We start from the raw sequence: 218,032 nt of genomic DNA on the forward strand, positions 1-218,032 counted from the left end.
GGCTGAGAATTGACGGCGTCTGAACACCGCCATGATATGCCGCCCCTCAGGGCATCACCAACTTTCGCGCGTTACTCCAACTTGAGACACTCTACACACTGACGGCGCGACTGTCGCGCCTCAAGCTTGTGGATTACCTGCGGTGAGGCTCCTGCTGCGTGTGATCGTGATCTGGTCGTTGCTTTGCGCGAGTGCCGTCGCGGCGCCGGTTCGGATCAAGGATCTGGCCGAGTTCGACGGCGTCAGGGGCAACGATCTTGTGGGCTATGGCCTGATCGTCGGTCTGGATGGCACCGGCGACAGCCTGCGCAATGCGCCATATACCGAGGATATTCTGGCGGGCCTGCTGGAACGCTTGGGCGTGAACGTCGGCGACAAGGAGTTGCGCTCAAAGAACGTTGCCGCCGTCGTCGTGACCGCCGAACTTCCTCCCTTTGCGCGGTCGGGCAGCCGGATCGACGTCAACGTGGCGGCGATTGGCGATGCGAAAAGCCTTCTGGGCGGAACGCTGGTGCTGACGCCGCTGAAGGCTGCGGACGGCAATGTCTATGCTGTGGCACAAGGCTCGGTGATCGCCGGAGGTGCCTCGGCCCAAGGCGAGGCCGCCCGGGTGGTCGAGGGCGTGCCGACAGCCGGTTCGATCCCTGTCGGGGCGAGGGTCGAACGCGAGGTCGCCTTCGAACTCGCCAATATCCAGAACATCCGCATCGCACTTCGGACACCTGATTTCACCACTGCGGGGCAGGTCGAGGCGGTGATCAACCGCGCGCTGCGCAGCGAGGTCGCGACAACGCTAGATTCCGGCACTGTGCAAGTCGATTTTCGTGCCCTCGGCAAGGTCAACCCCGCGCATGTCCTGGGCCAGATCGAGAATCTGGAAGTTCGGCCGGACAATCGTGCCCGGGTGGTGATCGACCACAAATCGGGAACCATTGTCATGGGCGACCGGGTGCGCATCTCGCGCGTGGCTGTGTCGCAGGGCAATCTGACCTTGCGGGTGCAGGAGGCGCCCGAGGCGGTGCAACCCAATCCCTTCGCCGCGGGCGAGACCGTGGTGGTGCCGCGCAGCTCGGCCGAGTTGCGGGATGAACCCGGCATCGGCTTTGCCGAAGTCAGCGGTGACTCGTCCCTGACCGAGGTGATCGCGGGTTTGAATGCGCTGGGTGTTCGTCCGCGTGACATGATCGACATCCTGAAATCGATTCATGCCGCCGGTGCACTGCATGCCGATCTGATCATCGAATAGGCGCGACGGAGCTGCTGATCACCGGCTTCCTGTTGGCCATGCGTGCGCAATCAGGCGCGCGGGTGGTAAACCAGTTCGCTCGTTCGGCGTCCGCGGCGTCGACCGCGCGCGATCTTGGCCAGCCGAAGCAATCCGGCTCAGGCGGGGGCGGGCGACCTCGTCCGATCCTGCCGGGCATTTATGAAAGCGGATAGCCGTTGTGGGTTCGGGCCGATGGGTGCCAGCCTGAGCCACGTTCAGGCGAGCACCGCGACCGGTCGCCCCTGAACCTCGTCGACCAGGATTTCGGCCTCGAAGAGATCGCTGAGATTGCGGCTGGTCAGGGCCTCGGCACGGGGCGCGGATTGCACCAGCCGCCCGTCCTTGAGACTGACCACCCAGTCGGCGCAGCGGACCGCCATGGCGAGGTCGTGGAGGACGACGACGATGCTGCGGGCCTCGGGACCTGGGCGCGACAGCGTGCAGAGCCGGTCCATGATGTCGCGGGCATAGCGCGGGTCGAGCGCCGCCAGAGGTTCGTCCAGCAGCATCCAGGGCGTGGTCTGGGCATGGGCCATGGCGACGAAGGCGCGCTGGCGCTGGCCACCGGACAGGGTTTCCAACCGGCGATGGGCCAGCGGATCAAGATCGAAGCAGTCGATCGAAGCCTGAACGAGGCGGTGATCCTCGGACGAGGGCCGGCCCTGATGATGTGGCCAGCGGCCAAAACCGACCAGTTCGGCGACGGTCAGGCGCGGCAGGGCCGGGCTGCCCTGGCTCAGCAGGGCAACGCGGCGGGCGCGCTCGGCGGGTTTCGCCGCAGGGATGTCGATGCCGTCGATGAGGACGCGGCCCTGCGTGGGCCGGACGAGACCGGCGAGGCAGTGCAGCAGGCTGGACTTGCCGGCGCCGTTCGGGCCGATCACCGCCGTCAACCCGCTTGCCGGGATCTCGGTGTCGATGCCCTGCAGGATCGGCGCGCCGTCCAAGGTCAGGTCAAGGTTCTCGATGCGGATCATGCCGCCCTCCGTCTCAAGACGAGCATCAGGAAGACCATGCCGCCGAGGAATTCGACGATCACGGACAGGGTGGATTGCAGGCCCAGCAGACGCTCGAACAGGAATTGCCCGGCGACCAGGATCAGCGCGCCCAGCATCGCGGCGCCGGGCAGCAGCAGGCGATGGCGATGTGTGTTGAGAATGCTGGCAGCAAGGCTTGCGGCCAGAAGCCCGAGAAAGGTCATCGGTCCGGCCAGTGCGGTCGCCACCGCCACCAGCCCGGCGATCAGGGCCAGCACCTTCAAGACCAGCCGGTCATGATCTACCCCCAGCGCGCGGGCGCGGTCGCGCCCCAGACCAGCCACGTCCAGCGCCGGGGCCAGCCGTTGGCCGGCGACCAGGGCGGCGGCCAGAAGCGGGGCGGCGAAGGCCAGCTGCACCGGGTCGATGGCGGTGAAGCTGGCGAAGCTGGCGCTTTGGACAATGGCAAACTCGGACGGATCGAGGATGCGCTGCAGGAAGGTCGCAAGGCCGCGCATGAGGATGCCGAAGATGACCCCGGTCAGCACCAGCCTTGTCATGTCGCCCGCCCCTTGCCGCAGGATGGCGCTGAAGAGCAGCGTGGCGGCACCGGCGAGCGCCAGTGTCTCGATGGCGAATTTCGGGATCTGCGGCAGGGCGGCATAGCCGATCCCGCCTAGGAGCAGCACCAGAAGTGTCTGGATCAGCACGAACATCGCATCGAAGCCGACGATGCCCGGGGTCAGCAGGCGATTGGCGGCGACGGTCTGGAACATCACTGTGGCCGCGCCGATGGCGGCGCCGACCACGACCAGCGCGGCGAGCTTCGTTGCCCTTAGCGACAGGATGAAGCCATAGGGGCTGCGCAGCCCCCAGAGGAGATAGAGGGTCGCCGCGACCAGAAGGCCCAGCCCCAGAAACAGCAGCCGACGATCAGCCATTCTGCCCCGCCGGTCTCGGTGCGGCATAAAGCAGCCACAGGAACAGGCCCGCCCCGATCACGGCGAAGACCGTGCCGGCCGGGATCTCGTAGGGCCAGCGGATGACCCGGCCGATCAGGTCGGCGGCCAGCACCACCGCGCCGCCCGACACCGCGATCAGCGGCAGGTTGCGTCGCAAGTTGTCGCCCCGCCAGCGCGAGATGATGTTCGGCACGACCAGCCCGACAAAGGGCAGGGTGCCGACGGTCACGACCACGGCGGCGACGGTGGCGGCGACGATGGCAAGGCCCGCCAGCATGGTCTGCCTTGCGTTCAGGCCAAGGCTGCGGGCGCGATCCTCGCCCAGACCCAGGATGGTGATGCGGTCGGCCAGCAGGTAGAGCAGCCCGGCCAGCGCCGCGATCAGCCACAGCAGCTCATAGCGGCCACGCAGCACACCGGAAAACTCGCCCGCCTGCCAGACGCCCAGATATTGCATCAGATCGGTGGTCCAGGCGACCCAGGTGACACCGGCGCCCAGAATGCCGGCATAGATCAGCCCGACCAGCGGCAAAAGCATCGGGTCCTGCCGTGGCACATGCCGGGCGAGGATCAGGAAACCGGCGGTTCCGGCCATCGCGGCGATACTGGCGGCCAGCATCTTCAGCATCAGGGGCGCGCCCGGTGCGATCAGGGTGATCGCCAGCAGCCCGGCCATGGCGGCCTCGGGCGTGCCGGTCAGGCCGGGTTCGACCAGCCGGTTCTGCACGGCGAGTTGCACCACCGACCCGGCGAGCGCGAGGCCCGCGCCGGCGAGCAGCGCGGCGGCCGTACGCGGGATGCGGCTGACCCACACCAGCAGGTCTGCATCGACCGACCCAGATTTCAGGTCAGCCGCGCCGATCATCAGGCTTGCCGCGATCAGGCCCAGAAGCCCGACCGCGCTGGCGAGGCGGACCATCTCAGCTGCCAGCGCCCCCGAAGGCCGCAGTCAGCTGTTCCAGCGTGCCGGTGACCGAATGGAAGCCGCCCCCGGCGAGATACATGGCCGAGCCGTCGAGATAGACGATCTGGCCGGTCTTGCCGGCGGTGGTGCCAGCGATCAGCGGGTTGTCCAGCGTCGCGGCCGCAGCCTCGCCGCCCTGACCCACGGCGGCACCGCGGTCGATGACCAGCAGCCAGTCGGGATTGGCCTCGGCCACGAATTCGAAGGACACCGCCTCGCCGTGATTCTCGACCACCAGACCCGGATAGGCCTCGGGCAGATCCAGCGCGCTGTGCAGCCAGCCAAAGCGCGAGTTCGCGCCATAGGCCGAGATCTTGCCACCATTGGTCAGGATGATCATCGCCTTGCCCTTGCCGGACACGGCGTCGCGCGCGGCGGCAAGGTCGGCATCCAGTTCGGCCTTCAGCGCAGTGCCGGCGTCCGTGCGGTCATAGATCGCGGCATAGGCATCGATCCGCGCCGTGGTCTCGTTCAGCAGGTCGGTGCCGCCGATGGTCATGTCCAGCGTCGGCGCGATCTGTGACAGCGGCTGGACCTGCGCCTGCGAGCGGCCACCGGCGACGATCAGGTCAGGGGCCAGCGCCGCCAGAGCCTCGAAATCGGGCTCGAACAGGGTGCCGACGGTCGGCACGCTGGCCAGCGTCTCGGAGAGATAGGCCGGCGGGGTGATGTCGGGGCGGCCGATGATGGCGACGTCCAAAGCGTCGAGCGTATCGATGGCGGCCATGTCCAGCGCCACGGTCTTGGCCGGATTTAGCGGTGCCTGCACCTCGCCGGCGGCGGTAGCCACGGGAACGGTTTCAGCCTGCAGCGCGGTCGGCAGGACCAGCGCGAGCGCACAGAAAAAAGCCTTCATCGGTGCGGTCTCCATGTCAAATTGCGGTTGTGGCTTTGTTGACAAGGCGGGGTCGCGCTGCCAATTGGCTAATGTTGTGTAAAAAACTCGGGAAATAGGAAAATGCAAGGGCAGTTCAGGTCTACGGGGCGGTTTTCCACCCCGAACGCGCAGAAATACATGGTCCAGCTGTGCAAGCATTTCGGTCACAAGGTGCCGGCCGAGGTCGAGGGCGATGCCGGGCAGGTGACATTCGGCATGGGTGTCGCGCAGATGCAGTCCGACGATCAGGCGCTGGTCGTGGTGCTGTCGGGCGACAGCAGCGAGGTCGTCGCCAGCCTGCAGGAGGTGATCGACAGCCATCTGATACGCTTCGCTTTCCGCGAAGAGTTTTCGGGAATGGACTGGTCGGACGTCGCGGCCTGAGGCTGGGCTTCAGGTCGGCGCCGGCTCCAGCAGGTCGGCTAGCCGGGTTTCGCTGGTCGCCGTCAGGGCACGGCGAAGAAAGCCCGGCAGCCCGTCGCAATGGTCCCGGAACAGCGTCTCCGAGGTCAGCACCGGGTCGGCGTCGAGGTAGAGGACCAGCCCGTCACCCCGGCCATTGGCGGCGAAGGTGGCGTTGAAGCCATCGCCCGGCCCGGCGGCCAGCACTTCGCGCTGTGCCTCGCAGCCGGGGAAGACAGGCGGGTCGAAGGGCATGACATTCACCAGCGGCGAGAAGAAGAAGCGGTGGCCGGCGACGATGCCGCGATCTGCGGTGATCTGCTCGATGCGATAGCGGCCGTGCCGCCTGATCCGCCGCAGGTCGGAGGACAGGTCGCGCAACGCCTGCTCCAGCGGCGCATCGATCCGGGTGGTGATGCGGAAGGGCAGGATATTGACCACCATGGCCGGCAGTCCGGCGCTGACGCTGCCAAGCCGGTTCATGAAGGGCAGCCAGATCACCCGGTCGGCCTCGACCCGGTCGCCGTCGCCGGCGGGTCTGGCCCAGAGCCAGAGCCCGCTCAGCAGGATCAGGAGGTCGGGCCAGCCAAGTCCAAGCCGGCTGGCGCTGTCGCGCAGCGCGTCCGAAAGATCGCCAAGCGGCAGTTCGGCGCTGCGCGGCTCGCCCGGGTAGTTCTCGGACCCCTTGCGTAAAACCGGCAGATCCGGGCCGGTGGAGAGGTAATCGGTCCAGAACTGCCCGGCGGTGGCGTTGCGGGGGCCGCTGCGGAAATCACTCTCTTCGCGCAGGAAATCGGTGAAGCGGGCGAAAGGCTGGCCGGGGCCAGTGCCGCCGGTCAGCGCCGCGTAATGCTGCGCCACCCGCCGCTCGATCAGCGCCATGGCATAGCCGTCGAGAAAGATGTGATGGCCGCGACAGTACCAGATCCAGCCCTGATCGCCCGTGCGGATCAGCCATTGCGCCGCCAGCGGTCCGGTAAGCAGGTTCAGCGGCTGCGCGATATCGGCCTGCATCCGGTCCTGCGCCTCGGCCTCGGGATCGGCATGGCCGCGCAGGTCGAGTTGCCATAGCGCCGGGGCAAGCGTCGGCTTGACCCGCTGGCGGGGCGGGGCGTTGCCGCTCTGCGCGAATTCCAGCGCCAGAACATCGGCCTCGGCGGTGGTCAAGCTGATCGCCTCGGCCAGCGCTGCGCCATCTACATTGCCTTCGATCCTTGTCGCATGGGCGACGGTCGAGACCACGGTTTCGGGATGGGAGCGGAACTCCTCCCAGAAATCGAACTGGCCGAGGGTCAGCTCATGCCAGTCGCTGGCGGGGCGCGGGTCGGTCATGGCGTGCCTCTTTTCCGGGCGGGCGGTTGGTTGACAATTTCCGACAGAAATACTTAAGTATCCGCCACGGTCAACTGTCCGCATCGCGCGGGCGGCGGATCACCGCAGCAAGACGCGTCATCCCGCCGTCCAGCCAGACTCGCGACCTGCCCGCCCGTTCCCCGCGCGCGGCCCTTTTGGTTTGGAACAGATGATCGACTTCACCCGCTGGCCCGAGGATCTGGCCCGTCAGTATCGCGCCCGTGGCCATTGGATCGGCCGTCCGCTGACCGCCGGCGTCGAGGCACAGGCTTCGCGCCGCCCCGACGCTATCGCCCTGATCTGTGGCGAGCGTCACATCACCTATGCGGCGATGGACCGGGCGGCGACTGTGCTGGCGGCACGGCTCGCGGGACAGGGGCTTCGGCAGGGCGATACAGCGCTGGTGCAACTGCCGAACGTGGCCGAGTTCTACATGGTCTTCCTTGCGCTTCTGAAGATCGGCGTGGCGCCGGTCAATGCGCTTTACAGCCACAAGCAGGTCGAGCTTTCCGCCTATGCCGCGCAGATCGCCCCGCGCCTCTTGGTGGCCGATCGGGCGCATCCGGTCTTTGCCGATGACGCGGTGAGCGCCGGTTTTCCGCTGGTGCTGATGCTGAATGCCGCAGCCGGCGATCATGACCTGCGCGAGTGGCTGCAAGGCAAGGCCGTCCTTCCCTCTGGTGCCGGCCCCACGCCGTCGGACGAGGTCGCCTTCTTCCAGCTGTCGGGCGGCAGCACCGGCACGCCGAAGCTGATCCCGCGCACCCATGACGACTACGATTACAGCATCCGCGAAAGCGTCGGCATCTGTCAGGTGAGCGAGGCGACGCGGTTCCTCTGCGCGCTGCCCGCCCCGCATAACTTCCTGCTGAGTTCCCCCGGCGCGCTTGGCGTTTTTCATGCCGGTGGCACTGTGGTCATGGCCCCCAGCCCCGATCCGCGCCTCTGCTTTGACCTGATCGCCCGGCACGAGGTCAGCATGGCGGCGCTGGTGCCCTCGGCCGTCGGGCTGTGGCTGCAGGCGGCCGAAACGCGCGGCGCGCCTGCGCCGCTGGATCAGCTGCTGGTCGGTGGCGCGAGCTTCCCCGAGGCGATGGCGCGGCAGGTTCCGGCGCGTCTCGGGTGCCGGTTGCAGCAGGTCTTCGGCATGGCCGAAGGACTGGTCAATTACACAAGGCTCGATGACCCGGACGAGGTGATCTTCACCACCCAGGGCCGCCCGATCAGCCCCGATGACGAGGTGAAGATCGTGGATGAGGACGGCCAGCCGGTGGCTGAGGGCGAGACCGGGCAACTGGCCACGCGCGGTCCCTACACCTTCCGCGGCTATTATCGCGCGCCCGAGCAGAGCGCCCGCGCCTTCGATGCCGATGGCTTCTACTACAGCGGCGATCTGGTCCAGCGCGGGGACGGTGGCAATCTGCGCGTCGTTGGCCGGGTCAAGGACCAGATCAACCGGGGTGGCGAGAAGATCGCGGCGGAAGAGGTGGAGCATCTGCTGATGCGCCATCACGAGGTGCTGGCCGCCGCGCTGGTCGCCATGCCCGATGCCGCCCTCGGTGAGAAAAGCTGCGCCTTCATCGTCGCCCGCAATCCGGTTCGCGGCATCGAACTGCGCCGCCACCTGATGGGCCTCGGGATCGCGGATTACAAGCTGCCCGACCGGTTTCGCCTGATCGAGGAACTGCCACTGACAGCGGTGGGCAAGCCCGACAAGAAGCTGCTGCGTGCCCGGATGGAGCACGCCGATGCCTGAAGGAGAAATGATGACCACGATCGCCACAGACCCGCTGAGCCGCGACTGGCTGACCCGCCAGATCACCGACCTGATCGGCGAGGACGAGCCCATCGATCCCGCCGAGTCGCTGGTGCTCTACGGGCTCGATTCGATTGCGGTCATGCGGCTGGTGCTGGCGCTGGAGGAGAGGGGCGTGATCGTCAGCTTTGACGATCTCGCCCGCGATCCGACGCTGGATGGCTGGTGGGCGCTGATCGCGGCGCGCACCAACTGAGCCTCAGGCGCGCAGCGTCGCGCCGCCATCGACATAAAGGTCGGCCATGGTCACATGGCCGGCCTGATCCGACAGCAGGAACAGCGCGGCCTGCGCGATATCCTCGGGCGTGGCGATCTTCCCCAAGGGGATGCCGGTCTTGAAGCTGGCCAGATCGCCCGCGATCACCCGCGCCGCGCCCTGATCGTCGGCCCACATGCCGGTCTGCATCGGCGTCAGCGTCGAGCCCGGCGCGACGATGTTGCAGCGCACGCCGCGAGGCGCCAGTTCCAGCCCGAGACAGCGCACCAGCATCGCCGCCGCCGCCTTTGAGGCCGCGTAACTGCCCATGTTCTGCCGCGGCACGCCCCCGGCATTCGAGCCGATCACCACGATCGCGCCCTTGCCCTCGGCGGCCATGTGCCGCCCCAGCGCGCGGGTGACGCGGAAGGTGCCGCCCGCATTGATGTCGATGACCCGCTGCCAGTCCTCATCCGTCGAGCCGAGCAGGGGTTGCGTCGACAGCACCCCCGCCGCATGAACGCCATGGGAAACCGGGCCAAATGCCCGCACCGCTGCGGCCAGCGCCGCATCAACCGCCGCGCCGTCACGGACATCCAGCCCGTGCCAGATGATCCCGCAATCCGTGGGCAGGGATTGCGCGGCCAGCGCATCGGCCCTGTCGGTGGCAAAGACCTTGGCCCCGGAGGCGCGCAGCAACCGGACCAGCGCCACTCCGATCCCGCCCGCCGCGCCGGTGACAAAGGCGGCGCGATCCTCGAAACCCGTCAGGCGCATGTCAGGGCCTCGGCGCCGATGGCGGCAAGCGCGGTATCGGTCTCCATCACCACGCCGCAAGTTGCCGCCACCCAATCCATCGCCATGGCGTGCCGCGCGGCATCGAAATCGGCCTGTGCATCGCTGATGGCGAAGGGCTGGATGTCGCGCTGGAAGGCCTCGGCGGCGGTGCAGAGGCAGCCGATATGGGCATAGATCCCTGTCACGATCAGCTGATCGCGCCCGCGCGCGCGCATCAGCGTCTCGAGGTTCGAGCGTTGGAAGGCGCTGTAGCGATGCTTCACCAGCAGATGATCGCCCGGTTCCGGCGCAAGCTCGGGCAGGATCGCCTCGTGCTCGGGCAGGGCGCGCATCCCCGGCCCCCAGAGATCGGCCTGCAAGCCGCGATCGGGCCGGAACTGGTCGCCCTTCTGCGCGGTGTAGAAGACCGGGATGCCGGCCGCACGGGCGGCCACCAGCAGGCGGGCGATGTTGGCGGTGACGCGGTGCAGCGGCTCGGCGCCCGGGGTGAAGGGAGCGCAGAAATACTGCTGCATGTCATGGACCAGAAGCGCCATCCGGTCGGGTTCGGGCCGCGAGGGCGCGCGGCTGTCCTGCGGAGCGGGGGGCGGGGCATAGGGGGCGATGCGGGGCAGGGCCATGATGGGTCTCTCGGTCAGTCGGTCGGGTAACGGGCGGCATCTGCGGGCAGGCCGAAGGCGCGCAGCAGCGCGGCGAATTTGCTGGCGGTTTCCTCGGTCTCGGAATCCGGGTCCGATCCGGGCACGATGCCCGCCCCGGCATAGAGCCGTGCCTCGGCGCCGCAGACATCGGCGCAGCGGATCGCCACAAACCACGCACCATCGCCATCGGGCCGGCACCAGCCGACCGCGCCGGCATAGAAATCGCGGGCCACAGGCTCCAGTTCGCCGATCAGTGCGGCGGCGCGCGAACAGGGCAGGCCGCAGACGGCGGGTGTCGGATGCAGCGCGGCGGCCAAGAGCACCGAGGGGGTATCGGGATCGCTCAGCCGACCCTCGATCCGCGTGCCCAGATGCCACATGCTGCGGGTCGAAGTGAGGCCGGTGCCTTCGGGTGCGCCGAGATGGCTGCACCATGGCGCCAGCGTGTCCAGGATGAACTCGACCACCATCGCATGTTCGCGCCGGTCCTTCTCGGACCGGGCCAAAGCCGCGCAGGCATCGGCATCCTTGATCGGGTCGGGATTGCGGCGGGCCGAACCGGCCAGCGGGAAGGATAGGATCTTGGATCCGGTCTTTTCCACCAGCAGCTCCGGCGTTGCGCCGATCAGCGCCCGGTCGGGCTGGGGCAGGGCGACGCGGAAGGCGGTAACCACCGGGTCATCGGCCAGCCGGTCCATCAGCGCCTGCTGCGGGATCGGGCCATTGGCCTCGATGGCCAGCGTCCGGGCCAGCACAATCTTGCGCAGCCCCTCGGGCTGGGTCGCTTCGGCGCGCATGATGCGCAACGCCTGCTCGACGCTGCCCGCATAGACGCGCGGGGCGGGATCGGCCCGCCAGCGCTGCGGGCTCGGGCGGTCGGAGGGGCTGGCCGCGACCGGCAGGTCATGGCGGCAGGCAGGGGCGAGCCAGAGGCAATCGGTCTGGTGACGGGCAAAGGGCAGCGCCCCGCCGATCACCGCCGAAGGTCCGGCCCCGGCAAAGGCGTGGGCAATGCGCGCCGGCAGGCTGTCGCCGGTGCCGCTTTCGACGGCGCGGGTCGGGCCATCGGCGCGCAGGGTGCCGTGCGGGCCGCGAAAGGCAAAGGAACCGCCCGTATCGGCGGCATCGGCGGCATCGGCGGCATCGGCGCGACAGGCGGCCGTTTCTGGCGAAATCATCATGACAGGTATTCATCCGGCAGGGCCCGGAAGGGGCGGGTTGTTCAGACGGAACTGGCTGAGCGCGGCAGGCTGCCGGGGATGGCTGTCCGGGTGCGGCTGGCCGCGAAAAGGAGTGGAGAGAGGCCGCGAGGGATCAGCTCATGCGGCCTTGGGTTGCGGTCTGGCCGCTGCCTGCGCGGAACCTGCCGAAGCAGAGGGGCATAGTCAACTAAAAAAGTCGGAAATGTGATGCGCGTATAGGTTGAGTATGCCGACTGCAGGCTCGCCGGAGGGAATTTGCCTGTTCGTGCAGCCCGAATTCGCTGCGGGGTTCGCGCCAAAATAATACCCGACAATTTAACTGTGGCATTTTTGGCGCAGGGTCCGGGCGCTTTGCGCAAATAACCAAGTAAAATAGTTGAGAATCTGTCGCGCCGCCCGCTAACCAGCCGAAAAGTTCAATCAGGCACAGGAATTGGCTATGACACTTTCCCGCATCCTCCCCTTGGCGAGCGTCTCGCTGATGGCTCTGGCGACGGCCTTGGCCGCGCAGGAAACCGCGATCTCGCAGACCCCGGGCACCATCGTTCTCGATCAGATCACGCTGGTTGCCGACGGTCAGGAGAATGTCGAGGCAACGGGCGGTTCCGTCGTCACGGCCGAGGATATCGAGACGCTGCAGCCCGCCGACATGTCGGAACTCTTCTCGCGCAACTCCTCGATCAGCGTCTCGGGCGGCGGCGGTCAGGCCAAGCGCATCCATGTCTTCGGGCTGGAACAGTCGAGCCTCGCGGTCTCAGTCGATGGCGTGCCGCAGTTCAAGGACAACTGGCATCACAGTGGCTCGAACGTCATCGACCCGGCCTTCCTGAAGCGGGTCGAGGTCGAGGCCGGGGCCGCCGCCGCCGATGCGGGCTTTGCCGCAGGCGCCGGTGCCGTCCGCTACGAAACGCTCGGCGCTCGAGATCTACTGACCGATGGCCGGACCCAGGGCGGGCGCGTCGGTCTGTCCTATGGCAGCAATGGCCGCGGGCTGTCGGCCAGCATCGCCGGCTATGGCGTCTACGAGGGCTTCGACTGGTTCGCCATGATCCACAGCGCCAACGGCGACAATTACGAGACCGGCGAGGGCTACGAGATGCCCGGCACCGAACCCGCCACGCTCGGCGGCCTGTTGAAGGCCGGTTACGAGTTCGAGGGTCACAGGGTCGAACTGTCCTATGAGCGGACCGAGGATGACGCCGACCGCGTCACACGGATGAACATGGATCAGGCCCATACCCGCGATGTCTATCCGCTGAAGGTGACCCGCAACACGCTGAGCCTGAAATATACCGAAGTCTCGCCCACCGCGACCTGGGACCCCGAGGCGATGATCTATGTCAGCCGCAACGAATACTGGCGCCCGAACTTCATCGTCGGCGGCTTTGGCGGCGATATGGACATGGAGGCGCAATCGGTCGGCGGCGTGCTGAAGAACAGCTTCGACGTGGGCGTCGGCACGATCTCGACCGGGGTCGATTTCAACTATAGCGACTATCGCATCGACAATTACGGCGATACCGATGTCCGGGTCCACACGATCGAGACCATGCAGGTCGGCACCTTCGTTCAGGGCCGCTTCGCCTTCGCCAATGGCATCGACCTGTCGACCGGCCTGCGTTTTGACCATCAGCGTTTCACCGACTGGAACGGCGACCGCCGCACCGACAGCGGCGCCAGCGCCAATGCCACGGTTTCCTATGAGTTCGCGCCGGGCTACGAGGTCTTTGCCGGGGCGTCACACACCTGGCTCGGCTATGACATCGGCGAATACGGCTATCTGCACGCCCGCGGCAGCAGCCTTACCGTTGCCGAGGGTTATGAGCCGGCGACTGCACGCAACTACAAGCTGGGTGTCAGCGCGACCCAGGACAGCTGGACCGGCAACCTCACCTTCTTCGATACCACGCTGTCCGGTCTGGCCAATGACTATTACCGCGAAAGCGACGATTCGCTGACCTTCGACAACTCGGCCGACTATCGCAGCCGCGGCGTTACGATCCAGGCGAATTACAGCTGGGGCAGCGGCCGCGCCGGTGCCAGTCTGACCAAGGCCAAGGTCGAATATGATGGCGAGGATATCCTGCCCGATGGCGGTGATGCCATGCCCATCGGCGAGATCGCCACGCTGTTCGTCGATCAGGAACTGCCGCAATACAATCTGCGGTTCGGCGGCACGCTGGAACTGGCAGGCCGTCTGGACGACGCCTATATCACCGAGGGCGGTTTTGGCGAGATCCCGGGCTATGGCGTGGTGAATGCCTATGCCGAATGGCGTCCCGAGGATTACCAGAATGTCGTGGTCCGGCTTGGCGTCGACAACCTGTTCGACAAGACCTATTTCGAGCGCACGAGCTATGCCCAGTTCGCCCGTCGCGAGGTCTACCCGGTCTATGCCCCGGGCCGGACGGTCACGCTTGGTGTGAGCATGGATTTCTGATCCCTCGGACCAGGGGAAGGGGCAGGCGGGTGAGCGATCACCCGCCTGTTTTCTGTTTGTGGCGATGGAAGAACAAGATGCAGGTCTTATGGCTGCCCTCGAAGCCCTCCCGGCCGAACAGGTCGAAAACCCGCTGGAACGCCGCCGCAGCAGCATCCGTCTCGCAAAGTTTGTAGAGCGATCCGCCCTCGAGCATCAGCGTGTAGAGGTTCTTGTGCTCTGGATCGTCGTAAACCTCATAGACGTTTCGATCCACCTCCTTCCCTCGGCAAGATCACCGAGGTCGGTATAATCCTCGACGCAGCCGACGGTGAGCGTCTGGGGACAATAGTCCCACCCGCTTTTCGATTCGGGGATCAGCGCCCAGGCTTCGAGGTTCAGGGCCAAGGCGGCGCGAATGTCGCCCTTGGCGAAATGGGCCTCGGATTGGTCGAGGATCGCATCGATCCTGGCGCGCTCGGCGGCGGGAATTTCAGGTCTACGGGGCATCGGCTGACCGCCCAGCCAGCGCTTGATTCTGCAGGCAATCTGCGGCCAATCCTGACAAGGATGTCCTGCGGGGGGCGGACCGACCACAGTCGCCCGAACTCGATCGAGATTGCTGCCGGGCAAAAAATGTCATGGATACCTGGAACCCGATCAGGGCAGTTTGCGGCGCGGGCCGGCCGCGCGTTCGGGGCGCCAGGAGATCAGCAGACCTGTTGCGCCGAGAAGCTGGTTGATGTCCTGCAATGTCTCCGCCGGCACGATCCATACGGCGAACTGGCTGTTCAGCTCGATGATCCTGCCGCGATCATCCTGCGCGCGAATCCAGTCGCCAAGGCTCTGCCCGGCGACGGAAATCGCCAGATGGTCCCTGTTCAGCAGATTGTACGGGTAGACCATGCGCAGGCGGGTTCGCTTGTAGCTGTCCTCGCCCCCCGACCATTCGGAGAGGTCATCGATAAAGGAAAAGGGGTCCTCGCTGCCCGTGAAGAGCACCGCTGCGTTTCCATTCGCATAGGACACAACCTGTTCGGGGCGGGTACAGGTGAAGGCAAAGCCATAGGAAGGGGAAAGCTGACCGGACAGATGGTCGATAACGTCGATGATCTCCGACTCTGGCAGTGGCTGTTGGTGCCGGACCGCGAGGTCAACCAATGAAAACCCGACATTGGCACCGTCGTCGAAACCTCCGGTCAGTTCGGTCGTGCCTGAAGCCGAGATGGCTCTGAACCTGATATTCGCTGATTTCGGGTCGCGGAGGTAGTTTTGCCAATCTGTCTCGACAAGATGCAGGCTTTTTCCCGCAGCATCGGGGGTGGTTCTGACATATTCGCTGACTTCGACAGCATGCAGATTCAGTCGCGCGAAAATTGCGGTCGCCGTGGCGAGACTGCGGTCAGGCTCACTTGCAGATATCCCGTAGAAGGCAAAGCCGGTGACTACCAATTGGGTCCGTTCATGAGGCTGTCGAGGGTGCGAGTGTATGACGGACCTTGCATCATAGTCACGAAAACTATGCTCAGCCCCGCTCCGGTTTCCTCTCTTGCCGCGCGAGATCCGCTGGCCAACCGGCATGTTCAGCGGCGCGCGAACTGTTCCTCGATCATGATCGCCAGGGACTCGCTGCCCGGCTCCTCACCCCATTCGGTCATCAGGGAGGTCACGATCTTGTCCAGCTCGGTGATCATCTGGCCACGATCGACAGGTTCACCGCAGTAGAGCACCGTGGCACCCAGTCGTCCCGCCAGCGCAAGGACAAGATCGACGAACCTTGCGATATAGGTCGAAGGAATGGTCGCCATCGGATAGCTGACCGTGATCTGGTCCGCGCCATCCTGCGCGTCGGCACGCTGACCGCCTATCGCCAGATCAATCAGCGCGTAGCTCTCGGATTGCCAGATCGGGTGTTTCTCGCTCCGGTCGAAATTGTAGACATCATAGTCAAGCGTCGCCCCGAGTTCCCGCAGAACACGGTTCAGCTCTCCGGCAGATCGCGGAGAGTCCAGCTTCAGGACCACCGGAACTTCCTCGAAAAAATCTGCGGGCATCATCGAATTCCTCGTATCGTTGGCCGGGTATGCCGGAAGGGGTCGACCTCTCCGTGCCAGTCAGGGGTCAGCTCTCGCAGATTCAGGGGAGTGTGACCACCTCCATATTGTTGCGGAATGACGTGATGCAATTCGCGCGATTCCCATGCCCGAGTGCGCGGGTTGTAGTCGAGTGGCGCGCTGCCCCTGCGCATACGGCGAAGATTCGCAGATGAAAACTCGCCAGAATCTGCAAGATGTGCCCGGTTCTTCCAATACCTGCTTCTCACCACATCCCAACTTGGTGAACTGCCGTCGGGAAGGGGTTTGTCAATTGCGTCCCCCCGACTCCACCGCTTGAACCGCACCGAGCCGTCAGCGGTGCTGCAAGGTTTGAGACCATAAGGGTCGATCAGCTCGACGGGTGAGTCAACATAGCCCTGCGGCCGCACACCCCCGGCCATCCCGATCGGGTCCGGTGACAGGTATTGCGTCGCCTCGGGGTCGTAGTAGCGGAAGCGGTTGTAATGCAGCCCGCTTTCCGGGTCATGCCACTGGCCCTGGAAGCGGATCGGGCAGTCGAGCGGCGGGGCGTCGTCATTGGCGGCCTTGCGGCGCAGCTCGGCCATCTCGCCCCAGAGCGACAGCTCGGCCCGCCAGGCGACCTCCGAGCCGTCCTCGGAGAACATCTCGCGCGGGGTGCCAAGGTGGTCGGTCACCACGTAATGCAGCGCATCGCCGTCGATCTGGGCGAGCGGGCGGAAGTCGTCGGGCTCATAGACCCAATGGCGGGCCTGATCCCAGGCCACGGCGCCATCGGCGGTCATCGGCGCCTCGGCGATCAGCCGGTCGCCCTCCCATTGATAGGCATGGCCCGGCCCATTCGCCGCCTTGCGGGCGATGCGGCGGCCAAGCGGGTCATAGGCATAATGCCAGACCGTCTCCTCGGGCGTTTCCAGCGCCACCATCTGGCCTTCGCCGTTCCAGGCCATGCGCCAGATGCGGGGGCGGAAGCCCGGCTCCTCGACGCGCTTTTCGATCACCCGGCCGCAGGTGTCATGGCGATAGCTGACGCGGCCGCCGCGTCGCTGGACGCGACCGGCGGCTGTCCGCACCGGCTGGCGATGGCCGGCCTCGATCACCGCGGCGATGTTGCGGGCGGGGTCATATTCATATTCGGTCAGCAGCGACTGGCCGTCCGGGCCGTCGCGGCGCGCCGCCGCCACCTGGCCGCGATCATCATAGCCGAAGGCCTGCCAGCCCATCTGCCGGTCATGGATGGCAACGGCGCGACCGGCCCGGTCCCAGTCAAAGCTGCGATGCAACCCGGCCCCCATGCGGGTGGCGAAGTCGAGCGGCCGCTCGCTACCCAGTGCGCCGGTTCGCGCCTCTTCCGGCAGGCGGGTGAGGGGGCCGGCGATCTGTTCGGCCAGATTGCCCATGAGGCTGTGGCCCTGCGCCAGCGCAAAGCCCTGCTCGGAGCTGCGCAGCTGTTCCAGCCCGCGCGGGTCGTGCCGAAAGGTCAGCGGAGCGTGATCGCCGATGCCCAGCACGGTCGGCAGGCCGGCGCGGCTCCAGCCCGCCGTCAGGTGCAGCACGTCGCCCGAGCGCGCGATGCGCTGGCCGGCCAGCGAATAATCCGAGGTGATCTCGCGCCCGTTCAGCCGTTCGGCCACCACCCGGCCAAGCGCGTCATAGTCGTATTCGACGGTTGCTGCCGCATTCTCGGCGCGGGTCATCAGCCCGCGCGGGTCATAGCCAAAGCGCGTCACCGCCTCGCCCGCGCCGGACTGAACCCGCATCTGCAGCAGCCGCCCGGCGGGGGAATAGTCGTAGTGCGTCCGCGCCCCGTCCGGTGCGGTCTTGCCGATCACCCGGCCCGCCGCATCGCGGTCATAGCGCGTCACCAGACCGGAATAGTCGCGCTCGGCCACCACCCGGCCCGCCGCATCGCGCTGATAGTCATGGCGCTCGCCCAGCTCGTTGATCACTGCGCTCAGCCGGGTCTCACGGTCATGTTCCAGCCGCAGCCGATGACCCTGCGCATCCACACTTTCCAGCGGCAGGTCGAAGGCGCCAAAGCGGAAGTGGCGGGTATCGCCGACCGGGTTGGTGATCGAGGAAAGCTGCCCCTCGATATCCCATGTGACGGTCGAGACTGCACCATCCGGCGTCTCGACCCGGCGGATCGCACCGCGCGGATTGTCGGGACCGCGGCCGAGGTCATAGCGCGTGGTGGCGCCGATCGCGTCGGTGAACCAGACCAGTCGACCCTCGGTGTCATAGCCCATGCGGGTTTCGTTCCCGTCCGGGTCGCGGCGGCGGCTGGGGCGGATCAGCGGGTCGTAATAGATCCGCTCCTGAACCCCGCCCGGCAGATCGACGCGGAGGACCTGTCCCTGTTCTCCAAGCCCCAGCGTTGTGATGCGGCCCAAGGGATCGGTCGTGCCGACCAGGTTGCCGTTCTGGTCATGGCGGTATTCGCTGCGATTGCCGGCGGGATCGGTCATGGCCGACAGGAGCCCGTCGCGTCCATAGTCCCAGGCCGTGACATTGCCATCGGCATCGGTCGAACGGATCAGGTTGCCAAGGCTGTCGAATGCGAACTCGGTCTTGTTCCTCAGCGGATCAGTGCGGGTCGTGATATGGAAGGCCTTGTCCCAATCGGTCAGCCAGACATGCCCCAGCGCGTCGATCTCGCGCCAGACGAGGCCGTCCGTGTCCCAGTCATAGCTGACAACACCCTCGGAATCCCGGACCTGCGTGCGTTGGCGCGCCAGATCATAGTCGATCTGCCCGCCCATATGGCCACTATCGGTCCAGGTGCGAATGATCCGGCCATTGCTGCCGTATTCGTAATGGACATGGCTGTCCTTGGCGTCATGCCAGCCGGTGATCCGGCCATCGCCGTCATGGTCATAGCGCATATAGCCGGTCTGGGACGAGCGGACCTCGCGCAGCCTGCCGTCGGCGGTGTAATCCCACTGGAAGACGCAGTCGCCGCCATCCGGGGCGTCCAGGACCGCCTTGCGGATCAACCCGCCGAGACTGTGAACCTGTAGCGCGAACCCGTCCGAATGTTCGACCCGGCGCAGCCCGTCCGGGCCATAGGTCAGGCTGATCCGGTTGCCGTTGCGATCCTCGATGCGCGACAGGCGGCGGATGCCGCCGCCCTCGTCGGCAAAGACGTAAAACAGCTGCGCCGGTCGGTCATAGACGAACAGGTCGCCCGAGCGCCGGCCGATGAGTTCCAGATGCGGGAAGCGCAGGTTGTGGCTCAGCACCTCGTCAGCGGGGGCGTGAAAGACGATCAGGCAGCCTTCCGGATTCTGGAAGGTGATGGTCTCGCCTTCTATGCGCAGGTGCTGCGCCCAGGTGCCGGACCAGCCTTCGCCCTGAATTCCCCGCGACTCGCGCGCATGGCAGCGATCGAGCCGCAGCGGAATGGTGCCGGGGATGAAGATGTCGGTGCGCAGATCGACGAATTGCCCGGTCGCCACGTCGATCGGGTCCTTGCAGGTGGTGCGACAGCTGTTCGGTGCATCGCCCCCGCGCGCGGTCGACGGCGTGCCGTCGCGGGTCTTGCCGCGTGGCAGGGGGGCGACATCGGCCAGCAGGGCACCCGTCCTGAAGAGACGGTTCAACGTGCCGACATCCCGCTCCAGCGACAATGCGCTGGTATCGATGTCGATCGCGATGGTTTCCAGGCCTTCGTTGATGGTGCCGTCACAGGTTGTCTTGTGCCCGATGCGGGCAATCGGCATCCCGTTCGCAAAGACACGCTCGGCCCCCTCGGAGACGGCAGCGTCGGCGTGATCATCGCACTGGATCTTGTCGCCCACCCGAGCGACCGGCTGGTTCTCGAAATAGACATCCGGCGAGCCCTGGATGATCTTGCCCTTGACCTTGCCATATTGTCCGACGGCCTCGGAAAAACCGCCGATCAGCCCCGCGACAGCGCCGCCGGCAATCGCGCCGACGACCAGCGCCGCGCCGCCGGTTCCGACCACCAGGGCACCGACGGCAATCCCGACAAGCGCGCCCACAACCACGCTGGCCAGCATCCCCCCAAGCGAGAAGCCGGTATTTGCATGGGCTATGGGGTGCAACAGTCGGGCGGGTTTCTCGCCCGGCCCCGCGATCGGCACGAAGCCTTTCGCCTTCATGAAATCGGTCTGCATGAACCAATGCCCGACCTTGTCGCCGACCGGCGACATGATCTTGTAGGCCGCGAAACCGCCGATGGCGGCAATTGCAACCGGCAGCGATGCCGCCAGTGCGGCGAGGCTGGCCCCACCAAGGGTCGCGCCACCGGCCAATGCCGTTCCGCCGGCAAGTGCACCGGGTCCGAGAACCCCCGCCGTCAGCAGGGCGTTCTGGACCCCCTGGCTTTCGGCAACGGCCAGTGCCTGATCCCAGGCCCTGTCGCCATCGCTCAGCGCATATTGCTGGCGCAGCTGCTCGTAGCGCTCGTTGCCGCTGAAGCCCGGCGGTGGCGCGTTGTCCTGCCAGCCATCGCCGCCGTCAAAGCCGCCGCTGGCCCCGTCGGGTTCCTCGGTCTCGCGCCGGTGCTTGCCGACATAGTTCCAGCTTGTCGTCGATCGGGGCGAGCCGTCAGGCGCGCGATGTTTTCCGGGTGTGGGTGGGGCAGGGCTGCGGCCGCCACCGGCGCTGGCGCTGCCCCCGAACCTGATACCGTTCAACACACTCATGACACAAATCCCCAAGCAACGGGCGGCTAGCCCTGGCGCGGCCGGAACGACGCGATGACCTGCTGCATCTGCTGTTTCTGGCCATCGCTGAACGCGCCCGGCGCCGTGGCGGTGATGATCAGCACCCGCTTGCCCGGCATGAGCGATGTGATCAACTGGTGCATCGGTCCCTGCTTGGCGACCCATTTGCATTCGGTCTGCAGCGCCCGATGACCGCCGATCTGCATCTCTTGCTGGTGCAGCACGGTGAAATCCTTCAGCGTTTCGCCCGCCTGGCGCAGCTGATCGGCGACATATTCGTCAAAGCTCATGCCCCAGGGAATGTCGTCACGGGTCATCGTCATCGACAGGCTCGGCTCGCCCGTCTGGCTGGCCGAGATGATGTTGATCGACTGGTCTTTCCACTCGACCGGCAGTTCTATGCTGCCTTCCTGCACGTAATACATCAGCCGTCCTTGTTGAGATGAATCATTGCCGCAACCTGATCGAGCGTTTCGGCATCGAACGAGATCCGCGTGTTGCCAAAGCTGATGACGATGGATGACTGGGTCATCTCGATCTTGCCATCGCCCACGGTCAGCTTGATGCTTTCCCCGCCCTCGATGTCGATGGCCTTGGACTTCTGCGTCATCTTGTTCAGCGCCGCGATGTCGATCTTGTCCTTCGATTCGGCGTTGATCAGGTCAACCGCCGACATGGTGATGACATTGTCGGCGTTGTAAGCGATCACCCCCGGCCCGCCCTTGCCGGCCACGGCGGATTCGACGATCTTGTTGGCCTGCGAGGCCCGGGTCAGGGCGATGGTCTCGGTCAGGTTGCCGCTGAGCACGCCCTTGGTCTCGTCCCCGGTCTGCACGGTAATGCTGCGATTGCCGCCCTCGACAAAGGTGGACTGGTTGTCCTTGATGTATTCCTCCATGTCCTTCTGGGCGTGCATGAAGATCTTTTCGGCGCCGTTCGCATCCTCGAAGCTCAGTTCGTTGAAGCCCGAGCCTTCGTGGGTCTTGGTCTTGAAGCCGCTCTTGGTCTTGCTGGCCGGCAGGCCGTAGATATTGCCATTGGTGCCGTTGACGACGCAGCCGGTGACGATGGGCTTGTCGGGGCTGCCGTCGATGAAATCGACCACGACCTCCATGCCGATGCGCGGAATCACGACGCCGCCCAGCCCGTTGCCGGCCCAGTTCTGTGCCACCCGGCAGCGCATCGACTTCGCGCCTTCAAGATCCCAGTGAAAGCGCACGAGGATACGGCCGAACGAGTCGCAGTCGATCTCGCCATCGCCCACGACCACGGCCGTTTGTGGCCCTTCGACCACGGGTGAGGGCGTGCGCTTCATCGGCGTCATCGGCGCGGTTTCGGGCATCACCAGGTAGTTTCCGGTGAAGGCATAGCCATCGCTGCCCGGCCCGCCCGAACCATAGGCCTCGGAGACGAAACTGTAATCGGCCTTGAGGCACAGGTAGTTCTCGCCCACGCCCGGCGCGGGATCGCCGGTCAGCGAAAAGACCCTGCCGGCACCTAGCGCGACGCAGTCACCGGTGGCGCGGTTGCGGCGGTCCTGGCCGCGTTCCTGCTTCATCCGCACCTTGGCCAGAACCCGGCCGCCCTCTTGATCGAGGTAATCGCCCGGATATTCATAGCTTTCCAGCTGACCCATCGCATAGGCCGCATCGCCAAGCCGGTCGACCTCCATCGCCGCCGAGGGGGATTTGAAGTTGTAATCGATCAGCCGGATTGCGCCTGTGGTCAGGTTGCGCTCGGGCGACCAGTCCCAGAAATGCTCGCCCTCGGCCTGATGATGGCCGTCATAGCTTTTATAGGGCCGCTCACCGATCGATTCATGGGACATGACATCATCTGTCAACACCATCGTGTGGTTGCCGGCCGAATGGCGGAAATGGAAGCTGATGCCGTGACGCTCGAGCTGTCGGCGGACGAAATCCAGATCGCTTTCGCGGAACTGCACCGTGTATTCGAGCACCGGGTAGGTCTCGCCCAGCTTCACTTCAAGTGCTGGATCGCCAAGCGAGGCATATTCGCCCAGCACCTGCTCGACGATCTGCACCACGGTCTTGTTGTGGAAGATCTTCTGGTTCTTCCGTCGCCCGGCCAGCCACAGCCAGGGTCGCAGCACCAGATCATAGCGGTGTCCGTTCTCGCCCACGCCGGCCCAACGGGTGCGGGTGACGATCCCGTCAAAGACACGCGGCCCGGTCCGGCCCTCGATCTCGACCGAGGCATGGGTGCCGACCAGCTGGTCGAAATCGACATCGCCGCTGGGGGCCAGCGCCTCGACCCTGTATTCGAACAGCTCGTTCATGTAATCGGTGCCGTCGAAGCGCAGCAGCACCAGCGCATCCGGCCCCAGAACGGTCGTCAGCCGACCCAGCCTTTCGGCCTGCTTGAATGGCGCATTCATCCGGCGGCCCCCTTTAAACTGTCAATCATCCAAAACATCGGCAGAATGGCAAAGATTCGAGGGCGAGGCCAGATCATTTGGCCAAAACTTCCGGATGCAAGGTGGCGGGATCAGGGCCTTGAAAATGCGCGTTTTTCTTGCTCGGATCGAGGAAGACCGGCGGCAATCCGCACGAATCTGCCAAGCGGTCGGGGCAATCAGGGAAAGTCGATCTCAACCCAGACCAGCCGGTGGCGCGATGCGGCGGCAACGATTTTTCCCGTCTCGCTGGCCGGATTGGGCCACAGGACGGCGGCATCGGTGACTCGCAGGGCTTTCGCCGGCAGGACATAATCCACGCGCATATTGCCAGGCCCGTCTGCCTCGGGCCAGTCGGCGGTATCCAGCGCCGGATCGCCCTTCTGAACGGCATTCGCGCCGTCCTGCGCCGGTTGCCATTCGCCGCGTGGTTCCGGGTCCTGCGCCACGCTCATGAGCGCGTCAAATGCCTCGCGCCGGCCATCGCCATCGACGGGGTCGATGTTCAGATTGCCCATGAGGAGGAAGGGGGCATCGGGCAGGTGGCTCAGCCAGAAAACCGCCTCGTCATGGTTGCGCCGCCCGTTGCGATCCTCGGGGCCGTCAAAGACCGGCGGGGTTGCTGACCATGCGAGAAGGTGCAGCGGATTTTCCCCGACCATCAGCGGCACATCCCAATGCGCGGTCGAGGAGAGGCGCTGGACCCCGGCAATCTCTGGAGCGGTGTCCGGCGGCAACAGGTTCCCCGGCTGATCGCGCCAAAGAACCGCGCTGTGATCGATGACGTCGCCCAGGGGAAGGCGCGAGAGGATCGCCATGCCCGCCTCGCCGGTGAAGAAGCCAAAACCCTGCGCGTCATCGGCGGTGCCGGTCTGGCCGTCGCCATCGAGGTCCAGACCCGTCGCCATACCGCTGTTCGGCCGGGCGGCAAAGCGGTGGGGCAGATCCAGACCGGCCTCGGCGACCAGCGCGGCGAAGCCCGCCAGCGCAAGGCCGTCATTGTCCCAGTCAATCCCGGTCAGCAAGATCGCATCGGGCCGCGCCACGGCAATGGTGGCGGCAGCGGCCAGAACCTGCGGATCGCGGGCGCGAATGTCCCGCAGCAGCAGTCCCGGTCCCTTGCGGGTCAGGTCAGGCGAAAAGGTGGCGATGCGAAGCGTTTCGGCACTGGTCGGACCGGCCAGCGCCAGAGCGATGAGAACCGACCACAGACCCGCCCTCAGACCCAAGGGCGCGCCTGTGCCATCTGCGTCTCGAAGCGGTCGATCGCCGGTGCCTTCTCCATCGTCAGGCCGATATCATCCAGCCCGTTCAGCAGCGTGTGCTTGCGCGAGGGATCGATCTCAAAGGCAAAGACCTGTCCGTCAGAGCTGATCACCGTCTGCGCCTCGAGATCGATGGTCATCCGGGCATTGGCGCCCTTGCGGGCGTCGTCCATGAGAATGTCCACCGCCTCTTGCGGCAGAACCAGCGGCAGGATGCCGTTCTTGAAGCAGTTATTGTAGAAGATATCGGCAAAGCTGGTCGAGATGACCGCCCGGATGCCGAAATCCAACAGCGCCCAAGGGGCGTGCTCGCGCGACGAGCCGCAGCCGAAATTGTCGCCGGCGACGATGATCTGGGCGTTGCGATAGGCCGGCTGGTTCAGCACGAAATCGGCGATTTCCTTGCCGTCCTGATCATAGCGCATCTCGTCGAACAGGTTCTTGCCGAGGCCCGAGCGTTTGATGGTTTTCAGGAACTGCTTGGGGATGATCATGTCCGTGTCGATATTGACGAGCGGCATGGGCGCGGCGATTCCGGTGAGGGTGGTAAATTTTTCCATGGCTGACCTTCTGGATTAGGTTAGGACTGGTGCTGCGGCAGGGGTGCCGCGGCGCGAGAATGTGGGTTGCAGACGGTGAGGATGACGTGGGTGTGATGATCGGCTGCCTTGGCGGGGAATGGACGCCGGCTTTCGGCGACCGGGGTGTGCTGGCCTGGATCACGGTGCTGGCCTACCTGGCCTGTGCCGCGCTGGCCTTGGCGGTTTGGCGCGGCATGGATCAGCGGGCCTTGCGCCGGTTCTGGGGCGCCATGGCAATCGTGATGCTGTTTCTGGCCGTGAACAAGCAGCTGGACCTGCAGACCGCCCTGAACCAGACCGGTCGCTGCATCTCGATGGCGCAGGGGTGGCATGACTATCGCCGCTATGCGCAGTTGCTGTTCATCATCCTTGCCGTCGCGGCGGTGGTGCTGGTCTTCAAACGTAGCAGGCAGATGATGCGCGGCCATCTGCAGACGCATTTGCTGGCGCTGGCCGGACTGGCACTTGTTTGCGGCTATGTCCTGATCCGCGCCAGCAGCCTTAACGCTGTGGACGCGATCGGCCGCCGCAGCATTCTGGGCGTCAGCGTGAACTTCCTGCTCGAGAATGCCGGGCTGGTGCTGATCGCGCTGAATGCCACCCGTTTGCTCAGGCTGCGCGCCGCCCGGCGCGCGGCAGAGCGGGCGGTCGAGGACGAACGCCTTCAAGCCGAAGCGGCCATGAACAACCCGGCAACTGGCATGGCCGCGCCGCGCCGCGCCGCCAGACCGCTGGAGGGCGGTCGGGACGACGAGGCTGCCGAAGCGCCGCGCCCGTTCAGGCCGTTGAAGCCGCGCGGGCACTAGGTCCGGCGCGAAAGCCCGGGCCTTCGGGTTGCCGAAACCGGCTGCGATTGCCATGGCCTGACCCCGTCAGGCCGGCTGCGTCTCGCCGGTCAGCGTGCGCACATCGGTCAGATGCCCGGTCACGCCCGCTGCCGCCGCCATGGCGGGCGACATCAGGTGGGTGCGTCCCTTGTAGCCCTGACGCCCTTCGAAATTGCGGTTCGAGGTGGCGGCGCAACGCTCGCCCGGCGCCAGTTGGTCGGGGTTCATGCCCAGGCACATCGAGCAGCCGGCCTGACGCCATTCGAAACCGGCCTCCTTGAAGATGGCATCCAGCCCCTCTTCCTCGGCCTGCAAGCGCACCAGACCCGAGCCCGGCACGACCATGCCGCGCACGCCGTCGGCCAGCTTGCGGCCCTTGAGGATCTCGGCGGCGGCGCGCAGATCCTCGATCCGGCCATTGGTGCAGGAGCCGATGAAGACCGCGTCGATCTTGATCTCGTCGAGCGGCATCCCCGCGGTCAGGCCCATATAGTCGAGGCTGCGCTTCGCCGCCTCGACCTTGCCGCCGGTGAAATCCTCGGGCGCGGGCACATTGCCGGTGATCGGCAGCACATCCTCGGGCGAGGTGCCCCAGGTGACGACCGGGGCGATATCCTCGCCGCGGATGGTGACGACCTTGTCGTAATGCGCGCCCTCGTCCGATTTCAGCGTCCTCCACCAGGCCAGCGCGGCTTCCCACGCGGCGCCCTTGGGCGCATGGGGGCGGCCCTTCACATAGGCAAAGGTGGTCTCGTCCGGGGCGATCAGCCCGGCACGGGCGCCGCCCTCGATGGCCATGTTGCAGACGGTCATGCGGCCTTCCATCGACAGGCCGCGGATCGCCTCGCCGGTATATTCGATCACATAGCCGGTGCCGCCGGCGGTGCCGGTCTTGCCGATGATCGACAGGGTGATGTCCTTTGCGGTCACGCCGGGCATCAGCTGGCCGGTGATCTCGACCTTCATGTTTTTCGATTTCGACTGGATCAGCGTCTGCGTGGCCAGCACATGCTCGACCTCCGAGGTGCCGATGCCATGCGCCAGCGCGCCGAAAGCGCCATGGGTCGAGGTGTGGCTGTCGCCGCAGACCACGGTCATGCCGGGCAGGGTCCAGCCCTGTTCCGGGCCGATGATATGGACGATGCCCTGGCGAATGTCGTCGACCGGGTAATAGGTCACGCCGAACTCGCGGGCGTTCTTGTCCAGCGCCTCGACCTGGATGCGGGATTCCTCGTTGTCGATATGGGTGAAGCGGTCATCGGTCGTCGGCACGTTGTGATCCGGCACGGCGATGGTCCGCTCGGGCGCATGGACCTTGCGGCCCGACATGCGCAGCCCCTCGAAGGCCTGCGGGCTCGTCACCTCATGGACCAGATGGCGGTCGATATAGATCAGGCTGCTGCCGTCCTCGGACTGGTCGACCAAGTGGGCGTCCCAGATCTTGTCATAGAGGGTGCGGGGTTTGCCGGCGGCGGCATTGGAGGCAGAATCGGTCATGGCTGTCTCTCGAATGGGTTTTCGAATGGGCTGTGAATCGGGGAAGGGCGGGCAAAAGCCCTCAGACCCGCGCCGTTACGCCCAGGATCTCGCCATAGAAACGGCCCGGCAGGCGGGCGCGGTCATGGATGTCGAAATAGATAAAGCCGCTCATGCACGGCAATCTAGGGTGGTTCTGCCGCTGGGGCAAGCATTCCGTCGGACAGATCGCACAGGCTTGCCGCAGGCCCTCGCCCCGGTATTTACTGGCGGAAGGGAGGGACGCAGATGACGCGCAGAAGATGGAGCAACTGACCCCGGACATGGTCGATGCCGCCGAGGGCCTTTGGGCCCATCTGCGGCTGTTCATGCAGACCATGCTGCTGCCCTGGCGGCTCTACCAGATCGCCGGGATCGTCGGGCTGGCCGCCGTCGCCTGGCTGGCCGCGCGGATCGTCTCGCCCCATTTCACCGCCTGGCTGCGCTCGCGCGAGGGTTGGCCCAAGGGGCGGCTGCGGCTGGGGCTGGTGATCGACCGGCGGCTGTGGCTGCTGTTCTTCGCGCTTTTCGCCTGGGTTACGGTTCTTGTCATGCGCGAGGTGACCTGGCCCTCGCGCAGCCAGCTGATCGCGCTGGCTGCGGTCGTGACGACCGCCTGGTTCTTCATCGGGCTGATGGTCCGGGTCATCGCCAACCGCTTCCTGCGCCGCATCGTGACCTGGGGCGCCTGGATCTGGGTGACGCTCTATTTCATCGGCTTCACCCAGCCCGTCGCGCAATTTCTGGACAGCATCGCGCTGACCTTCGGCGATATCCGCATCTCGCTGTTGACGGTGGTCAAGGCGGCGGCGGTCAGTGGGCTGCTGATCGCGGGCGCGCGGCTTCTGTCGCGCTTCGTCACCGGGCGGCTGGCGACGAACGAGGATATTTCGCCCTCGATGCGGGTGCTGACGGCGAAACTGCTGCAGGTCGTGCTCTTCACCGTGGCCATCGTCGTCGGCCTGAAAGCGGTGGGGTTGGACCTGACCGGGCTTGCGGTATTCTCCGGCGCGGTCGGCATCGGCCTTGGCTTCGGCTTGCAGAAGGTGGTGTCGAACCTCGTTTCGGGGGTCATCATCCTGCTCGACAAGTCGATCAAGCCGGGCGACGTCATCTCGATCGGCGATACCTTCGGCTGGATCGAGGAGCTGGGCGCGCGCTATGTCAGCGTGGTGACGCGCGACGGCAAGGAATACCTGATCCCGAACGAGGATCTGGTGACGGGGCAGGTGGTCAACTGGTCCCATACCAACAATTTCGTCCGGCTCGATCTGAAATTCGGCACTTCTTATGACGACGATCCCCACGAGGTCAGCAGAATCGCCATCAATGCCGCCATGACGGTGAAGCGGGTGATGGCGCAGCGTACCCCGGTCTGCTGGATCACCGGCTTCGGCGACAGTTCTGTCGACTACGTGCTGCGCTTCTGGATCACCGATGCCGAGGGCGGGCTGACCAATGTGCGCGGACAGGTGTTCCTGGCGCTCTGGGATGCGTTCAAGAAGCACGGAATTTCGATCCCGTTCCCCCAGCGCGAGGTGCGGCTGTTGAACGAGCAGATCGTCGTCCGCGAAGGCAAATCCGCACCACCCCGTCCCGAATTCGTGAGCGGCGATTGAGATGGGGGGAAAAGATGCTATCTTTAAGGCATCCCCTGCGCCGGGGGCGATCGGCGCGTTGACCGGAGGATTAAACCCTGTCCCAACACGTCACGCCGGCAGATCAGCCGGCCGCGACCGCCGCGGTTCCAGACCTGACGAGCGATGAGGTTCTGGCCCGCGTCCTGTCCTCGCTTGATGATGACAAGGCCGAGGATGTCGTTCAGATCGACCTGCGTGGCCGCTCGGCCATGGCCGATTACATGGTGATCGCCTCGGGCCGCAACGCCCGGCAAGTCACGACCATCGCCGAAAAGCTCGCCGAACGCTACAAGCAGGCCACCGGCCGTTCTGCCCGGATCGAGGGCAAGGATGCCGGCGACTGGGTGCTGGTCGATACGGATGATGTCGTCATCCATGTCTTCCGTCCCGAGGTGCGCGAGTTCTACCAGTTGGAAAAGATGTGGATGCCCGCAGATGCACTGACGCGCCTGCGCCATGAGCCGCAGCTTGCCGGACATTAAGCCCGCCCGCCAGCACAGGACGGGCTGATGAAGATTACGATTGCCGCCGTCGGGCGGCTGCGGAAGGGGCCGGAATCGGCGATGATCGCCGATTATCTGGACCGCTTCGCCAAGACCGGCCGAGGCCTCGGGCTGCCGCCGGCACAGATCGTTGAGATCGAGGACAAGCGCGGCGGCGGCATGGGTGCCGAGGCCGAGCTGTTGTCGCGCGTCCTGCCCGACGGTGCCGCCATTGTGGCGCTGGACGAGCGCGGCGAACAGCCGACCTCGCCGGATTTCGCGGCGCGGCTTGCCGGCTGGCGCGATCAGGCGCGGGATGTCTGCTTCGTCATCGGCGGGGCCGATGGCATCGATCCGGCCCTGCGCGCCCGCGCCGACTGGCAGATCAGCTTCAGCCGCATGGTCTGGCCGCATATGCTGGCACGGGTGATGCTGACCGAACAGCTTTACCGCGCCGCCACCATTCTGGCCGGCGGTCCCTATCACCGCGACTAGCAGGGGGTGCTGCCCCCGTCGCCATGGGCGACTCCCCCGGGATATTTGAACCAGGTGAACCGGCTTTCAGCTTGGCAAAAATATCCCGGGGTCCGGGGCAGCGCCCCGGTCCGGCGGTTGCCCATGGGCGCGGCGCGGCGTATTGAGGCAAAAACCCGCGAGGCAGCGATGACGAAACCTGTGGTCCTGTGCATTCTGGATGGCTGGGGCATTTCCGACCGGCCCGAGCAAAGCGCCCCCGATCAGGCGCGGACGCCGAATTTCGACCGGCTGATGCGCGACTGCCCCCATGCGACGCTGACCACCTTCGGCCCCGATGTCGGCCTGCCCACCGGCCAGATGGGCAATTCCGAGGTCGGCCACACCAATATCGGCGCCGGCCGGGTGGTGGCGATGGATCTGGGCCAGATCGATCTGGCCATCGAGGATCGCAGCTTCTTTGGCAATGAAACCCTCGGCAGCTTCATCGCGGCACTGAAGGCCAGTGGCGGCACCGCGCATCTGATGGGCGTCGTCTCGGATGGCGGGGTCCATGGCCATATCGCCCATGTGCAGGCGGCCGCGCAGGCCGTGGCCGAGGCCGGCGTGCCGGTGGTGATCCATGCCATCACCGATGGCCGCGACGTGCCGCCGAAATCGGCGCTTGGTTTTGTCACCGAATTGCAGGGCAACCTGCCCGAGGGCGCGCGCATAGGCACTGTCATCGGGCGCTACTACGCCATGGACCGCGACAACCGTTGGGAGCGGGTCAGCCGCGCCTATGCCGCCATCGTGCAGGGCAAAGGCGAGGATGCGCCCGCCGCCGACGAGGCGGTCAGCATCGCCTATCAGCGCGGCGAGACCGACGAGTTCATCCAGCCCTTCGTCATCGATGGCTATAACGGGGCGATGGATGGCGACGGCTTCTTCTGCCTCAACTTCCGCGCCGACCGCGCCCGCGAGATCCTGATGGCCATCGGCGGCACCGGTTTCGACGCCTTCGACACCGGCGAGCGGCCGCATTGGGCGGCGCTGCTGGGCATGGTCGATTATTCCGAGGCGCATAACGCCTTCATGACCGCCGCCTATCCCAAGCGGCAGGTGGTCAACACGCTTGGCGCATGGGTGGCGGGCAAGGGCCTCAAGCAGTTCCGGCTGGCCGAAACCGAGAAATACCCCCATGTCACCTTCTTCCTGAACGGCGGCAAGGAAGCACCCGAACCGGGCGAAGATCGCTTCATGCCGGCAAGCCCCAAGGTCGCGACCTATGATCTGGCCCCGGAAATGGCCTCGGTCGAGGTGGCCGACAAGCTGGTCGAGGTGATCGGCGCGGGCTACGACCTGATCGTGGTGAACTTCGCCAATCCCGACATGGTTGGGCATACCGGCAGCCTGCCCGCCGCGATCCGCGCCTGCGAGGCGGTCGATCAGGGTCTGGGCCGGATGCTCGCCGCGCTCGAGGCCGTGGGCGGTTCCGCCGTCATCTGCGCCGACCATGGCAATTGCGAGACCATGATCGACCCGGTCAGCGGCGGGCCTCATACCGCCCATACCATCAACCCGGTGCCGGTGATCGTGGTCAACGGCCCCGCAGGTGCCACGCTGCGCAAGGGCCGGCTGGCCGATCTGGCGCCGACCGTGCTGGAGCTGATGGGCCTCGACAAACCGGCCGAGATGACCGGCGAAAGCCTGATCGGTCGCGCATGATCCGTCTGATTCCCTCGGCCATCCTGGCGCTGGCGCTCGCCATGCCCGGCGCCGGTATGGCTGCTGCCCAGACCGCCAGCGAGGCCCGCGCCATGGCCGAGGCGGCTGCGGCGCAGTTGCGTGCCTCGATGGACAAGCTGAGTTCTGCCCTGACCGCCGACGATCAGGTGACGGCCTTAAGCGAGGTGATCCGGGGCTATGAGCAGGGGCAGGCAGCCCTGCGCGAGGGGCTGCGGCAGGCGGCCCTGCGCGAGACGGAATTGCGCGACCGCTTCGAATCGCAGCGCGAGAGCCTGTCGGATGTGCTGGGCGTGATGATGTCGATGGAGCGCGCGCCCGAGGCGACGTTGCTTCTGCATCCTTCCGGCGCCACGGCAACCGCGCGGGCGGGGATGATCCTGTCGGCGGTGACGCCGGGACTTCGGGCCGAGGCCGACCGGCTGCAGACCGATCTGGACGAGATCGCCGCCGTGCGCGAGCTGCAGGAAAACGCCGCCGGGATGCTGAGCGACGGGCTCGCCTCGGTGCAGGAGGCGCGGCGGCTGCTGACCAGCGCCGTCACCGACCGCTCGACCATGCCGGTGCGCTTTGCCGAGAACCCGGAAGAATTGCAGCAATTGCAGGCCTCTGCCGCCAGTCTCGACGAATTCGCCAAGGGAATTGCCGAACTCGAGGATGATGTCGGCCCGCCGATGGAGGATTTCGAGGGCGCACAGGGCAGTCTGCCCCTGCCGGTGACCGGCGAGGTGGTGCGCTATTACAACGAGGCCGATGCGGCGGGCGTCAAGCGGCCGGGCATCGTCATCGCCACCGCCCCGGCGGCGCTGGTTTCGACGCCATGGCCTGCGACCATCCGCTATCGCGGTCCGCTCTTGGATTACGGCAATGTGATGATCGTGGAACCCGCACGCGGTTATCTTCTGATCCTGGCCGGTCTCGATCAGGTCTTTGGCGAGGTCGGCGACGTGCTGTCGGCGGGCGAGCCGGTTGGTCTGATGGGCGGCTCCGAGGCGCGTGCGGCGGAATTCGGCACGCAATTTGTGGCTGACGCCGCGCGCGGCGGGGGTGCAGGGCGTACGGAAACCCTGTATGTCGAGTTGAGACAGGGTGGAGAGACCGTTGATCCGACGGAATGGTTCGTGATGAATCCGGTCGTTGAGCCGCAGGAATAGAGGCGAGTAGGCTAATGAAACACTATCTGATGGCAGGGATCGGCGGCGTGCTCGCGGGCGCCCTGGTGACGACGCAGATCGCCGGTCCGCTGATCGCGCAGGAGGCCGAAAGCAATGCCTCGATCTACGAGCAGCTTGAACTCTTCGGCAACGTGTTCGAGCGGGTGCGTGCCGATTATGTCGAGGCACCCGACGAGAAGAAGCTGATCGAGGCCGCGATCAATGGCATGTTGACTTCGCTTGACCCGCATTCCAGCTTCCTCTCGGCCAATGACTACGAGGACATGCAGACCCAGACGCGGGGCAGCTTTGGCGGCCTCGGCATCGAGGTCAGCCAGGAGGACGGCATCGTCAAGGTCGTCTCGCCGATCGATGATACCCCGGCCAGCGAGGCGGGCGTGCAGCCGGGCGATTTCATCACCCATGTCGATGGCGAATCGCTGATGGGGCTGACGCTGGACGAGGCGGTCGACAAGATGCGCGGGCCGGTCGGGTCCGAGATCACCGTGACCATCCTGCGCGAAGGCACGCCCGAGCCCTTCGACCTGACCATGACCCGCGACACCATCAAGCTGACCGTGGTCAAGACCCGGATTGAGGGCCATTCGGTGGTGCTGCGCGTCTCGACCTTCAATGACGAGACCTATGACACGCTGGAAACCGAGCTCACGAAGGCAGTCGAGGAAGCCGGCGGCATCGACAAGGTCACCGGCTTCGTGCTGGACCTGCGCAACAACCCGGGCGGCTTGCTCAATCAGGCGATCAGCGTTTCGGATGCCTTCCTCGATGCCGGCGAGATCGTCAGCACCCGTGGCCGCAAGCCCGAGGAAAGCGAGCGCTGGAATGCCGAAATGGGCGATCTGGCGCAGGGCAAGCCGATGGTCGTCCTGATCAATGGCGGCTCGGCCAGCGCTTCGGAAATCGTCACCGGGGCACTGCAGGATCACCGCCGCGCCATCGTCGTGGGCGAGAAGTCCTTCGGCAAGGGGTCTGTCCAGACCGTCATGCCGGTCACTTCGGACAGCGCCATCCGGCTGACCACGGCGCGCTATTACACGCCGTCGGGCCGCTCGATTCAGGCGCTGGGGATCAATCCCGATATCATCGTGGCTCAGCCCGCACCGAAGCCCGTGGACGAGGAAAACGCCGACGAGCCGCTGAGCCAGTCGAGCTTCTCGCGCTCCGAGGCGGAACTGCGCGGCGCGCTGAACAACGATTCGATCAGCGACGAGGAACGCAAGCAGATCGAGGACGAGGCCGCCGAGGTCGAGGCGACGGCCAAGCTGCGCGACGAGGATTACCAGCTGGCCTATGCGGTCGATATCCTCAAGGGTCTGTCGGCGGTGAACTTCACCGCCAGCGACGTGATCTCGGCCGACACCCCTGCCGTCACCGGCGAGGGCTCGGGCACGACCGAGGGCGAAGGCGCCGCGACCGAATGAGCAAGGCTGAAGGTCAGCCGGGGCCGGGTGGTCTGCCTTATCGCGCCGGTGCGGGGGTGGTGCTGGTGAATGCCGAGGGGCTGGTCTTTGCCGGCCGCCGCATCGACAGCCCCGCCGACGGCCCCGCCGCATGGCAGATGCCGCAGGGCGGGATCGACAAGGGCGAAACCCCGCGCGAGGCCGCGCTGCGCGAGCTGGTCGAGGAGACCGGGGTTGCCGCCGATCTGGTGACGGTCGAGGCCGAAACCTCGGATTGGGTGGCTTATGACCTGCCGCCCGAGCTTCTGGGCAAGGTCTGGAAGGGCAAGTATTGCGGGCAGAAGCAGAAATGGTTCCTGCTGCGCTTTCACGGCACCGATGCCGACGTGCAGATCGAGACCGAGCAGCCGGAGTTTGCCGAATGGCGCTGGATGCCGGCGGCTGATCTGGCCGAAGGGATCGTGCCCTTCAAGCGGGCAATCTACGATCAGGTTCTGGGCGAGTTCGCGGCGCGGCTGAACGCCGGCTGACGCCAACCCGCCGCGCGAAGGGGAGACCGGGATGCAGGCGGAGTTTTCGATCGGGATCATCGGCGGCGCGGGCATGCTGGGCCGGGCCATCGCGCGGGCGCTGCTGCGAAGCGGCTGGCCCGAGGCGCGCCTCTGGATCGCCAATCGCAGCGGCAGCCGCGCGGGGTTCGAGGATCATCCCGGCGTGACCGTAACCGCTGACACTCAGGCGCTGGCCGACGCCTGCGATCTGGTGCTGCTGTCGGTGCCGCCGGCGCTGGCGGGGGATCTGGGCATCCACGCGCCCGACCGGCTGGTCGTTTCGGTCATGGCCGGGGTCTCGGCCGCGCGCCTTGTCGAGCTGACAGGGGCAAGCCGGGTGGTCCGGGCGATGAGCAGCCCGGCGGCCGAACTGGGCCTCGCCTATTCCCCATGGTTCGCCACGCCCGAGGTGACGGAGGCGGATCAGGCCCGGGTCAGGGCGCTTTTCTCACCCTGCGGGTTGACCGACCGGGTTGAGACCGAGGCGCAGGTCGAGATCTTCACCGCGATGACCGGGCCGGTGCCGGGCTTCGTCGCCTATTTCGCCGAATGCATGGCCGATTACGCGATGGGGCAGGGCGTGGCACCGGACGTGGCCGACCGCGCCACGAGACAGCTTTTCCTTGCCGCCGGGCAGATGATGGCCACGGGCGCAGATCGTCCGGGCGATCATGTTCAGGCCATGGTCGACTATGACGGCACCACGGCGGCGGGTCTGCGGGTGATGCGCAACTCGGGCATCGCCGCCGGGGTTGTTGCCGGACTGGACGCCGCCATCGCCAAGACCCGCAGCATCGGCAGCTGAAACGACTGAGGGCGGCCCTTTCGGACCGCCCCCCTCATCGTGCCAGGTCGCCTGTCTCAGCTCGCGAAGCGGCGGGCGGCGGGCAGGTATTTCATCAGCAGGTAATAGCTGAGACCGGCCGGGATCAGGCTCGCATACCAGCTGATGCCCGAGAAGGTCAGCGCCGAGATCACGCCGATCACCGTGGCGATCACGGCAGCCGGGTTGATGCCGGCATAGGGCCCGGTTTCGTCGTAAAGCTTGTCCAGATCCAGCTTCTGGCGGCGGATGGCGTAGAAATCGACGACCAGAATGGCGAAGATCGGGCCCAGGAAGGCACTGTAGGTCTGGATGAACAGGTTCAGACCGGCGGCGCTTTCGTCACGGACCAGCATCCAGGGGAAGGTGGCGAAGGCCAGAACGCCGACCAGCACCGCCGAGGTCTTGAACTTCAGCTTGAAGATATCCATCAACGCATAGGCGGGCGGGACGACGTTGTTCAGGATGTTGGTCGTGACCTGCGCGAAGACGATGAACAGCAGGGTGATGATCAGCAGGAACTTGTTGTCGACGGCGCTGGAAAAGACCTTGATCGGATCGACCTCGCCGGTGGCGCCGGAGACCATCAGACCGATCAGCCCCATGAACAGCGTCGCCGGCAGGATCGAGTTGGCATAGATTGCCACCTGCCGCAGCGGGCCGACGCGCTTCTGCAACTCGCGGGAATAGTCCGACACGTTCAGCATCATGGTCGAATAGACGCCGAGGAACAGCATGGTGGCTCCCCAGAAGGGCGCGCCCCAGGTGCCTTCGACATTGATCAGGTTGGCGCTGATCTCGGCGCCGTACTTGTTGATCACGCTGATGAACATGTAGACCAGCGCGCCGATGATGAAGACCGAGCCAATGTTCTCGAGCCACTTGATGCCGTGGAAGCCGAGGACCGAGAGGCCGATCTGCAGGAACTGGAATCCGATGAAGAACAGCCAGATGTTGGAGTAGCCGAACAGCGTCTCGGCCACCAGGTTCAGCGCGCCCGCGCCGATCCAGCTTTGAAAGCCGTACCAGACGATGGCCGGGACCGAACGCACCAGCGCCGGCAGGCGGGTTCCGGCAAAGCCGAACGAGGACCGTGCCTGGACCATGAAGGGGATGCCATAGATATGCCCGGCGCGGCCGTTGATCATCAGGGCCAGTCCGATGACGGTGCAGCCGATGGCGATGGCAACGAAGGTCTGCAGCAGGTTCAGCGTGCCGACGAGGCCCGAGCCGACGGTGAAGGTGCCGATGGACACGCAGCCGCCGAGCCAGGCGAAGAGATAGGACCAGGGGTCCATGATCCGGGTCTGCTGCGGGGCCAGCGATTCCTCGCCGATGGCCTTGTCATGGCTGGTTGCGGTGGTGGCGGTGACGCCGCTAGGCGGGGCGGCGGTTGTGGCGGTTTGGGTCATGATCTCTCCTCCCAAAGTGATCCGTGAGTGGCGGAATTACTTGCTGTTCGGCTTGGCGTAGGCACCGATCTTGCTGGTCTTCAGGCCGGCGCCGACCAGCGCCTCGGCGAATTTGGTGGCCACGGTCACGCCGTCGATCACCGGGATGCCGGTTTCCTCGCTCAGCCATTCGGTCAGGTCCGACATGCCGGCGCAGCCCAGCACCACGGCCTCGCAATTGTCATCTTCGATGGCGCGCAGGATCTCGTCGCGCACCAACTGCCGGGCGTTCGAGCCGGGCTCTTCCAGCGCCAGCACCGGGATGGCGGCCGAGCGGACCTTGCGGCATTGGTGATCGAGGCCATAGCGGCGCACCAGCTCCTCGATCACCGGGACCGAGCGGGGCAGGGTGGTCACGATGCTGAAGGAGGTGGCGATCATGCTGGCGGCCTTGATGCCGGCCTCGCAGATGCCGATGACCGGACCGGTGGCGATCTCGCGGCAGGCGCCGATGGCCGGATCGTCGAAACAGGCGACCACGATGGCATCGGCAGCCTCGGCCTCGGCCTGCTGAACCTCGCGCAGCAGGTGGGCGGCGGCCATTACCTCGTCAAAATGGCCCTCGATGCTGGCCGGCGCGCCATGGGCGGTGCGGCCCTCGACGACAACACCGTCAGCGGCGGCGGCGCGGGCGGATTCCAGGATCTTGTCGGTCATGGATTGCGTGGAATTCGGGTTGATCACGACGAGCTTCATAAGGGCCTCCAGCTGAGTCGCATTTTTTGTAACATAAATTGTTAACAATTTTAAGAACTATTTTTGCCGGGGCATTTGTGCGAAAGATTGTTGCTGAGACGGGGGCCAGATGCCATTTATCGGCATATGGACAAGCCGATCGACCTCGTCATTGTGGACAGCGTGCTGGACGCGATCGCGGATCAGCGGTTGCGGGCCGGCACCAAGCTGGGCGAGCAGGCGCTGAGCGATCTGTTCGGGGCCAATCGCGCGCTGGTGCGCCGGGCGCTGGCGCAGCTGACCGCCTACCAGGTGGTCGATCACCTGCCGAACCGAGGCGCCTTCGTCGCCACGCCCACGCCCGATGACGCCCGCAACGTTTTCCAGGCACGCCGCGCCATCGAGGCGACGATCTGCCGGAATGCCGTGCGACAGGCGGATGAGGCGGATCTGGCCGACCTGCGCGCCCATCTGGCCGCCGAGGCGGCAGCACATGGCGACAACCGCCCTTCGGCCGTGCGCCTGTCGCGGCAGTTCCACCTGCTGCTGGCACGGGTGGGTCGCAACCCGGTGCTGAGCCGCTATCTGGAAGAACTGGTGATGCGCAGTTCGCTGATCATCGGCCTCTACGCCGCCCGGCAGGGGGTGCTGTGCGCCGAGGACGACCACAGCCGCATCGTTGATGCCATCGCCGCGCGTGACGAGGCACTGGCCCTGCGCCTGCTGGACCAGCACCTGCGCCAGATCGAGGCCGGGGTGCGCTTTGGCGATGTGCCGCCCGTCACCGGGGCGTTGTCGGCGATGCTGCAGCGGCCGGGAGAGTGAGCCTTAGGACGGCTTGAAGGTGAGACGGGCAGCGGTCACCGATGGGTGCCCGCTGCCGCGCTTAAGGTCTTACCCGCGCAACTGTCCCAGCAGCCGCGCATCGGCATAGCCATCCGGCGTCGCGCCGATGGATTGCTGGAAGGCGCGGATCGCCTCGGTCGATTTGGCGCCCAGCTTGCCGTCCACCTCGTCACGATAGAAACCGCGCTGGGTCAGCAGGCGCTGGATCTCGGCCTTTTCGCTGTTCGACAGCGGCCGGTCGCCGCGCGGCCAGCTGCCCTGTACGCCCGCGCGCCCGGCGATGCGGTCGCCCAAGATGCTGACGCCAAGCGCATAACTGTCCGAGGTGTTGTAATCGAGGATCGCCCGGAAATTGTCCGAGATCAGGAAGGCCGGGCCGCGCGCGCCTGCCGGCACGAGGATCGAGCCCGCCCAACGCGGCATGGCCGTGCCATTGGCGGTGCGCACGCCCATGCTCGACCAGCTGGCCCCCGACTGGCGGTTGTTCTTGCCCGACAGCGCGTAGTTGAAATTCGCCGGCAGCACGACCTCGACCCCCCAGGGCATCCCGGGCTGCCAGCCCGCCTGGCGCAGGTAGGCCGCGGTCGAGGCGAGCGAGTCGGTCGGATCGTTCGACCAGATATCGCGGCGGCTGTCGCCGGTGAAATCGACCGCATGGGCCAGATAGGACGAGGGCATGAACTGCGTATGGCCCATGGCGCCGGCCCAGCTGCCGACCAGACCCTCGGGCGTGGTGTCGCCCGACTGGACGATGCGCATGGCCGCAATCAGCTCGTTGCCGAAGAACTGCCCGCGCCGCCCGTCATAGGCCAAGGTCGCCAGCGCCGGGATGATCCGGGTCGAGCCGCGATTGGCGCCGAAATTCGACTCCATCCCCCAGACCGCCAAGACAATCTCGCGCGGGACGCCATAGCGGCCTTCGATGGCGCCAAGCGTGCCCGACAGCTGCGCCGCCTTCTCGCGCCCGATGCTGACCCGGCTGCCCGAGGCGGCATCGTCCAGATAGGCCCAGATCGGGCGCGAAAACTCGCTTTGTCGGCCATCGAGCGCCACGATGCTGCTGTCGTAACGCGCCAGCGCCATCGAACGGTCGAAGGTGGCAGGGGTGATCCCGGCGGACAGGGCGGCAGGACGGAAGGCCTGCACCCATTGCTGCAACCCGGCCTCGCTGGCCGGCGAGCCGGCGGGGCGCTGCGGGATGGTCACTTGCGCGCCGGCGCTGCCGGGGCTGCGGCTCATCGGCACGCCACCGCAGGCCGCGAGGGTGAAGACAAGGGTGGTCGCCAAAAGCGTGCGGATCGTCAAACGTGCCATGAAATCTGCCTGTCGGTTACTGCTGTGATTGTTCGTTGACCGGCAGTCTAGCGAATGTGATTCGGGTTGAATAGGGCGCGAGGACAGCGCGAGGCGGCGCGCTCAGCCCTCGCCGTCCTCGGCACCGGAACAGCCTTCGAAAAACGGATCCATCTGGGCGATGATGACCGAGTTTTCGGCCAGCGCCCGATCCATCAGCGCGCGTTCCTCGTCGGGAATCTCGTGCCCCTCGGCCAGCCGATCCTCGATCGAGCCATAGCCGGTCACTTCGAGCGGCGCGAGATCGGCCTGTTTCAGGATCGCCACCGTCTCGCGCACCGCTTCGGCCTGATCCTTGCCCGAGGCATAACAGACCAGCGCCGCCCCGGTCGCGCCATCGGGCAGCCCGTCGCCCGTCTTGCGGCCGACCTCGACCAGCAGGGTGTAAACCTTCATCGCATGTCCTTTCCGGCGGCAGATTATCCTTGCCTCACCATGCCGCGACCCGCTTTGCAAGGGGTTTTCGTCCCCCGCCGGGATCGCTAGCCTCGGCCGCAGACAGAAGGAGAGCGGGGCATGAGCAAGAGCCTGGCACGGGTCAAGGCGGCACTGGAGGCGGCGGGGGCGCCGGTCGAGGTGCTGGAGATGACCGAAAGCACGCGCACCGCTGAAGAGGCGGCGCGGGCGGCGGGATGCGCGGTCGACCAGATCGCCAAGTCGATCATCTTTCGCGGCGAGGACACCGGCCATGTCGTCCTGTTCCTGACCGCCGGCGGAAACCGCGTCGATCCGGCCAAGGCCACGGCGGTCGCTGGCCAGCCGCTTGGCAAGGCCGATGCGGACCTGATTCGTGCCGAGACCGGCTTTGCCATTGGCGGCGTTGCGCCGGTGGGGCATCTCAATCCAGTAACCGCCTATTTCGACCCGCGCCTTTCCGACTTTGCCACGGTCTGGGCGGCGGCGGGTACGCCGCGCCATATCTTTGCCATCGACCCCGAGACGCTGCTGTCGATCACCGGCGCAGAGGTCGCCGATTTCACCGGTTAAGCATTCCCGCCATGGCAGGTGACAAGCGGTGATGATCCTGTGCTAACCTGAACCCGCTCACTGTGGAGAATCCGATGATTCAGCCCAGAATGACCCTGAACGACGGCAATTTCATGCCGCAGCTTGGCGTTGGCGTCTGGCAGGTGCCCGAGGCCGATACCGCCCGCGTGGTCCGCGATGCCCTTGCCATCGGCTATCGCCTGTTCGATGGCGCCGCCGCCTACAAGAACGAGACCGGGCTGGGCGAGGGGCTGCGCCAGACCGGGGTGCTGCGCGATCAGCTGTTCGTCACCTCGAAACTGTGGAACAGCGATCACGGCCATGACGCGGCGCTGCGGGCCTGCGAGGCGAGCCTTGACCGGCTGGGGCTGGACTATATGGATCTCTACCTGATCCACTGGCCGGTGCCGGCGGCGGATCTTTATGTCGACAGCTGGCGGGCGCTGATCCGGCTGAAGGAGGAGGGCCGGGTTCGCTCGATCGGCGTGGCGAACTTTCACGAAGCGCATCTGCGCCGGCTGATCGATGAAACCGGCGTCACCCCGGCGGTGAACCAGATCGAACTGCATCCGACCCTGACGCAGACCGAGCTGCGCCAGACCGACCGGTCCCTCGGCATCGTTACGCAAAGCTGGTCGCCCTTGGGGCGCGGCGATCTGGACCTGCCCGAATTGCGCACTATTGCCGAGCAGCACGGCTGCACCCCGGCGCAGGTGGTGCTGCGCTGGCATCTGCAAAACGATTTGTCGGTGATCCCGAAGTCGGTCAGCGCCGAGCGGCTGGCCGAAAACTTCCATGCGCTGGATGTCGAACTGTCCGGCGCGGACATGGCGGTTCTCGACGGGCTGGACCGTGGCCATCGCACTGGCCCTGATCCCGATACTTTCGATATGCGCTGAGCCTCAACGCCCGAGCAGCGCGTGGGTCAGCGGGCTTTCGGGATCGCTCAAGCCCTCGATCACGTCGAAATGGTGACGTCCGGGATCGATGACGAACTCGGTCGCCGTGCCGAGCCCGGCCCAGATATCGGCAATCAGCCGCGACTGGCGCAGGAATTCGGGCCGCTCGGCCCCGCCGACCCATGCGGTAAGCGGAATGCCGGGGCGCGGGGTCAGCAGCGCGGGGCCTTCCGCCATCGCCTCGGCCAGATCCAGATGCAGCGTCGCGTTCATCGCCGTGCGCATCAGCGGGCGCAGATCGAAAAGGCCCGAGATCGGCACACAGCGCACTACCCGCGCCGCGATCTCGTCGGGAAGGGTGCCATCGTCGCAGATCATCCGCGCCGCCAGATGCCCGCCCGCCGAATGGCCGGTGAGCGCGATGGGGCCGGGAATGCAGGCGGCGGCCTCGGTCACTGCGCGGGCGACATGGGCAGTGATCTCGGCAATGCGGACAGTGGGCGTCAGCGGATAGCCGGGCAGGGCGACGGCCCAGCCCCGGGCCAGCGGACCGGCGGCCAGGTGCGACCAGAAGCTTGGGTTGGAATGCAGCCAGTAGCCGCCATGGATGAAAACGGCGAGGCCCTGAGGCTCGCCTTCGGGCAGGAAAATCTGGCCCATACCCAACGGCTCGATCCGCGCGCTATCGCGAAAGGCCGCCGCCGCCGCCGCGAAGCGGTCGGGATAGGTTTCGCCCTGCGGGATATGGATGGTATTGGCATAGGCGTCGTCCCAGTCAGTGACCTGATACAGCATGATTTCTTCCCCTTTCACCCAGCAGACCCGGCTGATAGCGTCGGGTCAAGGGGGACCAGCCATGACCGATTTCAACCGCACACGCGCGGCCTTTCACCTGCCCGAAGGTGTGACCTATCTGGACGGCAATTCGCTGGGTCCGATGCCTCTGGCGGCGCGGGATCGCGTGGCCCGGATGATGCAGGACGAATGGGCCGAAGAACTGATCCGGGGCTGGAACAGCGCCGGCTGGTATGAACAGCCCCGCCGCGTCGGCGACCGGGTCGCGCGGCTGGTCGGCGCGGGGCCGGGGCAGGTGGTCATGGGCGACACGCTGTCGATCAAGGTGTTCCAGGCGGTCAGCGCCGCCCGCGCGCTGCGCCCCGACCGCCGGGTGATCATGTCCGACAGCGGCAATTTCCCCTCGGACCTTTACGTGGCCGAAGGGCTGGCCCGCGCGGTCCGGGCCGAGTTGCGGGTGGTCGAGCCCGAGGCCGTGGCCGATGCCATCGGCCCCGATCTGGCGGTGCTGATGATCACCGAGGTCGATTACCGCACCGGCCGCCGTCACGACATGGCAGGTCTGACCGCGCGGGCACATGAGGCCGGCGCGCTGACGGTCTGGGATCTGGCACATTCGGCGGGGGCAGTGGATGTGGACCTTTTGGGTGCAGATGCCGATTTCGCCGTCGGTTGCACCTACAAATACCTGAATGGCGGGCCGGGGGCGCCGGCCTTCATCTGGACCCATCCCCGCCATGCCGAGGCGGCCGCGCCGATCCTGCAGGGCTGGATGGGCCATGCCGCACCCTTTGCCTTTGATCTGGGCTATCGCCCCGCGCCGGGGATCGAACGGATGCGGGTCGGCACGCCGCCGGTCATCGCCATGACCGCGCTCGATGCGGCGCTGGATGTCTGGGAGGGCGTCGCGCTGGCCGATCTGCGCGCGCGCTCGATCGAGCTGACCGAGGCCTTCATCGCCGGGGCCGAGGCGAATTGTCCGGGCATCACGCTGAACTCGCCCCGCGATCCGGCGATGCGTGGCTCGCAGGTGGGCTTCCGCCATCCGCAGGCCTATGCGGTGATGCAGGCGCTGATTGCCGAGGGGGTGATCGGCGATTTCCGTGCGCCCGACGTGCTGCGCTTTGGCTTTGCGCCGCTCTATAACGGACCCGATGACGTGGCCCGGGCGGTCGATGTTCTGGCGCGGCTTCTGCGTGACGGATCATGGGATCGGCCCGAATTTCATCGCAAGGCCGCCGTGACCTGAGTCCGTGACCTGACGTCAGTGCGTCTTTCCAACGGCGGACGAATCCGGCAAGCTGTCGGATGGTTGTTTCATGAGGCCGGCAATGATGCGCAAACTGTTGTCGACGCTACTGTTTTCCACTGCGATTTCTGCGTCTCCTGCTTTGGCTGAACAGCCCCTTGCGGTGGAATTCGTGCCGGTGCGCGGCACCGAGCTGACCTTTGACTCCTCGCTGACCGGAACGCTGGAGGCCAAGGACACGGTGGATCTCGGCTTCCGTCAGGGTGGCCGCGTCGTTGAAATCATGGTGGACGAGGGCGACCGGGTCAGCGCCGGGCAGGCGCTGGCGCGGACCGATCCGGTGCAGCAGGATCAGGCGCTGTCGGTGGCCGAGGCCAGTCTTTCGGCCGCCGAGGCGACGAGGGCGCAGGCGCAACAGGCTTTTGACCGCGCGCAGGCGATGCTGGATCGCGGCGTCGGCACCCGCGCCTCGCGCGATCAGGCACAACAGGCGCTGTCGCAGGCCGATGGCGCGGTGACGCGCTCGCAGTCGCAGGCCGATCAGGCCCGCCGCGCGGTCGAGGATACGGTGATCCGCGCGCCCGAGGATTCGATCGTGACGACCCGCAATGCCGATCCGGGCCAGATCGTCGGGGCGGCGCAGGTGGTGCTGTCGCTCGCCGTGCTCGGCGGCTTCGAGGCGGTGTTCCAGACCCCGGACATGCCCAACCTGGACAAGGCCATGGGCGCGCAGGTGGAGCTGGAACCGCTGGACGTGGATGCGCCCGACATGGTTGGCCATGTGACCGAGATCGCGCCGCTGGTCGATCCGCAGACCGGCACTGTCACCGTGCGCGCCCGCGTCGATGGTGCGCCGACCGATACGCGGCTGCTCGGTGCGGCAGTGCGCGGCACAGTCAGCTTCCCGGCGGGCGCGGCGATCACCGTGCCCTGGACCGCGCTGACCCGCGACGGGGCGGCACCGGCGGTCTGGCTCATTGGCGAGGACGGGCGGGTTGCCATCCAGCCCGTCGAGATCGAACGCTTCACCAATGGCGATGTCTATCTAAAAAGCGGCGTCGAGGAGGGGCAGACCGTGGTCGGTGCCGGCTCGCAGATGCTCTATCCCGGCCGCGAGGTCGTCGATGCGACGGCGGCGGTGGACGCGGAAGCCCAAGCGGAGGCTGGCGAATGACTTCCCTCAGGACGCTGGCGCTTGCCGCCCTCTGCCTATCGCTGGCCGGTCCCGGCCATGCCTTCGAACTGCCCTGGCAGAGGACCGAGGAGCCGGCGGTCGAGGGGCCGCCGCGTCCGGTCGTCAGCGTCATCGTGTCGGACAGTGACATCAAGGCGCGCTCGGTCCCGGGCGTGGTGACGGCGCGCAATCAGGTGACGCTGGCCTTCCAGACGCTGGGGCGGCTGGTGCTGCGCAATGTCGAGCTGGGCGATGACGTGAAGGCGGGCGATGTGCTGGCCGAACTGGACCCCGACGATCTGGCCGATAATGTCAGTGCCGCCGGTGCCGCCGCAGAGGCGGCAGAGGTTCAGCTGTCAACGGCTCAGGCTACGGCCGAGCGGACGCGGGCGCTGGCCGCGCGCAATGTCGCCTCGACCGCGCAGCTTGAACAGGCCGAACAGGCGCTGGCCGCTGCCGAGGCGGCGGTGGAACAGACCCGGTCGGAACTGATCCGGGCGCGGGATGCCGAGGGCTTTGCCCAGATGACCGCGCCCTTCGATGGGGTCATCAGCGATGTCTTTGCCAATCCCGGCGCGGTGCTGAATGCCGGCGAGCCGGTGGTGCAGCTCTCGGCCGAGGATAGCCGCGAGGCGGTGATCGATCTGCCCGAAGCCGCGCTGTCGGAGCTGGATGACAGCGCCGTCTTTACCGTCTGGCAGGACAATGACCCCGCCACCGAGACCCGCGCCACCGTCGACCGGATCGAGCCCTTGGCCGACAGCGCGACCCGCACCCGGCGGGTGCATCTATCGCTCGACTCAGGCCATCACCTGCGGCTCGGCTCGCTGATCCGGGCGCGGCTGGCGGGCGAGACCGACATCGCCATGACCCTGTCCGAGAAGGCGGTCTTTGACCACGAGGGCAAACCCCATGTCTGGCGCGTGACCCGCGACGGCGACAGCGCCACGGTGGCCCTGACCCCGGTCGTCACCGGGGCGGCGCTGCAGGGCGAGGTCTTCATCAACGAGGGGCTGGATCAGGGCGATGAGGTTGTCGTGCGTGGCGTCCATTCGCTGAGCGAGGGCCAGCAGGTCGGCCGGAGGATCGCGCCATGAACCGCTTCAACCTGTCGGACTGGGCGCTGAGCCATCGCAGCTTTGTCTGGTTCCTGCTGATCATCTCGATGATCGCGGGCACGATCAGCTATCTCAATCTCGGCCGCGAGGAAGACCCGAACTTCACCATCAAGACGATGATCATCGGCGCGGCGCTGCCCGGCGCCACCATCGATGAGACGCTGAAGCAGGTGACAACCCGGATCGAGACCAAGCTGGAAGAGCTGGACGAGCTGAAATTCACCCGCTCGGTCACTTCGCCCGGCCAGTCGGTCGTCTATGTCGAGCTGCTGCCGACGATCCGCGGCCCGCATGTGCCCGAGGTCTGGAAGCGCGTGCGGCAGATGATGTCGGATATCCGGCCCGAATTCCCGCAGGAATTCGCCGGCTTCCAGTTCAACGACAATTTCGGGGACGTCTATGGCAACATCTATGCCTTCACCACGGATGGATTCAGCCAGCGCGAGTTGCGCGACCGGGTCGAGACCATCCGCAAGCAGGTGGCGGCGCTGCCGGCGGCGGGCAAGACCGAGCTTCTGGGCGTGCAGAAAGAGGAAATCTATCTCGAATTCTCGACCACGCGGCTGGCGGCGCTGGGGCTGAACCAGCAGCAGGTGATGGCGACGCTGGCCAGCCAGAACGCCATCGCGCCCTCGGGCGTGATCCAGGCCGGGCCCGAGCGGGTGCTGGTTCGCGTGGGCGGGCAGTTTGTCGATGCCGACACCATCGCGGCGGTGAACCTGCGGGTGGGCGACCGCTTCTTCAACCTGGCCGATGTCGCCACCGTGCGGCGCGGCTATCAGGACCCGCCGGAATCGCTGTTCCGCTATAACGCTCAGCCGGCCATCGGCCTGCAGATCGGCATGCGCGGCGGCGAGAACATCCAGAAATTCGGCGAGGAGCTGGATGCGCTGATGCAGGGCATCGCCGCCGACCTGCCCATCGGCATCGAGATGGCGAAATTCGCCGACCAGCCGCATGTGGTGAAAGAGGCGGTGGGCCATTTCATACAGGCGCTCGCCGAGGCCGTGGGTATCGTGCTGATCGTCAGCTTCATCAGCCTGGGCGTCCGGGCCGGGCTGGTGGTGACGCTGACCATTCCGCTGGTGCTGGCGATCACCTTCGTCGTACTCGATCTTTACGGCATCACCCTGCAGCGCATCTCGCTTGGCGCGCTGATCATCGCGCTTGGGCTTCTGGTCGATGATGCGATGATCGCCATCGAGACGATGATCTCGCGGCTGGAACTGGGCGAGAACCGACGGCAGGCCGCCAGCTATGCCTGGACCTCGATTGCCTTCCCGATGCTCTCGGGCACGCTGGTTACGGTGGCGGGGTTCATTCCCATCGGGCTGAACAGCTCGGCCGCCGGTGAATTCACCTTTTCGCTTTTCGTGGTCATCGCGGTCTCGCTGTTGGTGTCCTGGATCGTCGCGGTGCTGTTCGCGCCGATCCTCGGCGTCACCTTCCTGCCCAAGACGCTCCATCACGACACCGCCCGCGCGGGACTGCTGCGCCGCGGCTTCCGCCGGCTGCTGCTGCTGGCGATGCGTTTCAAATGGCTGACCATCGCCCTGACCTTCGCGCTTTTCGCCTTCTCGGTCTGGAGCATGCGCTTTGTCGAGCAGCAGTTCTTCCCGACCTCGGACCGGACCGAGGTGATCGTCGATATCGGCGAGCGGCAGAACGCCTCGATCGCCAAGACCCGCGCCGATATGGACCTGCTCGAATCGCATCTGCAGGGTGACGAGGATGCGCTGTTCTGGACCTCCTATGTCGGGCGCGGCGCGCCGCGTTTCGTGCTGTCGATGGAGGTGCCGACGTCCGGGCCGCATATGGGCCAGATCGTCATCCAGACCCCGGACCTCGAGGCGCGGGACCGGCTGAAGGCCAAGCTGAACAGCATCGCCGCCAAGGATCTGATCGGCACCGATGTCTATGTGAAGAATCTCGAGATCGGCCCGCCGGTCGGCAAGCCGGTGCAGTATCGCGTCAGCTCGCCCGATATCGACGAGTCGCGAGATGCCGCGCGCGGGCTGGCCGCCGTTCTGGCGACCGAGCCGCGCCTGCAGGGGATCGCGCTCGACTGGAACGAGCCGGCGCGGGTGGTGCGGCTGATCGTCAATCAGGACAAGGCCCGGCAACTGGGCGTGACCAGCCAGGACATTGCCGGCGCGCTGCAGGCGCTGTTCTCGGGCCAGACCGTCACCCAGCTGCGCGACGATATCTTCCTGATCGACATCATCGCGCGGGGCGACGAAGAGGACCGTGGTTCGCTTGATTCGATCCGCAACCTGCAGCTGGCGACGGGGGCGGGGGCGCATATCCCGCTGGCGACGCTGGCGACGTTGGAATACGAGACCGAACAGCCGCTCATCATGCAGCGCGACGGCCTGCCCACGGTCACGGTGAAGGCCGCGATCTCGACCAAGGACCAGCCTGCGACGCTGGTCGACGCATTGGCCGGTCGGGTGGCCGAGTATCAGGCCGGGCTGCCGGCTCAGGTTAGGGTGGTGGTCGGCGGCACGGTCGAGACCTCGGGCGAAAGCCAGGAGCCGATTGCCGCCGTGGTGCCGGTGATGATCCTGATCATGGCGCTGCTGGTCATGGCGCAGATGCAGAGCTTCCGCCTGTCGCTGATCGTCTTTGCCGCCGCGCCGCTGGGGCTGATCGGTGTCGTCGCGGTGCTGGTCCCCTTCGGCGTGCCGATGGGCTTCGTGGCGATCCTGGGGATCCTGGCGCTGATCGGCATCCTGATCCGCAACTCGATCATCCTTGTCCACGAGGTTCAGGCGCTCTTGGCCAAGGGGATGACCGCATGGGAAGCCGTCTATGAGGGCGCCGACAGCCGCGCCCGGCCGATCCTTCTGACGGCGGCGGCGGCCTCGCTGGCGCTGATCCCGATCTCGCGTCAGGTCTTCTGGGGGCCGATGGCCTTCTCGATGATGGGCGGCATCATCGCCGGTACGCTGGTCACGCTGGTCTTCGTGCCGGCGCTTTACTGCGCGGTGTTCGGGGTGAAGCCGCCGAAAAAGGGCGAGCCTGCGACCGCCGCCGCCTGACCGGCGGACCCGGCCCGGGAGGAAGGGCGAAGCCCGCCCGGGCCAGCGCCTGCGCGTCCCGGCGGCTGGCGCTTTGGTGACGCTGATCCCGCTTTCGGGCAGAAGAGGGGGTTGGCACCATAAAGTGCGTCGGCGCAGCGTGGCAGCGCAATCCCACGGACAGGCGCTCGCCCTCCGCCGCGCTTGGCCTCAGCCCATCTCGGGGAAGAACTTGTTCCCGGGCGAAAGCGTGAAGATCTCGAAGCCCGTCGCGGTCACGCCGATCGAATGTTCGAACTGCGCCGACAGCGACTTGTCGCGGGTGACGGCGGTCCAGTCATCGGCGAGGATCTTGGTGTCCGGGCGGCCCAGGTTGATCATCGGCTCGATGGTGAAGAACATGCCCTCTTCCAGCGTCGGGCCTTTGCCCGCACGGCCGAAATGCAGCACGTTCGGCGGCGCGTGGAACACCCGGCCAAGGCCGTGGCCGCAGAAATCGCGCACCACCGACATGCGGTGCTTCTCGGCATGGGTCTGGATGGCGGCGCCGATATCGCCGAAAGTATTGCCGGGCTTCACCGCCTCGATCCCGTACATCAGCGAATCATGTGTGACCTGGATCAGCCGCTGCGCCTTGATCGGCGCGCGACCGGCGACATACATGCGGCTCGAATCTCCATACCAGCCGTCGATGATGACCGTCACGTCGATGTTCAGGATGTCGCCATCCGCCAGCACCTTCTCGCCGGGGATGCCGTGGCAGACGACATGGTTCACGCTGATGCAGCTGGCGTGCTGATAGCCGCGATAGCCGATGGTGGCACTGACCGCGCCTTCCTCTTCCACCCGGTTGCGGATGAAATCGTCCAGCACGCCGGTCGTCACGCCCGGCTCGACCAGTGCGCCGACCTCGTCAAGGATCTGCGCGGCCAGCCGGCCTGCCTTGTGCATGCCGGCGAAATCCTCGGCCAGGTGGATGCGGATGCCCTCGCGGGTGATGCGTCCTTCGTTCATCGCTCAAACCTTTCGCTTCACGCCTAGATAGCGATGCAAGGCGGGTTGTTCCAGCCCTGCGGCCCGGCGTAAAAGACCCCAGAGCCATGCCAAGGAGCCGAGGATGCAATCCGACAATCCCACAGCCGCAATTCTGGTCATCGGCGACGAGATCCTGTCGGGCCGCACGCGCGAGGGCAATGCCCATCATCTGGCGCAGGTGCTGAACGCCACCGGCTTCGATCTGCGCGAGATCCGGGTGGTTTCGGACGATCAGGATCAGATCGTGGCGGCGGTGCGGGCCTTGGACAGCAGCCTTGGCGGTGCCTATGACCTGCTGTTCACCAGCGGAGGCATCGGCCCGACCCATGACGACATCACCGCCGATGCGGTGGCCGCCGCGCATGGCTCCACGGTCGAGGTCAGTCCGGATGCCCGCGCGCTGCTGCAGGCCCGCTGCGACCGCATGGGGGTGGAACTGACCCCGAACCGGCTGCGCATGGCCCGCATCCCGGTCGGTGCCACGCTGATCGACAATGCCGTTTCCGCCGCGCCGGGCTTTTCCATCGGGCATACCCACGTCATGGCCGGCGTCCCCGAGGTCTTCCGCGCCATGGTCGACTGGCTGATCCCGCGCCTTGCCGGTGGCCGGCCGGTGCAGTCGCTCTCGGTGGAAGTGCGGCGCGGGGAAAGCGACGTGGCCGAGGGTCTGACCGAGATCGCGGCGGCCTTCCCCGATCTCTCGCTCGGCTCCTATCCCTTCCGCGACAAGGACGTCTGGGGCACGCATCTGGTGGTGCGCGGCCTTGATGGCGCGCGTGTGGCCGAGGCCATGGGGGCGCTGAAACGGCGGCTGTCGCTGTGATGGACGCCGCGCTGTCCGAGGCTTTCGAGACCACCTGGCCCGCCGAAGACTATGCCGATGCTGGCGGATTCCGCGTCGGCCGCGCGCGGGGCGCCGGCGGGCGTGTAAACTCGGCCCGTGTCTCGGGTGACTGGGTGGATGCCGATATCGACGCCGCCATTGCCGTCATGCGCGACTCGGGCCAGCAGCTGGTCTTTCGCGTGCTGGACGGCGATGAGCGTCTACAGGCCGCGCTGACGGCGCGCGGTTGCCGCCGCGAGAACCCGACGGCGATCATGGCCGCGCCGATCGCCCGGCTGACCGATCGCGAGCTGCCGCCCGTCACGGCCTTTGCCATCTGGCCGCCCATGGCGATCCAGCGCGACATCTGGGCGGCGGGCAATATCAAGGCGGCGCGCCAGCAGGTGATGCTGCGCGTGCCCGAGCCTCGGACCTCGATCCTTGGCCGGATCAAGGACCGCGCGGCGGGGGCGGGCTTCGCGGCGATCCATGGCGATGTGGCGATGGTCCACGCGCTCGAGGTGCTGCCCGACTGGCGGCGGCTGGGGCTGGCCGGCTGGATGATGCGGCAGGCGGCCTTCTGGGCGGCCGAACACGGCGCGACCCGGATCGGGCTGGCGGTCAGCCGGGGGAATACCGGCGCGGTGTCGCTGTATCGTGCGATGGGCTTCGACGAGATCGCCGGCTATGCCTATTACGAGGGCTGAGCCCGCCCTGTTCGCGCTGGCGCTTGATGGTGGCGGCTCGGGTTGCCGGGCGCTGCTGGTCGATCCGGCGGGGCAGGTCATCGGACGCGGTGAAGGTGGCCCGGCCAATGTCAATTCGGACCGGCAGGGGGCGCTGACGGCGATCCTCGCGGCCTGTGATCAGGCGCTGGCGGGTCGCGCCGAACCGGGGCAGGTTGCCGCCGTGCTGGGGTTGGCGGGCGCGGAAGTTTCGGGCGCGCGGGACTGGCTGGCGCCGCACCTGCCGTTCGGCCGGGTGCAGGTCGTGCAGGACGCGGTGACGGCGACCATGGGGGCGCTTGCGGGTGCGGACGGGATTGTCGCGGCGATCGGCACCGGCTCGGTTTTTTCGCGGCAGAGCGGCGGCGAGACCACCGTCATTGGCGGGCGTGGGCCGATCCTTGGCGATCAGGCCAGCGGCAACTGGTTGGGGCGGCAACTGCTGGCCCATGCGCTGGAAGCCGCAGACGGGCTGCATCCGGTGACGCCGCTGGTGGCCGATCTGCTGGCGCGGATGGGCGGCATCAGCGGCATCATCACCTTCGCCGCGACGGCCCGCGCCGCCGATTTCGCCGGCCATGCGCCGCAACTGATGGAACGCGCCGATGATCCGGCGGCGGTTGCGGTTCTGAGCCGGGCCGATGCGAGCATCGCCGCCTTCATCGACCACCTGCAGCCGGAAACCCCGCTGCCCGTCGCCTTCAGCGGCGGCCTTGGCGCGGGTTTCGCCAGGCGGCTGGCCGGTCGCTGGCCGATCCTTGATCCCAAGGGCAGCCCGCTCGATGGAGCGCTGCTGATGGCGCGAGATCTGGCCGGTCATTAGATCCCGGCCGGCCCTGTCTCACAGATCTGTCCGCAATTCCCAGAGATCGGGGAACAGCACCACGTCCAGCATCCGGCGCAGATAGCTGACCCCCGAGGTGCCGCCCGAACCACGCTTGAAGCCGATGATGCGCTCGACCGTGGTGACATGGTTGAAGCGCCAGCGGCGGAAGTAATCCTCGAAATCGACCAGCTTCTCGGCCAGCTCGTAAAGCTCCCAATAGGTACCGGGATTGCGATAGACCTCGGCCCAGGCCGCGCGGGCCTTGGGGTCGGGCTGATGCGGCTGATCCAGCTTCTCGCGCGGGGGCACGTCAAAGCCTGCCGCCGCCAGCCGCGCCAGCACCGTGTCGTAAAGCGAGGGCCGCTCCACTTCCGCCAGCAAGGGCGCGACCAGTTCGGGCCGATGCTCGTGCGGGCGGACCATCGCCATGTTGCGGTTGCCGGCAACGAATTCGATCATCCGGTATTGCTGCGACTGGAAACCGCTGCTTTCACCAAGGGATTGCCGGAACTCGGTATATTCGCTTGGGGTCATGGTGCGCAGCACATCCCATGCGGAATTCAGCTGCTCCATGATCCGGGCCACGCGGGTCAGCATCTTGAAGGCCGGCTGCAGATCGCCTGCCGCGATCCGGCCGCGTGCCGCCCCCATCTCGTGCAGCGCCAGCTTCATCCAGAGCTCGCTGGTCTGGTGCTGAACGATGAACAGCATCTCGTCATGGGCCTGCGACAGCGGGTGCTGCGCGGTCAGGATGGCGTCGAGCCCAAGGTAATCGCCATAGGACATGCGGTCCTTGAAGGACATGCGGGCACCTTCGCCCTCGGGGTCATAGCTCATGGTTTCAACCTGAATCGCTGGATCTTGCCGGTCTGGGTTTTGGGAAGGGCGTCGGTAAAGACCAGACTGCGGGGATATTTGTAGGGCGCGATGACCGCCTTGCAATGGGCCTGCAGCCGTTGCCGCGTGGCCTCGTCGGGCGCGACCCCTTGGGCCAGCACAACATGCGCCTGCACGATCTGGCCGCGATCCGCGTCCGCCACGCCGATCACCGCGCATTCCAGCACGTCGTCATGCGCCAGAAGCGCGGCCTCGACATCCGGCCCGGCGATGTTGTAGCCACCCGACAGGATGATGTCGTCCGACCGCGCGGCGAAATGGAACCGCCCGTCCTCGTCCTGCCAGAAGGTGTCGCCGGTGATGTTCCAGCCGTTCTGAACATACTCGCCCTGCCGCGCGTCGTTCAGATAGCGGCAGCCGGTCGGCCCGATCACCGCCAGCCGTCCCGGCTCGCCCTGCGGCAGGTCGCGGCCCGCCTCGTCGACGATCTTGGCGCGATAGCCGCCGACCGGGCGGCCGGTGCAGCCGGGATGGCTGTCATCGAAGCGGTTGGTGATGAAGATATGCAGCAGCTCGGTCGAGCCGATCCCGTCCAGCATCGGCTTGCCGGTCTTCTGCCGCCATTCCTCCCAGACCGGGGCCGGCAGGGTCTCGCCGGCGCTGACGGCGGCGCGCAGGCTGCTGAGGTCCGCCCCTTCCTCCATCGCCCTGAGCATCACCCGGTATGCGGTCGGCGCGGTAAAACAGATGGTCGCCCGATGGGTCTGGATGATCTCGATCATGTTCGGCGGCGAGGCGTTTTCCAGAAGCACCGCCGAGGCCCCGAAGCGCAGCGGAAACACAGCCATCCCGCCCAGCCCGAAGGTGAAGGCGAGGGGGGGCGAGCCGACAAAGACATCATCGGGCCGGACCCCCAGAACCTCGCGGGCATAGCCATCGGCGATGATCAGCAGGTCGCGGTGGAAATGCATCGTGGCCTTCGGCTCGCCGGTAGTGCCGCTGGTGAAGCCCAGAAGCGCCACATCATCGCGCCCGGTCCTGACAGCATCGAACCGCACCGGCTTGGTCAGCGCCGCACGGTCCAGTTCGGCATCGTGATTGGCGGTGCCATCGAAGCCTACCACGGTCTTGAGGAAGGCCGAATCCTTGGCGGCCGCCACCAACTCGTCCATCAGCCGCGTGTCGCACAGCGCATGGGTCACTTCGGCCTTGTCGATGATCTTGCCCAACTCGCCCGCGCGCAGCATCGGCATGGTGTTGACCACCACCGCCCCCGCCTTGGTCGCCGCCAGCCAGCAGGCCACCATCGCCGGATTGTTGGCCGAGCGGATCAGCACCCGGTTGCCGGGTTTCACCCCGTAATCCTCGACAAGAGCATGGGCCAGCCGGTTGGTCCAGTCGGTGAGTTCCTTGTACGTCCTCGCCCGTCCATTGCCGATCAGCGCGTTCCGGTCGCCAAAGCCGTGATCGACCATGCGGTCGGTCAGTTCGGCGCCGATGTTCAGCCAGTCGGGATAGTCAAAGCCCGACAAATCGATTTGCGGCCAGTCAGCGACGTCGGGCAGGTTGTCGCGCGCGAAGCTGTCCTGATGTCCGCTCGGTCCCAGATGTTGCATCTCTTGCTCCTCCCAAAGCGGTCAGTCGGGGATCACGGCGGTGGCCTCGATCTCGACCTTGGCGCGGTCCTCGACCAATGCTGCCACCTGCACCAGCGCCATGGCCGGATAATGCCGCCCGATCACCTCGCGATAGGCCGCGCCCACCTCGCGCAGCGCAGCGAGATAGTCGTGCTTGTCGGTCACATACCAGGTCAGCCGGACCAGATGCTCCGGCCCGGCGCCACCCTCGGCCAGCACGGCCACGATGTTTTCCAGAACCTGCCGCACCTGCAGGGCGAAATCATCGGTCTGGAACTGCTGGTCGGCATCCCAGCCAACCAGCCCGCCGGTAAAGATCATCCGCCCGCGGGCCGAAATGCCATTGGCATAGCCCACGGCGCGCTTCCAGCTGGCGGGGTGCAGGGCATCATGCATGATAGGCCTCCAGTTTCGCCCGGAACGCCTCGGGCCAGGGCGAGGGGGTGAAATCGCGTTCCATCCAGACGACGGTGCTGCGTGCCTCGATCCGGTCCTCGGCCCGGACCAGAAAGCGCGCGCTGCTGCGGCCCAGATGCTCGACCGCCAGCGTCCAGATCAGCCGGTCGCCAAGCCGCGAGGGCTTGCGGAAATCGACCTCCAGCCGGGCGGTCGGCATCCCTTGCCCCGCCGCCATCATCTCGGCAAAGGAATAGCCGAGCACATCGATGAAATAATTTTCCACCATGTGATTCACCATCTCGGCATAGCGCGGATAGAAGACGATCCCCGCCGGGTCGCAATGACAGAATTCGATCGGGATGGTGCGGGTATAGATCATCAGTCTCCCCCCATGACGGAACGGGCAATGACCAGCTTCTGCACGTCGCTGGCCCCTTCATAGATGCGTAGCGCGCGGATCTCGCGGTAGAGGCTTTCGACCGCCATCCCGACCCGGACGCCATCACCACCAAACAATTGCACCGCCTGATCGATCACCTCTTGCGCAGCCTCGGTGGCGTAAAGCTTGGCCATCGCCGCCTCGCGGGTGATGCGCGGCGCGCCCTTATCCTTGGTCCATGCCGCGCGATAAACCAGCAGCGCCGCCGCATCGACCTTCAGCGCCATGTCGGCAATATGGCCCTGAACCATCTGCAACTCGGCCATCGGCGCGCCGAAAAGCTGCCTCTCGCGGACCCGCGCCAGCGCCTCATCGAGGGCCCGGCGGGCAAAGCCCAGAGCGGCGGCACCGACGGTCGGACGGAAATGATCGAGCACCGTCATGGCCACGCGGAAGCCGCCCCCGGCCGTGCCGATCAGCGCGCTTTCGGGCAGGCGCAGATCGGTCAGCCGCAGATGGGCCAAGGGATGCGGTGCCATGACCTCGATGCGGCTCAGCACCTCCAGCCCCGGCCTGTCGGCGGGCAGCAGGAAGGCCGACAGGCCCTTCGCCCCCGGCGCCTCGCCCGTGCGGGCAAAGATCACGTAGAGATCGGCGATGCCACCATTGGAGATATAGGTCTTTTCGCCGTTCAACACCCAGTCGCTGCCCTCGCGGACGGCCGTGGTCGCCGTCCGCGCCACATCTGACCCCGATCCCGGCTCGGTCAGCGCGAAGGCCGAGATCGCCTCGCCCGCCCGGGTCCGATCCAGCCATTGCCGTTGTTCGGGCGTGCCGAACAGCGTCACCGCGCCCATGCCAAGCCCCTGCATGGCAAAGGCGAAATCCGCCAGCCCGTCATGGCGCGCCAGCGTCTCGCGGATCAGGCAGAGGCTGCGGATATCCAGCGCCTCGCCACCGGAATGGCGCAGCCAGCCGCCCGCGCCAAGCGCCCGCACCAACCCGCGGCAGGCCGCATCCACATCCGCGTGATCGACCGGCAGGTTTGCCGAGGCCCACGTATCCAGCGCCGCCGCCAATTCGCGATGGCGATCTTCGAAAAACGGCCAGTCCAGAAAGCTTCTATCCATTCACCTGGTCCAAATATCCCGGGGTCCGGGGCAGCGCCCCGGTCCGTCAGTTGCCCTCGAAAACCGGCGTTTCCTTCGCCACGAAAGCCCGATAGGCGCGTTCGAAATCGCGGGTCTGCATGCAGATGGCCTGCGCCTGCGCCTCGGACTCGATCGCCTGATCCAGTCCCATGTTCCATTCCTGGTTCAGCTGGGTCTTGGTGATGCCATGCGCCCAGGTTGGCCCCGCCGCAATGGCCCGCGCCAGATCCATCGCCGCCGCCTCGACATCCTCATGCAGGCTGTTCCAGAAGCCCCAGCGCTCGCCCTCTTCGGCGCGCAGCACCCGGCCGGTATAAAGGAGGTCCGCCGCCCGGCCCTGACCGACAATGCGCGGCAGCATGGCGCAGGCGCCCATGTCACAGCCCGCCAGCCCGACCTTGGTGAACAGGAACGCGGCCTTGGCCGAAGGCGTGGCCAGCCGCAGGTCGCTGGCCATGGCCATGATCGCGCCGGCACCGACACAGATGCCCTCGACCGCCGCGATCACCGGCTTGCCGCAATGGATCATCGCCTTGACCAGTTCCCCGGTCATGCGGGTGAAGGCCAGCAGCTCGGGCATCTCCATCGCGACCAGCGGGCCGATGATCTCGTGCACATCGCCGCCCGAGCTGAAATTGCCGCCATTGCTGGCCAGCACCACCACATCGACATCGCTGGCATGGGCCAGATCGCGGAAGGTTCGGCCCAGTTCGGCGTAACTCTCGAAGGTCAGCGGGTTCTTGCGCTCGGGCCGGTTCAGTCGGATCACGGCGATGCGGTCGGACACGCTCCACAGGAAATGCTGCGGGCTGAGGCCCGCCATCTGGATCGGTTTCATGTTGCCTTTCCTGCGCGGGTCAGGATCTCGCGCATGGTGTCTAGATCGTTGTCGCTCAGCCGTTCGAAGATCGCATCCACCTCGGCCTCGTGGCCTGTGGCCATGGCCTCGAAACTGGTCAGCCCCGCCGGGGTCAGGCGCACGCGGATGCGGCGGCGGTCGCCATCTTCTGCCTCGCGCCGGGCAAGGCCGTCGGCTTCCAGCCGATCGACGACGGCGGTGGCATTGCCGTTCGAGACGAGCAGCATCCGCGACAGTTCCGACATGGTCACGCCGTCGCGCCGCCGCCACAAGGCGGCCATCACGTCGAAGCGGGGCAGGGTGGTCGCATGTTCGCGGCGCAGATAGTCGCGCAGGTGGTTCTCGGCCCCCCGGGTCACGCCCAAGAGGCGGATCCACAGCTTCAGCCGGCGCTTCGACAGATCGCTCATGCGCTTTCGCCCCCGTCGAGGGAGATCGCCTGACCGTTGACGCTGGCCGCCGCCGGCGAGGCCAGCCAAAGCGCCGCCGCCGTCACCTCGGCGGGCGGGATCAGCCGGCCCTGCGGGTTCTTCCCGGCCAGTGCGGCAATCGCCTCGTCGCGCGACCGGCCGGTTTTCTCCATGATATTGGCGATGCTGCGCCCGGTCATCTCGGTATCGAGATAGCCGGGGCAAATGGCATTGGCGGTGATCCCCTTCTTCGCCACTTCCAGCGCCAGCGAGCGCACCAGTCCCATGACCCCGTGCTTGCTGGCCGCATAGGGCGCGGCATAGGCCGCCCCGCGCAGCCCGGTGATCGAGCAGATGGCGATCAGCCGCCCGCCTTTGCCCATCTGTGCCAGACCGTGCTGGAAGGTCAGGAAGACGCCGGTCAGGTTGGTGGCGATCATCCGGTTCCAATGCTCCATCGTCACCTTGCGGAAGGGCGCGGCCTCGGCCATGCCGGCATTGGCGATGACGATCTGGCAGGGGCCGGCCTCGCGGAACATCGCCGCGATGCTGTCCGGGTCGGTGACATCACCCTGAACCGCGCGGATCGGCCCTGCTGCCACATCAGAGAGCCGGTCAAGGCGGCGGCCGGTGATGACCACCTCATGCCCCGCGCCGGCAAAGGCGCGGGCCATGTCGGCGCCGGTGCCCGATCCGCCGCCGGTGATGAGAACGCGGCTCATGCCCGGATCGCCTCGGCTTCGCGCTCGGCCAGCCGCCGCGCCTGATCGCGCCCGGCGAGGTAGGGCAGGGGCCACGCGGTCGCCGCATCCCCCAGCGTCGTGGCCGCGTGCAGTGTCCAGTAGGGGTCGTTCAGATGCGGCCGGGCGAGGCAGACCAGATCGGCGCGGCCCGCCATCAGGATGCCGTTCACATGGTCGGGTTCATAGATATTGCCGACGGCCATTGTGGCGATGCCGGCCTCGTTCCGGATGCGGTCGGAAAACGGTGTCTGGAACATCCGCCCATAGACCGGTCGCCCCTCGACGCTCGTCTGCCCGGCCGAGACGTCGATGATATCGGCCCCGGCCTCGCGGAACATCCGGGCGATGCTGACCGCCTCTTCCGGGGTGACGCCATGATCGCCGACCCAGTCGCAGGCGCTGATCCGGACCGACATGGGTTTCTCTGCCGGCCATGCCGCGCGCATGGCTGAGAATACCTCCAGCGGATAGCGCATCCGGTTCTCCAGCGAGCTACCGAACTCGTCCGTCCGCTGGTTCGAGAGCGGCGAGATGAAGCTGGAGATCAGATAGCCATGGGCCGCGTGCAGCTCCACCATGTCAAAGCCCGCACGCGCCGCCATCCGGGTTGCCGCGACAAACTGGTCGCGGACCTCCTCCATCTGCGCGCGGGTCATCGCCTCGGGGACGGCATTGCGATCCGACCACGGGATCGCCGAGGCCGAGAGCAGGGGCCAGTTGCCGTCCGGAAGCGGCTGATCCATCCCCTCCCACCCGATCCGGGTCGAGCCCTTGCGCCCCGAATGGCCGATCTGGCAGCAGATCTTCGCGTCGGTTTCCTGATGCACGAAATCGACGATCTCGCGCCAGGCCGCCTCGTGCTCCGGCGCATAGAGCCCGGGGCAGCCCGGGGTGATCCGGCCCTCGGGCGAGACGCAGGTCATCTCGGTATAGACGAGGCCCGCACCGCCCTTGGCGCGTTCGCCGTAATGCACCAGATGCCAGTTCGTCGGCTTGCCATCGATGGCCTTGTATTGCGCCATGGGCGAGACAACGATGCGGTTCTTCAGCCGGACCCCGCCCAGCTGATAGGGCGCGAACATCGGCGCGCGGCCGGGCTGGCCGCCGGCCTGTTCCTGAAACCAGTCCTCGGCGCGGCGCACCCAAAGGGGATCACGCAGGCGCAGGTTCTCGTGGCTGATCCGCTGGCTGCGGGTCAGCAGCGAATAGGTGAACTGGATCGGGTCGAGGTCGAAATAGCGTTCGACCTGCTCGAACCATTCAAGGCTGTTGCGTGCCGCCGATTGCAGGCGCAGCACCTCGAGCCGGCGTTCCTCCTGATAGCGTTCGAAGGCCTGTTCCAGCGTTGGCTCGCTTTGCAGGTAGTCGGCCAGCGCGATGGCGCTGTCAAAGGCCAGCCGGGTGCCCGAGCCGATCGAGAAATGCCCGGTCGCCGCCGCATCGCCCATCAGCACGACATTGCCGTCATACCAGCGTTCGCAGATCACCCGTGGAAAATTCATCCACACCGCCGAGCCGCGCAGATGGGCGGCGTTCGACATCAGGGAATGACCGCCCAGATGACCCGCGAAGACCTCGCGGCAGGTCTCGACGATCTCGTCCTTGCTCATGCCCTCGAAGCCGAAATTCTCCCATGTCTGCTGGCTGCATTCGACGATGAAGGTCGCGGTCTCGTCGTCGAACTGATAGACATGCGCCCAGACCCAGCCATGCCGGGTCTTCTCGAAGATGAAGGTGAAGGCGTCGTTGAATTTCTGGTTGGTGCCCAGCCAGACGAACTTCGCCAGCCGCATGTCGATATCGGGCTTGAAGACATCCGCATATTCGCGCCGCACGGTGCTGTTCAGCCCGTCCGAGGCGACGACCAGATCATAGTCGCTGCGATAATCCTCGGCGGCGCGGAATTCGGTCTCGAAGCGCATCTCGACGCCCAGCTCGGCTGCGCGGGCCTGCAGAATGGTCAGCATCTTCTTGCGGCCGATGCCGGCGAATCCATGGCCGCCTGAAACGGCGCGATGGCCGTCGCGGATCACCGCGATATCGTCCCAGTAGATGAAGTTCTCGCGGATCGCATCGGTGGATTGCGGGTCGTTCCGCTGCATCCGATCCAGCGCGTCATCCGACAGCACGACGCCCCAGCCGAAGGTGTCATTGGCGCGGTTGCGCTCGATCACCGTCACCTGATGCGACGGGTCGCGCAGCTTCATCGAGATGGCGAAATAAAGACCCGCAGGCCCGCCGCCGAGGCAGAGAATCTTCATGCCGGTGCTCCCCCTTGTCGGGTCAAGCTGGCATGGAGGAAAATTTATTTCAAGTTTAAAATTTCTGCCCGGATTGCGGCGGCGATGAGGCTAGGCACCTCGGGTGCCAGCCCGATCGGGTCGAGGCGCGGGCCATTGAAGCCGGCACGGTCCAGCGCCGCCGGCAGGTCATCGGTCACATGCTCGGCGCGGAGCGCGAACAGCGGCAGGTGAACCGCGCGATCCAGCCCGCGCGCGGCGTCGGTGATGAACGGCTCCTGCTCGACGAATCCGGTGACGACGCGGGAGAAATGCGGGGCGATCTGGTCGGCGATGGCCGTGGTGATGGTGAAGCTGGCCTGACTGACCTGCGAACCATGGGCCGAAAGCAGCAGGGTTGTCTCGGCAGGCGACCAACCCACTGCCGCCGCTGCCGCACGGGCCTTGGCCACGATCAGCCCGGGCAGGGCCGGATCGATGCCGAAGGGCGGCAGGATGCGGGCATCGGGCGCGCCGGCCTCGGCCAGCTTCTTCGGCAATTGCTTCCGCGTGAACCAGCCCTCGGCCATGAACATCGGATAGATCAGGCTGCCCGCGTCAACCACCGCCGCCAGCGCACCGGGCATGGCCAGCGTGGCACCTGCGACCGTGCAACCGGGGTCATGCTCTGCCACCCGCGCCGCCAGATCGCGGATTGCCTGTTCCTGCGGCCCGGGATCGCCGGGTTGACCATGGGCGACGATGACGGCTTTCATGGCGCGCTCACTCGGCGCGGAAGAACTGTGCGAACTCATCTGGCATGGGGAATTCCGCCAGCACCCGGGCGCGGCCATCGGCAGACATCTTGCGGGCGGTCAGCTCGATGATGCGGGGCATCTTTTCATCCGGCTGATCGGCCATGAAGTCCCCCAGATACCAGCGGATGAAGGTAAAGCAGATCACGTCCTCCAGCGCCTGCACCTCGGGATCGCGCTTGATCCCCTGCTTGGTCAGCATCTTGCGGGCGCGGTCGATCTCGTCGCCGTGATAGCCGGCCTCCTCCATGATGCCGCCGACGCGGTTGGCATGGCGGCGGCCCTGCTCGGTGCGCCATTGCAGATAGCCGGCGCGGTCCATCGAGTAATCATGGCGCGGCAGCTTCCAGCGTTCGATATGCTGGCCCCGGCAGGCGATGCACAAGACGTCCGAGGCTTCGGGGAACAGCCTCAGCTGTTCCGCCGTCATCCGCTCGCCATAAAGCAGCGCGGCCGGGTGGCCGTGCTCCAGCGTCGGATCGGCGGCATTGGCCTTGTCGATGGCGGCAAAGACGGTTTCGAGCGGGGTCATGGCGGCTGTCCTTTTCCCGCAAGTGTCGCGCGGGTCCGGGCGTGGCGCAAGCGGTGATGTGGCTGTTTACGCGGCGGGCAGGCGGAAGCCGTCGGGGATGTCATCGCGACCCTCGAGGATCAGGTCGGCCATCAGACAGGCGATCTTCGGGGCCATGCCGAAGCCGATCTTGAAGCCGCCATTGGCGATGAAATGCCCGGGCCGACCGGGGAAGGGTCCGAGGATCGGCGCTCGGCTTTGCGCGCGGGGACGGATGCCGGCCCAGGTCTCGATCAGCGCCGCACCCTCCAGCACCGGGCAAAGGTTCCGGGCGCGGGTCAGCAGCGCGTCGATCTGGTCGTCGGGGCGGTCGTGGTCGAACGTGCTTTCGCTGGTCGAGCCGATGGCCGTGGTGCCATCCGCATGGGGCACGATGTAAAGCCCGTCGGCAAAGACCTGCGGACTGTCCGGCAGGGCAAGATCCAGCAGCGCCGACTGTCCCTTGACCCCCTGACCGATCTTGCGCCCGGTCGCGGCGTTCAGCGCCAGTAGTCCTTCGGTGCCAGTGGCCCAGATCACCGGGCCGGGCAGGTCGTCGGGCGCGGCCTGTCCTTCGATCACTTCGCCGCCCTTGGCGCGGATGGCCCCGGCGAGCGCCTGCAACGCGTCGCGCGGGTTCAGCCGTGCGGTCAGGTCGTCCTCGAGCCAGAGGCCGGCTGTGGCCAGCGGGCTGGCCGGGTTCTCGACAATCCGCATCCCGATCCCCTCGGGCCAATGCCGCGCCGCGCCGTCGAGCCGGGGTTGCAGGGCAGCGGGATCAGTGACCGGCTGCAACCGGCCCATGCGGGCATAGCCGCTGGACAGGCCCGAGACAGCCTCGACCTCGGCCCAGAAGTCCGGGGCCATCAGCAGGCTCTCCAGCTGAAACGCCTTCTTGTCGTTCCAGGTGTCGGGGGTATGCGGGGCCAGCGCGCCAACATGGCCGCCCGAGGAACCGGCACCGATCCGCCGCGCCTCGAAGACGTGCACGCGCGCCCCACGCCGCGCCATCTCCCAGGTACAGGCAAGGCCGAAGATGCCGCCGCCGATCACGCTCACGCTTGCCAACCCCTGCGCCTTTCCCCTAGCTGCCGGCATGAGCGAGTTACCCGAGAACGGCAGCGGCAACCAGCCGCATCTGGAATGGCGCGAGGGCGGCATTCCGGTCTCGACCCGCTTTGACGACCCCTATTTCAGCCTCGCGGGCGGGCTGGCCGAGACGGCGCATGTGTTTCTGGCCGGCAATGACCTGCCGGCGCGGCTGCGGTCGGGGTTTCACGTGGCGGAACTGGGCTTCGGCACCGGGCTGAACCTCTTGGCGCTGGCACGGCTGGCGACCGTGCCGCTGCGCTTTACCAGCTTCGAGGGGTATCCGATGAGCGTCGAACAGATGGAACAGGCCCATGCGGCTTTCCCCGATCTGGCGGACCTCTCGGCGCAGCTGCGTGCCGGCTGGTCCGCGCGTCGGATGCAGGTGGGTCTGGTCGAGGCCGAGGTGATCGAGGGCGATGTGCGGAGCACGCTGCCCGGCTGGCAGGGGCGGGCGGATGCCTGGTTTCTCGACGGCTTCTCTCCGGCCAAGAACCCCGAGATGTGGGGCGAGGCGCTGATGGGTGAGGTGGGCTGTCACACCGCGCCGGGTGGCAGCTTCGCCACCTATACCGCCGCCGGCCATGTGCGGCGCGCGCTGGCGGCGGTGGGCTTTGTAGTCGAGCGCCGCCCCGGCTTTGCCGGCAAGCGGCACATGTCGGCGGGGCGGTTGCCCTAGCGCCGCACCGTGGGGATGCGGCTCTGCGGATAGTCGATCGCCGGATGCGGCGGATGGCCGTGGGTGCGCTGCCAGAAACCCGGCCCGCCACGCCGCAGGAACAGCGGCAAGGCCAGCACGATCCCCGCGACGAAACCGCCGGCATGGGCCCAATAGGCCACGCCCTCCTCGGCGCCAAGGGTCGAGAAGCCGCCAAAGACCTGCAGCGCGAACCAGAAGGCCAGCATCACCCAGGCCGGGATGGTGAAGATCTTGATGATGATGATGATGATCACCAGCACGTCCACCTTGGCACGCGGAAAGAGCAGCAGATAGGCCCCCATCACCCCGGCAATCGCCCCCGAGGCTCCGACCATCGGCACGCCGGAATTCGGGTCGGGAATGATCTGCGCGAAGGCCGCCGCCAACCCGCAGGCGAGGTAGAACAGCAGGAACCCCAGATGCCCCATCTGGTCCTCGAGATTGTCGCCGAAGATCCACAGGAACAGCAGGTTGCCGCCGATATGCAGGAAACCCGCATGCAGGAACATGTGGCTGACCAGCCCCCACAGCATCTCTCCATGCGTCACGGCGACGGGATAAAGCGCAAGCTGTGCCCAAAGCGCGTTGAACTGGTCGCTCCAGCCCTGCGTCAGCACGAACATCAGAAGGTTCAGCGCGATCAGCGCCATGGTGACATAGGGCCGCCGCGTCGACGGGTTGTGGTCGCGGATCGGGAACATCGGGGGGCCTTTCGTGGTCGTCTGCGACAACCTGCCCCTTCGCGCGCCATCTGGCAAGCCGGGCGCGGCCAAGGTAGACATGGCGCCAGACCAGGGGTGAGGAGCCTTGCCATGAGCACGATGACCGATCGCAAGAACGCCGCCATTTCCCGCGGTGTCGGCATGACGACGCAGATCTATGCCGACCGCGCCGAGAATGCCGAGATCTGGGACAAGGCGGGCAACCGCTATATCGACTTCGCCGCCGGGATCGCCGTGGTGAATACCGGCCACCGGCATCCCAAGGTGATGGCTGCGGTCAAGGATCAGCTCGACCGCTTCACGCATACCTGCCATCAGGTCGTGCCCTACGAGAATTACGTCGAACTGGCAGAGCGGCTGAACAACCTCGTGCCCGGCGATTTCCCGAAAAAGACCATCTTCGCCACCACCGGCGCCGAGGCGGTCGAGAATGCGGTGAAGATCGCACGGCACTATACCGGTCGTCCGGGCATCGTGGCCTTTGCCGGCGGCTTCCATGGCCGCACCTTCATGGGCATGGCGCTGACCGGCAAGGTCCAGCCCTACAAGGCCGGGTTCGGGCCGATGATGAACGATGTCTGGCACCTGCCGTTTCCCAATCCGCTGCATGGCGTCACCGAGGCCGATGCGCTGGCGGCGCTGGACCGGCTGTTCAAGGCCGATCTGGAACCCGGCCGGGTCGCGGCCTTCATCATCGAGCCGGTTCAGGGCGAGGGCGGTTTCTACGAGGTGCCGACGAGCTTCGTGCAGAAGCTGCGCGAGATCGCCGACGCTTACGGCATCCTCCTGATCGCCGACGAGGTGCAGACCGGCTTTGCCCGGACCGGCAAGCTGTTCGCGATGGAACATCACGGCGTTGCCGCCGATCTGACGACGATGGCGAAGGGGCTGGGCGGTGGCTTGCCGATCAGCGCCGTCACCGGCCGGGCCGAGGTGATGGACAGCCCCAATCCCGGCGGTCTGGGCGGCACCTATGCGGGCAACCCGCTGGGCGTGGCGGCGGCCCATGCGGTCCTTGACGTGATCGAGGAAGAGGGGCTGAACGACCGCGCCACCCGTCTGGGTCAGCGGCTGAAGCAACGGCTGGCGGCGCTGCGCGACGAGGTGCCCGAGATCATCGACATCCGCGGCCCCGGCTTCATGAACGCGGTCGAGTTCAACGTCACTGGCAGCGACAAGCCGAACCCCGACTTTGCCAACCGGGTCAGGGAAGAGGCGCTGAAGCGCAACCTGATCCTGCTGACCTGCGGCGTTTATGGCAACGTGATCCGCTTCCTCGCGCCGCTGACCATCCCCGATCCGGTCTTCGACGAGGCGCTGGATATTCTGGAAGACAGCATCAAGGCCGCGCGCGGCTGAGACCTGCCCGTCGGGCTTGTGCGAATTTGAACAGGCGCGGTGAGTGGACAAGCCATTCACCGCGTTCTAGCTTGCGCGTCTTGCAAACCGAGGAGCCGCCGCATGGGCGCGATCATCGAGGTCGATCATCTTTCGAAACAATATGCCAGCGGCACCAAGGCGCTGGACGATGTCAGCCTGACCATCGAGGAGGGCGAGATCCTGGCGCTGCTGGGGCCGAACGGCGCCGGCAAGACCACGCTGATCTCGATCATCTGCGGGCTGGTGGTGCCCACGGGCGGCACGGTGCGCGTCGGCGGCCATGACATCCGCACCGACTGGCGGGCGGCGCGCGAGCTGATCGGGCTGGTGCCGCAGGAAATTTCGCTCGATCTCTTCGAGACGGTCGAGAACAGCGTGAAATTCTCGCGCGGGCTTTACGGAAAGCCGGCCGATCCGGCCTATGTCGAACAGGTGCTGCGCAGCCTGACGCTGTGGGACAAGCGCAAGGCGCAGGTGCGCGAACTCTCGGGCGGGATGAAGCGCCGGGTGCTGATCGCCAAGGCGCTGGCGCACAAGCCGCGCGTCTTGTTCCTCGACGAGCCGACCGCAGGGGTCGATGTCACCCTGCGCCGCGAGATGTGGCAGGTGGTGCGGCAGCTGCGGGCGGATGGGGTGACGATCATCCTGACCACGCATTATCTCGAAGAGGCCGAGGAAATGGCCGACCGGATCGGCGTCATCGACAAGGGCCAGCTGCAACTGGTTCGGCCCAAGGCCGAACTGATGGGCGAGTTCGGCTGCAAGACCCTGACGATCGAGCTGGACCAGCCGCTGACGGCGCTGCCCGAGACCCTGCAGGGCCGTAACCTGACGCTGTCCGAGGACCGCCAGTCGATCAGCTATGACTATGAATCACGCGCCGGCCGCTCGGGCATCGGCCGCCTGCTGGCCGATCTCTCGGCGGCAGGGGTCAGCGTCCGCGACGTCTCGACCCGGCAATCCAGCCTTGAGGATGTGTTCCTAAACCTGTTGGAGGACAAGGCATGAACTGGCAATCCGTCCGCGCCATCTACCGCAAGGAGATGATGCGCTTCTTCCGCACGCTGACCCAGTCCATCGCCTCGCCGGTGATCTCGACGACGCTCTATTTCGTGGTTTTCGGTGCCGCGCTTGGCAATCGCATCCAGTCGGTCGAGGGCATCGACTACGGCGCCTTCATCGTGCCGGGGCTGATGATGCTGACGGTGCTGCAGCAATCAGTGGCCAATGCCAGCTTCGGCATCTACTTCCCGAAATTCTCGGGCACGATCTATGAATTGCTCGTGGCGCCCACGGGCTGGGCCGAAGTGGTACTGGGCTTTGTCGGCGCGGCGGCGACCAAGGCGATCTTTGTGGCGCTGCTGATCCTTGGCACCAGCTTCTTCTTCGTCGACATCCATGTCGTCCACCCGGTCTGGATGATGGCCTTCCTGGTCCTCTCGGCCATCGGCTTCTCGCTTCTGGGCTTCATCATCGGCCTCTGGGCCAAGAATTTCGAGCAGTTGCAGATCATCCCGATGATGGTCATCACGCCGCTCGTCTTTCTTGGCGGGGCCTTCTACTCGGCCAGCATGTTGCCGCCCTTCTGGGAGGGCGTGGCCAAGCTGAACCCGGTGCTTTACCTGATCTCGGGCTTCCGTTGGGCCTTCTTCGGGCTGGCCGATGTGCCGGTGGGCGTGTCGCTGGTGGCGGTGGCGATCATGATCGGCCTCTGCATGGCGCTGATCCGCTGGATCTTCTACACCGGCTGGCGGCTGCGCGAGTAATCGTCGCACCCTGCAACCTGTCGTGGACAAGCCCGGGAGCCTGTGAGAGATTTTTCCAACGAAACCAATGTTGGAGAGACTATCATGGGTTCTCGAGTTCTCTGGATCGTTGTCGGCGCAATCTCGGTTCTGGCCGGGATCTTCGCCCTCGCCAATCCGCTGGCGGCGACGCTGGCCGCCGAGACGCTGGCCGGCTGGGGCTTCCTGATCGTCGGCATCTTGCAGGTCGTCTTCGCCTTCCGCGACATCGGCTGGGGCGCGCGCATCTGGGCGATCCTGATCGGCCTTGCCTTCGTGTTGACCGGCATCTCGCTTCTGGGCAATCCGCTGGCCGGGATCATCTCGCTGACGGTTCTGGTGGCGGTGATGTTTCTGGTGGTGGGCGTCGCCAAGGTCATCCTGTCCTTCTCGCTGCCGCGTGGACCCGGCTTCTGGCTGTTGCTGCTCAGCGGCGCGCTGTCGGTGGTACTGGCGGTGATGATCTTCTCGAACTTCCCGCAATCCGCCGCAGTGATCCTTGGCGTTCTGCTGGCGATCGAACTGATCTCGAACGGGGTGGCGATGATCACCCTCGGCTCGATGCGGCGCGCGGCCTAGCGGCAGATCTTGATCTGCGGGTCGAGGCGGCGGTACTCGGCGGCGGTCAGCACCTGCATGTCCAGCGAATACTGCCAACTCGCAAACCAGCGGCGGCGGATCTCGCCGCGATAGAACTGGCCCATGATGTCGCCCACCATTGGCGGGATGATCTTGGTCCCGGGAAGGCGCGGGGCATGAAATCCAACCCGCGCCTTGGGATCAAGGCAGGCATTGGGCAAGCTGAGGTAAATGGTGCAGGCCGAGCGGCAATAGCCGCGAATCCGCACTTGCCGTCCTGAACGCTGCAGCTGGTTGCGCCTTTGGATCGTTTCCAGCACGTTGCCGCCGGAATCGTTCGAAATGTCGATGGGGCGCCGGGACTGCGCTTCGACCGGGGTTGCGGCGGGCAGGCTCAGCAGGACGGACAGGGCGATCAGGACAGGTTTCAACATCCGGTCAATTTGCGACAGCCGCGCGCCGGGGGAAAGCCACATTGCCGCGAGCGACAGCCCGACAGGCGGCAGCCTGCCCTTGCCCGGTGACGGGCGGGGCCGTATATGCCGGCAATGACCCAGAACCCGCCCAACCTGCGCCCGGATCTCGCCCGCGCCCATATCCCCGAGCTGCGCCGCCCCGGCCAGCCGACCATCGGCATGGTCAGCCTCGGCTGTCCCAAGGCGCTGGTTGACAGCGAGCGCATCCTGACCCGGCTTCGGGCCGAGGGCTATGCCATCAGCGCCGATTACAATGGCGCGGATGCGGTGATCGTGAACACCTGCGGCTTTCTGGACAGCGCCAAGGCCGAAAGCCTCGAGGCCATCGGCGAGGCGCTGCAGGAGAACGGTCGGGTGATCGTCACCGGCTGCCTCGGAGCGGAACCCGAATACATCACCGGCGCGCATCCCAAGGTTCTGGCCGTCACCGGCCCGCATCAATATGAATCGGTGCTGGATGCCGTCCATGGCGCCGTGCCGCCCGCGCCCGATCCTTTCGTCGATCTGCTGCCGGCCTCCAGCGTCAGCCTGACGCCGCGCCATTACAGCTATCTGAAGATCTCCGAGGGCTGCAATCACAAGTGCAAGTTCTGCATCATCCCCGACATGCGCGGCCGTCTGGTCAGCCGTCCGGCCCATGCCATCGTCCGCGAGGCCGAAAAGCTGGTCGCCGCCGGGGTCAAGGAGCTGCTGGTGATCTCGCAGGATACCAGCGCCTATGGGCTCGATCGCAAGCACGAGACCGAGCGCGGCCACCGCGCCCATATCGTGGACCTCGCCCGCGACCTTGGCTCGCTCGGGGCCTGGGTCCGGCTGCATTACGTCTATCCCTATCCCTTCGTGCGCGACCTGATCCCGCTGATGGCGGCCCATTCGGAAACTGGCGGGCTGGTGCTGCCCTATCTGGATATCCCCTTCCAGCACGCCCATCCCGATACGCTGAAGCGCATGGCGCGTCCCGCTGCCGCCGCGAAGACGCTGGACGAGATTGCGGCCTGGCGGTCGGTCTGCCCCGAGATTACCCTGCGCTCGACCTTCATCGTCGGCTATCCCGGCGAGACCGAGGCCGAGTTCCAGACGCTTCTGGACTGGCTGGACGAGGCGCAGCTGGACCGCGTCGGCGCGTTTCAATACGAGAACGTCAAGGGTGCCCGCGCCAATGACCTGCCCGACCATGTTGCCCCCGAGGTGAAGCAGGACCGTTTCGACCGCTTCATGGAAAAGGCGCAGGCCATCAGCGAGGCCAAGCTGGCCGCCAAGGTCGGCCAGCGCCTTCAGGTCATCGTGGACGAGGTCGATGACGAGGGCGCCACCTGCCGCACCAAGGCCGACGCGCCCGAGATCGACGGCAACCTGTTCATCGACGAGGGATTCGAGGGTCTGCATCCCGGCGATATCGTCGAGGTGACGGTGGACGAGGCCGGGGAATACGATCTGTGGGGCCGGCTCTAGGAGCGCAAGATGCCGCGGCCTCCCTCGGTTGCGCCGCGATTCCCTGCCGTGGCATGTAGGGCGGCAAGAGACGAGGGCCGCAGCAGCATGACCACCGAACGCGAAACCGACTGGGACGCCCCCGGCAAGCCCCGCAAGCCGACCATCATAGGCATCGGCGCGCAGAAGGCCGGGACCACATGGCTGTCGCAGATGCTGGCCCAGCACCCCAAGGTCTGGACCCCGCCCTTCAAGGAGGTGCAGTTCTTCAGCCATCGCTTTGTCGAAGAGCACCGGCAATGGCTGCCCTGGCATTTCCGCCGCTCGCGCCAGACCATCGAGCGCCGCTGGGGCCTGCGCGGCGATCCCATGCCGCAGGGGCTGATCGACTATCTCGACGGCATCACCGCCGACCCGATGTTCACAAATGACTGGTATCGCCGCGTCTTCGCCCCGGCGCCACCGGGCAGCCAGACAATGGATGTCAGCCCGGAATACTCGACCGTGCCCGAGGAGGGCGTTGCCTTCATCCGCGATTTCCTGCCGCGCGCGCGGTTCATCTATATTCTGCGCGACCCGGTCGACCGGGTGATTTCGCAGATGAAGATGCACATGACCCGCAAGAAGAAGAACCCGCGCGAGGCCGGGCCGTGGCTCGAGCTGCTGGAGAGCGAGCCGGCTTTGTTCAACCGGGGAGACTATACCGCCTATGTGCCGCGCTGGCAGGCGGCGTTCGGTCCCGACAAGCTGATGATCCTGCCCTTCGGCCGCATCGCCTCAGATCCTGCCGGGCTGCTGTCCGAGATCGAGGATTTCCTCGGCCTGCCGCATCACGCCTATGAGAATGCCGAGCGCAAGGTCTTCGCCGCCCCGGATGACCTCAGCGCCCCGCCGGAGCTGCGCGCGATCCTGACCGAACGGCTGCAGGACCAGACGGATTTCCTGCAAGGGGCCTTCCCGCCGGAATTCACCGCGCAACTGCGCTGACCTTTCCTAAAGCCGCGCGATCCCCTAAATAGCCTGCAACATTTGCAGGAGATTCCCATGGCGTCCTATCAGTATGTCTATCACATGGACGGCGTGTCCAAGACCTATCCCGGCGGCAAGAAGGTGTTCGAGAACATCCGCCTGAACTTCCTGCCGGGGGTCAAGATCGGCGTGGTCGGCGTGAACGGCGCCGGTAAGTCGACGCTCTTGAAGGTGATGGCCGGGCTCGACAAGGATTTCTCCGGCGAGGCCTGGGCCGCCAAGGGCGCGACCGTCGGCTATCTGCCGCAGGAACCGCATCTCGACCCGAATCTCGACGTGCGCGGCAATGTCATGCTGGGCGTGGCGGCGAAGAAGGCCAAGCTCGACCGCTATAACGAGCTGGCGATGAACTACTCGGACGAGACCGCCGAGGAAATGGCGACGCTGCAGGACGAGATCGACGCCGAGAACCTCTGGGATCTGGACAGCCAGATCGACGTGGCGATGGAGGCCCTGCGCTGCCCGCCCGACGATGCCAATGTCGAAACCCTGTCGGGCGGTGAACGCCGCCGGGTGGCTTTGTGCAAGCTGCTTCTGGAAGCGCCCGACATGCTGCTGCTGGACGAACCGACCAACCACCTCGACGCGGAAACCATCGCCTGGCTGCAGAAGCACCTGATCGAATATCCGGGCACGATCCTGATCGTCACCCATGACCGCTATTTCCTCGACGACATCACCGGCTGGATCCTCGAACTGGATCGCGGCCGCGGCATTCCCTACGAGGGCAATTATTCCGCCTGGCTCGACCAGAAGGCCAAGCGGCTGGCGCAGGAGGCGCGCGAGGACAAGGCCAAGCAGAAGACGCTGGAACGCGAGCTGGAATGGATCCGCGCCGGCGCCAAGGCCCGCCAGGCCAAGCAGAAGGCCCGGATCAACGCCTATAACGAACTGGCCGGCCAGTCCGAGCGCGACAAGCTGACCCGCGCCCAGATCATCGTCCCGAATGGCGAGCGTCTTGGCGGCAAGGTGATCGAGGTCGCCGGGCTGAAGAAGGCCATGGGCGACAAGCTGTTGATCGAGAACCTCGATTTCACCATCCCGCCCGGCGCCATTGTCGGCGTGATCGGCCCGAACGGCGCCGGTAAATCCACGCTGTTCCGGATGCTGACCGGTCAGGACCAGCCCGACGAGGGCCAGATCACCCTGGGCGATACGGTGCAGCTCTCCTATGTCGACCAGTCGCGCGATGCGCTGGACGGCAACAAGACGGTCTGGGAGGAAATCTCGGGCGGGGCCGAGCAGATCGAACTGGGCGATGCGACGATGAACAGCCGCGCCTATGCCAGCGCCTTCAACTTCAAGGGCGGCGACCAGCAGAAGAAGGTCGGCCAGCTCTCCGGCGGTGAACGCAACCGCGTCCACATGGCGAAGCTGCTGAAATCCGGTGGCAACGTGCTGCTGCTTGACGAACCGACCAACGATCTGGACGTGGAAACCCTGCAGGCGCTGGAAGCCGCGCTGGAAGATTTCGCCGGCTGCGCCGTCATCATCAGCCACGACCGCTTCTTCCTCGACCGCCTCTGCACGCATATTCTTGCGTTCGAAGGCGACGCCCATGTGGAATGGTTCGAAGGCAATTTCGAGGCCTATGAAGAGGACAAGGTGCGCCGGCTTGGGCCGGACAGCATCGAACCGAAGCGGGTGAAGTACAAGAAATTCACGAGATAATGATCTGGCAGCTTGGGCAATGCCGGGCCATTGTCCAAGCTTATTGCCGATTTCCGCAGTCAATCCTGTCGCGACAAAATCTGAAAACGGTGCTATAATAAGTCAGATCGGGGTTTCTCCGTCTCTCTTCTTCGCATTGCGAGGGGCAGATGCCAACAATTATCTTCTACATGATTCCGGTTGCCAATACGACCGCAGTTGACATCGATCTTGTCGAATTGCGCGCTGCGCTGCCCCCGAACCTCCGAAGAATTAACAATATCAACGTCCGTGTCGGTACCGGTGAAACGGCGGAAGAGGACGTTGATGGGGGTATGTTCACGATGGAAGTCGAGGTGACTGCTCCGGATAATGCGACAGTCGTGGATAATGCCAGATTTCAAGAGGTTCGATTCGGGGGCAGCCGGTTTGTTCTAGACCTTGCTGATCCCGGAGGGACATATCACCCGGGCGCTGCCGCATATTTTCAACAGGTTGATGTTAATACCCTGAAGCTTGTGGTTTTTCGCCCATTGCAGGGCGCGCGGGCATCGCATTATTTTCGTCGCCACGCGCCGTAAGCGTAACACGCTCTTTGCGGCAACCGCAGGGCGGGGTTCCCCACCCCACCGATTGCCCGTTGCCCTGTTCGCATGGTGGGGTGAAACCCCACCCTACGCCCAGACCCGTCGGGAACGGTCGCACGCACCATTCCGCTCAATCCCGTGCACGCCCTGTGCACGCTCTGTGCAGCCAAATTCCCAGCATTTGCTGACGAAACCCGTGCCCGGGCGTCACTGTTGCGCTACCTACCGCACGCCGCCGTTGCACCCTCCGCAAACGAAAAGAGCGACCCCGAGGGGCCGCCCTTCCGTCTCACTCGGATCAGCTTCGATCAGAAGCGGAACGAGGCGCGGACCTGCACCATGTCGGTGTCCAGATCCAGACCGTCGACGTTCTGCACGTCGCTGAAGTCCTGCTTGGTGTATTCGGCGCCGACGGTGAAGCGGTCGTTCACCATGTATTCGCCACCGATGCCATAGGTCACGTCGGTTTCCGACAGGTCGTTGTCGCCCGAGATATGGGCGGCGCCCAAGGTGACGTAGGGCAGGAATTTGCCCATGTCATAGCCCGCGCGGCCACGCAGGCGCCACAGGTCGGCATCGCCGTCGCCCTCGTCGAGGTCGACCTTGTTATAGTCGAGCTCGCCGCCCAGGACGTAATTGCCGAAGTCATGGGTATAGCCGCCATGGACACCATAGGCGTCGAAATCGGACTCGGTGCCATCCGACGCTTCCGCGCTGCCCTGACCATATTGAACACCGGCGTAGAAGCCGGTCCAGTCGGTGCCGGCATCAACGGCAACCGGGACGACCGGGGCGATGACCGGGGTCTCGACGACCGGCGAAGTATAGCCGCCAGCGAAGGCCGAACCGGCGGTGAGGGTGGCTGCAACAGCCGCAATTGCGAGTTTCATCTGAAACATCCTTCTTCTGTGTTTCGCCAGCCGATCTAGGTCTGGCTCTGACAGGGTTGAAGGGTCGATGAAGGGCATGTGCGGGCTGCGTGTCGCTGCCGCAACCAACGAAACGTGATCGAAAGTGACGGAAAGTCCCGCATTTGCTGGAGTTCTCGGCTCACAGTCGGTTATCTCTGTGCGGCGTGGCACAGGCTCTGCGCATCCGCGCGGAGATCAAACCGGGCTATACGGCGCGGTCCTACGAGGTCACGGCCTTTCCCATGCCGCAGCGCGAGCCGCTGGCGGGTTTGATCGTCTCGGGCGTGGTCTGCAGGTTGGCGTCGGTTTCTGCAGGCGCCGGAAGGATGACGACGGGCTTGGCCGGCTCGGTGCCGGTCGTGGCCTCCTGCGCAAGGGCGGGCGCGGCCAGGAAGGCGGCGGCAAGCGCCAGGGTCAGGGCATGGCTGGGCATGGGTGATCCTTTCGATTGCGGGTTAACAGAGCTTCATCCTGCGCCCGAATCGCCCAATCACAAAATCACGCTTTGCCGATGCCGCGATTGCGAGCGGCCCTTTGCCCACCCGATCGTGACTGTCTTGCCGCCCGATTCATGGCTAGGGTGCCGTCGTGACCGCCCTTGACCGAAAGGACCGCCATGCCAAGCCGCCGCCACCTTCTGATCGGGGCCGCAGCCCTTGGCGCCAGCGCCGCCCTGCCTGCTTTCGCCCAGGGCGCCGACCGCCCGAATCCGATGCCCGAGGATCTGCGTCAGGCGATCGAGCGCGACCCGAATGCGCCGGTCCTCGGCAATCCCGAGGGCAACCTGACGCTGACCGAGTTCTTCGACTATAACTGCCCCTTCTGCCGCCAGATGGTCGGGGTCGTGCAGCAATTGATCTCGTCGGACCCGCAATTGCGCGTGGTCTACCGCGAATGGCCGGTCTTCGGCGAGGGATCGGATTTCGCCGCGCGGGCCTCACTGGCCTCGCTCAGGCAGGGCAAATACTGGCCATTCCACGTCGCGCTGATGGCGATGAAGGACCGCGCCGCCGAGGCGAGCGTCATGCGCATCGCCCGGCAGATCGGCCTCGATGCCACCAAGCTGCGCGCCGATATGGATCGCCCCGAGATCGACGAGCATATCACCACCTCGTTCCAGCTGGCCGATCACATGGGTCTGATGGGCACGCCGACCTTCATCGCCGGCGACGAGGCAGTCTTTGGCCGCATGTCGCTGAAAGAGGCGCAGGACCTGGTGGTGCGGGGTCGCAAGACGCTGGGGGTCTAGCGCACCTTGCCCTTCCAGCCGGGTGGCCTTCGCGCCACCCAGGCGAAGAAGCGGGCGAGGTCGGGATGCCCACGCAGCGCCTCGACGCTGTTGAACTGCCGGGCAAGCTCGGTCTCGGTCAGGGTCTTGTGGATAGTCGAATGGCAGACCTGGTGCAGCAGGACGGTTTCGCCGCCCTTGCCGCCGCGCAGTTTCGGGATCAGGTGATGGCGGCTCTGCGGCGCGCCCGGCGTGATCGGCCGCCCGCAAAGCGGGCAGACCGGATGTTCGGGGTCGGGATCGGTCAGACCCATTCCCAGGGGCGGGTGAATTCGCCCAGCTTGGCCTTGATGGCGGCCTCGTCCACCTCGCCATCGCGGGCCAGACGCGCGACCAGACCGCGCTTCTTGTCCTCGACCACCTCGGCCACATGGGCGCCGGTGCCAGCCAGCGCGGCGTCATAGACCCGGGTGATGGCCATGCGGCGCAGGTCGGGCTTGAAGATCTTGCCTACCGCCGTCTTCGGCAGTTCGGCCATGATCTCGATATGCTTGGGCAGGGCGGCGCGTTCGTGGATGTGGGTCTTGGCGTGCTCCATCAGCTCTTCGACGGTGACGGTCGCGCCCTCGGTCAGTTCGACATACGCGGTGGGCAACTCGCCCGCGAAGGCATCGGGCTGGCCGATGGCACCGGCAAAGGCGACCTGCGGATGGCTCAGCAACCCGTCTTCGATCTCGGCCGGGTCGATGTTATGGCCGCCGCGGATGATCAGGTCCTTGGCCCGGCCGGTGATCCACAGGTAGCCATCGGCATCGATGCGTCCCAGATCGCCGGTGCGCAGGTAAATGCCCTCGGCGAACAGGTCCTTGTTCTTGTCGGCCTCGGTATAGGTCGAGCCGGCATAGACGCCCGGATTGGCCACGCAGATCTCGCCCACCTCGTCGGCAGCGCATTCCTGCACGCCGCCGGGGATGTGCTTCAGGATGCGCACATGGGTATGGGGCAGGGGAATCCCGACCGAGCCCACTTTCTTGGCGCCGTCGACCGGGTTGCAGCTGACCAGACAGGTCGCCTCGGTCAGGCCGTAGCCCTCGGCGATCTCGACCCCGGTGGCGGCCTTGAAGCGGTTGTAAAGCTCGAGCGGCAGCGGTGCCGAGCCCGAGATGGCGGTTTTCAGCGACGAGACATCGGCATTCACTGGGCGCTGCATCAGCGCCGAGATCGCGGTCGGCACGGTGATCAGGAACGTGACCTGCCAGCGCTCGATCAGTTTCCAGAAATTGTCGAAGACGCCGTCGCCGCGATAGCCGGCGGGGGTCGGCATGACCACATGCGCGCCCGAGGCGATGCAGGACATCAGGATCGGATAGGCGGCAAAGACGTGGAACATCGGCAACGGGCAGATCAGCACGTCGGTTTCATCGAACAGCAGCCGCCCGCCCAGCCAGCCATTGTAGATCATGCCAGAGTAAAGATGCTGCGCCACCTTGGGCGTGCCGGTGGTGCCGCCGGTGTGGAAATAGGCGGCGACCCGGTCTTCCTGCGGATCGTTGAAATCCAGCCGCGTATGCTTGCTGCCGCTGGTCGCGGCCTCGAAATCCAGCACCTTGGCGTGATGCTTGAGCGGGACCTTGGGGCGCAGCAGCGGCACGATGAACTTTTTCAGCCCGGTCAGGTGGCGGTTCAGGTCGATCTCGACCACATGCGTCACGTTCGGAGCCTTGCTGACCGCCTCGGCGGCTTTCTGGGCGACGTCGGTCTTGGGAAAGGCCTTCAGCGTGACGAGCACCTTGGCCTTGGTCTCGCGCAGGATGCCGGCGATCTGCTCGGCGTCCAGAAGCGGGTTGATCGGGTTCACGATGCCGGCGGTGGCGCCAGCCATGAGCACGATCGGCGTCTCGATGCTGTTCGGCAGCAAGTAGGCGACGGTATCCTTGGGCCCGACGCCGAGGCTGCGGAACAGGTTCGCGGTCTCGGTCACCCGGGCGTGGAATTCACGCCATGTCAGGGTGGTGGCATGGTCGCGTTCGCCCGAAAGCAACTGGAAGGACAGGGCAGGGCGGTCCGGAAAACGCTCGGCCGTGGCGGAGAGAAAGCCGTAGATTGTCTTCGGTAGCTGCCGGCTTCCATAGTCCATCTCGGACTCGATCCGGTTGCGATCTTCCATGCTGCCAAAGCGGCTCATCAACGCCTCCCCCCGATTACGCGTCTTGTCCAGCCGGCCTCCTGCCAGGCCGGGTGGCGCAGAGAATGAGGCAAAGTTGCCAATGAGGGCAAGGGTGTTGCCCTTGCCCTCGGGCGCTGCAACGCAGCGTCAGAATGGGTCACGCAGGGTCAATTTTCCTGCGGAATGCGCAATGTCTGGCCCGGATAGATCTTGTCGGGGTCGCTGAGCATCGGCCGGTTGGCCTCGAAGATGGCGTTATACTTGTTGGCATTGCCCAAGTACTTCTTGGCGATGGCCGACAGGGTTTCGCCCTTGGCAACGGTATGGAACACCGGCGCTGAGGCAGCGGGCTGGGGCGCGGCTTTCGGTGCGGCGGCCTGTTCGGCAGCGGGTTTTGCGGTAGCTGTCCCGGCCTTGGGCGCCTCGGCCTTCGGAGCCGGTGCGGCGGGCGCGCCGGGCAGGTCGGCCTCGACATGGGCGATGCCCTTGATGTTGCCGACGGCCAGGATCAGCTTTTCCATGGTCTCGCGGTCAGCGCCCTTGGATTCCACGATCACCGTGTCGCCGCGCAGGCGCAGATGCACATCGCCGCTGTCCAGCCCCAGACGCTTCACTTCGGCTTCCAGCGCCGCGACCTTGGCCTTGGTCGCCTCGTCGAGCGCCGGACCGCTTGGCTTCGCCTCGGCGGCTTCGGCTTCCGACCCGAAGATCGATTTGCCGGCGTCCTTCACGAAATCCCACAATGCCATGGACTGTCCTTTCAGGTTCATGTCTCGATCGTCAAAACGCCAGCCGGATGACGAAGTTCCGCAGCACGGTCGGCATTGCCAAACTGCACCGAAATGTTCGATTCGTTGAATCCTTTAAAAATGCGGCCTATACAACCCTAACGGGCACCGGGAGGACAAGGCGGATGGGCAGGTACATTCTGGCATCGCTGATGGGGCTGACGCTCGCAGGATGCGCAGCGGAAAAGGGCGGGCTACACGCCTCGGCCAGCAGCAAGTATCCCGATGTTCAGGCCAGTGAGCCGGGTGCGGCGCAATGCCATGCGACGAGCACTGCCGATAACGCGACAGCGGCGGCGGCGACCAATGCGGCGCGTCGGGCTGCGGGCCTGCCGGATGTCCAACCGAACGCGGTGCTGGCGCGGGCGGCGGCGGCCCATGCCTGTGACATGGCAGGACGCGGGTTGATGGCGCATCGTGGCAGTTCCAGCAGCGGGCCGGCGGCACGGGTCAAGGCGCTTGGCTATGCCCCGCGCCTGACCGCCGAGAACATCGCCGCCGGCCCCTATTCGCTGAACCGGGTGCTTGCCGAATGGAACGCCTCGCGCGGGCATCTGGAGAACATCTACATCCCGCAGGTGCGCGAGGTGGGCATCGGCCGCGCCGTCGGCTCGGATGGCAGGACGGTCTTCTGGTCGGCGGTCTATGGCGCGCCGAAATAGCGTCAGGCGGTCGCCTGAACCTCGTCCCCGGCCATGTCATCCTCGACCAGCCCGGCGGTGAACTGCAGCCGCGCCAGCCGGGCATAAAGCCCGCCCTGCGCCACCAGTTCGTCATGGCGACCCTCGGCCACGATCCGGCCATGGTCAAAGACCACGGTGCGGTCTGCCGTCTTCACCGTTGCCAGCCGGTGGGCGATGACGATGGTGGTGCGGCCCTTGGACAGCCGGTTGATGGCCTCCTGCACTGCCGCTTCGGATTGGGCGTCCAGCGCGCTGGTCGCCTCGTCCAGCAGCAGGATCGGCGCATCGCGCAGGATGGCGCGGGCGATGGCGATGCGCTGGCGCTGGCCGCCCGACAGCATCACCCCGCGCTCGCCCAGCTGGCTGTCAAAGCCGTCCGGCAGGGCAGTGATGAAGTCATAGGCGTTGGCGGCGCGGGCGGCGGCCTCGACCTCGGCATTGCTGGCCTCGGGGCGGCCGAAGCGGATATTGTCGCGCGCAGTGGCGGCAAAGATCACCGGGTCCTGCGGCACCAGCGCCATGGCCTTGCGGAAATCGGCCCGCGCCATGTCCTTGAGATCGATCCCGTCCAGCGTGACCCGGCCCTGATCGGGGTCCCAGAAGCGCTGGATCATCTGGATCACCGTGGTCTTGCCGGCGCCCGAGGGGCCGACCAGTGCCACGGTCTCGCCCGGCTGAATGGTCAGGCTGACGCTTTCCAGCGCCGAGGCGTCGGGGCGCGAGGGATAGTGAAAGGTGACGCCTTCCAGCGCAATGCGGCCCTTGACCGGGCGGGGCAGGGCGACGGGATGGGCTGGGTCATGGACATTATCCTCGGCGGTCAAGAGCTCGGTCAGCCGCTCGGTCGCGCCAGCGGCGCGCTGCAACTCGCCCCAGATCTCGGACAGCGCGCCGGTCGAGCTGGCGACGAGGATGGCATAGATCACGAACTGCACCAGCTCGCCCGCCGTCATCGTGCCAAGCCGCACATCGCGCGCCCCGATCCATAACACACCGATCACCCCGGCGAAGATCAGGAAGATGACGATACTTGTCATTACCGCGCGGGTGCGAACACGCGATAGCGCGGTGTCGAAGGATTTCTCGGTCACTCGGTCAAAGGCCGCGCTGCTGGCGGCCTCGTGGGTATAGGATTGCACCGTCTGCGCGGCCAGCAGGCTTTCCGAGGCGGAGCCCGACGAGGCCGCGATCCAGTCCTGGTTTTCGCGCGACAGCTTGCGCAGGCGCCGGCCCAAGACCACGATCGGCACGATGATCGCTGGCACGATCAGCAGGACCAGCCCGGTCAGCTTGGCCGAGGTGACGGCCAGCATCACCAGCCCGCCGACGAGGATCAGCATATTGCGCAGCGCGATCGAGACCGAAGAGCCGACGACCGACTGGATCAGCGTGGTGTCGGTGGTGATCCGCGACAGCACCTCGCCGGTCATCAGCCGCTCGTAGAAGCGCGGGCTCAGCGTGATGACCCGGCCAAAGACCGCCTTGCGGATATCGGCCACCACGCGTTCGCCGAGGCGGGTGACGAGGAAATAGCGCAGGCCGGTGCCGACGGCCAGCAGCGCCACGATCATCAGCGCCGCGCCGAAGTATTCGTCCAGCAACTGCGCGCCCTGATCGAAGCCATCGACGACCCGGCGCACCGCCAGAGGCAGGACCAGGCTGATCCCGGCGGTCACCGACAGCGCGATCAGCGCCAGCACCACCTGGATCCGGTAGGGCCAGATGAAGGGCATCAGCGCGCGCAGGGCGCCGACGCGGCGGGTGGTGGGGCGGTCTTCGGTTACGGACGGGCTGCGTGCCATCTTGTTTCCTTCGCACGTGGCTCAGGACCGTTTAGGGGGCCGGGGCGGCAGGGGCAAGCGGGCCTAAAGGCGCACCTCGCCCCGCGCCAGCGCCTCGGCCAGCAGATCGACCGCCTGCGCCAGCTTTTCGTCGATGAGATGCAGGTACTGGGTCCAGTCGGTCAGGGTTTGCAGTTCTTCCTTGCCATCCGAAATGCCGCGAAGCCCGATAAGCGGAATGCCAAAGCGCATGGCGGCGCGCAGATGGGCGAAGGTTTCCATATCCACCATGTCCTCGGCAATGCCGTCATAGCCTGCGCCGCTGACGATATTCGCGCCGGTGGACAGGCTGGCCTCGGGGATACCGGGGATGCGATGGGGCAGCGCCACCTGTCGCGGCAGGTCCAAGAGCGGGGTGCGGCCCTTGTCGAAGCCGAGGGGCGAGGCATCCATGTCGCGATACGCCAGATGGGTGGCCTGATAGACTTCGGCCTGCGCCAGATGCCGCGAGCCGGCGGAACCGAGCGAGACGATCAGCGCCGGTTTCTCGGCCATCGCCGTCAGAGTCGAGGCCAGCACCACCGCCGCCTCGACCGGGCCGATGCCGGTCATCAGGGGCGTGATCCGCTGGCGCAGATGCGGGCCGTATTCGGGTTCCGCCGCCATGACGAACAGCACCCGCTGTCCGGCGATGCTGTCACAACTGGTCAGGTCCATTTCTGCCATCCGTCCTCGAATTCCACCCGCTCGCATTGCGCAAAGCCCGCCAGCCGCTGCAACTGCGCCTCGATCTTCGCCAGCCGACCCTTGGCCGGGCGGATGCCCGGTTCCAGCCAGAGGCCCGCGACCGAGAGCACCCCTTCGGCCCGCCGGGCGCGGGCGTCGATGCGGCCGATCAGCCGGTCGTCCTCCAGAATCGGAAAGACGTAATAGCCGAACTGCCGCTTGGCTTCGGGAACGAAGACCTCGATGCGATAGTGAAAACCGAAGAAGCGTTCGGTCCGGTTGCGATCGCGCAGCGCCGGATCGAAGGGCGAGAGGATGCGCAATCCGCGTGCCTGCGGCGCGGCGTCGGTCTCCAGATCGGGCCGGGCCAGCGCGCGGCGGTGGCTGCCATCGGCGGATTCAATGCGGACCGGCACGACCTCGCCCCGGTGCAGCGCGGCGTCGGCCCATCGCGCGGCCTCCTCGGGCCGGATGCGGCCCCAGAATGCCGCCAGCTCGCCGGTGGTCGCAAAGCCGAGCCGGTCCAGCGCGGCCTGCATCGCCCAGTCTATCGCATCGTCATCGGTCATCTCGGGGCCGGGCGGATGCACCCGCTCGGCCAGGTCATAAAGTTTCGCGAAGCCCTCGCGGCGGGTGACGGCGATCCGCCCGCTTTGCCACAGGAATTCCAGCGCCGCCTTGGAGGGATGCCATTCCCACCAGCCGCCCTTGCTGCGCGCCTCGTCCAGCCCGACATCACCGGTGCCGGCGGGGCCATGGTCGCGGATATGGGCGATCACCTCGTCCAGCCGGTGTTCGAAATCGGCGCCGTGCCAGTTGCGATAGCGTTCGAGAATGCGCGGCGTATCGCGCCGCATCCGCCAGCGCCAATGCGGCAGGAAGGCCGAGGGGATGACGGCGGCGTCATGGGTCCAGTGCTCGAAGAGGGTCCGGTCGCGGTCCACCATCCGCCGCAGCAGCTCGGGCCGATAGGCGCGGCGGCGCGACCACAGGATCATGTCATGGGCGCGGGCGACGGTGTTGATGCTGTCGACCTGCACGAAGCCCAACCGCTGGATCAGTGCCAGCAGATCGGCGCGCGTCGCCGCGCCGGTGGGCGCCTCGCAAAGGGCATGGCGATCCAGAAAGATGCGCCGCGCGGTCGGGTTGTCGATCAGCCGCATCAACCTGTCCGTTCATGGTGCGGGCCGCGGGACTCGAACCCGCACGGGCTTGCGCCCCAGGGATTTTAAGTCCCATGCGTCTACCATTCCGCCACGCCCGCGGATGGCTTTGGCTATCCGCTGGCGGGGGTGGTGGCAAGGGCAGAGCGGGGGTTTCACACCCCCCAGCCCGGCCAATGTGGCCGGGCGTTCTTCGCGGAAAAGGTCCACTGGACCTTTTCCTGGGCGCGTCTCACCCCGTGGGATATTTCCGTGAAGTAGAAGCTCAGTAGCTGCGGGTCGGGCGGTCGAAGACCTTGCGGCCCATCAGGCTGCCGACCAGATCGACCATCAGCTTGGCGGTGCGACCACGGTCGTCGAGGAACGGGTTCAGCTCGACCAGATCCAGCGAGGTGACAAGGCCGGATTCGTGCAGAAGCTCCATCACCAGATGCGCCTCGCGGAAGGTGGTGCCACCGGGAACGGTGGTGCCGACGGCAGGCGCGATCGAGGGGTCGAGGAAATCCACGTCGAGGCTGACATGCAGCAGCCCATTTGCCTCGCGCACCCGGTTCAGGAAGGCGCGCAGCGGCGCGACGATGCCCTGCTCGTCCAGCACCCGCATGTCGTTCACCGCGATCTCGGTTTCCTGCATCGCGGCGTGCTCGGCCGGATCGACGCTGCGGATGCCGAACATGCAGATGTTCTGTCCCGGGATCGGGGCGGGGAAGGGCGGGAAGGGATCGAAGCCCGGACGACCCGCGGCATAGGCCATCGGCGTGCCGTGCAGATTGCCCGAGGTGGTGGTCTCGACGGTGTGGAAATCGCTATGGGCGTCCAGCCAGATAACGAAAAGCGGACGGTTGATCGCCGCCGCGTGCTGGGCCACGCCCGCCACCGTGCCAAGGGCCAGCGAGTGATCGCCGCCCATGATGATCGGCATGCCGTCGGGCAGCGCATTGGCCATGGCCGCGCGCAGCGCCTCGGTCCAGGCCAGGATTTCGGGCAGGTGATGGACGGCGGGGTTGGCGCAGGTCTCGTTGCCGGGCGCGCGCGGGGTCACGTCGCCGCGATCCTCGACCGTGTGGCCGAGATCGCCAAGGGTGCGCGACAGGCCCGCCACGCGATAGGCGGCGGGGCCCATCAGGCAGCCGAGGCGGCGCTGACCTTCGTCGACGGGGGCGCCGATCAGGATGCAATGGGTCATGGTAGGCCTCCTACTTGCGCACGCCCTTGAAGCGGTCTTCCCACTCGGCGCGCTGGTCGTCGGTGATCTTGGCGAAAAGATTGTCGGGCGTGGTGAAAGCATGGCCGGCCTGAAGCGCCATCATGGCCTGTTCCACATCATCGGGCCAGCCCGCATCCGCAGTCCCCATTGCCTCGGCCATGGCCTTGGCGGTGAAGGGGATGAAGGGGGCAGAGAGCACGGCATAGAGCCGGATCAGGTTCAGACCCAGACGCACCTGCATGGCGGCCTTTTCCGGGTCGGTCTTGAAGCTGGACCAGGGCGCGGCGCTTTGCAGGTATTCGTTGCCCAGAACCCAGATGGCGCGCAATTCGGCGGCGGATTTGCGCACCTCCATGTCCGCCATGAAACCTTCATAGGCGCGGATGCGGGTGGTCAGCGCCTCGATCAGCGCGCGTTCCTCGGGACCGTATGCGCCGCCCTCGGGGACGGTCTCGCCGAACTTGCTGCGGCAGAACTTGGTGATGCGGCTGACGAAATTGCCCAGCACATCGGCGAGGTCCTTGTTCACCGATTGCTGGAAGTTCTCCCAGGTGAACTCGCTGTCTCCGGATTCCGGCGCATGGCTGAGAAGCCACCAGCGCCAGTAATCCGCGGGCAGGATCTCCAGCGCGTGGTCCATGAACACGCCGCGACCTTGGCTGGTCGAGAACTGCCCGCCGGCATAGGTCAGGTAGTTGAAGGACTTGATGTAATCGACCATGCGCCACGGCTCGTCCGAGCCGATCAGCGTCGCCGGGAAGCTGAGCGTGTGGAAGGGCACGTTATCCTTGCCCATGAACTGGGTATAGGTCACGTCCTCGGCGCCTTCATCCTTGCGCCACCAGCGGCGCCAGTCGGCATCCGTCTTGCCATTGGCATCGGCCCATTCGGCGGTCGCGGCGATATACTCGATGGGCGCGTCGAACCAGACATAGAAGACCTTGCCCTCCATTCCCGGCCAGTCCTTGTCGCCGCGTTTGACCGGCACGCCCCATTGCACGTCGCGGGTGATGCCACGATCCTGCAACCCGTCGCCGTCATTCAGCCATTTGCGGGCGATCGAAGTGGTCAGGATCGGCCAGTCGGTCTTGCTGTCGATCCAGGCGGCGATCTGGTCCTTCAGCGCCGACTGGCGCAGGTAAAGATGCTTTGTCTCGCGCACCTCCAGATTGGTGCTGCCCGAGATGGCGCTGCGCGGGTCGATCAGATCGGTCGGGTCCAGAAGCTTGGTGCAATTCTCGCACTGGTCGCCGCGCGCCTTGTCATAGCCGCAGTTCGGGCAGGTGCCTTCGATGTAGCGGTCGGGCAGGAAGCGGGCGTCGTCGATGGAATACACCTGCTTTTCCGAGACCTCGCTGATATAGCCGTGATCCGCCAGTCGGCCGGCGAAATGCTGGGTCAGGGCGCGGTTGCGGTCGCTGGACGAGCGGCCGTAATGGTCGAACGACAGGCCGAAGCCGCGCGCCAGTGCCGCCTGTTCGCCATGCATCCGGGCGCAGTAATCGGCCACTGCCTCGCCGGTCTTGGCCGCCGCCAGTTCGGCGGGCGTGCCGTGTTCGTCGGTGGCGCAGATGAACATCACCTCATGGCCGCGACCTCTGAGATAGCGGGCATAGAGATCGGCGGGCAACTGGCTGCCCACGAGATTGCCCAGATGCTTGATGCCATTGATATAGGGCAGGGCAGAGGTGATGAGGTGGCGGGCCATGCGCGTGCGTCCTTGGGTCGATCGGCGCCGTATGTAGCCGCGATGGGCCGCGAATGAAAGAGAGCGGGCGGGTCGACAGCGGCGGTTGCGGGACCTGCCCGGCCTGGTGCGATCGGGTGGGGCGCTAGGGCCCTTTGGCCGCGCCGCCGCACCTGCTGCGACAGATCGCCACCCCGGCCATGTTTGATGCCCCGAAATTGGCATTGTTCCTCGGATTGTTAATAGGCCGCCAGTGCCAGCCACCGCATGGGCCCATCGCCAAGGGTGGTGACGAGAACAGGCATGAACCCGCAATTTCATTCGCTTTTTGCCCGGCACTCATCTCTGCGGCCGCGGTCAATTCACCGCTTGGAAGAAGAAATCTGCAAGCGAATTAACCGTTTAACCAGTTAACCCGGCGGTTGCTGGTTTGATCGCGGGGGTTGGTGTTCAGGATGGCACATTCAATCGAGGATCCAATCTCTGGGAGAGACCTTTCGTGCCGACCTACACCGTCAACCAGTTCTATCTGGGCCAATTTGCGGAAATGGACACCGTCGAGGCGACCAACTTACTGAACGCCAATTCGACGATCGAGAACCTTGCCGTTGCCAATCTCGGCGGTGGTCCGAACTGGGCCATCGGCTCGGTCTTTGGCGGTGACGCGCTGCAGATGACCACGATCACCCAGAACGACACCGTCCGCGATGGCGTGGCCTGGCGTCTGGAAGAGGATGATTACGCAAATCTCGGTCTCCCGGTGTTCCAGCGCGATGCCGACAGTTATACCTATGACATCGGCGCGGGGCCGGTGACGTCGGCCATCGATTCGGTCTCGGCCTGGAATGTCGAGATTCTGCTGGGCGATGGCACGACCGTGACCAAGAGCATCAGCATCGTCCAGCTGCAGAACGGCGCGATCTTCACCAACCCGGCCGACGCCTTCAACGGTCTGCGCATTCAGTCGTTCAAGATCGTCAGCCATACTTCCAGCGACTACTACGGCACGCCGAACAGCCGGACGATCACGGACGCCGAAATCGTCTGCTTCGCTGCGGGCACGCAGATCCTGACCGATCGCGGCGAGATGGCCATCGAGGACATTGCCATCGGTGACATGGTCCAGACGCTGGATCACGGGCTCCAGCCAGTGCGTTGGATCGGCTGCCGTCGGATGGACAGCATCGATCTGGCCGCAAATCCCAAGCTGAAGCCGATCCGCATCGCGGCCGGCTGTCTGGGCGGCGCCCTGCCGCATCGTGACCTGCTGGTCTCGCCGCAGCACCGCATCTTGGTCCGGTCGAAGATCGCGCAGCGCATGTTCGGCACGCAGGAGGTTCTGGGTGCGGCGAAGCAGTTCCTGCGGCTCGAGGGCTTCGACATCGTGCAGGATGTCGCGGCAGTGACCTACTATCACATGCTCTTCGACCAGCATGAAATTATCTTCGCCGAAGGTGCGCCGAGCGAGAGCCTGTTCACCGGCCCGGTCGCACTCGACAGCGTCGGCGCCGAGGCGCGCGACGAGATCCTGGCGATCATGCCCGGGATCGCCGAAGCTGGCCGCGAGATCGAAGGCGCGCGGATGCTGCTTAGCGGACGACCGGCGCGCAAGCTGGCCAGCCGCCACCTGCAGAACCGGAGATTGCTGCTGGCCGACGCCTGATCGCAGAGGTTGAACCGCCCGGCTGGCTGCCCCCGTCTCAGGCGGTGGCTTGCCAGCCGCCACGTGACGGGGCAGGTTGCCGCCATGATCCCCGAATCCGATGTCACCTTCGCTGGCAGCTTTCTCGACCGTGCCGATCGGCTGCGCAGTGATGCCGCCTGGCAGGAACAGCAGCTCGCCGATCCCGCCAGCCGCGTTTCCCCGTTCTGGCGGGGCAAGCCGCTGTTCGACCTGATGCCCGAGGGCCCGCGCCTCGCCTGGCTGTCGGCCACCGATCCACTGATCGTGGACGGCCCCGAGTCGGTCGTGTTCATGGGCCTCGACGAGGCCGGCACGGCCCATTTCGCCGCCGATGTGTCCTATATCGCCCCGCCCGACGTGGCTCCGGCCGAATTCGTGGATCGCCGCACGCTGGACCTGTCCGAGACCCGCAAGTTCATCGACCTGCGCGCGATCATGGGCGAGATCGATCATCGCGATGCCGGCATCGCGGCGGCGGCCAAGGGCATTTTCGAATGGCGGCTGACCCATGGCTTTTGCGCCAATTGCGGCAAACGGAACGTGGTCAGCCATGCCGGCTGGCGGTTTGATTGCCCCGGCTGCGGGCGGCAGCATTTCCCGCGCACCGACCCGGTGGTCATCATGCTGATCCTCGATGGCGACCGGGTGCTGCTGGGACGGCAATCGAACTGGGACCCGCGCATGTATTCGCTGCTCGCGGGCTTCATGGAGCCGGGCGAGACCGTCGAGGAGGCCGTGCGACGCGAGGTGATGGAAGAGGCGGGGATAACCGTGGGCGAGGTGCGCTATGTCACCTCGCAGCCCTGGCCGTTTCCGGCCTCGCTGATGATCGGCTGCGCCGGGCGGGCCGAGACGACCCGGATCGTCATGGACCCAAACGAGCTTGAGGACGCGCTCTGGGCCAGCAAGGCCGAGATCGCCGAGGCGCTGGAGGGCCGGCACGAGAAGATTGCCCCGGCACGCAAGGGGGCGGTGGCGCAGGTGATCCTGCGGGCTTGGGTGAACGGGCAGGTGACGGGTTTCAACTGAGGCTCAGGCGTCGCGCGGCCCGAAGAGGATGATCCCCGCCGCCATTACCGCCAAGGCTCCGCCGATCAGGTCGAAGCGGTCGGGGCGCTGACCCTCGACCATCCAGCCCCAAAGCAGCGCCGACAGGATATAGACCCCGCCATAGGCAGCATAGGCGCGACCGGCAAAGGCGGCGGGCGCCAGCGTCAGCAGCCAGGCGAAAGCGATCAGCGCGGCGGCGCCGGGCAGCAGCCAGAGCGGGCTGGCCGACTGGCGCAGCACCGCCCAGAGGGCGAAGCAGCCGGTGATCTCCATCAGGGCAGCGGCGAGAAACAGGACAAGCGCGTTCAGCATGGGCGCCAGCCTAGCAGGTTTGCGGGGGTAGGGAAGGCCGCACCACAGACGAAAAAAGGCCGCCCGAAGGCGGCCCCGATTTCGCATTCTGAACGCTTACCGCCGACGATCGCGGCGCGAGCTCATCGGCTGGAAGGCAACGCCCACATGCGCCTCGCAATAGGGTTTGCCGGGCTGCCTGGGCAGGCCGCAGAACCAGAATTTCTCGGTCGCCGGGTCGCCGATCGGCCATTTGCAGGTGCGCTCGGTCAGTTCCATCAGGCTCAGCTTGCGGGCCTTCTTCTCGACCTCGCGGACCGAGGCCAGCGCCTCGGGGCTGATCTCGTTGGCCGAGGGCTGCGGCGGCAGCGGCTGGCCGGCGGGCACGATCATGCGGCGATTGGCCGGGTTGAAGGCCGGCTGGGTCGAGGGTTCGGCCTCGTCGTCCTCGGGCTCGGCGGCTTCGGGTTCCTCAACCTTCTCGGGCTTGGCGTCGACCTTGACCTCGGGCTTCTTGGCAGGCTTCTTCGCCGGCTCGGGCGCGGGCGCCTCGGCCACCGGGGCGGCAGCGGGCTTGCCGGCCTCGGCCTCGTCATTGCGGTTCGACAGGCCAAGGCGATGCACCTTGCCGATCACCGCGTTGCGGGTGACGCCGCCCAGTTCCTTCGCGATGGCGCTGGCTGACTGGCCCTCGCTCCACATGCGCTTCAGCGTCTCGACGCGCTCATCCGTCCAGGACATGATTGCCTTTCCGGCAGGGCGTATCCCCGCCACATCTTGAAACCCGTGATTGACCCCGCCAGAAACGGGATGCCGAGAGATATCCCCGCAAGGCGGGAAATTCAAGGACGGGAAATGGCCGATCACATGACAAACGCCGCGAAAACACTGGGCGTGCGCCGCTTTGGCCGGGTCAACTGGCTGGGGATGCGGACACTGGCCCGGCGCGAGATCATGCGCTTCATGGCGGTCTGGCAGCAGACCGTCTTCGCGCCGCTGATGACCGCTGGCCTCTTCGTCACAGTCTTTGCCCTCGCCATGGGGCGCGAGGGGCAGGTGGTGATGGGGGTGCCCTACCTGGCCTTCATCGGGCCGGGCATCCTGATGATGACGGTGATCCAGAACGCGTTCGCCAATACCTCCTCGTCGATCATCTCGGCGAAGATGCAGGGAAATATCGTCGATACGCTGATGCCGCCGCTGTCGGCGGGCGAGTTGCTGGCGGGCTATCTGGCCGGGTCGGTGGCGCGGGCCGGGCTGGTCGCTGTGGTCATCGCCACAGGCATGGCGCTGGTCATCGGGCAGGGCGTGGCGCATCCGCTCTGGGCGCTTTCCTTCATCCTTCTGGGCGCGCTCTTGATGGGGGGCCTCGGCATCCTTGCCGCGATCATGGCGCAGAAATTCGACCAGATGGCGGCGATCAACAATTTCATCGTGACGCCGCTCAGCTTTCTGTCGGGCACCTTCTACTCGGTCGAGCAGCTGCCCGAGCCGTTCCGCACCCTGTCGCACTGGAACCCGATCTTCTACCTGATCGACGGCGCGCGCTACGGCTTTGCCGGGGTCAGCGATGCGCCGCCAATGCTGGGGCTGATGGTCTGCGTGCCGGTCGTGGCGCTGGTTCTATTCAACGGCTGGCGCTGGCTGAAAACCGGATACCGGATGAAACCGTGATTGCGCGAGCGCGGATTAGCCGCTATGGCGGATGCCATGATCACCCGGACCGCCAGCTTCGCCCGTCCCCGACGTTGATTTTCAACGTCCGATCCTGCCTGCCTTACACATCCCTGTACTGTTGAAGGAATCTGCCATGATTTCGCATGTCTTGCCGACCTATAACCGTGCACCCGTCGCCTTTGAACGCGGCGAGGGCAGCTGGGCCATTGCCACGGACGGGACGCGATATCTGGACCTTGGCGCGGGCATCGCGGTCAATGTGCTGGGCCACGCCAGTCCTGACCTGGTCGCCACGCTGACCGAGCAGGCCGGGCGGATCTGGCATGTCTCGAACCTCTATCGCATCCCCGAGCAGGAGCGGCTGGCCGATCTTCTGGTCGAGAACACCTTTGCCGATACCGTCTTCTTCACCAATTCCGGCACCGAGGCCGCCGAACTGGCGATCAAGATGGCGCGGAAATACTGGGACAGCGAGGGCGACCCCGAGCGGGTCGAGATCCTGACCTTCGACGGCGCGTTCCATGGCCGCTCGACCGGCGCCATTGCCGCCGCCGGGTCCGAGAAGATGGTCAAGGGCTTCGGCCCGCTGATGCCGGGCTTCCGGCAGCTTCCCTTCGGCGACATGGCGGCGCTGCGCGCGGCGATCAGCGACACGACCTGCGCGGTGATGATCGAACCGATCCAGGGCGAGGGCGGCATCCGCACACTGGCCGACGACGACCTGCGCGAGATCCGCGCGCTCTGCGACAAGACCGGCACGCTCTTGATCCTCGACGAGGTGCAATCGGGCATGGGCCGCACAGGGCGTCTGTTCGCGCATGAGTTCGCCGGCGTTGCCCCCGATATCATGATGGTCGCCAAGGGTATCGGCGGCGGCTTCCCCCTCGGTGCCGTGCTGGCAACCGAGAAGGCGGCGGCGGGCATGGTCGCGGGCACGCATGGCTCGACCTATGGCGGCAATCCGTTGGGTTGCGCGGTCGGCGCGAAAGTCATGGAGATCGTCGCCAATCCGGCCTTTTTGGCCGAGGTCGGGCGCAAGGCGGGTCTGTTCCGGCAGAAGCTCGAAGGGCTGGTCGCCGCTCATCCCGAAGTGTTCGAGGCGGTGCGCGGGCAGGGGCTGATGCTGGGGCTGAAATGCAAGGTCGCGCCGGGTGATCTGGTCAAGGCCGGCTATGACCAGCACATCCTGACCGTCGCTGCCGCAGACAATACGCTGAGGCTCTTGCCGCCGCTGAACATTTCGGACGAGGATATCGCCGAGGCGGTGGTGCGGCTGGATAAGTCCGCCAGCGCCGTCGAACAGGGATAGCATCATGCACGACCACGCCGATCATCACCACGGGCAGGGCCACGACCATGGCAGCGAACTGGACGAGATGACGGCGCGGGTGCGCGCGCTGGAGACGATTCTGACCCGGAAGGGGTTGATCGACCCGGCGGCAGTCGACCGGATCATCGATACCTATCAGAACAGGGTCGGCCCCCGGAACGGGGCCGCCGTCGTCGCCCGCGCCTGGACCGATCCTGGTTTCGCCGAACGGCTGCGCGCGGATGCCACGGCCGCCATCGCCGAACTGGGCTTCACCGGTCGGCAAGGCGAGCATATGCAGGCGCTGTTCAATGCGCCTGATACGCATCACATGGTCGTCTGCACGCTCTGCTCCTGCTATCCGTGGTCGGTGCTGGGTCTGCCGCCGGTCTGGTACAAATCCCCCGCCTATCGGTCCCGCGCGGTGCGCGAACCGCGCGCGGTTCTGGCCGAGTTCGGGGTGTCCCTGCCGCCCGAGACGCAGGTGCAGGTCTGGGATTCGACCGCCGAACTACGCTATCTGGTCATCCCGCAACGCCCCGAGGGGACCGAGGGCTGGGAGGCAGAGCGGCTGGCGGAACTGGTCACACGCGATTCCATGATCGGTACCGGGTTTGCGTTGTCGCCCGGTAACGCGTCATGAACGGCCCGCATGATCTGGGCGGGATGATGGGGCATGGCTTGATCGCGCCCGAGGTTGACGAACCCCTGTTCCACGCAGACTGGGAGGCGCGCGCTCTCGGCGTGACGCTGGCCTGCGGCGCCTTGGGTCACTGGAACATCGACGAAAGCCGCCATGCCCGCGAGAGCCTGCCCTGGCCGATCTATCTCGACACCTCTTATTACGAGATCTGGACCCGCGCGCTGGAAACCCTGTTGACCCGCCACGGGCTGGTCAGCGCGGATGAACTGGCGGCAGGCGAGGCCGCCACCGCGACCGCCCATCCCCGCCGCCTTGCCGCTTCAGCGGTTGATGCCGTGCTGGCGCGCGGTGGCCCGACCGATCGCCCAGTAAACGCCGCGCCGCGCTTTGCCATTGGCGACCTCGTGCGGACGCTGAACCTGCAACCCAAGGGCCATACCCGTCTGCCGGGCTATGTCCGGGGGCATGTGGGCACGATCATCGCCGCGCATGGCGGTTTCATCCTGCCCGACAGCAATGCCCATGGCCGGGGCGAGGCGCCCGAGCATCTTTATACCCTGCGCTTCGATGGGGCCGATCTCTGGGGTGCCGAGGCCGAGCCGTGCAGCGCGGTGATGATCGATGCCTGGGAGAGCTACCTTGAACGCGCCTGAGCAGCCCTTCGACGATCCCTGGCAGGCGCAGGTCTTTGCGCTGACCGTGGCGCTGAACGAGGCCGGCTGGCTCGACTGGCCCGATTGGGCCGAGGCCTTTGGCGCGGCGCGGGCGGGCGAGGGGGAGTATTTCACCGACTGGCTCGAGACGCTGCAGCGCCTGCTGGCCGAGCGCGGGGTGGCGGATGCCGGCACCATCGCCGCGCTGGCCGCATCCTGGCAGCGCGCCGCCCGCGCCACCCCGCATGGCCAGCCCATCGATCTTGACAACGACCCGCATCGCGACACGCGGCTGCGATGAGGCTTTCAGCTTGGTGAAAATATCCCGGGGAGTCGCGCCAAAGGCGCGACGGGGCAGCGCCCCCTTGACCCCGCAGCCCAAGATCGGCTTGCTGGCCGAAACGACGAAAGCCTATGTGATGAACCACTTCCTCGATATCCATAAGACCGACCCTGCCGCGCTGCGGGGGATCATCGACACCGCCCGCGCCATGAAACTCGCGCGCAATGGTTTGCCCAAGGGCACGCCCGACGATGATCAGCCGCTGGCCGGGCGCATGGTGGCGCTGATCTTCGAGAAGCCCTCGACCCGCACCCGTGTCAGCTTTGACGTGGGCGTGCGGCAACTGGGCGGGCAGACCATGGTGCTTTCGGGCTCGGAAATGCAGCTGGGTCATGGCGAGACGATTGCCGACACCGCGCGAGTGCTGTCGCGCTATGTCGACCTGATCATGATCCGCACTTTCGAGGAACAGACGCTCTTGGACATGGCCGAATACGCCACAGTGCCGGTCATCAACGGGCTGACCAACCGCACCCATCCCTGCCAGATCATGGCCGATGTGATGACATTCGAGGAACATCGCGGCCCGATCGCCGACAAGAAGGTGGTCTGGTCGGGCGATGGCAACAATGTCTTCGCCAGCTTCGCCCATGCGGCCGGGCAGTTCGGCTTCGACCTGACCTTTACCGGCCCCGAGACGCTGGACCCGGAAAAGACCTGGCTCGACTATGCCGCCGGCAAGGGCCGCCCGATCACCATCGAGCGCGATCCGGCCAAGGCCGTCGCGGGCGCCGATCTGGTTGTCACCGATACATGGGTCTCGATGCATGACCCGCAATCGGCGCGCGAGCGGCGGCACAACCAGCTGCGCGGCTATCAGGTGAACGAGGCGCTGATGGAACTGGCCCGGCCCGACGCGCTGTTCATGCATTGCCTGCCCGCCCATCGCGATGATGAGGCGACCAGCGCGGTGATGGATGGTCCCCATTCGGTGATCTTCGACGAGGCCGAGAACCGGCTGCACGCACAAAAGGCGATCATGCGCTATTGCCTCGGCTTGTGAGGGGCGGCTTTGCGCCCTTCCTTGCAGCGTGGCAGCTGACCCCGGACGGCGATCCGATCCGCACCCTGAATGCCGAGCTGCTGCCAGTGCAGCGGGACGGTCAGCCGCTGATGCTGAAACTGCTGCACGCGTCCGAGGAGCGGCGGGGCGCGCGGCTGCTCGATTGGTGGGCGGGCGAGGGCGCCGCGCGCGTGATCGAGCGCCGCGACGAGGCTCTGCTTATGGAACGCGCGACCGGGCCGGCCTCGCTCTCTGACATGGCGCGGGAGGGGCGGGACAACGAGGCGACGCGTATCCTCTGCGTCACGGCTGCGCGCCTGCACGCGCCGCGATCCCGATCCCTACCCCCGCTGAAACCGCTGGCCGAACAGTTTCGCGAGCTTTGGCCGATGGCGGTCGAGCGCGGCGGCATCCTTGCCCGCTCGGCTGAAGCTGCCGCCGCCCTGCTGGCCGATCCACAGGACCTGGTGCCGCTGCATGGCGATCTGCACCACGACAACGTGCTGGATTTCGGGCCGCGCGGCTGGCTGGCGATCGATCCGCAGGGGCTGATCGGCGAGCGTGGGTTCGACTACGCCAATATCTTCACCAATCCCGACCTTTCGGACCCGACCCGACCTGTCGCCACCGTTCCGGGCGTGTTCGAGCGCCGGCTCGAAGTCGTCGTCTCCGCTTCGGGTCTGGATCGCTCGCGGTTGCTGCACTGGATCCTTGCGTGGTGTGGGCTGTCGGCCAGCTGGTTTCTGGAAGACGACGACCCGCTGGCCGCGATCGATCTGGCCATTGCCGAGAAGGCTGCGTCGCTGATCGGCTGAAAAGCCGGATGTCACAAAGGCTTCACCGGCATGTCGCCTACCTGTCACCCCGCTGGCCTAACCCCGTCGCAGCCGCGCCACCCCCGGCGCGTGACGCACAGGAGCAGCCGATGAACGACGAGTCGTCCCGCCACATCTTCCGCACCAGCCAGCTTGAGAATGCCGATGGTCCGGGCCTGAACCCCACCACCAACCGGACGATGGGCGAGGTCATCGCTGCCCGTTTCTCGCGCCGTGGCTTTCTGCGCGGTTCGCTGGCGACGGTGGCGATCAGCGCCACGGTCAGTCCCTTAGCGCTGCTGGCCGCCGACGGCGCCCATGCCGCGACCGGCGCCTCGGCCTTCGATTTCCCCGAGGTGACGGCGGGCGTCGATCCCGATCATCATGTGGCCGAGGGCTATGATGCCGATGTGCTATTGCGCTGGGGCGACAAGGTCTTTGCCGATGCACCCGACTTCGATCCCACCGCCCAGGCCGAGGCGGCGCAGGAACGCCAGTTCGGCTATAACAACGATTTCGTCGGCTTCATCCCGCTTGACGGTGCCGCCGACCACGGGCTTCTGGTGGTGAACCACGAATATACCGACCCGCATCTGATGTTCCCGGGCATCGTCACCATCGCGGATGGCGAGGTGCAGATTGCCGAGGCGACCGAGGAGCGGGTGAATATCGAGATGGCGGCGCATGGCGGCACCGTCATCGAGATCCGCAAGTTGGACGGCAAATGGCAGCCGGTGCTGGACGGCGCGCTGAACCGCCGCATCACCGCCAAGACCGAGATGGCGATCAGCGGCCCCGCCGCCGGTCATCCGCGCCTGCAGACCAGGGCCGATGCCAGCGGTCGCAAGGTCTTCGGCACGATCAACAACTGCGCCGGCGGTGTGACGCCCTGGGGCACCTACATCATGGCCGAGGAGAACATCCACGGCTATTTCATCGGCGAGCTGCCCGAGGGTCATCCCGAGGCCGCGAATTACGACCGCATGGGTATCCCCGAGGGCGCCTATGACTGGGGCAAGTATCACGACCGCTTCGATGTCTCGAAAGACTCCAATGAGCCGAACCGCTTTGGCTGGGTGGTCGAGGTCGATGTGATGGACCCGAATTCGGTGCCGAAAAAGCGCACCGCCCTTGGCCGCTTCAAGCATGAGGGGGCGGAGAGCGTGCTGAACAGGGACGGGCGCGTGGTCTTCTATCTCGGCGATGACGAGCGCTTCGACTATGTCTACAAGTTCGTCACCAAGGGCACCTACAATCCCAATGACCGCGCGGCGAACCTTGACCTGCTGGACGAGGGCACGTTGTATGTCGCGCGCTTCCATGACGATGGCCGGGTCGAGTGGCTGCCGCTGGTGCAGGGCGAAGGTCCGCTGACCGAGGCGAACGGCTTTGCCACGCAAGCCGATGTGTTGATCGAAACCCGCCGCGCCGCCGATCTTCTGGAAGCCACGCCGATGGACCGACCCGAGGATATCCAGCCGAACCCGGCGACGGGCCGCGCCTATGTCATGCTGACCAACAACACCAAGCGCGAAGAGGCGAATGCCGCCAATCCGCGCGTCGAGAATGCCTTTGGCCATATCATCGAGATCGCCGAGGAGGGCGGGGACTTCGCCGCCACGACCGGCACATGGGAGATCCTGCTGAAATGCGGCGATCCGGCGATTGCCGAGGTCGGAGCCACCTTCTCGACCGAGACCACGGTGAATGGCTGGTTCGGGATGCCTGACAATTGCGCCGTGGATGCCGAGGGGCGGCTCTGGGTCTCGACAGATGGCAACTCGCCCTCGAAGACCGGGCGCACCGACGGGCTCTGGGCGGTGGATACCGAAGGCGCGGCGCGCGGCACTTCGCGGCTCTTCTACCGCGTGCCGGTGGGGGCCGAGATGTGCGGCCCCTGCGTGACCGATGACATGGAGACCTTCTTCGTCGCGGTCCAGCATCCGGGCGATGGCGGCGATGACTGGGAGGGCTTTGGCCGCCCGTCCCATTACGAGGACCTGTCGACCCGCTGGCCGGATTTCGACGAGGCGATGCCGGTTCGTCCCGCCGTGGTGGCGATCACCCGGCAGGGCGGCGGCAAGATCGGCATGGCCAAGGATCAGGCCTGATCCGCAAGTTGCGGTGTCCCCGGAGTTTCCGGGGGCACCGCGATCCGTCAGGTCTCAGGCGACCAGCAGCTCATCGCCGCCGAGGCTCGACGCATCGACGCCGTCCAGCACGATGGTCAGCCGGCCATGTGTGATGACCGTGTCATCGCCCCGCTGATAGGCCGAGGCCAGTGCTGCCTCGGCCGCGCCGTTCAGGAAGTAGAGCAGATCGGCATCACCCGCCGCCGCGTTGAAATCCTCGACATGGACGGTGGCGCGGATGCCGGTGTCGAAGACGAAGACATCATCGCCATGCCCGCCGTTCATCCGGTCGCCATTGCTGTCCGCGACCAGCCGGTCGGCATCGTCGCCACCATAGAGCCGGTCGGCACCCGCGCCGCCCCTCATCCGGTCCGCGCCCGCACCGCCATGCAGCAGGTCGGCGTTGCTGGTGCCGGTGATGTTATCCGTGCCCCCGTGGCCAAAGATCGCGCGACCGGTCAGAGTATCTGCCCCATCCGTGCCCTGCACTGCGGATTGGAAGGCCAGGTCCTTTCGGCCCCAGAGCAACCAGAAGGAATCCTCCAATCCGCTGCTGCCGATGGCATAGTCGCGGATCGCCTCGAGCCCCGGCAGCCCCTCGGCAAACTCCACATCCTCGATATTGCTGGCCAGCGTCAGCCCGCTGGCTGAGGCAAAGGCCAGACTGCCATCGGACAGCTTGTAGACGGTGTAATCCGTCGGCGCGCCGGTCAGGCGCAGCATATCCTGACCCGCGCCGCCATCGACCACGTTCAGCCCGGAGGACACCCGGATCGTGTCATCGCCGCCCAGACCCTCCAGCCAGTCATTGGCCGATCCATCCGCCAGCCGGTCGCCGGCCTCACTGCCAATGACGAAGGCCGCCGCGCCGAAATGGTCCGAGGTCGGGGCGGCCTTGTCGCGCACCCAGACATGCTCGCGCAGATCCCCCCCGAGGCCCGACACGACAACTGTGCTGTCCTGATCCATCAGGTGATAGAAGCGCGAAGCCCCCGCGCGCTCGATGGCATCGCCGCTGGCGCCCTCGATATGCGCCAGCCAGGCAAGCGGGTTCAGCAGCGAATCCACCCCCAGTGTGATCTCGGCCGCCGCATAGGTATCGTCGAACAAGACGAAATTGTCGGTCGAGGTGCTGAAATCCCGGTCGGGATTGGACAGCGAGGGATCGGCCTGCGCCACGGCCTGCCAGAAAGAATGGGAATCGCCGGTGGCGCGGTGAACCACGTCATTCTCGAAGCCGACATTCAGAATGCGATCACTTTCGTGGATGACCGGCGAGGCGAAGCCGTAATAGTCGGATTCTGCAAAGAACCCGTCGACCACGGTATCGGCGTGGCGCGACAGGATATTGGTCATGCCGCCGCCAAGGCTGTAGCCGGTGATCGTCACATCCTGCCCGTCGAGCCCGTTGGCCAGCGCCAGGGCGCGCACCGCCTCGAGCACCGGAACCATGCTGGGAACCAGCGCATCGGCGTTCATCTGCAGGTAATCCAGCACATCCAGCATCGAATTGGTGCCGGCGAAGCAGACCGCCAGGCCGGTGATCTGGCCGCTCTCATCAGTCTGGGCCAGGACCTTCAGCTGCGGCCCGGTTTCAGCCCATCCGGTCAGCGGGCTCATGAACTTGATGAAGCCCTGCGAATCCACCATCGCAGGGTCAAGCCCCAGCTCGGTGGCGCTGACATTGCGCCAGCCGGCGGGCAGCGCACTGCCCGGCTCGGTGCTACCTTCCGCTATCGATGGAACCGAGGCCGAGATGGCCAGACCCTTGGCCAGCGCCAGCCGTTCGACGGCCTCGGAATCCGAATAGTCCTTGTAGTCGTAAAGCCCCATGGGCGTCTCTCCTCCCTGATTATCGCTTTGCGCGATTCTTCTTTCGGGGGATCAAAGCAGTTTATTTTCAACCTATTGGTGTGACCTAAGGGCAGGCAGGTCCATGACGTTGCGTCCGAACGCAAAAGGCCGCCCGAAGGCGGCCTTTCGGATGGCTGGCGCTCAGCCTCAGCCGATGGCGGCGGCGCGCACGTCGTCGTCGATGGCCGGCAGGTACTGGGCAAAGTTGTCGCTGAACATCTGCACCAGCTTCGCCGCCTGCTTGTCGTAAGCGGCCCCGTCGGCCCAGGTCCGGCGCGGGTCCAGCAGCACGTCCGAGACGCCCGGAACCGAGACCGGAACCTCGAAGCCGAAATTCGGGTCGCGGCGGAACTGCACATCGTTCAGGCTTCCATCCAGCGCCGCGGCCAGAAGCGCGCGGGTCGCCACGATCGGCATGCGCGAGCCGGTGCCATAGGCGCCGCCGGTCCAGCCGGTATTGACCAGCCAGCAGGTCGCGCCGGTCTCGGCAATCTTTTCCTGCAAGAGCTTGCCATAGACCTCGGGACGGCGCGGCATGAAGGGCGCGCCGAAGCAGGTCGAGAAGGTCGGGACTGGTTCGACCACGCCGACCTCGGTGCCCGGGGTCTTCGAGGTGAAGCCCGAGAGGAAGTGATACATCGCCTGCGCCGGGGTCAGCCGCGCGATCGGCGGCAGTACGCCATAGGCGTCGCAGGTCAGCATGATGATGTTCTTGGGCGCACCGCCCACGCTGGTTTCCGAGGCGTTCGAGATCGCCTCCAGCGGATAGGCGCAGCGCATGTTGTCGGTGATCGAGTTATCCTCGAAATCCAGTTCCAGCGTGTCGGGGTCATGGACCATGTTCTCGATCACGGTGCCGAAACGCGAGGTGGTCGCATAGATTTCCGGCTCGGCCTTGGGCGAGAGGTTGATGGTCTTGGCGTAGCAGCCGCCTTCGAAGTTGAAGATGCCGCGCTCGGACCAGCCATGCTCGTCATCGCCGATCAGCACGCGCGAGGGTTCGGCCGACAGCGTGGTCTTGCCGGTGCCCGACAGGCCGAAGAAGATCGCCACGTCATCGGGATCGCCCGGCGCATGGTTGGCGCTGCAATGCATCGGCATCACGCCCTTGGCCGGCAGGATGTAGTTCAGCAGGGTGAAGACCGATTTCTTGTTCTCGCCGGCATAGGCGGTATTGCCGATAAGAATCAGCTTCTTGTCGAAGTTGAGCGCGATCACCGTCTCGCTGCGGGTGCCGTGGCGGGCCGGATCGGCCTTGAAGCCGGGGCAGTTGATGATCGTGAACTCGGGCACGAAACTTGCCAGCTCGGCCGCGTCGGGGCGGCGCAACAGGTGGCGGATGAACAGGTTGTGCCAGGCAAGCTCGGTCACCAGCCGCACGTCAAGGCGCAGCTCGGGATCGGCGCCGCCGAACAGGTCCTGCACGAAATAGTCGCGGCCTTTCATGTGGGCCAGCATGTCCTGATGCAGCAGGTCGAACTGCTCGGGCGCCATGGGCTTGTTGTTTTCCCACCAGATGCTGTCCTCGACGCCGGGCGTGCGGACCACGAACTTGTCCTTGGGCGAGCGGCCGGTATGCGCGCCGGTATGGACGAGGAAGGTGCCACCCAGACCCAGCTGACCTTCGCCCCGGGCGATCGCCTCGTTCATCAGGGCGGGTTCCAGCAGGTTGTAATAGACCCGGCCGAGCCCCTCGATTCCCTGATCCTCCAGTCGGCAATTCGGGTTCACGCGCGTGGTCATCGGTGTTTGGCTCCGTGCAGATGTGATAGGGCGGTCCAAGGGGCCGCTGGGGTCGCTATAACATGGAGTGTATATGAAGAAAGTCTTACCCCGGCATGGGTTAGCGCAAACACCTTATGTTATCGCCATCAATTCATTTTTCGGTCATGATGGGCGGCGCGGCGACGGCGATCGGGGCTTCCAGAGGTGGCGGAATGGCGGGTGATTCGGGTTTGCGGCTGCGCGGCAGCAGCGTCGCACTGGCCGGGCGGGGGGTTCTGATCACCGGAGATTCGGGTGCAGGCAAGTCCTCACTTGCGCTCGACCTGATGGCGCTTGGCGCGGGGCTGATCAGCGATGACTGGACGCTGGTTCAACCCGAAGCTGGGAGGCTCCTGGCGGACGCGCCGGCCAGCATTCGCGGTCAGATCGAGGCGCGGGGAATCGGCATCCTGTCGTCCGATCCGGTCGGCCCGTTGCCACTGGCGCTGGTGGTCGAGTTGGGCAACGACAGAGGCGAGCGGCTGCCGCCCCGGCGACAGGTCGCGATCGCTGGAATTTCGCTGCCTCTTGTCAAAGCCTCATACCAGCCTCATCTTGGTGCTGCGCTGCGGCAATTGCTGATCGGCGGTCGCCTTGCCTGACCGCCGAACCCTGCCGCCGAACAGGAGAGACATGGCCGAGGACAGCCCGATGATCAGACCGGCCGCAGCTGCCCCTCGCGACGAGGGCGTGCAGCGGTTGGTGCTTGTCACCGGCCCCTCGGGTGCCGGCCGGTCGACCGCGATCAACGTGCTGGAAGATCTGGGCTTCGAAGCCATCGACAACCTGCCGCTCACGCTGATCCCGCGTCTGCTGGACGGGCCGGCGCGACCGGTGCCGTTGGCCCTTGGGTTGGATGTGCGCAACCGCGATTTCTCGGCTTCGAATGTCATCGAACTGATCGACGCGCTGACCCGCAACCCGGCCTATGCGCCCGAGATTCTCTATCTCGACTGTGCGCCCGCCACGCTGGTTCGCCGTTTCAACGAGACCCGCCGCCGCCATCCGCTGTCGGTCGATGGTGCGCCGCTGGACGGCGTTGCGGTCGAGATCGACCTGCTGGCGCCGATCCGGGTCCGCGCCGATGTACTCTTGGATACCAGCGAGATGTCGCCCCATGACCTAAAGGAAGAGCTGAACCGCTGGTTCGGCTCGGCCGAGACGGCGGGGCTGACCGTTTCGGTGCAGTCCTTTTCCTACAAGAGGGGGGTGCCGCGCGGGGTCGACGTGATGTTCGACTGCCGCTTTCTGGCGAACCCGCATTGGCAGCCCGAGTTGCGTGCGCAGGACGGCCGCGACTCGGCCGTTCAAGCTTTTGTCATGGCCGATCCGCGTTATATCGAATTCTTCGACCGAATTCGCGCTTTGGTTGAATTTACGCTTCCGGCACACCTGCAAGAGGGGAAAACCCACCTTGCCATCGGATTCGGGTGTACCGGAGGGCAACACCGTTCCGTCACATTGGCTGAAAAAATGGCAGACGCGCTTGCAGATGCCGGGTGGCGGGTGTCAAAAAGGCATAGGGAACTTGAACGCCGTGGTTCGGCGCCGGCACCTGCAAGCGATTCGGCCTCGGCCGGGCAGGGCACGGCATGACCCGGATCGATTGCACTGGTAGGTCGGATTGATCGGAATCGTCATCGTGGCTCATGGTGGACTGGCGCGGGAATATCTCGCCGCCGTCGAACATGTGGTGGGGCCGCAAAAGGGTATCGTGGCTGTGGCGATCGAGGACGATCACGACCGTGCTGCCAAACAGGCCGAGATCATGGCGGCTGCCCAATCCGTCGATCAGGGCCAGGGCGTCGTGGTTGTGACCGACATATTCGGCGGCTCGCCCTCGAACCTGTCGATGCCGGCCTGCGCGCTGCGCGACCGCACCATCCTTTACGGCGCCAACCTGCCCATGCTGGTCAAGCTGGCCAAGTCCCGCAATCTGCCCGTGCGCGATGCGGTCAGCATCGCCAAGGATGCCGGGCGGAAATACATCAATTCCTACACCGTTCCCGAACAGATGTGCGAACGCGGCAACCGGGCGGCCGGATGAGTTCGGCGCCGATTACCCGCGACCTGACGATCATCAACGTCAAGGGATTGCACGCCCGTGCCAGCGCCAAGTTCGTCGAATGTGTCGAGCGTCATGACGCTCAGGCGCAGGTGACGCTGGACGGTATGACCGTCTCGGGCGATTCGATCATGGGCCTGCTGATGCTGACGGCCGAGCGTGGCAAGACCATCAGCGTCACCACCTCGGGGGCCGAGGCCGCTCAGCTTGCCGACGCGCTGCAGGCGCTGATCGCCGACTGTTTCGGCGAAGGGATGTAGGGCCACCGCGTGCCCGACCGGAAATCCTACCACCACGGCAATCTGCGTCAGGCACTGGTCGACGCCACGGCGGCGCTGGTTGAGGAATCCGGCCCGCAATCCTTTACCCTGACCGAGGCCGCCCGTCGTGCCGGGGTCTCGCCCGCCGCGCCCTATCGCCATTTCAAGGGCCGTGACGATCTGTTGGAAGAGGTTGCCCGACAGGGCTTTCTGGAATTCGCCGACCGGCTCGAGGCGGCCTTTGACGATGGCCGGCCCAATCCAATGACCGCTTTCCTGCGCATGGGACAGGCCTATCTGGATTTCGCCCGCGAGCGCCCCGGTTTTTATATGGCGATGTTCGAATCGGGCATCTCGATCACCGGCAATGCCGAACTCGCGCGCGCCTCGGACCGGGCCTTCGGGATGCTGGTCCGTGCGGCCGATAATCTGTTTGCCGAGATGCCGCCGGACCGGCGTCCGCCCGCGCGCATGGTGGCCAATCACATCTGGGCGCTGAGCCATGGCGTGGTCGAGCTGTTTTCGCGCGGGAAACCCGGCGGACGCACGCCCATCGCCCCGGCCGACATGCTGGAAAGCGGGGTTCTGATCTATCTGCGGGGGCTCGGTGTGCTGCCGGTCTGATCGCCACAGGCACAAAGGCGCCGCCACGCGAAGCGGGCGGCGCCTGTCTTCCCTGACGATCGCCTTGTCCCCCGGCACGCCGCCCGTCCCCACAGGCGGCGGATCGATCAGGGATAGATCACCACCGGCACGCCGGTTTGCAGCATGGCATAGATCTCTTCGATCTCGGTATCGGTCACTGCGATGCAGCCCGCCGTCCAGTCCCGAAGCTTGGGTGCCACCCTATTGCCCTCGGGGCCGCGGCCATGGATGAAGATGTCGCCGCCCGGCTTGCGGCCATACATCAGCGCACGCGCCACATCTTCGGGGTCGGGATAGGAGATTCCGACCGACAGGTGATAGGTGCTGCGCGGGTTGAAGCGGTCGATGAAGTACATTCCCTCGGGCGTCTTGCCATCACCCTCGAACATCTTGTGTCCGACCGGCTGGTTGCCCAGGCCCACGTCATAGGACCGCACCACCTTCTGCCCGCTCAGCAGGAACATCCGGCGGTTTTCCTTGTTGATAACGACCTGGGTGACCGGGGGGCCACTGTAGGATTTGAACTTGCTGGATTTGGTGCCGCCGCAGGCTGCCAAACCCGCAACCCCCGCCAGCGCCATTGCTGAACGCCTCGTCAGAATCATCACTGCCCTTTAGTCGCTGTTTTCGCGTTGTTGATTATGTTTGAAATACCATAGGCTTGCTCATCGCGCTAGCGTCGGCGGAATTCCGCGACCGTTTCGACATGCGGCGACCAGCGGAATTGATCTATCAGCAACAGTCGGACCAGATCGAAGCCGCTTTCGGTCAGAATCCGGGCATCCCGCGCGAAATTCACCGGATCGCAAGCGACGAAGGCGACCCGATCCACCCGTGACTTGGCGATCTGGCGCGCCTGTTCCAGCGCCCCCGCACGTGGCGGATCGATCACGATCGCGTCAAAGGGCGCGAGCTCCTCGGCCAGAAGCGGGTTCCGCGCGAGGTCGCGAGTCGCCACGTTCAGCTGTTGCAGCCCGCTGGCACCCCGCCAACCGGCCATCAGCGAATCGAGCGGTGCAGCCAGGCCTTCGACCGCGTTAACCTCGGCGTGTTCCAGAAGCGGCAGGGTGAAGGTGCCGATCCCGGCATAAAGATCGACAATCCGTCGCGCGCCGGTTGTCATTTCCAGCACGGCCTGACGCAGCGCCGCCTCGCCCTCGGCGGTGGCCTGCAGAAAGGCCCCGGCGGGCGGCACCACCAGCGCCCGGCCGAGCGGCAGGGCAGGTGGGCGGCGGGTGATTGCCTCGCCGTCCCAATCGAGCCGCGCCAGATCGCCCTCATCGGCCAGCGCGGCGAGTGTCTGCAACAGGTCCGGTGTCATCGGCTTGCCGCCAATGACCGCCACATCCAGCCCCGCCGGCCCGTGGATCACGCTGATCGACAGCTCGGCGCTGCGCGAGGCACCGGCAATCACGATCCGGCGCAGCAGAGGTAGCACCGACTGGATCTCGGGGCGGATGACGTGGCAGTTGGTGATGTCGGCGATCACGTCCGAAGCCCGCGCATGAAAGCCCAGCAGCGCGCCCTTCTTGGTCCGCCGCCCAGACAGAACCGCCCGCCGCCGCGAGCGGGGCGGCGAGGTCAACACCGCCTCGACCTCGGCGGTGATCCCCTGTGCCGCCAAGGCCGTCTCGACCACCTGCCGTTTCCAGTTGCTGGCAAATCCGTCCGAGGCATGCATCAACGAACAGCCACCGCAGGCGCGGTAGTGACCGCAGACCGGCCGCACCCGATCAGGCGAGGGCGTCAGGATGCGCGGGGCGGCAATACGGCCCTCGAGTGCCTCGCCCTCGATCTCTTCGCCGGGCAGGGTCAGGGGTGCCAGCACGCGGCCGTCCGGTCCCGAGGCGACGCCATCGCCGCGCCGGCCCAGTCTTTCGATGGTCCAGCGGCTCATGTGGCAGGAAGGGGCTGAAGGAGGGGTTTCATGTGCAGGGCCAGTGTTCGGACAGATCGAGTGTAGGTCGGCGAGTTTGTCGCACGGTTCAAGTCCCCGCCGCAGGGTCTGAGGGCCTGAAGGCCGATGTACGGGACCAACCTGCCACCGCACTTGCCGATCCGATGCAATCTTGCCACCATCGACCCGAACGCGAGGAGGTTCAAATGCATGATTTCGGCCTGCTGATCGCCCGCTTCCTGTTGGGTGTTCCCTTTGTCATCTGGGGCTTCCTTAAGCTGCGCGGTGGCGAGGCCAAGCTGGTGCCGGTTCTGGCCGGGCTCGGCCTGCCGGATGCGACGGCGCTGGCCTATCTGGTGGGCCTCTGCGAGCTTGTCGGCGGGATCGGCGTGGTCCTGGGTTATCCGGTGCGGACCTTCGGCGTGCTTCTGGGCCTCTGGTGTCTCGTCACCGGCTATGCCGCGCATCGCAAGGACCTGAACGCGATGCTGTCCCATATCGCCATGGCTGGTGGTTTCTTCGCGCTGGCCGCTGCGGGGGCCGGTGCGCTGGCGCTGTTTGGCGGCGATCCAACCGGGGTGCTGGCCGACGTGCAATAGGGCGCTGCTACTCCGCCGCTTCCTCTGCCGCCTCGTCCAGACCCAGGAAACCGCCGGATTGCCGGTTCCAGTAGCGCGCGTAAAGCCCGTTCTCGGCCAGCAATTCCTCATGCGTTCCCGCCTCGACGATCCGGCCCCCGTCCAGCACGATGATCCGGTCCAACTCGGCGATGGTCGACAGCCGGTGGGCGATGGCCAGCACCGTCTTGCCCTGCATGGCGCGGGCCAGAGCCTCCTGCACCTGCGCCTCGACCTCGCTGTCCAGCGCGCTGGTCGCCTCGTCCAGCACGAGGATCGGCGCGTCCTTCAGGATGGCGCGGGCCAGCGCGATACGCTGGCGCTGTCCGCCCGACAGCTTTACCCCGCGCTCGCCCAGATGCGCCTCGTAGCCTTTGCGCCCGGCATAATCCTCGAGCCCCAGAATGAACTCATGTGCCTCGGCCGCCTTCGCCGCCGCCTCGATCTCGGCCATGCTGGCATCGGGCCGGCCATAGAGGATATTGTCGCGGGCCGAGCGGTTGAACATCGCCGTTTCCTGCGTGACCATGGCGATCTGCTGGCGCAGGCTTTCCTGCGTCACCTCGCGGATGTCATGCTCGTCAAGGGTGATCTTGCCCTTTTCCACGTCGTAGAGCCGCAACAGCAGCGCCACCAGTGTCGATTTCCCCGCGCCCGAGGCGCCGACAATGCCGATCCGCTGCCCCGGCAGGATGTGCAGCGACAGGTCGTCCAGCCCGCCGGTCTCGCGGCCATAGGCAAAGCTCACATGGTCATAGTCGATCCGGCCCTTGACCCGCGTCAGCGTGATCGCCCCCGGCGCATCGCTCAGCGCATGGGGCGGGGCGAGGGTCTTCATCCCGTCCTCGACCTCGCCGATGCTGCCCCACATGCCCATCAGCGCCATGCTGACCCAACCGGTCATCTGGCTCAGCCGCATCGAGATCGCCCCGGCAGCCGCCACATCACCGGGCGTCGCCAGCCCGTCGCGCCACAGCATGACCGAGCCGCCGATCAGGATCACCGGCAGCACGCCCGCGATGAACATCAGCGACAGGCGGAACCAGCTCGAGACGACACCGAAATCCAGCGCCCGTTCGCGGAAACCGGCCATCGCGCCCAGTGCCGCGCGATCCTCGTGATCGGTATGGGCGAAAAGCTTTACCGTCTTGATGTTGGTGATCGTGTCGACCACCTGCCCAGTGACCATCGCCCTCGCCGAGGCGCGGGCGCCCGAGCGTTCGCGGACCAGCGGCAGGAAGAAGCGGATCAGCGCGAAATAGCTGGCCAGCCACACGAGCAGCGCCAGCGCCCCCCAGCCATCGACCGCGACCAGAAAGGCCGCCGAGCCCAGCACCGAGGCGAGTGCAAAGGCCACCACGTTGACCATCTCGGTCGCCACATCGGTCACGGCCCGCGCGGTCTGCATCTGCTTCTGCGCCAGCCGCCCGGCGAAATCATTGTCAAAGAACGTGACCGACTGCCCCATGGTCCAGCGGTGCAGCCGCGACAGTACCAAAGGCAGGATGTTCGGGCCGACAATGACGCTGGAACTGGCCGTCGAGAGGCCGAAGATCACCGGTCGGATCAGCAGGAAGAACCCCAGGAACAGCGCGATCAGCGCCGCCTGTTCCGACCACGGATCGGCGGGGTTGCCCGTCGCCACCGCATCGACCGCCATGCCCAGAAGGATCGCGGTCAGCACGTCGCAGATCCCGGCCAGTGCCGAGGCGATCCCGGCCAGCGTCAGCCCGCCCCAGGCCCCCGAGAGGCACCAGCGAAAGAAGGCGAGCAGGGTTCGGGGCGGCGGGCCATCGGCGGGACGAAAGGCGTCGACCATATTGCCCATGCGGCGATGCAGGCTCATGCGCCCTCCTTTGCCGCCATCCGGGCGGTCTCGATCAGGTTTGCGGCGGGGGTAGCAAAGCCCTCGGCGACCCAGCGGGCTTCGGCGGCCTTGAGACCCTGACCGAGCGCCGGCCCCTGCAACTCGGGCATCAGGTCAGCGGCGGCGATGGGCAGCCGGGCGCGGGCGGCTGCGGCAATCTGGTCGTGCCAGCCCTCGGGCAGCCGCGCGCCGCGCGCCGCCCGGATCAGCGCGATGTCAGCGGCCAGCGCCGCACCAAGCCGATAGCCGGTCTCATTGAGCGACCAGTCCGCCGCCAGCGCCCCGGCCAGTTGCGCCTGAACCCCGGCCTCGGCGCGCGACAGGCGCAGGGCTTCGGCGGGATCCTCGGCACCCAGCAGCGCCAGCCGCCGTGGCCAGTTGGGCGGGAAGTCTCTTTCCGCCGCGATCAGCGCTAGCATATGTTCCACATCAGCACCGGGCAGAACCCGCGCCAGAATCCCGGTCTCGCTCATCCGCGCCAGCGCATCGGAGGGGTCGGGCGCGGCCAGCAGCTTGCGCATCTCGGCCCCGATCCGCTCCTTCGAGATCCCCGCAAGGCCACCCGCCAGCGCCGCACAGGCGGCCAGCGCCTGCGGCTCGGCCTCGCGGGCATACCAGGCATGAAAGCGGAAGAAGCGCAGGATGCGCAGGTAATCCTCGCGGATACGCGCCTCGGCATCGCCCACGAAGCGTAACCGCCGCGCCGCCAGATCATCCAGCCCGCCGACCGGATCAATCACCTCGCCCGTGCGGGTGGCGTAAAGCGCGTTCATGGTGAAATCGCGTCGCCGCGCATCCTCGTCGATGCTGTCCGAGAAAGCCACGACCGCGCGCCGCCCGTCGGTCTCGACATCGCGGCGGAAGGTCGTGACCTCGAACCCAGTTCCATCGGAAACCACGGTGATCGTGCCATGCTCGATCCCCGTCGGCACCGGCTTCAGCCCCGCCGCCTGCGCCAGCTCGACGACCCGCTCGGGCCGGGCGTCTGTCGACAGGTCGACATCCCCGATCGGCTCGCCCAGGGCCGAATTGCGCACCGCGCCCCCGACCAGCAGTACCCGATGTCCGCCCGCCTCGATCGCGTCGAGGACGGCGAGCAGCGCCGGATCGGTGAGGAAGGGGCTGGAGAGTCGCATCAGGCCGCAAACCTGTTGGCCAGCGACCACAGGATGCGCGCTGTGGCGCCCCAGAGGTAATAGGGACCGTAAGGCGCGGCGTGATAGCTGCGCCAGCTGCCGCGCCAGTACCGCCCCTCGACCCGGTAACGGGTGGGATCGGCAATATGCTCGAAGGGCAGGGCAAAGACCTCGGCCACCTCGCCCGGCTCGGGGATCGGGTCAAACCGGCCGCGAATGACGGCCAGAACCGGGGTGATGGCAAAGCCGGTGACGGTGCGATGCGCGGGCAGGGTGCCGATCACGTCGACCTGTTCGACCGGCAAGGCAATCTCCTCGCGCGCCTCGCGCAGGGCTGCGGCGACCACATCGGCATCGCTTGGATCGACCTTGCCGCCGGGCAGGGCGATCTGACCGGGATGGTGACGCATGGTGGCGGCGCGCTTGGTCAGCACCAGCCGCCCGTCATCCTCGTGAAAGGCGGCGAGCACGCCGGCCGGGCGCAATTGCCCGGCCGGCGGCGCGACCTCGGGGTTCAGATCGAAATCCGAGGTCGGCCCTGCCGGAGCTGTCAGGGCCTGTCTCAGCAGGTCTTCCGACCAGCCGGCTCTCACTCGGCTGCCCGGTCTTGCGGTTCGATCGGGTTGCCCTCGGCATCGACCGTCGCCTCGAAACCGAGGCTTTTCGGGTCGAATTCGTAATGCGCGCCGCAGAACTGGCAATCGGCGGTGACGATGCCCTCGGGCGTGGTCATGTGGCCGATATCCTTGGCCGAGTAGATCGACAGTGTGTCGCGCACCCGGTCCGCGGTGCAGGAACAGCCGAACTCCACCCGCTGCGGATCAAAGACCCGCGGGGCTTCCTCGTGGAACAGCCGCACCAGAAGGTCGGTCGGCGCGAGCGAGGGGCCGATCAGCTCCAGCGGCTCGACCGTGTCCAGAAGGATATTCGCCCGGTTCCAATCCTCGGATTCCGCGCCCTGCAGGATGTCGGCGGCCTCGATCAGCCCGCCTTCACCACTGCCGCCCTCGGACCCGCTCATCGGCGTCGCCGGCAGGGTCTGCAGCATGACGCCGCCCGCCCGCCAATGCTCGGCCTCGCCGGCCATCTGCGAGCGGCCATGGGTCAGCGCAAAGCGCGTGGGCAGCTGTTCGGACTGGGCGAAATAGGTCTGGGCGCAGGCCGAAAGCGAGCCGCCGGCCAAGGGCGTGATGCCCTGATAGGGGGTGGTCCCCTGGCCCTGGTCGATCAGGATGGCGAAATAGCCCTCGCCGATCTGCTCGAAGGGCGGGCGACCGTCCAGCCGCGCCTCGTCGAAACTCGCCCAGGCCCGGATGCGCGCCGGTTCGCGCTCGGTTGCGGGGGCGTAGTAGTCGGCGGCGATGGTGCGGATGGCGCCGCTGCCCCGCACCTGCAGGCTCAGCTTCCAGCGCAGGCTGATGGTCGGGCCGATCAACGCCGCCAGCAGCGCGACCTCGGCCACGAGTGCGCTGACCGGGGCCGGATAGTTGTGGCGCGACAGGATATGCTCCAGCACCCCGTCCAGCCGGGCCACGCGGCCACGGATGTCGGAACGGTCAAGCTGGAAGGGAAGGACCGTATCGTCCCAGGCGATCTGGTTGATCTTGTTCATCATAATTCCTTGCGATCGGGGCAGCGCCGGCACGGGCGCGGCAATATGGCTCGTCCCCAATATAGGCAATTGCAGCCCGATCCCAAGGGCGGGCTTTCCACTCGCGCAGCGGGCGGCTAATCCATGCCGGATGACCCAGAAGGACGACGGTCGATGATCCCCCGTTATGGCCAGCCGCCCCAGTGCGGCCGCCGCTATCGCGCCCGGCCCGGCGCCTATGCCCTGCTGGTTCGCGACGGGCAGGCGCTGCTGACCCTGCAAACCCGGCCCGAGCCCGAACTGCAACTGCCGGGTGGCGGGATCGATCCGGGCGAGGCCCATGTTGCGGCCCTGCACCGCGAGGTGTTCGAGGAAACCGGCTGGTCCATCGCCGCACCGCGCCGCATCGGAAGCTATCGCCGTTTCGCCTGGCTGCCCGAATACGGCTATCACGCCGAGAAGATCTGTTCGGTCTGGCTGGCCCGTCCCCTGCGCCGGATGGGGCCGCCAAGCGAGCCGGATCACCTGCCGCTGTGGTTGCCACTGGGCGATCTGCCCGATGCGCTGGCCGATCCGGGGTCCAGGGCGCTGGTGGCCGGATGGCTTCTGGCGGGCCAGCACTGCCGCTGATCGCCGCCCCTCTGTCACGGCGGCAGGTTGCCCCTGCGGGCTGGACCCGGCTGCAGCGGATCATCGCCGCGATCCGCCCGTTCACGATGCTCGATCAGCACGGCCGAGATGTCGTCGCGCCGTTCGCCATGGGTGAATTGCGAGACGCAGAAGGACATGGCATCCAGGAAGTTGTGACCACTCAGTCCCCGGTGGCCACGGGCAATGTTCATGACCCCCTCGTCGCCCAGAAGGTTGCCGTGGGGATCGGTCGCCTCGGTGATCCCGTCCGAGGCGATCAGCAGCCGATCGCCGGGGTTCAGCCTCAGGCGGAATTCGTCGAACCGTGGCCGGGCAAGCACCCCGATGGGCATGCCGCCATCACCCACGGGTTCGATTTCGCCGGTCCGGCGCTGGACCAGCGGGTGGGGATGCCCGGCCTGCACGCCGCGCAATTCGCCGCTGTGGAAATCCAGATCGGCATAGACCATGGTGAAATAGGTGTCGGTCTGCGTCTCCTCCAGCAGCATGGTGTTGAAGAACTGCGCCAGCGCCAGCGGTGAGACCGCCTCGGTTCCGGTTTGCGCCGCGCGCAGCGCCACGTTCTGCTCGGTCGAGCCGGACAGATGTGCCGCCAGCCGCGCGGTCAGCAGCGCGGCGGTGACGCCATGGCCGGACACGTCGATCGAGAAGATTCCGGCCCGGTCCTGATTGATTGGAAAGAACCCGACCAGGTCCCCGCCGATATGGCCCGCAGGGCGCAGCAGCAGAGACAGCTCGAAGTGCTGAAACCGGCCCGAGCGCTCGCGCACCAGGCCCTGCTGCAGCTTGCGCGCCTCGCGCAGGTCGCGATCCATCGCCTCCTGTGCGAGGTTCAGCCGGTCCAGCGTCTTCTGCAGCTGGGCATTGCTGGCCCGCAGCTTCTCCTCGAATTGCAGGATCCGGTCGCCGGCGCGCAATCTCGCCCGGAGTTCGGCCCCCGAGATCGGCTTGGTCAGGAAGTCGTCGGCCCCGGCCTCCAGCCCGTAGGCGATGTCCGAGGCCTCGGTCTTCGAGGTCAGCAGGATGAAATAGCCATAGCCTTCGCGGCTGAGCCCACGGAATTCACGACAAAGCTCTGGGCCGGTCATGCCCGGCATGATCCAGTCCGAAAGCACGATATCGGGTTCGTGCCGCCGGCAGATCTGCAGGGCTTCGGGCCCGGATTCCGCCTCGATCACCTGGTAACCGGCGCGCTGCAGCTGGATCGACAGCATCCGCCGTTGCGCCCGGCTGTCATCCACCAGCAGGACCAGACGGCCCGGAGCGGGCGTCAGCGCGCCTGGCGGCAGCGGGTCGTCAAGGCGAATCGGGTCACTCACCCGCCTTGGATAGGGCAGGGGCGGTAAAGATCGGGTAAACCGGAAAAACCGGCGGACCTGCCCGAGGTTTAAGCATTTCGTAAGTCGCCGCTGCTAGACAGCTCGGGAAGGATTCGCGACCGGATGAGGCGTTGGGGATGATCGACTGGACGAGGGTGTTGGAACTGCGCGAGGAGGTTGGACAGTCCGAATTCGCCCCGGTGCTGGAATTGTTCATGGACGAGGTCGAAGAGACCGTCATGCGCCTGTCCAGGGACGATCCCGCCAAGCTGGCGCGCGATCTGCATTTCCTCAAGGGCAGCGCGTGGAATCTCGGCTTTGCCGAATTCGGTGCGCTGTGCCAGAGCAGCGAGACGCAAACCCTGCGCGGCCAGCTGGCCGAGATCAGCGTCAAGCAGATCATCAGCTGCTATTCGCGCTCGAAACAGCTGTTCATGCGCGATCTCGCCCGGATGATTGATGATCGCGAAAACGGTCAGGCCGGGGTGGCCTGAACCTTCGCGGGCTCAGATCAGGAATTCGGCCAGCACCGCATCCTTGGTGATGTCGCGATAGGTGAATCCGGCCTGGTCGAGACGCTGCAGCATGGTGGTCAGGTTCTCGGGCCGGCTGCTCTCGATGCCGATCAGGATCGAGCCGAAGTTCCGCGCCGATTTCTTCAGGTATTCAAAGCGGGCGATGTCGTCATCAGGACCCAAAAGCTGCAGGAAATCGCGCAGCGCGCCGGGCCGCTGCGGCATCCGCAGCACCAGGTATTTCTTCTTGCCGGCAAAGCGCTGCGCCCGTTCCTTCACATCGGGCAGGCGCTCGAAGTCGAAATTCCCGCCCGAGCAGACGCAGACCACGGTCTTGCCGCTGAGATCGCCCAGATCGCCCAGCACGTCCACCGCCAGCGCGCCCGCGGGTTCCAGAACCATGCCCTCGGTGTTCAGCATCTCCAGCATGGTGATGCAGATCCGGTCCTCGGGGGCCAGATGCACGTCGGTCATCTCGTAACGCTGCAATTCCTCGAAGGGCAGGGCACCGATCCGCGCCACCGCGGCACCATCGACGAAACCGTCCACCGCCGGCAGGGCCACCGGCGCACCGTTCTGCAGCGCCGCCTGCAGGCTGGCACCCCCCAGCGGCTCGGCAAAGGCCAGCCGCGTGTCGGGCGCATTCTCGCGCAGATAGCGCGACACGCCCGAGGACAGCCCGCCACCGCCCACCGGCAGCACCACAAGGTCGGGTGCGCGGCCGAGTTGCTCCAGCATCTCCAGCGCCACGGTCGCCTGGCCCTCGATCACATCGGCCGAATCGAAGGGTGCCAGGAACACCGCCTCCTGCTCGGCCGAGAACTGCTGCGCTGCGGCCAGCGTCTGGTCGAAGTAATCGCCGGTCAGCACGATCTCGACGGAATCGCCGCCGAAGGTCCGGGTCTTGTCGATCTTCTGCTGCGGCGTCGTCACCGGCATGAAGATGGTGCCCTTGGCGCCGAAATGGCGGCAGGCGAAGGCCACGCCCTGCGCGTGGTTGCCGGCGCTGGCACAGACGAAATGCGCATTCCCGCCGCGCCCATCCACCATGATCTTGCGCATGGCGTTATAGGCCCCGCGCAGCTTGTAGCTGCGCACCGGCGTCAGGTCCTCGCGCTTCAGCCAGATATCGGCGCCGTATTTCGCCGACAGGTGATCATTGCGCTGGAGGGGCGTCGGCTCGAACAGATCGCGGATCGCGTCTTCGGCCGCGCGCACGGCTTGGGTAAAGTTTTCCATGGTTTCGCCCATGCCGCGAAAGCGCGGATTTGGCAAGGGGCGCAGGGGGCAAGGCCTTGTGAGACGGCGCGATTCCCCCTATTCCACGCCGCAACATCGTGGATAAGAGGGCCGATCACCATGACCGACGCGCCGAAGAAAGTCGTCCTTGCCTATTCCGGGGGGCTGGACACCTCGATCATCCTGAAATGGCTGCAGACCGAATATGGCTGCGAGGTCATCACCTTCACCGCCGATCTGGGGCAGGGCGAAGAGCTGGAGCCCGCGCGCCAGAAGGCCGAGCTTCTGGGCATCGCACCCGAGAACATCCATATCGAGGATCTGCGCGAGGAATTCGTGCGCGATTTCGTCTTCCCGATGTTCCGCGCAAATGCGGTCTACGAGGGGCTGTACCTTCTGGGCACCTCGATCGCCCGGCCGCTGATCTCGAAGCGTCTGGTGGAGCTTGCCCATCAGCACGGCGCCGATGCCGTGGCCCATGGCGCCACCGGCAAGGGCAATGACCAGGTGCGGTTCGAGCTTTCTGCCTATGCGCTTGACCCCGCGATCAAGGTCATCGCGCCCTGGCGGCTCTGGGATCTGACCTCGCGCACCAAGCTGATCGAGTTTGCCGAGAAGAACCAGATCCCCATCGCCAAGGACAAGCGCGGCGAGGCGCCCTTCAGCGTCGATGCGAACTTGCTGCACACCTCGTCCGAGGGCAAGGCGCTGGAGAACCCGGCGGAAGAGGCGCCCGATTACGTCTACCAGCGCACGGTCAATCCCGAGGACGCGCCCGATACGCCCGACTATATCGAAGTGACCTTCGAGAAGGGTGATGCAGTTGCCATCAACGGCCAGAAACTGTCGCCCGCGACCATCCTGACCGACCTGAACGAATACGGTCGCAAGCATGGCATCGGGCGGCTGGATTTCGTCGAGAACCGTTTTGTCGGCATGAAATCCCGCGGCATCTATGAAACACCGGGCGGCACCATCCTTCTGGAGGCCCATCGCGGCATCGAGCAGATCACGCTCGACAGCGGGGCGGGGCATCTGAAGGACAGCCTGATGCCGCGCTATGCGGAACTGATCTACAACGGCTTCTGGTTCAGCCCCGAGCGCGAGATGCTGCAGGCCGCCATCGACAAGTCGCAGGAACATGTCACCGGCACCGTGCGGCTGAAGCTCTACAAGGGCAATGTCAGCACCGTTGGTCGCTGGTCGGATCATTCGCTCTATAGCGAGGCGCATGTGACCTTCGAGGATGATGCCGGGGCCTATGACCAGAAGGATGCGGCGGGCTTCATCAAGCTGAACGCGCTGCGGCTGAAGCTGGTCGCCAACCGCAACGCCAAGTTCAAGTAAGCCCATCCCCGCCCGCGCCTTCGGGTGCGGGCGGATAGGTGATCCCGGCACCGGGCGTGAGAACCGCGCCCGGCGTCAGCACCGCGGGCTCCAGCCGGCCCTCGCCCATGATGTGAAACACCGGCTGGCCGCCCGCGATCAGGTAATCGGCGACGATCCGGCGATGGCAGCGCCACCAGACGGCTTCCGAGCACATGACGGTAACGCGGCGATCTGCGGCAAGCCGCAGCAGATGCGCCAGCCCTTCGCGAAACTCGGGCGACAGCGCATAATCGGCGTAATTGTGAAAGCTGCGGTTCCGCCACAGCGCATTCACCGCGAAGGGCACCGCGCGGTCCCGGCTGCGCAGGCCGCCAAGGCTGGCGAGATGCTCGTAGCCGATCCCGGCCTCGGCCAGCGCCCCGGCCAGAACATCGCGATTGAACTGCGGATTGGCCCGCGACATCGGCATCTTGCGGATATCGGCGACAAAACCGACCCCGGCGCTCGCCAGCAGGTCGATGAACTCCTGCAAGCTGCGGTCGGAATGTCCGACGGTATAGAAGGGCGTGGTCACGCGGGCCGGTCAGATCAGCGTCAGCGCGCTGCCCTTGTGGGCGGCGATATGGTCGGTCCTGTCGCTTTTGATCTCGTATTGCGGATCACTGTCCGAGGCGTGATGCCTATAGCCCTTGTAGTCGAAATCGCTGACATGCACGGCGATGATCCGCCCCGAGACGCGACCGGCCTCGGAATTCCAGCTCACGTGATCGCCGACGCTGAATCTGTGGGTCATGGAACCCTCCCTCGTTTTCCATTCGGGGTAGGGACAGGGTAGGCCAGGAACGTCCGAAAGGCCAATCACCGTCGCGCCCTCTTTCATTCTCGATGACACCCGACCAGAATGGGGCAGCGTCACCGAAAAAGGCCCCGCCATGACCGACCAGCGTCTCACCGCCCGCATCGCCATCGTCACCGTCAGCGACCGCGCTGCCAGCGGTGAATACGAGGACAAGGGCGGGCCGGGGGCCGAAGCCTGGCTGAGCGAGGTCATCACGTCGCCAATGGAGATTTCCCGCCACATCATCCCCGACGGGCGCGAGGGGGTGGCCGCCAAGCTGCGTGAACTGGCGGAACTTGGCAGCGACCTGATCCTTGTGACCGGCGGCACCGGCCCCTCGCCGCGCGACCAGACGCCCGAGGCGGTGATCGACGTGATGGACAAGGAACTGGCCGGCTTCGGCGAGGAGATGCGCCGCGCCTCGTTGGCCGAGGTGCCGACCGCGATCCTGTCGCGCCAGACCGCCGCGATCCGCGATGCCTCGCTGATCATCACCCTGCCGGGCAAGCCCTCGGCCATTGCCACCTGCCTCAATGCCGTCTTTGCCGCCGTTCCCTATTGCCTCGACCTGATGGGGGCGGGGCGGATCGAGACCGACCCGGCCAAGATCAAGGCGTTCAGGCCAAAGGGGAAATAGGGGCGCCCGACCTGCCAACGCCGACCGCGATTGACCCTCCCCGATCCGCATCCTAGATTTTCCGGTAGCAGCCCGTTTCCGCCTTCCTCGCACAAGGAGCAGTTCCGATGGCCATCCGCAGCATCCTGACGAATTACACCGGTTCGGGCGGCGGGGCGGCAGCCCTGCGGCTGGCGGTGCAGATGGCGCAGAAATACGACGCGCATCTGACCGGGGCGGTCTGGCAGCCGCAGAACCCTCTGCGCCGCCGCGCTGGCGCCATCTTCACCCGCGAGATCGACCGCATCCTCGATCAGGCCGAGGCCGAGTTCGTCGAGGAACGCCGCGCGGCCTTCACCGCCGCCGTGACCGAGGCGGGGCTGCTGGACCGCTCGGATTTCCGCGTGCTCTCGGGCAAGGGCGACAGCATCACCGAGACCGCGCGGGGCCATGACATCCTGACCATGGGCGGCGCGGCCGAGGGCAACGCCGCCGGGGACTTCGCCGTGCGCCCCGATGTGGTGGCGCTGCGCTCGGGCCGACCGGTGGTGATCGTGCCGGCCAGCTATCAGAAGCCCGCGATTCTCGAGACCGCGCTTCTGGCCTGGGATGGCAAGCGGGCGGCGGCGCGGGCACTGGCCGATGCCATGCATATCCTTGGCACCAAGGAGAAGGTCACGGTGCTGGGGATCGGCGAGGGGCTGCCGTCGGATTACGCCGCCGATGTGCTGCGGCTGATGGCCCTGCACGGGATCGAGGCCGAATTGCTGATCCGCCCGGCTTCGGCCGCCGGGATCGGCCCGACCATTCTTGACGCCTGCAGCGAGACCGGAGCGGGGTTGCTGATCATGGGCGCCTACGAGCACAGCAAGTTCTCGGAAGACCTGCTGGGTGGCGTCACCCGCGACATTCTGGAACAGGCGAAGCTGCCGGTGCTGATGTCGCACTGACGCGCTTGGGCTGACTGCCGCCGAGGCGAAGATTTTTTGTCGCAGGCCTGTGCCGGGGGCTTGAACTGCACCCGGAATCCCTCCATGTCGGCGACGTTCGCGCATTCGTGAACGCCCCGAGGTGACCGGGCCCCTCTGGCGGACGTGGCGGCACGTTCGTGATGTCGGCACTGTTCTTGAACAACGCCGCAGGGACGATTCTGACATGTCAAACGGAACCTCGACCGACGCAGCACCCCAGGGCGGGATGCTGCATTATTTCAAATGGGCCTTCATCGTCACCGCGCTTGGCCTCGCGCTCGGCGCGGCGCTTGGCTGGCAGATGACCGGCACGATGGGCGGGATGCTGACCATCTTCTTCATCTGCTGCGTGCTGGCGGTGCTGGAGATCTCGCTCAGCTTCGACAACGCCATCGTCAACGCCAACAAGCTGAAAGACATGACCCCGGAATGGCAGCACCGCTTCCTGACCTGGGGCATCATCATCGCCGTCTTCGGCATGCGGATCGTCTTCCCGCTGCTGATCGTCGTGGTGGCCGCAAAGATCGGCCCCTGGCAGGCGATGGTCCTGGCCGCGTCCCAGCCCGACGAATATTCGCGCATCATGAAAGAGGCGCATCTGCCCATCGCCGCCTTCGGTGGCACCTTCCTGATGATGGTCGGCCTCAGCTTCTTCTTCGACCACGAGAAGGACGTGCACTGGGTCCGCTGGCTGGAACGCCGGATGCAGAAATACGCCACCATCCGCGGCATCGAAGTCGCCGTCGCGCTGGTCGCGGTGCTGATCGTCTCGCGCTTCCTCGATCCGGTGGAATCGCAGGTCTTCTTCCAGTCGGCCATCTGGGGCCTGCTGACCTTCCTGCTGGTCGAGGTGCTGGGGGGTCTTCTCGACAGTAGCCAGGAGATGATGCAGGCCGGGGCCAAGGGCGGTCTGGGTGCCTTCCTCTATTTGGAAGTGCTGGATGCCTCGTTCAGCTTTGACGGTGTGATCGGTGCCTTCGCGCTGACCCACAACCTCTTCGTCATCGCCATCGGGCTTGGCATCGGCGCGATGTATGTGCGTTCGATGACCATCATGCTGGTCGAGAAGGGCACGCTGACCCAGTACCGCTATCTGGAACACGGCGCGTTCTACGCGATCATCGCGCTGTCGGTGATCATGTTCCTGCAGAGCTTCGTCCACATTCCCGAGGTCGTCACCGGCCTTGGCGGCGCGGCGCTGATCGGCCTGTCGCTGTGGTCCTCGATGCGCTGGAACAAGACCACGCGGGCGGATGCAAGCTGATCTGATCCGGTAAAACGAAACGCGGCCGCAGGGGAAACCCTGCGGCCGTTTTCTTTGCTACGCCTGCGCGGTCAGCCGCTTCAGGATCTGCGGCAGAAGCCCCCCCTGCCGCAGCGTCTCGACCTCCAGCGAGGTTTCGATGGCGGCTGTGGCGGTCAGGTCTTCGACCCGGCCATCGGCGCGCAGGATACGAACCGGAACCGGCGCGCGGGGACGGAGAGCAGCCTCATCCGCCGCAATCTCGATCCGGTCATCGACGCTCAGCGCCGGCGTTGCGGGCGTCACCCCGGCGGGCAGGCGCAGCGGCAAGACGCCCATGCCGATCAGGTTCGCCCGGTGGATGCGCTCAAAACTGACCGCCAGCACCGCCCGCGCACCCAAGAGCGCCGCGCCCTTGGCGGCCCAGTCCCGCGACGAACCCATGCCGTAACGCTCGCCCGCGACGATGACCACGGGCTGTTCCTCGGCGCGATAGACCTCGGCCGCCTGCCACAGCGGCAGGTCCCGCCCATCGGGCAGGCGGGTCGAGCCGGGGGAGATGCCGGGCGCCAGCAGGTTCTTCACATTGCGGTTGGTGAAAAGGCCGCGCAGCATCGCCTCCCAATTCCCGCGACGCGAGGAGAACACGTTCAGATCGCACGGGTTCTCGCCGTGCGCGATCAGATACTCGCCCGCCTCGCCCTGGGCCGGGATAGCACCGGCGGGCGAGATATGGTCGGTGGTGATGTCATCGCCCAGAACAAGGATCGGCCGCGCCTGATAGCTTCCAAGCCGGCTGCCCTCGCCAAAGCCGGCAAAGGGCGGACGGCGGATATAGGTCGAGGCCTCGTCCCAGGGAAACAGGTCGCTGTCCGGTGCCTCGAGTTCGGCCCACATCCGGCTGTCCTCGGCCTCGTCATAGGCGGCGGCGAAGTCATCCTTGCGGGCGGCAAGGGCCAGCGCCGCGTCGATCTCGGCGCCTGTGGGCCAGAGATCGGCCAGCGTGACGCCGGGGGCGATCTCATCGGTCAGGATATCGCGTTCCACATCGCCCGCCAGCGCAAAGGCCACGACCAGCGGCGGCGAGGCGAGGAAACCGGCCTCGAGTTGCGGATGGACCCGGCCCGGGAAGTTGCGGTTGCCCGACAGCACCGCGACCTGCAGCCGACCCTCGGCCAGCGCCTGTTGCGAGGCCTCGGTCAGCTGCCCGGAATTGCCGATGCAGGTGGTGCAGCCAAAACCCACGATGCCAAAGCCAAGCGCCTCGAGATCCTCCATCAGCCCGGCACGCTCGAGATAGCGTCGGGCGGTGGGCGAGCCGGGGGCCAGCGAGGTCTTGACCCAGGGCGGCGGGGTCAGGCCAAGGGCGCGGGCCTTGCGCGCGACCAGACCGGCGGCGACCATCAGCCCGGGGTCCGAGGTATTGGTGCAGGAGGTGATGGCGGCGATGGCCACCGCGCCATCAGGCACGCCCGCAACGCTGGCAGGACCGGCGGGTCCGCCCCGAACCTCGGCTGCGGCGGCTGGTGTCTGCGAGGCGGACAGCCGGTCCTGCGGGCGGCGGGGTCCGGCCACGCTGACCACGATCCGCGACAGATCGATCTCGACGACTTCGCTGAAGTGCGGGGTCTCGGCGGGATCAAACCACAACCCCTGACGGCGGCAATAGGCCTCGACCAGCGCCACATGGCCCGGCTCGCGACCCGTTGCGGACAGGTAGTCCAGCACCGCCTGATCGACCGGGAAGAATCCGGTACTGGCGCCGAACTCCGGCGTCATGTTGGCGATGACCGAGCGTTCCCCGGCCGACAGCGTGCTGACGCCCGGCCCGAAGAACTCGACGAAGCGGTCGGCCAGATCGATCCGGCGCAGGCGCTCGGTCACGGTCAGGGCCAGATCGGTGGCGGTGACGCCCTCGGGCAGGTGCCCGGTCATCCGCACGCCCACCACATCGGGAACCCGCAGCGTCACCGGCATCCCGAAGAACACGCTTTCCGCCTCGATCCCGCCCACGCCCCAGGCCAGCACGCCGATGCCGTTCACCATCGGCGTATGGCTGTCGGTGCCGATCATCGCATCGGGGAACAGCCATCCCCCCTCGGCCTGCACCACCCGCGACAGCCGCTCGAGGTTCAGCGTGTGCATGATGCCGGTGCCGGGCGGATGGACGGTAAAGCGGTCCAGCGCGCCCGAGGCCCATTTCATGAAGCGGTAGCGTTCGCCGTTGCGGCGGTATTCATTGGCCAGATTGCGCGCCATCGCGTTGCTTCCGCCAAAGGCATCGACGGCCAGCGAATGGTCGGTCGAGACATCGACCGGCAGCACCGGGTTGAGCAGCGCCGGGTCGAACCCGGCCTCGGCAAGTGTCGAGCGCATCCCGGCAATATCCACCAGCGCCGGGCCGCAGGTGGTGTCATGCATCAGCACCCGGCAGGGCAGGAACGGAATTTCCGCGTCGACCGGGCCATCACTTGCCGCAAGGATCGCATTCGCGGCGGCATCGGCATCCGGCCCGGCGGTGCGCAGCACGTTTTCCAGCAAGATCCTGTGGATATGCGGCATCCGCGCCAGCCGGCCACCGGCGGCGGCAGGCAAATCGATGATCTGCCAGCGGGAGCCGCCAGCCTCAAACGTCGTCTCGTGGGTCATGTCAGTCGTCCCGGTTGAACAGCGCGACCTTGGCGCGGCCGGCCTCGGCAATGTGGCGGTGCAGGAAATCGGCCGCCTCGGGCAGCGAACCGCCCTCGATCAGGTCCAGAAGCTGCAGATGCTCGGCTGCCTGCTGCGGCAGGCGCGAGCGGTCGGTGGTGACGCGGTATTCGATCAGCCGCCGCAGCCGGTTGGCGCGCTGCAAGGCGTCGATGAAGAAGGGATTGCCCGAGCAGCGCATCAGCATCTCGTGGAAATCATTGTTGGCGCGAAAGACCGCGCTGCGGCTGTCGCTGGCAAAGCTTGCCAGCATCTGCTGTTGGCGGGCGCGGGCCTCGGCAAAACCCTCGGCGTCGATGCGAAAGCCCGGCTGCAACAGCGCCTCGCGTTCGATCGCCGCGCGGAAGTCATAGGCATGGGCATAGGCCATGGGCGAGGTGAGCGTTTCGCTGAACTGCCAGCCATTGCCAGGCAGGCGGTCTATCCAGCCCTCGTCCTCGATCCTCAGCAGCAGTTGCTGGGCGCGCCCACGCGACAGCTGGTACTGCCGCATGAACTCGGTGGTGCTGAAGCGGTCGGGGGACCGCCCCGCCAGCCGGTCATCGGCCACGCGTAAATAGATCGCCTCTTCATCCTCCTCGGCCAGAACCGGCAGGTTCGCCGCGTCCTGATCGAGAAAGAAGCCCCGGTTATCCTCGGACCGGACCAGCCCACGTTTCTCCAGCAGGCGCAGGGCGCTGATGACAGGCGCGCGCGAGACGCGAAAGACATCGGCAAGGGCCTGCGCCGGCAGGTGCTGACCGCTGGTCATGCCTTCTGCGCGGGCATGTTCCAGGATCTGCGACATGATCTTGGGGGCGAGGCTGGGGCGCGACATGATGGCGGGCCTCAGTCCTCGTCCTGCCGGAACTTCGCCAGACCCTTGAAGATGAACGGCGCGATCAGGGCGATGGCGGCAATGGCGATCATGATGGCCGAGCCGGGATGCTGCAGCAGGATCATCGGGTCGCCCTGGCTCATCTGCAACGCGCGGCGCAACTGGCTGTCGGCCATCGGGCCAAGGATCAGCCCGACGATCACCGGCGCGACCGGATAATCATAGCGTCGCATGAGGAAGCCCAGAAGACCGAAGCCCGACAGCAGCATCAGCTCGACAACCGAAGGGTTCGAGGCGATGGTGCCCATGGTCGCGAAGACCAGGATGCCGGCATAAAGCCAGGGCAGCGGGATCTTCAACAGCTGCACCCAGAGGCCGACCAGCGGCAGGTTCAGAACCAGCAGCATCACGTTGGCGATGAACAGCGAGGCGATCAGGCCCCAGACCAGATCGGCGTGTTGGACGAAAAGCAGCGGGCCGGGCTGGATGTTGTATTGCTGGAAACCCGCCAGCATCACCGCCGCCGTGGCCGAGGTCGGCAGGCCAAGCGTCAGAAGCGGCACCAGCGAGCCGGCGGCCGAGGCGTTGTTCGCCGCCTCGGGTCCGGCCACGCCCTCGATGGCGCCATGGCCGAATTCCTCGGGATGCTGCGACAGCTTGCGCTCGGTCGTGTAACTGAGGAAAGTCGGGATCTCGGCCCCACCCGCCGGCAGCGCGCCGATGGGAAAACCGATGCCCGCGCCGCGCAGCCATGGCTTCCACGAGCGCGACCAGTCCCGCTTGGTCATCCAGATCGAGCCCTTGATCGCCATGGGCTTTTCCGGTGCATAGGCATGGCGTGACGCGACATAGAGCGCCTCGCCGATGGCAAACAGACCCACGGCCAGCGTCGTGACCTCGATCCCGTCGAAGAGGTTAGGCACGCCGAAGGCCAGCCGGGTCTGCCCGGTCAGCTGGTCGATGCCGATCAGCCCCAGCCACAGCCCGATGCCAAGGCTGGTCAAGCCGCGCAGCGGCGAGGAGCCGAAGGTCGCCGAGACGGTGACGAAGGCAATCAGCATCAGCCCGAAATAGTCCCAGGGCCCGAACTTGACCGCGATCTTGACGAGGATCGGCGCAAGGAAGGCCAGCCCCAGCGTGGCGATCAGCGCGGCGACGAATGAACCGATGGCGGCAGTGGCCAGCGCCGGCCCGCCGCGTCCCTTGCGGGCCATCTGGTTGCCCTCGAGGGCGGTGACGACCGAGGCGGCTTCGCCCGGCGTGTTCAGAAGAATGGCCGTGGTCGAACCGCCATACATGCCGCCGTAATAGATGCCGGCGAACATGATCAGCGAGCCGCCAGGGTCCATCTTGAAAGTGACCGGCAGCAGCAGCGCAACGGTCAGTGCCGGGCCGATGCCCGGCAGCACGCCGACGGCCGTGCCCAGCATGACGCCGATGGCGGCGAAGGCCAGGTTCATCGGCTCGATGGCGGTGCCGAAGCCTTGGAGCAGGAGAAGAACGGAATCCATGGCGACCTCAGAACATCTTTTCCAGCGGCCCCATGGGCAGCGCGAGTTGCAGAAGCTTGTTGAACATCAGGAAGATCAGCGTCGAGAGGACGAAGCCGATGATCAGGTCCACGACCAGCGCGCGGCGCCCGAAAGCGCGGGCGGTAAAGGCGAAAAGCAGGGTCGATCCGAGGATGAAGCCGAAGCCGAAGGCAATCGAGCCCATCAGCCCAAGCAGCGCCAGCCCGATCCAGGCGACCGCGCCCCAGTCGCATTCATCGGCCTCGATCCCGGGTTTCAGAGCGGTGATCAGGTGGCCGACACCCAGCACGGCGAGGAAGGCGGCGACGAAATAGGAGGCGGCGTCGGCGCCGACGCCGTAATTCGCCGCGATGGTCATGGAGCGCGCATCGTTCCAGGTGATCGCGGCCAGCGCGAACAGGCCGAGGCCGATGATCGCGGTCGGGCGATGCAGCCCGCTGCGTTCCGTCATGTTCATGGATCTGTCCCCCATCGAGAAAGGCGGGCGGAGGATTTTCCCTCCGCCCGCCTTGGGATCATTCGGCCAGGCCGATGGATTTCAGCACGGCATGGACGCGCTCGTTTTCGGATTCGACGAAGGTCTTGAACTCGTCGGCCGGGGCGTAATAGTCGGTCCAGCCGCGCGCCTTGAGGATTTCCTGCCATTCAGGCGATTTCACCGTGGTCTCAATCGCTGCTGCCAGTGCCGCCTTGTCGGCCTCGGCAATGCCCGGACCGGCGAAGAGGCCGCGCCAGTTGACCAGCTCAACATCAATGCCCTGCGCCTTCAGCGGTTGCGCCTCGATGCCCTCGATCGGCTCGGGATAAGAGATCGCCAGCGCCCGCAGGTCGCCGGATTCGATCTGGCCCTGCCATTCGCCATAGCCCGAGATACCGGCCGTCACCTGGCCGCCCAGCATGGCCGCCAGCGCCTCGCCACCGCCGGAATAGGCGACATAGTTCACCTTGGACGGATCACCGCCCGAGGCCTCGGTGATCAGCGCCGACAGGATATGGTCCGCGCCGCCGGCCGAGCCGCCGGCCCAGATGGTGCCGCCGACATCCTCTTTGATCTTGGCGCTGAGATCGGCCAGCGTCTGGATCGGAGAATCCTTCGGCACCACGACCACCAGCGGGTCGCCGGTCATGCGGGCCAGCGGCTCGACGCCGGTCAGGTTGACGGGCGCCTTGTTGGTGATGATGGCGCCGACCATGGTGATCCCGCCGACCAAGAGCTGGTTGGGCGATCCGGCCGCGCTTTGCGAGAATTGCGCCAGACCGACAGTGCCGCCGGCACCCGGCACGTTCATGACCTGCACGCTTTTCGCCGTGCCGATCTTCATCATCGTTTCCTGCAGCGACCGTGCAAGCGAATCCCAGCCACCCCCGGCACCTGCCGGCGCGGTCAGGGTCAGGTCTTCAAGCTCCTGCGCCGCGACGGGCGAGATGGCCATGGTTACGGCCACGCATGCCGCAGCAAAGCGGCGCGAGATAAGCGACATCTGGTTATTCCTCCCTGTGGACCTCTGTCGCGAATCACATTGCAGTATTTGATGATAAAATGCAATGATGAAGCGGGCCGCGCGGCGGGCTCTGGAACCCGTCCCAAGGACGCCTGCGCGCCGACACTGGTGTCGCAACCCTATGTCCGGAACGGCCTGTCAGGCAAATGATCTTATCGCTGCGCTGCGGCACGATCGGCGACACGCCTTTGCATTCATGATGCATTTGCTCAGAGTGCATATCTGAAACTAATTTATGTTAATATTTTCGAATCTTGCGGCCCTGAATTCGGGCTTCTTCCTGACCGACCCAGCCATTCGGACAGGGCATGCAGGAAAGTCTGCACGGTGACGAGATGTCACAAATGCGCCAAAACCGGATTGGTCCGGTTATATCCGGGGATAATCCTTGGGCTGAATAGATATTCGCTTCAGATAATCTTTACATTCATGTTACCGAATATCCGCGATTTTTCAGAAATTGCCAGATGTTGCGGTTAAGCTCTGACATCATCTCCAGATCTTGATCCAGGCGGGCGAGTTGATCTTCGTCAAGAAGCTGCTTCTGGCCCATTCGGATGCGGTCGCGGCGGTCGGCAATGCGCATCAGGATGGTCGAGATCGACCCGTCCTCCTGAAAGGACCAGATGCTGTGATTATACCTGTGGCGCACCGTCGAGAGTTTCGAGAACCGCGTGGTCAGGTCCAGCAATTCCTGCAACTCGGGGCCGGGCTTCAGCAAGAGTTTCCCAAGCCGCTCGACCATCTCTATCCGGCCACGGGTCGAGTTGACCGACAGGAAGACCACGACCGCCGCATCCTTCTGCATCCCCGTCAGCCCGGCCAGCAGGTGCACCAGCAGGCTTTCGGTATTGCTCCAGGCATAGTTCAACCGCCCCACACGCAGCAGAACGCTGTCCAGACTGGGCTCATGCGGGGTGCCGGAGTCGGGCGAAGGGGGAGGGGTCACGATTTGAGGGAACGATAGCGCATGGCGGCTTCGGTGCGATTCCGGGCGCCGAGGCGCAGGCTCGCATTGTGCAGATGCAGCTTTACCGTGTGGATCGACAGGCCCAGCTTGGCCGCGATCCGCTTGTTCGATTGCCCGTCCGCAACCAGTTGCAGCACGTCAAGCTGGCGCTGGGTCAACCCGCTTTCCCCGCTTGGCGCCGGCGGCGCGGCCACCTCGCGGTGAGCCGAGACCTCGGGGCTGACGTAGCTGCCGCCATGGGCAATCAGCTTGATGATCGATAGCCAGATATCGAGTCGCACATTTAACGGGAAAATACTTACTGTATTCGCCTTAAAGTTGTTATTTGAATAAGAATCTGCGCCAAAGGCAAGACTGCTGAAGGCGATCCCCAGCGACAGGCCGTCGAGGCCAAGAAGAAAGCTGCGATCCGATTCGGACAGGTTCCGAATCGTCGGCTCGTCAAGAATCACCAGAGTGGGGACCAGGCCGGTCTGCGTCACGAATTTCTGAAATTCTGCAAAGGAATGAAGCACCGCCGAGGTGATCTGCCCCAGCTCCTGGCTGGTCGCGGCGATCAGGCTGCCCGAGAAATTGCACTGATTCCCGACGAACATGACTTCGGCTGCGCTGATCGGAAGGGGCGAGGCCGAGGCGAAGGATTCGTCGTCATAGGATACCAAGTTCATCGTCATTTTCCCTGTTGGCCATGCTGCGGACGGCGGGGGGACGTCATCAATGCTTCCGCTCTGGCTCATTAAATTTTTATCTATTGGTCGACTATAACATATCCAGCAAGCATTCAAAGAAGATTGCGCGCCGAAAATTCGAATGTAACTCCTAAGAAAATAAGTAGCCTGCGCGAATGGCTTATCCCAGCCTAGCCGTTCGAATTAGCTCATCAGGGCCAGTCCCGGCCTATCGCGCGACCGGCGGCTATACCCGGCAGGCTGATTCCATCCCCCACTCGGGGCGTCGAGGTCTAGACTGTTCGTGCGGCTAGGCCGCGGCGGGGACAGAGGGGTAGTTTGGTCCGTGGTCGGTGGAGCGGCATGTCCGCCACCCTCCAGCCGGATCCGCTCAAGGTGACAGGCGGGCCATCCGGATTACCAGCAGGACGAAGACGGTCGCGCCGTCGTGACGGTGAGCATGCGCTCGGCGATCGGAATCGGCTTGCTGTTCAGTCACCGGTAACTGGGCAGGCACACGTGCTTGCGAATGTCTTGGCCGGACCTGCCCACCGACAGGAGCTAGTGAAATGGCTGACAGCCGTAACATGAACCTGTTCGCCTTCCCGCTGGAAAGCGATCCCGCCGATCCGAGTCAGGATCAGTCCCAGTCCCAGAGCCAGTCCAACATGCAGGACCAGGGACAGAGTCAGGACCAAGGGCAAGGCCAAGATCAGGGCCAGGGCCAGGATCAGAATCAGTCCCAGAGCAATGCGAACGACAACAGCAACAGCAACGGGAACGAGAACTCCAACAGCAACAACTCGGAATCCTCGTCCAGCAACGAGGCGGCCAATGCCGCCCAGAATGCGGCGGGGAACGAGGCCAGCAATGCCGCGATGAACGCGGCTGGCAACGAGGCGGCCAATTCGGCGGCGAACGACTCGAGCAACAATTCCGCGAATAACGCCGCGAACAACGCTGCGAATGACGCCTCGAACAGCGCCGCGAACGACGCGTCCAACGACGCTTCCAACGATGCGTCGAATGACGCCTCGAACAGCGCAACCAACGAAGCCAACAACTATACCGACGTGGCCACCGACGTGGCGACGAATGTTGAAACCAATGTCAGCGTTGGCCTTGATCTCGATGGCTGGGAGCCGTCGGATGACGACTTCGCCGATATCGATCTCGACAACAGCACCGGCACGATGGGCGACCTGATCGTCAACCGTGACGGCTCTGTCGGCATCGGCACCCAGAGCGACATGAGCTTCGACAATGTCCTCAACGGTGGCGGCGGCAGCAGCTACCTGGCGGCGCAGTCCGCCAATCTCGACGATCAGGACACGCTGTCCGATCCGACCGTCGCGAACAATGCCGACTTCAACCAGAATGGCAGCGCCAATGGCGGCACGGCCACCTCGGCGGAAGGCATCAACGCGGCCAATAGCGGCGGCGCTGGCGGCGGCGGCGGCTCGGCCGATGGTGGCAGCGGCGACGCGATGGCGGAAGGCGCCGAAGCTTCGGCGACCGGCAGCACCTCGAATGCGGGTGCCGGTGGCGGCTCTGCCGGCTATGGCGGCGCCGGCGGCGGTGCGGGTTCGACCGGCGGTGCCGGTGGCGGCTCGGGTGCGACTGGTGGCGCCGGTGACGGCGGCGCGGCGCTTGGCGTCGGCCTTGGTGTCGGGCTTGGCGGCTCGGCCGATGGCGGTGCCTCGGGCGCGCTGGCGGCTGGCCTCGGTGCCGGCCAGAGCGGTGATGCCGCGGGTGGCGACGCCGGTGCAGGTAGTCTCTCGGGTGCGCTTGGCCTTGGCGTCGGCGGTGACACGGGCGGCGCCGGTGACGGCGGCGCTGGTGGCGACACCGGCGATGGCGGCGCGACAGGCGACGGTGGCGCAAGCGGCGGCACCGGTTCGACCGGTCCGACGGGTCCCACGGGTCCGACGGGTCCGACGGGTCCCACGGGTCCGACGGGTCCGGGCGGACCGGGCGGTCCGGGTGGACCGGGCGGCGAACTCGGTGACGGCGACGGCGGCAATGGCGCACCCGGCGGCTTCAGCGGCGACAGCGGCGCTAGCGGTGGCAGCGGTGCCAGCGGCGACAGCGGTGACAGCGGTGCCAGCGGTGACAGCGGCGATGGTGGTGCCAACAGCAGCACCGGTGGCGCTGGCGGTGCTAGCGGCTATGGCGGCCTCGGCGGCAATGGCGGCGCTGGTGGCGATGGTATGGCCGACGTGGCCTCGGCTGCCGATGCGGCAGCAGCGGCCGGTGCGACCATGTCGGGCGCAGCCAATGGCATGGGCGAAGCGGCAGCAGACAGCGCCGGTGGTGCTGGTGGCAGCGCCGATGGCTCCGGTGCCGGTGACGGTGGCACCAATACCGGCGGTGCCGGCACGGGCGGCGCGGCGGCGAGCGCAGGTGGCGCTGGCGGTGCGGCTGACAGCGCTGGTGGCGCTGGCGGCGAAGGCTGGTCCACGGGCGGTGCCGGTGGCGGTGCCTGGTCGACCGGCGGCATGGCCGACGGCGGCGACGGCATCAACACCGACAGCGGCAATGGCGGTGCTGGTGGCCAGGTGATGCTGGGTGACGGCGGTTATGCCGATGCCGGCAGCTGGGGTTCGGGCAATGGTGACGACGGCTATGTCACCGGCAATTCGACCGCTTCGGCCGACGCGCTGGTGGATACCACGGCGTTCAACCAGAGCATCGTCATGGGCGCGAACATCCTGGGCAACTCGGTCGACATGACCGTGGTTGGCGGGGATCTGAACTCGACCAACGTCGGCGACGACGATCTGGGCTGAGTGATCGCCTGACTGAAAACATCCTGCGCGGAGTCCCTTCGCGCAGGATCGATTTTGAAGGAAGTCCCTGCGCCTTGGTCGCGGGACCGCCAAGTCAAGGAAGGTCGTCATCATGCTGACAATCAACCCCGTCGACGAGGCGATCTGGCATTTCATCGGTTTGTTCGAGATTACCGAGGAACGCGGGCGGATGTGGGTCGATTACGACCGCTTTGCCGCGTTGAAAGTGGATGTGGATCCGGGCGGCATCGAGCCGCTGGATCTGGTGACGAAAGCCCCGTTCGATCTGCGCGATCTGTTGCCGCAGATACGCTATAACCCGCCCACGACGCAGCCGCCCGAGCTGTCCTTCGAGGCACCTTATTTTCCGCCCGAACCGATTGTGCAGGATATGCTAGCACCGGGACAGGGCGACACGCCGGTCCTCGATCTGCAGAATTTCTACGTCGCAGGGCCTAATATTCCCGGGGCCGTCGAGCCGCCCGAGCCTCCGGGTCCGCCGGAGCCGCCGGAAGTGCATGAGCCCCCGCAGTGGGAGCTGCCACCGCCCAGTTCGATTGCCGGGATCGTGGTGCAGGTCAACCGGCTTGACGATGATGACCGCGTCGACGGCGACCGCATGGCCCATGGCGAGGTCAAGGCCGAGGTGCTGGCGGAAAAGCTTGACGGGATGCTGGGCCACGCATCGCAGATGGGCGTGACGCTTACGGTGGACTATCCCGATACCGAGGCCTCCTATCTGAAGATCGCCGAGGCATTTCGGCAGAGTTCGGCACCCGATGAGCCGGTGGAGGGCGGCACCGCGACGACGCTGCACGGGGAGCAGGTCACGGGCATGTATGTGGATGGCGCGGTCGTCACCGATCGCCCCGATATCGACAGCCTGATGCCCGACTATCGCGACGAAGAGGATTCAGCAGAAGACACGGACGCGGCCGATGGCACTAATGACGCCAAGAGCGCCAGTTCGAACGTGGCCCGTCCCGAAGATTCGGGTGACGATGATGACGGCCCCGATCACGAGCTGGTTCACGGCAACAACACCCTGGTCAATCAGGTGACGCTGACCGAGGCCTGGATCACCGCCCCTGTCCTCGTGGCGGGTGGGAATGCCTACAATTACAACATCATCAGCCAGACCAATGTCTGGAGCGATGCGGATTCGTTTCTGGGCGCGGCGGAAGAGAGTACCCCAGCCGAGATGCCAGGCGCCGGCGATCCGACGCTGTCACTCAACTATGCCAGCTATGCGAGCTTTTCGAACCCGATCCCGGACCGCGATGGCTCCGGCGATGCGCCGCAATATTGGGCGACGGCCACGATCGAGGGTAATCTGGTCAGCGTCGCCTGGATCGACCAGTACAATCTGGTCTCGGACAACGATGTCACTGCCATCACCATCATGGGCGAGAGGACGCTTTATCTGATGGGCGAGAACGGCTCGTTTAACACGGTGTCGCTGGCCGAGCTGGGCACGTCCTACGATGTCATCGTCATCGGAGGCGACGTCATCAACTTGAACGCGATTTTGCAGACCAATGTGCTATTGGATGATGACCGGATCATGGTCAGCGGCGGGAATGCGATGGTCAGCGCGGGCGACAACCTTCTGGCCAACGAAGCGAGTATCCTGCAGACCGGCGAGACCAGCATCCGGCACACCACCGCCGATCAGGATGCGATGCTGGCGGCCGCTGCCAATGGCGATCTGGTGTTGTCGCAATCGGTGCTGAACGATCCCAGCCTTCGCGATCTCGAAGTGGTGCGGGTGCTGCATGTGAAGGGCGATCTGGTCTCGCTCAACCTGGTGCGCCAGACCAATGTGCTGGGCGATTCCGACCAGATCGAGGTCTATATGGATGGCATCGGGGCCGGACCGGGCCAGACCAGCATCCTGACCGGATCGAACGTGCTGGTGAATTCGGCCATCATCAGCGAGTTCGGCGTCGATTCAACCATCTATGCCGGCGGCGAGGTCTATTCGGACGCCCTGCTGCATCAGGCCGAGCTGATCTCGACCGACGCGCCGCTGATGCCTGCAGGCGGGGCGCTGGCCAGCGAGGCGGTGCTGTTCCTCGCCGAAGGCATGTTGACCGACGAGATGGACGATATCGAGTTCCGGCCGATCGGCGCTGACCATGCGCCCTCTGCCGATGCAATGGAAACCGTGCTCGCATGACCCATGACAAGACCAAGGACCAGCTGCGGCTGGAGCCCGATATGCGCGTGGACCCGCCCGAAGGTGGACGCGCGCCCTCGAAAGCGACCCAGATGGGCGCCGGGCCGACGATCGATCAGCAGGCCGGCCGTCTGCCCGACCTGCCCGCGCCGAAAGGTCCGGGCGGGCTGGCCTTCCACAAGCGCGTCAGCGAGCCCGACATTGCCGGCACCCTGCGCGCCACCCTGCGGCGGCTCTGGGCAAATGTGCTGGGGGTGACGCTGTTCAGTGCGGTGACGAACCTGCTGGTGCTGGCCATCCCGATCTACCTGTTCCAGATTTCGGACCGGGTGCTGACCAGCCGTTCCACCGATACGCTGATCATGCTGACCGTGGTGATCGTCGGCGCGGTGCTGTTGCAGGTGGTCTTCGACGCGATCCGCCGGGGGATGCTGCTGCGCAGTTCGGTGGACCTTTCGGCACGCCTCGGGGCGCCGATCCTGTCGGCGGCGGCGCGTGCCTCGCTGCAGAGCAACGGGCAGGAATATCAGACACTTGGCGATCTGCAGACGGTGCGCAGCTTTCTGGTCTCGGGCACGCTGCTGTCGCTGCTTGACCTGCCTTTCGCGCCGGTCTTCATCCTTGCCATCTTTCTCGTCCACCCGCATCTGGGGCTGATCGTGATGACCACGGCGGGCCTCTTGCTGCTGGTCGCCTTCATCAACCAGCGCGCCACCCATGCTCCATTTGCCGAGGCGAACCGGCATCTCAGCCGCTCGAACCTGCATCTTGATTCGATGGCGCGGAACTCGCAGATCATCAACGCGCTGGCGATGATCCCCGAGGCCGTCACCATCTGGGGCCGCGATGCCGCCGGGTCGATGGCGGCGCAGGTGCGCGCACAGGATCGCAACATCATGTTCGCCGGCATCTCGCGCGCCATCCGCCTGCTTACGCAGGTGGGGCTGCTGGGCTGGGGGGCCTACCTGGCGCTGCAGGGCGAGATCACCGGCGGCATGGTCATCGCCGCCTCGATCATCGCCGGGCGGGCGCTGGCGCCGATCGAGGGCGCCATCGAGGGCTGGAACAACGTGCTTCTGTCCCGCGCCGCCTATGGCCGCATCTCGACGCTGCTGAAATCCTCGCCGCTGAACACGCAGCGGCTGCATCTGCCCCATCCCGAGGGCCGGCTGGATGTCGAGCGGCTGCTTTATGTCCCCAATGGCACCAAGCGGGTGGTGCTGAACTCGATCACCTTCTCGCTGATGCCGGGCACCTCGCTGGCCATCGTCGGCAAGTCGGGGGCGGGCAAGACCACGCTTGGCAAGATGCTGGTCGGCTCGATCCTGCCCACCTCGGGCTCGGTGCGGCTGGACCTGATGGACCTGCGCAACTGGGACCAGCGGCAGCTGGGGCAATGCCTCGGCTATCTGCCGCAAGATGTGCAGCTGTTCCCCGGCACCATCAAGGCCAATATCGCCCGGATGCGGGCGGATGCGCCTGATGCCGACATCTACCAGGCGGCGGTTCTGGCCGATGTGCATGACATGATCGCCAAGCTGCCCGAAGGTTACGAGACCATCGTGGCCGCCGACGGCGCGCCGCTGTCAGGCGGGCAGAAACAGCGCATCGGTCTGGCCCGCGCCTTCTTCGGCAGCCCCCGGCTGGTGGTGCTGGACGAGCCGAACTCGAATCTCGACACGGCGGGCGACCGGGCGCTGTCGCGGGCGATGGCTCTGGCCAAGCAGGACGGCATGACCGTCGTGGTGGTGACGCAGAAATACTCGCTGCTGCAGGATGTCGACAACATCATGATGCTGGCCGACGGGCAGATCGCCATGTTCGGCGCACGCGACCAGATGCTGGACAAGCTGGCCGAGCGCAAGCGTCCGCCCGCCACGCCGACACCGCGTCCGCCGCAGCCGCCGATGGCCCCTCAAGGTGGAGCACCCGCATGACCATGATGCCCGATCATGACGGGCTTTACGCCCGCGTTCCCCGCTCGGTTCGGTGGCACCTGACCTTTGGGCTTGCGTTGCTGGTCATTGCCTTCGGTGGCTTCGGGGCCTGGGCCTTCCGCGCGCCTCTGGCCGCTGCGGTGATGGCGCCGGGAAGTTTCGTTGCCACCGGGCGCAACAAGATCGTGCAGCATCTGGAGGGCGGCATCATCGCTGAAATTCTCGTCAACGAGGGGGATGCCGTAATCGCAGGCCAGCCGCTGATCAAGCTGGATGGCACCGCCGCCACAGCCAACCAGCGCGAACTTGACCTGCGCCGCGCCCGGCTCGAGGCGATCAGTGCCCGGTTGCGCGCCGAATCCGAAGGTGCCGACACCATGAGCTTCCCCTATTTCCTGACCGAAAGCGCGAATGACCCCAGCGTCGCGCTGGTCATGTCCGAACAGATGGCTGCCTTCCGCGCCGCGCGCGACAAGCTCGAGGGCGATATTGCCATCCTCGACAGCAACATCACCGCCGGGAAATCGCGCATTGCCGGCTATCAGGGCCAGCTTGTCGCCGTCGAACGACAGTTCGCCCTGCTCAGCGAAGACCATGCCAGCCGCAGCCAGTTGCTTGAAAAGGGGCTGGTGCGGCGCAGCGAGGTCAATGCCCTGTCCCGTGCCATGGCCGATGCCGAGGGTGAGGCCGAGAGCCTGCGGGGCATCATCGCCGAGACCGAAGAGACCGTGCGCAAGGCCGAGCGCCAGATCGAACAGACCCGCAACCAGCACCGCCAGACGGCGATGGATGAAAGCCAGGGCATCGAAGCCGATCTGGACAGCGTGCGCGAGCAATCGATGAAGGCGCAGGACGTGCTGAAACGGTCCGAGATCACCTCGCCGGTTTCGGGCACCATCGTCCGGCTGAACTATCACACCGCAGGCGGGGTGATCGAGCCGGGCAAGGCGATCCTCGAGATCCTGCCGGTTGATGCGCCGCTGGTGATCGAGACCCAGATCTCGCGCACCGACATCGATTCCGTCAAGGTCGGGCTGCCGGCCTCGGTGCGGCTGACCTCGCTGAACCAGCGCACGACGCCGGTCTTGCAGGGGCATCTGGTCTATGTCTCGGCCGATGCGCTGAAGACAGAGGCCGACGGGATTCCGAAGGAAATCTACATTGCCCGGATCGACCTGCCGGCTTCCGAGTTGCAGCGGGTTCAGGGCTTCCAGCCGACCCCGGGAATGCCGGCCGAGGTGATGATCGAGACCAACGCCCGGACCTTTGCCGAGTACCTGGTGAAGCCGATCCAGGACAGCCTGTCGCGCGCCTTCCGCGAGAATTAGGCGGTCGCCAGGCCGCCTCAACTCCGCCCTTTGCCGCGCAGCCAGAACGGGCCGACGAGGTTCAGGGCAAGGATTCGCAGGATGTGGTGGGCGCCGACAAAGGCTGGCTCGAGATTGAGGACCAGCGCCATTGCCGCCATCGCCTCGACGCCACCGGGCGCGAGGGCCAGCCACAACTGGCCGAAAGGCAGGCCCAGAAGCCAGGCGCCAAGCGTGGCGAAAACGGCTGATACGAACAGCGCCAGCAGGATGCTGACCGAGGCGCCGGGCAGGGTGCGCATGACGGTTGTCATGGTGGTGCCGCGAAAGCGCGCGCCGATGACCGCGCCGGTGGCAACGAAGCCGAGGATCACCAGCGCCGGCGGAAAGCGGCCATGCACCAGCCCGGTCGCATGCAGCGCGGTACTGGTGACCATGGCCCCAAGGAAGGTGCCGGCGGGGACCTTCAGCCGGTTCAGGACCAGCGCCAGCACAGCGCTGGCCAGAAACACGGCAATCGCCTCGATGGCACTGTTCACTTCGGGCAGGTCTGCAAGGCTGCCGGGCACCGCGCCGCCATTGGCCAGCGACAGGATCGGCGGCATCAGCGCAACAAGGGTAAAGACCCGCAGACTCTGGGCAAGGATCACCCGTGGCAGGTCGGCATCGCTTTCGGCGGCGATGATGGCGACCGAGGAGAAGGCGCCGGGCATCGAGGCAAAGCGGGCAGTCGTCCGGTCCCAGCCATGGACCCGCTGCAGATAGGTGCTGGAGACGAGGACCGTTGCCGCGATGGAGATGAAGAGCAGCAGGATGCTGCCGGGCCAGGCCCGCAATTCGCCGATGATCCCGGGCGTGACGCTGGAGCCGATGGAGATCCCCAGCAGCAGGAAGGCCACCTCGCGCAGCCGGTTCGGCAGTCCGACCGGCAGATCGGCAATGGCCGCCACCCCGACGGCGATCATCGCCCCCATCAGCCAGGCGGCGGGGAGGCCGATGGCCGTGGCTGTGGCACCGCCGGCAAGGGCCAGCAGGGCCGTGGCGACGGCCCAGATGACGCCGCGCGGGAATTTGGAAATGGGCATCACCGGCTGCGACTCTGCTGCGACTTGCACAAACTGCATGTGCGGCGGGCGGCGGGCCGGGTCAAGCCAAAGGTGCAATTGCCCCGGGGGCGCGCAGCTCTCAGCCCAGCCCGGCGATTTCCGCCGCGCTCAAGCCCGCCTCAGCCAGAACCTCGCCGGTATGGCCGCCGAGCCGGGGAACCGGGCGATGGACGGCGCAGGGCGTGCTGCCCAGCTTGATCGGGAAGCCCAGCACCTTCAGCGCCGGGCCATCCTGCACCGGCGTCTCGATCACCATCTGTTGCGCCGCGATCTGCGGATCGGCAAAGACCTGCGCCAGATCCTGCACCAGCCCGCAGGGCACGCCGGCGGCGTTCAGCACGCCCAGCCAATGCGCCTGCGTATTGCCGGCCATGCGGCTGTCGATCAGGCTGCGTAGCTCCTCTCGTGCGGCCATGCGCTTGGGATTGCAGTCATAGCGCGGGTCGGTCATGACCCAGCCCAGATCCAGCCGGTCCAGAAAGCGCTGCAGGATCTGGTCATGGGAATTGGCGACCGCGATCTGCCCGTCCGAACAGCGGAAGAGGCCATAGGGATAGACCAGCGGGTGATCGTTGCCGGTGCGCTGCGGCAGCTCGTTCGTGGCAAAATATTCCGACGACAGATAGGCCATCAGGCTCAACAGCCCGTTCACCATCGCCACCTCGACCGTCTGCCCCTCGCCGGTCCGCTCGCGTCCCTGCACGGCGGCAAGAATGCCGACCGCCGCATAGATGCCGGCCACCAGATCGCTGACCGGCGGGGCCGCGCGCATCGGCGGGCCGTCGGCCGCGCCGTTCACGCCCATGAAGCCGCTCATGGCCTGCGCGATGAAGTCGAAGGCCGGGCGGTCGACATAGGGGCCCTGACTGCCATAGCCGTTCACGCTGGCCACGATCAGCCGTGGGTTCATCGCCTTCAACGTCTCGGCGCTCAGCCCGAGCTTCTCCAGCGTGCCGGGGCGGAAATTCTCGACCAGCACATCGGCATCCGCCAGCAGCCGGTGCAGCGCCGCCTTGCCCGCCGGGCTGTAGAGGTCCAGCACCACCGACCGCTTGTTGCGGTTGAAGCCGGCGAAATAGCCGGAATGGCCTTCGGTCATGGTGCCCTGCGCGCGCACAGGATCGCCCTTCGGCGGCTCGATCTTGATGACATCGGCCCCCAGATCGCCAAGGATCATGGTGCAGAAGGGGCCGGACAGCACCCTTGTCAGGTCGATGATGCGCAGCCCGTCCAACGGGCCTTTCAGCGGTTCAGCCATTGGCGGTCCTCACGCTGTCCATGGATGCGGTCTTGAGGCGCGGCCCGGCCTTCATGATCTGCCCCGGCAATTCGCGGCCGACGAGATGTTCGGCCAGCGCGGCGGCCTCGATCAGCCGGTCCAGATCGGTGCCGGTCTCGACCCCGCTCTCCTGCAGCAGATAGGCCAGATCCTCGGTCGGGACATTGCCGGTGGCGCGCGGCACGAAGGGACAGCCGCCAAGCCCGGCGATGCTCGATTCGTAGTGCCGCACGCCCTGGCTCAGCCCGGCATAGGCGCAGGCCAGCCCGACGCCGCGGGTATTGTGGAAATGCAGCGCGATCTCGACGCCCGGCACGGCCTCGGCCAGCGCCTGAACCCAGTCGATGACCAGCGCCGGCGTTGCCATGCCGGTGGTGTCGCCAAGAGTGATATGGGTCATGCCCAGATCGCGATAGGCCTTGGCCTGATCCAGAACGGCGGACAGCGCCACATCGCCTTCGAACGGGCAGCCGAAGGCGGTGGCGATGGCGCCCTGCAGCGCCGTGCCGCTGCCCTCGGCCAGCCGGGCAATCTCGGCGAAACCGGCCAGCGATTCGGCGCGGCTGCGGTTCACGTTCTTGCGGTTGTGGCTTTCCGAGGCCGAGGCGAACAGCACCATCGCATCCACCCCGGCCTCGATCGCCGCCGACGCGCCGCGCAGGTTCGGGACCAGCGCGGTCAGGTGGGCGTCGTCGCGGTCGCGAAAGGCGGCCATCACCTCGGCGGCATCACGCATCTGCGGCACGGCGCGGGAAGAGACGAAAGAGGTGATCTCGAAGCGCCGCAGCCCGGCATCCAGCAGCGACTGGATCAGCGCGATCTTCCGCACGGTCGGGACGAATTCCGCCTCGGACTGCAAGCCGTCGCGCGGCCCGACCTCGGTGATGACGGCAGTTTTGGGAAAGCCCGCGATCCTCTGGCCCATTTGGTCCTCCTCCCTCGTGGCGGCAAACGGCGTTGCAATTGGATGCCGGATTGGTATACCGATGTGGTGGGAGGCGTCAATGATCGCAGAGACAGCGCATCAGACCGAAGAGCGGGACCTGCTGTCCCGGCTGCGCTTTGCCATCCTGTCGCTGGATCTGGTGCCCGGCGAGGCGATCAGCGAGCGTGCGCTGGAACAGCAGTTCGAGGTCTCGCGCACGCCGATCCGCGAGGCGCTGCTGCATCTCTTGCGCGACGGGCTGGTGGTGCGGGACGGGCGCAGCTATGCCATCGCGCCTTTCGACATCGCCGAGATCGACGAGGTGTTTGCCTTCCGCGACATCATCGAACCCGAGGCCGTGCGGCTGGCCGCCAAGCTCGCCCGGCCCGACGAGATCGCTGCCATCCGCAGCAGCATCAACCTGAGCCATGACGAGTTCACCCCGGAACGCTGGCTGGAGATGGGGTTGGATTTCCACGTCCGCTGCGCGCAGCTGTCGCGCAACCGCTGTCTGGTAACGGCGATGCAGGATGTGACCCTGCGCACGCTCCGGGCGCGCTGGCTATCCTTCGCCTCGGAGGAGGGGCGGAAGACGACGCATCGCGAGCACACAGAAATTCTGGACCTGATCGAGGCCGGTGATGCCGAGGGGGCGGCAAGGGCGGTGCTGGCCCATTCGGCGGCGGTTCGGCGCGAGGTTCTGCAAGCCATTGAAAACGCAAGGCGCTTTATCGGTCGCCGCGGCGTGGTGTGAATTGGACGCAAGATTCATCAAGGGAGGATAGGATGATCTCGACATTGAACGGCTTGCGCGTGGCAGGTCTGGCGGCGGCTTTGCTGGTCGCTGTCCCCGCAGGTGCCGCCGAATGCATTGCGCCGGCTGATCCCGGCGGAGGCTGGGATTTCACCTGCCGCGAGGTGGGCCGGCTTTTGTCCGAGGAGAAGCTGGTCGAGGGCAATGTGCAGGTGACGAACATGCCGGGCGGCGTAGGGGCGGTCGCCTATGCCAATGTCGCCGGCAAGCGCGCCGATGATCCCGAATTGCTGGTCGCCACCTCGACCGTCGGCATTACCCAGATCGCGCAGGGCAAATACCCCGCCGGCACCGATGCGATGCGCTGGCTCGCCATGCTCGGCGCCGATGTGGGGGTGATCGCGGTGGCCAAGGACAGCGAGATCCAGAGCCTCGACGACCTGATGGCGCGGCTGAAGGAAGACCCGACCTCGGTGGTCACTTCGGGCTCGTCGGGTGCGGGCGGCTGGGATCACATCCGCCTTCTTCTCTTGGCTCAGGCCGGCGGGGTCGAGGGGCTGGACAAGATCCGCTGGGTTCAGTTCGACGGCGGCAGCCCGGCGGTGACGCAGATGATGGGCGGACAGGTCGGGCTGGTCTCGACTGATCTGGGCGAGATCAAGGGCTTCGTCGAATCGGGCGACATCCGGGTTCTGGCGGCGCTGTCGGACGAGCCGATTTCGGCCTTTCCCGACCTGCCCACCGCCAAGTCGCAGGGTTATGACGTGACCGGCTATAACTGGCGCGGCTTCTATACCGGCGGCGGCGTCAGCGATGAGGATTACGCCGCCTGGGTCGAGAAGCTGAAGACGCTCTATGACAGCCCCGCCTGGCAGGAGACGGCGAAGGCCAGCGGGCTGGAGCCGATCTGGCGTGGTGGTGAGGAATTCGCCGCCTATGTCACCGAGCAGGAACAGCAGATGGCCGAGATCTCGCGCCAGATCGGCGTCATCCAGTGACCGACCGGCTGGCCGGGCTGTTCTTCCTTCTGCTGGCAACCGGCTATGTCTGGTTGTCGGCAGGATATACCGCAGGCTTCGGCGACCCGCTGGGGCCTGCGATCTTTCCGCGCGTGATCGGCATCCCGGCCATCCTTCTGGGCCTCACGCTGATGATCTGGCCGCAGCACAGCGCGGACTGGGCGGGAAGCGCCGGACTGATCCGTCAGGCGACAGCCATTGCCCTGCTTCTGGGTTACGCGCTGCTGCTGGAGCCTCTGGGCTTCGTGCCGACCAGCTTTGCCGCGATCCTTGGGCTAGGCCTGCTGATGGGTGCACCGCCGGTCGGTGGGTTCCTCACGGCGGCGCTCGCGGCGCCCGGGCTCTACATCCTGTTCGACCGGCTGATGGGCTTGCCCCTGCCGCTTCTGGGCACATGGTTTGGCTGACATGGACATTCTTTCGCAACTCTGGGGCGGGTTCGCCGTCGCCGCGCTGCCGATCAACCTGGCGCTGATCGTCGCCGGCTGCTTTGCCGGCACGCTCATCGGCGCGCTGCCGGGGCTTGGCCCGGTGAATGGCGTGGCGATCCTGATCCCGCTGACCTTCGCCTTCGGGCTTGATGCCACGTCCTCGATGATCCTGCTCTCCGCCGTCTATTACGGCTGCATGTATGGCGGGCGCATCTCCGCGATCCTTCTCAACATCCCGGGTGACGAGCCGGCGATCATGACGACGCTCGACGGCTATCCGATGGCGAAGAAGGGGCAGGCGGCGGATGCGCTGGCGATCTCGGGCGTGGCCTCGTTCATCGGCGCGACGCTGGCGACCATCGGGCTGACCCTCTTCGCACCGCTGCTGGCCAAGGCCGCGATCTATTTCGGGCCGGCGGATTACTTCGCGCTTTACGTCATGGCCTTCGCCACCATCGGCGGTATCACCGGCACCGACCCGAGGAAGACGCTGCTGGCGGCGCTGCTGGGGCTGATGCTGGGCACGGTGGGGCTGGACCCCTCGACCGGCGTGGCGCGCTATACCTTTGGCAGCTTCAACCTTTACGACGGCTTCGATCCCATCGTCGCGCTGGTGGGCCTCTTCGCCATTTCCGAGATCCTGTTCTTCCTCGAGGAAAAGGCCCATGGCGGTGGGCTGGTGCCGCCGGGCCGGGTGTTCCCGCGCCTGACCCGGGTGAAGGAGGGGCTGGGCGCCAGCCTGCGCGGATCGATCATCGGCTTCATCGCCGGCATCCTGCCAGGGGCGGGGGCTTCGCTGGGGGCGGTCATGTCCTACAGCTTCGAGAAGAGGTTGAGCGACAAGGGCACGTTCGGCACCGGCGATCCGCGTGGTGTGGCCGCGCCCGAGGCTGGCAACAACGCGGCCAGCGGTGGTGCGCTGATCCCGATGCTGACACTTGGCGTGCCGGGATCGGGGACGACGGCGGTGATGCTGGCGATGCTGATCTCGCTGAACATCCAGCCCGGGCCGCTTCTCTTCGAGCGCAGCCCGGACCTGGTCTGGGGGCTGGTTGCCGCGCTCTATCTGGCGAATTTCGTGCTGCTGATCCTGAACCTGCCGCTGATCGGGCTTTTCACCCGCGTCCTTGGAATGCCTGCCTGGATCCTGATGCCGCTGGTGGTGGCAATCAGCTATCTGGGCGTCTACGCCATCACCCATGCGGCCTTCGACCTCTTGGTGATGGTTGGCTTCGGCATCCTCGGCTTCGTGCTGCGCAAGCTCGATTTCTCGCTGGTGCCGGTGGTCCTGGGCCTGCTGCTGGGCATGGACATGGAGAACAACCTGCGCCGCGCGCTGTCGATTTCGGGCGGGGATTTCATGGTGCTGTTCCAGAGCCCGATTGCCATCGGGCTCTACGCCGTGACGGCGGCTTTCCTCTGTTTCTCGCTTTGGCTGACGCGCCGGAGCAAGGAGCCAGAGATGCCGGTCAGCGAAGACTGAGGCTCAGCCGGCCAGTGGCCGGCTGTCCTTCAAAGCCTTGATGGCATGGGACAGGCCCGCCGCCAGCGGCAGCAGATCGGCCTGCAAGGCGTGGTAGATGTCGGGCTTGCCGGCGAATTGCGCCTTGGCCGGCTGGTCCTCATCATCCAGTTCGGGAATCCAGCCGCCGCGCGCATGGTCGATCAGATGCCGGTCGGCGAAGGTCCAGCAGCGGCGATACCAGTCCTCGTCGCCCGGCTGAGGATCGAGCTTCTGGAAGGCCGCCAGCGCCCCGATGGCCTCGGTCACAGGCCACCAGTAACGCGCCCGCCGCGCCACCGTGCCATCCGGTGCCAGCGTATAGACAAACCCGCCGCGCAGCTCGTCCCAGGCATCGTCCAGCGCCTGCTGCACCAGCTTACGCGCCCGCGCGGGCGCACCGTCATCGGGGCGGCCCGACAGATCCCAGAGCTGCAATTGCAGCCGGCCCATCTCGAAGGAATGGCCGGGGGTCGAGCCGGCGGGGCGGAACATCGGGTTGCCCTCGTAATCGCGGTCGATCTGCCAGTCCTCGGTGTAATGCTCGGGGATGCGCCAGCCGTTCTCGGGCGCGATGCGGCCAAGGAAGAAGTCGAAGATCCGCCGGGCGCGATCCAGATACAGCGCCTCGCCCGTCGCCTCATGCGCGGCCAGCAGCGCCTCGACCCCGTGCATGTTGGCGTTCATGCCGCGATAGGTCGAGAAGGCCTGCCAGTCGCGGGTGAACTCGTCGCGGAACAGCCCCATCTGATCGTCCCAGTAATGGCGGTCCAATACCTCCGAGGCATCGGCCAGCAGCCGGTCGGCATCGGGATGCCCGGCCAGCTTGGCGGTCGAGGCGGCGAGCAGCACGAAGACATGACCATAGGCGAGCTTCACCCCATCGGCCACGCCTTCGCTGTCGACCGACCAGACATAGCCGCCATGCTGGCTGTCGCGGTGCCGGGTCCAGAGATCGGACATGCCACGGTCGATGATGCCCGCGTGATCCGGTCGTCCGGCGATCTGCGCGAGGCCATAGCTGTGAACAAGGCGCGTGGTCGTGTGCAGTTCCTGCGGACCGGGCAGGGGGCCGCCGGCATAGTCGAGCACCGCCAGACCGCCCGCGCGCCCAAGGCTCGCATCGAAGAAATCAAGCTGGCGCCGGGCATCGGCAACCAGATAGGCGCGGTGCGCCGGATCATCCAGCCATGGACCAGTTTCGGACGAGGCGAGCGGTTGCGACATGATGGTTCCCCCAGGGCGATGCCGCCACCCTACCGGCAGCCGCGCAGTGTTTGAATAGGGTCTGAACCGGGTGGTGCCGCCCTATTGCCGGGCCAGCCACTCGGTCACGGTGCGGCGCAGGTTGGTCTGGCCGGCGTTCCGCGCCTCATCGATCACCGATTTAAGATCAGCGATGGAGACCTGCCGGATCAGATGCTTGACCGGACCAATCGAGGCCGGGCGCATCGACAGCCGCCGCACGCCAAGCGCGGCAAAGGTCAGCGCCTCGACCGGGCGGCCGGCATCCTCGCCGCAGAAGGACAGGGCGACCCGCGCATCGTCGCAGCGCTGCACGATCTGCTCGATGAAGTTCAGGAAGGACGTGTTCATCGTGTCGTATCGCCGGCGCACCCGCTCGTTCTCGCGGTCGGCAGCGAAGAAGAACTGCTTCAGGTCATTGCCGCCGATCGAGATGAAATCGCACATCTCGTAGAAGCGCTTGGGCGCATAGACCATCGACGGCGTTTCCAGCATGGCGCCCACGCGGATGTCGCTTGGCATGGCGTGGCCAAGGCGTTTCTCGCGCGCCAGCTCCTCCATCAGGATCTTGTAGGCGGCCTCGTACTCGGTGATGTCGGCGATGAACGGGAACATCACGTAAAGCGGCCGGCCAACGGCGGCGCGGATCAGGGCCTGCAGCTGCATCCGCAGCACGCCACGCTTGTCCAGACCCACGCGGATCGCCCGCCAGCCCATGGCCGGGTTCGGCTCGTCCTGCGGCTTCATATAGGGCAGCACCTTGTCCGAGCCGATATCCAGCGTGCGGAACATGACGATCTTGCCCTTGGCGCTGTCCAACACATGGGCATAGATCGCCGCCAGCTCTGCCCGCCGCGGCACCTTGCTGCGCGTGAGGAACTGCAATTCTGTGCGGAAGAGGCCCACCCCCTCGGCGCCGGAATTTTCCAGCGAAGGCAGGTCGGCCATCAGCCCGGCATTCATGTAGAGATGAATGGTGGTGCCGCAGATGCCGGTGGCGGGCAAGTTGCGCAGGCTGGCATATCGGCCCTGTGCCTCGGCCTGCATCGCCATCTTGTCGCGGAAGGCGGCGGCCACGGTGTCCTCGGGGCGCAGATGCACCACGCCCTGATCGCCATCGACCAGGATCGGATCGCCGTTCAGCGCCTCGCTGGTGATGCGGGCGGCGTGGATCACCAGTGGAATCGCCAGCGCCCGGGCGACGATGGCGGCATGGCTGCCGACCGAGCCTTCTTCCAGCACCACGCCCTTCAACCGGCGGCCATAATCCAGCAGCTCCGCCGGACCGATGTTGCGGGCGATCAGCACCGGGTTCTCCGGCAGTTCGGCCCCGGTATCGTTGCCCTGTCCGGTCAGGATGCGCAGCAGCCGGTTCGACAGGTCGTCCAGATCGTGCAACCGGTCGCGCAGATAGGGATCGGCGGCCCGTTCCAGCCGGGCGCGGGCCAGCGACTGTTCCTTCTCGACAGCGGCTTCGGCGGACAGGCCGCGACGGATGTCCTCTTCCATCCGCGCCAGCCAGCTGCGCGAATGGGCAAACAGGCGATAGGCCTCCAGCACCTGCACATGGTCGCTGTCGGCTTCGGCCTCGGTCTCTGCCAACAGCTTGTCGACCCGCTCGCGCAGCTTCTCGATCCCGTCATTCAGCCGGGCGGATTCGGTCTCGGGATCGTCGCCGACCGGGTTGGCGATGACGACGCGCGGCTCGTGCAGCCAGACCCGGCCCTCGGCGGCACCTTCCTGCCCGGTGGCACCCCGGAACATGACAGGGAAGCGGTGTTCCAGCGGCAGGGCATCGGTCTGGCTGCCCTGAAAGGCGCCCAGCTCGGTCATCTCGGCGAGCACCATCGCCACGACCTCGAGGCCATAGATGTCGTCTTCCGAAAACAGACGCGCCTCGCGCGACTGCACCACCAGCACGCCCAGTTTCTCGCCGACGCGCTGGATCGGCACGCCGAGGAAGCTGGGAAAGATCTCCTCGCCGGTTTCCGGCATGAAGCGGAAGCCCGGCTCGGCGGGGGCATTGGCGGTGTTGATGTTGCGGCCGGTGCGGGCGACGCGGCCGACCAGGCCCTCGCCAAGCCGCAGCCGGGTCTTGTGGACGGATTCGGGCTTCAGCCCCTCGGTCGCGCACAGTTCCAGCGTGTCACCGTCGCGGAACAGGTAGATCGAGCAGACCTGCGTGCCCATCGAATCGGCGATGTCATGGGTGATGCTGTCCAGGCGGTCCTGACTGCCGCCGGCCGAGCCCAATGTATCGCGCAGCCGCCTGAGCAGCTTGCGTGAATCACTGTCCTTGCGGTGCGGCATCATCCCCCCAGAACGGTCCGGCCTGACGCGGGGGCAGGTGCGGGCCCTGCCTCAGTTACGCTCGGTCAGGCTTTCTCCAACTCGAACGCATCATGCAGGGCCTGCACGGCGAGTTCCATATATTTGCGATCGATCAGCACCGAGATCTTGATCTCGCTCGTCGAGATGACCTTGATGTTGATATTTTCATCAGCCAGAGCCTTGAACATGCGGGCGGCGACGCCGGTATGGCTGCGCATCCCGATGCCGACGACGCTGACCTTGGCCACGTCGATATCCACGACCAGCTCGTCATAGCTGATGATGCCCGACTGACGCGCCTGCTCCATCGCGCGCTTGGCACGCTCGACCTGGTTCACCGGGACCGAGAAGGTCATATCGGTGACCGAGCCCGGATGGTCCTCGTAGTCCTTTTCCGAGATGTTCTGGACGATCATGTCCACGTTCACGCCGGCCTCGGCCAGCGGCGCGAAGATCGCGGCGGAAATGCCCGGCCGGTCCTCGACCGTCACCAGCGTGATCTTGGCTTCGTCGCGCGAATAGGCGACGCCATTGACGACTTTCGATTCCATGATCTCATCCTCATCGCAGACCAGCGTGCCAGAGTTCTCGTCGGTATCCTCGAACGAGGATAGCACCCTCAGCCGCACTTTATAGCGCATTGCCAGCTCGACCGAGCGGGTCTGAAGCACCTTCGCCCCGAGACTGGCCAGTTCCAGCATCTCCTCGAAGGCGATCTTGCCCAGCTTGCGGGCTTTCGAGGTGATGCGGGGGTCGGTGGTATAGATGCCGTCGACATCGGTGTAGATGTCGCAGCGTTCGGCGCCGAAGGCGGCGGCGAAGGCGACGGCGGTGGTATCCGAGCCGCCTCGGCCAAGCGTGGTCACGCGGCCATCGGGGCCGATGCCCTGAAAGCCGGCGACGACGGCGACCTTGAAGCCTTCGGCGAATTTCTGGTCGATGTTCTTGCGCGGAATGTCCACGAAGCGGGCCGAGGAATGCTGGGCCGTCGTGTTGATCGGCACCTGCCAGCCCTGCCAGCTGCGCGCCGGCACGTCCATTTCCTGCAGGGTCAGGGCCATCAGCCCTGCGGTGATGTTCTCGCCGGAACTGACCACAGCGTCATATTCGCGGGCGTCGAACAGGGGCGAGGTCGCCTCGACCCAGCCCACCAGCTCGTTGGTCTTGCCCGACATGGCGCTGACAATGACAATCACGTCATAGCCACGCTCCACCTCACGCTTGACCTTTTCGGCAGCGTTCTTGATGCGGGCAAGGTCGGCCACCGAGGTGCCGCCGAATTTCATGACCAGAAGCGGCATTTCATGCCTCCAGCGCAGGGTTCAAATCATCCGCGCGGCTTTTATGGGCGGGGGCCGGAAAGGGCAAGGGGCAAAGGGTGCGACATAAGCCCGATGCCCCTCTGCCGTCGCGTGGTTCAGAACGGGATCGGCGTTCCGTCATAGGACTGGAAGATGCCGGTGGTCTGCGGCGAAAGCTCGTCAAACCGCGCCACCAGCCCATCGACCGCCTGATCCACGGTGATATCCGCGCCCGAGCCGCCCATGTCGGTCTGCACCCAGCCCGGATGATAGATACCCACCGGAATTTCCAGATCCTTGGCAAGGTTGCGGCCCAGGTTCAGCAGCGCCGCCTTGCTGGAGCGATAGATATAGGCCCCGCCCGGCGCGCGCGCATCCGAGGCCATGGCCGAGCTGATCAGCGCGATCTTGCCCTTGCCGCGCGTCAGCGCCGGCAGGCAGGCGCGGATGGTCAGGAAAGCGCCGGTGACATTCGTGGCATAGGCCTCGGCCCAGATCGTGGGCTCCAGATCCTCCAGCGTGCGGCCCTTGTCGCTGTAGATGCCGGCATTGCAGACGAGCAGCGACAGGTCGGTCGTCGCCAGCCGGTCAGTCAATGCCGCGAACTCCTCGGGCCGGGTGACATCCAGCGGCCAGAGGCCGTTTGCGGACTTGCGGGCGGTGCCGATGGCGGTTTCGCCACGGGCGGCATAGGCGGACACAAGCGCAGCACCAATCCCGCGATTGGCGCCGGTAATCAGAACGGTCATTCAGTTGGCTTTCTGTTTCGGGATGAAGGGCAGGGGGGCGATGGGCACGCCATCCTCGATCAGCTTGCGCGCCTCTTCGGGGCGGGCCTCGCCATGGATCGAACGGGTTTCGCTACGGCCCTCATGCATGGCGCGGGCCTCGTCGGCAAAGCGCAGGCCGACATAATCCGAAGTGGTTTCTACATGCTCGCGCAGCTTGGCCAGCATCGCTTCGCGCTCGCCCTGCGGCTGGTTCAGGCTCGGCACGGTCGCGCCGCCCTTGCGCTCTGCCGGGACGGCGGGTGCCATCAGCGCCTTGCTGACATCGCTGCCGCCACAGAGGGTGCAATTGACCTGACCGGCAGCGCGCAGCGTCTCGAACCCCTCGGACGAGCGAAACCAGCCCTCGAAGTCATGGCCTTCCTTGCAGCGCAGGGCATAGCGGATCATGCGATCAATCCTTACCTTTCCCGCAATATATCGGAAGTCGCGCCGGGTTTCACAAGATTGCCGATGAGATCGAGCAGCGGGGCCGGATCACCGGCACGCTCGGCCAGCACCCGCCGCGCCGCTTGACCCATGTCCCGCGCGGCAGCGGGATCGGCCAGCAGACCGGCCAGCGCGGCGGGCAGGCTCGATGCATCGATGCGCCGCGCCGCACCGGCCTGATCCAGTGCGGCATAGGCATCGGAAAAATTCGCCACATGCGGCCCGTGCAGGATGACCGCAGCATGGGCTGCGGGTTCCCAAGGCGTATGGCCGCCATGATCGACCAGCGAGCCGCCGGTGATGCAGATGCCCGCGCGGTCATACCAGAGCGGCATTTCGCCCAGGGTATCGGCCAGCAGCAGCGGGTGATCCTCAGCCCCCGCGCTGCGCCGACTGAACGCCAGCCCGCGCGTGACCAGCGTCGCCGCCAGTTGATCAGCCCGGTCGGGATGGCGCAGCGCCAAAATGAGCCGGCAACCGGGTATTCCTTCCCGCGCCGCCAGCCAAGCGTCTAGGATCGGCTCATCCTCGCCGGGATGGGTCGAGGCGGCCAGCACCGTCCGGTCGCGATCCGTCGAGGGGGCAGGCGGCATAACCCGCGAGGGCGCCAGCAACTTTAAATCCAGCCTTGGCTGGACCGCCTGCAGCGGCAGGCCAAGCGTCCGCAACCGCGCCTCGCTGCCCGCATCCTGCGCCGAGAGTGCCGCGACGTTTTTCAGAACCGGACCGATCAGCCCCGGCAGGCGCGACCAGCGCCGGGCGGAACGCTCCGACATGCGCGCGCCGACGATCACATGCGGAATGCCGCGCTCGGCCAGCAACCGGGCGCGCGTCGGCCACAGCTCGGCCTCCACCGTCACCGCCACCTTTGGCCGCACCGCATCCAGAAACCGCCCCAGCGTTCCCGGCAGGTCCAGCGGCGCCAGCACCGCCGGCCAGCCGCGCGAGCGCGCGCGTTCCAGCCCGGTTTCGCTGTTCGTGGTGATCAGCACCGAATGCCGCGCGGCCAGCGCCTCGATCAGCACCGAAGCCGAATTCAGCTCGCCCACCGAAGCCGCATGGACCCAGATTTCGGCCTGCGCAGGTAACACGTCCGGCATCATACGTGCGCGCAGCCGCGCCGCACCGCCAAACAACAGGCGGCCATGCAGAACCGTCTCGGCAAGGCGGGTCGTGGCAGAGAAGATCATCGGGTCAGGATCATGGAACGGCCGGGGTCAGGCGGTGTTGCGCTGGCCCGAGGCAAGGCCGAGATCATCGAAGGTGGAGGTGGGTACCGGAATCGAACCGGTCTTCACGGATTTGCAATCCGGTGCGTAACCTCTCCGCCAACCCACCGTCCTTCGATCGGGCAGGGGATACTGGATCGCCGCGCACCTTGCAAGCCGCGATTGAGTGCGTTGCCCCCCCGCGCCTTTCATGCCAATAAGGTATCCAGACTGAGGGCCGATAGGTAATTTTCGCCATGCCAGATTTCGCTGTTCATCGCACAATGATGGTCGACACCCAGGTTCGGCCGAACGATGTGACAAAGTATCCGCTGATCGAGGCGATGCTGACGGTCCCGCGCGAGGAATTCGTGCCTGATGCGCGCCGCAGCGTGGCCTATTCGGGCGAGAACCTGCCCATCGGTCCTGACCGCGTGCTGCTGGAGCCGCGGACGCTGGCCAAGATGATCGACGCGCTGGACATCGTGCCAAGCGACCTGGTGCTCGATCTGGGTTGCGGCTTTGGCTATTCGGCTGCGGTTCTGGCGCAGATGGCCGAGGCCGTGGTTGCCGTCGAGGAGGACGAGGAATTCGTCCGCGAGGCCGAGGGGCGCATTCTCGCCGCCGGCATCGACAATGTCGTGGTGCTGCGCAATCCGCTGAGCGCCGGATACGAGAAACAGGGCCCCTATGACGCCATTCTGGTCAGCGGCGGCTCGGTCGAGGAGGTGCCCGCGATGCTGGCCGACCAGTTGAAAGAGGGCGGCCGCATTGTCGCGCTGTTCCGCGAGGGCAATCTGGGCGTCGTGCGCAGCGGGCTGAAGGTCAATGGCCGGATCAACTGGCGCTATGCCTTCAATGCCCATGCGCCGCTTCTGTCGGGCTTCGCGCTGACCCGGGGGTTCGCGCTATGATCGGGCGGGGGATGCGCCGGCTGGCCACCGCGACCGCGCTGAGCCTGCTGACCGCCCTGCCGGTTGCGGCCGAGTCTCTGGCAGATGCCATGGTCGCCGCCTATCGCAAATCGCCCCTGATGGACCAGAACCGCGCCGTGTTGCGCGCCGCCGACGAGGACGTGGCGCAGGCCGTGTCGACGCTGCGTCCGGTCGTGGGCTGGGCCGCCTCGCATACGCTCAGCAGCGGTGGCGTCAACGTCACCTCGCTCAGCCTGACAGCGCAGATGACGCTGTTCGACTGGGGCCGCAGCCAGCTGGATATCGACCTGAAAAAGGAACTGGTCCTGGCCTCGCGCGAGAACCTGGTCCAGGTCGAACAGAACGTGCTGTTCGATGCCGTCTCGGCCTTCTTCAACGTGCGCAGCGCCTTGGAGCAGGTGGATCTGCAGAACAACTCGGTGCGCCTCTTGGGACAGGAGCGCCAGGCGGCGCAGGACCGGTTCGATGTGGGTGAGATCACCCTGACCGACGTGTCGCTGGCCAATGCCCAGCTGGCGGCGACCCGCGCCGCGCTGGCTTCGGCCGAGGGCTCGCTCGAGGTTGCGCGCGAAGGTTACCGCGCCGCCACCGGCGCGCTTCCGGGCGCGCTCAGCGCCCCGCCGCCCTTGCCGAAACGTCCGGAATCGCTGGATGCGGCGCGGGCCATCGGTCAGCGCAACCATCCGGCGATGAAGCAGGCCCAGCATCAGGCCGCTGCCTCGGAGATCGGCGTCGCTGCCGCCAAGGCCGAACGCAATCCGACGCTGAGCGCCGAGGCGCGCGTCGGCGTGAACCGCTCTCCCTCGGTGCTCAGCGGCGACCAGGAGATCAGCCGCGACGCACAGGTCGGGCTGACCATGTCGCAGACGCTCTATTCCGGTGGCCGGCTGTCCTCGGTGCTGCGCAAATCCATGGCGCAGCGCGATCAGGCGCGGGCCGGGCTTCTGAACGTGGCGCGGCAGGTGGATCTGGCCGTTGGCGAGGCCTGGGCCAATATCGACGTGGCGGGTGCGCAGATCGCGGCCATCGACGAACAGATCTCGGCGGCGCAGCAAGCCTATGATGGCGTGCGCGAGGAAGCGACGCTTGGCGCCCGCACCACGCTGGACGTGCTGGACGCCGAGCAATCGCTGCTCGAGGCGCGCACCGACAAGATCACGGCCGAGGCCAATCTCCAATTAGCCCATTATCAACTTCTGGCTGCTATGGGTCTGCTGACGGTAGAAAACCTGAAGCTAGGAATCCCGACCTATGATCCATCGGAATATTACAGCGCGGTCCGCGACGCGCCCTATACCAGTCGGCAGGGGGAAAACCTCGACCGCGTGCTGCGCGCGATCGGTCGCGGGAACTGACCTCCCCGCTGCGGGGGCGGGCCGATGAACGACATGACCCGCCCGCAGGAAGCCGCACGCCTGTCCGAAGATATCGGTGACGTGCTCAGCGCCATTCGCCGGCTGATCGCCGAGGATGAAGCCCAGGACTTTGCCCGCGACAGGCTGCTGCGACAGCAGTCGGCAGCCGAACATCCGGGCAAAGATGCAGGCGAGGACCTTGCCGAACGCTTCGGCGGCAACGCGGCCCTGGCGCGCCAGTTGGTCCGTGACGGAAAGGCCGCCGCTGACAGGGCTGCGGCAACACCCGCAGGCCCGACCTTTATCGAGCACTCGCTGACCGCACCGCGTCCGCGACTGATCGCTGATCTGCAGGTACCGCCCGCGCGTGCTGTCCATGCCGGACTTGTCGCGCGGCGTGATCCGCCCTTGCGGCACGAGTGCGGAGAAAGTCCTGCCACCAGTGCGCTGCCGCCGCTGCGCCTGGATAGGGCGGACCGGGTGGGCAGCATCCTTGCGGCGGGTCAGGACGGGGGCGATCCGGCCGACGAAATCTGGCAGGACAATTTTGCCGATCTCTATACCTTGACCCAGGATCCACTCACATCCGACCCAATGCCGGCGTCCGTTCCACACAGGACCGAGGATGACGATTTTGCCGAGGCCTTCGAAGCCAAGGCAAGGATGCGGCCCGAGGTCCTGATGCCGGTTCGCGGGGCTGCTGCCGATGATCCGACGCCGGTGGCGGAGGCCGAAGCGATTGAGGTCGAAGCCGGCGAGGATGCCGAGGTGATCGGCGCCGGGACAAGCCCGGCCGATTTCTGGGCGGCCTATCTGCTAATTGGCGACGACGTCGAGATGCAGCGTGAAGCCGAGGACGTCGCTCACCCGGTTGATCACTGGGACGATGCCGCGACGGCTGCAGCCGGCTGGACCGGAATGGCCATCCCGTCCTGCCTCAGCGAGGATCCGTTCGCTGAAGGTCTCGGCGATCCTGCCGAGGTTGAGGCTGAGGCCGAGGGCGAGGCGGCGCAGCCTGCCGATGGCAGTCACACCCACCTCGCTACGTCGCCCAACGAGGTCGAGACCGCTCGTGCAACCGGTCCGGATAGCATTCGCGGCTCTGATCCTTCCGCGCTTCCCGCCGATGACGACCAGCTGCGCGACCTGATCCGCGAGATGATCCAGGAAGAGCTGCATGGCGAACTCGGCCAGCGGTTCTCGCGCAACCTGCGCGCGGTGATCCGCCGCGAAGTGGCCGCCGCGATCGATGAGCATCTGGAGCGGTTCTGAGGTTCAGTGTCGTTGAAATTTCGAACGGCCGCCCGGTCATGGGCGGCCGTTCCGCATTCGCGGGCAATGCCTCAGGCACGGAGCACCCCCGAAATCAGCGCAGGAAGTCCTCGGGATCGACGCTGTCGAAGCCGCGCCGGACCTCGAAATGCAGGATCCCCGAGCTGTTCGAGGTGCCAAGCGATTGCCCGGCACTGACCTTGGCGCCCTTGGACACGGCCAGATTGTCGAGCCCCGCATAGACCGTCATCAGGTTGCCGTCATGGCGGACGACCACGATGGGCACGCCATCGGTGTCGCGGGTGATCGCTGCGACCGCGCCGCCACCGGCCGCCTTGACCGAGGTGCCGACCGGGGCCGAGATGTCGATCCCCTCATTGCGGCCTTTCTGATAGGTCCGTACGATCGATCCCGAGACCGGCATCTGGAACTTTCCGCCGCCCGAGCTTGCCGTCCGCGTCGCGCCCAGATCCGGTGCGGCGGGCTTCTCGACTGGCTTCGAGGCGGGTTCGGTCTTCTCGGTCGGCAAAGGTTCTGCCGACGAGGGCGGGCGCGGGGTCGGGCTGCCCTCGCCCGGCACCGTGACGGCTGCCTGCTTCGTCGCGGGGCTCTGGCCAGCCACCGGGATCAACAGGCGCTGACCAACGCGCAGGGTCATGTTCTCGGGCAGGCCGTTCCACTTGGCCAGATCGGCCACCGAGACATCGTATTTCCGGGCAATCGACCAGGCCGTCTCGCCCGAGGCCACCTGGTGCTGCTTCGGCTGCGGCCCGGCGGCGGGTGCTGCAGGTTTCGCAGCGGTCGCCTCGGCAGCCGGTGTCTCCGGCTTGGCCGTGCCCTGGCCGGCAAAGGGATCGCTGACCTGTCCGGTATTGCTGAAGATGCCGCGCCCCGCCACCGGCGTGCCGGGTGCCACCTTGCGGGGCAGGGCGACAATTGCCCCGGCGGTCAGCGGCGCCGTGGCGTCGATGGCATTGTGCCGCGCCAGCTCGCCCGCGTTCAGCCCCAGCCGCGCCGCGATGGTCGTGACGGTGTCGCCCTGCCGCGCCACCGCGACCTGGTAATCCGGATAGCTGATCAGCCCGCGCGAATCCGGCTGCGGGCGCGGCTGCGCCACCGAGGCCGCCTGCGCCGTGTCCAGCGAGCCGCGCATCAACCCGCGAAGGTCGGGATCAAAGCTGCCGTTCTGCCCGCAGGAGGCCAGGAACAGCGCGGCCGCTGCGGCGCATGTGGGTCGAATAAATCTGCTCGTTGTCATCTTGCCTGTCTTCCTGCCTTGAGGCGACCACCGGCACGGGGGTCATGTCTGACCCAACCCCTCGACCAATGGCACGAACCGCACCTGCCGCAGCTCGTCATAGGCGAAACCGCTTTCCGACCGCGTCACGCGGATCAGCGTCTGCACCGCGTCCGACTGCCCGACAGGCACGACCATGATACCGCCGATCTTCAACTGGGCCAAGAGCGGGCCGGGCGGGTCTTCCGCAGCGGCAGTCACCAGTATGCGATCAAAGGGCGCCTGATCGGGCAATCCGCGCGAGCCGTCGGCCACCTGCGCGGTGATGTTGTAAAGGCCCAACCTCTGGAACATCGCCTCGGCCTCGATCACCAGCCGGCGGTGACGGTCGACGGTATAGACCCGCCGGCAGAGGCCCGACAGGATCGCCGCCTGGTAGCCCGAGCCGGTGCCGATCTCCAGCACCGTGTCGCGCGGGCCGGGGTTCAGCGCCTGCGTCATCAGCCCGACGACCGAGGGTTGGCTGATGGTCTGGCCGCAGGGGATCGGCAGCGGCGTATCCTCGTAGGATCGGTCCGAGAATTGCCCGCGCACGAAATGCCCCCGGTCGATCCGCTCCATCGCGGCCAGCACCCGCGGGTCGGTCACGCCGCGCGAGCGCAGCTGGAACAGAAAGCGCATCTGCCGTTCGGCAGGGCTGTCGGGTTCGTCGCTCATCCCTCGTCCAGGGCTTGGGCCAGTCCCGCAAGCGAGGCGTGGCAGGTGAGATCGGGTCGCATCGGCGTGACGGTGATGAAGCCGTCGAGGTTGGCGGCAACATCGCTGCCGGGCGTGGCCTCGGCATCCTGCGCCCCGCCCGAGATCCACAGGTAGCGCCGGCCGTTCGGCGCCACGAAGGGCCGCATCCCGAACCGCTCGCCGCCGCGCCGGCCCTGCGGTGCGACGCGCAGGCCGCGCGCCTCGGATGCCGCGACCGGCGGGAAGTTCACGTTGTAGAAGAGGCGGAAGTCATCGCCGGCGGTCCAGTCGCCGTGCTGCAACAACTGACGCACGGTCTTTGCGCCGAGACGCCGGGCGCAGTCGAAAGGGTCATCCAGCCCGGCCGTCCCGCGCCCCAGATATTGCGACAGGGCGATGGCCGGCAGACCCTGAAGCGCAGCCTCCATGGCGCCGCCGATGGTGCCCGAATACATCGCGTTCTCACCGGCATTGTTGCCGCGGTTGACGCCGGACAGCACCAGGTCGGGCGGGGTGTCGACCATCACGTCGAACAGCGCCGCCAGCACGCAGTCGGCCGGGCTGCCCTCGGCGGCAAAGCGGCGCGGGCCAAGCTGGGCCAGCATGGTCGGGTGGGCATAGCTGATGCAATGGCCGACGCCCGATTGCTCGAAGGCCGGTGCGACCGTCCAGACCTCGCCATCGGGGCCGGCGATCTCGGCCGCGATTTCGGCCAGAACCTCAAGCCCCGGCGCGTTGATCCCGTCATCATTGGTGATAAGGATGCGCATGCCCGCTCCGCTGATCCCGTCCCTTTCTGATTAGCCGCGCACGCGTCGCGCTTCAACCCGCGTTGACTGCAGGAGAAAAGCCTATTCCCGATTTGACGGCATCGGGACATATGGGCAGGATAAGCCGGCAAGTTACGGGCAGCGCATGCAGATCTACCTTCCCATCGCCGAGGTCGTGGTCAATCCCTTCACCCTGGTCGCCCTGGGCGGGATCGTCGGGCTGATGAGCGGCCTCTTTGGCGTGGGCGGCGGCTTCCTGATCACGCCGCTCTTGTTCTTCATCGGTATTCCGCCCCCGATCGCGGTGGCGACCGGGGCCAATCAGGTCGTGGCCTCGTCCGTCAGCGGGGTTCTGGCGCATGTGAAGCGCAAGACTGTCGATTTCCGCATGGGCCTCGTGCTGCTGGTCGGTGGGCTGGTGGGGTCCTGGCTGGGGGTCATGGTCTTCAACATCCTGCAGCGGCTGGGTCAGGTCGATCTGGCGGTGCAGCTTTGTTATGTCGTGTTCCTTGGCCTGATCGGGCTGATGATGCTGCAGGAAAGCCTGCGCGCGCTCAGCCGCTCGCGCCAGGCCTCGGCGCCCCGGCGGCGGCTGCACGAGCATATGTGGGTGCATCGCTGGCCGCTGAAGATGAAGTTCCGCAGTTCGGGCCTCTATATCAGCGTCATCCCGCCCCTGCTGGTCGGGCTGGCCGTCGGTGTGCTGGCGGCGATCATGGGGGTGGGCGGCGGCTTCATCATGGTGCCGGCGATGATCTATCTGCTGGGGATGCCGACCAAGGTGGTCATCGGCACCTCGCTTTTCCAGATCACCTTCGTCACCGCCTTCACCACGCTGATGCACGCGGTCAGCTACAACACCGTCGATGTCATGCTGGCGCTGCTGTTGATCCTTGGCGGCGTGGTCGGCGCGCAGATCGGCACCACGCTTGGGGCGAAGCTGCGGGCCGAGCAGCTGCGCATTCTGCTGGCGCTTCTGGTGCTGGCGGTCTGCGGCAAGCTGGCGCTGGATCTGTTCCTGACCCCGGATGACCTCTATTCGATCGCTTCGGGGGCGCGGTGATGGTGCGGTGGAAGCCCCTTGGCCTCGGCATCGCGGCGCTGGCGCTTCTGGCGGTGGTCACGCTGGCCGCCGCACAGATGGCCGGACCGACGCCCGAGGAGCAGGCGGCCGAGGCCGAGGCGCAAAGCGAAGCGGCCCGTGCCACGCCCGACAGCGAGCCTGCCGATTTCCCGCTCTATCCCGACCCGGGCCGCCCCCGCGAGGTGGTCCCCGAGAACGAGGCCGAGGCGCCCGAGAAGGTGGTGGCGGGCCTCTCCAGCGATGCGGTGTCGATCACCACGAATTTCGACGGCTCGGACATTCTGATCTACGGCGCGGTCAAACGCGAGACGCCGATCCCCAAGGATGCGCCGCTGCAGGTCATCGTCACCGTCGAGGGGCCGGCGCAGCCGCTGACCGTCTGGCGCAAGGAGCGCAAGCTGGGCATCTGGATCAATGCCGAGCGGGTCAGGATCGGTGCCGCGCCCGGATTCTATGCCGTGGCGACGACCGGGCCCTTGGACCAGATCCTGCTGCCCGAATGGGATGAGCGCTTCCGCATCTCGATCCCGCTGGCGATGCGCGCCTTTGCCGGCCCGGTCGAGGTCAGCGACACGGTGCCCTTCACCCAGGCGCTGATCCGCCTGCGCGAGCAGAGTGGGCTTTACCGGCTGGATCAGGGCAGCGTGACATTGACCGAGGAGACCCTGTTTCGCGCCAATATCCAGCTTCCGGCCAACCTGATCGAGGGCGATTACAAGACCCGCATCTTCCTGCTGCGCGACGGGCAGGTGGTCGATGTCTACCGCGCGCCCATCGAGGTGCGGAAGGTGGGGCTGGAACGCTGGCTCTACCGCCTCGCCTTCGACTGGCCGTTCATCTACGGGCTGATGTCGCTGGCGGTGGCGGTGATCGCCGGCTGGGGCGCCTCGACCGCCTTCCGGCTGCTGCGCCGGGGGTAGGTCCGAAATGCGACAGGCCCCGTGGTGTCCCACGGGGCCTGCACTCCTCCCTCGGACGGGCGTGCCACCTCCCCGTGGCGCGCCCCGAGGTATCTCTATTGGTTGCTGGCGATCAGCTCGGCCTGGCGCACGATGACCTCGGCCTGCTTGATCGAGGCGATATCGACCAGACGGCCCTTGTAGACGGTGGCACCGGCACCGGCCTTCTTGGCGGCGTCCATCGCGGCAAGAATCTCGCGCGCCTCGGTCACGGCCTTTTCCGAGGGCGAGAAGATTTCGTTTGACAAGGCAACCTGGCTGGGATGGATGGCCCATTTGCCGACCATGCCGAGGGTGGCCGAGCGCAGCGCCTGCGCACGGAACCCGTCCTTGTCCGAGAAATCGCCGAAGGGACCATCGACCGGCAGCACGCCATGGGTGCGGCAGGCGGCGACGATCTTGGCCTGGGCCCAGTGCCAGGGATCGGACCAGTATTGCTGGCCCTGGTGATGCATGTAGTAGTTTTCCTGCGTCCCGCCGATGCCGGTGGTGGCCATGCCCATCGAGGCGGCGAAATCGGCGGCGCCAAGACTGATCGCCTGCATCCGCGGCGAGGCGGCGGCGATCTCTTCGACATGGCAGATGCCGGCAGCGGTCTCGATGATCGCCTCGAAGGCGATGGGTTTCTTGCGGCCCTTGGCCTTCTCGACGGCAGTGACCAGCGCATCTACGGCATAGATGTCGCTGGCATTGCCGGCCTTGGGGATCATGATCTGGTCCAGCCGGTCCGAGGCGTTTTCCAGCAGGTCCACAACGTCGCGGTACCAGAAGGGCGTATCCAGCCCGTTGATCCGCACGGACAGCGTCTTGTTGCCCCAGTCCACATCGCCGATCGCCTGGATGATCTGCCGGCGGGCATTGTCCTTGTCGTCGGGGGCGACCGAATCCTCGAGATCGAGGTTGATCACGTCGGCGGCGGATTTGGCCATCTTCTCGAACAGCTCGCTGCGGGAGCCGGGGCCGAACAGCTGGCAGCGGTTCAGACGGGCGGCGGGCAGTGGCTGCGTGCGAAAACTCATGGGCCGATCCTGCAAATGCAACTTATCGCGCAGTTGTTATTGGATTGCTGCGCTTGCATCAAGCCGGTATTGATCAGACTTGCGGATAGCGAAAGTTCCTGGATGGCAGTCACGACCCCGCTCATCATCAACGTTCACCGGCGGCGCTATGCGTTCGGCAGGGCCTTTACTCTGGGCAAGCTGACCCGCACCCATGTCGACGCGATCGAGGTGACGCTGACCCGGGGCGGGCGCACCGGACGCGGCGAATGCGTGCCGAACCCGCGATACGGCGAATCGCCCGACAGCGTGGTCAACCAGATCACCCAACTGCCGCTGGATTTCGACCGCAAGAGCCTGCCTGCCCTGCTGCGCCCCGGACCTGCGCGCAATGCCGTCGATTGCGCGCTGTGGGATCTCGAGGCCAAGCAGAAGGGGGTGCGGGTCTGGCAACTGGCCGGGCTGAACCAGCCGAGGCCGCTGGAAACCGTCGTCACCCTGTCGATCGACGATCCCGTCAAACTGGCCGAGGATGCGCGCAAGTTCCGCAATCACCGGGTGATGAAATTCCGTGCCGCCTCGGCCGAGGATATTCGTCTCATCCCGGTCGTCCGGCAGGCAGCACCGCATGTTAAGATCATTCTCGACGCAGGCGAAAGCTGGACGGTGGATGACTATGTCCGGCTGGCACCGCGCCTCGCGCGCGAGGGGGTGGTGCTGATCGAACAGCCGCTGCCCTCGATCCAGGACCGGGCGCTGGCCGAGATCAAGCACCCGATCCCGATCTGCGCCGATGAAAGCTGCCATGACCTCGGCACCCTGCCTCGGTTGCAGGGGCGCTATGACATGATCAACATCAAGCTTGACAAGACCGGCGGGCTGACCCATGCTCTCGCGCTGCGCGATGCCGCGCATCAGATCGGGATCAAGACCATGATCGGCAGCATGATCTCGTCCTCGCTGGCGATGGCGCCCGCTGTGCTCGCGGCGCAGGATTCCACCTATGTCGATCTCGATGGCCCGCTGCTGCTGGCCGAGGATCGCCCGCACGGGCTGACCTATGACGGCAGCTGGGTGCATCCGCCCAAGGCCGAACTTTGGGGCTGAGGTCGCGCCCCGGCGCTTGACCTTTGCGCTAGCAGACAACAAGAACCTGCAGAACCCATCGGAGGACGCCATGACCCGCACCGTCTATGTCAACGGAGACTACCTGCCGGAAGATCAGGCCAAGGTTTCGGTCTTTGACCGCGGCTTCGTCATGGCGGATGGCGTCTATGAAGTGACCAGTGTGCTCGGCGGCAAGCTGATCGATTTCGGCGGACATCTGGCGCGGCTGAAACGTTCGCTCGAGGCGCTGCAGATGCGCAATCCTCTGTCGGATGACGACTATCTCGCCGCGCATCGGCGGCTGGTGGCCGAGAATGGCGTGACCGATGGCATGGTCTATCTGCAGGTGACGCGCGGCAATCCGGGCGACCGCGATTTCGCCTTCCCGCCCGAGGACACGGTGCCGACCGTGGTCATGTTCACGCAGAACAAGCCCGGCCTTGCGGACAATCCGGCGGCCAAGACCGGCTGGAAGGTCATCACCACCGAGGATCTGCGTTGGGCGCGGCGCGACATCAAGACGGTGCAGCTGCTGTTCCCCAGCCTCGCCAAGATGGAGGCCAAGTCGAAGGGCGCGGACGACGCCTGGCTGGTCGAAGAGGGCAAAGTGACCGAGGGCACATCGAACAACGCCTATATCGTCAAGGGCGGCACGATCATCACCCGCGAATTGTCCAGCGACATCCTGCACGGCATCACCCGCGCCGCCGTGCTGCGCTTTGCCCGCGAGGCGCAGATGAAGGTCGAGGAGCGCAGCTTTACCGTGGCCGAGGCACAGGATGCGGACGAGGCCTTTATTACCTCGGCCTCGGCCTTCGTCATGCCGGTGGTCTCGATCGACGGCGCGGCCATCGGCGACGGCACGGTCGGCCCGGTCGCACGCCGCCTGCGCGAGATTTACCTGGAAGAAAGCGTGAAGGCCGGGGTCTGATCCCTAGCCTACGGCGCGCTCGGCCGCCTTGGCGGCATCCCACAGCGCATCCATCTCGGCCAGGTCGCTGTCCTCGGGGCGGCGGCCATCGGCGGCCAGCGCCGTCTCGATCGAGCGGAAGCGGCGGGTGAATTTCGCATTCGCTCCGCGCAGGGCCTGTTCCGGGTCGATCTTCAGATGCCGGGCAAGGTTTGCCATCACGAACATCAGGTCGCCGAATTCCTCGGTCAGCGCCGCATGGTCCAGCGTGTCGCGCGCCTCGACCAGTTCGGCGGTCTCCTCGTTGATCTTGGCCAGCACATCCCCCGGGCCGGGCCAGTCAAAGCCGACGCGGGCGGCGCGGTTCTGCAGCTTGATCGCGCGGGTCAGCGCCGGCAGGCCAAGCGCCACGCCGTCGAGCACGCCCTTTTCCGCCTTGCCGGCGCGTTCGACCGCCTTGATCGCCTCCCAGTCCTTCACCTGCTGCTCGGCCGACTTGTCACGGGATTCGTCGCCATAGACATGCGGATGCCGGGCAACGAGCTTGTCGCTGATCTGGCGGGCGACATCGGCGAAGTCGAACATGCCCTTCTCGGCGGCCATCTGCGCATGGAACACCACCTGCAGCAGAAGATCGCCCAGCTCGCCCGGAAACTCGTCCCACGCCTCGCGGTCGATGGCATCTGCGACTTCATGCGCCTCTTCAATGGTATAGGGGGCGATGCTGGCGAAATCCTGCTCGATGTCCCAGGGACAGCCGCTGGTCGGGTCGCGAAGATCGGCCATGATGCCGATCAGCCGGTCGATCTGGGCCCGCGCTTCCGCAGTGTCTCGCATTGCATTCTCCCGGCTTTCCTGCGCCAATGTCCGTCCACTGCCACAGCCCGAAAGCCGAGTCTACATGCCCGTCCTGAACCGCATCGCCGAATTCGGCTCCGACATGACCGAATGGCGGCGCCACCTGCACCAGCATCCGGAACTGGGCTTCGACTGCCACGAAACCGCCGCCTTCGTGGCCGAGCGGCTGCGTGAATTCGGCGTGGACGAGATCCATGAGGGGGTCGGGCAAACCGGCGTGGTGGCCATCATCAACGGTCAGGCGGACGGGCCGACGATCGGGCTGCGGGCCGACATGGACGCGCTGCCGATGGCCGAGGAGACCGGGGCAGACTGGGCCTCGACCGTGCCGGGGCGGATGCATGCCTGCGGTCATGACGGGCATACGACCATGCTTCTGGGTGCTGCCCGCTATCTGGCCGAGACGCGGAACTTTGCCGGCCGGGTGGCGCTGATCTTTCAGCCGGCGGAAGAGGATGGCGGCGGCGGTGATGCCATGGTGCGCGACGGCATAATGGAGCGGTTCGGCATTTCCCGCGTCTTCGCGCTGCACAACAATCCGGGTCAGGACGAGGGCAGTTTCCAGACCACGCCGGGGCCGATCATGGCTGCGGTCGACCGTTTCGAAGTTCATATCCGCGGCCGGGGCGGCCATGGCGCCATGCCGCATCTGACCGCCGATCCGGTGGTGGCCGCCGTGGGCATCGTCAACGCCATCCAGACCATTGTCAGCCGCAACCATTACGCGCTGGACGAGCTGGTTGTCTCGGTCACACAGATCCATACCGGCAGCGCCGACAATATCGTGCCCGAAACCGCCTGGATCTGCGGCACCGTCCGCACCTTCGAGCCGCATGTCCGTGAAATGGTCGAGCGCCGCATGGCCGAGATCTGCGCCGGGCAGGGCGCGGCCTATGATGTGACGGCCGAGCTTGACTATCAGCGCGGCTATCCGGCGACGGTGAACGACCCGCGCGAGACCGATTTTGCCGTCGCCGTGGCGCGCGAGGTGTCGGGCGCGAATGGCGTCATCGCCGAGTCGGGTCGTGAGATGGGGGCCGAGGATTTCAGCTACATGCTGGAGAAACGCCCCGGCTGCTATCTGTTCATCGGCCAGGGCGAGGGGCCGGGCGTGCACAACCCGGGCTATGATTTCAACGACGAGATTGCCCCGGTCGGCGCCAGCTTCTTTGCCCGCCTGGTCGAGCGCGGCCAGCCGCTGAAGACGGCAGCGGGTTAGGCTCGTTCCCTCGCCGCCGCGCCGGCCCCCGGACAACCCACGTTTCCGTGTGTGCCGGGTAGCCCGCGATTTCTTGCCAAGCCCCGCCACCGCGGATAGGGTGCGCGCCAATTCCCGCCCGGTCGCCTCTCAAGCGGCCCCGCTGACATGAAGGATAACCGATGTTCGTGACCCCCGCCTATGCCCAGGCCGCCGGATCGGCCGGCGCCGCCGGAGCTTTCGCGCAGTTCATCCCGCTGATCCTGATCTTCGCGATCATGTATTTCCTGATGATCCGCCCGCAGCAAAAGCGCGCCAAGCTGCACCGGGAAATGGTCGCCGCGCTGAAAAAGGGCGATCAGGTCATCACCCAGGGCGGGATCATCGGCAAGGTTTCCACCGTCCGCGACGACGAGGTCGAGGTCGAGGTGGCTACCGGCGTGAAGGTGCGGGTCGTCCGCGCCTCGATCACCCAGGTGCTGAACCCGACGGCGCCCGTCGCCGCCAATAGCTAAGACCAGACAAACTAAGGGGTCACCCCCAAGATGCTTCAGATCGACCGCTGGAAACGCATCCTGATTATCGGGCTTTGCGTGCTCGGGCTGGCCTATGCCATGCCCAACCTGTTCTACAAACGGGTGGAGACCCATAACGACGCCGTCATCGCGGTCGAACGGTCGGGCGGCGCTGCCACGGCCGAGCAAGAGGCGGCAATGGCGCAGTGGCCGAACTGGCTGCCGTCGTCGCTGGTCAATCTGGGGCTGGACCTGCGGGGCGGGGCCCATCTTCTGGCCGAGGTGCAGGTCGATCAGGTCTACAAGGCCCGGATGGACGGCATGTGGCCGGATCTGCGGCAGGCGCTGTCCGACAAGCGCGCCACCATCGGTTCGATTCGCCGGGTGTCCTCGCCCGATGGGACGTTGGCCATCGAGATCGAGAATGCCGACCAGATGCAGGTCGCGGTCGAGGCCGCGCGCAGTCTGTCCGTTCCCGTCACCACGCTGACCGGGGCCGGGCAGGACGATCTGACCGTGACCGCCAGCGGCAAGACCCTGACTGTGCAGCTGTCGGATGCCGAAAAGGCCGTGACCGACGATCGCACCATCCAGCAGAGCCTCGAGATCGTGCGCCGCCGGGTGGACGAGGTCGGAACGCGTGAACCCACCATCATGCGCCAGGGCCAGGACCGCATCCTGATCCAGGTGCCGGGCATCGGTTCGGCCGCCGAGCTGAAGGCGCTGATCGGCACCACCGCCAAGCTGACCTTCAACCCGGTCATTGGCACCGGCACCAATCCGAACGCCAATCCCGGCATCGGCAATGTCATCCTGCCCTCGCAGGAGCAGCCGGGCCTGTTCTACACGCTCGAGGAAACCCCGGTCGTGACCGGCGAGGAGCTGACCAATGCGGTGCCCTCGACCGACCAGAACGGCCAGCCCTCGGTCGATTTCCGCTTCAACCCCTCGGGTGCGCGCAAGTTCGGCGAGTACACCACCGCCAATATCGGCCAGCCCTTCGCTATCGTGCTGGATAACGAGGTGATCTCGGCCCCGGTGATCCGGCAGGCGATCACCGCTGGCTCGGGCCAGATCTCGGGCTCGATGGATTTCGAAAGCGCCAACCGACTGGCGGTTCTGCTGCGCGCCGGCGCGCTGCCGGCGGAGCTGACCTTCCTCGAGGAACGGACCATCGGCCCGGAACTGGGGCAGGACAGCATCGATGCCGGGCGTCTGGCCTCGGTCGTCGCCACCATCGCGGTCATCTTCTACATCGTCGCCAGCTATGGCCTGTTCGGGGTCTTCGCCTCGATCGCCGTGGTGGTGAACGTCATCCTGATCCTTGCGGTCATGTCGATCATGGGGGCGACGCTGACCCTGCCGGGCATTGCCGGGATCGTGCTGACCGTGGGCACCGCCGTCGATGCGAACGTCATCATCTATGAACGCATCCGCGAGGAATTGCGGGCGGGCAAACGGGTGGTTCGCGCCATCGACAACGGCTTCAAGGAGGCGATGTCGGCCATCATCGACGCCAACGTCACCACCTTCATCGCCGCGCTGGTGATGTTCTTCCTCGGTTCCGGCCCGGTCAAGGGCTTCGCCGTGACGCTGACCATCGGCATCGTCACCTCGGTCTTTACGGCCATCTATCTGACCCGGCTGCTGATCGTCCTGTGGATCGATCTGCGCAAGCCGAAAGAACTGGTTCTGTAAGGGGATAAGATCATGGCATTCCGGCTCAAGCTTGTTCCCGACAACACCAACTACAACTTCTTCCGCTGGCAGTGGCTGACCTTCGGCATCTCGGCTCTGGCCATGGCGGCTTCGGTCGTGCTGGTTCTGGTGATGGGGCTGAACTTCGGCGTCGACTTCAAGGGCGGCACCACCATCCGCACCGAAAGCCCGACCGCCTTCGAGGTCGGCGAATACCGCGAGGTGCTGGACGGGCTGGATCTTGGCGATGTCTCGATCACCGAGGTCTTCGACCCGACCTTCGGCGCCGACAAGCATGTGGCAATGATCCGAATTGGTGCCACCAACGAGACCGGTTCGGTCACGCCCGAGGAGTTGACCCGGATCGAGGACGCGCTGCGTGCCGTCGACCCGCAGGTGACGTTCCCGGCGGTCGAATCGATCGGTCCCAAGGTTTCGGCCGAGTTGATCTGGACCGCCGTGCAGGCGGTGGGCGCGGCGACCATCGGCATCCTCTTCTATATCTGGATCCGCTTCGAATGGCAGTTCGCCATCGGCGCCGTGGTGGCACTGGTCCATGATGTGCTCTTGACCGTGGGCGTCTTTGCACTGTTCCAGTTCAAGTTCGACCTCAGCACCATCGCCGCGCTGCTGACGATCCTTGGCTATTCGGTCAACGACACTGTCGTGGTCTTCGACCGATTGCGCGAAAATCTGATCAAGTTCAAATCCATGCCGCTGATCGACGTGATGAACCTGACGGTGAACGAAACCCTGTCGCGGACCATCATGACCGCCGTGACCACCGCAATCGCGCTGACCGCGCTGCTGATCCTTGGAGGCGACGTGATCCGGGGCTTTGTCTTCGCCATGCTCTGGGGCGTCTTCGTCGGCTGCTATTCGACGATCTACGTGGCCAAGAACATCGTGCTGTGGATCGGGGTCAAGCGCGACTGGTCGAAAAAGGACCCGAAGGACGACCCGTCCTCGCCCTTCAAGGGCGCCGAGCAACCCTGATGGCGATCGAGCCCACCGATTTCGCCGGGGCCGTGCCGGTTGACGGCTACGGCCCCGGTTTTTTCCGGGTTGCCGAGAAGATCCACCACGGCCGGGTTCTGGTGCGTCAGGGCGGCGCGCAAGGCTGGGGCGGTCTCGAGGATCGCGCGGCGCTGCTGGCACTGGCCGGGCAGGTAGATGTGCTGTTCATCGGCATGGGCGCCGAGATCGCGCGCCCGCCTGCCGACCTTGTGGCGGAGCTCGAATCGCTCGGCGTGATGGTCGAGGCGATGGCCTCGCCCACTGCCGCCCGCACCTATAACGTCACGCTTTCCGAGGGCCGCCGGGTCGCCTGCGCGCTGCTGCCGGTATGAGCCTCGTCGCGGTGCGCGATCTTGCCGTCGCGCGCGGCGGGATGCGGGCCGTCGAGGGCGTTTCCTTCAGTTTGGACAGGGGCGAGGCGCTGATCCTGCGCGGGCCGAACGGCGTCGGCAAGACCACGCTGTTGCGCACGGTTGCGGGATTGCAGCCGCCGGTCGCGGGCGAGGTGGTGGTCGGCGATGACAGCGTTGCCTATGCCGCCCATGCCGACGGGCTGAAATCGGCGCTGAGCGTGACCGAGAACCTGCGCTTCTGGGCGCGGGTCTTTGGCCGGACCGATATCGATGCGGCCATCGCCGCGATGAACCTTGGCGGGCTGTTGGAGCGCCCGGCGGCGAGCCTCTCGGCCGGGCAGAAGCGGCGGCTTGGTCTCGCCCGGCTTCTGGTCACGGGCCGGCCGGTCTGGGTGCTGGACGAGCCGACGGTGTCGCTCGACGCCGATTCGGTCGGCCTTTTTGCCGCCGTGCTGCGGGCGCATCTGGCCGGGGGCGGGGCGGCGCTGATGGCCACGCATATCGATCTGGGGCTGGGTGAGGCGCGGGTTCTGGACCTGACGCCCTATCGCGCCAAGCCCGGCAAGGCCGAGACGCCCGCCGGCTTCAACGAGGCCTTCGCGTGATCGCGCTGCTGCTACGCGACCTGACCCTTGCCACCCGCGCGGGCGGCGGCTTCGGGCTGGGACTGGCCTTTTTCCTGATCCTCTGCACGCTGGTTCCGTTCGGCGTCGGCCCGCAAGGTGGCACGCTGGCGCTGATCGCGCCGGGGATCCTGTGGGTCGGTGCGCTGCTGGCCTGCCTTCTGTCGCTGGACCGGATCTTTGCCCTCGACCACGAGGATGGCAGCCTCGACCTGCTGGCGACCGCGCCCATCCCGCTGGAGGGCGTCGTCGCGATCAAGGCCGCCGCGCATTGGCTGACCACCGGCCTGCCGCTGGTCGTGGCCGCGCCGCTGTTCGGGTTGCTGCTGCATCTTCCGGCGACCGCAACCCCGTGGCTGGTGCTGTCGATGCTGATCGGAACCCCGGCGCTGTCGATGCTGGGGGCCTTCGGTGCGGCGATCACCGTGGGGCTGCGCCGGGGCGGGCTACTTTTGTCGCTCTTGGTTCTGCCGCTCTACATCCCCACGCTGATCTTCGGGGCCGAAGTGATCCGCCGGGGCGCCGAGGGTGGCAGTACGGTCACGCCGCTGGCCTTTCTGGCCGGGATCACGGCGGCGGTGCTGGCGCTGATGCCATTTGCTGCAGCGGCCGCGCTGCGGGTCAATCTACGGTGAGCGGGGCTTGAGCCGCGCCCCAGCCGCCGCTAGGGAAAAGACATGTCGATCTGGGAATACGCCAACCCCGTCAAGTTCATGCGCACCTCGGGCGCGATCCTGCCCTGGGCTGTGGCGGGCGCTGCCCTCTGCACCGTCGGCGGGCTGGTCTGGGGATTCCTGACGCCCGAGGATTACAAGCAGGGATCGACGGTGAAGATCGTCTTCATCCATGTCCCCGCCGCAATGATGGCGATCAATATTTGGGTGATGATGCTGGTTGCCAGCCTGACCTGGCTGATCCGCCGCCATCATGTCTCGGCGCTGGCAGCCAAGGCTGCCGCACCAGTTGGAGCGGTGATGACGCTGATCGCGCTGGCCACCGGGGCGATCTGGGGCCAGCCGATGTGGGGGACATGGTGGGAATGGGATCCGCGCCTGACCTCGTTCCTGATCCTCTTCCTTTTCTACGTTGGCTATATCGCGCTCTGGTCCGCGGTCGAGGACCCTGACAGCGCCGCCGACCTGACCGGCTGGCTGTGCCTTGTCGGTTCGGTCTTTGCGCTGCTCTCGCGCTATGCGGTGCTGTTCTGGAATCAGGGGTTGCATCAGGGGGCCTCGCTGTCGGTGGCCGAGGGCGAACGGATGAGCGCGGTCTATCGCTATCCGCTTTACCTCTCGATGCTGGGCTTCTTCCTTCTGTTCCTCGCGCTGCTGCTGATCCGCACGCGAACCGAGATTCGCCGCCGCCGTCTGGCGGCCCTGCAGGCGCGGGAGGCGCGGGCATGATCGAATTGGGAAAGTATGCCGGCACGGTGCTGGCCGCCTATGGCGTGTCGCTGGCGCTGCTGCTGGGCGTGATCTGGCAGAGCGTTGCGGCCAATGCCCGCGCCCGCCGCGCATTGGAGGCGCAGGAAAAGAATGGCTAAGATTTCTCCCCTGATGATCGCGCCGCCGGTGATCTTCGCGGCGCTGGCGGGCATGTTCCTTTGGGGCATGGGCCGCGAGAATCCCGAACAGCTGCCTTCGAGCTTCATCGGTCGCGAGGCCCCGGCGCTGCCCGTGACCACGCTGCCCGGCAAGACCCAGCTGACCGACGAGATGCTGCGCCAGCCGGGGGTGAAGCTGGTGAATTTCTGGGCCAGCTGGTGCCCACCCTGCCGGGCCGAGCATCCGACCCTGACCGAGTTGTCGAAGACCATCCCGGTCTATGGTGTCGATCTGAAGGACCCCGAGCCGCAGGCAGTGCGCTTTCTGGACGAGTATGGCGATCCCTTTCACGCCATCGCCACCGATCCGAACGGTCGCGGCGCCATCGACTGGGGCGTGACCGCGCCGCCCGAGACCTTCATCCTCGATGGCGAGGGCAAGGTGCTTTACCGCTTTGCCGGTCCGCTGGTGCGCGAGGATTACACCAACCGCTTCCTGCCCGAGCTTCGGAAGGCACAGGCTGCCGAATAGGGGGCTGCCGCCCCGCCGGCGGTGCCGGCCCCCCGCGGATATTTCAGCGAGCGAGAAGCCGGGTTGCCACTTCGGGTTGTGACCGCCAGACTGCCTCTGTTCAGTCAAGGGGGAGGTAAGCGATGAAGACCGGGTTTTCTCTGGTGATGGCAGTGCTGCTGGCCGGGACGGCGGGCGCGCAGGAGGCAGCGGATGCGGTCGCGCCGGAAGCGGCGACCGAGGCCGCGACGGTGGATGCCTTTTCGGGTCTCAGCCAGCCCGCCAAGGATGCGATGGCGGCCAAGGAGGCCGGTCAGCCGGTGGTCGCAGCGAACTGGATGGTCACGGCGGCGCATCCGCTGGCGGTCGAGGCCGGGGCCAAGGTGCTGGAGGCCGGCGGAAGCGCCGCCGATGCCATGGTCGCGGTGCAGACCGTTCTGGGGCTGGTCGAGCCGCAAAGCTCGGGTCTGGGCGGCGGGGCGTTTCTGGTCTGGTATGATGCGTCGAGCGGCGAGATGACGACGCTCGACGCGCGCGAGATGGCGCCGGCGGCGGCGACGCCGACGCTGTTTCAGGATGAGAATGGCGAGCCGCTGGAATTCATGGCTGCCGTTGTCGGTGGCCGCTCGGTCGGGGTGCCGGGCACCCCGGCATTGCTCGAGGAGGCGCATCGGCGCTGGGGCAAGGCGAATTGGGCGAGCCTTTTCGCCGATGGCATCCGTCTGGGGGAAGAGGGCTTTGCCGTCTCGCCGCGTCTGGCGGAACTGGTCGCGGGCGAGGGCGAGGCGCTGCAATCGGATCCGGTGACGACCGATTATTTCTTCCCCGGCGGCACGGCGGTCGCGGCGGGTGATCTGCTGAAGAATCCCGATTATGCCGAGACCCTGCGGGTGCTGGCGCGCGAGGGGGCGGATGGCTTCTATGGCGGCGCGCTTGCCGACCGCATCGTCGCGGCCGTGCGCGGGCATGAAAGCAATCCCGGTCTGATGACCGTGAACGACCTTGGTCGCTATCGCGTGGTCGAGCGCGAGCCGGTCTGTGTGGTATATCGCGCGCATGACGTCTGCGGCATGGGGCCGCCCTCCTCGGGCGGGCTGACCGTGGGGCAGATATTGGGGATGCTCGGCGGCCATGATCTGGCGGCCTTGGGGCATGAGAACCCGGAAAGCTGGCGGCTGATCGGCGATGCCTCGCGCTTAGCCTTTGCCGACCGGGGCCGCTACATGGCCGATGCCGATTTCGTGCCGATGCCGACCGAAGGTCTGATCGCGCCGGACTATCTGGCCGAGCGGGGCGGTTTGCTGAAGGGCGATGACAGCCTGCCCGAGGTCAGCGCCGGTTCGCCGGGATGGAGCCACGCCATGCTCTGGGGGCAGGATTCCGCCCTCGAACTGCCCTCGACCTCGCATATCTCGATCGTCGATGCGGAAGGCAATGCGCTGTCCATGACCACCACCATCGAGAACGGTTTCGGGTCGCGGGTGATGGCGGGCGGGTTCCTGTTGAACAACGAACTGACCGATTTCAGTTTCGAGACCCATGACGAGGCCGGCTATCCCATCGCCAATGTGGTCGAGCCGGGCAAGCGGCCGCGTTCGTCCATGGCGCCCAGCATCGTGATGAAGGACGGCAAGCCGGTGCTGGTCATCGGCTCGCCCGGTGGCAGCCGCATCATCGGCTATGTCGCGCAGGCGATCATCGGCCATCTGGACTGGGGGCTGGACGTACAGCAGGCGGTGGGCCTGCCGCATCTGGTGAACCGTTTTGGCCCCATGGATGTCGAGGCCGGCACCGCGGCGGTCGAGCTGTCGCAGGCGCTGACCGATCTCGGCTTCGAGGTGAACGAGACCGAGCTGAATTCGGGCCTGCAGGGTATCGCCATCACGCCCGAGGGGCTGGAAGGCGGGGCCGATCCGCGGCGCGAGGGGATCGCGCTGGGGGGCTGAGGCGGATTGCGGCTGGTGATGATCTCGGGCTGTTCGGGTGGCGGCAAGTCGAGCCTGCTCTCTGAACTGGCACGGCGCGGATACGCCACCATTACCGAGCCGGGCCGCCGGGTGGTCGAGGCCGAACTGGCCGGCGACGGGGCGAATCTGCCCTGGGTCGATCTGGCCGGTTTCGGCCGCGAAGCCCTGCGGCTGGCAGTGGCCGATCACCGGGCGGTGCAACACGCGCGCGGTCCGGTCTTCTTCGATCGCGGCATTGTCGATGCCACGCTGGCCCTGCAATCGGTCGGGCAGGGGGCCGAGGCGACCCGGCTGGCGCGGCAGCTGCGCTATGACGCGCGGGTCTTTCTGACCCCACCCTGGCCCGCGATCCATGTCCGCGACCACGCGCGGCGACACGGGTTTCGGGCAGCGGTGGATGAGTATCGGCGGCTGCGGCAGGGCTATCCGAGGCTGGGCTATCGGGTGGCGCTGCTGCCGAGAATCGGGATCAGGGCGCGCGCTGACTGGTTGCTGGCGCGGCTCTAGCAGGAAGCTTTCTGGGAGGAACAGGGAATGAAACGACGGGACTTTCTGACGACCGGCGCCGTAGGGGGCGTTGCGACGACGCTGGCCAGCCCGGCCATCGCGCAGAGCAATCCGGTGCTGCAATGGCGGCTGCAATCCAGCTATCCGAAGTCGCTCGACACGATCTATGGCGCGGCCGAGGTTTTCGCCCGTGCGGTGAACGAGGCCTCCGACGGGAATTTCCGCATCCAGGTCTTTGCGGCTGGCGAGATCGTGCCGCCGCTGGCCATCGTCGAAGGGGTGCAGAGCGGCACGGTCGAGATGGGCCAGACCGGCTCCTATTTCTATATCGGGCTCGACCCGGCCTTTGCCTTTGGCACCAGCCTGCCCTTTGGCCCGAACACCCGGTTCCAGCAAGCCTGGTTCAACGAGGCGGGCGGGAATGCTCTCTTCAACGAGTTTCTGGCCGGCTATAACATCCATCACCTGCCGCTTGGCGGGACCGGGGCGCAGATGGGCGGCTGGTTTCGCAAGGAGATCAACACGCTGGCCGATCTGAAGGGGTTGAAGATGCGGATCGGCGGGCTGTCGGGGATGATCCTGCAGCGGCTGGGTCTGGTCCCCAGCCAGATCGCGGCGGGGGATGTCTATCCCTCGCTCGAACGCGGCACCATCGACGCGGCGGAATTCGTCGGCCCCTATGATGACGAGAAACTGGGCCTGTCGAAGATCGCGCCCTATTACTATTACCCCGGTTTCTGGGAAGGCGCGGCGACGCTGAGCCTGTTCATCGGGCTGGAGAAGTGGACCGAACTGCCCGAACGCTATCGCAGCATCCTGACCATGGCGGCAGGCTATGCCGGGGCGCTGCAACTGGCGAAATACGACGCGCAGAATGCCGAGGCGCTGCGGCGGCTGGTGGCGGGCGGGGCGAAATTACGGGTTTTTCCGGGCGATGTGCTGCAGGCGAGCTATGACGCGGCGCATGAGTTCTATGCCGAGACCTCGGCGAAAAGTGCCTCGTTCAAGACGCTCTATGACCACCAGATGAAGTTCCGCGATGACACGCTGCCGTGGTTGCAGATCTCGGAATATGCCTATGACACGCTCTTGTTGCAGGCGTCGCAGGGGGCGAAGTAGGGCGAAGGCGCGACGGATCGCGTTGATGGGTCAGGGCTGTTGCGCAACGGCCGGAGTCCGGTTTCCGGGACGGGTCGGAAAACTTCAGCAAATGCTGTGCTCCCCGCTGCACAGCGCGTGCACTGGGGAGGCACGGCATGTACACAGGCTGTACACCGCTTTCGGACTGCGGGTTAAGAAAGGGTTGGGGAAAGGTCGCGGTAGAAAGCCTCGGCCCGCCTGGCGGCCATATGTTCAGGAGACATGACATGGCCGCTTTGAGTCCGCTGTGACAATCGTTGCGATTTTTGCAGGCGGAAGCGACCCTCGGAAATCGCATCCTCTACCGTGCCTTGGCTTCTGGCGCGGCGCGGCGATGGAGTGGCGTTGCCCCGCAGCCGCTTTGATTGCACCGTCACGGATTTCAGGATGTTTTCTTCGAAACTTCTGTTCTTGAATGGTTATCAAGTGAAATTTTTAATTTGAACCTTATGGCTTGAGGCGATCTTGGAGAAATGAATTGAAGGATATTAAGAAGGACTCATGGGCCGAAATCCTAATCGAGACCTATCGATCGCTAGGTGGCGAAGCACACTGGGATGACGTGTACCGTATTGCAGAAAAAATCCGTAGACAGAGAGGCTTGGATTGGACCGAAAAGTCGCCAGCAACAATCCGTGATCGTGTACAGCGCAACTCTTCTGACTCGGCAAGCGTTAAACGCAAGAATGCTCCAAACGCACCTGACCTGTTCTACGCTGTGGCCGGTGGCAACAAGGGAATCTGGGGGCTGAGAGGTGATTACGACATTGCGGCACCCGACTCGCGCGGAAACACAATAGGAAAACTATATGAGTGGGGATTAGAAGGTATTGCGAAGGAGAGGAATTACCTCCGACGCCTCAGAAATCAGTCGATCGTACAAAGTCGAAAGAAAAAGGATAACTTTCAGTGCCAAACTTGTGGGTTCCGACACGAGTTACCAGATGGAAACTTCGTAATTGATGTCCACCACTTAACTCCTCTCGGGAGCAGCGATGGGCTTCGAGTTACTTCGATCGATGATTTAGTCTGCCTTTGCCCCAACTGCCATCGAATTGCACATTCAAGGCAGGAATGGCCACTTTCACTAGAAGAAATTCGCAAGAGCTTAAATCAGAGGTGATGGAAGCCTGGATGCATTTCGTGTGTCTGAGAGACATCGCCGCCAGTTACGAGCGGTCGATAGCCATTTTAGCTCCTCAGGTGAACGACAGCTTTGCCCCGTATTGCTGACCCACCGGATAGCGCTGACCACGCACAAACGAAAACCCCCGGCGCGAGCCGGGGGTTTTCTGTCTTGCAGGGCTGCAATTACGCCGCAGCCAGATTCCGCAGCACGTAGTGCAGCACGCCGCCGTTCTTCAGGTATTCGATCTCGACCTCGGTATCGACACGGGCCTTGAGCTTGATGACCTTCTCGCTGCCATCGGCATATTTGATCGTGGCATCGACCAGCGACAGCGGTTTGAAGTCGCCTTCCAGCCCGTCGATCGAGATGATCTCGTCGCCGGTCAGCTTCAGCGACTTGCGGTTGTCGCCGCCTGTGAACTCGAAGGGAATGACGCCCATGCCGACGAGGTTCGAGCGGTGGATACGCTCGAAGCTTTCGGCGATGACCGCCTTTACGCCCAGGAGGTTGGTGCCCTTGGCCGCCCAGTCACGCGACGAACCGGCGCCGTATTCGACCCCGCCGATGACAACCAGCGGCGTGCCTTGGTCCTCATAGGCCATGGCAGCGTCATAGATCGCGGCCTGCTGCCCGTCCGGTCCCTTCGAATAGCCGCCTTCGACCCCGTCCAGCATCTCGTTCTTGATGCGGATATTGGCGAAGGTGCCGCGCATCATCACCTCGTGGTTGCCGCGACGCGACCCGTAGGAGTTGAATTCGCGCGGGGCCACCTGACGCTCGGTCAGGTATTTCCCGGCCGGGCTGTCGGCCTTGAACGAGCCGGCAGGGCTGATGTGGTCGGTGGTGATCATGTCGCCCAGAAGCGCGAGGATGCGCGCGCCGGTGACATTGCTGATCGTGCCCGGTTCCTTCGCCATGCCCTGGAAATAGGGCGGGTTCTGGATGTAGGTCGAGGCCGCCGGCCAGTCATAGGTCTCGCTATCGGTGACTTCCACCGCCTGCCAGCGCTCGTCGCCCTTGAACACGTCGGCATATTTCGACTGGAACATCTCGCGGGTGACGATGCTGTCGACCAGATCGGCAACCTCTTTCGAGGTCGGCCAGATGTCCTTCAGATAGACCGGCTTGCCGTCCTTGTCGAAGGCCAGCGGTTCGCTCGAAAGATCGATGTTCATGTCGCCGGCGATGGCATAGGCGACGACCAGCGGGGGCGAGGCCAGGTAGTTGGCGCGCACGTCGGGCGAGATGCGGCCCTCGAAGTTGCGGTTGCCCGAGAGGACCGAGACCGCGACCAGATCATTGTCATTGATCGATTTCGAGATCTCGGGCTGCAAGGGACCCGAGTTCCCGATGCAGGTGGTGCAGCCGAAGCCGACGAGGTTGAAGCCGAGCGCGTCCAGATCCTCCTGCAGGTTCGCGGCCTTCAGGTATTCCTCGACAACCTGCGAGCCGGGGGCCAGCGAGGTTTTCACCCAGGGACGGCGGGTCAGGCCAAGGGCACGGGCCTTGCGGGCCACGAGGCCGGCGGCCATCAGCACATAGGGGTTCGAGGTGTTGGTGCAGCTGGTGATCGAGGCGATCACGACCGAGCCGTCATGCAGCTGGTAATCCTCGCCCTCGACGGTGCCGGACTTGTAGCCCTCGTGATGGCCGGGCAGGTCGGTCGGTGCGGGTGCGCCGCCATCCTGCGCCCAGGCCTTGCCGACGGATTCCGGCGCCGGGACCTTGCGGGTGTCGCAGATGTATTTCTGGAACTCGAAGGCCGAGGCGGTCAGCGGAACGTGATCCTGCGGGCGTTTCGGGCCCGAGATGGCCGGGACGACATCGCCCTGATCCAGCTCCAGCGTCGAGCTGTAGACCGGCGCATAGTCGGCGCCGCGCCAGAAGCCGTTCTCCTTGGCATAGGCCTCGACCAGCGCGATGCGATCCTCGTCGCGGCCGGTCTGGCGCAGGTAGCGCAGGGTCTCGTTGTCGACCGGGAAGAAGCCGCAGGTGGCGCCATATTCCGGGGCCATGTTGGCAATGGTCGCGCGGTCGGCCAGCGGCATGTTGTCGAGACCTTCGCCATAGAATTCGACGAACTTGCCCACCACGCCATGCTTGCGCAGCATCTGCACGACCTTCAGCACCAGGTCGGTGGCGGTCACGCCCTCACGCAGCGCGCCGGTGATCTTGAAGCCGACGACCTCGGGGATCAGCATCGAGATCGGCTGGCCCAGCATCGCCGCCTCGGCCTCGATCCCGCCGACGCCCCAGCCCAGAACCGCCAGGCCGTTGACCATGGTGGTGTGGCTGTCAGTGCCGACCAGGGTGTCCGGATAGGCGACGGTCGCGCCGGTCTGGTCGCTGTCGGTCCAGACGGTCTGGGCCAGATATTCCAGGTTCACCTGATGGCAGATGCCGGTGCCGGGCGGCACCACGCGGAAGTTGTTGAAGGCGTTCTGACCCCATTTCAGGAAGGTGTAACGCTCCATGTTGCGCTCGTATTCGCGCTCGACGTTGAACTGGAAGGCGCGGGGCGTGCCGAACTCGTCGATCATCACCGAGTGGTCGATAACCAGATCCACCGGGTTCAGCGGGTTGATCTTCTGGGCGTCACCGCCAAGCGCCTTGATGCCATCGCGCATCGCGGCAAGGTCGACCACGGCCGGAACGCCGGTGAAGTCCTGCATCAGCACGCGGGCCGGGCGATAGGCGATCTCGCGCGGGTTCTGGCCGCCCTTTTCCGCCCATTCGGCAAAGGCCTTGATGTCATCGGTGCTGACCGTGCGGCCGCCATCCTCGAAACGCAGCATGTTTTCCAGAACGACCTTCAGCGAAGCCGGCAGTTTGGAAAAATCACCCAGTCCAGCCTCGGTGGCGGCGGGGATCGAGTAATAGGCGACCTCCTGGCCGCCGACCTTCAGCGTGCGGCGGGTCTTGGCGGTGTCGGTTCCGGTAACGATAGGCATGGGGGCCTCCCTGTCTGCGAATGGATGGGTGTGGCGTCGAATTCAAGTTGCTCTGTGCATGAAGCGCAGGCGAGGCGCAAGGCTTTGGCCGGCTTCGGTATGCGATTGTATACTGACATTGACGATGTTGCGCAAGGGGCACTATGCCAGCAGGCACGGCAAGTTAACACAGGGGTGATTTGGCCTTTGCCGCCGGCCGGGCCTATGCAGACTGAGAGAAGAGCCGCAAGAATCGCCCTGATGCCCCTGAACGATCGACCCAACTTCCGCCTTCATGGCCTTGCCGCGGCGACCCTGACTGCCGGTTTGCTGCTGCTGTCGGCGCTGCCGTTGGCGGCGCAACAGGACGGATCGATGGGTGCGATCGACGCGTCGCAGGGGATGGAGGCTGAATTTGCCGCTGACGGCGAGATGCCGGGGACAGATGGTTTTGCCCCTGAATCCGGCTCTGACCTTGGCGCCGAGACCGGCCCGCTGACCGATCCCTATGCCGATGCGCCGGTGATCGAGGCGCCCGAGGCCAGCGACTTCAACAGCTTTGCCGGCAGCGAGATGTCGGCCCCTGTGATCGGGCTGTCGGACATGCCGGGCGCGCCGGTGGTGGTCGAGCTTTTCACCTCGCAGGGCTGCAACTCCTGCCCGCCCGCCGATGCGATGCTGGCCGAGTTGGCCGATGACCCGGATATCCTGCCGCTGTCCTATCATGTCGATTACTGGGACTATCTGGGCTGGACCGACAAGTTCGCCAGCCCCGAATTCACCCGCCGGCAAAAGAACTATGCCCGCAGCGTCGGTGAGCGCGCGGTCTACACCCCGCAACTGATCGTGGGTGGTCAGGATACCGCGCCGTCGATGCAGCCAGCCGATCTGATGGGCATGATCGACGCGCAACGCGCCGCGCCGGCCCTGGTCAATGTGGTCGAGCGGGACGTCGATGGCCGCAAGGTGGTCGAGTTGACGCCGCTGTCCGATCTCGGCGGTGTGGTGGCGGTGCTGCTGGTGCGCTTTGCGCCGCGCCGAACGGTCGAGATCACCGGCGGCGAGAACAACGGCCGGTCGATCACCTATGCCAATGTCGTGCTCGACGTCGACCGGCTGGCCAACTGGAACGGTCGCGCGCCCCTGCGCCTGACCATCGGCGCGGCGACGGCGAGCGGCGAGGATTTCCCGCCCGATACCCGCCACGCCATCCTGATCCAGCGCATGTCCGGTGCCAAGGCGCAGATGCCCGGCCCGATCCTGACCGCGCTGCGGTTGGACTGATCCCCGCGCCGGCACAGTGCTGACTTGCAGTTTCTGCAAGCTGCTGCCATCACCCGGGCATGACCGACTGGATCCTCAGCATTTCCGGGACGCCCGAAGGGGCGCGCGTCGCCTCGCTGATGGCGATCTGGGCGGCCTTCCTCCACGCGGTCTTCGGTGCGCTTCAGAAGGGGCGGCATGATCCATGGGTCAGCCGCGCGGCGATCGATGCCTGTTACGGGCTGATCGCGCTGCCCGTCGTGCTGCTCGTTGTGCCTTTCCCTCAGCCGCATCTGTGGCCGATCCTCGGCGGCGCGATGGCGATCCATATCCTCTACAAGCTGGCCCAGGCCTCGACCTACCAACGCGGCGCCTATACCGTCGTCTATCCGGTGGTGCGCGGCACCGCGCCGCTGATCACCATCATCGCCGCCGGGCTGTTCTTTCACGAGCGTTACAATCTGGCGCAATGGTCGGGCGTCCTTCTGCTGGTCAGCGGCATCCTTGGCCTGGCGCTCTACAATTGGCGCAAGCTGACCGTCGGGCGCGAGACGCTGCTGCCGGCACTTGGCTGGGCGCTGATCACCGGCGTCATGGTCGCGGCCTATACCACCTATGACGCCTGGGGCATCCGACAGGCCGCCGATCCCTTTACCTTCCTCTTCTGGTTCTTCCTGCTCGATTCGCTGTTCATGCCGCTGATCACCTGGCGGCGGGTTGCGCTGCTGCCTGCGGCGGAATTGCCGGGCCTTGCCGCGCGCGGGCTGATCGGCGCGCTTGTGGCCTTTTGCAGCTTCGGCGCCATCATGCTGGCCACCCGCATCGACGAGGTCGGCCGCGCCGCCGTACTTCGTGAAACCTCGACGGTGTTCGCGGCCCTTGTCGGCTGGATCATCCTGGGCGAAAAGGTGGGGCCGCGACGTGCGGGCCTGATGGCGATGATCGCCGCCGGGGCGCTGATCGTGGAATATGCCGCTTGAGGGGCGAGAGGTGATGGACGCGAAGCAGACGGGCAAATGGAAGGCGGCGCTGGAATATGGCCCGCTGGTGGTGTTTTTCGTGGCCTTCCTGCTGCTGCGGGACAAGACCGTGCAGCTCTTCGGGCAGGATTATTCGGGCTTCATCGTCGCCACGCTGATCTTCATTCCGGCACTGGTCCTGTCGACGCTGGGACTGTGGCGGCTGACCGGGAAACTGTCGCCGATGCAGGTGGCGACGCTGGTTCTGGTCCTCGTCTTCGGCGGGCTGTCGGTCTGGCTGAACGATCCGCGCTTCTTCAAGATGAAGCCGACGATCATCTATCTCCTCTTCGCCGGCATCCTTGGCTATGCGCTGTGGCGGCGCAAGAACTGGCTGGAAGCCGTGCTGTCCGAGGCGCTGCCGATGCGGCCCGAGGGCTGGCGCAAGCTGACCGCGCGGATGGCGCTGGCTTTTCTGGGCCTCGCCATTGCCAACGAGGTGGTCTGGCGGACCATGTCCGAGACCAGCTGGGTCTATTTCAAGACCTTCGGCCTGCCGCTTTTGCTGTTCATCTTCCTGATGGGCAATGCCGGCCTGTTCAAGGAGTACGGAATTGAACGGAAGGACTGAGCTGGCCGAGGGCGTGATCCGTCTGCCCCAAAGCGGCCAGAAGCTGGCCGTCTACCTGATCAACATGGACGGGGCAGTCGACCGGCTGGCGGCGATGCGGGCCAAGCTGGAGCAAGTGGGCATCGGCTTCCAGCGCATCCCCGGCGTGAACGGCAAGGCCATCGAGTTCCCGATCCCGGAATTCAGCGAATGGTCCTATCGCTATCTGCATGGCCGCCGCCGCACGCCCACCGAGGTCGGCTGCTACCTGAGCCATATCGACTGCACCCGGGCCTTTCTGGACAGCGATGCCGATCTGGCGCTGATCCTCGAGGATGACGCCTCGTTCCAGCCCGAATTCCTCGACACGCTGGACCGGGCGGCGGCGCAGCGGCAAGAGTGGAACCTGCTGCGCCTGACCACGGTCAGCAAGGGGCGCAAATATCCCGTCCGCGATCTGGGCAACGGTCACAGCATCGCCATCGCGCTGACCCGCGAGAAGGGGTCAGGCGCCTATGTCATCGACCGGGCGGCGGCGCGCTGGTTCGTCCAGAAGCTGGTGCCGATGCGGCTGGCCTGGGACATCGCCTATGACCTGGAATATTTCGCCGGGCTCAAAGCCAGCTTCATCGAGCCGCCGGTGGCCAGCCAGATCTCGGACGAGGAATCGCAGGTGCAGCGGGGTCTGAGCATCTACAAGCTGCCGCGCTGGCGCTATTTCACCGTGCTGCCCTATCGCTTCTGGCTGGAGCTGAACCGGGTGATCTGGCGCGGCGGACGGTTGCTCAGGGCCAAGCTGTTCGATCGCGCCGCCGCAGGGACGGCAGGGCGCGACGCGCGGGAAAACCCGCCGCAGGAAGGCTAACAGGGTCTCAGGCGCGCAAGCTACCGAGCGTGGACGGCGGGGCCAGCAGCCGCGACCAGCGCGGCTCGACCTGCGCGGGCAGTTGCCGGCGCAGAAGGTTCAGTGGCAGTGCCCAGGGCTGGCACAGCGCGGTGCGGTAGAAGTCGAAGACACCGGCCCGCAGATATGGCGTCCAGTGCGACAGGCGGCGCGGGCGGCCATCCATCGGAAAGCCAAGTGCCGACAGCATCGCCAGCGTGTCCCGGTCATCGATCTGGATGTCGATCCAGTTCGGTCGCGGGTCTTCCAGTCCAAAGCCGAGCGCCTGCCGCCGGTGGCCCGAGACGAACAGCTCCAGCCCGAAATCAAACAGGTCGTTCTCGCGCGAGGTGATGTTCAGCACCTCGGCCCGCTGGCCTGCCGGGCTATCCAGCGCCGCGGCGGCGGCACAGCGGAATTCGGCACCGGCCAGCAGCAACAGCCGATTGACCGCGCCCGGCTGGACATGCCGCAGGGCCTGCAGCATCACCCGCGCGCCAAGCGAATGGCCGATCAGCGCCACTGGACGGTTCGCGTCCTCGGCCAGCCGGTCGATCAGCCGTGCCAGAGATCGGCCAGCCTGCTCGGCCCTGCAATAGGCGCCGCGCAATGTGCCGCGTGCTTCCCAGCCAAATCCGACGGCCAGACCCTCGCCGGCGCGCCTGCCTTGGAAGCCGAGGGCGCGGGGCCAGGACAGGACTTGTCCCGCCGTGCTTTCGGGGTCCAGCGCCAGGATGTGGCGGTGGGGGTCATGTCCCGGATGATGGGGAGAGAAGCGATAGCCGTGCACCATGACGACGACTGGCGCATCAGCGGCCAGCGTCGTCGCCGGATCGCGGAACTGGCCGGTCGAAACCGGCGCGTCGGAGTTGACATGCAGCACAGCCATGAATCGGTCATCCGTTTACCAGTCACGAGGTTTCCATGCCTTCATCATGCGACAGTGGCGTGAATGCGGCGTTAAAGCTGCGTGAAGCCAACGCGCGCAACGGCTGCGAATACACCTCAACTGCAGGCGGTTAGGCGATGGTGCGGAAATGGTGTCGCGCCGGCGCAATCGCGGCTAACCTGCCCGGGACAGACCGGTACGGGAGGAACGGGATGGCTTTCAAATCCGATATCGAGATCGCGCGGGCGGCGAAGAAACTGCCGATCCAGCAGATCGGCGAAAGGCTGGGGATCGGCGCCGATGACCTGGTGCCCCATGGCCATGACAAGGCCAAGGTCAGCCAGCGCTTCATCGAATCGATCCAGGATCGCCCGAATGGCAAGCTGATCCTTGTCACCGCGATCAACCCGACGCCCGCGGGCGAGGGCAAGACCACGACCACTGTGGGCCTTGGCGACGGGCTCAATGCCATCGGCAAGAAGGCGGCGATCTGCATCCGCGAGGCTTCGCTGGGTCCGAATTTCGGCATGAAGGGGGGCGCGGCCGGCGGCGGCTATGCCCAGATCGTGCCGATGGAGGACATGAACCTGCATTTCACCGGCGATTTCCACGCCATCACCAGCGCCCATTCGCTGCTGTCGGCGATGATCGACAACCATATCTACTGGGGCAACGAGCTGGCGATCGACATGCGCCGCGTGGTCTGGCGCCGGGTGGTGGACATGAACGACCGGGCGCTGCGGCAGATCACCGCCGCGCTGGGGGGCGTGGCCAACGGTTTCCCGCGCGAGACCGGCTATGACATCACCGTCGCGTCCGAGGTGATGGCGATCCTCTGCCTCTCGCGCGACCTGAAGGACCTCGAGAAGCGGTTGGGCGACATGATCGTCGCCTATCGCCGCGATCACAGCCCGGTCTATTGCCGCGACCTGAAGGCCGAGGGGGCGATGACGGTCCTGTTGAAGGACGCCATGCAGCCCAATCTGGTGCAGACGCTGGAGCATAACCCGGCCTTCGTCCATGGCGGCCCCTTCGCCAATATCGCCCATGGCTGCAACTCGGTCATCGCCACCACCACGGCGCTGAAACTGGCCGATTACGTCGTGACCGAGGCCGGCTTCGGCGCCGATCTGGGGGCCGAGAAATTCATGAACATCAAATGCCGCAAGGCCGGGCTGAAGCCGGATTGCGTGGTGCTGGTGGCGACCGTGCGTGCGATGAAGATGAATGGCGGCGTCGCCAAGGCCGATCTCGGCCCCGAGAACGTCGCGGCGGTCAAGAAGGGCTGCGCCAACCTGGGGCGGCATATCGAGAACCTGCACGGTTTCGGCGTGCCGGTGGTGGTGGCGATCAACCATTTCAGCGGCGATACCGAGGCCGAGATCGAGGCGGTGCAAAGCTATGTCTCGGGCCGGGGCGCCGAGGCGATCGTCAGCCGGCACTGGGAACAGGGCGGCAAGGGCGCGGTCAACCTGGCGATGCGCGTGGCCGAGATCGCCGATAGCGGACGGTCGCAATTCGCGCCGCTCTATGAGGACGAGATGCCGCTGTTCGAGAAGATCCGCACCATCGCCACGCGCATCTATCGCGCCGACGAGGTGCTGGCCGACAAGCGCATCCGCGACCAGCTGCACGCCTGGGAGGATCAGGGCTATGGCCATCTGCCGGTCTGCATGGCCAAGACCCAGTACAGCTTCTCGACCGATCCGAACCTGCGCGGCGCGCCGACCGGCCATTCCGTCCCGGTACGCGAGGTGCGGCTGTCGGCAGGGGCGGGCTTCGTGGTGGTGATCTGCGGCGAGATCATGACCATGCCGGGCCTGCCGCGCCACCCCTCGGCCGAGTCGATCCGGCTGAACGAGGCGGGGCAGATCGAAGGGTTGTTCTGACCGCCGCTGACGCGGAAGTGACAATGCATTTCCGCACAGAACCTGTGTGGCCCTGTGCGTTTAACGCGGGGCCGCCAGACCCCTAATCCACTCCTATGCGAAGGGACCAGGCACCGAGGAAAGGTCGCCGTCCCCCCGCCAGAAACAGGAGATGTGATATGTTCACGAAATCGATCCTTACCGCCGCCGCCCTTGCCGTGGCGCTTCCCTTTGCCGCCAATGCCAATGACGGGCAGGCGATGCAGGCCGCGACCCTGAACGTGGACGCCTCGGCCTTCACCACTAACGAGCTGGCCCAGATCGCTGCCGAGCGTGGCGACCAGAACAAGGCCGACCGCGCCGACCGGATTCTGGCGCAAAAAGCCGAAGTCCCCGGCGTCACCAATGCCGGTCGCGACATGCAGGCCGCGATCCTGAACCTCGACCCGGCCAACTTCACCACCAATGAACTGGCCCGGATCGACGCCGAGACCAGCGACCAGGCCAAGGTCGAGCGCATCGAGAAAATCCTCGACGAGAAATCGGGTGCGACCGTCTCGACTTCGGGGGTCAAATCCTTGACCGTCGAATATGTCCACCATGGTCGTGACGACGCCTGAGCCGCAGGCCTCTGACGGACAAGCAGAAAGGCGCGCCAGCAACTGCTGACGCGCCCTTTTTCATGCCTGCGCGTAGCCGTCAGGCCGGCATCGCCAGCCCAAGGATCTGACGCGCCTGCTGCCAGCTGGCCACCGGCCGGTCGTATTTGCCGCAAAGCTCGACCGTGCGCGCGACCAGCGCGGCATTGGACGGGGCAAGGGTATCGCGGTTCAGCCGCACGTTATCCTCGAGCCCGGTGCGGGCATGGCCGCCCGAGGAAATCGCCCAGTCATTGATGGTCAGCTGGTTCGACCCAATCCCCGCCGCGCACCAGGGCGCATCTTCACCGAACAGCCGCTTGACCGTGTGGATGTAGTAGTCGAACACATCGCGATCGACCGGCATGGCGTTCTTCACCCCCATGACGAACTGCACATAAGGTGTGTCCTTGATCCGACCGTCGGCGTGCATCTTGGCCGCCTGCAGGATGTGCGACAGGTCGAAGGCCTCGATCTCGGGCTTCACGCCATGGGCCAGCATCTCGCTGGCCAGCCAGTCCACCAGGTCGGGCGGGTTCTCGTAGACCCGCGTCGGGAAATTGTTCGACCCGACCGACAGCGAGGCCATGTCGGGCGACAAGGGCAGCATTCCGCCCCGCGCCTGACCCGCGCCCGAGCGCCCACCGGTCGAGAGCTGCACGATCATGCCGGGGCAGTGCTTTTCCAACCCCTCCTTCAGTGCAGCGAAGCGAGCGGGGTCGCTGCTGGCTTTGCCCTCGTCGTCGCGAACATGGCAATGGGCGATGGTTGCCCCGGCCTCGAAGGCCTCTTGCGTGCTTTCGATCTGCTCCGAGATGGTGATCGGTACCGCCGGGTTGTTCTCTTTGGTCGGAAGCGAGCCGGTGATGGCCACGCAGATGATGCAGGGTTTGGTCATGGGGGGCCTCAGATATCGAAGAAGACGGTTTCGTCATCGCCCTGAAGGCGGATGTCGAAGCGATAGACGGGGGTGCCGTCGCGATCCTCGCGCGTGGCGATCAGCGTGGCGCGGCGCTTTTCCCATTCGATCAGGTTGATGACCGGATCCTTGGCATTGGCCTCGGTCTCGTCGCCGAAATACATCCGGGTGTTCAGCCCGATATTGATGCCGCGCGCGACGATCCACAGGTTCAGATGCGGCGCCATAAGCCGGCCATTGCGGCCCATGACGGCGCCGGGCTTCACCGTATCGAAGCCCCATTCGCCGGTGTCGAAATCGGTGATGACCCGGCCCCAGCCGCGAAAGCCGTCCTCGACCTCGCCGCCGCCTTCGGGATGGGCGTAATGGCCGTCGGCATTGGCCTGCCAGACCTCGATCAGCACATCCTTGACCGGGCTGCCGATGCCGTCGATCACCAGACCCTCGACCCGGATGCGCTCGCCCCTGGCGTTCGGCCCGGCAATGTCCCAGCCCAGTTCCTCGCGGTAGATGTCAAAGCCCGCAGCCCCCGGCGCAAGGCCGATATGGACATAAGGGCCGGCGGTTTGCGAGGCGCTTTCACGAAGATAATCAAGCTTCTGTGCCATGCTCAGTTCCTCCCTTTCCGCATGTTCCGGGCGGAAAACCGGTTCCCACTTTTCCTGAACATGCTCAGTTCCCCTCCGGCCGGTTCTCGAAATAGGTCGACCGCCGCCCGCGCAACACGATGTCGAACTTGTAGGCGATGCTGTCCAAGGGCACGGTCGCGTTCAGGTCGAGCTTTGCCGTCAGCTGCTCGATCGCGTCCTGATCGGGGATCGTCGCCACGATCGGGCATTTGGCGATCAGCGGGTCGCCCTCGAAATACAGCTGGGTGATCAGCCGCTGGCTGAAGGAATGGCCGAAGACCGAGACATGGATATGCGCTGGCCGCCAGTTGTTCACCCAGTTGCGCCAGGGATAGGCGCCGGGCTTGATGGTGCGGAAGACATAGCGCCCCTCGGCATCGGTGATGGTCCGCCCGCAGCCGCCGAAATTGGGGTCGAGCGCGCCCAGATAGGTATCCTTCTTGTGGCGATAGCGGCCCGATGCATTGGCCTGCCAGATCTCGACCAGCGTATGCGGCACCGGCCGGGCGTTCTCGTCCAGCACCCGGCCATGGACGATGATCCGCTCGCCCACCGGATCGCCGGATTTGGCATAGTTGCGGATCAGGTCGTTATCGACCGGGTCGATGTCATTGTGGCCGAAGGTCGGGCCGGTGATCTCGGATGCCGATTGCTGCAGCGAGATCATCGAATAGCGCGGGCTGCGCGCCACCGAGGTCTTGTAATCCGGGGTCAGCGCAGGCGGGTGCAGGCGCCGGTCGCGTTGGTAATATTCTCTCATTTCTGCTCCTCCTCGGCGGCGTCCATTTCGGCATAGGTCTGCTTGGCCAGCTTCAGCGCGTGATTGGCGCGCGGCACGCCGGCATAGATGGCGACATGCTGGAAGGCCTCGGCCACGTCGCGGCGGCTGGCGCCGGTGCGGGCGGTGGCGCGGATATGCATCGGAATTTCCTCGAAATTCCCGGTCGCGGCCAGCAGCGCCAGCGTCAGCATGGATCGCTCGCGCAAGCTGATCGCCTCGCTGGCCCAGACCGTGCCCCAGGCGCCCTCGGTGATCATGGTCTGAAAGGGCGAGTCCAGATCGGACTTGGCGGCCTCGGCCCGGTTCACATGGGCATCGCCCAGAACGCGGCGGCGGACAGCCATGCCGGCCTCATGACGGGATTGCGAATTGTCTTGCATCAGAAATCCTCCTGTCCATAACTTAACCGCCATGATCCAGCCGAGATAATGCAAAATGGGGCAATTTTCATAACCAAATGATTATGCATCCCGGCGTCAAATTGCGGCATCTGCGCGCCTTCGCCGCCATTGCGGATGAAGGCAGCCTGTCGGCTGTCGCCCGTGCGCAGGGCATCACCCAACCGGCGCTGAGCCGCACGCTGGCCGAGCTGGAGGATCTGATCGGCCTGCCGCTTTTCAGCCGCGAGAACCGCCGGCTGGTGCTGACCCAGCAGGGCGCGGTGTTTCGCCGGCATGTCCATCTGGCACTGCAGGCGCTGGATGCGGGCGCGGCGGCGCTGCGGCCCGGCAATGCGGGCGGGGTGATCCGCGTTGGCATCCTGCCCACGGCGGCGACACGGCTTTTCCCGCTGGTGGCGCTGCGCCTGCGCGAGATCGCACCCGAACTGCTTCTGAAGATCGAGACCGGGCCGCATACCTATCTGGTGCGCCTCTTGCGCGACGGGCAGATCGACCTGATGGTCGGACGGATGCCCGATGCCGGCGAGATGGCCGGGCTGGCCTTCCAGCATCTCTACGAAGAAGAGGTGGTGCTGGTCGCCCGCGCCGGCCATCCGCTGGCGGACCTGCCCCCGCGCGACTTGCTGCGGCAGGTGCCGGTGGTGCTGCCGCCCGAAACTGCGATCATCCGCCGCCCGGTGAACGAATACCTCGCCGCGCTGAACCTGATCGGGTTGCGTCCGGCTTTCGAGACGGCGGCGCTCGCCATTGGCCGGGGGATTCTGGCGGCCTCGGATGCGGTCTGGTTCATCTCGCGCGGCGTGATCGGTGCCGAACTGGATCGCGGCGATCTGGTCGAGATCCGGACCGGGGTGCGGTTCCTGTCTGGGGCGGTCGGTCTGACCTATCGCCAGTCGGGGGCACCGGTGCCGGGGCTCGATCTGCTGATGCAGTTGGCTCAGGACGGCGCGGCCCCGCATGGCTAGCGCCGGGGCACGGCGGCGGGGCGGGTGCCGCGCTTCTGTGCCGCGATGCGGAATGGGGCATTGGGCGCGCCGTAACCCTGATAGCCGTTCTCGCGCTGGATGATCTCGAAGAAGAAGCCGCCGGGCTGGGTGGCGGAATAGAACTGGAAGAACCGGCCCCTCTCGTCCTCGTCATAAAGCACGTTCGCGGCCTGCATCCGGGCGACCAGATCGGCGGAGAGGCCGAACCGCGCCGCCACATCGTCATAGTAATTCGCCCCGATCTGAAGCACCGGAAAGCCGCGCTCGGCCATGGCCTCGGCGCTGGCGAAGATGTCATCACTGGCCAGCGCGACATGCTGGACCGATGAGCCAAAACTGTCTGCGATGAAGCGCCCGGCCAGCGTGCCCCGCGCTTCCGCCCCGTTCAGCGTCACCCGCAAGCCTCCCGATTGCACCGCCTGGCTGCGCACCAGACCGGCCGGGTCGGCGACATCGACCATCGGTGCCTTCTTGGCGTCGAAGATCGAGGTATAGAACAGCGACCAGCTGAGCATCTCGTCATAGGCCATGGTCTGGGCGATATGGTCGATGCCGGTCAGGCCGGCACCGGGCGGGGCGGCTTCGGTGGTGAAATCCACGTCCCAGATGCGCCCGAGGTCCGAGGTCGCGTCAAGGAAACGGATCATGCTGCCGCCGACGCCGCGAATACCCGGGATCGTCAATTCGCCTGCGGGGTTGGCCTGCGGATGCGGGCGCGCCAGCAGCGCGGTGGCGCGGTCGAACGCCGCGCGGGCATCGGGCATCATCAGCGCGATTTCGGAAACCGTGGTGCCATGGGCGACATAGGAACTGCCGGCAAAGCCCTCGCTGTCGGTATTGACCAGCACATTCGCGCCGCCCTGCCGCCAAAGCGTGACCGGTTTCGACACATGTTTGCCGGCGCGCGAAAAGCCCAGGGCGGTCAGCATGGTCTCCAGCGCCGGGGCATCGGCATCCGAGGTGGCGAATTCGATGAACTCGATGCGCTCGGCCTGTTCCGGGGCAGGGAAGGGCGGCAGATCGACCGGCAGGGCCGGCTCCTCGCGCCGCACCTTGTCCATCGTGGCGATCAGGCTGCGATGACCGTCCTGAGCCACCAGACGGGGCAGGCCCGCGCGGAACTGGTCGTTGAAGATCTCGAGGCTCAGGGGCCCGTCATAGCCGGTGGCGGCGACCGCGCGCATGAAGCCCGACACATCCAGATCGCCTTCGCCCGGCATGTTGCGGAAGTGCCGCGACCAGTAGAGCAGATCCATCGGGATGGCGGGCGCATCGGCCAGCTGGACGAAGAAGATGCGGTCGCCCGGAATGCTGCGGATGCTGGTCGGATCGACGCCCCGGCCAAGCGTGTGGAAACTGTCGAGGATCAGCCCGACATTCGGATGATCGGCGCGGCGCACCACCTCCCATGCATCGCGGTGATCGTTGATATGGCGGCCCCAGCACAGGGCCTCGAAGCCCACGCGGACGCCGTGCTTAAGGGCCAACTCGCCCAGTTCGGCGAAATCATCGGCCATGCGGCTGATGCCGCCAAGCGCCGCCGGATGGACAGAGGAGCAGACAAGGATCAGGTCGGTGCCCAGCTGGTTCATCAGCTCGAACTTGCGTTCTGCCCGGGCGAAGGAGCGGGCGCGCAGCGGTTCGGGCAGGCCCTCGAAATCGCGGAAGGGCTGGAACAGGGTGATCTCCAGCCCGGCCTCGCGGACCATCCGGCCGACATCCTGCGGCGCGTGGTCCGAGGCGATGAAATCCTGCTCGAAGATCTCGATCCCGTCAAAGCCGGCAGCGGCGATGGCATCCAGTTTCTCGGTAAAGCTGCCCGAGATCGAGACCGTGGCGATCGAGGTCTTCATACCACTTCTTCCGTCGTCATCAGCTCATGGCGCAGCGCTGCGGTGTCGAGCGGCAGGCCGGCAAACAGCTTCCAGGCGTGGACGCCCTGGAAGAAGAACAGTTCCCAGCCCGAGACGACCTTCAGCCCATGCGCCGCCGCATCGGTCAGGAATTGCGTGTCGGGCGGGGTATAGACTGCGTCAAAGGCCCATTCGGCGCCGGCCAGCGCCTCGCCCGCAATCGGCGTGCCCTCGTAGCCGACCATGCCGACCGGGGTGCAGTTGATGACGCCCTGCACGCCCTTGCCCGCTGCTTCGGCACTGTCATGGACGCTGACGGTCATCGCGGGCGCGGCGCGACGCAGATCCTCGGCCAGCGCCTCGGCCTTGGCCTGATCGCGGTCGACCAGCCGCAGCGCCGAGGCGCCAAGGGCGATCAGCCCGAAGGCCACGGCGCGGCCGACGCCGCCGGTGCCGATCATCAGCACCGCGCCCGGCGGGGTTTCGCCGCGCACCAGCCGATAGGCCGAGACGAAGCCCGAATAGTCGGTGTTGTGGCCTTCGGGGCCGTTTGCCCCGAAGATCACCGTGTTGACGGCCCCGATGGCGCGCACCAGCGGATCGTCGATCCGGACCTTGGCCGCCCCGCGTTCCTTATATGGATAGGTCACGTTGATGCCGCGAAACCCGCCCTTGGCGCAGTCGGCAAAGACCTGGTCGAAATCCTGCCCCAGATCGCGCGGGATCAGCCGGCGATAGCTGACCTCGACCCCGTTCTGCCGCCCCGCCAGCACATGTAGCAGGGGCGAGCGCGAGCGGGCGATGTTGTCACCGATCAGGCCCAGTTGCAGGGTCTTGGTGTCGGTCGTGGTCATCACCGTGCCTCCTCGTTGCGGGCGGGCAGCAGCCGCGCCTTGAGCCGGGTCCAGAGCGGGGTCTGGCTGAAGAAGATGAAGATCACGGCGAGGAACAGGATCAGCGACAGCGGGCTGGTGACGATGCCGTGGAAGAAGCGGCCCAGATCCTCGCGTTCGGAAATGATCGCCCGTCGCCAGTTGTCATCCAGAAGCCGCGACAGGATCACCCCCAGGATCACCGGCCCCAGCGGATAGCCATAGCTCCGCATGAAGTAGCCCAGCACCCCGAAGGCCAGCATCCAGTAGACATCGGTGATCGAGTTGTTGGTGGCATAGGCGCCGACGATGGAGAGCAGCATGATCATCGGGATCAGCACGGCGCGCGGCATTTCCACGACCTTGGTGAACAGCTTGATGCCGGTCAGGCCGAAGATGAGCATGAAGAAGTTCGCGACCACCAGCGAGCCGACGATGAACCAGAACATGTCCGGCTGTTCCACCATCAGCATCGGGCCGGGGTTCAGCCCGTGGATGAACAGTGCGCCGATCATGATGGCGGTGACTGCATCGCCCGGAATGCCAAGGGTCATCATCGGGATGAAGGCCCCGCCGACGGCGGCGTTGTTGGCGGTCTCGGGGGCGACCAGGCCCTCGATGGCGCCCTTGCCGAAGGGCCGCGAGGGCTTGCGGGTGACGCGCTTGGCATGGTCATAGGCCATCAGCGCGGCGATATCGCCGCCGGTGCCCGGCAGCGCGCCGATGATGACCCCGATGGTCGAGGTCTGCAGCGACAGCGGCAGGTATTTCTTGATCGTGCCAAAGCTGGGGACGATGCGGGTGATCTTCTGCTTGATCGCCGGGGTATCCAGGTGGTGCAGCTGCGCCAGCGCCTCGGAGACGCCGAACATGCCGATCATCACCGCGATGAACGAGATCCCCGACTGCATCAGCGGCAGGTCATAGGTGAAGCGGCCGGTGAAGGTCAGCGGGTCCATGCCCACCATGCCGATCAGGATGCCGAAGGCGCCCGAGAAGATGCCCTTGACCAGGCTTTCGCCCGACAGCGAGCCGACCAGCAGGATGCCCAGGATCGCCAGCAGCATGTAGTCGCGCGGCTGGAAGGTCAGGGCGAATTGCGAGACCGAGGGCGCGGCCAGCGCCAGAACGATGATGCCGATGAAGCCGCCGAAGAAGGACATGACCGTGGTGATGCCGATGGCGGTGCCGGCCTCGCCGCGCTGCGCCATGGGATAGCCGTCCATGGCCGTGGCAATGGCCGAGGGCGCGCCGGGGATGTTCAGAAGGATCGCCGTGCGCGAGCCGCCATAGACCCCGCCCATGAAGATGCCGATCATCAGCGCGATGGCCGGATGCACGTCCCATGAGAAGGTGAAGGAGATCAGGATCGAGACCGCCATTGTGACCGACAGGCCCGGAATGGCGCCGATATAGACTCCGGCAAAGGTGCCAAGCGCCACCAGCGACAGAAGCTTCAGGTCGGTGAAGACGGTGAAGAAGGCTGAAAGGGCATCCATCTCAGGCACCTCCGCCGATGAGGTTGCGGAAGAACTGCAGCATCTCGGCCTCGGGGAAGATGCCCGAGGGCATCAGCACCGTGAAGATGATGCGGAAGACGACATAGATGATGACGAGGACGAGGAAGGACACGCCAAGCGTCTTGACCCAGCCCTGCCGCCAGAGAAGCTTGATCGAGATGGTCAGGAACAGCATCGAGGTCGGCAGGAAGCCGAGCGGCTTCAGCAGCAGACCATAGCAGACCAGCAGCACCGCCATGATGACCAGCGCCAGCGGCAGGATGTTCTGCCCGAAGGTCTCGCCGGAGATCAGCGGCAGCTTGATGGTGCGCAGCATGATGAGGCCCCCGGTGATGCACATGATCAGGGTTGTGACCATGGGCAGCGTGCCGGGCGCCGACAGCGCTTCGAAGCCCGAGATGTCATAGGCGCTCCAGAGCAGGAACAGGCTTGCCAGAAGCAGCAGGATGGTGAAACCGGCCTCGCCCGGGCGACGGGTGTCGCGGGCATGTTCATGAAGATCGGTGACTTCGTCCTGCAGCGCCTCTGTGTCGTGATCGGTCGGGGACATGGCACCCTCCTTGTCGCACAGGTTTCAGGATCTTGGCGCGGGCCGTCTGCTGGCGCGCCGGATCGCGCGGGGCCGGCATGGCCCTGCGCGCTGGTCGTTTGGGATCACTCGGCCGGTTTCGCGATGCCGAATTCTTCGGGCGAGGATTTGGTCAGACCGGCATCCTGCATCAGCCAGGCGGTGGTCGACTGCCAGCCATCGAGGAAGGTCTGTGCCTCGGCGCCGCTGAGGTTCAGCGAGGTGAAGCCGCGGTTCTTCATCAGGTCGAGGAATTCCGGCTGTTCGGCGGCTTCCTTGTAGGCGGCGGTCAGCTTGGCCACGGCATCATCGGGGGTGCCGGCCTTGACGAAGATGCCGAAGAACGGACCCCAGGGCAGATACTTGTCATAGCCCGCATTGGCGGCAAGCGCGGTCGGCACATCGGGCAGGGCCTCGACGGGTTCTTCCTCGAACACGACCAGCGGCTTCATCGCGCCGGCCTTGATCCCCTCGATCGCGGCACCCAGAACGGCGGGCATCACGTCGATCGCGCCGCCCTGCAGCGCGGTCAGCGCCGGACCGTCGCCGTCATAGGGGACGAAGATCACGTCCTGCTCGCCCTCGACCGCGTTGATCATGGCGGTGACAACCGAGGGCAACCCGCCCGGGCCGGTCGAACCAAAGCGCAGCTCGCCGGGGTTTTCCTTGATATAGGCCAGCATACCGGCGTAATCGTCGAAGGGCGCATCCTTGCCGGCGACCAGAATCGGCGTGCCGCGCGCGAGCACGTTCACCGGCACGAAGTCGCTGTAATCCTTCTGGCCCAGGCCCATGACCTTGTAGAGCAGCGGGTTTTCCGCGCCCATCAGCAGGGTATAGCCATCGGCATCGCCCGCCGCGACCTGGTTCAGCGCGATGGCGCCGACGCCGCCGGTGATGTTCTGCATGACGACCGTGCCGCCCAGAACCTCTTCGGCATGGGGCGTCACCGCGCGCATCACCGTATCGGTCGAGCCACCGGCGCCCCACTGGATGATGCCGGCGATTTCCTTGCTGGGATAATCCTGCGCCATGGCGCCGGTTGCGGTCAGTGCGAGGGCCGAGACGGCGCCGAGGATGAGATGTTTCATGGTGTTCCTCCCTTGGATCTTGTGAAGACGGGCTGCTCCTCCACCCGTTCTGGCCATCATCGCGGAGAAGGTGGCGTAACGTCAAATACCCAGATCATCGCGATGTTAACTTGATGTTAATCTCCCTTGAGGGCGGCCGTGTCAAATGTGCCCTGCGCGGCGGCGGTCAGCTCTTTCCGAAAGCGCTCGATGGCGTATTCGGCAAAGCCCGACAGCGCCCGGCCTTTCTTGTGCGAAACATAGACTGTCACGCCCGAAGGCTCGGCCAGCGGGCGGCGGACGAGGCCGGGCATATAGACCTCGGCCACGGAAAAGGCATCGATCAGCGCGACGCCCAGCCCGTGCCGGACGAGGCTGACCACGGTCTGCGCAAAGCGCCCGCGCATGGAATGCACCGGTTCGATCCCGGCGTTCCGGAAGGGCTCGCTCAGCTTGGCGCCATAAGGATCGCCCGGATCGACGCCGATCAGTTGCTCGCCAGCCAGATCATGCACCGAAATCACCTGCTGCGTCGCCAGCGGGTGATCCTCGGGCAGGATCACCACCAGCCGCGCCTCGGCCAGCTTCTCGTTCTCGATCCCCGCATTGTCGACCGAAGAACTCATGATGACGAACTCGCCGCGTTCAAGCAGCAGGTAGTCAACGGTCTCCTCGATCTTCAGGATGTTCAGGTCGATGAAGAGATCGGGATAACGGCGGCGGATCGAGCGGATGGCGCGGGCGGCGATGAACTGCGCGACCGAAGGCGCCGAGGCAAAGGCCAGCCGCACATCCTCGCCCTTTTCCAGCGAGTTGATCGCCAGTTGCAGGTTCTCGACGCCCTTGTAGACATTGCTGATCTGCTCGAAGACCGCGCCCGCCTCGACCGAGGGGATGAAGCGCCCGGCCCGACGTTCGAACAGGCGGATGCCAAGCGAGTCCTCGGTATGCTTGACCAGACGGCTGATGCCGGGGGCCGAGACGTTCAGTTGCTCGGCGGCACCGCTGATGGTGCCGCGCATCATCACGGCACGGATGACCTCGACTTGGCGCAGGGTGATTTCACGCATGGAATCCCGCCTCCCGGGCGTTCAGGGTAACATCAGGTTAATCTGCCTGCCAAATGGATATTTGACGTTAGGGGGCCATCGCCCGACCCTGAGCATCGACAAGGGGGGAACATGGCCGAAGAGGTTGATCTGATCGTTCTGGGCTCGGGCGCGGGGGGCCTCGCAGCGGCGGTGACGGCGGCGCATCTGGGGCTGCGGGTCACGCTGCTGGAAAAGGCCCCGGTCATGGGCGGCACCTCGGCCTGGTCGGGCGGCTGGATCTGGGCGCCGGGCAATTCCGTCGCCCGTCGTGCGGGGATTCGCGAGGAGGAGGGTGCGCCCCGCCGCTATCTCCAGGCCGTGCTGGGTGCGCAGTTCGATCCGGCGCGCGTGGATGCCTTCCTCGCCGCCGCGCCCGAGATGGTCGATTTTTTCGAGACCCGGACCGCACTGCAATTCGACGGCGGGCTGCACATTCCCGACACCTATTCCGACCAGCCCGGCGCTGGCACAGGTGGCCGCTCGGTCATCGCCAAACCCTATGACGGGCGCAAGCTGGGCCGCGCAATCCGCTTGCTGCGCGAGCCCTTGCCCGAGACCACGCTGCGCGGACTGACCATCCAGTCGGGGGCGGATCTGAAGGCCTTTCTGTCGGCCACCCGCTCGGTTCGCTCCTTCGCCTATGTCGCCAGCCGTGTCGGGCGGCATATCGTGGATCTGTCGATCCATCGCCGCGCCATTCAGCTGCGCAATGGCAGCGCGCTGATCGCCAGGCTGCTGCGCTCGGCGCTGGATGCGGGCGTTGAGCTGCGGACCAATGTTACCGTCACCGAGTTGATCCGAGAGGGCGGGCGCATCACCGGGGTCGAGACCTCGGGCGGACCGCTGACGGCCACGCGCGGCGTCGTTCTGGCCACCGGCGGCTTCCCCCATGACACCGCCCGTCGCGCCGCGCTGTTGCCGCGCGACGGCGAGAATCTGACGCTGGCCGTGCCCACGGCCACCGGCGATGGCGCGCGGCTGGCCGAGGCCGTGGGCGCCGCCTTCCGCGCGGACGCGGCGCAACCCATGGCCTTATGCCCGGTCAGCCGGGCGGTCTGGCCGAGCGGTCGGATGGGCGGCTTTCCCCATATCATCGATCGCGGCAAGCCGGGGTTGATCGGCGTGCTGGCCGATGGACGGCGCTTTTGCAACGAGGGGCTGGGCTATCACGACTATGTCCGCGACATGCTGGCGGCGATCCCGGCAGGCCAGCCCGCGCGGTCCTGGCTGATCTGCGATCACCGCTTCATCCGTCGCTATGGGCTTGGCATTGTGCGGCCCGCGCCGCTGCCGCTGGGGGGCTGGCTGCGCTCGGGCTATCTGAAGCGCGGCGCGACGCTGGCCGAACTGTCCGCCATGACGGGCATCGATGCCGATGGGCTGGCGCGGACGGTTGCGCGCTTCAATGAGCGCGCGGCGCGGGGCGAGGACCCCGATTTCGGCCGCGGCAGCACCGCCTATATGCGGCTGCAGGGCGATGCGGAGCAGAAGCCGAACCCCTGCCTCGCCCCGATCGAGCGCGCGCCCTTCTACGCCGTCGAAGTTGTGCCGGGCAGTTTCGGCAGCTTTGCCGGCCTTGCCACCGATGCCGAGGCGCGAGTGCTGGACGGCGTGGGCGCGCCGATCCCCGGCCTCTATGCCGCCGGCACGGACAGCCTCAGCGTCTTTGGCGGGCACTATCCGGCGGGCGGGATCAATCTCGGCCCGGCCTTAACCTTCGGTTTCATCGCCGCGCGCCATGCGGCAGAAGGGGCGATCCCATGACCCACCGGCTTTCCGTCGCGCATCTTTCCGCGATCACCCTGCCGCCGCCCGAGTTCATCGAGACTGCCGCCGCTGCCGGTTTCGACGGCGTCGGACTGCGTTTGCAACGCGTGACCGAGGACAGTCCGAGCTATCCGCTGATGCATGATCCCGCGCTGATGCGGGCGACCCTTACGGCGCTGCGCCAGACCGGGCTTGCGGTTCGCGACATCGAGTTCGTGAAGATCACGCCCGAGATCGATATTGCGGCGCTGGCCCCGCTGCTGGATGTGGGGGCCGAGCTTGGTGCAAGTCAGCTGATCACCGCGCCCTATGACGATGACCTTTCGCGGCTGGCGGATCGGTTGGCCGCGCTGTCCGACCTCGCGCGCTCGCGCGGGATCGGCGTGGTGCTGGAGTTCTTTCCCTGGACCGTGGTGCCCGATCCAGCCGCCTGCTGGCGCGTGGTGCAGGCGGCGGGCGAGGGCGTCGGGATGCTGGTAGACAGCCTGCATTTCGACCGCTCGGGATCGGACCTCGCGCTTCTGCGGCAGATCCCGGCGGGCCGGCTGCCCTTCGCCCATCTCTGCGATGCGCCGCGTCTGCCGGCCTATGACACCGAGACGCTGCTCATGACCGCCCGCGCCGAGCGGTTGCCGCCGGGAGAGGGGCAAATCGATTTGCAGGCTTTCGTCAGCGCCCTGCCGAAGAACATCGACCTGTCTCTCGAGGTGCCGATGACGCGGAGGCTCATGGCCGAGGGCGGCGCGGCGGTGCTGCGGCACATCCATGCCGCAGCACGTGCCTTCCTCGACGCGCGTTAGCGGGCGTCCTGCATGGCGGCGTCGAACAGCGCGCGGGTATTCTCGCGCGTCATCTCGATCGGGTTGCCGCCACAGGATGGGTCTTCCAAGGCCATTTCGGTCAGCTCGTCCAGCCGGCTTGCCTCCACACCCATCACCGCAAGATTGCCGGGAATGCACAGCTCGGCCCGCAATTCCATCACCCGCGCGCGGAACCCGTCGAAGCCGCCGGAAATCCCCAGATAGTCGGCGGCGCGGCCGATGCGGTCCTCGATGGCGGGGCGGTTGAAATCCAGCACCATCGGCATGACCACGGCATTGGTGGTGCCGTGATGGGTGCCATAGACCGCGCCGACCGGATGGCTGAGCGAATGGATCGCGCCGAGGCCCTTTTGAAACGCGACCGCGCCCATGGCGGCGGCGCTCATCATCTGCGACCGAGCCTCGATGTCATCGGGCACAGCATAGGCGCGGGGCAGGTTTTCAAGCACCAGCCGCATCCCTTCCAATGCGATGCCCTGCGACATCGGGTGATAGAAGGGGCTGGAATAGGCTTCCAGACAATGCGCAAAAGCATCCATCCCGGTGCCGGCGGTGATGGCGCGGGGCATGCCGACGGTCAGTTCCGGATCGCAGATAGTCACCGTGGGCAAGAGCTTCGGGTGGAAGATGATCTTCTTTTTATGCGTGGCGCTGTTGGTCAGCACCCCGGCCCGGCCAACCTCCGAGCCGGTGCCGGCGGTGGTCGGGACGGCGATGATCGGCGCGATGGTGGCGGCATTTGCGCGCGTATACCAGTCGCCGATATCTTCCAGATCCCAGACCGAAACCGGCTGATCGACCATCAGCGCGATCATCTTGCCCAGATCCAGCGCCGAGCCGCCGCCAAAGCAGATCACCCCGTCATGCCCGCCGGCGCGATAGACGGCCAGCCCGGCTTCCATGTTGCCCTCGTTCGGGTTCGGATCAACCTCGCTGAAGACCGCGCGGCCAAGCCCGGCGGCTTCGAGGCTGTCCAGCGCGGCAGCGGTGATCGGCAGTCCGGCCAGCGCGCGGTCCGTCACCAGCAGCGGGCGGGTGATGCCGGCGCCCTTGCAGAGATCGGGCAGTTCCGAGATGCGGCCGGCGCCGAACTTGATGGCGGTGGGGTAGGACCAGTTGGCGCGCGGACTCATTGTGTGACCTTTTTCAGATGGAAGGATTTGGGCCGGGTGACGGCGTGAAAACCAAGTGCCGACAGGCTGGCGCCGCGCCCGGTATCCTTGACCCCGGTCCAGCACAAAGCCGGGTCCAGATAGTCGCAGCGGTTCATGAAGACGGTGCCTGTCTCGAGCCGGTTGCCGATCAGGGCGGCGCGGTCCGGGTCGGCGGTCCAGATCGAGGCGGTCAGCCCGTAATCGCTGTCATTCATCAGCGCGATGGCCTCGTCATCGCCCGAGACCTTCATGATGCCGACGACCGGGCCAAAGCTTTCCTCGCGCATCACCCGCATGTCATGGGTCACATCGACCAGAACCTGCGGCGCCAGATAGGCCCCACCATCATCGCCCGGCACATCGCCCGGTGCGATCAGCGGGCGCGCGCCCTGCGCCACCGCCTCGGCCACCTGATCGCGGACCACGCGGGCAAAGCGCTGATGCGCCATCGGCCCCATCGTGGTCTCGGGATCGGTCGGGTCGCCCAGTTTCAGGGCGCGGGTCCAGTCGGCGGCCTTGGCGACGAAATTGTCATAAAGGCTTTCATGGACATAGATCCGCTCGATCCCGCAGCAGCATTGCCCGGAATTGAACATCGCCCCGTCCATCAGCCCGTTCACCGCCGCATCGAGATCGGCATCGGCGGCGACATAGCCCGGATCCTTACCGCCCAGTTCCAGCCCGGTGCCGGTGAAACCACCCGCCGCCGCGCGCTCGATTGCCTGCCCACCTGCGACCGAGCCGGTGAAGTTCACGAAACCGAACAGGCGTTCGGAAATCAGCGCCTCGGTGGTGGCATGGTCAAGGACGAGATTCTGGAACACATCGGCCGGCACGCCGCCGGCCTGCATTGCGTCGGCCAGCCGTTCGCCCGCCAGCAGGGTCTGGCTGGCATGTTTCAGCACCACGGCATTGCCGGCGATCAGCGCCGGCACGATGCCGTTGATCGCGGTCAGGAAGGGATAGTTCCAGGGCGCGATGATGAAGACCACGCCCACAGGGGCGCGGTGCAATTCGCGGCGGAAGCGATCGCTGTCCTCGACCACCTCGGGCGCCAGCACTTCGGGCGCGATCCGGGCCATGTAATCGGCGCGCTCGCGCACGCCGCCCATCTCGCCGCCATAGCGCACCGGGCGGCCCATCATCCGTGCCAGCTCCGGCACGATCCGGTCGTTCATGGCGATCAGCGCCTCGACCCCGGCCATCACCTTGGCGATGCGGTCAGCAAGCGGCAGGGCAGCCCATGCCGGTTGCGCGGCCTTGGCGCGGGCGACGGCGGCGCGGGCGGCCTCGGGCGTCAGAACCGCGCGCTCGGCACAGACCGTGCCATCGACGGGAGAGATCAGCTTGATCGTGTCAGCCATGTGTCAGCGTCCATTTCTGCGCTTTACGCGCGTTCGAATCCGCGGGCGACTTCCCAGTCACTGACCACGCGGTTCTGTTCCTCTATCTCCCACAACGCGGCGCGGTGGTAGTGGCGGACCACATCCTCGCCGAAGGCGTCGCGCAGCATCGGTGACTCCAGCGCCGCCTCTGCCGCGTCGCCTAGCGTGCGGGGGATCTGCGGGGCATTGGCGGATTGGTAGATGTCGCCGGTCAGCGGCGGGCCCAACTCCATCTGCTTTTCCACGCCGTCCAGCCCGGCTGCCAGCAGGGCGGCACAGGCCAGGTAGGGGTTCAGGTCGGCGCCCCCGATGCGGCATTCGATGCGGACGGCATTCGTGCCCTCGCCGCAGAGGCGGAAACCGGCGGTGCGGTTGTCCACGCTCCAGACCGTGCGGGTGGGGGCGAAGGTGCCGGTGACGAAGCGCTTGTAGCTGTTGATGTTCGGCGCGAGGAACACGGTGATCGCGCCGGCATGGGCCAGTTGCCCGGCGACATAGGATTTCATCAGCGCCGACATGCCGAGCGGGTCTTTCTTGTCGGCGAAGGCGTTCTTGCCGCCCTTGAAAAGCGACTGGTGGACATGGGACGAGCTGCCGACCTTGTCGTGGTTGTATTTCGCCATGAAGGTGGCGGCGTGGCCGGCTTGGCGGGCGATCTCCTTGGTCGCCATCTTGATGAGCACATGCATGTCCGCCGTGTCCAGCGCATCGGAATAGCGGGCGTTGATCTCGTGCTGGCCGCGCTCGGCCTCGCCTTTCGAGCATTCGACCGGCACGCCGGCGCCGTAAAGCCCGTTGCGCAGGGCGCGCAGGACGGTCTCGGCCTCGGATGTCTCGGTGATGGCATAATCCACATTGTAGCGTGGCGAGGGCGTCAGCGGGCGATAGCCCGTGTCGAACAGCTGCTTGTAACTTTCTTCGAAGAGAAAAAACTCAAGCTCGGTCGCCATCTGTGGTTCGAACCCCATCTCGCGGGCGCGACCGACCTGGCGGGCGAGGATGCTGCGCGGCGCGTGGGGGACGGGCTGATGAGTGTGATGGTCCAGGAGATCGACCATGCAAAGCGCGGTGCCGGGGGCCCAGGGCAGGCGGCGCAGGGTGGCGAGATCGGGGCGCATGGTGTAATCGCCATAGCCCTTGTCCCAGCTGGCCGAGACATAGCCGGGAACGGTGGACATCTCGTAATCGGTGGCCAGCAGGTAGTTGCAGCTGTGGGTTTCCTCGTGGCTGTCGAGGAAATGCTGGGCGTGGAAGCGCTTGCCCATCAGCCGGCCCTGCATGTCGACCAGCGCCACGGCCACGGTGTCGATCTCGCCGCTTTTCACGGCGGACTTGAGACTGCTGAGCGTCAGGTTGGCGGGCATCACGTCCTCCGGTCGGATGAACCGGGCGCAGCAGGCCGCGCCCGGCAGATGAGGGTCGGGCAGTCAGGTTCAGCGATAGGGATAGCCGGCCTTTTCCATGTTGGCGGCATAGGTCTTGAAGGCCTGCACCACCTTTCCGGCGCGCTCGCTGCTGGCGGCGACCTCGTCCCAGAAGCCTTCGGCATCCTTGTTCACCTGTGCCCATTCCTCGTCGGGCAGGCTGGTGAGTTCCATCTTCTCGCCCTCGACGCGCAGCTTGGCCTCGCCACCCCAGTACCAGACATTGCGATAGTAATGGGACTGGTCGATGGTGATGCGGAACAGTTCCTGCAGATGCGGCGGCACCTTTTCCCAGCTGGCGGTATTGGCGAAATAGCTGCCGAACCATGCGCCTGTGACCGAGTTCGTCAGCGCATATTTGCAGACATCGGCCCAACCCACCTCGTAGGCCTCGGTAAAGCCGCACCAGGCGACGCCGTCCAACTCGCCGGTCTGCATGGCGACCTCGACGTTGTCCCAGGGGATCGTCACCGGGATCAGGCCATAGCGCGACAGGAACTTGCCGGCTGTCGGAACACCGAAGACTCGCAACCCCTTCATGTCGGCAAGGCTGCGGATCGGCTTGTCCACGGTGAAGATATGCAGCGGGTCCCAGGCCCCGGTCGACAGCCAGGTGACATTGTCGACCTCGTTATAGGCCTCGGCCCAGATCTCGTTCAGGCCGTAATATTGAAACAGCGCCGCCACATCGAGGCTGTAGCGGGTGGCAAAGGGGAAATAGCCGCCGAAGACCGAGATGTCGACCGGCGAGGCCATGGTCGCCTCGTCCGATTGCACCGCGTCCAGCGTGCCGTTCTGCAGCGCCCGGAACAGGTCGGCCGTCGGCACCAACTGGTCGGCATAGTAGAGCTCGATCTCCATCTCGCCATTGGCGGCGGCGTTGAAGGCTTCGATCTGCGGCTTGATGACATGGGCGCCAAGCGGGGCGCCGGAATAGGTCTGCAGCCGCCATTTGATCGGCGCGCCCTGTGCCAGCACGGCGGGGGCGGCCAGCGTCGAGGCGGCGGCGCCGAGGCTGGCGCGTTTCAGGAAGGTCCGACGGCTGGACAGGATCCGCTCGGACGGGGTCATCGGGGTCTCGGTCATGTTATCCTCCGTTGTTGGGTTTATGGGGCCCTCTTCGCGGGGTCTTGGATCTTGGGGGACTATCCCCGGACGTTCATCTGCTCGGGCAGCCACAGCGCGATGCCGGGCCAGATCATCACCAGGATGATGGTCAGCATCATCATCAGCGCGAAGGGCCAGATCGAGCGATAGATATCGACCAGCGTGATTTCCTTGGGCGCGAGCGAGCGCATCAGGAACAGGTTATAGCCGAAGGGTGGTGTGATATAGGCAATCTGGCAGGTGATGGTGTAGAGCACGCCGAACCAGATCAGCTGGTTGTCGATCCCCAGGTCCAGCGACCCGACCAGCGGCACGTAAAGCGGCGCGACGATGACCAGCATGGCGGTGTCATCCAGAAAGATGCCCATCAGGATGAAGCTCAGCTGCATCATGATGATGATCTGCCAGGGACCCAGATCCCAGGTGTTCAGGAACAGGTTCTCGATCGCCCTGACCGCGCCCAACCCGTCAAAGACCGCGCCAAAGGCCAGCGCCGCGAGGATCAGCCACAGGAACATGCAACTGACCGACAGCGTCTTGATCGAGGTCGACTTGATCAGCGCCCATGTCACCCGGCCCTTGACCAGCGCGGCCAGCGTCGCCGCCGTCGCACCGACAGCCGAGCTTTCCACCAGCGAGGTATAGCCCATGACGAACAGCCCGGTCATGGTGAAGAAGATCAGGAAGGGGATGATGCCCGCCCGCGCCAGCGCCAGCTTTTCCGACATGGGCATGTTCAACTCGGCCTCGTCCACCGTCGGCGCCAGCTTCGGGTTCAGCTTGGCCCGGATCAGGATGTAGACCACGAACATGGTCGCCATCAGCAGGCCCGGGATCAACCCGGCGAACCACAGTTTCGACACCGGCTGGCGGGCGATCATGCCGTAGAGCACCATGACCACTGAGGGCGGGATCAGGATGCCAAGCGACGATCCGCCCTGCACCACGCCCGAGATCAGCACCTTGTCGTAACCGCGTCGCAGCATCTCGGGCAGGGCGATGGTCGCGCCGATGGCCATGCCTGCGACCGACAGCCCGTTCATCGCCGAGATGATCACCATCAACAGGATCGTGCCCACGGCCAGCCCGCCGGGCAGGCGCCCGAACCAGACATGCAGCATCTTGTAGAGGTCTTCCGCGATGCCCGATTCCGACAGGATGTAGCCCATGTAGATGAACATCGGCAGGGTCAGCATCGCGTACCAGTTGAACAGCTTGAACACCTGGTTGAAGGGCAGCTCGATCGCACCCTGGCCGTAGAGCAGCAGCGCCGCCCCTGCCGCGACGAAGCCGATGGCGGCAAAGACCCTCTGGCCGCTGACGAGCAGCAGCACCATCGAGGCGAACATCAGCAGGGCAATCGCCTCGTAGCTCATGCGATGGGCTCTCCGCGCAGGGTGGCGATATGCTTGAAGACCAGCGAGAAGGCCTGCAGCAGCATCAGGACAAGGCAGGCCACCATCAGCGCCTTGATCGGAATGACCGAGGGGTTCCACATCGAGAACCGCCGCTCGTCCGTGGCGATGGCATATTGCAGGCTGGATATGGAGCCGGCCAGCATGACCCCGAGATAGAAGATCAGGCACCAGACGGTGATCAAGTCCAGCCGCGCCTTGCCGCGTTCCGAGAGATGCGAATAGATCAGGTCCATCCGCACATGTTCGTCATTCTTGAGCGTGAAGGGGCCGCCGAGGAAGTAATAGGCTGCCAACGTGAACTGGGTCAGCTCGATCGCCCAATGGACCGGGATGTTCAGCACGTTGCGAGTGACCGCGTCCAGCAGCAGGGTCGCGACCATGACGAAGATCAGCGAGGCGGCAAGCCAGCCCGACCAGTCACTGAGCCGGTCGACGATACGCACATAGTGGCGGATGATTCCCGGCATGATCGCTGTCCTCGCCTCCCCTAGATCCAGACCTTGACGCCGTGCGCAGTGAAGGCGGCCCGGTCATGGCCGCTGATCCGGTCATCGGTGATCAAGAGGCCGATCGCGTCGCTGCGGCAGACCGAGAAGGCTGCGCGGCGGCCCAGCTTGCTGCTGTCGGCAAGGATGATCAGATTGCGGGCATTTGTGGCCATGGCCCGGCCCACCTGCGCCTCGTCATGGCTGGCATCCATCGCCCCGATCTCGGGCGAGAGCGCGGCCACGGTCAGCACGCAATGATCGGCCTGGAATTCGCCGATCTGCCCCAGCACAGCCGCGCCCACGGTCTGCGCATTGCCCGAGACATAGCGCCCGCCCAGCAGGTAGATGTCGGCATCCGATCCCGCCTGTGCCAGCGCCTCGGCCAGCTGGCAGGAATTGGTGATGATGGTCAGCCCGGTCATCGTCGCCAGCGCCGGCGCCGCCGCCAGCGTGGTCGAGCCGGTATCGATGAAGATGGTATCGCCGGGTTCCAGCGCATCGACCAGCCGCCGGCCGATTCGCGCCTTTTCGCTGCTGGCAAGAGCCGTGCGCACCGGCATGCTGGGTTCGCTGAGCAAGCGGGTGCTGCGGGCACCGCCATGCACCTTCATGATCCGCCCGGCCTCGGCCAGACGCGACAGGTCGCGGCGGATGGTTTCGGTCGAGACGGTGAAGCGCTCGGCCAGAAGCTCGACGCTGACAGAGCCTTCTTCCCAGATGAGTCCCTCGATCTGCAATCGTCTCTCGCGTGGCTTCATCGCATTGCCCGACCCCCAATGACGAAATCGAACGCTGGCGGCGTCGCCCGTGTCAACAAAATTTCATCTCGATTGGCGGAATATTCGTTCCGTATCCACAATCGAGGCAAATCGCTTGCCCATTCGGGCATCTTGACGTTACCCTTGCGGAATATGCAAAGGCGGCTTTGATGGCACAGGGCGTGTTCGACGTGGCAGTGGTCGGGGCCGGTGTGGTCGGCTGCGCCATCGCGCGCCGATTTGCCATCGATGGCGCGCGTGTGCTGATCCTCGAGCGCGCGCATGACGTGCTGGACGGGGCCTCCAAGGGCAACAGCGCCATCCTGCATACCGGCTTCGACGCGCCCGAGGGCAGCCTGGAACTGGACTGCATCCGGGCGGGGTATGCCGAGTATCGCGAGATTCACGCGCGGATGAACCTGCCGCTGGACCCTTGCGGCGCGCTGGTTCTGGCCTGGGCCGAGGAGCAGCAGGCGGCGCTACCCGGGCTGATGGTGCAGGCCGCGGCGAACGGGGTTGGCGATGTCGAGATGCTGGACCGCGCGGCGCTGCTGGCCCTCGAGCCGCAGCTTGCGCCCGACGTCCGCGCCGGTTTCCGGGTGCCGGGCGAAGCGCTTATCGATCCCTGGTCGGCGGCCCATGCCTATCTTTATCAGGCAATCCAGCACGGCGCCGAGCTGCTGCTGCGGGCGGAACTGCTGACTGCCGAACGGCAGGCGGACCGATGGCGGCTGCATACATCTGCGGGGTCGATCGAGGCCGGGCTTGTGGTCAATGCCGCCGGTCTCTGGGGCGATCATGTCGAGCGGATCCTGACCGGCGAGAGCTGGTTCCAGATCCGTCCGCGCAAGGGCCAGTTCATCCTCTATGACAAGCCCGCCGCCGCGCTGGCTGGGCATATCCTGCTGCCGGTGCCAACCAAGTTGACCAAGGGTGTCGTGGTCTGCCGCACCATATTCGGCAACCTGCTGGTCGGCCCGACCGCCGAGGAGCAGGAGGACCGCGAGGACGCCTCGGTCGTTCCGGCCACGCTGGAGGCGCTGCGCCAGACCGGCGAGACGATCCTGCCGGCGCTCGCCGGGCAGGAGGTGACGGCCTTCTATGCCGGTCTGCGTCCCGCCTCCGAGGAGAAGGCCTATCGCATCCGCGCCGACCTGGAACGCGGTCTGGTGACGGTGGGCGGCATTCGCTCGACCGGGCTGTCGGCGGCCTTGGGCATTGCGCAGCATGTTGCGCGGCTGGCGGGCCGCGCGCCGGGTGTGGCGCGGGACTGGCCCGAGATGCCGGTGCTGGCGCAGGACGGCGCGCGCGACTGGCAGGCGCCCGGCAATGGCGGGATCGTCTGTCATTGCGAGCTGGTCACAAGGCGAGAGATCGCGGCGGCGCTGGAGGGTCCGGCGCCTGCGCAGTCGCTGGCCGGGCTGAAGCGCCGGACACGGGTGACGATGGGGCGCTGCCAGGGCTTTTATTGCTCGGCCGAACTGGCGCGGCTGACCGAGGGACGATTCACCCAGCCGATTCTGGCGGGGGCGGTGGATCATGCAGGCTGACGTGGCCATCATCGGCGCCGGCCCGGCGGGATTGGCCGCCGCCGCCCATCTGGGCCTGATGGGGGTGAAGAACATCGTCGTGCTGGAGCGCGAGCCCGAGCCGGGCGGCATTCCGCGCCATTGCGGCCATTCTCCCTTTGGCATGAGGGAGTTTCGGCGGGTCCTCGGCGGCGCAGCCTATGCCCGCCGCCTGGCGACGCGGGCCGAAGCGGCAGGCGCGCGGATCCACTGCAATACTACGGTGATCGCGTTGCATCCGGGGCCGGAACTGGATCTGACGGGGCCAGGCGGTGCCGAGCGCCTGTCGGCACGGGTCGTGCTGCTGGCCACGGGCACCCGCGAATCGAGCCGGGTGCAGCGGATGATCGGCGGGCAGAAGCCCGGCGGCATCCTGACCACCGGCGCGCTGCAGGGGATGGTGCATCTGAACCACCAGCGTCCGTTTCGGCGGCCGGTGATCCTCGGGACCGAACTGGTCTCGTTCTCGGCCCTGCTGACCTGCCGGCAGGCCGGCATCCGGCCGGTTGCCATGATCGAGCCGGGCGCGAGGGTGGTGGCCCGTGCGGGTGCGGCGGTCTTGCCCTTGCTTCTTGGCGTGCCGGTCATGCGCGAGACCCGGATCACCGAGATCCTTGGGCGGGACCGGGTCGAGGGTGTCGTGATCGACGGCCCCGGCGGGCCGCGCGAGATCGCGGCGGATGGCGTTCTGCTGACCGGGGCCTTCCGGTCCGAGGCGACGCTGATGGCGGCGGCGGGCATGACGCTGGATCCACGCACCACTGGCCCCGAGATCGACGTGTTCGGTCGTCTGGCCGAGCCGGGCTATTTCGCCGCCGGCAATCTGCTGCGCCCGGTAGAGACGGCGGGCATGTGCTGGGCCTCGGGTCGGCGTGTTGCCGATGCCATCGCCGTTCATCTGACCGGCGGGCTGCCCTGTCCCGCGCAGGGCCTGTCCCTGCGGATCGATGCGCCCGCCATACGATATGCCCTGCCGCAGATCCTGTTTCCTGCCGGTCCGGGTTTTCACAAGTCCATCCAGTTGCGGGTCAGCCGCCCGGTAAGCGGCGAATTGCGGCTGAGCCAGGGGGGGGGCCTGATCGCCCGGCAGCCCATCCGCGCCCTGCCCGAGCGGCGGATCACCCTGCCCATCCCGCGAAAACTGGGCGAGGGTCCGCTGTCGCTTGATATCGAGGAAGACGCGTGAGGGTTCTGGCCATCGACCAGGGCACCAGCTCGACCCGGGCGCTGATGCGTGGGCCCGACGGGGCGTTGCAACTGCTGAAGCAGATGGCGCATCGACAGATCCTGCCCCGTTCCGGCCATGTCGAGCATGATCCCGAGGAATTGCTGGCCCATGTCGCCGCCTGCGCCAAGGCGGCCGAGGCCGATCTGGTGGTTTTGGCCAATCAGGGCGAAAGCTGCCTTGCCTGGGACGCGCGCGATGGTCGCCCGGTTAGCCCGGTGATCGTCTGGCAGGATGACCGGACCGCCGATGTCGCGCGCACGCTCGAGGCCGAGGGCGTCGGGCCCGAGGTGATGGCGCGGGCGGGCCTGCCGCTGGACCCGTATTTCTCGGCCAGCAAGCTGGGCTGGATCCTGCGCCATCTGCCCGCTGCCGCCGATCTGGCGCGGCAGGGGCATCTGCGGTTGGGCACCACCGATGCCTTTTTCCGCGACCGCCTGACCGGGCGCTTCGAGACGGATATTGCCACCGCCTCGCGGACCTCGCTGATGAACCTTGCGACGGGAGAGTGGGACCCGGCGCTGTGCGAGATCTTCGGCGTGCCGATCGCGGCCCTGCCGGCGATCACGCCGACCGCGGGCGATCTGGGCGTGCTGCCAGGCGGCGCGCGGCTGGCGGCGAGCATCGTCGATCAGCAGGCGGCGCTCTATGGCCATGGTTGCCGCGCACCGGGCGATGCCAAAGTGACCTTTGGCACCGGCGCTTTCGTGCAATGCCTGACCGACGGCCTGATCCGGCCCGATCAGCCCGGGCCGCTGCCTACCGTGGCGTGGCACTTGCCGGGGCAGGCGGTCGTTCATGCGCTCGATGGCGCGGTCTATACTGCCGCAGCGGCGGTGAACTGGGCGCGCGGTCTGGGCCTCTTCGACGATTTCGCCGCGATCAGCCGCTTTGACCGCCCGCCGGCCATCGACCGTGGGCTGGTCTTCCTGCCAGCGCTCGCGGGCCTGGCCTGCCCGCATTGGGACCGGCGGGCGCGGGGCGCCTGGGTCGGGCTGTCGCTCGAGGCCGGACCGCAGGATCTGATGCAGGCGCTGATCGAGGGCGTGGCGCTGCGGGTGGCCGAGGCGGTGCAGGCAATCGGGGTGTTGCAGCCCGTCACGGCGCTGTCGGTCGATGGTGGCATGGCGCGGAATGATTACCTGCTGGGCTTTCTGGCCGGGCTTGTTCCTCACCCCCTGCACCGTGCCGCCGAGGTCGAGACCACCTCGCTTGGGCTGGTTCAGATGGCGTTGGCGGCGGAGGGGCAGGACGACCAGGCCAGAAGGTCCCCCGAGCCGGTTGAGCGGCAGATGACCGATTCCGGACGCGCCGCGCGGCGGCTTGAGCGCTTTGCCCGGGTTCGCGCCGGGATCGCCGCGCTTGGGCATGAGATCGGCGATATTCCCGAATAGCGCTGGCTTCTGGACAAGCCGACTCTTGCCGTGCTGGATGCAGACCGGAGAATTCTGGTCGCAGGAAGGCCAAACGCCATGAAAGTCGAACGTCGCGCGGATGGCCGCATCATCGTCGAGGCGGCCGAGCTGGCCCCCTTGCTGGGGCTGGACCTGGCCGAGTTCCAGAGCCAGATGCGCAGCGGGCAGATCGCCACCGGAACCGAGGAGGGGCAGGGCGAGGATGCCGGCCGCTTCCGTGTCACCTTCACGTCCTCGCAATGGAAGCTGCGGCTGACCTGTGCCGCTGACGGAACGGTGATCAGCCGCATTCGAACCGAGATTGCCAGCCCGCGCCTCTCGTGATCCGGCGACAAAGGTTCGGCGGGGCGTGACGGCAAAAGCTGGCCGTCCCTCTCCGTGCAGCCGCCTGAACCGCGCCGGTCGAGAATTATGCATTGAATTCTCCCCGCCTGAGCCACTATGTTGAACCTACGCATGACGCGGTCCGCAACTATTGGTTGCGCCATGCCAAAAGTTTCGCAGCGCGGCAGCTCTGGCCCATCCTTGGACGGATGGCATGTGTCGCGCGGAAAACCCTCGCCCCGATGTGTGGTTCAGCCGCGCCGGGGCGGTATTCGCAAGCTTCCCTTGCCCGTCAGGGCGGGGCGGCCAACACAGGTAACGAACGCGATGGAACGCGCTTTGGACAGGACGAAGATGACAAGGCAGGCGTCAGCGCCGGTCACGTCATCCGGCCCACCCGGCGCGCCCGCGTCCCCATCATATCGCAGCCGCACGCCCTCTGGACCCCCCGGTGCCGGGGGATTGCGCCTGCGCGAAAGACAACACTATGGCAAAGAAGATGCTGATCGACGCGACCCATGCCGAGGAAACTCGGGTTGTGGTCAGCGACGGAACCAAGGTCGAAGAATTTGACTTCGAGACCATAAACAAGCGGCAACTGGCCGGGAACATCTATCTGGCAAAGGTCACGCGGGTGGAACCCTCGCTGCAGGCGGCCTTCGTCGATTATGGCGGCAACCGCCACGGTTTCCTGGCCTTCGCCGAGATTCACCCGGACTATTACCAGATCCCGGCCGCAGACCGTCAGGCGCTGCTGGCCGAGGAGCGGGCCTATGCCGAAGCGCAGGCCGACGAGGAAACTGCCAAGGCCGCGAAGTCCAAGTCGCGCCGCCGGGGCAAGACCCGGGCCGAGTCGAACCGCAGCACTGATGAAAGCGTCAGCTCGGAGCAGATCGCCGGCATGGACGTGATCGACGTCGAAGAGGCTGACACGCTGCTGGAAGGCGAGACCGCGACCGATTCCGACGACGATGCCGCCGAGGTCCATGCCGCCGTCGAACTGGACCGCGCCGAGGGTGACGAGATCCACGGCGAGCCTGCGCGCGAGGAGGGCGAGGACGCCCCTGCCAGCGCCAGCGACAAAGACAGCGAGATCGAATCGATCGCCGAAGAGGACGTGACCGAAGAGATTCGCGCGCCCCGCAAGCCGCGCCAGCGTCGCTACAAGATCCAGGAAGTCATCAAGGTCCGGCAGATCATGCTGGTCCAGGTCGTCAAGGAAGAGCGCGGCAACAAGGGTGCGGCGCTGACCACCTATCTGAGCCTCGCCGGCCGTTACTGCGTGCTGATGCCCAACACCGCGCGCGGGGGCGGCATCTCGCGCAAGATCACCGTGGCTGCCGACCGCAAGAAGCTGAAGGAAATCGCCTCGGAACTGTCGGTGCCGCAGGGCGCCGGGCTGATCATCCGCACCGCCGGCAGCCAGCGCACCAAGACCGAGATCCGCCGCGACTATGAATATCTGATGCGGCTCTGGGAGCAGATCCGCGAACTGACCTTCAAGTCGATCGCCCCGGCGCCGGTCTATGAGGAAGGCGACCTGATCAAGCGGACGATCCGCGATCTCTACAGCAAGGACATCGACGAGGTTCTGGTCGAGGGCGAGCGCGGCTATCGCACCGCCAAGGACTTCATGAAGATGATCATGCCGTCCCACGCCAAGAACGTGAAGCATTACACCGACCAGATGCCGCTGTTCGCGCGTTTCCAGGTGGAGAGCTACCTGGGCGGCATGTTCAACCCGACCGTGCAGCTGAAATCCGGTGGTTATATCGTCATCGGCGTGACCGAGGCGCTGGTCGCGATCGACGTGAACTCGGGCCGCGCGACCAAGGAAGGCTCGATCGAGGATACGGCGACCAAGACCAACCTCGAGGCAGCGGACGAGATCGCCCGGCAATTGCGCCTGCGCGACCTTGCCGGCCTGATCGTCATCGACTTCATCGACATGGAAGAGCGCAAGAACAACGCCGCCGTCGAGAAGCGCCTGAAGGACAAGCTGAAATCCGACCGCGCCCGCATCCAGGTAGGCAAGATCTCGGGCTTTGGCCTCCTCGAGATGAGCCGGCAGCGGCTGCGTCCGGGGATGCTCGAATCGACCACCCAGCCCTGTGCCCACTGCCACGGCACCGGCCTGATCCGCAGCGATGACAGCCTGGCGCTGACCATCCTGCGCGCGGTCGAGGAGGAGGGCACGCGCAAGCGGTCGCGCGAGGTGCTGATCAAGGCGCCGATCGCGGTTGCCAACTTCCTCATGAATGGCAAGCGCGAACATATCGGCATGATCGAGACGCGCTATGGCATGTCGGTGCGGGTCGAGGCCGATCCTTCGCTGATCTCGCCCGATTACACGCTGGAGAAGTTCAAGACCGCGACCCGCTTCGTGCCCGAGGTCGAATCGCAGGCGGTTTCGGTCAATGCACAGCTGATGGCGCAGATCGATGACGATGCCGACCAGGTCGAGGACGAAGACGAGGACGAGGTCGTCGAGGCCTCGGCCAACGAGCCGCGAGACGAGAACGGCTTGGACGATGATCAGGGCCGCGGCAAACGCCGCCGCCGCCGTCGCCGGCGGAAGCCGGGTGATCGGGCCGAGCAGGAGAACGGGTCGGAAGCCGTAGCCGAGGGCCACGAAGGCGAAGAGGCCGCTGAAGCCGTGATCGCGGTCGCCGAGGATGGCGAGGCGGAAGCCGCTGACGAGGCGGAGGCCGAACCGGCGAAGAAGCCGCGCAAGTCGCGCTCGCGCTCGCGCCGCAAGGGCGATGCGAAGGACAAGGTGGAAGAGGCCGTGGCTGTTGCAGAGGGTGACGCGGTTGCCGAAGCCGAGGGCGAAAGCCAGCCCGAGCCTGCGGCCGAACCTGTTGCTGAGGCCGTTCTCGCGGAAGAGTCTTTGCTGGTGGCCGAAGTCGCTGTCGAGACTGCGCCCGAAGCCGAGGTCGAAGCTGAAGCTCAGCCCGAAGCCGCGCCCGTGGCCGAGCTTGTGCTGCAGCAGGCGCCTGCCGCCGAGCCCGAGCCCGAGCCGGAACTGGCTGATGCCGAGCCCGTCGAGGCCGAGCCGGAAAAACCGGCGCGTCCGAAGCGCCGTGGCTGGTGGTCCTTGGGCCGCTGATCCGACTGTGAAACCTCCCGGCGGGACCCGCCGCCGGGGCCGGGCGCGACCTGACCCACGCAAGCGTGACAGGTCGCGCCCTTTTCGTTTTTCCCTAAGGCGTTAGAGTGCCGGCCATGTTGGGAATCGAACTCGCCGAAGCTGCCTTCCTGCCCGCCGCCTTCGTGGCGCTGCTGGCCGGACTGCTGTCCTTTCTCTCGCCCTGCGTGCTGCCCATCGTGCCGCCCTATCTGGCCTATATGACCGGGGTGAATGTCGGCGGGTTGAAATCGGGCGAGCGCAGCGCGGTCGGACCGGCGCTGATGTTCGTCCTCGGCCTGTCGGTGGTGTTTCTGGTCATGGGCTTTGCGGCTTCGGCCTTTGGCCGGGCCTTCCTGCAATATCAGGACTGGTTGACCAAGGCTGCGGGCGTCATGGTCATCGTCATGGGCCTGCATTTCCTGCATGTCATCCGCATTCCCTTCCTCGATCAGGAAGCGCGACTGGAGGCCGGCGAGCAGGGCGGCTCGGCCTTTGGAGCCTTCGTCTTGGGACTGGCCTTCGCCTTTGGCTGGACCCCCTGCATCGGTCCGCAGCTGGGCATGATCCTGTCGCTGGCGGCAACCGGCGGCGAGGTCGGGCGCGGCACGGCGCTCTTGGCCATCTACGCGCTGGGTCTGGGCATCCCGTTCCTGCTGTCAGCCATCTTCATCAGCCGCTCGATCGGTCTGATGAACCGGATCAAGCCCTATCTGCGTGCGATCGAGCGGGTCATGGGTGTGCTGCTGGTGGTCGTCGGCGTCATGCTGCTGACCGGCGCCTTCGCGGCCTTTGCCTATTGGCTGCTGGAGACTTTCCCGGTTCTTGCCACTTTGGGCTGAGGGCTTAACCCCAACTCGGCTTGCGCTTTTCCAGGAACGCGGTGATGCCCTCGTCCGTGTCGGGCAGCATCATGTTCTCGCACATCGTCCCGCCCGCGCTGCCATAGGCATCGCCAAGGCCAAGCTGCAGCTGCCGGTAAAAGGCCTGCTTTCCCATGCGCACGGCGGCGGGCAGTTTCGAGGCAATCAGTTGCGCCATCTCCATGGCCGCATCGGCCAGCTGGTCGGTGGGGACCACGCGATTGATCAGGCCCAGCTCGCGGGCGCGGGCGGCGTCGATGAATTCGCCGGTGGTCAGCATCTCGAAAGCCGCTTTCGGTGGCACGGTGCGGCTTAGCGCAACCATGGGGGTCGAGCAGAAGAGGCCGATATTCACCCCGTTCACCCCAAAGCGCGTACCTTCGGCCGCGACTGCCAGATCGCAGCTGGCGACAAGCTGGCAGCCGGCGGCGGTGGCGATGCCCTGAACCTGGGCGATGACCGGCTGGGGCAGGGCAGGGATCAGTTGCATCATCCGGGCACAGGCGTCGAACAGGGCCTGATAGGCCGCTGCGCCGCCATCGGCTTCGCCCCGAGCCGCCTGCATCTGCCGCAGGTCATGGCCGGCTGAGAAGGCCTTTCCGACGCCCGACAGGATCACGGCGCGGATGCTTTCGTCCTCGCCGATGGCCCCAAGTGCCGCCGACAGATCGGCGATCATTTCGACAGAAAGAGCGTTGAAATTCTCGGGGCTGTTCAGCACCAGATGGGCGACATGCCCGGTATCGTTGCGTAAGACGCGCTGGCTCATCTTGTCTTCCTCCATCGGTGCAGAAACTGTAGGTCCGTCGAAGCAGGGAGGAAAGCATGACCTTGAAGATGGATGCGGCGGCGCTGAACAATTTTCTGGCGCGCGAGTTCGAGCAGGTCGCGTCGGATTTCACGGTCGAGTCGGCAACGGAGGATCTGCTGGTCATGCGCCTGAAGGTAAATGACGCCCATCTGCGCCCGGGCGGCACGGTCAGCGGGCCGTCGATGTTCGGGCTGGTCGATCTGGCGATCTATTGCGCCATCCTGTCGAAGATCGGACCGGTGGGGCTTTCGGTCACCACCAATGCCAGCATCGACTTCATGCGAAAGCCCGAATCCGGGCGCGATCTTTTGGCGCGGTGCCGGCTGTTGAAGCTGGGCCGGGTGCTGGCCGTGGGCGATGCGCTAATCTATTCGGACGGGCAGGAGGCGCCGGTCGCGCGCAGCTCGATGACCTATTCGATTCCGCCGAAACGCTAGTTTTTCGGGCCTCTGTGGCGGGGTATCATATTACCTATTTTGCAATGCTTTGAAATTACGTGATAAATCTAGATGCGCGACGCTTGACCTGCCGCGCGCGATCCCTGATATAGCCGCATCTCGGATTTACCCCCACCAAAGGGACGCAAGATGAAAACCTATACCGCTAAACCGGCGGAGATCGAGAAGAAGTGGATCCTGATCGACGCCGAGGGCGTTGTTCTGGGCCGTCTTGCCACGATCGTCGCCAACCGCCTGCGCGGCAAGCACAAGCCGACCTTCACGCCGCACATGGATATGGGCGACAACGTGATCATCATCAACGCCGACAAGGTGCAGATGACCGGCAACAAGCGCGATGACAAGAAATACTACTGGCACACCGGCCACCCGGGCGGCATCAAGCACCGCACCGCGCGCCAAGTGTTGGAAGGCGCTCATCCCGAGCGCGTCGTGACCAAGGCGGTCGAGCGCATGATCAGCCGCAACAAGCTGGGCAAGCAGCAGATGACCAATCTGCGCGTCTATGCCGGGGCCGAGCACCCGCATGAGGCACAGCAGCCCGAAGTTCTGGACGTCAAGGTCCTGAACGCCAAGAACACCCGGAGCGCGTGATTATGGCTGAAGACATCAAATCTCTCGACGACCTGAAATCGGCCGTTTCGGGCAGCGCCGCCGCCGTGGCGACCGCTCCGGCCGACCGTGAAGCCAAGCGCGACGATCTGGGCCGCAGCTACGCGACCGGCAAGCGCAAAGACGCTGTCGCCCGCGTCTGGGTCAAGCCGGGTTCGGGCAAGGTCGTGGTGAACGGCAAGGACATCGCCGTCTACTTCGCCCGTCCGGTACTGCAGATGATCCTGCGCCAGCCCTTCGACGTGGCCGGCGTGGCCGGTCAGTTCGACGTGCAGGCCACCGTCAAGGGCGGCGGTCTGTCGGGGCAAGCCGGTGCCGTGAAGCATGGCATCAGCCAGGCGCTGCAACTCTATGAACCCAGCCTGCGCGCCGCGCTGAAAGCCGCCGGCTTCCTGACCCGCGACAGCCGCGTCGTCGAACGGAAGAAATACGGCAAGGCCAAAGCCCGCCGCAGCTTCCAGTTCTCGAAGCGCTGAATCCTGCGGCCGGTCGAACCGGCCCGCATCGAAACTCTTGGAAAGCACGCGGATCTCCGGGTGCTTTTTTCGTTTCCGTAGGGCAGGGGTGCGAGTGGATTGCCGCGCGCCTGCCCTTCCGGCGCAGGGTGCCCCCACTTTGGGTTCAGCCTCACCGCGCCCCGACGGCTCCCATCTACCATGTGGCGGATCAGGTGTCGGCACAGCTCTCAACAACACCCTCCGACAATGGCTTTACTCGAAGGGCCTCGCCGATCGAGCGCCTGGTCTCGTCGGTGAGAATCCCGACGGCGTCTCGTTGAGGAAGCCGCGCATGATCGAGTCACCGCCCCGGAAAATTCGTGGGTCAGAATCACCGGACGCAGGGGGCAGGGCGGGCTGCTTCGACGATTCGAGCCGCAGAATCGGAGCGACTCGCCGAATCTCGACTATTTCCGCCGAGAATCGCGCTGCCGAGTCTGCTGGAATCCGGGTTCTTCCGGCTGAAATGGTCGGTTCAGGGCGTTCGCCCCGCTCGATCCGCGAAGAGCAGCGCAAGATGGGTGACGAATTTTTCATTCCATATCAGTCTCTTGTGAAGTTTCTGTGACGAATCCGCATTTTTCCGCTTGCAGGCCCCTCTCGCTGACCCTAAATACCGCTTCACCGAAGGCGGGAACGCAGACGGGACGGACGG

207 protein-coding genes and 2 tRNA genes are annotated in these 218,032 nt (G+C 65.9%); 104 read left to right on the forward strand and 105 right to left on the reverse strand.

Features of this window, described 5'->3' with window-relative positions; genetic code table 11:
- The first annotated feature begins 142 nt into the window (after window positions 1–142).
- Window positions 143–1,246, forward strand: a complete 1,104-nt coding sequence (locus Q1A36_RS11145; protein ID WP_299843627.1) for a flagellar basal body P-ring protein FlgI — start codon at window positions 143–145, stop codon at window positions 1,244–1,246.
- A gap of 236 nt (window positions 1,247–1,482) precedes the next feature.
- Here Q1A36_RS11145 and Q1A36_RS11150 read toward each other — a convergent pair whose 3' ends face one another.
- Genes Q1A36_RS11150 through Q1A36_RS11165 form a run of 4 tightly spaced genes read right to left on the reverse strand, consistent with a single transcriptional unit; the run spans window position 1,483 to window position 5,026 of the window.
- On the reverse strand, window positions 1,483–2,244 hold the full coding sequence (locus Q1A36_RS11150; RefSeq protein WP_299843630.1) for an ABC transporter ATP-binding protein: 762 nt from the start codon (window positions 2,242–2,244) through the stop codon (window positions 1,483–1,485).
- Window positions 2,241–3,185 (reverse strand): iron chelate uptake ABC transporter family permease subunit, encoded by a 945-nt coding sequence (locus Q1A36_RS11155; RefSeq protein WP_299843633.1) that lies wholly within the window; start codon window positions 3,183–3,185, stop codon window positions 2,241–2,243. The genes Q1A36_RS11150 and Q1A36_RS11155 overlap by 4 nt, the downstream gene beginning before the upstream one ends.
- A complete protein-coding gene (locus Q1A36_RS11160) occupies window positions 3,178–4,125 on the reverse strand; it encodes an iron chelate uptake ABC transporter family permease subunit (RefSeq protein WP_299843636.1) in 948 nt (315 codons plus the stop codon). Before Q1A36_RS11160 ends, Q1A36_RS11155 begins: the two co-directional genes overlap by 8 nt.
- A gap of 1 nt (window position 4,126) precedes the next feature.
- Window positions 4,127–5,026, reverse strand: coding sequence for a siderophore ABC transporter substrate-binding protein (locus Q1A36_RS11165; protein WP_299843638.1), 900 nt, complete (start codon window positions 5,024–5,026; stop codon window positions 4,127–4,129).
- Window positions 5,027–5,128: 102 nt separating this feature from the next.
- On the opposite strand from Q1A36_RS11165, the gene Q1A36_RS11170 reads away from it, so the two are divergent.
- On the forward strand, window positions 5,129–5,431 hold the full coding sequence (locus tag Q1A36_RS11170) for a DUF2218 domain-containing protein (protein WP_299843641.1): 303 nt from the start codon (window positions 5,129–5,131) through the stop codon (window positions 5,429–5,431).
- Between the two features lie 9 nt (window positions 5,432–5,440).
- Here Q1A36_RS11170 and Q1A36_RS11175 read toward each other — a convergent pair whose 3' ends face one another.
- Window positions 5,441–6,781 carry a condensation domain-containing protein gene (locus tag Q1A36_RS11175; protein WP_299843644.1) on the reverse strand — a complete coding sequence of 447 codons (1,341 nt, stop codon included), beginning with the start codon at window positions 6,779–6,781 and terminating at the stop codon, window positions 5,441–5,443.
- Between the two features lie 190 nt (window positions 6,782–6,971).
- On the opposite strand from Q1A36_RS11175, the gene Q1A36_RS11180 reads away from it, so the two are divergent.
- The gene (locus Q1A36_RS11180; protein ID WP_299844182.1) at window positions 6,972–8,558 is read left to right on the forward strand and encodes a (2,3-dihydroxybenzoyl)adenylate synthase; all 1,587 of its coding nucleotides are present in this window, start codon (window positions 6,972–6,974) and stop codon (window positions 8,556–8,558) included.
- A 10-nt stretch (window positions 8,559–8,568) separates the two neighbouring features.
- Window positions 8,569–8,814, forward strand: a complete 246-nt coding sequence (locus Q1A36_RS11185; RefSeq protein WP_299843647.1) for a phosphopantetheine-binding protein — start codon at window positions 8,569–8,571, stop codon at window positions 8,812–8,814.
- A 3-nt stretch (window positions 8,815–8,817) separates the two neighbouring features.
- On the opposite strand, the gene Q1A36_RS11190 is transcribed toward Q1A36_RS11185, so the two are convergent.
- Genes Q1A36_RS11190 through Q1A36_RS11200 form a run of 3 tightly spaced genes read right to left on the reverse strand, consistent with a single transcriptional unit; the run spans window position 8,818 to window position 11,434 of the window.
- The gene (locus tag Q1A36_RS11190) at window positions 8,818–9,591 is read right to left on the reverse strand and encodes an SDR family oxidoreductase (RefSeq protein WP_299843650.1); all 774 of its coding nucleotides are present in this window, start codon (window positions 9,589–9,591) and stop codon (window positions 8,818–8,820) included.
- Complete coding sequence (locus Q1A36_RS11195) at window positions 9,582–10,232, reverse strand: isochorismatase family protein (RefSeq protein WP_299843653.1); 651 nt, start codon at window positions 10,230–10,232, stop codon at window positions 9,582–9,584. Before Q1A36_RS11195 ends, Q1A36_RS11190 begins: the two co-directional genes overlap by 10 nt.
- Before the next feature lie 14 nt (window positions 10,233–10,246).
- A complete protein-coding gene (locus tag Q1A36_RS11200; RefSeq protein WP_299843656.1) occupies window positions 10,247–11,434 on the reverse strand; it encodes an isochorismate synthase in 1,188 nt (395 codons plus the stop codon).
- A gap of 460 nt (window positions 11,435–11,894) precedes the next feature.
- Between Q1A36_RS11200 and Q1A36_RS11205 the strand changes: the two genes are divergently transcribed.
- Window positions 11,895–13,895, forward strand: a complete 2,001-nt coding sequence (locus tag Q1A36_RS11205) for a TonB-dependent receptor (RefSeq protein ID WP_299843659.1) — start codon at window positions 11,895–11,897, stop codon at window positions 13,893–13,895.
- A gap of 37 nt (window positions 13,896–13,932) precedes the next feature.
- Here Q1A36_RS11205 and Q1A36_RS11210 read toward each other — a convergent pair whose 3' ends face one another.
- The 9 genes from Q1A36_RS11210 to leuD all read right to left on the reverse strand — a co-directional run bounded on the left by Q1A36_RS11210 (window position 13,933) and on the right by leuD (window position 24,881).
- Entirely contained in the window at window positions 13,933–14,091 is a 159-nt protein-coding gene (locus Q1A36_RS11210) for a hypothetical protein (protein WP_299843662.1), read from the reverse strand.
- A complete protein-coding gene (locus Q1A36_RS11215; protein WP_299843666.1) occupies window positions 14,091–14,384 on the reverse strand; it encodes a hypothetical protein in 294 nt (97 codons plus the stop codon). Before Q1A36_RS11215 ends, Q1A36_RS11210 begins: the two co-directional genes overlap by 1 nt.
- A gap of 150 nt (window positions 14,385–14,534) precedes the next feature.
- Entirely contained in the window at window positions 14,535–15,326 is a 792-nt protein-coding gene (locus Q1A36_RS11220) for a hypothetical protein (protein ID WP_299843669.1), read from the reverse strand.
- Window positions 15,327–15,457: 131 nt separating this feature from the next.
- Window positions 15,458–15,928, reverse strand: coding sequence for a hypothetical protein (locus Q1A36_RS11225; RefSeq protein ID WP_299843672.1), 471 nt, complete (start codon window positions 15,926–15,928; stop codon window positions 15,458–15,460).
- Window positions 15,928–20,619, reverse strand: a complete 4,692-nt coding sequence (locus Q1A36_RS11230; protein WP_299843675.1) for an RHS repeat-associated core domain-containing protein — start codon at window positions 20,617–20,619, stop codon at window positions 15,928–15,930. Before Q1A36_RS11230 ends, Q1A36_RS11225 begins: the two co-directional genes overlap by 1 nt.
- Window positions 20,620–20,645: 26 nt before the next feature.
- Window positions 20,646–21,065 (reverse strand): DUF1795 domain-containing protein, encoded by a 420-nt coding sequence (locus Q1A36_RS11235; RefSeq protein ID WP_101752641.1) that lies wholly within the window; start codon window positions 21,063–21,065, stop codon window positions 20,646–20,648.
- A complete protein-coding gene (gene tssI / locus Q1A36_RS11240; protein ID WP_299843681.1) occupies window positions 21,065–23,038 on the reverse strand; it encodes a type VI secretion system tip protein TssI/VgrG in 1,974 nt (657 codons plus the stop codon). The genes Q1A36_RS11235 and tssI overlap by 1 nt, the downstream gene beginning before the upstream one ends.
- Window positions 23,039–23,235: 197 nt before the next feature.
- The gene (locus tag Q1A36_RS11245; protein WP_299843684.1) at window positions 23,236–24,285 is read right to left on the reverse strand and encodes an endonuclease/exonuclease/phosphatase family protein; all 1,050 of its coding nucleotides are present in this window, start codon (window positions 24,283–24,285) and stop codon (window positions 23,236–23,238) included.
- Window positions 24,276–24,881, reverse strand: coding sequence for a 3-isopropylmalate dehydratase small subunit (leuD, locus tag Q1A36_RS11250; protein WP_299843687.1), 606 nt, complete (start codon window positions 24,879–24,881; stop codon window positions 24,276–24,278). The genes Q1A36_RS11245 and leuD overlap by 10 nt, the downstream gene beginning before the upstream one ends.
- 59 nt (window positions 24,882–24,940) lie before the next feature.
- Between leuD and Q1A36_RS11255 the strand changes: the two genes are divergently transcribed.
- Window positions 24,941–25,708, forward strand: a complete 768-nt coding sequence (locus Q1A36_RS11255; RefSeq protein WP_299843690.1) for a hypothetical protein — start codon at window positions 24,941–24,943, stop codon at window positions 25,706–25,708.
- A gap of 66 nt (window positions 25,709–25,774) precedes the next feature.
- On the opposite strand, the gene leuC is transcribed toward Q1A36_RS11255, so the two are convergent.
- Window positions 25,775–27,226: a 3-isopropylmalate dehydratase large subunit gene (gene leuC / locus Q1A36_RS11260; protein WP_299843693.1), complete on the reverse strand. Its 1,452-nt coding sequence runs from the start codon at window positions 27,224–27,226 to the stop codon at window positions 25,775–25,777.
- A 281-nt stretch (window positions 27,227–27,507) separates the two neighbouring features.
- Here leuC and Q1A36_RS11265 point away from each other — a divergent pair, with 281 nt between their 5' ends.
- From Q1A36_RS11265 to Q1A36_RS11300, 8 genes are all read left to right on the forward strand, one after another.
- Window positions 27,508–28,863 carry a mechanosensitive ion channel domain-containing protein gene (locus tag Q1A36_RS11265; protein ID WP_366141565.1) on the forward strand — a complete coding sequence of 452 codons (1,356 nt, stop codon included), beginning with the start codon at window positions 27,508–27,510 and terminating at the stop codon, window positions 28,861–28,863.
- A 164-nt stretch (window positions 28,864–29,027) separates the two neighbouring features.
- On the forward strand, window positions 29,028–29,366 hold the full coding sequence (rsfS, locus tag Q1A36_RS11270; RefSeq protein WP_299844187.1) for a ribosome silencing factor: 339 nt from the start codon (window positions 29,028–29,030) through the stop codon (window positions 29,364–29,366).
- A 27-nt stretch (window positions 29,367–29,393) separates the two neighbouring features.
- Window positions 29,394–29,861: a 23S rRNA (pseudouridine(1915)-N(3))-methyltransferase RlmH gene (gene rlmH, locus Q1A36_RS11275; protein WP_299843696.1), complete on the forward strand. Its 468-nt coding sequence runs from the start codon at window positions 29,394–29,396 to the stop codon at window positions 29,859–29,861.
- A 168-nt stretch (window positions 29,862–30,029) separates the two neighbouring features.
- Entirely contained in the window at window positions 30,030–31,547 is a 1,518-nt protein-coding gene (gene gpmI / locus Q1A36_RS11280; protein ID WP_299843700.1) for a 2,3-bisphosphoglycerate-independent phosphoglycerate mutase, read from the forward strand.
- Entirely contained in the window at window positions 31,544–32,719 is a 1,176-nt protein-coding gene (locus tag Q1A36_RS11285; RefSeq protein WP_299843703.1) for a peptidoglycan DD-metalloendopeptidase family protein, read from the forward strand. Before gpmI ends, Q1A36_RS11285 begins: the two co-directional genes overlap by 4 nt.
- 14 nt (window positions 32,720–32,733) lie before the next feature.
- A complete protein-coding gene (locus Q1A36_RS11290) occupies window positions 32,734–34,161 on the forward strand; it encodes a S41 family peptidase (protein WP_299843706.1) in 1,428 nt (475 codons plus the stop codon).
- Window positions 34,158–34,670: an RNA pyrophosphohydrolase gene (locus Q1A36_RS11295; RefSeq protein ID WP_299843709.1), complete on the forward strand. Its 513-nt coding sequence runs from the start codon at window positions 34,158–34,160 to the stop codon at window positions 34,668–34,670. Before Q1A36_RS11290 ends, Q1A36_RS11295 begins: the two co-directional genes overlap by 4 nt.
- 31 nt (window positions 34,671–34,701) lie before the next feature.
- The gene (locus tag Q1A36_RS11300; protein ID WP_299843712.1) at window positions 34,702–35,496 is read left to right on the forward strand and encodes a pyrroline-5-carboxylate reductase dimerization domain-containing protein; all 795 of its coding nucleotides are present in this window, start codon (window positions 34,702–34,704) and stop codon (window positions 35,494–35,496) included.
- Between the two features lie 56 nt (window positions 35,497–35,552).
- On the opposite strand, the gene Q1A36_RS11305 is transcribed toward Q1A36_RS11300, so the two are convergent.
- Window positions 35,553–36,926 (reverse strand): NCS1 family transporter, encoded by a 1,374-nt coding sequence (locus Q1A36_RS11305; protein ID WP_299843715.1) that lies wholly within the window; start codon window positions 36,924–36,926, stop codon window positions 35,553–35,555.
- 36 nt (window positions 36,927–36,962) lie between these two features.
- Entirely contained in the window at window positions 36,963–37,661 is a 699-nt protein-coding gene (locus tag Q1A36_RS11310) for an aspartate/glutamate racemase family protein (protein WP_299843718.1), read from the reverse strand.
- A 126-nt stretch (window positions 37,662–37,787) separates the two neighbouring features.
- On the opposite strand from Q1A36_RS11310, the gene Q1A36_RS11315 reads away from it, so the two are divergent.
- The gene (locus Q1A36_RS11315) at window positions 37,788–38,465 is read left to right on the forward strand and encodes a GntR family transcriptional regulator (RefSeq protein ID WP_101752626.1); all 678 of its coding nucleotides are present in this window, start codon (window positions 37,788–37,790) and stop codon (window positions 38,463–38,465) included.
- 69 nt (window positions 38,466–38,534) lie between these two features.
- On the opposite strand, the gene Q1A36_RS11320 is transcribed toward Q1A36_RS11315, so the two are convergent.
- Window positions 38,535–39,800 carry a lytic murein transglycosylase gene (locus tag Q1A36_RS11320; RefSeq protein WP_299843722.1) on the reverse strand — a complete coding sequence of 422 codons (1,266 nt, stop codon included), beginning with the start codon at window positions 39,798–39,800 and terminating at the stop codon, window positions 38,535–38,537.
- A 102-nt stretch (window positions 39,801–39,902) separates the two neighbouring features.
- The gene (locus Q1A36_RS11325; RefSeq protein WP_299843725.1) at window positions 39,903–40,235 is read right to left on the reverse strand and encodes a hypothetical protein; all 333 of its coding nucleotides are present in this window, start codon (window positions 40,233–40,235) and stop codon (window positions 39,903–39,905) included.
- A gap of 120 nt (window positions 40,236–40,355) precedes the next feature.
- On the opposite strand from Q1A36_RS11325, the gene Q1A36_RS11330 reads away from it, so the two are divergent.
- Window positions 40,356–40,826 (forward strand): YbaK/EbsC family protein, encoded by a 471-nt coding sequence (locus Q1A36_RS11330; protein ID WP_299843728.1) that lies wholly within the window; start codon window positions 40,356–40,358, stop codon window positions 40,824–40,826.
- 74 nt (window positions 40,827–40,900) lie between these two features.
- Entirely contained in the window at window positions 40,901–41,725 is an 825-nt protein-coding gene (locus Q1A36_RS11335; protein WP_299843731.1) for an aldo/keto reductase, read from the forward strand.
- Between the two features lie 3 nt (window positions 41,726–41,728).
- Here Q1A36_RS11335 and Q1A36_RS11340 read toward each other — a convergent pair whose 3' ends face one another.
- Window positions 41,729–42,520 (reverse strand): alpha/beta hydrolase, encoded by a 792-nt coding sequence (locus Q1A36_RS11340; protein WP_299843733.1) that lies wholly within the window; start codon window positions 42,518–42,520, stop codon window positions 41,729–41,731.
- A gap of 61 nt (window positions 42,521–42,581) precedes the next feature.
- Between Q1A36_RS11340 and kynU the strand changes: the two genes are divergently transcribed.
- The 4 genes from kynU (at window position 42,582) to Q1A36_RS11360 (ending at window position 49,102) form a co-directional block, all read left to right on the forward strand.
- Window positions 42,582–43,769, forward strand: a complete 1,188-nt coding sequence (gene kynU / locus Q1A36_RS11345) for a kynureninase (RefSeq protein WP_299843736.1) — start codon at window positions 42,582–42,584, stop codon at window positions 43,767–43,769.
- 142 nt (window positions 43,770–43,911) lie between these two features.
- On the forward strand, window positions 43,912–44,943 hold the full coding sequence (locus tag Q1A36_RS11350) for an efflux RND transporter periplasmic adaptor subunit (RefSeq protein WP_299843739.1): 1,032 nt from the start codon (window positions 43,912–43,914) through the stop codon (window positions 44,941–44,943).
- The gene (locus Q1A36_RS11355; RefSeq protein ID WP_299843741.1) at window positions 44,940–46,040 is read left to right on the forward strand and encodes an efflux RND transporter periplasmic adaptor subunit; all 1,101 of its coding nucleotides are present in this window, start codon (window positions 44,940–44,942) and stop codon (window positions 46,038–46,040) included. Before Q1A36_RS11350 ends, Q1A36_RS11355 begins: the two co-directional genes overlap by 4 nt.
- Entirely contained in the window at window positions 46,037–49,102 is a 3,066-nt protein-coding gene (locus tag Q1A36_RS11360; RefSeq protein ID WP_299843745.1) for an efflux RND transporter permease subunit, read from the forward strand. The genes Q1A36_RS11355 and Q1A36_RS11360 overlap by 4 nt, the downstream gene beginning before the upstream one ends.
- Before the next feature lie 189 nt (window positions 49,103–49,291).
- Here the strand turns inward: Q1A36_RS11360 and map are convergent, their stop codons facing one another.
- Window positions 49,292–50,095 (reverse strand): type I methionyl aminopeptidase, encoded by an 804-nt coding sequence (gene map, locus Q1A36_RS11365; protein ID WP_299843750.1) that lies wholly within the window; start codon window positions 50,093–50,095, stop codon window positions 49,292–49,294.
- 103 nt (window positions 50,096–50,198) lie between these two features.
- On the opposite strand from map, the gene Q1A36_RS11370 reads away from it, so the two are divergent.
- Genes Q1A36_RS11370 through Q1A36_RS11380 form a run of 3 tightly spaced genes read left to right on the forward strand, consistent with a single transcriptional unit; the run spans window position 50,199 to window position 52,487 of the window.
- On the forward strand, window positions 50,199–50,939 hold the full coding sequence (locus Q1A36_RS11370; protein WP_299843752.1) for a molybdopterin-binding protein: 741 nt from the start codon (window positions 50,199–50,201) through the stop codon (window positions 50,937–50,939).
- Complete coding sequence (locus Q1A36_RS11375) at window positions 50,939–51,646, forward strand: GNAT family N-acetyltransferase (RefSeq protein ID WP_299843754.1); 708 nt, start codon at window positions 50,939–50,941, stop codon at window positions 51,644–51,646. Before Q1A36_RS11370 ends, Q1A36_RS11375 begins: the two co-directional genes overlap by 1 nt.
- Window positions 51,627–52,487, forward strand: a complete 861-nt coding sequence (locus Q1A36_RS11380) for a BadF/BadG/BcrA/BcrD ATPase family protein (RefSeq protein WP_299843756.1) — start codon at window positions 51,627–51,629, stop codon at window positions 52,485–52,487. The genes Q1A36_RS11375 and Q1A36_RS11380 overlap by 20 nt, the downstream gene beginning before the upstream one ends.
- A gap of 18 nt (window positions 52,488–52,505) precedes the next feature.
- On the opposite strand, the gene kynA is transcribed toward Q1A36_RS11380, so the two are convergent.
- From kynA to Q1A36_RS11440, 12 genes are all read right to left on the reverse strand, one after another.
- A complete protein-coding gene (gene kynA, locus Q1A36_RS11385; RefSeq protein ID WP_299843758.1) occupies window positions 52,506–53,327 on the reverse strand; it encodes a tryptophan 2,3-dioxygenase in 822 nt (273 codons plus the stop codon).
- A complete protein-coding gene (locus Q1A36_RS11390; protein WP_299843760.1) occupies window positions 53,324–54,943 on the reverse strand; it encodes an AMP-binding protein in 1,620 nt (539 codons plus the stop codon). Before Q1A36_RS11390 ends, kynA begins: the two co-directional genes overlap by 4 nt.
- Before the next feature lie 21 nt (window positions 54,944–54,964).
- Window positions 54,965–55,360: a RidA family protein gene (locus tag Q1A36_RS11395; protein WP_299843762.1), complete on the reverse strand. Its 396-nt coding sequence runs from the start codon at window positions 55,358–55,360 to the stop codon at window positions 54,965–54,967.
- The gene (locus tag Q1A36_RS11400; RefSeq protein ID WP_299843764.1) at window positions 55,353–55,742 is read right to left on the reverse strand and encodes an acyl-CoA thioesterase; all 390 of its coding nucleotides are present in this window, start codon (window positions 55,740–55,742) and stop codon (window positions 55,353–55,355) included. Before Q1A36_RS11400 ends, Q1A36_RS11395 begins: the two co-directional genes overlap by 8 nt.
- Window positions 55,742–56,872: an acyl-CoA dehydrogenase family protein gene (locus Q1A36_RS11405; RefSeq protein ID WP_299843765.1), complete on the reverse strand. Its 1,131-nt coding sequence runs from the start codon at window positions 56,870–56,872 to the stop codon at window positions 55,742–55,744. The genes Q1A36_RS11400 and Q1A36_RS11405 overlap by 1 nt, the downstream gene beginning before the upstream one ends.
- 46 nt (window positions 56,873–56,918) lie before the next feature.
- Window positions 56,919–57,731, reverse strand: coding sequence for an enoyl-CoA hydratase family protein (locus tag Q1A36_RS11410; RefSeq protein WP_299843767.1), 813 nt, complete (start codon window positions 57,729–57,731; stop codon window positions 56,919–56,921).
- On the reverse strand, window positions 57,728–58,162 hold the full coding sequence (locus Q1A36_RS11415; protein ID WP_299843769.1) for a MarR family transcriptional regulator: 435 nt from the start codon (window positions 58,160–58,162) through the stop codon (window positions 57,728–57,730). Before Q1A36_RS11415 ends, Q1A36_RS11410 begins: the two co-directional genes overlap by 4 nt.
- Window positions 58,159–58,884 (reverse strand): SDR family oxidoreductase, encoded by a 726-nt coding sequence (locus Q1A36_RS11420; protein WP_299843771.1) that lies wholly within the window; start codon window positions 58,882–58,884, stop codon window positions 58,159–58,161. Before Q1A36_RS11420 ends, Q1A36_RS11415 begins: the two co-directional genes overlap by 4 nt.
- Entirely contained in the window at window positions 58,881–61,166 is a 2,286-nt protein-coding gene (locus Q1A36_RS11425) for a bifunctional salicylyl-CoA 5-hydroxylase/oxidoreductase (RefSeq protein WP_299843773.1), read from the reverse strand. The genes Q1A36_RS11420 and Q1A36_RS11425 overlap by 4 nt, the downstream gene beginning before the upstream one ends.
- Before the next feature lie 44 nt (window positions 61,167–61,210).
- Window positions 61,211–61,900 (reverse strand): CbiX/SirB N-terminal domain-containing protein, encoded by a 690-nt coding sequence (locus tag Q1A36_RS11430; protein ID WP_299843775.1) that lies wholly within the window; start codon window positions 61,898–61,900, stop codon window positions 61,211–61,213.
- 7 nt (window positions 61,901–61,907) lie between these two features.
- Window positions 61,908–62,471, reverse strand: a complete 564-nt coding sequence (locus tag Q1A36_RS11435; RefSeq protein ID WP_299843777.1) for a DUF4202 domain-containing protein — start codon at window positions 62,469–62,471, stop codon at window positions 61,908–61,910.
- A gap of 66 nt (window positions 62,472–62,537) precedes the next feature.
- A complete protein-coding gene (locus Q1A36_RS11440; protein ID WP_366141569.1) occupies window positions 62,538–63,548 on the reverse strand; it encodes an FAD-dependent oxidoreductase in 1,011 nt (336 codons plus the stop codon).
- A gap of 37 nt (window positions 63,549–63,585) precedes the next feature.
- On the opposite strand from Q1A36_RS11440, the gene mnmD reads away from it, so the two are divergent.
- Window positions 63,586–64,257 (forward strand): tRNA (5-methylaminomethyl-2-thiouridine)(34)-methyltransferase MnmD, encoded by a 672-nt coding sequence (mnmD, locus tag Q1A36_RS11445; protein ID WP_299843781.1) that lies wholly within the window; start codon window positions 63,586–63,588, stop codon window positions 64,255–64,257.
- Here the strand turns inward: mnmD and Q1A36_RS11450 are convergent.
- A complete protein-coding gene (locus Q1A36_RS11450; protein WP_101752600.1) occupies window positions 64,254–64,979 on the reverse strand; it encodes a rhomboid family intramembrane serine protease in 726 nt (241 codons plus the stop codon). The genes mnmD and Q1A36_RS11450 overlap by 4 nt on opposite strands.
- Before the next feature lie 111 nt (window positions 64,980–65,090).
- On the opposite strand from Q1A36_RS11450, the gene Q1A36_RS11455 reads away from it, so the two are divergent.
- From Q1A36_RS11455 to Q1A36_RS11470, 4 genes are all read left to right on the forward strand, one after another.
- Entirely contained in the window at window positions 65,091–66,359 is a 1,269-nt protein-coding gene (locus tag Q1A36_RS11455) for a 4-aminobutyrate--2-oxoglutarate transaminase (protein ID WP_299843784.1), read from the forward strand.
- Window positions 66,360–66,461: 102 nt separating this feature from the next.
- Complete coding sequence (locus tag Q1A36_RS11460; protein ID WP_299843787.1) at window positions 66,462–67,388, forward strand: ABC transporter ATP-binding protein; 927 nt, start codon at window positions 66,462–66,464, stop codon at window positions 67,386–67,388.
- Window positions 67,385–68,146 (forward strand): ABC transporter permease, encoded by a 762-nt coding sequence (locus Q1A36_RS11465; protein ID WP_299843790.1) that lies wholly within the window; start codon window positions 67,385–67,387, stop codon window positions 68,144–68,146. Before Q1A36_RS11460 ends, Q1A36_RS11465 begins: the two co-directional genes overlap by 4 nt.
- An 84-nt stretch (window positions 68,147–68,230) precedes the next feature.
- Complete coding sequence (locus Q1A36_RS11470; RefSeq protein ID WP_299843792.1) at window positions 68,231–68,743, forward strand: DUF308 domain-containing protein; 513 nt, start codon at window positions 68,231–68,233, stop codon at window positions 68,741–68,743.
- Here the strand turns inward: Q1A36_RS11470 and Q1A36_RS11475 are convergent.
- Entirely contained in the window at window positions 68,740–69,339 is a 600-nt protein-coding gene (locus Q1A36_RS11475; RefSeq protein ID WP_299843794.1) for a hypothetical protein, read from the reverse strand. The genes Q1A36_RS11470 and Q1A36_RS11475 overlap by 4 nt on opposite strands.
- Between Q1A36_RS11475 and rimO the strand changes: the two genes are divergently transcribed.
- The 4 genes from rimO (at window position 69,292) to Q1A36_RS11495 (ending at window position 73,910) form a co-directional block, all read left to right on the forward strand.
- Entirely contained in the window at window positions 69,292–70,671 is a 1,380-nt protein-coding gene (gene rimO, locus Q1A36_RS11480) for a 30S ribosomal protein S12 methylthiotransferase RimO (protein WP_299843797.1), read from the forward strand. The genes Q1A36_RS11475 and rimO overlap by 48 nt on opposite strands.
- A gap of 87 nt (window positions 70,672–70,758) precedes the next feature.
- A complete protein-coding gene (locus Q1A36_RS11485; RefSeq protein ID WP_299843800.1) occupies window positions 70,759–71,637 on the forward strand; it encodes a sulfotransferase in 879 nt (292 codons plus the stop codon).
- A 57-nt stretch (window positions 71,638–71,694) separates the two neighbouring features.
- A complete protein-coding gene (gene ettA / locus Q1A36_RS11490) occupies window positions 71,695–73,350 on the forward strand; it encodes an energy-dependent translational throttle protein EttA (protein WP_101752592.1) in 1,656 nt (551 codons plus the stop codon).
- A gap of 149 nt (window positions 73,351–73,499) precedes the next feature.
- Window positions 73,500–73,910: a hypothetical protein gene (locus tag Q1A36_RS11495; protein WP_299843805.1), complete on the forward strand. Its 411-nt coding sequence runs from the start codon at window positions 73,500–73,502 to the stop codon at window positions 73,908–73,910.
- Between the two features lie 314 nt (window positions 73,911–74,224).
- Here the strand turns inward: Q1A36_RS11495 and Q1A36_RS11500 are convergent, their stop codons facing one another.
- Together Q1A36_RS11500 and Q1A36_RS11505 are read right to left on the reverse strand one after the other, a co-directional pair.
- Entirely contained in the window at window positions 74,225–74,806 is a 582-nt protein-coding gene (locus Q1A36_RS11500) for a porin family protein (protein ID WP_299843808.1), read from the reverse strand.
- 241 nt (window positions 74,807–75,047) lie between these two features.
- On the reverse strand, window positions 75,048–75,260 hold the full coding sequence (locus tag Q1A36_RS11505) for a hypothetical protein (protein ID WP_299843811.1): 213 nt from the start codon (window positions 75,258–75,260) through the stop codon (window positions 75,048–75,050).
- A gap of 183 nt (window positions 75,261–75,443) precedes the next feature.
- Between Q1A36_RS11505 and Q1A36_RS11510 the strand changes: the two genes are divergently transcribed.
- Window positions 75,444–76,076, forward strand: coding sequence for a DsbA family protein (locus tag Q1A36_RS11510; protein WP_299843813.1), 633 nt, complete (start codon window positions 75,444–75,446; stop codon window positions 76,074–76,076).
- Here the strand turns inward: Q1A36_RS11510 and Q1A36_RS11515 are convergent.
- The 3 genes from Q1A36_RS11515 to lysM all read right to left on the reverse strand — a co-directional run bounded on the left by Q1A36_RS11515 (window position 76,073) and on the right by lysM (window position 78,971).
- On the reverse strand, window positions 76,073–76,369 hold the full coding sequence (locus tag Q1A36_RS11515; RefSeq protein WP_299843816.1) for an HNH endonuclease: 297 nt from the start codon (window positions 76,367–76,369) through the stop codon (window positions 76,073–76,075). The two genes, Q1A36_RS11510 and Q1A36_RS11515, sit on opposite strands and share 4 nt — an antisense overlap.
- Window positions 76,360–78,222: an acyl-CoA synthetase gene (locus tag Q1A36_RS11520; protein WP_299844190.1), complete on the reverse strand. Its 1,863-nt coding sequence runs from the start codon at window positions 78,220–78,222 to the stop codon at window positions 76,360–76,362. Before Q1A36_RS11520 ends, Q1A36_RS11515 begins: the two co-directional genes overlap by 10 nt.
- Window positions 78,223–78,389: 167 nt before the next feature.
- Entirely contained in the window at window positions 78,390–78,971 is a 582-nt protein-coding gene (gene lysM / locus Q1A36_RS11525) for a peptidoglycan-binding protein LysM (protein ID WP_299844193.1), read from the reverse strand.
- Window positions 78,972–79,135: 164 nt separating this feature from the next.
- On the opposite strand from lysM, the gene Q1A36_RS11530 reads away from it, so the two are divergent.
- Window positions 79,136–79,672, forward strand: a complete 537-nt coding sequence (locus tag Q1A36_RS11530) for a CAP domain-containing protein (protein ID WP_299843819.1) — start codon at window positions 79,136–79,138, stop codon at window positions 79,670–79,672.
- A 2-nt stretch (window positions 79,673–79,674) separates the two neighbouring features.
- Here Q1A36_RS11530 and Q1A36_RS11535 read toward each other — a convergent pair whose 3' ends face one another.
- The 6 genes from Q1A36_RS11535 to metG form a co-directional block, all read right to left on the reverse strand.
- A complete protein-coding gene (locus Q1A36_RS11535; RefSeq protein WP_299843822.1) occupies window positions 79,675–81,495 on the reverse strand; it encodes an ABC transporter transmembrane domain-containing protein in 1,821 nt (606 codons plus the stop codon).
- Between the two features lie 63 nt (window positions 81,496–81,558).
- Window positions 81,559–82,200, reverse strand: coding sequence for a 5'-methylthioadenosine/S-adenosylhomocysteine nucleosidase (locus Q1A36_RS11540; protein WP_299843825.1), 642 nt, complete (start codon window positions 82,198–82,200; stop codon window positions 81,559–81,561).
- Window positions 82,182–83,363: a crosslink repair DNA glycosylase YcaQ family protein gene (locus tag Q1A36_RS11545; RefSeq protein WP_299843828.1), complete on the reverse strand. Its 1,182-nt coding sequence runs from the start codon at window positions 83,361–83,363 to the stop codon at window positions 82,182–82,184. The genes Q1A36_RS11540 and Q1A36_RS11545 overlap by 19 nt, the downstream gene beginning before the upstream one ends.
- Window positions 83,364–83,378: 15 nt before the next feature.
- Window positions 83,379–83,464 (reverse strand) — tRNA-Leu (locus tag Q1A36_RS11550).
- Between the two features lie 164 nt (window positions 83,465–83,628).
- Window positions 83,629–84,549 carry an arginase gene (gene rocF, locus Q1A36_RS11555; RefSeq protein WP_299843831.1) on the reverse strand — a complete coding sequence of 307 codons (921 nt, stop codon included), beginning with the start codon at window positions 84,547–84,549 and terminating at the stop codon, window positions 83,629–83,631.
- A 10-nt stretch (window positions 84,550–84,559) separates the two neighbouring features.
- Window positions 84,560–86,278 (reverse strand): methionine--tRNA ligase, encoded by a 1,719-nt coding sequence (gene metG, locus Q1A36_RS11560; protein ID WP_299843834.1) that lies wholly within the window; start codon window positions 86,276–86,278, stop codon window positions 84,560–84,562.
- Between the two features lie 478 nt (window positions 86,279–86,756).
- Here metG and Q1A36_RS11565 point away from each other — a divergent pair, with 478 nt between their 5' ends.
- Window positions 86,757–87,920: a Hint domain-containing protein gene (locus Q1A36_RS11565; protein WP_299843837.1), complete on the forward strand. Its 1,164-nt coding sequence runs from the start codon at window positions 86,757–86,759 to the stop codon at window positions 87,918–87,920.
- Window positions 87,921–88,004: 84 nt separating this feature from the next.
- A complete protein-coding gene (gene nudC / locus Q1A36_RS11570) occupies window positions 88,005–88,970 on the forward strand; it encodes an NAD(+) diphosphatase (RefSeq protein WP_299843840.1) in 966 nt (321 codons plus the stop codon).
- 3 nt (window positions 88,971–88,973) lie between these two features.
- On the opposite strand, the gene Q1A36_RS11575 is transcribed toward nudC, so the two are convergent.
- Complete coding sequence (locus Q1A36_RS11575) at window positions 88,974–89,303, reverse strand: YnfA family protein (protein ID WP_299843843.1); 330 nt, start codon at window positions 89,301–89,303, stop codon at window positions 88,974–88,976.
- Window positions 89,304–89,399: 96 nt separating this feature from the next.
- Window positions 89,400–90,023, reverse strand: coding sequence for a GcrA family cell cycle regulator (locus Q1A36_RS11580; protein ID WP_299843846.1), 624 nt, complete (start codon window positions 90,021–90,023; stop codon window positions 89,400–89,402).
- A gap of 114 nt (window positions 90,024–90,137) precedes the next feature.
- Here Q1A36_RS11580 and Q1A36_RS11585 point away from each other — a divergent pair, with 114 nt between their 5' ends.
- From Q1A36_RS11585 to Q1A36_RS11620, 8 genes are all read left to right on the forward strand, one after another.
- Window positions 90,138–90,956: an ABC transporter permease gene (locus Q1A36_RS11585; protein ID WP_299843849.1), complete on the forward strand. Its 819-nt coding sequence runs from the start codon at window positions 90,138–90,140 to the stop codon at window positions 90,954–90,956.
- 136 nt (window positions 90,957–91,092) lie between these two features.
- A complete protein-coding gene (locus Q1A36_RS11590) occupies window positions 91,093–92,268 on the forward strand; it encodes an aspartate aminotransferase family protein (protein WP_299843852.1) in 1,176 nt (391 codons plus the stop codon).
- 67 nt (window positions 92,269–92,335) lie between these two features.
- Window positions 92,336–92,911, forward strand: a complete 576-nt coding sequence (gene nthA, locus Q1A36_RS11595; protein ID WP_299844195.1) for a nitrile hydratase subunit alpha — start codon at window positions 92,336–92,338, stop codon at window positions 92,909–92,911.
- Window positions 92,908–93,564 carry a nitrile hydratase subunit beta gene (gene nthB, locus Q1A36_RS11600; RefSeq protein ID WP_299843855.1) on the forward strand — a complete coding sequence of 219 codons (657 nt, stop codon included), beginning with the start codon at window positions 92,908–92,910 and terminating at the stop codon, window positions 93,562–93,564. The genes nthA and nthB overlap by 4 nt, the downstream gene beginning before the upstream one ends.
- Window positions 93,551–93,865: a nitrile hydratase accessory protein gene (locus Q1A36_RS11605; protein ID WP_299843858.1), complete on the forward strand. Its 315-nt coding sequence runs from the start codon at window positions 93,551–93,553 to the stop codon at window positions 93,863–93,865. The genes nthB and Q1A36_RS11605 overlap by 14 nt, the downstream gene beginning before the upstream one ends.
- Before the next feature lie 118 nt (window positions 93,866–93,983).
- Window positions 93,984–94,910 (forward strand): ornithine carbamoyltransferase, encoded by a 927-nt coding sequence (gene argF, locus Q1A36_RS11610; protein WP_299844198.1) that lies wholly within the window; start codon window positions 93,984–93,986, stop codon window positions 94,908–94,910.
- A complete protein-coding gene (locus Q1A36_RS11615; protein ID WP_299843861.1) occupies window positions 94,907–95,725 on the forward strand; it encodes an aminoglycoside phosphotransferase family protein in 819 nt (272 codons plus the stop codon). Before argF ends, Q1A36_RS11615 begins: the two co-directional genes overlap by 4 nt.
- 110 nt (window positions 95,726–95,835) lie before the next feature.
- Window positions 95,836–97,836 carry a PhoX family phosphatase gene (locus Q1A36_RS11620; RefSeq protein WP_299843864.1) on the forward strand — a complete coding sequence of 667 codons (2,001 nt, stop codon included), beginning with the start codon at window positions 95,836–95,838 and terminating at the stop codon, window positions 97,834–97,836.
- Window positions 97,837–97,890: 54 nt separating this feature from the next.
- Here the strand turns inward: Q1A36_RS11620 and Q1A36_RS11625 are convergent, their stop codons facing one another.
- Together Q1A36_RS11625 and Q1A36_RS11630 are read right to left on the reverse strand one after the other, a co-directional pair.
- Window positions 97,891–99,690, reverse strand: a complete 1,800-nt coding sequence (locus Q1A36_RS11625; RefSeq protein ID WP_299843867.1) for a calcium-binding protein — start codon at window positions 99,688–99,690, stop codon at window positions 97,891–97,893.
- Window positions 99,691–99,858: 168 nt separating this feature from the next.
- Window positions 99,859–101,454 carry a phosphoenolpyruvate carboxykinase gene (locus tag Q1A36_RS11630; protein ID WP_299843870.1) on the reverse strand — a complete coding sequence of 532 codons (1,596 nt, stop codon included), beginning with the start codon at window positions 101,452–101,454 and terminating at the stop codon, window positions 99,859–99,861.
- Between the two features lie 149 nt (window positions 101,455–101,603).
- On the opposite strand from Q1A36_RS11630, the gene Q1A36_RS11635 reads away from it, so the two are divergent.
- Genes Q1A36_RS11635 through Q1A36_RS11655 form a run of 5 tightly spaced genes read left to right on the forward strand, consistent with a single transcriptional unit; the run spans window position 101,604 to window position 104,424 of the window.
- A complete protein-coding gene (locus tag Q1A36_RS11635; protein ID WP_299843873.1) occupies window positions 101,604–102,077 on the forward strand; it encodes a serine kinase in 474 nt (157 codons plus the stop codon).
- 49 nt (window positions 102,078–102,126) lie between these two features.
- Window positions 102,127–103,071, forward strand: coding sequence for an RNase adapter RapZ (gene rapZ / locus Q1A36_RS11640; protein ID WP_299843876.1), 945 nt, complete (start codon window positions 102,127–102,129; stop codon window positions 103,069–103,071).
- Window positions 103,072–103,099: 28 nt separating this feature from the next.
- Window positions 103,100–103,522 (forward strand): PTS fructose transporter subunit IIA, encoded by a 423-nt coding sequence (locus Q1A36_RS11645; protein WP_299843879.1) that lies wholly within the window; start codon window positions 103,100–103,102, stop codon window positions 103,520–103,522.
- A complete protein-coding gene (locus tag Q1A36_RS11650) occupies window positions 103,519–103,800 on the forward strand; it encodes an HPr family phosphocarrier protein (RefSeq protein ID WP_299843882.1) in 282 nt (93 codons plus the stop codon). Before Q1A36_RS11645 ends, Q1A36_RS11650 begins: the two co-directional genes overlap by 4 nt.
- A gap of 9 nt (window positions 103,801–103,809) precedes the next feature.
- Window positions 103,810–104,424, forward strand: a complete 615-nt coding sequence (locus tag Q1A36_RS11655; RefSeq protein ID WP_299843885.1) for a TetR/AcrR family transcriptional regulator — start codon at window positions 103,810–103,812, stop codon at window positions 104,422–104,424.
- A gap of 107 nt (window positions 104,425–104,531) precedes the next feature.
- Here Q1A36_RS11655 and Q1A36_RS11660 read toward each other — a convergent pair whose 3' ends face one another.
- Together Q1A36_RS11660 and Q1A36_RS11665 are read right to left on the reverse strand one after the other, a co-directional pair.
- The gene (locus Q1A36_RS11660) at window positions 104,532–105,050 is read right to left on the reverse strand and encodes a L,D-transpeptidase family protein (RefSeq protein ID WP_299843888.1); all 519 of its coding nucleotides are present in this window, start codon (window positions 105,048–105,050) and stop codon (window positions 104,532–104,534) included.
- 68 nt (window positions 105,051–105,118) lie between these two features.
- On the reverse strand, window positions 105,119–106,342 hold the full coding sequence (locus Q1A36_RS11665) for a class I SAM-dependent RNA methyltransferase (protein ID WP_299843891.1): 1,224 nt from the start codon (window positions 106,340–106,342) through the stop codon (window positions 105,119–105,121).
- A gap of 206 nt (window positions 106,343–106,548) precedes the next feature.
- Between Q1A36_RS11665 and Q1A36_RS11670 the strand changes: the two genes are divergently transcribed.
- The gene (locus Q1A36_RS11670; RefSeq protein WP_299843893.1) at window positions 106,549–106,941 is read left to right on the forward strand and encodes a DoxX family protein; all 393 of its coding nucleotides are present in this window, start codon (window positions 106,549–106,551) and stop codon (window positions 106,939–106,941) included.
- Window positions 106,942–106,948: 7 nt separating this feature from the next.
- Here Q1A36_RS11670 and Q1A36_RS11675 read toward each other — a convergent pair whose 3' ends face one another.
- From Q1A36_RS11675 to Q1A36_RS11690, 4 genes are read right to left on the reverse strand one after another with little or no spacing between them, the layout of a single operon-like run.
- The gene (locus Q1A36_RS11675) at window positions 106,949–108,805 is read right to left on the reverse strand and encodes an ABC transporter ATP-binding protein (RefSeq protein WP_299843896.1); all 1,857 of its coding nucleotides are present in this window, start codon (window positions 108,803–108,805) and stop codon (window positions 106,949–106,951) included.
- The gene (locus Q1A36_RS11680) at window positions 108,802–109,962 is read right to left on the reverse strand and encodes a CCA tRNA nucleotidyltransferase (RefSeq protein ID WP_299843899.1); all 1,161 of its coding nucleotides are present in this window, start codon (window positions 109,960–109,962) and stop codon (window positions 108,802–108,804) included. The genes Q1A36_RS11675 and Q1A36_RS11680 overlap by 4 nt, the downstream gene beginning before the upstream one ends.
- Window positions 109,962–110,555, reverse strand: a complete 594-nt coding sequence (locus Q1A36_RS11685; protein ID WP_299843902.1) for a CoA pyrophosphatase — start codon at window positions 110,553–110,555, stop codon at window positions 109,962–109,964. Before Q1A36_RS11685 ends, Q1A36_RS11680 begins: the two co-directional genes overlap by 1 nt.
- A complete protein-coding gene (locus Q1A36_RS11690) occupies window positions 110,552–111,574 on the reverse strand; it encodes an Hsp33 family molecular chaperone HslO (protein ID WP_299843905.1) in 1,023 nt (340 codons plus the stop codon). Before Q1A36_RS11690 ends, Q1A36_RS11685 begins: the two co-directional genes overlap by 4 nt.
- A gap of 153 nt (window positions 111,575–111,727) precedes the next feature.
- Between Q1A36_RS11690 and Q1A36_RS11695 the strand changes: the two genes are divergently transcribed.
- Entirely contained in the window at window positions 111,728–112,183 is a 456-nt protein-coding gene (locus tag Q1A36_RS11695; protein WP_299843908.1) for an NUDIX hydrolase, read from the forward strand.
- Window positions 112,184–112,197: 14 nt separating this feature from the next.
- On the opposite strand, the gene Q1A36_RS11700 is transcribed toward Q1A36_RS11695, so the two are convergent.
- Window positions 112,198–113,523 carry a SpoIIE family protein phosphatase gene (locus tag Q1A36_RS11700; protein ID WP_299843910.1) on the reverse strand — a complete coding sequence of 442 codons (1,326 nt, stop codon included), beginning with the start codon at window positions 113,521–113,523 and terminating at the stop codon, window positions 112,198–112,200.
- A gap of 137 nt (window positions 113,524–113,660) precedes the next feature.
- Here Q1A36_RS11700 and Q1A36_RS11705 point away from each other — a divergent pair, with 137 nt between their 5' ends.
- Window positions 113,661–114,017 (forward strand): Hpt domain-containing protein, encoded by a 357-nt coding sequence (locus tag Q1A36_RS11705; RefSeq protein WP_299843913.1) that lies wholly within the window; start codon window positions 113,661–113,663, stop codon window positions 114,015–114,017.
- 12 nt (window positions 114,018–114,029) lie between these two features.
- On the opposite strand, the gene ilvA is transcribed toward Q1A36_RS11705, so the two are convergent.
- Window positions 114,030–115,277 carry a threonine ammonia-lyase IlvA gene (gene ilvA / locus Q1A36_RS11710; protein ID WP_299843916.1) on the reverse strand — a complete coding sequence of 416 codons (1,248 nt, stop codon included), beginning with the start codon at window positions 115,275–115,277 and terminating at the stop codon, window positions 114,030–114,032.
- A 120-nt stretch (window positions 115,278–115,397) separates the two neighbouring features.
- Between ilvA and Q1A36_RS11715 the strand changes: the two genes are divergently transcribed.
- Window positions 115,398–116,624, forward strand: coding sequence for an argininosuccinate synthase (locus tag Q1A36_RS11715; RefSeq protein WP_299843919.1), 1,227 nt, complete (start codon window positions 115,398–115,400; stop codon window positions 116,622–116,624).
- Here the strand turns inward: Q1A36_RS11715 and Q1A36_RS11720 are convergent.
- Entirely contained in the window at window positions 116,617–117,180 is a 564-nt protein-coding gene (locus tag Q1A36_RS11720; protein WP_299843922.1) for a DUF488 domain-containing protein, read from the reverse strand. The two genes, Q1A36_RS11715 and Q1A36_RS11720, sit on opposite strands and share 8 nt — an antisense overlap.
- A 9-nt stretch (window positions 117,181–117,189) precedes the next feature.
- Window positions 117,190–117,399, reverse strand: a complete 210-nt coding sequence (locus tag Q1A36_RS11725; protein WP_299843925.1) for a DUF2945 domain-containing protein — start codon at window positions 117,397–117,399, stop codon at window positions 117,190–117,192.
- 139 nt (window positions 117,400–117,538) lie between these two features.
- On the opposite strand from Q1A36_RS11725, the gene mog reads away from it, so the two are divergent.
- The 3 genes from mog (at window position 117,539) to Q1A36_RS11740 (ending at window position 120,295) form a co-directional block, all read left to right on the forward strand.
- Window positions 117,539–118,081, forward strand: coding sequence for a molybdopterin adenylyltransferase (mog, locus tag Q1A36_RS11730; protein ID WP_299843928.1), 543 nt, complete (start codon window positions 117,539–117,541; stop codon window positions 118,079–118,081).
- Between the two features lie 107 nt (window positions 118,082–118,188).
- A complete protein-coding gene (locus Q1A36_RS11735; RefSeq protein WP_299843931.1) occupies window positions 118,189–119,010 on the forward strand; it encodes a universal stress protein in 822 nt (273 codons plus the stop codon).
- Window positions 119,011–119,215: 205 nt separating this feature from the next.
- Window positions 119,216–120,295, forward strand: coding sequence for a DUF475 domain-containing protein (locus Q1A36_RS11740; RefSeq protein ID WP_299843935.1), 1,080 nt, complete (start codon window positions 119,216–119,218; stop codon window positions 120,293–120,295).
- A gap of 57 nt (window positions 120,296–120,352) precedes the next feature.
- On the opposite strand, the gene acnA (Q1A36_RS11745) is transcribed toward Q1A36_RS11740, so the two are convergent.
- The 7 genes from acnA (Q1A36_RS11745) to Q1A36_RS11775 form a co-directional block, all read right to left on the reverse strand.
- Window positions 120,353–122,923 (reverse strand): aconitate hydratase AcnA, encoded by a 2,571-nt coding sequence (acnA, locus tag Q1A36_RS11745; RefSeq protein WP_299843937.1) that lies wholly within the window; start codon window positions 122,921–122,923, stop codon window positions 120,353–120,355.
- Window position 122,924: 1 nt separating this feature from the next.
- The gene (locus Q1A36_RS11750; protein ID WP_299843940.1) at window positions 122,925–123,800 is read right to left on the reverse strand and encodes a GntR family transcriptional regulator; all 876 of its coding nucleotides are present in this window, start codon (window positions 123,798–123,800) and stop codon (window positions 122,925–122,927) included.
- 11 nt (window positions 123,801–123,811) lie between these two features.
- Window positions 123,812–125,311 carry a tripartite tricarboxylate transporter permease gene (locus Q1A36_RS11755; protein WP_299843943.1) on the reverse strand — a complete coding sequence of 500 codons (1,500 nt, stop codon included), beginning with the start codon at window positions 125,309–125,311 and terminating at the stop codon, window positions 123,812–123,814.
- 7 nt (window positions 125,312–125,318) lie between these two features.
- Entirely contained in the window at window positions 125,319–125,789 is a 471-nt protein-coding gene (locus Q1A36_RS11760; RefSeq protein ID WP_299843946.1) for a tripartite tricarboxylate transporter TctB family protein, read from the reverse strand.
- Window positions 125,790–125,847: 58 nt separating this feature from the next.
- On the reverse strand, window positions 125,848–126,813 hold the full coding sequence (locus Q1A36_RS11765) for a tripartite tricarboxylate transporter substrate-binding protein (RefSeq protein WP_101753406.1): 966 nt from the start codon (window positions 126,811–126,813) through the stop codon (window positions 125,848–125,850).
- Between the two features lie 448 nt (window positions 126,814–127,261).
- Window positions 127,262–127,783 carry a hypothetical protein gene (locus Q1A36_RS11770; protein ID WP_299843949.1) on the reverse strand — a complete coding sequence of 174 codons (522 nt, stop codon included), beginning with the start codon at window positions 127,781–127,783 and terminating at the stop codon, window positions 127,262–127,264.
- Window positions 127,780–128,541: a response regulator transcription factor gene (locus Q1A36_RS11775; protein WP_299843952.1), complete on the reverse strand. Its 762-nt coding sequence runs from the start codon at window positions 128,539–128,541 to the stop codon at window positions 127,780–127,782. Before Q1A36_RS11775 ends, Q1A36_RS11770 begins: the two co-directional genes overlap by 4 nt.
- 500 nt (window positions 128,542–129,041) lie before the next feature.
- Between Q1A36_RS11775 and Q1A36_RS11780 the strand changes: the two genes are divergently transcribed.
- The 4 genes from Q1A36_RS11780 to Q1A36_RS11795 all read left to right on the forward strand — a co-directional run bounded on the left by Q1A36_RS11780 (window position 129,042) and on the right by Q1A36_RS11795 (window position 136,705).
- Window positions 129,042–131,261 (forward strand): hypothetical protein, encoded by a 2,220-nt coding sequence (locus tag Q1A36_RS11780; protein WP_299843955.1) that lies wholly within the window; start codon window positions 129,042–129,044, stop codon window positions 131,259–131,261.
- A gap of 112 nt (window positions 131,262–131,373) precedes the next feature.
- Window positions 131,374–133,440 (forward strand): hypothetical protein, encoded by a 2,067-nt coding sequence (locus Q1A36_RS11785; protein WP_299843959.1) that lies wholly within the window; start codon window positions 131,374–131,376, stop codon window positions 133,438–133,440.
- Window positions 133,437–135,377, forward strand: a complete 1,941-nt coding sequence (locus tag Q1A36_RS11790) for a type I secretion system permease/ATPase (RefSeq protein WP_299843962.1) — start codon at window positions 133,437–133,439, stop codon at window positions 135,375–135,377. The genes Q1A36_RS11785 and Q1A36_RS11790 overlap by 4 nt, the downstream gene beginning before the upstream one ends.
- Window positions 135,374–136,705, forward strand: coding sequence for an HlyD family type I secretion periplasmic adaptor subunit (locus Q1A36_RS11795; protein WP_299843965.1), 1,332 nt, complete (start codon window positions 135,374–135,376; stop codon window positions 136,703–136,705). Before Q1A36_RS11790 ends, Q1A36_RS11795 begins: the two co-directional genes overlap by 4 nt.
- A 17-nt stretch (window positions 136,706–136,722) precedes the next feature.
- Here the strand turns inward: Q1A36_RS11795 and Q1A36_RS11800 are convergent, their stop codons facing one another.
- The 3 genes from Q1A36_RS11800 to Q1A36_RS11810 form a co-directional block, all read right to left on the reverse strand.
- A complete protein-coding gene (locus Q1A36_RS11800) occupies window positions 136,723–137,769 on the reverse strand; it encodes an AbrB family transcriptional regulator (RefSeq protein ID WP_299843968.1) in 1,047 nt (348 codons plus the stop codon).
- Between the two features lie 100 nt (window positions 137,770–137,869).
- Entirely contained in the window at window positions 137,870–139,048 is a 1,179-nt protein-coding gene (locus Q1A36_RS11805; protein WP_299843971.1) for a CoA transferase, read from the reverse strand.
- On the reverse strand, window positions 139,041–139,994 hold the full coding sequence (locus Q1A36_RS11810) for a hydroxymethylglutaryl-CoA lyase (protein ID WP_299843973.1): 954 nt from the start codon (window positions 139,992–139,994) through the stop codon (window positions 139,041–139,043). The genes Q1A36_RS11805 and Q1A36_RS11810 overlap by 8 nt, the downstream gene beginning before the upstream one ends.
- A 79-nt stretch (window positions 139,995–140,073) precedes the next feature.
- On the opposite strand from Q1A36_RS11810, the gene Q1A36_RS11815 reads away from it, so the two are divergent.
- From Q1A36_RS11815 to Q1A36_RS11830, 4 genes are read left to right on the forward strand one after another with little or no spacing between them, the layout of a single operon-like run.
- A complete protein-coding gene (locus Q1A36_RS11815) occupies window positions 140,074–140,748 on the forward strand; it encodes a GntR family transcriptional regulator (RefSeq protein ID WP_299843976.1) in 675 nt (224 codons plus the stop codon).
- Between the two features lie 32 nt (window positions 140,749–140,780).
- A complete protein-coding gene (locus Q1A36_RS11820) occupies window positions 140,781–141,746 on the forward strand; it encodes a tripartite tricarboxylate transporter substrate-binding protein (RefSeq protein ID WP_299843979.1) in 966 nt (321 codons plus the stop codon).
- Complete coding sequence (locus Q1A36_RS11825) at window positions 141,743–142,174, forward strand: tripartite tricarboxylate transporter TctB family protein (protein WP_299843982.1); 432 nt, start codon at window positions 141,743–141,745, stop codon at window positions 142,172–142,174. Before Q1A36_RS11820 ends, Q1A36_RS11825 begins: the two co-directional genes overlap by 4 nt.
- A gap of 1 nt (window position 142,175) precedes the next feature.
- Window positions 142,176–143,681 (forward strand): tripartite tricarboxylate transporter permease, encoded by a 1,506-nt coding sequence (locus tag Q1A36_RS11830; protein WP_299843985.1) that lies wholly within the window; start codon window positions 142,176–142,178, stop codon window positions 143,679–143,681.
- Window positions 143,682–143,684: 3 nt separating this feature from the next.
- On the opposite strand, the gene Q1A36_RS11835 is transcribed toward Q1A36_RS11830, so the two are convergent.
- The 7 genes from Q1A36_RS11835 to Q1A36_RS11865 all read right to left on the reverse strand — a co-directional run bounded on the left by Q1A36_RS11835 (window position 143,685) and on the right by Q1A36_RS11865 (window position 151,131).
- Complete coding sequence (locus Q1A36_RS11835) at window positions 143,685–144,926, reverse strand: AGE family epimerase/isomerase (RefSeq protein WP_299843988.1); 1,242 nt, start codon at window positions 144,924–144,926, stop codon at window positions 143,685–143,687.
- 81 nt (window positions 144,927–145,007) lie between these two features.
- Window positions 145,008–147,254, reverse strand: coding sequence for a phosphoenolpyruvate--protein phosphotransferase (gene ptsP, locus Q1A36_RS11840; RefSeq protein WP_299843991.1), 2,247 nt, complete (start codon window positions 147,252–147,254; stop codon window positions 145,008–145,010).
- 65 nt (window positions 147,255–147,319) lie between these two features.
- The gene (locus Q1A36_RS11845; RefSeq protein WP_101753420.1) at window positions 147,320–148,576 is read right to left on the reverse strand and encodes an aspartate kinase; all 1,257 of its coding nucleotides are present in this window, start codon (window positions 148,574–148,576) and stop codon (window positions 147,320–147,322) included.
- A 116-nt stretch (window positions 148,577–148,692) separates the two neighbouring features.
- Window positions 148,693–149,325: an SDR family NAD(P)-dependent oxidoreductase gene (locus Q1A36_RS11850; protein ID WP_299843995.1), complete on the reverse strand. Its 633-nt coding sequence runs from the start codon at window positions 149,323–149,325 to the stop codon at window positions 148,693–148,695.
- Window positions 149,326–149,754, reverse strand: coding sequence for a DUF1178 family protein (locus Q1A36_RS11855; protein ID WP_299843998.1), 429 nt, complete (start codon window positions 149,752–149,754; stop codon window positions 149,326–149,328).
- 11 nt (window positions 149,755–149,765) lie between these two features.
- A complete protein-coding gene (locus Q1A36_RS11860) occupies window positions 149,766–150,983 on the reverse strand; it encodes a glycosyltransferase N-terminal domain-containing protein (protein ID WP_299844001.1) in 1,218 nt (405 codons plus the stop codon).
- 74 nt (window positions 150,984–151,057) lie between these two features.
- Window positions 151,058–151,131 (reverse strand) — tRNA-Cys (locus Q1A36_RS11865).
- Window positions 151,132–151,258: 127 nt separating this feature from the next.
- Here Q1A36_RS11865 and Q1A36_RS11870 point away from each other — a divergent pair.
- Genes Q1A36_RS11870 through Q1A36_RS11880 form a run of 3 tightly spaced genes read left to right on the forward strand, consistent with a single transcriptional unit; the run spans window position 151,259 to window position 154,563 of the window.
- Window positions 151,259–151,915 carry a protein-L-isoaspartate O-methyltransferase gene (locus Q1A36_RS11870; RefSeq protein ID WP_101753424.1) on the forward strand — a complete coding sequence of 219 codons (657 nt, stop codon included), beginning with the start codon at window positions 151,259–151,261 and terminating at the stop codon, window positions 151,913–151,915.
- On the forward strand, window positions 151,912–153,291 hold the full coding sequence (locus tag Q1A36_RS11875; protein ID WP_299844009.1) for a TolC family outer membrane protein: 1,380 nt from the start codon (window positions 151,912–151,914) through the stop codon (window positions 153,289–153,291). Before Q1A36_RS11870 ends, Q1A36_RS11875 begins: the two co-directional genes overlap by 4 nt.
- Before the next feature lie 24 nt (window positions 153,292–153,315).
- Entirely contained in the window at window positions 153,316–154,563 is a 1,248-nt protein-coding gene (locus Q1A36_RS11880) for a hypothetical protein (protein WP_299844012.1), read from the forward strand.
- Between the two features lie 94 nt (window positions 154,564–154,657).
- Here Q1A36_RS11880 and Q1A36_RS11885 read toward each other — a convergent pair whose 3' ends face one another.
- The 3 genes from Q1A36_RS11885 to surE are packed head-to-tail and all read right to left on the reverse strand — an operon-like array spanning window position 154,658 to window position 157,308.
- Window positions 154,658–155,821 (reverse strand): LysM peptidoglycan-binding domain-containing protein, encoded by a 1,164-nt coding sequence (locus Q1A36_RS11885; RefSeq protein ID WP_299844015.1) that lies wholly within the window; start codon window positions 155,819–155,821, stop codon window positions 154,658–154,660.
- Window positions 155,822–155,863: 42 nt separating this feature from the next.
- Entirely contained in the window at window positions 155,864–156,517 is a 654-nt protein-coding gene (locus tag Q1A36_RS11890; RefSeq protein WP_299844018.1) for a protein-L-isoaspartate(D-aspartate) O-methyltransferase, read from the reverse strand.
- Window positions 156,514–157,308 carry a 5'/3'-nucleotidase SurE gene (gene surE, locus Q1A36_RS11895; protein WP_299844021.1) on the reverse strand — a complete coding sequence of 265 codons (795 nt, stop codon included), beginning with the start codon at window positions 157,306–157,308 and terminating at the stop codon, window positions 156,514–156,516. Before surE ends, Q1A36_RS11890 begins: the two co-directional genes overlap by 4 nt.
- 145 nt (window positions 157,309–157,453) lie before the next feature.
- Here surE and Q1A36_RS11900 point away from each other — a divergent pair, with 145 nt between their 5' ends.
- Window positions 157,454–158,371: a sulfite exporter TauE/SafE family protein gene (locus Q1A36_RS11900; protein ID WP_299844023.1), complete on the forward strand. Its 918-nt coding sequence runs from the start codon at window positions 157,454–157,456 to the stop codon at window positions 158,369–158,371.
- A 2-nt stretch (window positions 158,372–158,373) separates the two neighbouring features.
- Entirely contained in the window at window positions 158,374–159,312 is a 939-nt protein-coding gene (locus tag Q1A36_RS11905) for a TIGR02186 family protein (RefSeq protein ID WP_299844026.1), read from the forward strand.
- Window positions 159,313–159,407: 95 nt separating this feature from the next.
- Here the strand turns inward: Q1A36_RS11905 and Q1A36_RS11910 are convergent, their stop codons facing one another.
- Window positions 159,408–160,370 carry an L-malyl-CoA/beta-methylmalyl-CoA lyase gene (locus Q1A36_RS11910; RefSeq protein ID WP_299844029.1) on the reverse strand — a complete coding sequence of 321 codons (963 nt, stop codon included), beginning with the start codon at window positions 160,368–160,370 and terminating at the stop codon, window positions 159,408–159,410.
- Between the two features lie 102 nt (window positions 160,371–160,472).
- On the opposite strand from Q1A36_RS11910, the gene dgcA reads away from it, so the two are divergent.
- Both dgcA and Q1A36_RS11920 read left to right on the forward strand, forming a co-directional pair.
- A complete protein-coding gene (gene dgcA, locus Q1A36_RS11915) occupies window positions 160,473–161,456 on the forward strand; it encodes an N-acetyl-D-Glu racemase DgcA (RefSeq protein WP_299844032.1) in 984 nt (327 codons plus the stop codon).
- A 70-nt stretch (window positions 161,457–161,526) separates the two neighbouring features.
- Complete coding sequence (locus tag Q1A36_RS11920) at window positions 161,527–162,387, forward strand: D-amino-acid transaminase (protein WP_299844035.1); 861 nt, start codon at window positions 161,527–161,529, stop codon at window positions 162,385–162,387.
- Between the two features lie 3 nt (window positions 162,388–162,390).
- Here Q1A36_RS11920 and mazG read toward each other — a convergent pair whose 3' ends face one another.
- Window positions 162,391–163,203, reverse strand: a complete 813-nt coding sequence (gene mazG, locus Q1A36_RS11925; protein ID WP_299844038.1) for a nucleoside triphosphate pyrophosphohydrolase — start codon at window positions 163,201–163,203, stop codon at window positions 162,391–162,393.
- Between the two features lie 64 nt (window positions 163,204–163,267).
- Between mazG and Q1A36_RS11930 the strand changes: the two genes are divergently transcribed.
- The 14 genes from Q1A36_RS11930 to Q1A36_RS21470 all read left to right on the forward strand — a co-directional run bounded on the left by Q1A36_RS11930 (window position 163,268) and on the right by Q1A36_RS21470 (window position 175,419).
- A complete protein-coding gene (locus Q1A36_RS11930; protein WP_299844041.1) occupies window positions 163,268–164,443 on the forward strand; it encodes a M20 aminoacylase family protein in 1,176 nt (391 codons plus the stop codon).
- Window positions 164,444–164,604: 161 nt separating this feature from the next.
- Window positions 164,605–164,937, forward strand: a complete 333-nt coding sequence (gene yajC / locus Q1A36_RS11935; RefSeq protein WP_101753435.1) for a preprotein translocase subunit YajC — start codon at window positions 164,605–164,607, stop codon at window positions 164,935–164,937.
- Between the two features lie 30 nt (window positions 164,938–164,967).
- Entirely contained in the window at window positions 164,968–166,635 is a 1,668-nt protein-coding gene (gene secD, locus Q1A36_RS11940; RefSeq protein ID WP_299844046.1) for a protein translocase subunit SecD, read from the forward strand.
- A gap of 12 nt (window positions 166,636–166,647) precedes the next feature.
- Window positions 166,648–167,631, forward strand: coding sequence for a protein translocase subunit SecF (gene secF / locus Q1A36_RS11945; RefSeq protein ID WP_299844049.1), 984 nt, complete (start codon window positions 166,648–166,650; stop codon window positions 167,629–167,631).
- Entirely contained in the window at window positions 167,631–167,984 is a 354-nt protein-coding gene (locus Q1A36_RS11950; RefSeq protein WP_299844052.1) for an Mth938-like domain-containing protein, read from the forward strand. Before secF ends, Q1A36_RS11950 begins: the two co-directional genes overlap by 1 nt.
- Complete coding sequence (gene ccmA, locus Q1A36_RS11955; protein WP_299844055.1) at window positions 167,981–168,610, forward strand: heme ABC exporter ATP-binding protein CcmA; 630 nt, start codon at window positions 167,981–167,983, stop codon at window positions 168,608–168,610. Before Q1A36_RS11950 ends, ccmA begins: the two co-directional genes overlap by 4 nt.
- Entirely contained in the window at window positions 168,607–169,263 is a 657-nt protein-coding gene (gene ccmB / locus Q1A36_RS11960) for a heme exporter protein CcmB (RefSeq protein ID WP_299844059.1), read from the forward strand. The genes ccmA and ccmB overlap by 4 nt, the downstream gene beginning before the upstream one ends.
- A 42-nt stretch (window positions 169,264–169,305) precedes the next feature.
- Window positions 169,306–170,031, forward strand: a complete 726-nt coding sequence (gene ccmC, locus Q1A36_RS11965; RefSeq protein WP_299844062.1) for a heme ABC transporter permease CcmC — start codon at window positions 169,306–169,308, stop codon at window positions 170,029–170,031.
- Window positions 170,028–170,171 carry a heme exporter protein CcmD gene (gene ccmD, locus Q1A36_RS11970; RefSeq protein ID WP_299844065.1) on the forward strand — a complete coding sequence of 48 codons (144 nt, stop codon included), beginning with the start codon at window positions 170,028–170,030 and terminating at the stop codon, window positions 170,169–170,171. Before ccmC ends, ccmD begins: the two co-directional genes overlap by 4 nt.
- Entirely contained in the window at window positions 170,164–170,703 is a 540-nt protein-coding gene (locus Q1A36_RS11975) for a DsbE family thiol:disulfide interchange protein (protein ID WP_299844068.1), read from the forward strand. Before ccmD ends, Q1A36_RS11975 begins: the two co-directional genes overlap by 8 nt.
- A 122-nt stretch (window positions 170,704–170,825) precedes the next feature.
- Window positions 170,826–172,628 (forward strand): gamma-glutamyltransferase, encoded by a 1,803-nt coding sequence (ggt, locus tag Q1A36_RS11980; protein WP_299844070.1) that lies wholly within the window; start codon window positions 170,826–170,828, stop codon window positions 172,626–172,628.
- Between the two features lie 15 nt (window positions 172,629–172,643).
- Window positions 172,644–173,156 carry an AAA family ATPase gene (locus Q1A36_RS11985; RefSeq protein WP_299844201.1) on the forward strand — a complete coding sequence of 171 codons (513 nt, stop codon included), beginning with the start codon at window positions 172,644–172,646 and terminating at the stop codon, window positions 173,154–173,156.
- Between the two features lie 27 nt (window positions 173,157–173,183).
- Window positions 173,184–174,275, forward strand: coding sequence for a TRAP transporter substrate-binding protein (locus Q1A36_RS11990; protein WP_299844073.1), 1,092 nt, complete (start codon window positions 173,184–173,186; stop codon window positions 174,273–174,275).
- Between the two features lie 739 nt (window positions 174,276–175,014).
- Window positions 175,015–175,419 carry an HNH endonuclease gene (locus Q1A36_RS21470; protein WP_366141570.1) on the forward strand — a complete coding sequence of 135 codons (405 nt, stop codon included), beginning with the start codon at window positions 175,015–175,017 and terminating at the stop codon, window positions 175,417–175,419.
- Window positions 175,420–175,607: 188 nt separating this feature from the next.
- Here the strand turns inward: Q1A36_RS21470 and acnA (Q1A36_RS11995) are convergent, their stop codons facing one another.
- The gene (gene acnA / locus Q1A36_RS11995; RefSeq protein ID WP_299844076.1) at window positions 175,608–178,376 is read right to left on the reverse strand and encodes an aconitate hydratase AcnA; all 2,769 of its coding nucleotides are present in this window, start codon (window positions 178,374–178,376) and stop codon (window positions 175,608–175,610) included.
- A 240-nt stretch (window positions 178,377–178,616) separates the two neighbouring features.
- Between acnA (Q1A36_RS11995) and Q1A36_RS12000 the strand changes: the two genes are divergently transcribed.
- Genes Q1A36_RS12000 through Q1A36_RS12015 form a run of 4 tightly spaced genes read left to right on the forward strand, consistent with a single transcriptional unit; the run spans window position 178,617 to window position 182,052 of the window.
- Entirely contained in the window at window positions 178,617–179,639 is a 1,023-nt protein-coding gene (locus Q1A36_RS12000) for a thioredoxin family protein (protein ID WP_299844079.1), read from the forward strand.
- A 59-nt stretch (window positions 179,640–179,698) separates the two neighbouring features.
- Window positions 179,699–180,598 (forward strand): DMT family transporter, encoded by a 900-nt coding sequence (locus Q1A36_RS12005; protein ID WP_299844082.1) that lies wholly within the window; start codon window positions 179,699–179,701, stop codon window positions 180,596–180,598.
- Between the two features lie 13 nt (window positions 180,599–180,611).
- Window positions 180,612–181,208 (forward strand): inner membrane-spanning protein YciB, encoded by a 597-nt coding sequence (locus Q1A36_RS12010; RefSeq protein ID WP_299844085.1) that lies wholly within the window; start codon window positions 180,612–180,614, stop codon window positions 181,206–181,208.
- Window positions 181,192–182,052 carry a glycosyltransferase family 25 protein gene (locus Q1A36_RS12015; RefSeq protein ID WP_299844088.1) on the forward strand — a complete coding sequence of 287 codons (861 nt, stop codon included), beginning with the start codon at window positions 181,192–181,194 and terminating at the stop codon, window positions 182,050–182,052. The genes Q1A36_RS12010 and Q1A36_RS12015 overlap by 17 nt, the downstream gene beginning before the upstream one ends.
- A gap of 7 nt (window positions 182,053–182,059) precedes the next feature.
- Here Q1A36_RS12015 and Q1A36_RS12020 read toward each other — a convergent pair whose 3' ends face one another.
- The gene (locus tag Q1A36_RS12020; protein WP_299844091.1) at window positions 182,060–182,959 is read right to left on the reverse strand and encodes a DUF726 domain-containing protein; all 900 of its coding nucleotides are present in this window, start codon (window positions 182,957–182,959) and stop codon (window positions 182,060–182,062) included.
- A gap of 212 nt (window positions 182,960–183,171) precedes the next feature.
- Here Q1A36_RS12020 and Q1A36_RS12025 point away from each other — a divergent pair, with 212 nt between their 5' ends.
- Both Q1A36_RS12025 and Q1A36_RS12030 read left to right on the forward strand, forming a co-directional pair.
- Window positions 183,172–184,848 carry a formate--tetrahydrofolate ligase gene (locus Q1A36_RS12025; protein ID WP_299844094.1) on the forward strand — a complete coding sequence of 559 codons (1,677 nt, stop codon included), beginning with the start codon at window positions 183,172–183,174 and terminating at the stop codon, window positions 184,846–184,848.
- 158 nt (window positions 184,849–185,006) lie between these two features.
- Entirely contained in the window at window positions 185,007–185,447 is a 441-nt protein-coding gene (locus Q1A36_RS12030) for a hypothetical protein (RefSeq protein WP_299844097.1), read from the forward strand.
- Window positions 185,448–185,526: 79 nt separating this feature from the next.
- Here the strand turns inward: Q1A36_RS12030 and Q1A36_RS12035 are convergent, their stop codons facing one another.
- The 4 genes from Q1A36_RS12035 to pcaC form a co-directional block, all read right to left on the reverse strand.
- Window positions 185,527–186,363, reverse strand: a complete 837-nt coding sequence (locus tag Q1A36_RS12035; protein WP_299844100.1) for a 3-keto-5-aminohexanoate cleavage protein — start codon at window positions 186,361–186,363, stop codon at window positions 185,527–185,529.
- Window positions 186,364–186,371: 8 nt separating this feature from the next.
- Window positions 186,372–186,992, reverse strand: a complete 621-nt coding sequence (gene pcaG / locus Q1A36_RS12040; RefSeq protein ID WP_299844103.1) for a protocatechuate 3,4-dioxygenase subunit alpha — start codon at window positions 186,990–186,992, stop codon at window positions 186,372–186,374.
- Window positions 186,993–187,056: 64 nt separating this feature from the next.
- Window positions 187,057–187,773 carry a protocatechuate 3,4-dioxygenase subunit beta gene (gene pcaH, locus Q1A36_RS12045; RefSeq protein WP_299844105.1) on the reverse strand — a complete coding sequence of 239 codons (717 nt, stop codon included), beginning with the start codon at window positions 187,771–187,773 and terminating at the stop codon, window positions 187,057–187,059.
- Window positions 187,770–188,174 carry a 4-carboxymuconolactone decarboxylase gene (gene pcaC / locus Q1A36_RS12050; RefSeq protein ID WP_299844108.1) on the reverse strand — a complete coding sequence of 135 codons (405 nt, stop codon included), beginning with the start codon at window positions 188,172–188,174 and terminating at the stop codon, window positions 187,770–187,772. The genes pcaH and pcaC overlap by 4 nt, the downstream gene beginning before the upstream one ends.
- Window positions 188,175–188,257: 83 nt before the next feature.
- Here pcaC and Q1A36_RS12055 point away from each other — a divergent pair, with 83 nt between their 5' ends.
- Window positions 188,258–189,160 (forward strand): LysR substrate-binding domain-containing protein, encoded by a 903-nt coding sequence (locus Q1A36_RS12055; protein ID WP_299844111.1) that lies wholly within the window; start codon window positions 188,258–188,260, stop codon window positions 189,158–189,160.
- On the opposite strand, the gene Q1A36_RS12060 is transcribed toward Q1A36_RS12055, so the two are convergent.
- From Q1A36_RS12060 to Q1A36_RS12085, 6 genes are all read right to left on the reverse strand, one after another.
- Entirely contained in the window at window positions 189,157–191,034 is a 1,878-nt protein-coding gene (locus tag Q1A36_RS12060) for a sugar phosphate isomerase/epimerase and 4-hydroxyphenylpyruvate domain-containing protein (RefSeq protein ID WP_299844114.1), read from the reverse strand. The genes Q1A36_RS12055 and Q1A36_RS12060 overlap by 4 nt on opposite strands.
- Complete coding sequence (locus tag Q1A36_RS12065; RefSeq protein WP_299844116.1) at window positions 191,031–191,888, reverse strand: shikimate dehydrogenase; 858 nt, start codon at window positions 191,886–191,888, stop codon at window positions 191,031–191,033. Before Q1A36_RS12065 ends, Q1A36_RS12060 begins: the two co-directional genes overlap by 4 nt.
- Entirely contained in the window at window positions 191,888–193,405 is a 1,518-nt protein-coding gene (locus tag Q1A36_RS12070) for a tripartite tricarboxylate transporter permease (protein ID WP_299844119.1), read from the reverse strand. Before Q1A36_RS12070 ends, Q1A36_RS12065 begins: the two co-directional genes overlap by 1 nt.
- Window position 193,406: 1 nt before the next feature.
- The gene (locus Q1A36_RS12075; protein ID WP_299844122.1) at window positions 193,407–193,976 is read right to left on the reverse strand and encodes a tripartite tricarboxylate transporter TctB family protein; all 570 of its coding nucleotides are present in this window, start codon (window positions 193,974–193,976) and stop codon (window positions 193,407–193,409) included.
- 104 nt (window positions 193,977–194,080) lie between these two features.
- Window positions 194,081–195,085, reverse strand: coding sequence for a tripartite tricarboxylate transporter substrate binding protein (locus Q1A36_RS12080; RefSeq protein WP_299844125.1), 1,005 nt, complete (start codon window positions 195,083–195,085; stop codon window positions 194,081–194,083).
- A 116-nt stretch (window positions 195,086–195,201) separates the two neighbouring features.
- Window positions 195,202–196,134: a LysR family transcriptional regulator gene (locus Q1A36_RS12085; RefSeq protein WP_299844128.1), complete on the reverse strand. Its 933-nt coding sequence runs from the start codon at window positions 196,132–196,134 to the stop codon at window positions 195,202–195,204.
- A gap of 111 nt (window positions 196,135–196,245) precedes the next feature.
- Here Q1A36_RS12085 and Q1A36_RS12090 point away from each other — a divergent pair, with 111 nt between their 5' ends.
- Window positions 196,246–197,919 carry an FAD-dependent oxidoreductase gene (locus Q1A36_RS12090; RefSeq protein ID WP_299844131.1) on the forward strand — a complete coding sequence of 558 codons (1,674 nt, stop codon included), beginning with the start codon at window positions 196,246–196,248 and terminating at the stop codon, window positions 197,917–197,919.
- Entirely contained in the window at window positions 197,916–198,722 is an 807-nt protein-coding gene (locus Q1A36_RS12095) for a sugar phosphate isomerase/epimerase (protein ID WP_299844134.1), read from the forward strand. Before Q1A36_RS12090 ends, Q1A36_RS12095 begins: the two co-directional genes overlap by 4 nt.
- On the opposite strand, the gene Q1A36_RS12100 is transcribed toward Q1A36_RS12095, so the two are convergent.
- The 7 genes from Q1A36_RS12100 to Q1A36_RS12130 all read right to left on the reverse strand — a co-directional run bounded on the left by Q1A36_RS12100 (window position 198,719) and on the right by Q1A36_RS12130 (window position 206,477).
- Window positions 198,719–199,876: an iron-containing alcohol dehydrogenase gene (locus tag Q1A36_RS12100; RefSeq protein WP_299844137.1), complete on the reverse strand. Its 1,158-nt coding sequence runs from the start codon at window positions 199,874–199,876 to the stop codon at window positions 198,719–198,721. The genes Q1A36_RS12095 and Q1A36_RS12100 overlap by 4 nt on opposite strands.
- Window positions 199,873–201,261, reverse strand: a complete 1,389-nt coding sequence (locus Q1A36_RS12105) for an aldehyde dehydrogenase family protein (protein WP_299844140.1) — start codon at window positions 201,259–201,261, stop codon at window positions 199,873–199,875. Before Q1A36_RS12105 ends, Q1A36_RS12100 begins: the two co-directional genes overlap by 4 nt.
- A gap of 23 nt (window positions 201,262–201,284) precedes the next feature.
- Entirely contained in the window at window positions 201,285–202,646 is a 1,362-nt protein-coding gene (locus Q1A36_RS12110) for a glutamine synthetase family protein (protein ID WP_299844143.1), read from the reverse strand.
- 69 nt (window positions 202,647–202,715) lie between these two features.
- Window positions 202,716–203,756 (reverse strand): C4-dicarboxylate ABC transporter, encoded by a 1,041-nt coding sequence (locus Q1A36_RS12115; protein WP_299844203.1) that lies wholly within the window; start codon window positions 203,754–203,756, stop codon window positions 202,716–202,718.
- A gap of 95 nt (window positions 203,757–203,851) precedes the next feature.
- Window positions 203,852–205,189, reverse strand: coding sequence for a TRAP transporter large permease subunit (locus Q1A36_RS12120; protein WP_299844146.1), 1,338 nt, complete (start codon window positions 205,187–205,189; stop codon window positions 203,852–203,854).
- Window positions 205,186–205,698 carry a TRAP transporter small permease subunit gene (locus Q1A36_RS12125; protein WP_299844149.1) on the reverse strand — a complete coding sequence of 171 codons (513 nt, stop codon included), beginning with the start codon at window positions 205,696–205,698 and terminating at the stop codon, window positions 205,186–205,188. The genes Q1A36_RS12120 and Q1A36_RS12125 overlap by 4 nt, the downstream gene beginning before the upstream one ends.
- A gap of 20 nt (window positions 205,699–205,718) precedes the next feature.
- Window positions 205,719–206,477 carry a DeoR/GlpR family DNA-binding transcription regulator gene (locus Q1A36_RS12130; protein ID WP_299844152.1) on the reverse strand — a complete coding sequence of 253 codons (759 nt, stop codon included), beginning with the start codon at window positions 206,475–206,477 and terminating at the stop codon, window positions 205,719–205,721.
- A gap of 170 nt (window positions 206,478–206,647) precedes the next feature.
- On the opposite strand from Q1A36_RS12130, the gene Q1A36_RS12135 reads away from it, so the two are divergent.
- The 6 genes from Q1A36_RS12135 to Q1A36_RS12160 all read left to right on the forward strand — a co-directional run bounded on the left by Q1A36_RS12135 (window position 206,648) and on the right by Q1A36_RS12160 (window position 214,978).
- A complete protein-coding gene (locus Q1A36_RS12135) occupies window positions 206,648–208,027 on the forward strand; it encodes an NAD(P)/FAD-dependent oxidoreductase (protein ID WP_299844155.1) in 1,380 nt (459 codons plus the stop codon).
- Window positions 208,017–209,231: an FAD-dependent oxidoreductase gene (locus Q1A36_RS12140; protein WP_299844156.1), complete on the forward strand. Its 1,215-nt coding sequence runs from the start codon at window positions 208,017–208,019 to the stop codon at window positions 209,229–209,231. The genes Q1A36_RS12135 and Q1A36_RS12140 overlap by 11 nt, the downstream gene beginning before the upstream one ends.
- Window positions 209,228–210,664, forward strand: coding sequence for an FGGY family carbohydrate kinase (locus Q1A36_RS12145; RefSeq protein ID WP_299844159.1), 1,437 nt, complete (start codon window positions 209,228–209,230; stop codon window positions 210,662–210,664). The genes Q1A36_RS12140 and Q1A36_RS12145 overlap by 4 nt, the downstream gene beginning before the upstream one ends.
- 78 nt (window positions 210,665–210,742) lie before the next feature.
- Window positions 210,743–211,009 (forward strand): DUF6522 family protein, encoded by a 267-nt coding sequence (locus tag Q1A36_RS12150; RefSeq protein ID WP_299844162.1) that lies wholly within the window; start codon window positions 210,743–210,745, stop codon window positions 211,007–211,009.
- Between the two features lie 487 nt (window positions 211,010–211,496).
- Entirely contained in the window at window positions 211,497–214,118 is a 2,622-nt protein-coding gene (locus Q1A36_RS12155; RefSeq protein WP_299844165.1) for a ribonuclease E/G, read from the forward strand.
- 116 nt (window positions 214,119–214,234) lie between these two features.
- The gene (locus Q1A36_RS12160) at window positions 214,235–214,978 is read left to right on the forward strand and encodes a cytochrome c biogenesis protein CcdA (protein WP_299844168.1); all 744 of its coding nucleotides are present in this window, start codon (window positions 214,235–214,237) and stop codon (window positions 214,976–214,978) included.
- A 4-nt stretch (window positions 214,979–214,982) separates the two neighbouring features.
- Here Q1A36_RS12160 and Q1A36_RS12165 read toward each other — a convergent pair whose 3' ends face one another.
- The gene (locus Q1A36_RS12165) at window positions 214,983–215,768 is read right to left on the reverse strand and encodes an enoyl-CoA hydratase (RefSeq protein ID WP_299844171.1); all 786 of its coding nucleotides are present in this window, start codon (window positions 215,766–215,768) and stop codon (window positions 214,983–214,985) included.
- A 56-nt stretch (window positions 215,769–215,824) separates the two neighbouring features.
- Here Q1A36_RS12165 and Q1A36_RS12170 point away from each other — a divergent pair, with 56 nt between their 5' ends.
- The 3 genes from Q1A36_RS12170 to rpsI all read left to right on the forward strand — a co-directional run bounded on the left by Q1A36_RS12170 (window position 215,825) and on the right by rpsI (window position 217,356).
- The gene (locus Q1A36_RS12170) at window positions 215,825–216,247 is read left to right on the forward strand and encodes a PaaI family thioesterase (RefSeq protein WP_299844174.1); all 423 of its coding nucleotides are present in this window, start codon (window positions 215,825–215,827) and stop codon (window positions 216,245–216,247) included.
- A gap of 150 nt (window positions 216,248–216,397) precedes the next feature.
- A complete protein-coding gene (gene rplM / locus Q1A36_RS12175; protein ID WP_101753476.1) occupies window positions 216,398–216,862 on the forward strand; it encodes a 50S ribosomal protein L13 in 465 nt (154 codons plus the stop codon).
- Window positions 216,863–216,864: 2 nt separating this feature from the next.
- The gene (rpsI, locus tag Q1A36_RS12180; RefSeq protein ID WP_299844179.1) at window positions 216,865–217,356 is read left to right on the forward strand and encodes a 30S ribosomal protein S9; all 492 of its coding nucleotides are present in this window, start codon (window positions 216,865–216,867) and stop codon (window positions 217,354–217,356) included.
- The last annotated feature ends 676 nt before the right edge of the window (window positions 217,357–218,032 follow it).

The sequence above is a fragment of the uncultured Paracoccus sp. genome, assembly GCF_947487305.1.
In the GTDB taxonomy this organism is placed as follows: domain Bacteria; phylum Pseudomonadota; class Alphaproteobacteria; order Rhodobacterales; family Rhodobacteraceae; genus Paracoccus.

Coding starts and splice junctions, on each gene's coding strand:
- Q1A36_RS11150 (WP_299843630.1), bottom strand. CDS start 2,244: ATGATCCGCATCGAGAACCTTGACCTGACCTTGGACGGCGCGCCGATC.
- Q1A36_RS11155 (WP_299843633.1), bottom strand. CDS start 3,185: ATGGCTGATCGTCGGCTGCTGTTTCTGGGGCTGGGCCTTCTGGTCGCG.
- Q1A36_RS11160 (WP_299843636.1), bottom strand. CDS start 4,125: ATGGTCCGCCTCGCCAGCGCGGTCGGGCTTCTGGGCCTGATCGCGGCA.
- Q1A36_RS11165 (WP_299843638.1), bottom strand. CDS start 5,026: ATGAAGGCTTTTTTCTGTGCGCTCGCGCTGGTCCTGCCGACCGCGCTG.
- Q1A36_RS11170 (WP_299843641.1), top strand. CDS start 5,129: ATGCAAGGGCAGTTCAGGTCTACGGGGCGGTTTTCCACCCCGAACGCG.
- Q1A36_RS11175 (WP_299843644.1), bottom strand. CDS start 6,781: ATGACCGACCCGCGCCCCGCCAGCGACTGGCATGAGCTGACCCTCGGC.
- Q1A36_RS11180 (WP_299844182.1), top strand. CDS start 6,972: ATGATCGACTTCACCCGCTGGCCCGAGGATCTGGCCCGTCAGTATCGC.
- Q1A36_RS11185 (WP_299843647.1), top strand. CDS start 8,569: ATGACCACGATCGCCACAGACCCGCTGAGCCGCGACTGGCTGACCCGC.
- Q1A36_RS11190 (WP_299843650.1), bottom strand. CDS start 9,591: ATGCGCCTGACGGGTTTCGAGGATCGCGCCGCCTTTGTCACCGGCGCG.
- Q1A36_RS11195 (WP_299843653.1), bottom strand. CDS start 10,232: ATGGCCCTGCCCCGCATCGCCCCCTATGCCCCGCCCCCCGCTCCGCAG.
- Q1A36_RS11200 (WP_299843656.1), bottom strand. CDS start 11,434: ATGATGATTTCGCCAGAAACGGCCGCCTGTCGCGCCGATGCCGCCGAT.
- Q1A36_RS11205 (WP_299843659.1), top strand. CDS start 11,895: ATGACACTTTCCCGCATCCTCCCCTTGGCGAGCGTCTCGCTGATGGCT.
- Q1A36_RS11210 (WP_299843662.1), bottom strand. CDS start 14,091: ATGCTCGAGGGCGGATCGCTCTACAAACTTTGCGAGACGGATGCTGCT.
- Q1A36_RS11215 (WP_299843666.1), bottom strand. CDS start 14,384: ATGCCCCGTAGACCTGAAATTCCCGCCGCCGAGCGCGCCAGGATCGAT.
- Q1A36_RS11225 (WP_299843672.1), bottom strand. CDS start 15,928: ATGCCCGCAGATTTTTTCGAGGAAGTTCCGGTGGTCCTGAAGCTGGAC.
- Q1A36_RS11230 (WP_299843675.1), bottom strand. CDS start 20,619: ATGAGTGTGTTGAACGGTATCAGGTTCGGGGGCAGCGCCAGCGCCGGT.
- Q1A36_RS11235 (WP_101752641.1), bottom strand. CDS start 21,065: ATGTATTACGTGCAGGAAGGCAGCATAGAACTGCCGGTCGAGTGGAAA.
- tssI (WP_299843681.1), bottom strand. CDS start 23,038: ATGAATGCGCCATTCAAGCAGGCCGAAAGGCTGGGTCGGCTGACGACC.
- leuD (WP_299843687.1), bottom strand. CDS start 24,881: ATGGAAAAATTTACCACCCTCACCGGAATCGCCGCGCCCATGCCGCTC.
- Q1A36_RS11255 (WP_299843690.1), top strand. CDS start 24,941: ATGTGGGTTGCAGACGGTGAGGATGACGTGGGTGTGATGATCGGCTGC.
- leuC (WP_299843693.1), bottom strand. CDS start 27,226: ATGACCGATTCTGCCTCCAATGCCGCCGCCGGCAAACCCCGCACCCTC.
- Q1A36_RS11265 (WP_366141565.1), top strand. CDS start 27,508: ATGGAGCAACTGACCCCGGACATGGTCGATGCCGCCGAGGGCCTTTGG.
- rlmH (WP_299843696.1), top strand. CDS start 29,394: ATGAAGATTACGATTGCCGCCGTCGGGCGGCTGCGGAAGGGGCCGGAA.
- gpmI (WP_299843700.1), top strand. CDS start 30,030: ATGACGAAACCTGTGGTCCTGTGCATTCTGGATGGCTGGGGCATTTCC.
- Q1A36_RS11285 (WP_299843703.1), top strand. CDS start 31,544: ATGATCCGTCTGATTCCCTCGGCCATCCTGGCGCTGGCGCTCGCCATG.
- Q1A36_RS11290 (WP_299843706.1), top strand. CDS start 32,734: ATGAAACACTATCTGATGGCAGGGATCGGCGGCGTGCTCGCGGGCGCC.
- Q1A36_RS11295 (WP_299843709.1), top strand. CDS start 34,158: ATGAGCAAGGCTGAAGGTCAGCCGGGGCCGGGTGGTCTGCCTTATCGC.
- Q1A36_RS11300 (WP_299843712.1), top strand. CDS start 34,702: ATGCAGGCGGAGTTTTCGATCGGGATCATCGGCGGCGCGGGCATGCTG.
- Q1A36_RS11305 (WP_299843715.1), bottom strand. CDS start 36,926: ATGACCCAAACCGCCACAACCGCCGCCCCGCCTAGCGGCGTCACCGCC.
- Q1A36_RS11310 (WP_299843718.1), bottom strand. CDS start 37,661: ATGAAGCTCGTCGTGATCAACCCGAATTCCACGCAATCCATGACCGAC.
- Q1A36_RS11315 (WP_101752626.1), top strand. CDS start 37,788: ATGGACAAGCCGATCGACCTCGTCATTGTGGACAGCGTGCTGGACGCG.
- Q1A36_RS11320 (WP_299843722.1), bottom strand. CDS start 39,800: ATGGCACGTTTGACGATCCGCACGCTTTTGGCGACCACCCTTGTCTTC.
- Q1A36_RS11325 (WP_299843725.1), bottom strand. CDS start 40,235: ATGAAGGTTTACACCCTGCTGGTCGAGGTCGGCCGCAAGACGGGCGAC.
- Q1A36_RS11330 (WP_299843728.1), top strand. CDS start 40,356: ATGAGCAAGAGCCTGGCACGGGTCAAGGCGGCACTGGAGGCGGCGGGG.
- Q1A36_RS11335 (WP_299843731.1), top strand. CDS start 40,901: ATGATTCAGCCCAGAATGACCCTGAACGACGGCAATTTCATGCCGCAG.
- Q1A36_RS11340 (WP_299843733.1), bottom strand. CDS start 42,520: ATGCTGTATCAGGTCACTGACTGGGACGACGCCTATGCCAATACCATC.
- kynU (WP_299843736.1), top strand. CDS start 42,582: ATGACCGATTTCAACCGCACACGCGCGGCCTTTCACCTGCCCGAAGGT.
- Q1A36_RS11355 (WP_299843741.1), top strand. CDS start 44,940: ATGACTTCCCTCAGGACGCTGGCGCTTGCCGCCCTCTGCCTATCGCTG.
- Q1A36_RS11360 (WP_299843745.1), top strand. CDS start 46,037: ATGAACCGCTTCAACCTGTCGGACTGGGCGCTGAGCCATCGCAGCTTT.
- map (WP_299843750.1), bottom strand. CDS start 50,095: ATGAACGAAGGACGCATCACCCGCGAGGGCATCCGCATCCACCTGGCC.
- Q1A36_RS11370 (WP_299843752.1), top strand. CDS start 50,199: ATGCAATCCGACAATCCCACAGCCGCAATTCTGGTCATCGGCGACGAG.
- Q1A36_RS11375 (WP_299843754.1), top strand. CDS start 50,939: ATGGACGCCGCGCTGTCCGAGGCTTTCGAGACCACCTGGCCCGCCGAA.
- Q1A36_RS11380 (WP_299843756.1), top strand. CDS start 51,627: ATGCCTATTACGAGGGCTGAGCCCGCCCTGTTCGCGCTGGCGCTTGAT.
- kynA (WP_299843758.1), bottom strand. CDS start 53,327: ATGAGCTATGACCCCGAGGGCGAAGGTGCCCGCATGTCCTTCAAGGAC.
- Q1A36_RS11390 (WP_299843760.1), bottom strand. CDS start 54,943: ATGCAACATCTGGGACCGAGCGGACATCAGGACAGCTTCGCGCGCGAC.
- Q1A36_RS11395 (WP_299843762.1), bottom strand. CDS start 55,360: ATGCATGATGCCCTGCACCCCGCCAGCTGGAAGCGCGCCGTGGGCTAT.
- Q1A36_RS11400 (WP_299843764.1), bottom strand. CDS start 55,742: ATGATCTATACCCGCACCATCCCGATCGAATTCTGTCATTGCGACCCG.
- Q1A36_RS11405 (WP_299843765.1), bottom strand. CDS start 56,872: ATGGATAGAAGCTTTCTGGACTGGCCGTTTTTCGAAGATCGCCATCGC.
- Q1A36_RS11410 (WP_299843767.1), bottom strand. CDS start 57,731: ATGAAACCGATCCAGATGGCGGGCCTCAGCCCGCAGCATTTCCTGTGG.
- Q1A36_RS11415 (WP_299843769.1), bottom strand. CDS start 58,162: ATGAGCGATCTGTCGAAGCGCCGGCTGAAGCTGTGGATCCGCCTCTTG.
- Q1A36_RS11420 (WP_299843771.1), bottom strand. CDS start 58,884: ATGAGCCGCGTTCTCATCACCGGCGGCGGATCGGGCACCGGCGCCGAC.
- Q1A36_RS11425 (WP_299843773.1), bottom strand. CDS start 61,166: ATGAAGATTCTCTGCCTCGGCGGCGGGCCTGCGGGTCTTTATTTCGCC.
- Q1A36_RS11430 (WP_299843775.1), bottom strand. CDS start 61,900: ATGAAAGCCGTCATCGTCGCCCATGGTCAACCCGGCGATCCCGGGCCG.
- Q1A36_RS11435 (WP_299843777.1), bottom strand. CDS start 62,471: ATGACCCCGCTCGAAACCGTCTTTGCCGCCATCGACAAGGCCAATGCC.
- mnmD (WP_299843781.1), top strand. CDS start 63,586: ATGAGCGAGTTACCCGAGAACGGCAGCGGCAACCAGCCGCATCTGGAA.
- Q1A36_RS11450 (WP_101752600.1), bottom strand. CDS start 64,979: ATGTTCCCGATCCGCGACCACAACCCGTCGACGCGGCGGCCCTATGTC.
- Q1A36_RS11455 (WP_299843784.1), top strand. CDS start 65,091: ATGAGCACGATGACCGATCGCAAGAACGCCGCCATTTCCCGCGGTGTC.
- Q1A36_RS11460 (WP_299843787.1), top strand. CDS start 66,462: ATGGGCGCGATCATCGAGGTCGATCATCTTTCGAAACAATATGCCAGC.
- Q1A36_RS11465 (WP_299843790.1), top strand. CDS start 67,385: ATGAACTGGCAATCCGTCCGCGCCATCTACCGCAAGGAGATGATGCGC.
- Q1A36_RS11470 (WP_299843792.1), top strand. CDS start 68,231: ATGGGTTCTCGAGTTCTCTGGATCGTTGTCGGCGCAATCTCGGTTCTG.
- rimO (WP_299843797.1), top strand. CDS start 69,292: ATGACCCAGAACCCGCCCAACCTGCGCCCGGATCTCGCCCGCGCCCAT.
- Q1A36_RS11475 (WP_299843794.1), bottom strand. CDS start 69,339: ATGGGCGCGGGCGAGATCCGGGCGCAGGTTGGGCGGGTTCTGGGTCAT.
- Q1A36_RS11485 (WP_299843800.1), top strand. CDS start 70,759: ATGACCACCGAACGCGAAACCGACTGGGACGCCCCCGGCAAGCCCCGC.
- ettA (WP_101752592.1), top strand. CDS start 71,695: ATGGCGTCCTATCAGTATGTCTATCACATGGACGGCGTGTCCAAGACC.
- Q1A36_RS11495 (WP_299843805.1), top strand. CDS start 73,500: ATGCCAACAATTATCTTCTACATGATTCCGGTTGCCAATACGACCGCA.
- Q1A36_RS11500 (WP_299843808.1), bottom strand. CDS start 74,806: ATGAAACTCGCAATTGCGGCTGTTGCAGCCACCCTCACCGCCGGTTCG.
- Q1A36_RS11505 (WP_299843811.1), bottom strand. CDS start 75,260: ATGCCCAGCCATGCCCTGACCCTGGCGCTTGCCGCCGCCTTCCTGGCC.
- Q1A36_RS11510 (WP_299843813.1), top strand. CDS start 75,444: ATGCCAAGCCGCCGCCACCTTCTGATCGGGGCCGCAGCCCTTGGCGCC.
- Q1A36_RS11515 (WP_299843816.1), bottom strand. CDS start 76,369: ATGGGTCTGACCGATCCCGACCCCGAACATCCGGTCTGCCCGCTTTGC.
- Q1A36_RS11520 (WP_299844190.1), bottom strand. CDS start 78,222: ATGGAAGATCGCAACCGGATCGAGTCCGAGATGGACTATGGAAGCCGG.
- lysM (WP_299844193.1), bottom strand. CDS start 78,971: ATGGCATTGTGGGATTTCGTGAAGGACGCCGGCAAATCGATCTTCGGG.
- Q1A36_RS11530 (WP_299843819.1), top strand. CDS start 79,136: ATGGGCAGGTACATTCTGGCATCGCTGATGGGGCTGACGCTCGCAGGA.
- Q1A36_RS11535 (WP_299843822.1), bottom strand. CDS start 81,495: ATGGCACGCAGCCCGTCCGTAACCGAAGACCGCCCCACCACCCGCCGC.
- Q1A36_RS11540 (WP_299843825.1), bottom strand. CDS start 82,200: ATGGCAGAAATGGACCTGACCAGTTGTGACAGCATCGCCGGACAGCGG.
- Q1A36_RS11545 (WP_299843828.1), bottom strand. CDS start 83,363: ATGCGGCTGATCGACAACCCGACCGCGCGGCGCATCTTTCTGGATCGC.
- rocF (WP_299843831.1), bottom strand. CDS start 84,549: ATGACCCATTGCATCCTGATCGGCGCCCCCGTCGACGAAGGTCAGCGC.
- metG (WP_299843834.1), bottom strand. CDS start 86,278: ATGGCCCGCCACCTCATCACCTCTGCCCTGCCCTATATCAATGGCATC.
- nudC (WP_299843840.1), top strand. CDS start 88,005: ATGATCCCCGAATCCGATGTCACCTTCGCTGGCAGCTTTCTCGACCGT.
- Q1A36_RS11575 (WP_299843843.1), bottom strand. CDS start 89,303: ATGCTGAACGCGCTTGTCCTGTTTCTCGCCGCTGCCCTGATGGAGATC.
- Q1A36_RS11580 (WP_299843846.1), bottom strand. CDS start 90,023: ATGTCCTGGACGGATGAGCGCGTCGAGACGCTGAAGCGCATGTGGAGC.
- Q1A36_RS11585 (WP_299843849.1), top strand. CDS start 90,138: ATGGCCGATCACATGACAAACGCCGCGAAAACACTGGGCGTGCGCCGC.
- Q1A36_RS11590 (WP_299843852.1), top strand. CDS start 91,093: ATGATTTCGCATGTCTTGCCGACCTATAACCGTGCACCCGTCGCCTTT.
- nthA (WP_299844195.1), top strand. CDS start 92,336: ATGACGGCGCGGGTGCGCGCGCTGGAGACGATTCTGACCCGGAAGGGG.
- nthB (WP_299843855.1), top strand. CDS start 92,908: ATGAACGGCCCGCATGATCTGGGCGGGATGATGGGGCATGGCTTGATC.
- argF (WP_299844198.1), top strand. CDS start 93,984: ATGAACCACTTCCTCGATATCCATAAGACCGACCCTGCCGCGCTGCGG.
- Q1A36_RS11620 (WP_299843864.1), top strand. CDS start 95,836: ATGAACGACGAGTCGTCCCGCCACATCTTCCGCACCAGCCAGCTTGAG.
- Q1A36_RS11625 (WP_299843867.1), bottom strand. CDS start 99,690: ATGGGGCTTTACGACTACAAGGACTATTCGGATTCCGAGGCCGTCGAA.
- Q1A36_RS11630 (WP_299843870.1), bottom strand. CDS start 101,454: ATGACCACGCGCGTGAACCCGAATTGCCGACTGGAGGATCAGGGAATC.
- Q1A36_RS11635 (WP_299843873.1), top strand. CDS start 101,604: ATGGGCGGCGCGGCGACGGCGATCGGGGCTTCCAGAGGTGGCGGAATG.
- rapZ (WP_299843876.1), top strand. CDS start 102,127: ATGATCAGACCGGCCGCAGCTGCCCCTCGCGACGAGGGCGTGCAGCGG.
- Q1A36_RS11650 (WP_299843882.1), top strand. CDS start 103,519: ATGAGTTCGGCGCCGATTACCCGCGACCTGACGATCATCAACGTCAAG.
- Q1A36_RS11660 (WP_299843888.1), bottom strand. CDS start 105,050: ATGATTCTGACGAGGCGTTCAGCAATGGCGCTGGCGGGGGTTGCGGGT.
- Q1A36_RS11665 (WP_299843891.1), bottom strand. CDS start 106,342: ATGAGCCGCTGGACCATCGAAAGACTGGGCCGGCGCGGCGATGGCGTC.
- Q1A36_RS11670 (WP_299843893.1), top strand. CDS start 106,549: ATGCATGATTTCGGCCTGCTGATCGCCCGCTTCCTGTTGGGTGTTCCC.
- Q1A36_RS11675 (WP_299843896.1), bottom strand. CDS start 108,805: ATGAGCCTGCATCGCCGCATGGGCAATATGGTCGACGCCTTTCGTCCC.
- Q1A36_RS11680 (WP_299843899.1), bottom strand. CDS start 109,962: ATGCGACTCTCCAGCCCCTTCCTCACCGATCCGGCGCTGCTCGCCGTC.
- Q1A36_RS11690 (WP_299843905.1), bottom strand. CDS start 111,574: ATGAACAAGATCAACCAGATCGCCTGGGACGATACGGTCCTTCCCTTC.
- Q1A36_RS11695 (WP_299843908.1), top strand. CDS start 111,728: ATGATCCCCCGTTATGGCCAGCCGCCCCAGTGCGGCCGCCGCTATCGC.
- Q1A36_RS11705 (WP_299843913.1), top strand. CDS start 113,661: ATGATCGACTGGACGAGGGTGTTGGAACTGCGCGAGGAGGTTGGACAG.
- ilvA (WP_299843916.1), bottom strand. CDS start 115,277: ATGGAAAACTTTACCCAAGCCGTGCGCGCGGCCGAAGACGCGATCCGC.
- Q1A36_RS11715 (WP_299843919.1), top strand. CDS start 115,398: ATGACCGACGCGCCGAAGAAAGTCGTCCTTGCCTATTCCGGGGGGCTG.
- Q1A36_RS11725 (WP_299843925.1), bottom strand. CDS start 117,399: ATGACCCACAGATTCAGCGTCGGCGATCACGTGAGCTGGAATTCCGAG.
- mog (WP_299843928.1), top strand. CDS start 117,539: ATGACCGACCAGCGTCTCACCGCCCGCATCGCCATCGTCACCGTCAGC.
- Q1A36_RS11735 (WP_299843931.1), top strand. CDS start 118,189: ATGGCCATCCGCAGCATCCTGACGAATTACACCGGTTCGGGCGGCGGG.
- Q1A36_RS11740 (WP_299843935.1), top strand. CDS start 119,216: ATGTCAAACGGAACCTCGACCGACGCAGCACCCCAGGGCGGGATGCTG.
- acnA (WP_299843937.1), bottom strand. CDS start 122,923: ATGACCCACGAGACGACGTTTGAGGCTGGCGGCTCCCGCTGGCAGATC.
- Q1A36_RS11750 (WP_299843940.1), bottom strand. CDS start 123,800: ATGTCGCGCCCCAGCCTCGCCCCCAAGATCATGTCGCAGATCCTGGAA.
- Q1A36_RS11755 (WP_299843943.1), bottom strand. CDS start 125,311: ATGGATTCCGTTCTTCTCCTGCTCCAAGGCTTCGGCACCGCCATCGAG.
- Q1A36_RS11760 (WP_299843946.1), bottom strand. CDS start 125,789: ATGAACATGACGGAACGCAGCGGGCTGCATCGCCCGACCGCGATCATC.
- Q1A36_RS11765 (WP_101753406.1), bottom strand. CDS start 126,813: ATGTCGCTTATCTCGCGCCGCTTTGCTGCGGCATGCGTGGCCGTAACC.
- Q1A36_RS11775 (WP_299843952.1), bottom strand. CDS start 128,541: ATGAGCCAGAGCGGAAGCATTGATGACGTCCCCCCGCCGTCCGCAGCA.
- Q1A36_RS11780 (WP_299843955.1), top strand. CDS start 129,042: ATGGCTGACAGCCGTAACATGAACCTGTTCGCCTTCCCGCTGGAAAGC.
- Q1A36_RS11785 (WP_299843959.1), top strand. CDS start 131,374: ATGCTGACAATCAACCCCGTCGACGAGGCGATCTGGCATTTCATCGGT.
- Q1A36_RS11790 (WP_299843962.1), top strand. CDS start 133,437: ATGACCCATGACAAGACCAAGGACCAGCTGCGGCTGGAGCCCGATATG.
- Q1A36_RS11795 (WP_299843965.1), top strand. CDS start 135,374: ATGACCATGATGCCCGATCATGACGGGCTTTACGCCCGCGTTCCCCGC.
- Q1A36_RS11800 (WP_299843968.1), bottom strand. CDS start 137,769: ATGCCCATTTCCAAATTCCCGCGCGGCGTCATCTGGGCCGTCGCCACG.
- Q1A36_RS11805 (WP_299843971.1), bottom strand. CDS start 139,048: ATGGCTGAACCGCTGAAAGGCCCGTTGGACGGGCTGCGCATCATCGAC.
- Q1A36_RS11810 (WP_299843973.1), bottom strand. CDS start 139,994: ATGGGCCAGAGGATCGCGGGCTTTCCCAAAACTGCCGTCATCACCGAG.
- Q1A36_RS11815 (WP_299843976.1), top strand. CDS start 140,074: ATGATCGCAGAGACAGCGCATCAGACCGAAGAGCGGGACCTGCTGTCC.
- Q1A36_RS11820 (WP_299843979.1), top strand. CDS start 140,781: ATGATCTCGACATTGAACGGCTTGCGCGTGGCAGGTCTGGCGGCGGCT.
- Q1A36_RS11830 (WP_299843985.1), top strand. CDS start 142,176: ATGGACATTCTTTCGCAACTCTGGGGCGGGTTCGCCGTCGCCGCGCTG.
- Q1A36_RS11835 (WP_299843988.1), bottom strand. CDS start 144,926: ATGTCGCAACCGCTCGCCTCGTCCGAAACTGGTCCATGGCTGGATGAT.
- ptsP (WP_299843991.1), bottom strand. CDS start 147,254: ATGCCGCACCGCAAGGACAGTGATTCACGCAAGCTGCTCAGGCGGCTG.
- Q1A36_RS11845 (WP_101753420.1), bottom strand. CDS start 148,576: ATGCCGCTTCTGGTCATGAAATTCGGCGGCACCTCGGTGGCCGACCTT.
- Q1A36_RS11850 (WP_299843995.1), bottom strand. CDS start 149,325: ATGACCGTTCTGATTACCGGCGCCAATCGCGGGATTGGTGCTGCGCTT.
- Q1A36_RS11855 (WP_299843998.1), bottom strand. CDS start 149,754: ATGATCCGCTATGCCCTGCGCTGCAAGGAAGGCCATGACTTCGAGGGC.
- Q1A36_RS11860 (WP_299844001.1), bottom strand. CDS start 150,983: ATGATCTTCTCTGCCACGACCCGCCTTGCCGAGACGGTTCTGCATGGC.
- Q1A36_RS11870 (WP_101753424.1), top strand. CDS start 151,259: ATGCCAGATTTCGCTGTTCATCGCACAATGATGGTCGACACCCAGGTT.
- Q1A36_RS11875 (WP_299844009.1), top strand. CDS start 151,912: ATGATCGGGCGGGGGATGCGCCGGCTGGCCACCGCGACCGCGCTGAGC.
- Q1A36_RS11880 (WP_299844012.1), top strand. CDS start 153,316: ATGAACGACATGACCCGCCCGCAGGAAGCCGCACGCCTGTCCGAAGAT.
- Q1A36_RS11885 (WP_299844015.1), bottom strand. CDS start 155,821: ATGACAACGAGCAGATTTATTCGACCCACATGCGCCGCAGCGGCCGCG.
- Q1A36_RS11890 (WP_299844018.1), bottom strand. CDS start 156,517: ATGAGCGACGAACCCGACAGCCCTGCCGAACGGCAGATGCGCTTTCTG.
- surE (WP_299844021.1), bottom strand. CDS start 157,308: ATGCGCATCCTTATCACCAATGATGACGGGATCAACGCGCCGGGGCTT.
- Q1A36_RS11900 (WP_299844023.1), top strand. CDS start 157,454: ATGCAGATCTACCTTCCCATCGCCGAGGTCGTGGTCAATCCCTTCACC.
- Q1A36_RS11910 (WP_299844029.1), bottom strand. CDS start 160,370: ATGAGTTTTCGCACGCAGCCACTGCCCGCCGCCCGTCTGAACCGCTGC.
- dgcA (WP_299844032.1), top strand. CDS start 160,473: ATGGCAGTCACGACCCCGCTCATCATCAACGTTCACCGGCGGCGCTAT.
- Q1A36_RS11920 (WP_299844035.1), top strand. CDS start 161,527: ATGACCCGCACCGTCTATGTCAACGGAGACTACCTGCCGGAAGATCAG.
- mazG (WP_299844038.1), bottom strand. CDS start 163,203: ATGCGAGACACTGCGGAAGCGCGGGCCCAGATCGACCGGCTGATCGGC.
- Q1A36_RS11930 (WP_299844041.1), top strand. CDS start 163,268: ATGCCCGTCCTGAACCGCATCGCCGAATTCGGCTCCGACATGACCGAA.
- yajC (WP_101753435.1), top strand. CDS start 164,605: ATGTTCGTGACCCCCGCCTATGCCCAGGCCGCCGGATCGGCCGGCGCC.
- secD (WP_299844046.1), top strand. CDS start 164,968: ATGCTTCAGATCGACCGCTGGAAACGCATCCTGATTATCGGGCTTTGC.
- secF (WP_299844049.1), top strand. CDS start 166,648: ATGGCATTCCGGCTCAAGCTTGTTCCCGACAACACCAACTACAACTTC.
- Q1A36_RS11950 (WP_299844052.1), top strand. CDS start 167,631: ATGGCGATCGAGCCCACCGATTTCGCCGGGGCCGTGCCGGTTGACGGC.
- ccmA (WP_299844055.1), top strand. CDS start 167,981: ATGAGCCTCGTCGCGGTGCGCGATCTTGCCGTCGCGCGCGGCGGGATG.
- ccmC (WP_299844062.1), top strand. CDS start 169,306: ATGTCGATCTGGGAATACGCCAACCCCGTCAAGTTCATGCGCACCTCG.
- ccmD (WP_299844065.1), top strand. CDS start 170,028: ATGATCGAATTGGGAAAGTATGCCGGCACGGTGCTGGCCGCCTATGGC.
- Q1A36_RS11975 (WP_299844068.1), top strand. CDS start 170,164: ATGGCTAAGATTTCTCCCCTGATGATCGCGCCGCCGGTGATCTTCGCG.
- ggt (WP_299844070.1), top strand. CDS start 170,826: ATGAAGACCGGGTTTTCTCTGGTGATGGCAGTGCTGCTGGCCGGGACG.
- Q1A36_RS11990 (WP_299844073.1), top strand. CDS start 173,184: ATGAAACGACGGGACTTTCTGACGACCGGCGCCGTAGGGGGCGTTGCG.
- acnA (WP_299844076.1), bottom strand. CDS start 178,376: ATGCCTATCGTTACCGGAACCGACACCGCCAAGACCCGCCGCACGCTG.
- Q1A36_RS12000 (WP_299844079.1), top strand. CDS start 178,617: ATGCCCCTGAACGATCGACCCAACTTCCGCCTTCATGGCCTTGCCGCG.
- Q1A36_RS12005 (WP_299844082.1), top strand. CDS start 179,699: ATGACCGACTGGATCCTCAGCATTTCCGGGACGCCCGAAGGGGCGCGC.
- Q1A36_RS12010 (WP_299844085.1), top strand. CDS start 180,612: ATGGACGCGAAGCAGACGGGCAAATGGAAGGCGGCGCTGGAATATGGC.
- Q1A36_RS12020 (WP_299844091.1), bottom strand. CDS start 182,959: ATGGCTGTGCTGCATGTCAACTCCGACGCGCCGGTTTCGACCGGCCAG.
- Q1A36_RS12025 (WP_299844094.1), top strand. CDS start 183,172: ATGGCTTTCAAATCCGATATCGAGATCGCGCGGGCGGCGAAGAAACTG.
- Q1A36_RS12030 (WP_299844097.1), top strand. CDS start 185,007: ATGTTCACGAAATCGATCCTTACCGCCGCCGCCCTTGCCGTGGCGCTT.
- Q1A36_RS12035 (WP_299844100.1), bottom strand. CDS start 186,363: ATGACCAAACCCTGCATCATCTGCGTGGCCATCACCGGCTCGCTTCCG.
- pcaG (WP_299844103.1), bottom strand. CDS start 186,992: ATGGCACAGAAGCTTGATTATCTTCGTGAAAGCGCCTCGCAAACCGCC.
- pcaH (WP_299844105.1), bottom strand. CDS start 187,773: ATGAGAGAATATTACCAACGCGACCGGCGCCTGCACCCGCCTGCGCTG.
- pcaC (WP_299844108.1), bottom strand. CDS start 188,174: ATGCAAGACAATTCGCAATCCCGTCATGAGGCCGGCATGGCTGTCCGC.
- Q1A36_RS12055 (WP_299844111.1), top strand. CDS start 188,258: ATGCATCCCGGCGTCAAATTGCGGCATCTGCGCGCCTTCGCCGCCATT.
- Q1A36_RS12060 (WP_299844114.1), bottom strand. CDS start 191,034: ATGAAGACCTCGATCGCCACGGTCTCGATCTCGGGCAGCTTTACCGAG.
- Q1A36_RS12065 (WP_299844116.1), bottom strand. CDS start 191,888: ATGACCACGACCGACACCAAGACCCTGCAACTGGGCCTGATCGGTGAC.
- Q1A36_RS12070 (WP_299844119.1), bottom strand. CDS start 193,405: ATGGATGCCCTTTCAGCCTTCTTCACCGTCTTCACCGACCTGAAGCTT.
- Q1A36_RS12075 (WP_299844122.1), bottom strand. CDS start 193,976: ATGTCCCCGACCGATCACGACACAGAGGCGCTGCAGGACGAAGTCACC.
- Q1A36_RS12080 (WP_299844125.1), bottom strand. CDS start 195,085: ATGAAACATCTCATCCTCGGCGCCGTCTCGGCCCTCGCACTGACCGCA.
- Q1A36_RS12085 (WP_299844128.1), bottom strand. CDS start 196,134: ATGCGTGAAATCACCCTGCGCCAAGTCGAGGTCATCCGTGCCGTGATG.
- Q1A36_RS12090 (WP_299844131.1), top strand. CDS start 196,246: ATGGCCGAAGAGGTTGATCTGATCGTTCTGGGCTCGGGCGCGGGGGGC.
- Q1A36_RS12095 (WP_299844134.1), top strand. CDS start 197,916: ATGACCCACCGGCTTTCCGTCGCGCATCTTTCCGCGATCACCCTGCCG.
- Q1A36_RS12100 (WP_299844137.1), bottom strand. CDS start 199,876: ATGAGTCCGCGCGCCAACTGGTCCTACCCCACCGCCATCAAGTTCGGC.
- Q1A36_RS12105 (WP_299844140.1), bottom strand. CDS start 201,261: ATGGCTGACACGATCAAGCTGATCTCTCCCGTCGATGGCACGGTCTGT.
- Q1A36_RS12110 (WP_299844143.1), bottom strand. CDS start 202,646: ATGCCCGCCAACCTGACGCTCAGCAGTCTCAAGTCCGCCGTGAAAAGC.
- Q1A36_RS12120 (WP_299844146.1), bottom strand. CDS start 205,189: ATGAGCTACGAGGCGATTGCCCTGCTGATGTTCGCCTCGATGGTGCTG.
- Q1A36_RS12125 (WP_299844149.1), bottom strand. CDS start 205,698: ATGCCGGGAATCATCCGCCACTATGTGCGTATCGTCGACCGGCTCAGT.
- Q1A36_RS12130 (WP_299844152.1), bottom strand. CDS start 206,477: ATGAAGCCACGCGAGAGACGATTGCAGATCGAGGGACTCATCTGGGAA.
- Q1A36_RS12135 (WP_299844155.1), top strand. CDS start 206,648: ATGGCACAGGGCGTGTTCGACGTGGCAGTGGTCGGGGCCGGTGTGGTC.
- Q1A36_RS12140 (WP_299844156.1), top strand. CDS start 208,017: ATGCAGGCTGACGTGGCCATCATCGGCGCCGGCCCGGCGGGATTGGCC.
- Q1A36_RS12150 (WP_299844162.1), top strand. CDS start 210,743: ATGAAAGTCGAACGTCGCGCGGATGGCCGCATCATCGTCGAGGCGGCC.
- Q1A36_RS12155 (WP_299844165.1), top strand. CDS start 211,497: ATGGCAAAGAAGATGCTGATCGACGCGACCCATGCCGAGGAAACTCGG.
- Q1A36_RS12160 (WP_299844168.1), top strand. CDS start 214,235: ATGTTGGGAATCGAACTCGCCGAAGCTGCCTTCCTGCCCGCCGCCTTC.
- Q1A36_RS12165 (WP_299844171.1), bottom strand. CDS start 215,768: ATGAGCCAGCGCGTCTTACGCAACGATACCGGGCATGTCGCCCATCTG.
- Q1A36_RS12170 (WP_299844174.1), top strand. CDS start 215,825: ATGACCTTGAAGATGGATGCGGCGGCGCTGAACAATTTTCTGGCGCGC.
- rplM (WP_101753476.1), top strand. CDS start 216,398: ATGAAAACCTATACCGCTAAACCGGCGGAGATCGAGAAGAAGTGGATC.
- rpsI (WP_299844179.1), top strand. CDS start 216,865: ATGGCTGAAGACATCAAATCTCTCGACGACCTGAAATCGGCCGTTTCG.